The sequence below is a fragment of the Novosphingobium sp. MBES04 genome (genome assembly GCF_000813185.1).
Classification (GTDB): Bacteria; Pseudomonadota; Alphaproteobacteria; order Sphingomonadales; family Sphingomonadaceae; genus Novosphingobium; species Novosphingobium decolorationis.
Genome location: NZ_DF850488.1, coordinates 333429 through 555968, shown reverse-complemented (window position 1 = coordinate 555968; position 222540 = coordinate 333429). Strand labels below are relative to the sequence as shown.

Sequence of the window (222540 nt, the reverse complement as noted above, 5' to 3'; positions counted from 1 at the left end):
CGAAATCACGATCGACATCTCCCGTTGGTTCAACGTGCATTTGCGCCATCATCCGAGACATCGCAGTGTCCATTTCGGAATAGAATGGACCAGGCGGTTGCGCATGCGGTCCTGCTGCCGAGAGAAGAAGTGCGGCCGGTACAATGGTATATCTCAGGGGCATGGTCTGTTGTCCTATCGAATATCTCAAGCTTTCGGCTTTACGATCGTTCCCCTTCCAGCGGTGTCCATTCGGAGCGTAGGGTTGCTCTCGCAACCATGACGGAGGTTCGGATATAAGCGTGGCCTTTCACCCGGCCAGCGAGAGCCGCGCGATGATCCCGATCGTCATAGCCATCACCGCCATACACGCCGGCAGGAAGAGCATCTGCATGAGCGCCTGCTTCCCCGTGATCAATTCGGTCAGGGTTTCAACCCGGCCCTCGAGGAATGCCCCGAACCCGCGCTGAGGTTCGGCAGGATCGACCGCGTCTGCGACCAGGATGCCACCGATCACGAGAGCGAAGTAGACCAGCATAAGCACGGTAACCATGACCAGGACGAGCGCCGCTTCCGGACTGCGGGCGAAGAAAATCCAGAACCCGGAGAGCATCGCGGCATACAATCCAACGAGCGACACGAGCGCACCGGGATGCACTCCGCGCATAGCTACGCCGGGAGCGGTTCTCTCGATCGCATCGTAGTTTCCCGCGGTATGAACCAGCGTCAGCATTGGGCGAGGTGCGGGCTGCAGTGGCTGGACTGCGAGCTCGACTTTATCAGGCAGGCTGGCCATCGTGATGTCTCCAATTCAACTCGTGCGGGATGCACGAACCGAACAAGGCAAAGATGGTGGACGGCCGATGATCGGTCCAACCGATCGTTCCAATTGTTCCAATCCGAAAGAATGATGAATGGTCGCAGATATGAAACAGCGCGCGCGCCGACTGAGCGAACCTCACGTTGCACCCTTGGAGCAATGGCGCGAAACTGTCGCATCGGGCAGGGCGATGCCCCATTTCGACCCATTCGATGGCGGCGCGTGTGCCCGGCTGCTGATATTGCTGGAGACGCCGCGGGCAATGCGAGGTCAGAGAAGCTCGGCCCTCCGCTTCGTTTCGCGTGACAATCCCAGCGGCACGCAGCGCAATCTCTCGCGCTTTCTCGACGAAGCGGGCATCGCGCGGTCGCACATGCTGCTGTGGAATTGCGTACCCTGGGTCGTTCACGAACCGGGCGCCATCAACCGCCGCTTGCGGCGGGCGGAAATCGCCGAGGGTCTGGATCTGCTTCCCGGTCTTCTTGCTATCCTGCCTCGAGTTCAGGTGGTCGTGCTCGCCGGGAAAGTGGCAAGTGAAGCCGGTGAGGTGATTGCCATTCAGCGCCCCGACGTTTCTATCCTTTACATGCCACACCCGAGCCCAGCTAACGTTTGCACATCGCCGCGCATCGGACAAAGCATCCGGACTGTGCTGTCAGATGCCGCTGCCAGATTGGAATGATCGCTATTCACGTTTGGACGAACCGATCTTTGAGCAATTAGGGATCGGCGATGTTTGTTATACCGATCCGAAAATCCGCAGCGGCGTTTGCGACACTTCTTCTGTTTACCGCAGGATGCGGCCAGGCAGAGCCCGCGCGCGATCCCGTATCCACTGCACGCCCACCCGTACCAGCAGCAGGCCCGGCAAAAGCTGCAACCGTCATCACGGTCTTTTCCGATTATCGGTGCGGCCATTGCCGCGCCTTTCACACCACATTGGAACACTATCGCCGCGACAATCCGGGAGTTCGGATCGTCTATCGGGACTGGCCGGTTCTGGGGCGGGAGTCAGTTGAAGCCGCGCGCTGGGCGATCGCGAGCAATTTCCAGGATCGACACGCAGATTTTAACGCGGCCCTCATGACAGCTCCCCAGCGTATGTCGCGCAGCGATCTCCAAGTGGCTGCCCGAACCGCCGACCTTGACCTGGACCGCCTCCATCAGGATCTGTTCGCCAAAGCATCGGATATAGATGCAATCCTCCAGTCGAATGACGCGCTTGCGCGCTCTTACAGGCTGCAAGGCACGCCCGGCATCGTAATTGGCGACATCATCGTGCCTGGAGCGATCGACCGGGCCACTCTCGATCAGGTGATCGCGCGCGCTGGAAAGCAAAGCGCGCAACCCAATCAATCATAAATGGCGATTGGAATGTTCATATCAAACTGTTGGAGTGATTGATCGAACGACGGTATCGATACCGGCAGGAGATCGAACATGACCCTTGAACAGTTACGGATATTCATCGGTGTGGCCGAGCGCGAGCATGTCACCAAGCAGCACAGGACCTCAACGTCACCCAGTCGGCGGCGTCAGGGGCCATTGCGACGCTCGAGGCGCGGCATGGCGTGCCGTTGTTCCACCGTGTCGGTCGCGGCATCCAGCTGACCGAGGCTGGCAGCGCATTTCTCGAAGAAGCGCGTGCGGTGGTCGGACGCGCCGCCCATGCCGAGATGATGCTTGCCGAGTTCGGCGGCCTTGAACGCGGGACCTTGCGCCTGGTCGCGAGCCAGACGATCGCCAGCTACTGGCTGCCGGGCAAGCTTGCCGCCTTCAACGCCATGTATCCGAAGATCGCCGTGGAGCTTGCTATCGACAACACCGAGGGAGCAGCGATGCAGGTGTTGAGCGGCGCGGCCGAACTCGGCTTCGTCGAGGGGACGATCGACGATCCCGCGCTTGCCCATTGGGTGGTCGGGCATGACCCGATGGTCCTGGTGGGACGAGAGCGGGTGACCAACATCGACGATGCCTGGCTGCGCGAAGCCCGATGGATCGTGCGCGAGCAGGGATCGGGAACGCGGTCCACGTTCGAGGAGGTCCTGCAGGCGCGGCATATCGATCCGGCTCAGCTGGCGATCTCCATGACGCTGCCATCGAACGAAGCGGTCCGCACCGCGGTCGAGGCAGGCGCCGGCGTTGCCGCGCTCTCGCGGCTGGTCGTTGGGCGAGCTCTCGGCAACGGCGATCTTGTGGAACTGCCTTTCGACGTTCCCGACCGGCCCTTTCATGCGCTGCGGCACAAGGAACGTTATCGCACTCGCGCGGCCGACGCGCTGACCGATCTCATCAAGGAGCAACGCCCGTGACCAACGACCTCAAGGGCATTCTTCGCGGCCAGCGCCCGCTGGCACATCTCGATCATCCCCGCGAGATGATCCGGCAGTTCACGCCGAACTGGTTCGCCGCGACCATGGGAACCGGCATCCTTGCGCTGGCACTGCCGCAGATCCCCGGCATGGGACATATTCTGACGCCCGTCGGCGAAGCACTGTGGTTTTTCAACATCGCATTGTTCGCTTTGTTTACCGTCCTCTATACAGCACGGTGGTTGATGTTCGGGCACGAAGCGCGGCGCATCTTCGGCCACAACACCGTCTCGATGTTCATCGGGACCATTCCGATGGGCCTGGCGACCATCATCAATGGCTGTCTCGCTTTCGGCATTGCACGCTTCGGCGACGCAATCGTGCCGGTGGCGCATGTCCTGTGGTGGATCGATGTCGCAATGTCGCTCGCGTGCGGCGTGCTCATACCGTATTTTATGTTCACTCGGCACCAGCACAGCCTCGATGCCATGACCGCCGTCTGGCTCCTGCCGGTCGTGGCGGCAGAAGTCGCGGGGGCGAGCGGCGGCCTGCTCGCGCCGCATCTCGCCGATCCGCAGGCGCAGCTAATCGTTCTGGCCACATCGTACGTGCTGTGGGCATATTCGGTGCCGGTCGCCTTCGGACTCCTCGCAATCCTGATCCTGCGGATGGCGCTGCACAAGCTGCCTCATGAGGGCATGGCTGCATCATCCTGGTTGGCACTCGGCCCGATCGGCACCGGCGCACTCGGAATGCTCGTCCTTGGCGGCGACGCACCGCAGATCATGGCACAGCACGGGCTGGGCGCGGTTGGTGAAACGGCCCAGGGCATCGGCGTGATCGCGGGGCTGACACTTTGGGGCTTCGGTCTGTGGTGGCTGCTCCTCGCAACGCTCATTACCATTCGCTACTGGCGTGCCGGGGTGCCGTTCAATCTGGGCTGGTGGGGCTACACGTTTCCGCTCGGTGTTTACACGGTAGCGACCTTCCGCCTCGGCACCACCTTGAACCTTGTCTTCTTCGACGTCGCGGGAACGGTGCTCACGATTGCACTTGGAGCCATGTGGTTGCTGGTCGGCGCGAAGACCGTCGCCGGTGCCTGGCGCGGAAACCTGTTCGTGTCACCCTGCATCGCTGCCACCAATTGATCAGGCTTCTGGATCGGTTGGGTCAAACCGATCGCTTGCAGATCACGGATGTCATAGCGCAAGTAATAAGCCGGGTTGGAGAGAGTTAAATGAAGTCACTGGACGGCGAGCTAGCCACTGAAACGAGCCGGAGAAGATTTCTCGCGCAGGCAGTTCTGGGCACAGCAGGTTTCGCGGCAGCTCCTGCGCTCGCGCAACAATTGGTGGACCTGCACTTACCGGGAGGTAATTCGGACAGACCGGTGACCGACGCCTTTCCGGGTAAGGGCCGGATGATCCTTCAGCGGATCCATCCCCCGCTGCTCGAAACGCCCATGGAGGTGTTCGACAAGTCTGTTTTCACGCCCAACGACCAGTTCTACGTGCGCTGGCACTGGGCCGATATCCCCACGTCGATCAATGTCGACTCATTTCGCCTCGAGGTGTCCGGGCACGTCGATAAGCCGATTTCGATCAGTCTTGATCGGCTTCTGAGCTTGCCGCGGATCGAGTATGCCGCGGTCAACCAGTGCTCGGGAAACAGCCGGGGCCTGTTTGTGCCTCGCGTGCCGGGCGCCCAGTGGGGCAACGGGGCGATGGGGAACGCCAAGTGGCTCGGTGTCAGCCTGCGTTCCGTGCTCGACCTGGCCGGGGTCAGGCCCGGGGCGGCGCAGGTGCGGTTCGGCGGGCTCGACCAGCCGGTGGTTCCCGATGGTCCGGACTATTTCAAATCGCTCGCGATCGATCACGCCCGTGACGGAGAGGTCATGATCGCCTTCGGGATGAACGGAGAGCAACTCCCACTGCTCAATGGCTTTCCCTGCCGTCTGATAGTGCCCGGATGGTACTCGACCTATTGGGTGAAGATGCTCAGTTCCATCGAGGTCCTGCCGGGACCCGACGACAAATACTGGATGGCGAAGGCGTACAAGATACCCGACACACCCCGTGCCGATGTCAAGCCTGGTGCTACAGGCTACAAGACCGTGCCCATCAATAAAATGGTGCCACGTTCCTGGGTAACCAGCCTCGGCGATGGCCAGGCCATTGCCTATGAACCGACTATTCCTCTGGGCGGAATTGCCATGGGAGGAGATTGCGGTGTTGCGAGAGTGGCGGTTTCTGCCGACGGTGGGCGAAGCTGGTATCAGACACAGCTCGGACCCGACGAAGGCAAGTACAGCTTCCGCCGATGGGACGCGAGAGTTCCGCTCCCCGGACCCGGGTCCGTCAAACTGATGTCGCGTTGCTGGAATACCGACGGTGTTTCCCAGCCGATGCAGCCAATCTGGAATTCGGGTGGCTACATGCGCGGCAATATCGAAATCACCACGATCGTAGCGTCGTAAGAGGAAAGAGCCATGAAAGCCCCTCCGATCGGAACGCTCGCATTTGGTGCAGTAGGTGTAACGGCCATTGCTCTGATAATCATCGGACCGCCTGGCGCGCGACCAACCAAGCTTCGTGAACCCACGTCCGAGACTGTGCCGCAAGCATCGAGTGTTTCCGTGGCAGGGTTCACACTTACTTCTGAATCGATCGATCTGCCATTCGATGAGCAACAATATCCCGAAGGAGCAAATGCAGATGTTATCAACGCCAATTGCACGTCGTGCCATTCGGCGAGCATGGCACTGACACAACCGCCGCTGTCAAAAGACAAGTGGCGCGAGATCGTGATCAAAATGCGCGATGTCTACAAGGCACCTGTCGGCGAGCAGAGCATTCCCGCGATAGTGGATTACCTTTCAACAATGCCCGGCCAAGCAAACTCAGCCGAACCTGGCATTGAACGGTCAGCGCAAGATAAATCTTAGCCGGAAGGAGTGCGATCATTCGAATTGCTGATCGAGCGACCTGAAGAAATAGCCAGTGCGTTGTCAGGTTTGTTCACGTCCCAGCACGGACTTGCAGAATATCATTTTGGTGTTCGCCTTCTATGCAGTTTGGGAAGGCGATTGGCGAGAAGAACGAACCCCGAACCAGCGATGACGGTCCCACCGATGCCAAACAGAAGCAGCCACCAGCTGTTGATCCGGTCGCGCTGGGTCCAGTCCATGATGTGGAGCCCCCAGACGAAATCGAAGAAGCGCCAGGTGTCGCTCCGCGCCGCAAGAACCGCGCCGGTTGATGCATCGACATAGAGGCGCGTGCTATCCGGATCGGCGAACTGCACCTGCCAGGCAGGGAACGGCCCACCGAATTCGGTGCCGACCGGCGCTTCGATGGACTTCGAGGATCTGATCGCGCTGCCGGGCCCCGTCCAGGCAGCCGAGGCGATTTGCTCGGCGGTGTCGCGGGAGAGCGGCGACAATATCCGTCCGGTCATTGCTTCGTGCAGCGTGGCGCTGCCATTGACGCGCTTCAACTCGACCACCGGTTTTCCGTTGACGGTCTTCGTGGTTGCCGAGACCAGGTCGCCGTCATTCGTTGCCCAAGCGGGTAGCGGTGCGTCAGCACCCAGGGGTAACGGCTCGCGCGAGATCACGTGCTCGGAACGGACGTGTTCGATCTTCAGGAACGACATGATCGTCCCGGTTGCCATCCACAGGAGCGCTTGGACACCGACGAAGACGGCGAGCCACTTGTGGACCTTGCTGCCGAAGATGTGCAGCCGCAGTTTGCGCGAACGCTGGCTTGTCATTGCGGAAGCGGCCGCTCGATCAGTTCGGGCGCGGCGCGCGGGACGAGGAATGGTACTGGAGGATTTTCCAAGCGCCATCCTCGTGAGTCAGGACCGATGTAGGAACCCCGTCGCGCTCGATTGCACGACCATCCGTGAGGGCGATCCGGTAGTGGTAGGTTTCATGACCAAACGCCACATGACCGACCATCCGGACGTTCACCGTCGGATTGGTGATGTAAACTCGGTTATTTCGCCGAGCTCCGGGCCGAGGTGGTGCTCCATGTATTGCGCGAACGTGTCCTCGGCCTTGCCGTTCTCGAACACCAAGGAGTCCGCGGCAAACAGCATACGCATGGCAGCCTCGTCGCGGGCAACCAGTGCGTCGCGGTAGGCAACGAGCACGGACTTCGCCTGCTGCTTGAGCGCGTCCGGCGCTGCGGTTTGGGTACCATGGGCCGAATGATCGGCGTGATCGGCATGCTGAGCGTGTGCCGCAGGGACGAACGCACCGAGTGCCGCTGCAGCCGCAGCCGCGAAACCTGTAAACCTCATCGTTTACCTCCTCAGAACCAGAACCGGACGCCTACGACGTAGTTGGTCACGCTCGGATCTTCGCCTGCAAGGCGGGCATAGTCGGCGCTTTGGCCCACCTTCCATTCCTGTTCGACGCCGACATAGGGCGCGAATTCACGGGCGAATTCGTAGCGCAGCCGCAGGCCCAGTTCGACGGAATCGAGACCAGCTCCGACACCCAGTTCGGGAATGTCCTGCGCTGACAGGTTCACCTCGGCGCGCGGCTGGAGGATGAGACGTTGAGTAATGCGCTGGTCAAGTTCGGCTTCGACTCGTGCGGTCAGATCGGCCTTGGTCGACAGGAAAGCGGCCGCGTCGACCTCGAACATATAAGGCGCAAGACCCTGCACGCCGAGGACGGCATGGGTCCGTTCAGGGCCGGTCAGGTCCTGTCGGACACCAGCCTGCAGGTCCCACCAAGGACCGATCGCGTGACTCCAAAGGCCTTGGATTTCGGCGGACTCGGGCTTCTCCCCGAAGGTACCTTCGCCCTCGCTCTTGAACCAGAACTTGTCGAGGTCGCCGCCGTAATAGCCCTGCACGTCCCACAGGTAACCATCGCCACCTTCGCGTGCGCGATATTCGGCACGGTCGCCCTGGAACCAGAACACCTTCATCCCACCGTTCTCAGCGCGCAGAGCATCGCGCGAGGCGCGCATTGCGTCCGCACCCCAGATCGCATCGGCGGCGCGAGGCGGTCCCGATCCCGCCGCAGCCGGAGGCGGTCCTTGCGGAATGGAGGGCATGTCCATAGCGCCATGGTCCATGGCTCCATGTTCCATCGCTCCGTGGTCCATCACCTGATGGTCCATCGGCGCTTGGCCGGACGATTGCATCCCTTCATGGCCCATCGCCGCGTGGTCCATGCTTTCCATATTGGAATGGTCCATCGCTGGATGGTCCATTCCCTCCATCTGGCTATGCTTCATCTGCGAATGATCCATGCCGGAGTGGCTTTCGTGCAAGTCGGCCGAGGCTGTTTCGCTCGGTTGCGTAGTGGGCTCACACGCCCCTTCGGGTACCGCATGACCCATAGAACGATGGCGGGCGGCTTCCTTTTCGCATTCGGTCTGGGCTGGTGACTGCGCGGCGGGCATTGCGTGGCCCGAATGGTCCTGCGCGAAGGCCGGCGTGGCGGTGCCCGCTAGGAGCATGGCGACGATCAGGCGCATCAGTCTTCTCCCACCCGCTTCACATCGGGAGCCGAAGGCGGCTTGGCGACGGTCACAATCTGGAACATGCCCGAATGCATGTGGTAGAGCAGATGGCAGTGGAAGGCCCAGTCGCCCTGTTCGTCAGCGGTGAGGTCGAAGGTCGCGCTGCCGCCGGGCTGCACGATCACCGTGTGCTTCTGCGGCTGCCGGTCGGCAGGCGCGCCGTTGACCAGCTCGAAGAAATGCCCGTGCAGATGGATCGGATGTGCCATCATCGTGTCGTTGACGAGCTTCACGCGGACGCGCTCGTTGTAAGCGAAGCGAATGGGGTCGTCGCTCACGGCGGTGAACTTCCTGCCGTCGAACGACCACATGTAGCGTTCCATGTTGCCGGTCAGATGGATCTCCATGCTCCGTGACGGGCGGCGCAGATCGTCGTTCGGCTCGAGCGCAACAAGATCCTTGTAGGTGAGAACCTTGTGGGGAACGTTGTCCAGGCCGAGACCCGGATCACCCATGCGGTCGACCGGGTTCATCGACACCATGTCGATGCCGGGCCCGACCTTCACGTCAGGCGGAAGAAGGGATGTGTCGCGCATGTTCATGCCGCTCATATCCATTCCGGCCATCTGGTCGGCGGTCGCACCTTGTGATGACATGTCATGGCCCATGGCCGAATGATCCATGCCGGCCATGTCGCCGCCACCATGGTCCATTCCGCCCGAGCCGTGGTTCATGCCCATGTCCGCCATCGTCAGCAGTGGCGGATCGCGCAAGGGCGGGACCGGTGCCCGCGCGCCGGGACGCGAGGCGAGGGTCGCCACAGCCATGCCCGAGCGGTCCATGCTTTCGGCCACGATCGTCCGGGCTTCGCCGGTCGGCTCGACGACGATGTCATAGGTCTCCGCAGTGCCGATCTGAAACTCCTCGACCTCGACCGGGCGCACGCTCTGCCCATCGGCGCCGACCACCCAGAATTTCACGCCCGGAATGCGGACGTTGAAGAAGGTCATCGCGCTGCCGTTGATGACGCGCAGCCGCACCCGCTCGCCGGGGTTGAACAGGAACTCGAGACCCTCTTCCGGGCCGCGCCCATTGGCGAGGTAGGTGAAGGTCGATCCCGTCACGTCCAGAATGTCGGTTGCCATCATACGCATGCGCGCCCACATCCGCCGGTCCTCGCCCGACAGCGGATAGTCGTCGGTCCAGGTGTTCTGCTGGTAATTGAAGTAGCCTTCACCCTTCTTCAGCTTATCCATGATCGTGTGCGGGTGAAGCGGGGTGAAATCGCTAAGCAGCAGCACGTAGTCGCGGTCCGCCTGCACGGCGTCCGTGCCGGACGGTTCGACCACGATCGGGCCGTAATGTCCGGCCTGTTCCTGCAGTCCCGAGTGGCTATGCCACCAATATGTGCCGCTCTGTCGCAGCGCAGGGATGTCGTAGACGAAGGTTTCGCCCGGCCTGATTCCGGGGAAGCTGACACCGGGAACGCCGTCGAACTGGAACGGCAGCAGCAGGCCATGCCAATGGATCGAGCTGTCCTCATCAAGAGTGTTCGTGACCGCGAGGCGAACCGGCTGACCTTCGCGCAGGCGCACCAGCGGACCGGGCACGCTACCGTTTACGGCGACTGCGTGTCCGCGTCGACCCTGAACCACGCGAGGTCCTTCGCCGATGGTCAGCGCGATGTCGCGGCCTGACACTTCGTCGAAGCCGGGGCGGATCGATCCACCGCCGTGCAGATCGGCACCGCGTGCCCAGGCGGGCAAGGCCAGTGCACCTGCGCCAAGCGCTCCTGCTCCAATCAGCCTTCGACGGGAAACCAGCAATTGAGACATGGGTCTTGCAACTCCTTCTGCCCTTGTCATATATACCCCCCAGGAGTATTGCAAGATACCCCGCAGGGTATTCTGACAGATGGAGCGTTAAACGTGTCAGCAACCGATGGTTCCCGCATCGTCAATCGGCTTCGGAGAATCGAAGGGCAAGTGCGCGGCGTGGCGCAGATGATCGAAGACGATCGTTACTGCATCGATGTCCTCAACCAGGTCCAGGCGGTCAAGGCTGCCCTTGGCCGTGCCGAGAGCGAAATTCTCAAGCGCCATGCCGCGTGCTGCGTGGCAGAGGCGATCGCCAGCGGTGACGCTGACGAACAGAAACAGAAATTCGGCGAACTGGTGGACCTCTTTGAGAAGGCCAAGCGGTGAACTCCGTTCTCCGCCTGTTCGTCAGCCTGGCCCTCATCCTCTCGGCAACGGTTGCGTTCGCACACGGTGACGAAAAGCAAGGTGAGGAGGCGAAGCATCCTGCTGAAACCACAGCGGTCCATGCTCAGTCCGGCCACGATATGGAAGCGATGGGCAGCACCGCAGTTTCCAACGAAACCACGCAAGGCCATGATGCTGAGCAAGCTGAGAGTGAAGGCATCGTTGGCGCTCTCAAGAGCCTGCATCCGGCAACCGTCCACTTCCCGATAGCGCTCTTGCTGATGGCTGCGCTTATCGAGACGTTCATAATGTTCCGCCGTACTTCAGAACGCGAAGCGGCCGTGAAGATTATGATCTACGGCGGTGCTGCGGGAGCTGTCGTGGCAGCGCTGTTCGGGTGGATACATACCGGACTGTGGTTCGGCGGTGATACCGTTATGCAGCTTCACCGCTGGAACGGGATGCTGATCGCAGCCCTCGGCTTGGTGGCAGCGTGGATCGCGATTCAAAATCCGCAATCTCGCCTTGCTTTTCGCCTCACGCTTTTCCCGATTGCAGCACTGCTGATCGCTCAGGGTTACATGGGCGGCGAACTCGCTCACGGCCTCAATCATCTCAAACTCTGAAGGAGCCTGCCATGCGTTTCAATTCTGTCGCATTCGCCGGAAAGTCGTTGCTTGCGTCAGCGCTCTTGCTTCCGCTGGCAGCTTGCGGCGATGCCGCCGCTCCGGTGGAAGAGAAAACTCCGGCAGCTGATTCAATTAGCGCCACGCCCGCTCCGGTTGCTTCCGAGCCGGTCACCGAACTGGTCGCTGAGCCGACAGATGACACGCCAGTCGCCGCATCGGTTCCCACCCGCACGCCCGCGCCTTCCGCTCGCAAGGCTGCGCCGGCACCTGTCGCAACCCCGACGCCGACGGCCGCCGCAACGCCCGCCGCTGATCCGCATGCCGGCCACGACATGTCCACCATGTCCGACGAAGACATGAAAGCAATGGGACACAACTGATGAGCCAAAGCAGAAATCTGACCCGTCGCCCGCTTCTCCCCATACTTGGCACGATGTTGCTCGCAGCCTGTACGGGCGCGGCGCAGGCAGCCAGCTTCACCATGTATCGCGATCCCAGCTGCGGATGCTGCGAAGCCTGGGCCGCGCACATGCGGCAGGGCGACCGGCATGAAGTCGCCACGGTCGATCACCCCGACATGGCGTCTGTAAAGGCGCAGAACGGCGTGCCCGATGACCTTTGTTCGTGTCATACCATGATTGCGGATGGATACGTCATCGAGGGCCACGTGCCTGCCGCGGACGTCGAGCGTCTGCTCGCGGAAAGGCCCGACTGGGTCGAAGGGCTAGCGGTCGCCGGTATGCCGCTCGGGTCGCCCGGCATGGAAGCGGGGGGCAAAGTGCAACCCTATCAGGTCATAGCGTTCGGCAGCGGCCGCCGCGAGGTGTTCGCGTCCTATCCCTGATTTCAGTCATACGCACCTGCGAAGCAGAGGAGCCAATCCATGAGCTGTTGCGACACCCACCACGCAGGCCAAGGCCAAGGTGAAGCTACCGCCATCGACCCTGTCTGCGGCATGAGCGTGACGATCGAGGGTGCTACGCATATCGCCGAGCACGACGGCGCGACGCACTACTTCTGTTCGGCGCGGTGCAAGGACAAATTCGTTGTCGATCCGGAACACTATCTGTCCGGAGCGCATCTCAAGCAGGTCGAGGACTGAGATGGTCCCGCCTTCTTGGACAGTTTGGCGGCTGAGTTAAGCTAATCCCGGTTGTCGTTCATGCCGCCTGTTTGATTATCAGATCATGGGGGGCATGCCCCCCATGATCTGATCGTCCGATCTGCCGATAGGCTTCCACCGGGGTTCTCCCGGCAAGGCCCGAGTGCGGCCGCTGGGTGTTGTAATAGGTAATCCATCGGCCAAGACCAGCGCGCAGCTCGGAACCAGTCTCGAAGGCATGGAGATAGACGCACTCGTACTTCAGGGAGCGCCAGAGCCGCTCGATGAAGACATTGTCCATCCACCGGCCCCGGCCATCCATGCTGATGCGGACCTCGGCGTCGCGCAGCACGCTAGTGAAGGCTTGCGACGTAAATTGGCTGCCTTGATCGGTGTTGAAGATCTCGGGCTTGCCGTAGCGGGCCAGCGCTTCCTCCAGTGCCGCGACGCAGAAGCCCGCATCCATCGTGTTCGACAGCCGCCAGGCCAAGACCTTGCGGGTGGCCCAGTCCATGATCGCGACCAGGTACAGGAAGCCGCGCCGCATCGGAATGTAGGTCACGTCGGCGCACCACACATGGTTGGGCCGTTCGATCGCCAGTTTACGCAGCAGGTACGGATAGACCCGGTGCTGCGGGTGCGGATCGCTCGTGCGCGGCCGCTGGTAGATCGGTGTCAGACCCATCATTGCCATCAGTCGCCGTGCCCGACGACGACCGATCTCGTGTCCGGCGCGCCGCAGATGCCGGGCCATCTGACGACTGCCATACCACGGGCAGTCGAGGAACGTCGCGTCGATCACTGTCATCAGCGCCAGCGTCTCATCCGTCTCTGGCACCGGGACATAGTAATAGGACGAGCGGCTGATCCGCAGCAGGCGGCATTGCGCCGTGATCGACAGGCGGTGGTGAGCAGCTTCGACCATCGCCCGCCTCCGGTCCACGCTCATCGACCGAAGGCTTTCGCTAAAAAATCCCGCTCGATGACCAACTGCCCGATCTTGGCGTGCAGCTTTTCCACCTCGCTCTCGCTGACGGACTTGCCGGCATCGCCAGCCCCGGAGAACGTGCCGGCCATCCCGTCGATGGCCTGCCGCTTCCAGGACGCGATCATCGTGTGGTGCACGCCATGCTTGGCTGCCAGCTCCGCCAGCGTCAGATCGCCCCGGATCGCTTCCAGCGCAACCTTGGCCTTGAAATCAGCGCTGTAGCGCTTCCTTGTCGTCTTCATTCCCGTACCAATCCGTCAGGTCGGGAGTAGCTTAACACCCTGTCCAGAAAACTGGCACCACTTCAGACGTTCCCGAAGGGACGACTTACACCTGTCCCATGCATCCCGAGATCCGGCAGGTAGGACCGGGAAGCTGCCCCATCTGCGGAATGGCGCTGGAGCCCGAGACGGTGAGCCTCGAAGATGGACCCGACCCCGAACTCGTCGACATGACCCGCCGGTTCTGGATCAGCGCGCTCTTCACCCTGCCGTTGTTCGTCTACGCGATGAGCGACATGGTGCCCGGGATCAGCTTCGACCGGCTGATCGAACCGGCACGCGCGCAATGGGCGCAGCTGGCGCTCGCCACACCAGTGGTTCTGTGGGGCGGCTGGACTTTCTTCGAGCGCGCGTGGCAGTCGCTGAAGACCCGTAATCTCAACATGTTTACGCTGATCGGCTTCGGCGTTGCGATCGCATTCCTGTTCAGTGTCGTCGCAACGCTCCTGCCCGACATATTCCCGCCCGCCTTCCGCGATCACTCGGGGCGCGTCGGCGTCTATTACGAGGCGGCGGCGGTCATCACCACGCTCGTCCTACTTGGCCAGGTGCTTGAACTCAGGGCGCGGGGCTCGACCTCGAGTGCCTTGCGCGCGCTCCTTGAACTCGCGCCGCCGACCGCGCTCAAGATCTTCGGCAGTGGCGATGAACGCGAAGTCTCCCTCGACCAATTGGCGAGCGGAGACATGCTCCGCGTCCGCCCGGGTGACAGGGTGCCGGTCGATGGCGAAGTGACCGAAGGCGCGAGCGCGATCGACGAGTCCATGATCAGCGGTGAGCCGTTGCCCGTGTCCAAGAAGGCCGGCGACCAGGTGATCGGCGGAACGGTCAACCAGACCGGCGGCTTCGTCATGCGCGCTGGCGCCGTCGGCAAGGACACCATGCTGTCCAAGATCGTCCAGATGGTCGCTGAGGCACAGCGCAGCCGGGCACCTATCCAGCGTCTGGCCGATCAGGTCGCGGCCTGGTTCGTGCCTTCCGTCGTCGTCATCGCGATCGTGACGTTTATCGTCTGGGCAATCTGGGGGCCATTCCCCGCGCTTGCCTATGCGCTGGTCAACGCGATCGCGGTTCTCATAATTGCCTGTCCATGTGCGCTCGGCCTTGCAACGCCGATGTCGATCATGACCGGGACCGGCAAGGGCGCCCAGCACGGCATCCTCATTCGCAACGCCGAGGCGCTGGAGACGCTTGAGAAGATCGACACGCTGGTGGTCGACAAGACGGGCACTCTCACCATGGGCAAGCCCGATCTCGTAGCCGTCACTCCCCGAGTGGGCCTCGACGAGGCCGAGTTCCTTTCCGCCGTTGCCGCAGTCGAAGCGGGGAGCGAGCATCCGCTCGCCCACGCAATAGTTGAAGGCGCCAAGGCGCGAGACGTGGCGTTCGAGGCAGCGTCGGAACTGTTGTCGACTACCGGCGAGGGTGTCGAGGCGCGCGTGGGACCGCAGAAAGTCGCCATTGGCAACGAGAAACTGATGCGGCGACTCGGTATCGATGATGCGGAATGGCTCGCGTCCGCAGAAGCCGGACGCTCCCAAGGCCAGACCGTGATGTTCGTGGCCGCCGATGGCGCACCGGCAGGGCTGATCGCGGTCGCCGATCCGATCAAGCCGACAAGCGCTGCGGCCATTCGGGCGCTGCACGAGCGCGGGATCGAAGTGGTCATGCTAACCGGCGATAGCCGCGCCACCGCCGAAGCCGTGGCCCGCCAGCTCGGCATCGACGAGGTCGAGGCAAACGTCTCGCCCGAGGATAAGCATCGCAAAGTCGAGGCGCTCAAGGCCTCCGGTAAGCGCGTTGCAATGGCGGGGGACGGCATTAACGATGCGCCAGCGCTGGCGGCTGCGGATGTCGGCATTGCAATGGGAACCGGCACCGACGTGGCGATCGAAAGCGCGGGTGTCACGCTGGTCCGCGGCGACCTGACCGGTGTGCTCCAAGCTATCGTGCTGTCGCGCGCCACCATGCGCAATATTCGCCAAAACCTCGTGTTCGCGTTCGGCTATAATGCGCTGGGCATCCCGGTGGCGGCGGGCGTGCTGTTTCCCGCCTTTGGCCTTCTTCTCAATCCGATGATCGCTGCCGCGGCCATGAGCCTCTCGTCGGTGTCGGTCATCGCCAATGCCCTGCGTCTTCGTGGGCTCAAACTTCCAACCTTGAGCGAAGGTCGGGCATGATCGCGGCAACGGCAATCGGGATTTCACTCTTTATTGCGTCACTGATCTTGCACTTGGCCATGCTGAGACTTGCGAAGAAGCTTTCACCGCCGGGGCTTGCGCCGACCGGTCTGAGACTAACGGGCGGCTCTTTGCTCGTTCTCATCAGCTACATGATGGTAGCCGTTGTTTTCGCGGCCGGTTTTGCATGGGCCGCCTCGCTCGGTCTTGGCGGGTTCGCCAAGGAACCGGCCATGTCGGCTATGGATTACTATTACTTCGCCCTGATCACCGTGACGACAGTGGGCTTGGGCGACATCTATCCAACCGATCACCTCAGGGTGATTGCGGGCATCGCGTCGCTGACAGGTTTCATCCTGATCAGCTGCACAGCCCAGTACGTATACAAGACGATGAGCCAACAGGAGGATTGAATGGCCGACAACCACAGCGCGGATCACCAGCAGAACGGTGGTGGAGGCAACTACTGGCGCTTCATGGCGATGGTGGCGACGTCGACCGCGATCATGTTCGGCCTGATGTATCTAAACACATACGAGCTTGATCACGTGTTCTGGAGCGAGACGCGCTTCTGGATGACGTTCGTCATGGGCGGCATGATGATGATCGTCATGCTCCTCTTCATGTGGGGCATGTACAAGGACAAGACCAAGAACTTCATCATCCTGGGCGTAGGCGCGCTGGTCTTTGCGGTGGCGCTGTGGCTGGTCCGCAGCCAGGCGACCGTCAACGACGAAGAGTACATGTCGGCTATGATCCCTCACCATTCGATCGCAATCATGACGAGTGCGCGGGCTGAGATCACCGATCCGCGTGTTCGCAAGTTGGCGGACTCGATCATTGAGGCTCAGGTCAAAGAAATTGCAGAGATGAAGTTGCTGATCGAAGACATCGAAAGGAACGGTGAGATGGGCGACGGCACGCCACTCCCCGCGCGGACGACCGATCTCACACCAGAGCTATTGCAGAAAGCGGAACAGGCGGTCGAGCGTCCTATCAGCCCGGAGGTGCGCGACGAGGTTACGATGGGCCAATAGATGCTCCGGGCGTATTTATCCCGCAATTTATGGAAATGTGCATTTGCGGGATAAAAACGTGATCGGACGGCTGTGCGGAGATGGTTGGCTGACCGTTTTTGCGGATTTGCATCCGCGATGCCAAAGCTAGATAATTGCTGGTTCTGATTCCTGAAAAAGCTTCGTCGATGGCTGCTTAACTTTCTAAGGGGGACCCAGAAGGCTGGTCGCGCCCGATGCCGAGGCCCGTTACAAAGTCCGCATAAAATGTGAGGGCGACTATCTAATGACTGGTTCTGGACCGTCGACTGACAGTCCGGTCTTGTATTATAACCGGTTTGATCCGAGCATCGACGCTCTAGAATCAATCATCATTTGCGATAAACTGACCACAATTGACGTGACCCCCTGATTTTCCTCCACGAGCGATTAGAGTCTGGCCTTGAAGGAAGGACAGACGATGAAGCGTACGAGGTTTTCAGAAGAGCAGATTATCGGGGTGCTGAAGGAAGCGGAGGCGGGAGCCAAGACCGCTGACCTGGCCCGGCGGCACGGTGTATCTGAAGCGACGATCTACAACTGGAAGTCGAAGTATGGCGGGATGGAAGTGTCCGATGCCCGCCGACTGAAGGAGCTCGAGAGCGAGAACGCCAAGCTCAAGCGGCTGCTGGCCGATGCGATGCTGGACAAGGCTGCTCTGAAGGATCTTCTGGCAAAAAAGTTCTGACGCCCGCCGCGCAGCGGGAAGCTGTTGCTCATCTCCAGGTGTGCCACGGGATGAGCGAGCGGCGGGCGTGCCGTGTTATCGATGCTGATCGCAAAAGCGTGCGTTACCGTTCCACCCGGGACGATGATGCCGAGCTTCGCGAGAAGCTGCGCGAGCTGGCCAACCAGCGTCGCCGGTTCGGCTATCGCCGTCTGCATATCCTGCTGCGCCGGGAGGGGATCATGATCAACCGCAAGAAGACCCAGAGGCTCTACAAGGAAGAAGGGCTGGCAGTGAGGCGACGACGAAGCCGCAGGCGTGCTGTTGGCACAAGGGCACCTGCTCCGGTTCTGGCGCTGCCGAACCAGCGCTGGAGCCTGGACTTTGTTCACGACCAGATGGCTTCGGGAAGACGGTTCCGGGTGCTCAACGTGGTCGATGACGTGACCCGGGAGTGCCTGGCAGCGGTGCCGGACACCTCGATCTCTGGTCGCCGTGTCGTTCGCGAGCTGACCGCACTGATCGAACAGCGCGGCAAGCCCGGCATGATCGTCAGCGACAATGGCACCGAGCTCACCAGCAACGCTGTGCTGGCATGGTGCGGCGAGGTCGGCGTGGAGTGGCATTACATCGCGCCCGGAAGGCCGATGCAAAAGGCTTACGTCGAGAGCTTCAATGGCCGCATGCGCGACGAACTGCTCAACGAGACGCTGTTCTTGAGCATGACCCATGCCCGTGTCGAGATCGCGGCCTGGGTCGAAGACTACAATCGGGAGCGACCACACTCGTCTCTCGGTTACGCAACACCGGCGGCGTTCGCCGCTGAACTGGATAAGCAATGGCCTGCTTCGCTACGCCCTACGGGCTACGCTACGCAGCCCATTGCTTCAACCGCGCTTATGCGCAAAACAACTGCCCGGCTCTAATCCCAGCTGGGGGAAAGCTGGGGGTCACGTCACAATCCATCGAAAAACCTCGATGGGAATTGACGGCCTCGCAATCCATCGATAATTGTCGATGAATGAAGTCGGCCTCAGCACTCGATGCACTTTCCGCGCTCGCGCACCCAACGCGGCTTGACGCGTTTCGTCGTCTCGTGCGCAGCGAGCCCGAAGGGCTTTCTACAGGCCAGCTTGTAGACGCCTCGGGTCTCACCCAAAGCACCTTCTCAAGCCATCTCGCGATCCTCGTCGGCGCTGGCCTCGTCTTGCCGGAAAAGCGGGGACGGCAGATGATCCAGCGCGCGAACATCGAGGTCCTGCGCGACCTGATGCTGTTTCTCGCCAAGGACTGCTGCGAGGGCCGCGCAGAGCTTTGCGAGCCGCTCGTGGCCGAACTCTCCCATTGTTGCTGATGGAGCCAACAGTGCCTAACCAGACTTATAGTGTCCTGTTCCTCTGCACGGGTAATTCGGCCCGCTCGATCTTGGGCGAAGCGTTGATGAACAAGATGGGCGGAGGTCGCTTCCGTGCCTACAGCGCGGGTAGCCAACCTAAGGGTGAAGTGCATCCGATGTCGCTCGAGGTGCTCGATAGCTTCGGCTATCCGACCGATGGCTTGCGCTCGAAGAACTGGAGCGAGTTCACCAAGCCCGGTGCACCCGAGTTCGATTTCATCTTCACCGTCTGCGACAACGCTGCGGGCGAGAGCTGCCCGGTATGGCCAGGCAAGCCGCTCACCGCGCATTGGGGCGTCGAGGATCCCGCAGCAGTCGAGGGCGATGGCCAGCGGCAGGCGTTCGTCGATGCGCTCAGCTATCTTAAACGCCGGATCGAACTCTTCCTGATGCTGCCGCTCCAGAGCATCGACGAAATGTCTGTGCGCAGCAAACTGGCCGCCATCGGCCGCGAAGAAGGCGCGAGCGCTAAGGCCCAGGAATCCTGAATGACCACCGATATCGTCATTTATCACAACCCCGAATGCGGGACCTCGCGCAACACGCTGGCGATGATCCGCAATGCCGGAATCGAGCCGCATGTCATCGAGTATCTGAAGACGCCACCTTCGCGCGCCATGCTCGAAAGCCTGATCGAGCGCGCCGGGCTCAGTCCCAGGGAGCTGCTGCGCGAAAAGGGCACACCTTATGCGGAACTGGGGCTCGGCGATGAGAGCCTGAGCGATACAGCGCTGGTGGACGCGATGATGGAGTACCCGATCCTCATCAACAGACCACTCGTCGATTCCCCGCTGGGCGTTCGCCTGTGCCGTCCGTCCGAAGCGGTGCTCGACATTATGCCAAGTCCCCAGCTGGGCGCCTTCACCAAGGAAGACGGCGAGCAGATCGTGGACGTGGCAGGCAAGCGTATCGCCTGATGCTGCTGGCGATCGCGATCTTCGTGGTCACCATCACGATGGTGATCTGGCAGCCGCGCGGGCTCGGAATCGGCTGGAGCGCGCTGGGCGGAGCATTGGTGGCCCTTGCCACCGGCGTCATCTCGCTCGCCGACATCCCGGTGGTGTGGGACATCATCTGGAATGCGACCGGCACGTTCGTCGCGGTGATCCTGATCAGCCTCATCCTAGATCGTGCCGGATTCTTCGAATGGGCGGCGCTCCATGTGGCGCGATGGGGGCGCGGCGATGGTCGCTGGCTGTTCGTGCTCGTGGTATTGCTGGGTGCAGGGGTAGCCGCGATCTTCGCCAATGATGGCGCGGCGCTGATCCTGACCCCGATCGTGATCGCGATGCTCAGGGCGCTAGGATACAACGCCAAAGCGACGCTGGCCTTTGTCATGGCGGCAGGGTTCATTGCCGATACGTCGAGCCTGCCGTTGGTCGTATCCAACCTCGTCAACATCGTGTCGGCCGATTTCTTCGACATCGGCTTCGGCGAGTATGCGCTGGTCATGGTGCCGGTGGACCTGGCCGCAATTGCCGCCACGCTGGCAGCGCTTCTGCTGTTCTTCCGCAAGGACATTCCGGCCAGCTACGACGTCGCACAGCTCCGCGCTCCGGCAGAAGCGATCCATGACCGGGCGACCTTCCGCGCCGGCTGGGTGGTGCTGGCCCTGCTGCTGATCGGGTTTTTCGTGCTAGATCCGCTCGGCGTGCCGATCAGCGCGGTCGCTGCCGTCGGCGCGCTGGCGCTCATCGCTATTGCTGCGCGCGGCCACGTCATTCCCACAGGCCAAGTCATCCGCGAAGCGCCTTGGCAGGTCGTGATCTTCTCGCTCGGCATGTATCTGGTCGTCTACGGCATGAGCAATGCGGGGCTTGCCACCGCGATTGCCGGACTATTGGAGCGCTCGGCCGAGGGCGGCATATGGGGCGCGGCCTTCGGAACAGGCATTCTGTCCGCGGTGCTATCCTCGGGCATGAACAACATGCCGACCGTCCTCGTCGGCGCGCTGTCGATCGATGCCACGAGTGCCACCGGCCCGGTTCGCGACGCCATGATCTACGCCAACGTCATCGGCTGCGACCTCGGGCCGAAGATCACCCCGATCGGTTCCCTCGCGACCCTGCTCTGGCTGCATGTTCTGGGACAGAAGGCCGTGAAGATCGGCTGGGGCTATTACTTCCGTGTCGGTATCACGCTTACGACGCCGATCCTGCTGGTGACCCTGGCGGCGCTCGCCCTACGGTTGAGCCTCGCATGAAGCTGTTCCTCGTCTATCCGCTCGCGGCGCTGTTCGAAATCGCCGGTTGCTTCGCATTCTGGGCCTGGTGGCGGCTGGAGAAGAGCCCCTTGTGGCTGCTTCCAGGTATGGTGTCGCTGGCCCTGTTCGCATGGCTTCTGACGCTCGTTCCGATTGACGCTGCAGGTCGCGCCTTCGCAGCTTATGGCGGGGTCTATGTTGCCGCGTCGCTGCTGTGGCTGTGGATTGTCGAAGGCACTGCGCCCGACCGGTGGGACTTCATCGGCGGCGCGGTCGTGCTCGCCGGCGCTGCCATCATCCTGTTCGGCCCGCGTGGCTGACGACCCGAATTCGGAGAATTTCCTTGTCCCGTCTGCGTCCCTTGCCCGATCCCGACACTTTCCCGGCGCTCGATCCGGCCTTCGTCCATGCCCGCCCTGCCGAAGGTCTCGGTGACGACCAGCCACCGCCGCGCATCCTGCTGCTTTACGGCTCTCTGCGGGAGCGCTCGTATTCGCGCCTTGCGGTAGAGGAAGCCGCGCGATTGCTCCGGCTGTTCGGCGCCGAGACGCGCATCTTCGATCCGTCAGACCTGCCGCTCCCCGATCAGGTGGGTGGCGATGACCATCCCGCCGTCCACGAACTGCGCGAGCATGCATTCTGGTCCGAGGGCATGGTGTGGTGCAGCCCGGAGCGGCACGGCCAGATCACCGGCATCATGAAGACCCAGATCGATCACCTGCCGCTCAGCATCGGGGGCATGCGACCGACCCAGGGGCGGACGCTGGCAGTCATGCAGGTGTCGGCCGGATCGCAGTCCTTCAATACCGTCAACACGCTGCGGCTGCTCGGGCGCTGGATGCGGATGTTCACCATCCCGAACCAGTCAAGCGTGCCGAAGGCATACGAGGAGTTCGACGAGGCGGGCCGCATGAAACCGTCCTCGCTCTACGACCGCATTGTCGATGTCATGGAGGAACTCGTTCGGTTCACAGTGCTACTACGCCCGCATGCCGAGCAACTCGTGGACCGCTATTCGGAGCGCAAGGAAGCTGGGAAGCTCAATGATCCCGAACAGGATATCTCGGCGAATGCATTACGTTCATCGTAGCAAGGCCGGTCGGCACCTGGCGATGCCAGTCTAGGCCTTTGCAACCATATTATGCGAAGGTCAGCAGAAGTCGCTTTCACCGACCGCTGGCGCGTTTTGCGATCTCGGCCATACACGCATCCATTACATCACGCTGAGGCTTAACGGGCAAGGCAGCACATGCGTCATTCGCGGGAAACCACTTCGCGTCCGCTACCTCCTCAGCCTGCAATCGGAGGGGAGTCTTCTTGCCGATCCGACACGAAAACATAACCGCGTCCTGTCCGTCATGGTCGAGGTTCCGTTTCGCCTTGTGCTCTGCGGAATAGACGAACCGATTGGTGACCGGTAATTCGGACAGGTCAGCTTCCAAACCTACGCCCAATTCCTCTGCCAGTTCACGACGCATGGCCTCGAGCGGGGACTCTCCGTCCTCAACCCCGCCGCCTGCGAGTGTCCATTCACCATCGCGGTATCCATGCGGGCGAACGAGCAGCACCTCACCGTCTTCGTTCAATACAACGGCCCGCACCTTGCGGCGCAGCCGTAATCCGTCGCTTTCGATATAGGCTGTCATGGCTGAAGAACTTGACAGGCTCTGGTAAAGCTACCGTGAACCGCCCCGCCTCAGGTATTCCCGGCAGCGCACTCGTGGCACTTTACCACCGTCGGATTGTTCCGCAGTCGGCCCTCGGCAATCTCGTCGCCGCATTCGATGCAATAACCGAACTCACCTTCCTCGATCCGCTGGAGAGCTGCCGCGATGCCTGCGCGTTCGACCTTGCGCCGGCGTTCCTGCGCCAGCGCCATTGCCTGCACCTGCATAGCATCGATGCGGGACAGGCGACCTACGCTCTCCTGGTCCAACGTGACTGGGTCGCGATCATTCGCGGAGATACGATCCTGCTCGTCTAGCTCGGCGAGCCTTTGCAGCAAGAGATTGCGGAACGTGGCAGGATCGATCGACACGTCAGCGCACCATCAGCACCGGGGCCTTGACCGTGCGAACCATTTCGGTGGTCGTGCTGCCCACGATCATGCGACGTATGGGCGAATGGCCATAGGCACCCATCAAAAGCAGCGAATGCTCGGAGGCGGCAACGACGCCAGGAATGACCTTTTCGGCCTTGTCCCGCTCCATCACGACGGTAACGGGGTGGTCGGAAGCGAATGCCGCTTCTGCCCTGGTCAGCATCTCACGCTGCGCTTCGCCATCCGCCTCTGCCATGACGATGGTGACCGGCAGACCGTCGAACAGCGGCGAGTTGGCCAGACGCTCCAGCGCGCGCTCTGCGGCGGGGCTGGCATCATAGGCGAAGACGATGTGCTTTGGTTCGGCATACTCGCGCGAGGCGACCAGCACCGGCTTCTCGCTCGCCCTCACCACGCGCTCGATCATCGAGCCGATATGGTCCGAGGCATATTCATGGCCGACGCCGCGCTTGCCGATCACCACCACCCGGGCGTGATCCTCGCGCTCCAAGATCGTCTCCACCACGCCGCCGTGGCGGTGCAATGTCGATACCTCGGTGACGCCCGCACCGCGCAGCAGTTGTTCGCCTGCTTGCAGCAACACGCGGCCTTTCTCGATTTCGGTGCGGCTGCCTTCTTCGGAAAGGCGCACAAGCTCCTCCATTAGGTCGCTCTTGACGCCCAGGCCAATCGCGCCGGACAGGTCCTTGCGCGCCGTGATGGCATCCTGCCGTTGGACGACGTGGAGCAGTTCGACCGGCAAGGACAGCCGCCTCGCTGCCCAACCGGCATAGCCGCAAACGCTGGTGGCGTAGGCCGACGCGTCGATCGCCGCGAGGACATTTTCCATTGCTTTCTCTCCCATCAGTGTCCTCCCAGCTGCGCTTCGGCGCCGGGCTTGTCATGGATAGCATAGCGCTCGATCATCGCGGCGCTTTCCTCGTTCAGCCCGCGCACCTCGACTGCCGTGCCCTCGCGGCGGAACTTGAGGATTGCCTTGTCGAGCGTTCCCACCGCCGAAATGTCCCAGAAGTGCGCGCGGCTGACGTCGATCACCACTCGGTCGAGCACTTCCTTGTAGTCGAAAGCCTCCACGAAGCGGTCCGAAGACGCGAAGAAGACCTGGCCCGCAATGCGGTAGGTCCGCGTCATGCCGTCGGCCGAGAGGTCGGTATCGACCGTGAAGAGCCGCTTCACCTTGCTGGCGAAGAACAGACCCGAAAGGATCACGCCTGCGAGCACGCCCTGCGCCAAATCATGCGTCCACACCACCACAACGACGGTGACGATCATCACGACCGACGATTGCCAGGGATTTGTTCGGATGTCCTTGATCGAGCGCCACGAGAAGGTTCCGATCGATACCATGATCATGACCGCGACCAGCGACGCCATCGGAATGATGGCGACCAGCGGGCCGAGCACAAGCAGCAGGAACAGCAGGAAGACGCCCGATACGAAGGTCGAGAGCCTTGTCTCGCCGCCCGACTTCACGTTAATGACCGACTGGCCGATCATAGCGCAGCCACCCATGCCTCCGAGGAAGCCGGTGAAGAAGTTGGCGATGCCCTGGCCCTTCATTTCCTGCTGCTTGTCGGACCCCGTATCGGTCAGATCGTCGACGATCTGGGCGGTCATCATGGACTCGAGCAGGCCCACCGCCGCCATCGTTGCCGAATACGGCAGGATGACCTGCAGCGTCTCAAGGGTAAACGGAACGTCGGGGATCAGCCACGACGGCAGCGACGAGGGCAGTTCGCCCATATCGCCTACGGTGCGCACATCCATGCCCATGTAGTAGACGACCGCTGTCAGGATGACGATTGCAACCAGCGGGGAGGGAACTGCCTTCGTAAGCCGCGGAAGGAGGTAAATCACCGCCAGCCCCGCGGCGACCAGCAAGTAGGTCAGCATCGACACGCCGGTGAGTTCCGGCAGCTGCGCGATGAAGATCAGGATCGCCAACGCGTTGACGAAGCCGGTAATCACAGAGCGCGACACATATTGCATCAGCAAGTGCAGCCGCAGGAAACCAGCGATGACCTGGATGATGCCCATCAGGATCGTGGCTGCGAAGAGGTATTCGACGCCGTATTGCTGGATCAGCGGCAGAACGAGAACCGCGATAGCTGCGGTGGCTGCCGAGATCATGCCCGGTCGTCCGCCTACGAGCGAGATGATGACCGCTATCGAGAACGACGCGTAAAGGCCGACCCTGGGATCGACCTCGGCAATGATGGAGAAGCCAATAGCTTCGGGAATGAGCGCAAGCGCAACGACGATGCCGGCGAGAATGTCCCGCCGGGGATTGGAAAGCCATTCACGCTTGAGCGTGGAAATATCGAACATGTGAACCCTAACACGACTCACACGACCGGCACGATGCGGGGAAGCATCGCTCAGCTGCGAACACTTTGTGCGGCCAGAATGCCGGTCTGAAAGGTTGTCCCGGGGATAGGCGCCGGGCCGAGCCACCCGGCGCGGCCGGGTCCGATGGATTAGTGGCCCGTAATGTTATAATCTAAATGTTGCAAGTGCGAAGGGGTAGGCCCTGAAGCTCGTGGAGCAAATAGGTCGCCCTGTACAGCGGACACCCAACCGCTCAGTTCGCATCTGTTTGATCGGAACAAAGGGCGGTTTGCGAGGTGAATTGACACGATCTCGAATGACCGAGATCGGGGCGCAAAGCGGACGTTGATTTACCTTGCAATCCGAAGCCGCTGTTACGATTCCGAGTCCTGAAAAAGGCATCGAACCAATGCATTAGATGATTTTTGGGGGCCTTTTGAGGGCTTTTTGAAGAAGGCCAAATTCATAACTCGCAGATAATGCGCGGAAAAATAGCTCGAATGTGATGCCTCTTCTGGCACCATTCACCTTGTTCAAGGTGAAGCCAAACCGAAAAAGGCCCGGATTGCTCCGGGCCTTTTTCGTTTCCAGCCAAGTCGCGTTCTCCAACGTCTTCTCAACTCGGTTTTTCAGGGTCACGACTGGTTGTTGGGGTAAAGGTTATGGCGCAGTTCGACGCGGCGTAGTTCGGGGACTTCGAGGTAGACGCACGGGTGATCGTCGAGGACGCTGCCCATGTTGTCGGCGAAAACCCAGTTGTAGGGCCAATGGGTCTCGAGAACGCCTTGCGTCGTGTCCCAAGTCATCCTGATTGCGCGCGGGGCGATGGTGACGTGGTTGTCCTTCACGTTCACCATGCGCCCGAAATGGCCGAACAGGCGAATGCCCTCCTTGTAGTCGAGCACGTTGCGCTTGCCTTCCTCGATCCGGTCGTCGGCGTAGTGCACGTCGTTGCGGTGGATGCGCAGGGTGTCGGCATTGCCGAAGAACATGCCGAACAGGAGCTCGGTCCCGGGGCCGGGCGGGCGCAGACGCAGTTCGTTGCCGACAACGTCGACCATCCGGGCTGCCAGGCGGGTGTGCCGGCCGCCGCGGCGGTAGAGCCGGGTCCAGGTGCCGTGGCTCGTCGCCACGCGGATGCCGGTCTGGAAGTCGGCGATGGAATTGTTCGCGATCGACACCTTGCCCAGAGCCCGACCGACGCAGGCTATCGCCTGGTTCGCAACCGAAGGGAGAGCGGCGGCGTAGCCGGCGCGCCAAGGGCGTAGCGAGGCCATCCGCTCGGCAAAGGCCGCATCGGCGATGAGCCTTCGGGCAATGCGGTGGAGGACCTTGCGAAAGCTTGCATGGTCCTTGATTGCGCTGCCCTCGCCGCTGGCCTTCAGGGCGAGTTGCCAATCGCCTGGCGCAAGCGGCGATTCGAAGCGGACGGACTGGCCGTTGGCGCTGAGCCAGACAGCCTGCAGGCCCGGTACCTGAGGTGGGGCGAGCGGGCGGGCCACGGCAATCGCGCTCGCCAGCATGTTGCGGCGGATCGCTTCGTCCAATTGCGGAGCTCCGCGTGGTCCCAGCGAGGCGGTGAGCGTGCGCAGGTTGCCCTCGAAACTGGGGAGCAAGGTGGGCTGCACGAGGGCCTTGCCGAGCAGGCGTTCGACATAGCCGGCAAAGGCCGTTTCCGTGCGTTCGTCACGCGCGCTGGGGGGATCGGCTTCGACCAGGGCGTCCCATTCGGCCTGGGGGACGGTGCTGGTGAGGCGCACGGTGTAGCGCAGGCCTTTCACGACCGGGCCGTTCCCGGAGGCCGGAGGCATCGCTTCCTCCAGCGCACGGATAAGGCTGCGCGCGGCGATGGCGCTCCAGCGCGGGTCACTTGCGAGGTGCGTGAAGTCGAAGCGCTGTGGCCGGGCCAGGGCCTCGAAGGTGTTGTCCTGGATATCCACGCGCTCGCAATCGCTCACAAGAAGCGCGTCCTGCATGTAGCCTGTGCGAAAGGTGCATCGGCTGACGTGCGCGGCGACGTTGCGCAAGGGCTGGCCCGCGATGCGCAGGCCACAGCGCTGCGGCGAGCTGCTCGCGCCGCAGGTGAGCGTGGTGTCGGTGACCTTCACGTCGCGGCAACCGGTGATGGTGAGGGTCCCGCCACGGTGTTTGGCCTGCGCAATCCTGTCGCCGGGCGTGGGCGCGGAGACGTGCAGGGCCGACAACTCGACCGAGGCGCAGTCGACGAACTCCAGAGCGGTTTCGCTGCCCTCGACACGGATAAGCGTGCCCGGACCCGCGCCGTGGAGCGTGAGGTGCCCCTTGCCAGCAAGGCGCACCGGCTTCGTGGCCGCGAAAGTGCCGCGCTGGAAGCAGATGCTGGCATCCTCGCCCTCCTTGATCGCTTCGAGCACGGCGACCCAGTCGCTTCCTTCCTGGATCACGTAAGTGCTGCAGCCGATCTGGCCCTGGCCTGCGAGCCGCTCGATGGCCTGCTGGACGTCAAAGGCCCCGGCAAGCGAGGGCGTGTTGGCGGGATCGAAGGCGGTTTCATCCGCACGGGCGAGAAAGCCGGTGAAGCGGATGGGAGCGTTTGTGGCATTTCCCTGCGCATCGATGCGCACCGCTTCGACCTCCTGCGCCGGTGCGTCGGGGCCTAGGGACCAGGCTGCCCGGGCCACACCCTCGGCGTCGGTCAGCGCATCGAGGGTCTGGCTGCCTGCGCCCAGTTCGCCGCCGCCTGCGATCACGCGAAAGCGAATGGTCTGCCCGGCGAGCGGGGTGCTGCCGCGCACGACGCCGACGCGCAGGTCCGAGGGCAGGGCAACCAGGGCGTTCGTGTGCGTATCGGCGCGTACCGACTGCCCATCGCCGCCAAGGGCAAGCACCTGGATCTGTTCGGTGAGCGGCGCGAAAGCCACCCGACAATCGCCAAGTACGAGCGCGCTATCGGCAAGCGCATAGGTGCCCAGCAGCGCGTAGCGGGTTTCCGGGCCCTGCGGCGTGACCCTTGCGAACTGGCCAGAAGACATGGGCCATTCGATCGTCCCGTCGGCGCGGGCCGCACAAGTCCAGAAGTCCCCGCGCCGCACCCGGGCCGCGCTGCCGCCGCCCAGTTGCACCGCCAGCCCATCGCCCAGATCGATCACCTGCGAGAGGCCGCTCGCATCAAGCGCGATGGTCCGGGTTCCGGAACCGTCAGGGAAGGCGTCCCACAGCCGCAGATACCAGTCGCCATCGGCGGTGATGCCACTCGCCGCGAGCTGCGCGGGGCTGGCTTCCAGGGTCACGCGCGTGTCGCTGGCCGCAGCGATGCGGAAGAGGCGCTGGGCGGCGCTGGCGGAGCGGGTGTCGAGGTCGTCGTGGCGTGAGACGATTTCGGCGTACTGGCCCGGCGCAAACCAGCTGCGCGGATCGCGCGCGGCGGGGCTGACGGTGATTTCAGTCCCTGACACCTTGGTGACACGGGCCATGAGGCTGGCGTTGCGCCGGGAGAAGGTGATGCGAAGGCCCTCGAGGCCGAAACGCGGACCATCGACGTCCGGCACTACGGCATCGACTTCGCCTGTGTGGACCTCGATGCGGTAGAGCAAGTTCTCCAGGCGGGCATATCCGCCCTCGGGCGTGAGCGAGCAGGGATCGAGACTGGCCGGGCTCGCCTCGACCCGGAAGGCGAGCGTCCCGCTCGAAGGGGCGGTGATCGCCTGCCATGCGGGGCTTTGTGCAGCGGCCGTGCAGCTTGCCGCGCCGTCTTCGTCGAGCGGGAGGGGGAAGACCTGCCAGTCGACAAGGGTGCGGCCCGAGGCCTGCGCATTGCCGAGCGCGGTATCGGCAAGCGCAGGCTCCTCGACCGGATCGACGTAGCGCACCAGGGCCTTGATCGCGAGCGCGCCGCCACTGCCGAAATCGGCTTCCTCCACGGGATGCGGTTGGCTGGCGAGAGTGACCTCGTGCGGATTGTCGAGCTGCCAGCCGTCGAGCCAGCCGTGGCCCGCCCCGATGGTGATGTCCGCCAAGGACGAGGCGGAGCCACTGGCCGTGAGCGCAAAGGCCGAGCTTCCTTGTGCGATCACCAGGCGCCCCGGCGCGCCCAGGGTGCCCTGGGTTTCGGTCTCGATCCGCTCCAGCAGCAACCGGCCCTGTTCGTTGAGGTCGGTGTCGAGCAGGACCTGGCCCTGGTTGAGGCGCACGTCGCGCAAGGGGCGGGCCTCGCCGGTGGGGATGGTTGTGCGCGTGCTGTCGCTGCGCTGGGTCATGGCCTGTGTCCTTGTTCGGCTGAAAGGCGGGACTGGGTGTCGTCGAGAAGGGCAGCGCGGGCGGCAAAGGGCACACTGCGATCAAAGAGCGCCGCCATGTTGCGCAGCCGCAGGCGCGATGCGGTGTAAGAAAAGGCTCCCATTTCGGCTTCGCCTTCGCCCCCAGCGCCACCGCGGCCGGGCACAGGGCATGGAGCATGGCGAGGCCCGGGGCATCGGCCTCGGTGTTGAGGAACAGGGGGCGGGCGCCCAGGATCTCGGCGTCGCGTTCGGTCGCGGTGAGGGGCGCGCCCTTCGCCTCGGCGCGCCGGGCCAGAGCGAGGTCGGGCTGGCAGCGGAACCGTCGCGGGGTCGTGGAGCCCGGCGGGACGTGGCTGTAGCGCAGGCACCCGGCCTGGCGGCGCGTGCAGTGAACGGGCTCTGTGAAAAGCGCGTTGGTGGCATCAAGGCTGCGCATATGGGCTTCGCCCAGTACGCTGACGCCGTGCATCTCGACCGTGCAGCTGCGCGCGGAAAGGACCGGCCCGGAGGCCCCGTCGGCAAAGAGCAGGCTGTCGGCAAGCGCAAGTTGGCCCTGCGCGCTCTGGCTTCCGAAATCGAGGCGGCAGGCTCCGAGGCATGAATGGGTGACGGCGATCCGCGTACCGACGAGCGGGGCACTGGTGCTGATGGCGGCCCCGCCCGGATTGCGCACGGTGCAGTGGCGAAGGTCCAGCCGGGCGAGGGCGTCCTTGCGCAGGGCGAGGCCGCCGGTCAGTTCCAGCCCGTCGAACAGGCAGCTTCCGGCGCGTTCGTCCTCCTGCGGCGCGGAGGCGGCGGAAAGGACAACGGGGGCCTCCAGGATCGCGCAGCGTTCGCGGCGTAGCAGGAAGCCGGCGCGGGCCGGGTCGAAGGGAGGTCCCCCCGGCACCTCGACGTGCTCGCGCCATTGCGCCGCGACGATGCTGAGCGTGCGTTCGGGATGAAGCGCGATCTCGAAGGCGCTGGCGCCGCCGCTTGGCCGTTCCCGGTCGCAGCGGGTGAGGACGATCCAGCCGGTGTGGCCCGCGCCGTGGGCGGCCCATTCCGCGAGCGCCTGTTCCAGCGTGGGCACGCTGCGGCGCGGCGCTGCGGGGGGACCTGCGGGCACGGCGAGCCTGTCGACGATGCGGATGAAGTGCGTCTCGTGCGCGGTATCGACCAGTTCGAAGGGGACGTCGGCATCGCCGCGCTCATAAGGGCCGCCCCAGGCAAGCGCGCCGCGACCGGTGCTGTGGGCAATGCGCACTTCGGCGACCTCGGGTTGGCCTGGCTCGGGCTGGGCGACGATGAGGCGGCCGGTCACGGGATCAAAGGCGCAGGCGATGGCATACTCCGCGCTGTGGGTCAGGGGCGCGGGATCGCCGGGGGAGACCCAGCTGTGGGCCTGTGTGGCGGGGGGGACGGTACCCGGCCGGGGAGGGCGCGGCCTCGAGGTTGGCGATGCGGATTTCGGGCGGCGGGACAGGGGTGAAATGGGTTTCGCCCTCGCGGCGCAGGTAGATCGTGAAGGGATCGCCATCGCTGCCGAACCAGGGTTCTTCGGCTGGGGTGAAAGGGCGACCTTCGAGGGCGGCGTGGCGCCGCGCTTCGGTTTCGAGATGCAGGGGAAGGCGGCGCAGCCGGTCGGGCAAGTCGGTCATGTCCGGACGCGCGAAGCGGCCCATGTCGCGCCGGTCCGGGTTGAACAGGCACAGCCGTTCCTCGCCCTGTGCGGCAAGCTGGAAGTATCCGGCCTGAGCCGTTCCGCCCGGCGCCCAGACGCCGGCCTCGGGCACGGCGGCCAGCCGCTCGGGCGGGATCCCGGTTCCGGCAGGGGCGGGCCAGGTCGCCGTGGCGAAGCGCACGACGTGGACGCCTACGTTGCCAAGGCCCCAGCGGCCCGCGGCGGTGTCGATCGCGCGCACCTCGCTCACGCGGGGGAGGGGATCGAAGGCGCGTCCGACCCGCGCTGCGGTCTCGCCGGGCGTCAGGCGCGCGGTGCCGGGGCGCGGCAGGTCGAAGTCGAGCGCGTGCTGCAGCTTGGCGAGGCGCTGGAAGTATTCGACGGCGACTGCTCCGAACCCGGTGACATCGGCGGCAAGCTGCTCCAGCGTGCGCGCGGTGCCCTTGCCGCGGTTGGTGCGCACCGCGTTGGCGATGAAGGCCCGTTCGGACAGGCCGCTCCTGTGGGGCAGCGGCGTCAGGCGCGGCGTGTCGGTAAGCGCGGCGAAGTGGCCAAGGGTCCCGGGATCGGCGGTCTCGATGAACTGGTTGTCGAAGAGCGCGGTGATCGCCGCATCGATCTCGGCATCACCTTCGGCCAGGATCTGGAAGAGCGCCTCCAGCGCCCGCCCGCTGGTGGCATCGGGCTGCGCAGATGGGCAGGCAGCAGGCCGAAGAGGTCCTGCAGGGCAGCCTCGATGGCGCTCGCGCTGGGGCGGGGGGTCATGATGCCATCTCCGTGAAGCGGATCGTTTCGGGGGTGAGAAAGAGCAGGCTGGCCGTGACGACTTCGCCGCGTGCCGGATCGCGGTGCGGGAGACGCGCGGGGATGTCGGCAAGGCCGGGGACGGCAGAGGGGCTGTCCAGCGTCTCGATGCGGGCCGCCGCGATGCCGGGCACCTCGTGGATCGCGGCCAGGATCGCGCTCGCGCGCAGGGGCTGGCCGAAGTCCATGGCGGAGGCTCCGAACCTCGCGGCAAGATGCGCGCGCAGGGCCTGCTCGATATCGCTGCGCCGCCAGGTCCGGGTGTCGATCCGCAAGGCCGCGACAAGTGTGACAGGCTCAGGCGCAAAGCCTGCGATCCGCAGGATCTGTCCGGGCGGTGCGGCGTCGGCAAGGGCCCGGGCGAGATCGGTCTCGAGGTCCCCGCCCGGGGTGGGGGTCTGCATCTCGCTCGTCGCCAGGGTCAGCCAGATGAAGGGGGTGATCCCGTCCACGAGCTGGGTGGCGAGCGCCTTGCCGACGCCGCGAAAGCCCCTTGCGAAGGCCTCGTAATCGTGGCGGGAGACCACCCGGCCAAGCGCGGCGGTGCTGCGCGGCGCGGCGCGGCGAATATCGGCGAGGGTCTCAGCCTCCATGCCTCCCTCGGCGGGCACCGGGTTGGAGCTGGCTGCGATGCCGACCACGGGGGAGAGGATCGTGGTGATCCGGCCTGCGGCCATATTGCCATTTGCGCCGCCTCCATGACGGTAGGAGGCGAGGACATTGTTGAGACCGCTTGGCAGAGGCCCGGCGAAGCGCACCTGCGTTCCGCCGCCGGGTAGCGCTTCGAGGGTGTATGCCGTCTCGGCCGGATCGACCCCGTAGAGGCTTTCGCACCAGGTGTAGCGCCGTCCGTCGACGCGCACCTCGATGGCAGGGGCATAGCCGCGCGCGTTGGCGGCGGAGAGGTAGGCAAGCGGCGCCTGTGCCAAGGGGAAGGCGGGGCGGGTGAGCCCGCGCATGCCCGAGCCCAGGATCTCCCACTGACCGCCTGCGGCAAGCTGGGCGTTGGAGGCCGTGACGCAATTGGCATGGAGGCCAAGGCTGGAGGCCTGGACGCGTCCGCCAAGTGGAGTCTCGAAGATGACCCGCGTCTGTCCCGGCGCGATGATCTCGGCCGCCTTCACCCGCGCCACGTGCGCGGCGGGCTCCCCCGTCTCGCTGTCCTGCCCGGTGAGGACGACGAAGCGGCCAGGGGGCAGGGAATGTTTGCCCTGAAGAAGCAGGCGGTCGTCCTCACCGGGGCGGGGAAGCGGCTCCTCGCGCCAAGGGACGACGAGGGGGAGCCTTTGCGTTTCGATCCGCACACTGCTTTCGCGAACCCGCGCGTTGCGGCTGGCGCCGCCGGGCAGGACACCTGAAAGGTCGAGCCCGCCCACGGTGATGCGCGTGACCCTTTGCGCGAGTGCGTAGTCGCTGCGTGCCAGCTCCTCGCTGGCCGTGATCGCGCCGAGCTGCATCTGTGGGGCGGTGCCCTTCCGGCTGTCGCGGGTGCGCGTGCTTCCCGCATCGAACAGTACGACGCGTCCGGGCAAGGCATCGGGATAGGCCGCATCGAGATCGAGTCGCCCGGCCTCCGGGTCGCGCTCGGGCGGAGCGGCGATGACGAAGTTCGGCCACTCCTGCCGGTCCGTTGCGGCAGGCGCGTTCATGCGACGTGCCTTTAGCCTCGGTTCGTCCTGCGGGTGGAGGAGGGCATAGTCCGGCGCGGCGGCTCCGAAGATACCCGCGCGGCGTCCCAGAACGATGATCTGGCTTTGCCGGGGCGGCCTGCGGCGGACACCGACTGGAGGCGGCGCGGCGCGGTGAGGGCAAGGCGCGTGCGCAGGGAAGGCGCTTCGCCGCCCGCGACCGGCTCGATCTGGGTGACGCGGGCCAGGAGGACACTGGTCCGGTTTCCGGTGCCGTCGGCCAGGAGGACGCTGTCGCCCACTTGCACGCCCGCAGCATTGCCTTCGACGAGCGCCTCGCGGCTGCCGAGGTCAAAGCGGGGAGGTTCCGGGTGGCGCACCGGCGGGATGCGGTTCCAGGCGCGCCGGGCTTCGAGGGCCTCGTCGGTGGTGAAGATCTGCGGAGCCTCTTCCCCCTCGGGGACAGACGCGATGCTGGTTCCAACTGGAACCTGGAAGGGACCTTCAAGTCCTGAGAACTCGTCGACAGTGAAGCTCTGGACGGTCTGCGCGGCAAGGGGTGGTCGGGGTTCGTAGCCCAGCATTGCCGCGTGCGCGGCCATCGCGTCGGGATCGCGGGACTGGTGGAAATTGCCGTCCTCGTGCAGGCGGCGGGTGTTCCAGGCAAGGACATGGAGCGCGCCCGCCCAACTGTCGATGAGAGCGATGCTGGGGTCTGCGGGATCGCGCGTGGTGAGGCCGGCCAGCGGGCGCGTCCCGCCCAGCTCGGTCGATGCGATGCGGGCAAGAAGACGTGCCCGGATGGCGCCGTGCGCGAAATGGAGCGGGTCGGCAACGGCCGGGCGCGGTGGTTCACCCGATGGGGTATCGCCGGTGCAGGCTGCGCAGATGCAGTCGCGGGTTTCAGACATCGCCGCCTCCCATGTCGATGCCTATGCGTCCCTCTTCGGGGAAGCTGGGGTCATCGTTCAGTTGCAGGATCTCCAGCTCGCCGGGCACCAGGACGCCCTGGGCCAGTTCGCCCTGGCTCGCCCGGTCGGTGCGGTGAAGGCGGGTTACCTCTACGCTCGCAACGCCTTCCAGGGCCATGAGGAACGCGATCAGGCGCGAGATGTAGAGCGGCTCGCCGAAGCTGAAATTGTCAGGGTGGAAGAAGCCCGCGCGACCGTGCGTGCCGGCTGGGCGCAGCGCGGCACGCACCTGCCTTGCCACCTCGCCGCGCACGAAGCCGGGGGCGGCGCAGACGTGAAGATCGAGCCGGAGCGGGGCCATGCGCGCGGCGCGAAGGACGATGTCGAAGCCGATCAGCCGCACCCGTTCGAGATGGGCGGCGATATCGGACTTCAACTCGGCGTCCAGCGAACGCCCACCGGCAAGGTCGAGGGTGATGGCGATAGTCTGCCAGGCACCCGTCCAGCGCGCTCGCGCGCGCGCGTTGGCCACAGCGGGATGGGTGCAGGCCGCGGCGGCGTAATCCGCCTCTGTCACCGCGCGTTCCTGCGTGCGGTAGGCGCGGGGCACGTTGATCCGAATGTCCTCGGGAGCTTCCGGCTCGCGCCCGCCGGTCGCCGCCAGCGGGTTGGTGACGGTGATGTTCATCCCCGCCAGGGTTTCGGGCAGAGCGATGTGGGTGAGCGTGCCGGGCCCGATATTACCGCGCGCACCGCCGCCGACGCGGCCCCTTGGCGCAAAAGCGTGTCCCGGATCAGGAGCAAGGCCGTTGATGCCATCGCCAAAGCGCAGCTGAAGTTCCCCCGAAAGGCCGGTTTCGAGAACGAAATGGCGGTCGAAGCGGTCCGAGCGCAGGAGGTCCGTGCGCGGATGCCAGGGGGCGAAGGGATCCTCCAGCGCCAGCGCGGGAACGGCCTCGCGCGCGTCTCTGTCCAGCCAGGCGGCGGCATCGCGGGCATCGATGGGCGGCGCGAGGACGCGCGCGATGGGCCCGCCATCAAGCGTGGGACGCCAGGGCTGGTCGTCAGGGGGCGAAGGCGGGGAAAGGGCGGGGCGCAGCGCCTCTGCTTGCGCCGGGGTGAGGTCGAGGCTGACCGGCGGCAAGCTCAGGCCATGGTCGCAGAAGGCGACATTGCCCAGAGCGACGGCGCAGATCCGCGCCTCAGCACTCGACGGGGCATCGTCACGGGAACGCTGGAGGACGAGGTCGAAGGGCAGGGCATCGGCTGCGTCCCACTCGACCGTGACGAGCCGTGTGGCCGGTGCCAGCACGTCGCTGACCGGGGTGACGCGGGTCAAGCGCACCACGTGGCGATGCTCGGGGCGGGCGTCTGCGCGCGCGCCGTGGTGGGAGAGCGGGTCTCGAGGAGGATCAGGAAGTCGCCCGGGGCAAGGCCCCCCGGGCCTGCGCCGCTGCCGTCGACGAGCGTGGCCGCGCAGGCCCCGCGTGGCAGGTGGCAGTGCTCGTCCGACCAGGTGTGGAAGGCGACCTCGTTGCGCCAGCTCCACAAGGCGAGCGGGTGGGCGGTCTCGAACACAAGGGAGGCCGTGGGGAGGACGCGGGCGGCCTCGCTTGCGGGAATGACCACGTCGCGCCCCGGCAGGCGCGGGAGCAGCGGGGTGGCACGGGGCAGTTCCTGCCCGTCCGCAATCGCGCCGCCGGGCGTGAAGGTGAAGGCCGCAAAGGTGCGCGCGCTCTCGGCCTCGCCGATGGTGTAATCCATGAGCCGGGCGTGGCGGGCCAGCGCCGCGCGGCTGCGCGCGGTGCCCAGAAAGGCCTCGGTCCCGACCCAGTCGAGCCGGTAGCTGAGCTGGTCGGCGCGGGCGGCCAGCGCTTCGGCGAGCGTGGTGGTGAGATCGACCGGATCGTCCTCGACGAAGCCGGGGACGAGCTCGGCCATGCGGTCGAGGATCTGGCGACGGAAGGTCTCGTAGTCGCGGGTGCGGTAATCGAAGCGCGCGGTGCTGGGCGCGGGTGTGTCGCTCTGCGGGCAGGCGGGGAGGCAGTCGCCGGGGGCGGGGCAATCGAGCTTGAAGTCGATATCGACACCCGCCAGGCGCGCATCGAGGAAGGCGGGCGGGGCCGCGCTTCCCGGGGCCGCCACGATCTCGAGCCGGTAGCTGGAAAAGTCGGTTGGCTGGTCGCCGGGCAGCGTGATCCGCCAGCGACTGACGCTGCCAGCATCGGGATCGTGCTCGACCGGCGCGGAGGCGCGCGGCGGGGCAAAGCGCACGCCGCCTGTCAGGCGCAGGTTGTCCGGTGTGATCCGCCCGAGCGGGAGGGGCAGGGGCTTGACCAGCACGACTTCCAGGATCGTGGGATCGGCGGTGGTGGCGCCAGCATGAACCTCGACGTAGTCGATCCCGCTGATATCGGCCGGGGCATCGGGGCCAGCAGCGCGGCGCGGCGCTGTGGGTCGCAGCAGATGATGCGCGCGATCGTCATGGCAGGTCCGTGCGCACGACAAGACGCGAGACCTGCGGCCGTGCGCGGGCCTCGAAGTGGACCACGATCTCCAGCACGCCTTCGGCGTCCAGAAACTGCGTGGTGAGGTCATGGAGCTTGAGGAGGTGGCCCAGTTCCTGCGCGATGGTCGCTTCGAGCGAGGCCTGCAAGGCAAGCGCGGCGGGGCCTTCGCCCGCGCCGAAGACCATCTGCAGGACAGGGCTGCCCAGCTCGGCACGCATCACCCGTTCGCCCAGCCGGGTCAGGATCAGGAGCTCCAGCATGTCGCGCAGGTGCGCGTCGCTGGCATAGGCAACGGTGCGGCTGCGGCCTTGGGCATCGAAGCCATAGGGGAAGGCAAGGCGCGTCACTGCGCGATGACCCGGCTTTGCGATCCGGTGATGATCGGCGGGCCTTGCGGCACCTGGGTGGCCGAGAAGCACAGCGCCGTCAGCGGATTGATCAGCACGGGCTGGCCGCTGGCCATGACCCGGGTGGCCGCGACCAGCCATTTCGTGGTGGTGCAGGGCTGGGGCGTGCCGTTGGGAAGGGTGAAGGGGCAGCCCGCGATGACGCCGGGATCGGAGAGTACGGCGACAGGCATTCCCCCCACGCTCACGCGCGGGCTGGCGGCCAGGATCTGGAGCGGCGCGCCGTGGGGGCACTGGGCGCTGGCGCCTGTGTGCAGGACCGGTCCGGGCATGGGCTTCTCCTCTCCTTTACTTTCCTGTTGCTCTGCGGGGCCTTTTGCATCCGGGCGCGTGGGGCGGCCTCAGGTGATCGTCAGGGCGCCGTTGTTGATGATGACCGAAGGGCCGGTGAGCGAGATCATCGCGCCCTGTCCGTTGCTGAGTGTCATGCCCGCAGCTCCAATGCTGATGATGGCCCCGGTCGCGGTCTTGACCATGACCTGCTGGGTAGGGTTGTCGGACAGGGTCACACAGGTCCCGGTGCTGGTCTGGAAGTGGATGTTGGGGGTGAGAGGCGTGTGCCCGGCCATGGCGAGCACGGGGAAGCCTGCGGGATCGGGATAGAAGGCGCCGGTCCAGATCGGGTAGTCGAGATCGCCGGCCTCGAACTCGATCCAGACCATCGAGCCGAGCGCGGGCAGCGCCACCATCCCGGACTGCGCATCACCGGCAAAGGGGAAGGCGGGCATGGCCCAGGTCGAGGGGAACAGGCCGTAGCGGTCGGCAAGCTGGACCTGGATGCGGCCCTGGCTTTGCGGGTCGAGGTTGTTGAGCACCGTCGCCCGGTACTTGCCGAAATAGCTGGGACCTTCGCTCATACCGCTATCCTCTCCTGCTGGGCGACCATGCCTTCGCGGGCGAGCTGGAAGGCCTGCGTCCATCTGCCCGGCGCCAACTGGTGCGTGACCGAGCGGCAGTAGTAGTTGCCATCGTTGGCCCGGCCCGCGCCGCGCACACCGACGAGCTTGCGCGCCTCGAGCGGCTGGCCGTAGCGCGAAAGCTCGATCGCGCCGCTGGCTGTCACCGGATCGACCAGCCCGGCTCCGGCTATCAGGCGTGAGAGGATCTCGGCCTGGTCGTTGCGTTCGCTCTCCAGCCAGCGTGTCTTCGTGGGCATGACGGGGCGCGCGGCGAGCGGGGGCTTCAGGAGCGCGACGTTTGGCAGGGGCACGGGCACCGAGGCGCGCGCGATCTTGGCGTGGGCGAGCGGCACCACGGCGGCGTTGCCGTCGACCGAGAAGGTCATGCTGGAGAGGTTCGAGGCCCCGTCGATGTCGAGCGTCAGGGCTGGCTGGGGCACTCCAATCCGCACCTGCGGCCCCCAGTAGGCGGTGTTGGTGCCGGCCACCGGGCCGGGCGTCACGTAGAACTCGTGGCCCGCCTTCTGCGCAAGCTCGGAGATATAGGCGAAGTCGGTGCCCTTCTGGTGGGCGTACTTGTCGGTGGGCATCTTGATCGAGGAGAAGATCGGCGGGATCGTCACCGGGACGAGGCCGAACATGGCGTACTTGGCGATCATCATCGCCACGCGCGCGACGGGCGGCATGGCGGGAAAGGGCATGCCGGTCCATTCGACAAGGTCCATGTAGCCGGTCACGTCCTCGCCCGTGAGGGTGAGCTTGTTTTCGCCCGGACGCGTGCCCGCGACCGTGTCGAGCCGCTTGATCGGGCCATCGCTCAGGACATGGTCGCGTCCGTTGAGGGAGGCGACGAGGATGACGCGCGTCATCGGATCGAACGCGCCGCCGGGCAGCAACTCGCGTGCGATGGGTGAGGTGGAAGAGTATGTAAGCTCGATCTGGAAGCCCGAGCGCTGGCCGCTCGCATGGGTGACCTGTGCGCCCGTGAAGGCCTCCATCACGGCGCGTGGTGCCGGGCGCACTGCAACGGGTCCCATCAGGATCTGGAGCTGGACGCCCTTAGCCACCGCGGCCTCCCGTCCGCGTGAGGGGCAGCGGAATGCCGATCTCGCGCCCCTCGGGGCGGGTGGCCGTTTCGGGGCGCTCGATCCCGTTGGCATCGCAGATCCGCCAGTAGAGCAGGGGATCGCCTATCGTTTCGGCGGCAAGATGGTCGATCCGCTGGCCGCCATCGCTGCGCACGCGGCCCTCGAAGTCATAGCAGGTAGGCGCGGGGATGATCCGGCGCGCAAGATAGGGGACGTCCTCGCCCTCGGCTCCGGGAAGGAGGTGCTGGGCAAGGCCGTGATAGCGGCTCTGGGGCGAGAATTCGGTCATGCAAGGCGCTCCAGTCCCAGGGCGGCGAGGCTCGTGCCCAGCCCCGTCACCAGCTTCTCGCGGCGCTTGAGGTGGGCGAGGAAAAGTTCGGCCGCGCGGCTGGTCATGGCCAGGTCCTCGCTGGTGAGGACCTGGAAGCTCAGCGCAGCCTTGGCGCGGATCGGATTGAGACGCCGGTCGAAGGCTTCTTCGGTGATGGCAAAGGCGGTGATGCGCACCGGCAGGACGCGGGCCGGGCCGAGCACCAGCAGGAGCAGTTCACCGGGCGCGGGCAGGACCTCGATGAGCCCCTGGTCGGCCAGAGCCTTGGTGGCGGTGATCGTCTCTATGCGCGGGGTGAGAAAGCTTTCGAGCGCGGCGAGGTCGGGGGCGATGCCGTGCTCGACGGTCTCGGGGTACATGTCCGGTCGTTCGAGCGCGTCGGTAGCGTCGAACTCGATCTCGAGCGCGATGGTCTCGGCGGGCGGGCCGGTGCGGCGCAGCGCCTGCGCGTTGTCGCCCGGCGAGGAGCCCGCGCCGCGCGGGGCCAGCGTGCGCGAAAGACTGTCCGGGTTGTACTGGAAGGCGTGGACGCGCTGCACTTTCGCGCCAGCCTCGTCCATGACCACGAAGCCACCCTTGAGCACGTTGGGGGAGCGGGGATAGCCGGCCATGTCCTATGCCTTCCTGGCCCGGCTGCTTTCGAGCAGGTTTCGCATCATCGCCTTGGGATCGAAGCTGTCGGGGGTGACGCGGATATTCGAGAGCGAGGGCCAGGCGATGCCGCGCTCGGAATCGTAGCCCATGCGCCCGAAATCGATGCGAAGGTCCGGGCCCAGCCGGGCGTTCCATCCGCCCACGTTCCAGCGCCACTCCCACTCCTTCCAGCCATAGGCGGCGGTGATCGTGCCGATGATGTCGACATCGAGCCCCACGCGAAAGCCGCCCTCGGCGTAGGCGTTGAAGTCGAAGGCGAACTTGCCGCCTGTATAGCGCGCGCGGGCCTGCGCCACCGCTTCGGCGCGCACGCTGAGGGAGGGGATGAGTTCCACGCTGGCTTTCGCGCCGACCGCGCCCAGCAGGACTTCGGCGCCGATCGTGGCGCCGAGGCGCCCGTAGACGGTGCCGAAGGCAGGCGCGCGGACCTCGCCGTGGATCTCGGCGGTGATCTGCATGTCGTCTTCAAGCGGGTAGAGCGAACCTGCAAAGCCCGCGCGGGTCAGCATGACCGGGCCGACTCCGTACTTCACCCCCATTCCGGCGTAGAACTGCACGTAGGCAGTGACGCCCGGCACGGGGGTGGGGGCGCTGAACTTGGGCGTGCGGAAGCGGAAGACCTCCTTCTCGCCGCCGCCCGGCCGGGGCCAGGCGCGCGAGAGGGCGATATCGGACAGCTCGACCGAGCCCCCCAGCTTGATCCGCCCGTCGCGTTCAAGCGTGACGTCGAGCGCGGGGCGGATCGTGTCGGTCAGCTGGTAGGCGGCGCGCCCCTGGCCCCAGTAGCGGCCGCGCTCGTCGAAGTTGAGCTCGACGTGCCCGTCAAGCTTGCCCTGGCGCAAGCCAACGCGGGCCTTGCCGCTGAAGCGCCCCTCTTCCTCGCCCTCGCGCCAGGAATAGTTGACGGTCATGGTCGCGGTGATCGACTTCCACTGGAACTGCGCATCGCCGGTCAGGAACAGGCGCGAGCCGGTGTAGCGTCCGGCAAGGCGCACCTGGCGCACGCGGGGCATCGGATCGGGGATGGTCACCGCGCCCGAATAGGCGATGGCCCCGCCCGACCAGTGCACGCCGAGGCGCAGCTGGGCGTCGCGCACCAGCCGCGTGGTGATCGCCCCTTCGGCAAAGGGGGAGAGCACGCCGCCGCGCTCGCTAAAGCCGAGCCGCACGTCGGTTTCCGAGCGGGGCAGGGCCGAACTCGTCGCACGCACGAGGCCCGACCAGCCCTCCTGGCTGTGGTAGGTGACGCTTCCCTCGGCGGCGGTGATGCCGGGCAGGTCCTGCGCCGGGGTCAGCGTGCCGCGCGCGATGAAGTTGCCGCCCGAGACCGTGGCGGTCAGGCTCCCGTCGATCACCGGCTTGCGCGCCGGGCCGACACTGAAGCCCAGATCGCCGCGCGGCTGGAAATTGACGAGGTCGAAGGCGAGGCTGCCGCGCGTGAAACGGAAATAGCCGGAAAGGCGCCGCATGTAGGCGCTCTTGTTGAGCGCATCGACATCGAGGTCCTGCACCAGGTCGAGCCGGTCCGGGCCAAAGCGCACCTTGAGATCGCCAAGGAAGCGGATCGAGGGGCGGATGACCCCTTCGCCCGACAGGTTGCCGCTGTCATCGAGGCTGAGCTGGGTGAGGGTGCCCGGGCTGAGGTAGGGGTAGTGGAACGGCAGGTTCCGGTTCGAAGGTGCGTGGAGGGCAAGCTTGCGGAATTCGGCCGCCTCGGCGCGGCGTTCGGCCGCTTGCCCTCCCGCCCCGTCAGGCTGTTGGGGCGCCTGCGTGACGGTGGCAATGAGCGTGATGTCCTTGGCACCGGGGATGACGGGTTTGGACGCCAGTTCGGCGGTGAGCGTATCGGTGCCGCTCCGCGCGTTGCTGCGCGCGTGACGGGTGTAGGTCTTGAGCTTCATGCCCGGGATCAGGCGCCGGTCGCCGGTGCCGATCTCGGTCGTCTCGCCCGCGCGGGCGTGAACCACCTCGCGGTTCCCGCCCGCCTCGAGCGAGATCGCGACGCCGCCTGCGCGGGCCTGGACCTCTTGGGTGCCCTTGACCTTGCCCGAGCGCAACGCCGTCTCGATCAGGAAGGACCCGTCGCTCTCGTCCGGCTGCATCTGGACATCGTTGAAGCGCATCTGGAAGTCGATGACCGAAAGGCGGTCCGGGGACAGTACGCGGTCGGTTTCGGCCTTGAGGTGCTTGTAGGTCTCGCGGCCCGATTCCTGGTTCTTGTCCGAGACGAGGAGTTGCAAGTTGCCCGGCGTGCTGGTGCCGCCCAGCTGCTTCTCGACGATATGGTCGATGTCGCAGCCGCCCGAGCGCAGGTTGTTCGAGGAGCGGTAGCCATCGAGGATGCGGCGCGCGGCGGTATCCTCGTAGGCGGCCTTGACGCTCGGGTCCGCGTTTTCGGCGGTGGCCGCCTCGCGGAAGGCCCGCGCCATTTCGGGCAGCGTGGTGAAGCCGTAGTTGTTGAGCCAGACGTTCTTGTACGTCTCACCCGGCTTCTCGGCGAGGGCGGCGATGCTTTTGGCCGCGCCGTAGTTTCCCCTACCCTGGAATTTGGGCCGGAAGATCAGGCCGCCGCCGCTGGCCCGGGCCTTGTAGGCCTGCTCGACCCAGGCCCCCTTGCCCTTGACGCGGGGCATCTGCAGCGTGCCCATCTGCACGACCAGGGTGGTCGCGCCCGGCCCGACCGGGTTTTCCTCCAGCACCGTGTAGGGGGCAGGGCCTTCGGCCACCGGCGTTCCGGCCGTGTCGAGCGCGGGGCCTGCGCTTTCAGGCACGTCCCCGCCCGCAGCGGGGACCGCCCCTTCGGACTTGAAGATGGCGGGGGTGGCAACGCGGGTGAGGCTGCCCACGCGCCGCCCCGATGTTGCGGCGAGCGCGGCGCGGTCCGCCTCGCGCTCCAGTTCGCCCGCGCGGCTGGCAGGAAGCGGGCCTAGCCCCTTCATCTGCACGCCGTCCTGCTGAAGGGTGTGCGCCAACTCGTGCGCGAGGAGGGCGCGGCCGCTTGCGGAAGAGGGCCGGTACGCGCCTTCGCCAAAGACGATATCGTTGCCCGCGGTATAGGCGCGTGCTCCCATGGCGCGCGCGCTGTCGTGCGCGCGGGCATCGTCGTGGATGCGCACGGCCGAGAAGTCCGCCCCGAAGCTGTGCTCCAGCGAACGCTGCACGGGGGCATTGAGCGCGTGCCCGCTATCGCGCGGCGGGGCAACGCGCGGCTCGCCAGGCGTGGGGACGGTTGCCTTGCGCTGGGCGAACACGGCGCTGCCCGGTGCGTGGGCAGGGCGCGTGGGCCGGGCCTGGGGAAGGGGGCGAGGACGAAGCGCACTTTCAGCCATCGCGCGTCTCCAGCCGGGCCTCGATGGCGCGGGCAATCTGGTCTGCAGCCTCGGACCAGGGCGACGCGCGGCCATGGCGCGCGCGCGCGGTGCCCGGCCCCTTTTCCAGGCGCTGGCGGAGCAGATCAGGGAGGGCATCGGCAAGGCGCCGCGCGTCGAGGGCGGAATCGGCCTTGATGGTGAGGTGTGCGATCGCGAGGCGTTCCACCTGCGGACGGGGCGCCTTGCTGGTCATGCCCGCGTTCCTTCCCAGGCGAGGACCGGGGCGGGGAGGTCCTGCTTGCGGAATTCCTCGGCAACTTCGGCCGCGATGATCTCGTGGTCTATCGGCCCGGCGCGTTCGGCGGCATGGAAGGCGGCGGAAAGCGCGATGTTGCGGATGCCGCCTCCGGTCAGTTGCAGACGGGCCAGTGCCTTCCAGTCGTCGGGGGCGAGCCGGGCGAGCGGGGCCGTCTCGGGGAAAGCGCGTTGCCACAGGCGCAGGCGCTCGGCCTGCGAGGGCATGGGGAAGGTCACGCAGAAGCGGAAGCGGCGGGTGAAAGCCTCGTCGATGGCGTGGCGCAGGTTGGTGGTGACGATGGTGAAGCCCCGGAAGTTCTCCATGCGCTGGAGCAGGTCCCCGACCTCGGCGTTGACGTGGCGGTCGGTGGCGTTGCCCACGCTGCCGCGCACGCCCCAGATTGCATCGCCCTCGTTCCACACCATGACCGCCCCGCTGCGCTCTGCCAGGCGGAAGGCGGCGGCGACGTTCTTGGAGGTGTCGCCGATGTATTTGCTGATAAGCTGGCTGAGATCGATGAACAGGACGCGCAGATCGAGCGCGGAGGCCAGCACTTCGGCGGCCATGGACTTGCCCGTGCCCGAGGGGCCCGAAAGAAGTGCGCTGATCCCGCGTCCCCGTCCGCCCATGCGCGCGGCAAAACCCCATTCGTCCAGCACCAGGCGGGCGTGCCGCACGTGCCCTTCGATCCGGCGCAGACGCTGCTCAAGCGGCTCGGGCAGGACGATGTCGGACCAGGTATAGGCAGGCTCCACCAGCTCCACGCCGGGCACGCTCTCGGGGCCGACCAGGCGTGCGGCGCGGTGCCACAGGTGGCGGGCGGCCTCGGGCCCATCGCGCGCGGTGTCGAGGGTGGGGGCCAACTCGCGGCACAGCGCCTCGATCTCGCTGCGGCGCAGGGCGAACTGGTGCGCGATGGCGTCAAGGCCGGGCCCGAGGCGTGCGCTGCGCTGCGGACCCAGCGCCGCCTGCCATCCGGCGAGGTCGCCAGGACCTGTGTCGTTCCCGCGATAGGGCAGGCTGAGCCCGCGGCGCGGGGCAAGCGCGCTGGCGGTCCCGATCAGGACGACATGGCCCAGGACCCGGTCAGCGAAGTCGGCGATGCGCGTGTCGGGGACGCCCGGCTCGGCCAGGATGAGGAGGGCCTGCGCATCGAGGGCGGCCTCGCGGCTCCAGGCCCGGGCGAGTTGCTCGCGCCGGTCGGGTTCTACCGGAATGTCCCCGGCGAGAAGGCGCGCCGCGCCAAGCCCCAACCGGGCGAGCTGGGCGGCGATGCTCCCGCACTCCGCATCGCCTGCCGGAACCAGCGGGGAGAGCCCGGAAGCGCCCCGTTGTGTGAGCGCACGGGCCAGATGCGCGCACGCGCTCTCGTCGGCCTGGGTCGCGTCACCATGAAGGGGGAGCATGTGGGCTACGACCAGTGGGTCTGCAGCCGGAAGATCGCAAAGGCGTTCGCCGAGGGCCGGGGCGAGGCGCACATGGGCCTCGACCGGAAGGACGCCGCCCTCGATTTCAAGGCATCCGGTCCGGCTCAATGGGCCCGATGCGGCGAGCAGGCGCGGATCGGTCTCGCACACGGCCTCGCGCAGCAGCCAGGTGGGGACGCCGCGCGCCTCGCTCTGGGGCGAATGGCGGCGCACCGCGTGGGCGACCCGCGCCGAGTGCCCTGCGGCAAAGAGCAGGACGAGGGCCTGCGTCTCCGCGCGCGAGAGGGCGAAGGTATCGGCCAGCGCGGCCAGCGTGGGGGCACCGGCCAGGCGCTCGAAGGCGGTGTCCATGCCCGTATGCCCGCCGCCACCTTCGACGCGCTCGAGGGCGGCAAGCGACCAGCTTTCGGCCAGCTCCTGGAACTCCTCCAGATCGAATGGGTGCGGCGCGACGTTCATGCCTCGTCCTGTGCCGCGCGCGCGAGGATGACGTCGGGCGGAAAGGGGCTGTCGCTTCCGCTCGGTTCGGGGCGCCCGGAGATACGCACCGTCTCGACCGCGAGGGGCGGCGGGTAGGCCTCTTCGATCTCGAGGAAGACGGTGGTGACCTGGTAGAGCGCGCAAGGGCGGATGGGGGACTGGAAGGCGGACCACAGCTTGGTGGAGGTGTCGATATCGACGGGAAGCTGGGAAACGGTGATCGTCTCGGGCTGGTGGTCGGGATCGGCCAGCTGGGCCGAAGGCAGGCGGTCGAGCAGCTTTTCGGGCGGGTTGGGCGCGGCGATGCGGCCCAGCATCTGGGTGATCATCGGGCGCGGGATGATCGCGTTGCGGTGGAGCGCGGACATCGCGATGCCAAGCAGCGCCTCGCGTTCGAGGTCCGCGCCGTGGGCGGCCAGCAGGTATTGCAGGTCGAGCACGAGGGGATCGCGCCGGATGCGCTGCCCGGCCGAGTTCACCACCGGCTCGTGCATGTTACGCCAGGCTCCGTTGGGCCCGGCATGGTGCATGAAGAGGGTGAGGCTGGGGCTTTCCGCAGCCTGTTGAGGCTGGCCGTTGCCGGGCGCGGACTGGGCTGGGCGGGGCGGCGGGGCTACCAGCACGGGCGGCGTGGGCAGGCCCTGGTAGGCCGCAGCGAGCCGGTCCTCGATGATCGTCTTGAGGAGGTAGGTGGTCGCTGGAATGGCGAGCTGCGCGCTCATGATCGGTCTCCCCCGAGGCGCGCGAGGTAAGCATCGAGCGCGAGGACAGGCGAGGGCGAAGCAGCGGCGGCGGGGGTGGGAGGCGCGGGCGGCGCAGGGCGGTTCAGCGAGATGGCGATCTCGCCGATCTCGATCACCAGCGGGCGAGGGTGCTCGGCAGTTGAACTCCCCTCAGCCGTAGACGCGGAGGCAGGCTTGGGGCTGTCCGGTGCGGGAGCCGGACGGGCTTCGACATGACGTGCCAGCTCGAGCCGCAGCTCGTCGATCTCCTCGCCAAAGCGGCGGGGCGGGGCGTGGTCCTCCGCCAGCTCTGGATCGGGAGGAGAGGAAGGTGACGCAATCGGGGCTGTCTGTGCTGAGGATAGCTGCGCTGTCTCGTCGCGGCGGCGCTGGGGCGGCTCGGCAGGCGCAGACGCCGCCGGCGGAGCCGCGGCCCGGCGGGCGGATTGCGGGACGTGCGCGGGGGCAGGCGAAGACGGCGCGTGCCCCCGGGGCGAGCGTACGGGCGGCGCAGGTGCGGAGGCCGTGAGGGTGGCTCGCGTATCGTCCAGCGGAAATCCGGGCGCGGTTCGTGGTGAGGCGGGTGGGCGGGATACAGCAGGCGAGGGCGATGACGACGTGGGTTCTTCGTGCCGGGGGGGATCTTCGGCGGGGATGATCGGGGACGCTGGCGTGGACGTGGCCGGGGCCTCGGGCTCGGAGGGTTCGTCGAGCGACACCGCCAAAGTCTGCGCGTCGTAGCTTTCGGGCTCGTAGCGCGCGCGCCGCCGGGGAACCACTTCGCCCTCGCGCCCGGCGAGCATGCGTTCGAGGGAGGTCCAATATCCGGCCATCGTGCGCCTCAGACGGCCAAGGCGCGTACAGGCGCGCTGTCCTGCCCGATCAGCGCGAGGTAGCGCCGCCGCCGGGCGGGGGGGATGGCCAGGATGGCCTCTTCCGACCAGCCGTAGGCGCGGGCGAGGAGGTGGACGTCGCGCAAGAGCCGGTTGGCGAGCCGGTCCATCTCGCGCGCGACGAAGGAGGCCAGGTCGACAGAGGCGCTGAACAGGGTCTGGCAGGCGCTGCAGGTCAGTTCGACCACCGGGGTCGCCAGCGGGTCGGCAGCGTCGAGTTCGCGTCCCAGAGCCTCGACTACGAGGTCGGGCACGGGCGCGCCGTGGTCATCGAGGCGGCAGGTCTCGGCAAGCGCATGGCCCAGCTCGGTCCCCGGAGGCAACGCGGCCAGGTCGCTCATGCGCGGTAGGCGAAAGCGCCAGCGTTCCCCGCGCGCCTCTATGCCGACCTCCAGGTCGCTTGCGGGCGGGACGCTTTCCAGCATGGCGCCGAGGGGGAGGGCAAATTCGCACAGCTCTGCGCAGGCCGGACACGCGGCCTGCGCCTCCATGCCGCCCCCGCCCAGTTCGGCCTGGAGCCGGACATAGCGCAAGTTGCGCCCTCCCGGCGTGTCCTGCGCGGCGTCCTGCAGGTTCGCGTCCAGCCCCAGCAGCCGATCGAGCCGCCGGAAGGCCGGGGCGCTTTCATCGCAGTCCCAGCGCTGGAGGAATTCGAGATGGTTGACCGGGCCCATGGGCACGCCGTCACGGCTCGACGAAGGAGGGTTCGCTCGGCTCGCTCACCGCGTAGTCGCGTTCCCAGCCCTCGTTCTCGAGCTTGAGCTTGGTGATCGCGACCGCGTTGGCGTTGGCGTCGAGATCGGGCAGGGCCTCGTACTCGGAAACCCAGCAGCGGTAGAGGTTGTAGGCCATCACCACCTGCCCCGCCTCGTTCAGCAGTTCGAGGATGATGTCCTTGCGAAAGTCGGCCAGCGAGACTTCGCCGCCGGGCATCGAGCCGAAGTTCCACACCTTGTTGGCCCACTGTTCGAAGGCCTGGTCGTGGGTGACGCCCGCTTCCAGGGTGACCGGCTCGAACTCGGTCCGCCCCGGCGACTTGAAGCTGGTCGACGGGTCTCCTCCTGAGCGGTGCTTGATGACTTCGGACGCGCGCTTGAGCAGCGAGACCTTGGAGACGCCCGCGACGTAGCGCCCGTCCCATTTCACCCGGAACTTGAAGTTCTTGTACGGGTCCAGCCGGCGTGCGTTGACGGAGAATTGGGCCATGTTCCTGTCCTCTCCCGGTTAGGCCGACTGGCCGGTCTTCTGGCGCAGCGAGATGACGACGAATTCCGCCACTTTCAGGGGGGCGAAGCCTATCACGATGTTGACGATGCCCTGGTCCATGTCGGCCGGGCTGGTGGTGCTGGCATCGCACTGGACGAAGAAGGCCTCGCGCGGGGAGACGCCCTGGAAGGCACCTTGGCGGAACAGGCCCTGCATGAAGGAGGTGCAGGCAAGCCGCAACTGGCCCCACAGTTCCTCGCCGTTGGGCTTGTGGACGGCCCAGCGCAGGCCTTCCGAGAGGCTGCGCAGGATGTGGCTCGCGGTGCGGCGGACGGGGATGTACTTCCATTCGCTGGCCGCCGCGTTGGCGCCGTCGATGGTGCGCGCGCCGAAGTTGACGGTGCCGAACACCGGGAACTTGCGGATGCAGTTGACCGCGATCGGGTTGAGCAGCCCCTGGTCGGCATCGGAGAGCTCGACCGAGGGGCCATAGGCGCCGCTGATCACCGCGCTGGTTCCCGCAGGCGCGGTCCACACGCCCAGCTCTCCGTCGGTGCGCGCGAAGAGGCCGGCAATGGCGCCTGAAGGCGGGTGCGAGAGGATCGAACCCGGAGCCAGCGGATCGTCCACCCGGATATTCGGGAAGAAGGCAGCCGAATGGGTCGACTGGAAACTGAAACCCAGCGATTTCCAGGCCTCGGCAGACCCCGTATCGAAGGCGCTTGGCGGGGGGTCGACAATCAGGAAGGCATGGTGGCGCTGGCACAGCAACGCGGCATCGGCGTAGATCGAGCCGGCATTGCCGTGGAGCGCGGCGCGCGGATCGGCGGCGCTGGGACGGGCGAGGTCGGGCAGGCACAGGAGGTTGAAGAAGGGATCGCGCTCGAGAAGTCCCGTCACCGCCGACTTGAAGACAGGCCCGTCGGGCTGGCCGGTGTCATCGCCATCGGCGCCGGCGGCGACTTGTGCGGTGATGATCTGGCCGGAGGAATCGTTGCGCCGCCCAAGTCGGTAGCGGGAGGCGTTCTGGCTCGCCCCGGCTGCCTTGATGTAGTCGTTGAAGAACGTGTTGCCGCCGGGAGGCGCGGCAAGCGTGATCCTGGCCTCGGCCATGCGGCTGGTCGCCGTGCCATCGCCCTGCGAGGTGGTGAGATGGAGCGCGCCGCCCGCCTCGACGAGCCGGATCTCGACCTCGTGCCCCTGCATCTTGGCTGCCGCGTTGTCGCGCAGGGCCTGGTTGATTGCGGCGGCAAGCCGGTTCGCCATTTCCAGCTTGCTCGCGGGCCGCGGATCGCCTGCGTTCGCGACGGTGACGTCGAGGCCGGTGACGGAATCGCCCGCGGCATCGCCCGATCCTGCCGCGTTGGGGACCGCGATCGAGATGAGGATGTGCGATTCTGCGGCGAAGCTGGCCGCCCCCGGCAAGGCCTTGGTCTGGTAGACCGAGCCGGTGGTGGTGGGGGCTGGTCCGTCCAGGGTCTCGACGCTCAGCTTGACGAGCTTGGAGCCGGTCGCGGTGTCGTTGACGACATGGGCGGCAAAGCGCGAGGCGGTCGAGGATGTGGAGAGGTTGCCGAAAAACTCCGAGGTTCCGCGCGCTGTGTCGACAAGGGTCAGGTTGAAGAGCTTGCGCTGGGCCGCTGTCGCGCCGCCAAGCGGGGCCGCCCCGATCCCGAAATCGTCGATGGTGACGAGGATATCGCCGCCCGCGGCCCCCGAACCCAGCGCTTCGAGCGTGATGGCCGCCGTGTTGGTGCCATCCTGTTCGATCTGGCTGCGGGCCTTGACCGCGTTCTTGACGGGCACGCGCATGACGAAAGCCTCGCCCCCGCCGTTGCCGAAGAAGTGCATGACCGAATAGGACAGGCTGCTGGTGGCCGCGAGGCCGCCAAACTGGCGCTCGAAGTCTCCGAAGTTGCGAATGCGCACAGGTCTTAGATCGATGCCGCTGCGGGTCGGGCCTACAAAAAGCGCTACCGAAGTCGGCGCCCCGCTGATCGTGCGTACGCCGCTGGGCAATTCGCGTGTGTAGACACCTGGATAAGTGGGTTGAAGCATCGCAGATCTCCCGTTGCTTGGGACGCCGCCATCAACCGGTAAACACACAGATACATGTGCCCGAATGGATCAAATGGCGCCGAATCTACTTGTTGTTGTATTGGCGAATCATTGGATACATTCGTCCGTGTTCTTCATTATTGGATCAAGTTACAAGGATGGTTAGGTTAATGAATTGAGGAAATTGAATGGTGATGTTGATTATGTATTTTCATAAGTTGTGTGGTTAATTCGTTTTCGGGTTGGTGATTGCCTCGCCAAGGGGTACAATCAGGCGTTGCATGTTTCTTTCGAGGTACCCGCTGGGTGGGGTTCGACTCCCCGAGAACATGGGGAACGGGTCGTCGACTACGGCGGCCCGTTCTTGTTTCCGGCATTTGCGCAAGGCCCCATGGGGGCAAGCTTCAATGCGTCCAGCTGATACCGATGGAGCCGACAAAGTGGTGCCCGTCGATGCCGCTGGCGACCTTCGTGTTGGGGATCCACAGGTCCGCGCCGGCGCTCAGGGTCAGGCCGGGCAGGGTGTCGGGCGCGGGCTTGCCGGAAAACTGCACGCCGGTCCGGAAATAGCCGAAGGTATAGGTGCCGCCCTCGCGCCCGTCGTAATAGTGATCGGAGAGCCCGAGCATCAGCGGGACAGCGACATGGACGCTGCTCGTGCCCAGGTCGATATCGAAGGACGGCGTGATCGAGGGCTGGAGGTAGAGCGCATCCCGGCGGTTGGGACGGCTGCCCTCCTGGACCGAGCGGAGTGAAGGGCTCAGCTTGAAGTTCTTGAGCGGCGGATTGTCCCCCCACAGCTTCGTATCATCGTAGGTGACGATCAGCTCGAAGTCGTTGTACGAGGCAAAGGCGCCGCTGATCGACCCATAGCGGTAATAGGTCGCCGACACGCTCCAGTCCTCGGCCAGTTGGAAGGCGATTCCGGCATAGAGATCGTCTTCGTAGAAGCGGTTGAAATCGTCGGGATCGACGCCTTCAGGCGTGGGTTCGATCTTGATGTTGTTCCAGGTGCCCACGTGAAAGCTGACGTCCGATACAGGGCCGGTGTCAAGCTCGGGGACCGCGACACTGAGCCGGGCCGAGGGCTGCGCGCTGGCTTCGGCCGCGAAGACCAGTCCGCGCGAAATATAGCTGGTGACGAGCGTCGCGCCGAGGGTGAGGGTCAGCCGGTCGACCGTGGTGTCCGCGTCCGCGTCTTCGGAGGCTTCTGGTTTTTCAGGCACACCGCCAGCTGCAGGGCTCTCACCCTGCTCCATCTTTTCCGGACTGTTTTCCTGCGCCTCGGCCGTGGTGGGGAACGCCGCGGCCAGAGTCAGCGCCGGAAGCAGGATCTGCCGCATTGCTACCTTCCGCCTTCCCGTTCGACCACTGTGTGCACAACACATCGGACGAGGCGCGCAGTTGTTCCGAGCCATTCGTGATGCCGGAACGGCGCACTGTACCCATGAGCACACGCGCACCGCGAAGAAGGCGAGATCGCCACGGCTCCCGCGAAGGGCTGGGCCGTGGCGACGGGGCCATGCAAGGTGGCGGCAAGAACACCGCCACCTTGCGTGACTTGCTGTGCCCTTATTTCGCCCTGGCGACGCACGTGCCGCCGTCGGGCCCGATGCTGCCATGGCAGGTCCGCTCGGCGATGACGGGCTCGTCGATCTCGGTCAGGTGGTTGCCATCGGCGCGGCGCTCAAGCTCGAAGCCGTCGTAGAGCTTGCCCGAGGCGGTGTAGGTGCGGAAGCTGATCTGGTCACCGTCGACGTCGATCACCTGATAGAGCTCGGTCGCTTCGGCGACCCGGTCGGGCTGGTTGGGCGCGCGGTCGTTGAGGCCGTACATCTTCGAGCCGGTCACAGAGACGAGGTAGACAGGCCCCTGGACCGCGCCGTCGGCGCGCTTCTGTGCGGAGACTTCGCGGCCCGCTTCGGACGTCAGGCGGCTGTAGCAGTGGTCATGCCCCTGCAGCACCAGATCGACCTTGCGGCTCTCGAACACGGGCTTCCACGCAGTCTTGACCTCGCTGATGTCCTCGGGACGCGCGCAGGTAAAGACGGGCTGGTGGAAGAGGACGACGTTCCACTTGGCCGAGCTTGAGGCCAGGGTCTCGTCGAGCCAGGCGGTCTGTTGCTTCATGGTGCCAAGGTCGATGGCCGAGGTGCCGTCGAGGACGATGAAGCGCACGCCCTGGTAGTCGACGTAGTAGGTCGTCGCCTTCGCGCCCGGCGCACCGTTGTCAGGAAGCGCGAACTGCAACGGCCAGTAGGGGCCCAGTTTGCGGCTCTCCGATCCATCGGGGCGGATGACGTCGACGTATTCGTGATTACCGGTGGCAGGAAGCTGCGGGACGATGCCCCAGTTGTAGCCGCCCGCCTCGCCGAACTCGCCCCATTCGTCGTCGTGATCGAGGTCGTCGCGCTGGGCGGCGATGTCACCTGCGAGCAGGACCAGCTCGATCCCGCCGTGGCCGTGGAAGGCCTGGCGGATGACACGGCTGGCATAAGTCAGGATGCCGTTCTGGATGTCGCCGAGGTAGAGGAATCGGAAGGGTTCGGCTTCGGTTGCCGCCGTGTGGAACTGGCGCCATTCCCCCCAGCCTGCGCTGCCCTTGAGGCGGTAGGTGTAGACGGTGTCGGGAGTGAGGCCCTCGAAGCGGACCTGGTGGTAGAGCGCGGGGCCGTTGGCGCTGTCCTTGGGCGTGCCGGGAGCGCCGGTCACGGTCACGGCCTTCTCTTCCAGCGTCGGGCCATCGACGGCCACGGCAAGCTGCGCTTCGCTGGCTGTCTGCGCGGTGTCGGTACGCCAGGCGACGGCCATGCCTGTGGTCGGGTCGGCGGCAGGGGTGAGGACGACGCGGTCAGGCAGGTTGCGCGCGGCATAGGGCGTGCCGGCCGAGCGGGGGACCGGCTGTTCCTGGGCGGCCAGCGGCGTCAGGCCAAGGACGGCGGTTCCCAGCAGAACGGGTGCGAAGCGGCGAAAGATAGGGATGGTCTGCCTCCTGGAGACGGGGCGCACGCGGGGGCGGCGCTTTCCGGGCGGACCTTTGCGACAGCTGTATGACGTGCGGATTACACTTTGGCGCAGGGCAGTATGCCGCTGATGAATATCCGCTTTTCAGCTTTCGTCGGCGCTTTCGTCAGGCGCGGGGCGGGGCGCGTTCGCCTGTGCGTTGGCAAACAGGCCGGGATGCGTGGTGAGGGTGGTCTCGATCCGACCAAGGAGGGCCATGAGCTGCTCCTGCTCGGCCGGATCGAGGCTGGAGAAGGCGATGGCCGCGACTTCCCGGCGCTGGTCTTCGACCTTTTCGCGCGCGGTAGAGGCGCTTTGCGTGAGGAACAGGCATTGGCTGCGCCAGTCGTCGGGATGGGCCCGGCGCTCGACAAGACCGCGTGTGTCGAGTTCCTTGATGGCGCGGGCGATCTGGGCCTTGTCGCGCTGGGTCCGGCGGGCCAGTTCAAGCTGCGAGACCCCCGGACGCTGTCCGATGACGCGCAGGAGCCGGGCCTGGAACGGCGTGAGCGCAAGCTCGCGCAGCGCGGGCATGTGCGCCAGGTGGTCCTGGAAGGCCTCGGCAATGTTGCGCATGCGGTTGGCGAGTTTCTCGGTCATGGCGCAGGCATAGCATGTTGGTTGACTCGGGCAATCGAGTGTGTGAGTTGATTTCAGTCAACTGATAAGTTCGAAAGTCCGCGCCATGCCCCATTCCTACCGCATCACCGTCGAACCGATCCCCGCGCCCGAAAGCGAGGCCGCGCCGTCTGAGCCGGTCACTTTCGAGGTGACCAACCACGACGAGATCCTCGGCCTGATCCCGCGCATCGAGGCCAAGGCCTTCCTGCCGCGTGAAGAGGCCGCGGAGTTCCTGGTGGGCGTGAAGCTCTTTTCCGAAGTTCTGCTGCGCCACCGGCGCGATCCGCTGTTTGCGCCGCTCCTGCCGCATGTCGCGGCCTTCATGAAGGAGATGAAGGCCAGTCCCCTGCGCGCGGAAGCGCCGGAGGACCACGCGCCGGACGCCTGAACGTCCCGGCGCGCCCTGGGCGGGCCTTACTGCGCGGGCACCGTGTTCGCCCGTTCCTGAAGCGAGGCCGCGAACGCGCAGATGCGGCGCATCGCCTCGCGCAAGGTTTCGTCGGGCACGGTCAGCGCAACGCGGATCAGCGTCCTGGCATTCTCGCCGAACGAGGTGCCGGGCATGATCGCCACGCCCTGCTGTTCGAGCAGTCCCCACACGAAGGCCTCGGCATCAAGTCCGGTGTCGGCAACATCGAGCATGATGAACATGCCGCCCGAGACCTTGCCCGCGGTGATCGTGGGGCATTCCTTGAGCTCCTGGGTGATGACCTTCACGCGCTGGGCGTAGCTTTTCGACATGCGCTCGGCGGTATCGAACGTGCCGCGCAGCGCCGCTTCGGTCATGTCCGCGATGAAGGGCTGGTTGCCGAACAGGATCGTTTCGGAGATCGGCAGGAGCTTGGTGCAGAACTCGGCCGGGCCGACCGCCCAGCCACTGCGAAAGCCGGTCGCGGCAAAGGTCTTGGAAATCGAGGAGACAACGATGGTGCGCTCGCGCAGTTCGGCGATCTCCAGCGGCGAGGCGAATTCGTCGTCGGTGAAGATGAGGTCCTCGTAGACCTCGTCCGAGACGATCCACAGGTCGTGCGCGATGGCGATCCGGCCCAGCTGCGCAATCGTCTCCCGGTCAAGGAGCGCGCCGGTGGGATTGTGCGGGGTGTTGAGCACGAGCACGCGGCTCTCGGGCGTCACGGCCGCTTCGAGGTCGGCGGGCTGCATGACAAAGCCGTTCGCGATATCGAGGGGGACGGGCTGAACCAGCGCGCCGGGCGCGCGGATCACACCCGCGTAGGTCGCATAGTAGGGATCCCCCACCAGGACCCCGTCGCCTTCGTCGACAAGCGCGGTGATGACGGCGTAGAGTGCCGTCTGCGTGCCGGGGAAGGCCAGAATGTTGTCGGAGGTGATCTCGGGCCAGAGCGGCTTGTACTTGTCGACGAGGGCGCCGAGCAGGCCGTCCTCGCCGCGCCCGTTCGAATAGTGGGTGCGGCCGCGCTTCATCGATTCGTAGGTGACCTCTATCAGGGCGGGATCGACCGGGATGTCGGGCTCACCGATGGTGAGCTCGATGATCTCCTCGCCCGCCGCCATGCGTGCGCGCCCCGCGTTGTGGACGGCCCATTTCTCGCCGCCGAGATCGGCAAGGCGGTCGGTTATTCCGGCATAGCGCATGGTGCGTTTTTCTCCTGAAGCTGGGGAGCGGGGGCATGGGGGGCGGGCCCGGCCGCGCCGAGCGCCCCTGTGGGCAGGCCGAGCAGCCGCTCGGTCGCCTCGATGGCAAGGTCGGGCAGGATCGCCCGGTTGTAGAGCCCGGAATTGAGCGAGCCCTCCATCCACAGCCCGTCGATCAGGCCGTTGATGGCAATGGCGTGGCGGCGGCACTGTGGGCCGCGGCGGGGCAGGTCGTGGTCGATGAGGACACCTTCGACGAGCCGCTCGAGGAACTCGAGGAATTCGCGGTAACCCTCGCGGTGGATCTCGGCGAAGAACGGATCGTGCCGGATCTGGCCGATGAACGTGGCCCAGAGCGAAACCTTGTCCTCGGAAAGGTTGGGGCTGGTGAGATTGCCGAGCAGGAACTGGCGCAGTTGCTGCGCGGGGGGCGGACCGTCCTCGCCCGTGTCCGCACTCTCGCTGGCGCGCGCGGTCAGCTGGCCGATCAGATAGGCATAGGCGTTCTTGATCAGCTCGTCCTTGGAGCCGAAGTAGTGGCGCACGAGGCCAGGGGTTACCCCGGCCTCCTCGGTGATGCGCCGCACCGTCGTCCCATCGAGGCCATGGCGCGCGACGCAGGTCAGCGTTGCCTCCATGAGGCTCTGGCGCCGCGCGTCGAGAGCGAGGCGCTGGAAGGTCTTGCGGCTCATGCCGCGGCCGTTCTGGCGGGGCGAAGCGAAGCTGTCATGCTCATTGTTATACGCACGAATAATTTATGGGCAAGCCGCAGGCGGACCTGTCAGTACCCCTGCGCGCGGTCGACCGCGAGGCTGGGGCGTCTGCCCGCGAGCACGTCGCGCGCGGACTGGAGGGCCTGCTCGCACACGATGTGGGGCGTGGTGTCGCTGGCGATATGCGGGGTGATGCGGATGCGCGGGTCCGACCAGAACGCGTGCTCGGCGGGCAGGGGTTCGATGGCGAAGACATCGAGGCTCGCGCCCTTGAGTTGCCCCCCTTCGAGGGCGGCGCTGAAGTCCGCTTCGTTCAGATGCTCGCCCCTGCCGATCTGGATCAGCCAGCAGCCGGGGGCGACCTTGTCGAACAGCGGGCGGGCAAGGATGCCGTGGGTCTCGGGCGTCAGCGGCAGGACGTTGATGAGGACGTCGGCGCCGCTTGCAGCCTCGCTGATCGCGCTTTCGCCGGTGCAATAGGTGACGCCCTCGATAGGGGTGGCGGGAGGCCGACGGCAGGCGACGGAGACCGAGAAGCCGAGGACGGCGAGCGCCCGGGTGACGGCGGCTCCCATCGAGCCGTGACCCAGAACCGCGATCTTCAGGGCGTGGGGCGGGCGCAGGGGCAGCGGGTTCCAGGTCGCCTTGGCCTGGTCGGCGGCGTAGGCTGGAAAATCGCGTTCAAGGTGCAGCACCTCGTGGGCGGCGAATCCGGCCATGAGCTCGGCCTGGTAGGGGTCGCGCACGCGGCAGATCGCGATGTCCTCGCCCAGCCCGTCGTGGGCGAGCAGGTCGTCGACGCCCGCGCCCACCGACATCGCCATTTCCAGGTTGGGGTAGGGGGCGAAGGCGTCCGGGCCCGGCAACCAGCACACGGCGAAGCGGATCGCGGCGGGATCCTCGACCTCGTCCGGATTGAGCAGGCGCACGTCCTCATGAAGCCCCTCGAAGTCGAGCTTGTAGAAGGTCTTGAGGTCGAAGGTATCGCTCAGCAGAACACCGTGGATCGTTCTGGTGGGGGCCATGTTCTCTCGTCTCTCCTGACTTGCGCGCGCTGCGGTGGGGCGGGCCGGTTGGGTTCCTGTAAAGGGTGGTGCGGTACCGGGGCATGTAACTGCGTAGGCACCTTCGACTGGAATTCGCGTGCGTTCGATGCTAGTCGAGTTATACAAGCGTATATCAATGAGTAAACCCGAACCGGATGTGTCCCGGTGCGGGATCTTCGGCTCCCCGGCGCCACGCGCACGAATGGCATCACAGGCAAGGGACGGATATTCGATGGGACGAGAGACGCAGCAGTTGGAAAAGGCGCCGGGCTCGCAAGGCGCCGGCATGAGCGAGGCCGAGTGGCAGACCCGGGTCGAGCTTGCGGCCTGTTATCGCCTCGCCGCGCACTACCGCATGACCGACATCATCTACACGCACATCACCGCGCGCGTGCCGGGGGAGGACGGGCATTTCCTCATCAACCCCTACGGCCTGATGTGGGAGGAGATCACGGCCTCCTCGCTGGTGAAGGTCGATGTCGAGGGCAACAAGGTTTCGGAAAGCCCCTACCGCGTGAATCCGGCCGGGTTCACCATTCACAGCGCGGTCCATCGCGGGCGTCACGATGCGGGTTGGGTGATGCACACGCACACGCGCTCGGGCGTTGCGGTCTCGTGTCTTGCCGAGGGACTGCTGCCGACCAACCAGATTGCCCTGCAGTTCTATGGCCGTGTCGGCTACCACGATTTCGAAGGCATCGCGCTCGATCTGGACGAGCGCGAGAGAGTGGTGGCGAGCCTGGGCTCCAACGTCGCGCTGATCCTGCGCAACCACGGCCTTCTGACCGTAGGTGCGAGCGCGGCGCACATGTTTTCCAGGATGTTCTATCTCGACAAGGCGTGCGAGATCCAGGAGTCGGCGCTGGCGATGGGGCGGCCGCTGCAAAGCGTTGACGCGGCGATCGCGGAGAGGGTCGTCCGCCAGTATGACGAACTCGATCAGGACGACAGCGAGATCGACCTTGAATGGAAGGCGCACCTGCGGCTGCTGGAGCGGCTCGATCCGGGCTATCGCAGCTGAGCGCGCAGGCGAAACCTGCGAAAATTCGCGGTTTGGTCAGGCGGACAGGAAAGGGGGGAATGCGCTTGACAAGGCCGGGGAGCCTACATAGCCTCAAGTTGAGTTTCGCAAAAAGAAACAAATTCTTTAATAAGAATTAGGCGCCTTCAGCTCAGGTCGCGTGACGACTTGTGGCGTCGGGAGAGGGCGGCAGCATTTGATGGAGCGCATGTCTCGTTGGGCATGGCTCGGCTGTTCTGCTGTTTGGGTACAGTGGTGGTTCTGTCGTACCAACAAGAACTATAATCAGGCTCGCTGCATGTGCTTTGGCACGGCGGGCGCTATGTTCTGACGCCAGGCCCGAAGGCCTGTGTGCGTCAGGCTAACGCAAGTCCGGCCCGTGCTGGCCGTCGGGGCGTATCCGTCCGGCAATCCGTGTCTTTTTCATGGTTCGCCACCCACTGGGCGCCGACGTGCCGCCGTTCCTACGGCCGGTAAGGAGCAAAGAAATGCAACGTTCGCTTACTCTTGACTGCAACGGTCTTCCTCACGCGCCGACGGTGCTGCGCATCAAGCAGGCGCTGGTCGGCAAGAAGGCGGGGAGCAGCCGTGTCGGTGTCCTTGTCGGCGCGGATTGCGACCACGCACGGATTGCCGGATCGCTGGGCAAGCTGGCCAGCCGCATCGAACTCCTCTCCGGTCCGGCCCCCAAGACGCTCGACTGACGCTTCGTCGCTTCGACTTCGAGATTTCCCGGGCATCGATTCGCGATGCCCGGCAGTACGCTGCGGGAGGCAAGGCCCGCGGCACAGCGGCATGCGACCCGCCCAGGGCACGCCACGAGCGAGCGGCCCGGGCGCTGAGTGCAGGCCCTGAAACGGCAAAGCGCCCGCACAGGGGCCCGCAATGCTGATACAAAGGAATGAAAATGTCTGACGCAGATGGCTCCAAGGTCATTTCACGCCACGACGATCCCTCCGCGACGACCGAACGTCCCGGGTACGCGTTCGATCCCACCGATCCCTGGACGATCACGTTCCAGCAAGGCCTCAAGGCCGCCGGCCTTGAAGGCAAGGCCGTCTACGAAGTTGGCGTCGGAACCGGCACCAACGTGGCCTTCGTGCTTCGCCATTGCGCCGCCAAGGTCTTCTACGGCAGCGACCTCGATCCGCGCCTCGTGGAACTGGCCAGGCGCAACGTCGCCAACCTGGCGCCCGAACGCGCTGACAGTTTCCAGCCCGTCGAGGGCGCGGTCAGCCTGATCGATACCGATGAGGCCCGCGCCAAGATTGCCAGGACCGATGTCGTGATCGGCTGCCTGCCGCAGGTGGGAGACCCCAATGACGAGCGTTTCGCGGCCTTTCGGGCCGAGCACGCGGTCGATCTGCCGCAGGGCGCCGACGATGAGGCCCAGGACCACATCGCCCACTACTACCCCTGGGCGATGTTTGACGAGTATCCCTATAATTCGGTGGGGCTGGGGCTGAACGAGGCCCTGTTGCGCCGCATCAAGGAGCAGGCGCCCAAGGCCGACGTGGTGATGAACTTCGGCTGCCGCATCGGGAGTGATCTCATCTTCGAGATGTTCCGTGCCAACGGGTATGAGCCCGAAAAGCTGGCGTCGCAGCTTGTCCTGCAACACGCGGGAACCGACATCTCGTTCTTCGTGACGCTGGAAGGTGCCTTGACCGGCACCGATCTGGAGGGCGAGTTCGTCTGCCGCTTCTTTGCCGATCCGCTGGGGCACGAACCTCTCTCGGCCCGCGCGGCACAGGCGCTGCTGGACAAGGATCCCAACGTCCCGCTCTACCACGAAGTCGCCGTGATCCGGGGCACCCCCAAGATGGATTGAGCCTGCCGCAGGAGCAATGCCGATACCATTGCAAACGGGCGCAAGGGCTTGGTCCTTGCGCCCGTTTGCGTTGTGAAGAGGTCAGAGGATGAGGAAATCCGCCTCGGACAGCGTGGTGACACCGTCGAGAAGCGCGATCTGCTGTGCCTCGCCCGCGCCGCTGCCATCAGCATCGTAATAGAGCTTGCCCGATCCCGCATCGAAGATGAGGAAATCGTCGGCTTCGAGCGCCTCGGTTCCCATCACGATTTCGCCCGCCTCGACCGTGAGGCCGAGCGCTGTGAAGACCGCGCCTTCCAACGCGATAAGATCGCCGTCCAGTGCTTCGAAGTCCTTGATCTTGTCATAGGTCGTCGCATCGGCCGGCAAGTTGGCAAGGACGAACATGTCCGCTCCCGCCCCCCCGGTCAGGATGTTGCGGCCCGCATTCCCGATGAGCACGTCGTCGCCCGCACCGCCATCGAGAATGTCGACCTCATCCCCTCCGATCAGGGTGTCGTTCCCCCCTTCGCCATAGAGCTTGTCGCGCCCGTCGCCACCGGCAAGCACGTTGGCGCCGCCGTTGCCGGTGATCTTGTTGTCCAGAGCGTTGCCGGTGGCGTCGAGATCGCCTGTTCCAGCAAGCTCCAGGTTCTCGACATGGGCGAAGAGCTCGGTGATCGAGATCTCGCTGATCACCGTGTCGGTCGTGCCGCCCAAGGCGTCCTCGATGACGGTATCGCCCAGGGAATCGACATAGTAGGTGTCGTTGTCGCCGCCGCCGTGCATCTCGTCTTCGCCCGATCCGCCGTTGAGCCGATCCTTGCCGTCCCCGCCGAAGAGCACGTCGTTGCCTTCCAGGCCAAAGAGCTTGTCGTTGTCGCCAAGCCCATTGAGGACATCGCGCCCGGACGTGCCATCAAGGGTGTCGCGTTCGCTGGTTCCATCAAGGATGGTGAAAGCCGAGCCCACCGAGATGTCGAAGCTGGCCTGCGCTCTCGACCCGTCGGCCGAAAGGGCCTCAACGGTAATCGCACGGGTTACAGGGCCGTTGGTGTCGAAACCGGCGCCCACGGTCACGACCCCGGTCAGGGCGTCGATGGCAAAGTCGTCCCCGCCTGCGAGGAGCGCGTAGGTGACCGAATTGAGAGTTGCGTCGCCATCCGAGGCGCTCACCGTGATCCCGGTATAGTCCCCTTCGGCAGGCGCGGCGCCAACAAGGTTCTCGCCCGCATCGCTGTCCATGGGCGTAGTGACCGCGAATTCGTTCACGTCCGCGACCTGGATTTCGAACGTGGTGTCCGCGTGTGATCCGTCATCGGACGTCGCGCGGACGGTGATGAAGCGGCGGGCACCGTCCTCGCGATCTACGCTGCCCGCGACGAGGACTTCGCCGGAGGTCGCCGAGACGAGGAAGCGCCCGCCGTCATCGTCGAGGAGCGAGTAGGAGATCCCATTGGTCGTGGCGTCGGCATCCTGCGCGCTGACGTGGATGCCTGTCGCGGTGCCCAGTCCGGCGTTCTCGGTCACGAGGCCGCCCGGAGCGCCGAGGGTATCGAGGGGGGCGGAGACGTCGAACTCGTCGTCATCCGCGATGGCGATGGTGAACGTCCGGACCTCATGGCTACCATCGCTGGAGGTGGCGCGCACGGTGACATCGAGGCTGGCCGCGCTCTCGCGATCAATGAGGGTGCCGTCAGCCACCGAGATCACGCCGCTGTCCGATGCGATGGTGAACGCGCCGCCCGCATCGTCATCAAGGCTGTAGGTGACCGTTTCGGCCAGGTCCGGGTCGGTGGCGAAGGCGGTGAGGCCGACGCGTGTTCCGGCGGCGGCGCCTTCAAGGACGCGGTCGGGCGCCATATCGGTGTCACTGACCGCCGAGATCGCGGTGTCGCTGGTGTCGGTCACGGCAATGGTGAAGTTCGCCTGCGAAGACGTTCCGTCGCTCGAGGTCGCGGCCACCGTGATCGCGCGGGAGGCGCCGCCCGCACCCTCGCGGTCGAGTGTCAGCGCGGTGGTGACGACCCCGCTTGCCGCGTCGATCACGAAGGCCCCGTCGGCATCGTCGAGCAGGCTGTAATTCACCCAGTTGGTGGTGTCAGGATCGATGGCTCTTGCGGTGATGCCCGTGGCCGCACCGGCGGCAAGCCCTTCGGCGACGGCGTTGATCGCGCCATCGATGTCCCCGACGGCGCCCACAGGGTCGGCCACGCCCAGGATGGTGACGGTGACGAAGCCGACATCGCTGGAACTGGCGCCATCGGAGAGCAGGTAGGCGATGTCGACCGCGCCGGTCTCGCCCGCATCGAGGTAGGCATAGGCCGCGGTCAGGTCGAGTTCGAGCGCATCGCCCGCGCCGGTGACCGATAGCGTGCCGTCTCCCGCGGTAAGGCCCGCCCCGATGATCATGCCGGTGCCCATGTCGTTGCCGAGCACGTCGAGTACGTGCAGGTCGCCCGCGGTGACGGCGAAGATGTCGTCGTTGGCTACCAGCGGCTCGGCAGGAACGAAGCCGAGTGTCTCGATGCTCGTCGCCTCGGTCACGGCGCCATCGGCGTGGCGGGTGATGCGGAAATGGTCGAGGCCGAGGACAAGGATGGCGTAGTCCGCAGCCGTTCCCGTGAGCAGCAGGGTGTCCTGTCCGGCGCCGCCGTTGACGGTGTCCAGGCCTGCGCTGAAGCGGATGATGTCGCGTCCGCCGCCGGCCTGGATGGTGTCATCGCCATCGCCGCCATCGAGCAGGTCGCTGCCACCGCCACCTTCCAGGGTATCGTTGCCCGCGCCGCCGGAGAGGTCATCGCCGCCGTTGCCACCGACGAGGCGGTCATCGCCGCCATCGCCGGAAAGGATATCTTCCCCGTCGCTGCCCATAAGGACGTCATCGCCCGGCGAACCATGGACGCGATAGGACGTGGGCGACACGTCGGGTGCGATGTCGAGGTTCCGCAGGTTGCCGGCAAAGCTGTTGGGCGCGGCGGTGTCTTCGGAATGCGCGGTCTCGAAGGCCCCGGCCTGAGTCAGCGCCTGACCGGTCCCGGTCAGGCTGTTCCCGGTGATCGCGGAGGCTTCGGTGTCGTAGAGGTAGATGCCGAGCGAACCCGAGGTGGACGGCGCGGTGAGCGTATTGCCGGTGATGTCGACCACGCCGGCATCGTAGGCCAGGATACCCGCGGCGCTCCAGGTGCCGGGGCTATAGGCAAAGCCCGAGATGGTGTTGCCGGACAGCGTGGCGTCGGCATCGCTGACCAGAACGATGCCGTTCTGGGCGATCAGGTCGGTCGCGCCCGCCCCCGAGATCCGGGATCCGGTCACCGAGAGGTGGAGGCCTTCGCCGCGCGCGTCGATGGCGTTCTTCTGGATGTCGAGCAGCGTCGCATCGACGACTGCGACGCTGTGGGAGGCACCTGCGGTGCTGCGCGCCAGCACGCCGTAGCCATGCTGCGCGCCGCTCAGCGCGCTGTCGCGCATGCCCGAGATCGTGCCGTCGACATAGGCGCCATCGGCATCGAGGAAGGCGATGGCGGCGAACGTCCCGCTGACGAAGCCATTGCCCTGTCCGCGCCCGTCGATGTCGAGGCCGGTTACGACAAGATCGGCCCCGCTGCCTGCGGTGATGAGGGCAAAGCTGCCGCCGTTGCTGGCAATCGCGGCGTGATCGGGGGCCTCCAGAATGGCGCCGTCCGCGCCGGTGATGCGCAGGCTCTTGCCCTCCACCAGAACCTGCTCGCGGTAGGTGCCCGTGCTGACGAGGACTTCGTGGCCATTGCCCGCGGCATCGACGGCATCCTGGATCGTGGCGAAGGTGCCCAGAAGGGTCCCGGACCCATCGACCAGTTGCACCGGATCGGTGAGGTCGAAGACGGTTGGCGTGGGCGTGCCGAAGCCGAAGGAGAGGATCTCGATCCCGCTCAGCACGTCGCTGCCGTCCTCGGGCGTGGTCACGCCGGTAAAGCCGGTGACGAAGCCGATGGCATCGGTGGTGACGGCAAGGCTCGCCGCACTGGCGGGCGCCCGGTAGAAGGCGGTGTCCGTGTCTTCGCCGCCGTCGAGCGTGTCCGCGCCGAGCCCTCCGAACAGGAGATCGCTGCCGCCAAGGCCCGACAGCACATCGTTACCGCCCAGGTCCTCGTCGGTCTCGGAGGGGAAGCCCAGGGCATCGTTGGCCTGGGTGCCGGTCTGGACATCATCGGCGGCCAGACCGCGCACGAAGACGTCGAATTCAGGCGGGGCAGCGGACGTGTTGGTGACGCTCAGCCCGGACAGGTCGAGCGTGCTGGTGTCGACGCCGCTGCCGTCGTAGGCGCCGGGCCGTCCCGGCGTTCCGGGCACAGCCCCGGTTTCGGCACTGGAGATGGGGTCGATGAAGACCAGATAGCCCCATCCGCTGGCGCCGGTAAGGCTGGAGCCAGTGATCTCGAGGCCGGACAAGTCGGTGTAGCCCTGCACCATGAACTGGGGTTTGTCGTAGTCGCCGGTGACGTGGACGCCATCCAGGATCACGTTGCCGATGGGGCCTGTGACATCGTAGCTCGCCTGGGTGAAGCCCGCGATCTGGATGGCGTTGTCCGCGCGCGGGGTGGTTCCGGCCGCGGCGCCGGTAATGGCGATGTCGCGCAAGGTGATATCGCCGGTGTGCTCGAAGAAGACGATGTCGCCGGTGCCGTTGGACCCGCCAAGGGCGTTGCGCTCGAACTGCGAACCGGTGATCGCGATGGCCGCGACGGCGGCTGTGTCGTTGGCGTTGAAGCCGCTGCCCGACATGTTCGCGATGTGGACGTTGTCGAGGGTGAGCCCGGCCAGTTGCGCGCTGGTGGCGACCGAAACGCCGACGGCGCCCCCATCGGCCGCGATGTTTGCAATGTCGAGCGTTCCGGATGCGGCGTCGGCCGTGACGAGGAGAGCCGTGCCCGCGCCGGTGCCGATGGTGACGGCCGGTTCGCCTTCGCTCGTTTGCGCGCCGACGAGGTTGACGGCCGTGCCGACTACGAGATTTTCCGCATAGCTGCCTGCCGCGATGTCAATCGTGTCGCCATCCCCACTGGCATCGAGCGCGGCCTGGATCGACATGCCGGGGATGACATGGAAAAAGCCGTCAGCGCTGCCGGTGGTTTCGATGAAGAGCGTGTCGCCGGCGATCTCGCTCGCGGCAATGGCGGCCTTGGCCTCGGCGATGCTGGCGTAGGCGCCCAGGATCGTGGTTCCGGCGAAGACCTGGACAGGGGCGGTGTCCACCGTCGCCAGCGAGAGGTCGTCGACGGCGATACCGTCGGCGACATCGATGCGCGTGAACCAGCCGTAGCGATTGCCCCCGTAGCTCGCCGCGAAGTCATCCTGGGGGGAGCCCAGCGTTTCGCTGAAGAGAAGGTTCTCACCCGGGCCATAGACGTTCATCACGACTTCCAGAGTGCCGCTGCTGCTCTCCTGGAAGACGTGCTCGAAGGTGTACCAACCCGAGGAGGAGACCTCCAGGTGCGCGCCGTTCTCGAGGTCCTGGCGCGGGGTGGCACTGGAATTGTTGCTGACCCCCAGCAGCAGCGCGTCCGAACTGCTGTCCTGCGTGACGTGGAAGACGAAGTCGCGCAGATGGAGGCCATTCGCTCCGTTGGCGGCGACCGAATATTCGAAGCCTTCCCCGCTGGCCATGCCGGTGTCGAGGTAGATCGTGATGCGCGTCGCAAGACCCGCGTCGTCCCCGGTACGGTATCCGTCGAAACGGGTGAAGGCGGTTCCGTCGGTCGAGGGGCCGATGCGCAGGTGCGCGGAGCCCGAGGCCGAGGCGATGCCGTTGGAGAGGGAGGCTTCGTTGACGAGGTCAATGTCGCCGCCAAAGGGCAGGAAGGGGCCGGAGCCGCTTTCGAAGTTCTCGAAGATGCGTGTGAGGGTCATGCGCGCACCTCCTGGCCATGGCCCGCTCGATTGGCCGCGTCGATTTGCCTGCCCCTGCTTGCTGTATCCATTTTCACCCTCCTCTTGGATCCGACCCGCATCACCCCGCCCGGTACGGACACGACGCGCAGAAGCATCCTCCGGCAAGGCGAGGCCCGAAAACCTGTATGCCGGGGAGGGTGCCTGACTGGCATTGCGAACTATCTGGGCATTGCGCCGAATATGGATCCGGCGTTGTCGAGTCCGGGTAAGCTTAGTTAGAGAAATGACATGCCGTCAATTCGTGCGATTGTGGCGCGGGCATGTAGAAAGAGCCGATATGGGGTAAAGTGGCGCAATTATATGTGAAATGTACAAGGGGATTTTTCGTAGTGGTTTGCGCCTCGTGGCAAAATGTGGCTCTTCCCCGTCTGGATGGACTGTATACAATAAGCCTGAATTTCGTGGCCGGACGCATTCTTGAGGGGGAGGGGGAAAGGTTCTGTCGCTCTTTCGGGATCGGAGCGAAAAAGGGGGCGTGGAAGGGGCCGCTACTTCTGTCGCGATGTGGCGCTCGTTGCCAGGTAGGCGGCGATGGCGCCGACATCGGCGTCGCTTACCTCGGTCTTGCGGAACATGGGCATCGGGCCCGAGCCATGGCGCACGAAGTAGAGGATCGTCTCGGTATCGAGGTCTGCGCGCGCTTCCAGGGCACCGGGCAGGCTGCCCTGATAGCGCGCGGCAAGGGCCGCGGTACCCGGGAGGTGGGGAGAGCCATCATCGCCGGGGCCGCGGCCATGGCAGGCCGCGCAGTGGCGCGTGAAGACAGCTTTGCCGCGCGCGGCTTCGTCCGGGGCAGGCGGCGAGCCCTGCGCGGTCTGGCCGCTTGCCAGCGTGGTGAGCGCCAGCCCGGTGGCGGCGAGGAGGAGGTGGGGGATCGTGGGCATCGCGTTCACCTTTTGCGAAAGCGCTGGGGCCAGATGCCGCCGCGTCCCGGTGCGATGATGCCGGCCGGATCGATCGCGTCCTTGAGTGTCTCGTGGAAGCGACGCAGCGCGTGGTTGTTGAAGGAATAGGTGTCGGACACGGCGTCCTGGTAGATTGGCGCGGCGCGGTAATCGCCCCAGCCATGCTCGGCGGCGACCTCGACAGCCCGGCGCATGGCCGTGTCGACCATCGCGTTGAAGGCGGGGTCGGCGCGCCTGACGGGCGGAGCAAAGACCATCTGGAAGGCATGAGGATGCCAGTGGAGCGGGGCGCTCGCCGCGTTGAAGTAGCGGGGCAATTGGTCGAATTCGTGCAGGGCATCGCCCATCACCCGCTGCATGCGAAAGACCTCTTCGCCCGCGCGCGCGAGCATCGGGAAGAAGCCGAGGTGCCCATCCTCGCGCACGATCTTCCAGATGCCGAGCGAGGGCACGCCGAGCGCGCCGTGGCGGCGGATCGAACTGCGGTAGGGTTGGGCGACGTTGGCCAGTTGCTCCCTGGTCGCAGGAAGCGGGAAGTCTTCGCCCGCGATCACGGTCGCGGTGGGAATGGCGGACAGGATGCGCTCGCGCGCGTGCTCGAAGTTGGCGCGCGTCGTGGCCTCGGGGCCGAAGAACTGGAGATCGACCTGCCAGGAAGGGAGGCCAGCCTCGCTGGCGGCGGCATCGAGCGCGGCGTCCGAGGCGCCGCCCTTCTTCGTGGCGAGGGCGGCGAAGGCGGGATTACCCATCAGCGCCATCAGCGGGCTGGCGTAGACCGGCTCGCCGCACAGCATCGCATCGCTGAGGATGTTGCACTGTTCGACCAGTTTCACGAAGTCGCGGCGGCGCGGCACGGTGACGAGCGCGGTGCGGTAGTGATCGGGCCGGGGGTAGAGGCGAAAGCCCATCTTGGTGACGATGCCGAAGTTGCCTTGCGCGAAGAGGCCCGCCGGGTCCGGCCCGAAGCCGTAGCGGTACTCCTGCCAGGTCTTCGCGCCGGGCAGTGCGCCCATGCCAGTGCGCATGACTTCGCCATCGGGCAGCACGACTTCCATGCCGCAGCTGGCCCCGAAGTGGTCGCGAAAAGCGCCCATGGTGTAGCCGATGCCGCGTTCCAGGCTGTTGCCGATGGGCGAGCCCCAGCCCGGATCGGGGCAGTCGATCATGAGCCTGAGGCCGCGCTCCTCGATGGCGCGGTAGAGGTCGAAGTAGGAGACGCCCGGCTCGACCAGCGCAAAGGCGCGCGCCTCGTCGACTTCGAGCACCTTGTCCATGCGCTTGAGGTCCACGATCACGCTGCCGTGGACATTGGGGGAGGGGCCGCCGTAGCCGAAGTTCTTGCCCGTCGAGATGGGGAAGAGGGGGATGCCCAAGCGCCCCGCGATGCGCACGATGGACGAGACCTGCGCGACGTCGGCGGGCGCGACGGCGGCCGAGGCGAGGCGCTCGTGCTGCGTGTCCCAGACCGGCGAGAAGCTGTCGCGGTAGGGCCCCAGGTCCTCGTCCGAGGCGAACACCCAGTCCGCGCCCACGGCCTGGCGCATCTCGGCGAGGGCCTCGGCAAAGCGGGCAGCGTCGAGATCGGGGGGGCAGAACGCTCATAGATGGGCCTTTGAACTGGGATGGTGGGGGGCGATGCGCCAGCGCACGAGTTGGGGCAGGCGGTCGGTTTGTGGGGCGTAGCTGGCGCGCTCGACCACGCGGCGGCCCCGGCTCCAGGCCAATTGCTCCAGGACGAAAAGGGCATCGCGTCCGGTCAGTCCGGCAAGGCCGGTGCCCGGCTGGCGCCAGAGCGGATCGACGAGGTCGCGCCACAGGTCCGTCACGTCGCCATCGATGGAGAAGGCGCGCAAGGCAGGGGCCATTGGCGCGCCCGCGAGCGGGTAGCGGCTGTCGGCAACCCAGAGGTCGACCGGGCGGGTATCGGCGGCCAGTGCCCGGACGGGCAGGCCCAGCGTGAGCGAGGCGCCCGCGCCCAGCTTGATCACATCACGGCGGTCCATCATCGCCTCTCTCCCATAGCGCCCCTGCCTTCTTGCGTGGGTCACGAATTACACATATGTGTAAATGGGCTGTAGGCAGGCGTCAAGCCGCCGCTTCTTTCGGCGGCACACCCTTGCTAGGAGAGGCCATGTCCCAAGCCAGCGAACCCTCCACGCCCGCTTCCGGCGCGACCCCTGCCAAGCTTCTCCATGCGGCCGAGCAGATCGTGATCGAGGAAGGCGTCCATGCCTTGAGCGTGCGCCATATCGCGGCGCGGGCGGGGGTGAACTCGGCGCTCATCCGCTACCATTTCGGCAATGTCGATGGCCTGCTGGCGCGCCTTGCACACCTCAACGCGGCCCGGATCGCAGGCCGCCGCGGGGAGCTTCTGGAGGCATTGCAGGGCGCGGACTTCGAGGGCGCGGTGGACGCGCTGGTGGTCCCGCTCTGGGCGCCGGCGGCGCATGTGCCGGGGCAGCGGGCGATCGTGGTTCTGGACGAGATCTTCTCGCGCGCAGGTGGCGATCTGGGAAGCGAGGTCTGGGCGCTTTTCGCTGAAGGCGTGCAGCGGGTCAGCGCGGCCTTGCAAGCCGCACTCGGCGGCGTGGACGAGGCGGCCCTTGCCTGGCGGGTCCGGTTCGTGACGGCGGCCGCGCTCGACGTGCCGCCGCGCGCCTCGCGGGTGGAGGCGCGCGAGATCCAGGGCGCTTATGGCCGCGACGGTCTGGACGAGCGGCTGGCGCGCTTCCGGGGCTTTGCGCAGCAGGCGCTGCGGGTCATCGATTAGGCTGTCAGGTCTCAGCGGCCCTCGTGCAGCTCGACGAGTTCGTAGGCCGCGCCGATCTGGTCCCAGGTCAGGCGCAGGAAGAGGGCGTCGGGGCCATGGACCCAGAGCTGGGCGGGGTCCCACTCAGGATGCCAGCGCAGGGCGTAGCGGCGCGCGGCGAAGGTGCCGGCCGGAACGGTGACGCTCTCTTCCCCAAGGTAGGCGACATCGATCGCGGTGGGCATCGCGTAGAGCCCTTCATCGCCTGCGGGCGCGACCGAGTTGGCAAGGCCGTGGACGGTGCGGAAGGTGCCCTTCTCGTCGGTCCCGCGCGACAGCGCCACGAGGGCATCGCCCACGAGCGGATGCAGGCCGAGATAGCCAAGTTGCCCATCGACCGGAACGCGCTGCGACACGCGGCCCGTCGCGGTGATCTCGCCCTCGCATTCAAGCTGGCCGTCCTCGCACAGGAAAAGGGTCGTGCCCGTGCGCGCGCCGTGCTTGACGACGCGGCAGAAGGCATCGCGCGGGCGCCCGTTTGCATCGAGCAGCATCGAGACGTCGCGCGAGAGGCCAACGTCGTCCATCTCGCAAAAGGCGCGCAAGGTCCGGCCCGCGTTTTCACCATGGTCGATCATCTCGAACCATTCGCGGCCAGTCTGCTCCTCGCCTCTCAGGTAATCGATCCGGCCCTTGATGAACGTGCCCACGTGCTGTCTCCCTTCGCGCTGCGGTGACGGGCGGTGTGGACGCACGTCCGGGCTCGCGCCAGCGCGGTGCGCAAAGAGTTCATGGAGCGGAACCTGACCGCAGGGCTCAGGGGATCGGGGAAGGGCCCATGCCCGCCAGCCCCAGCGCCTTGCGGTCGGCGGTCGCGGCCGCGAGCTCGGCGTAGGCCGCGGCGATGCGGGCGCGCGCCTCGATCAGCTTGACCTCGGCGTCGGTCGCGGTCTCCTCGCGCTGGTTGACGAGGAAGAAGTCGCTCGATCCCAGTTCGAAGCGGCGCCGCTCGGCCGAGGCCAGCTTGCGGGCCAGATCGCGCTCGACCGAGGAGGTGTCGATCAGCTGCAGCGCGGTGTCGACGGCAATGGAAATGCCGGCGACTTCAGCCTGAATCTGCTCGCGCAGGTAGCGCTGCTTGATGCTGAGCTCGTCAATCTTGGCGTTGGTTTCAGCGAGCTTGCCCTTGGCCGCGCGGTTCTGGAGCGGGACCGAAAAGTGCACGCCCACGATCACCTCGGTGGGCGTACGGCTGTAGCCGCCCAGACCTTCCGAGCCGATGTCCTTGGCGACTTCGCCCTTGAGATCGAGGCGCGGGCGCAGGTTGTTCTCGGCCAGCGCGAGCTGGGTGCTGGCCTTGTCGATCTCCTCCATCAGGATCTGCACGTCGGGCCGCTCTTCCAATGCGAAGTCGGTGCTCACCGTCATCGAATCGAAGGCATGGTCCTGCCCGGGCAGGCGTTCCTCGGGCACCACGACAGGATTGCCGTTGAGGTCGCGGTAGTAGAGCGAGAGCTGGTTGGCCGCGCCCCGGAAGTCCCGCTCGGCCTGCACCACCAGTGCGCGGCGCTTGACGAGGTTCTGTTCGTTCTCGGTCAGCAGGATTTCAGGCCGCGCACCCAGTTCGACCTGGCGCGTGATCGCGCGGCTACGGGTCTGGGCTAGGTCGAGGAGGGCCTCATAGGCGCGCAGCTTGAGCCCGGCGGCGACCCACTTCTGGTAGGCCGAGACGGCACGGCTCTGCACGCCGATGGCGGTGGCCTCGGCTTCGAAGCGGGCGATGTCGATGTCGTTGTCGGCCAGCCGCGTCTTGGAGCGGCGCGAATCGATCAGGCGGTCGCGCAGCAGCGAGTAGAGCGCCCCGACCTTCAGTTCGCCCGCGCGGTTAGTGTAGGACTTGTCCTCGTAGATCGGAAACTCGCCGCGCGAATTGCGGTAGGAGCCGTAGACGTAGCCGCCGTTGTCCAGCAGCGGCTGCTTGGCCTCACCCGTGATCGAGGTGCCATCGTAATAGCCTTCCACGCGGCTGCGCCCATCGACGGAGAAGACGAGATCGAAGGCGCCCTCGGCCGAGAGCGCGCGGGCCTCGGCCTGCCGGGTGCGGTTGAGCGCGGCGATGATCTGCGGGGCCGAGCGGGCCGAGGCGCGCAGCACCTCGTTCAGAGTGAGCACGGGCGTGGCCACAGGCGCGGTGGCCTGCACGTCTGTTCCCGGGCTTCCGTTCTGGGCCGAGGCAGGCACGGGGATGGCAAGGGCGGTGGTGAGGAGCGCGGCCAGCGCAAGTCCGGGGCGCATGATCACTTCTTGTCGCTGCTCTCGGCGGAGGCCTTGGGCGCCGCTGCATAGGGCACGGCCTCCTTTTCCTGCCCGAAGTTGAGCGGGAAGTCGTTGACCTGGCGCCACAGTTCGTAGCCCACCGTCACGCGGTCGCCCTGGACCCAGCCCAGCACTTTGCTGCCCTGGCGCACGAAGCGCCGGTCGGGCCAGGCCGGGGCGTCGGGCAGAGGCTCGACCAGCACGCGGAAGAGGCCGTCACCGCGCGGGGTGGGATCGACCGAGCGGACCTGACCGTCGTAGATGCCCAGCGCAAACCACGGCCAGCCGCTGAACTGGATCACCGGGAAGCCCTCGAATTCGAGGCGGACACGGCGGCCCGGCTCGACCATCGGGATATCGCGGCCATCGACATAGAGTTCGACCGCGCGTTCGATCTGTTCGGGCGCGATGGAGGCAAGGGTCGTGCCCGAGGAGATCAGTGCGCCCAGCGCCTCGCCGTTCAACTGCTGGATGCGGCCGCTGCGCGGCGCGGGCACGACCTGCGCGGACTGACGGTTGAGCTGGACTTCGATCTGCTTGAGCTTGGCACGCGCCTCGGCGAGCTTGGCTTCGGCATCGGCGACCTTGATCTGGGTCTGCTCGAAATCACGCCGTGCAGCCAGCCCTTCCTCGTAAAGCTGGCGGGTGCGGCGCACGTCGATCGAGGCGACCGCGCGCGACTGTTCGATGGCCTGGATCTGCGCCTCGACCTGCGCCTTTTCCGCCGAGAGACGGGTCAGGTAGTCGGGGTCGACATCGACCACGCGCACGACCGGGTCGCCCGCTTCGACATAATCGCCGTCATGGACGAAGAACTTGTCGACCCGGCCGCTGACGAGCGAGGAAACCTGGCGCGGACGGTCGTCAGGGTCGAGCGCGGTGACTTGTCCGGGGCCTTGCGCGGTTTGCTGCCAGGGCACGAAGAGGATGGCGATGGACAGGACAAGGCCCATGGCGATGAGCCAGGCGACCACCTTGACCACGCGCGGGGGCTTGAGGCTCGTCAGCGAGGGAAAGTGCGCGATCTGCGCCTTGTCGAGAGTCACGAGCGGACCTCCTGCACGGCGACGTGATGGGTGAGCCCTTCGCGCGTGCTGAAGCGCCTCTGCTCGTTCGCGCCCATCCAGAAGTAGGCATCCGGCGTGATTGCCTCGGGGCGGCCGGTGAAGAAGAGCACGGTGGTCTCTTCCTTGCGCAGCGCTTCCAGCGAGGCCTTGAGCCGTTCGGTAGGCATCATGTCGTAGAGCTGGGAGAGCAGCAGCACGCGCGGCGCGCTGAGCAGCGCGTTGGCAAGCTTGAGCTGCATGACCTCGACCGTGGTGAGCGGCGAGCCCGAACCGGCAAGCTGGGTGTCGAGGCCCTTGGGCAGGCTCGAGATGCGGGTGCTGAGCCCCACGGTTTCAAGGACGCGCATCATGGCCGCACCGTCGATCCCCTGGGGCTGTGCCAGGGCAAGGTACTCGCGGATGGTGACCTCGACGATGCTGGAGCGGTTGAGCACGGTGACCGCCGAGCGCAGCAGGTACATGTCGAAAGCGCCCATCTCGCTACCGCCGATGGAAATGAGGCCGCGTGAAGGGTGGGCGTGGCGCTTCAGCAGCATGGCGATGTGGTTCTCGACATCGGGCGCGGCGACGGCGACGACCTGCGCGCCGGCCTCCAGCGCGAAGTCGAGCTTGGTGCCCTGGATCTCCACGTTGCGCATCTGGACCGCGCCATCGCTCGGCGCGGTTCCGGTGCGGTCGATGCGCTCCTGGGGGATGGCGAAGATCAGCGAGAGTTCCTCCGAACTCGCCACCAGATCGTAGAAGGTGTCGAGGTACCAGCCCAGCTGGTAGATGCCGTAGAAGACGCCCGAGAGGATCAGCTCGGCCGCGACCAGCTGGCCGATCGAAAGCTGTCCGGCGAGGATCAGGTTGCCGCCCATCGCCAGCAGCGCCGCGCCTGCAAAGGCGTAGACGAGGAAGAAGCCGAGGGTCTGTGCAAAGCTGTAGCGGAAGTACTTCTTGTGCGCGCGGATGTAGTCCGCGGTGACCGCCTCGGAGCGGTCCATGGCGAAGTTGAGGTGGCGTGCGGACTTGTAGAAGCCGTTCGAGGCGCCGACCGTCTCCAACCAGTGCGCGGCGTTGTGCTTGGCGTGGCTGACGCCGACCGCGCCCGTGATCGCGCCGCGCCGCCAGAGCAGCCAGATGCCCCCGCAGGCCAGCACCAGGACCAGGTTGAAGGCGAGGAAGAAGGGGTGGTAGAAGCTCGTCACCATCAGCCCCACCGCGCCCTGCAGGACGATGGTGAAGGCGCCGATCACCAGACTGGGCACCGACTTCTGCACGATGGCAAGGTCGAAATAGCGGTTGAACAGGTGGCCGCGGTTCTCATCGGCAAAGAACGGGTTCTGCGCATGGACCGCGCGCACTGTGATCTCGGCGACGATGCGGGCAAAGATGCGCCGCTCGAAGATGGCGAGCAGGTAGATGCGCAAGGCGCTGAGCCCTGCCACGATCAGCAGCAGCGCGAAAAGTACGCCCGAGAGGATCCACAAGGGCGCGACAAGCGCCGTGCGCGCCACGCTGTTGATGAGAAGCTGGACCGAGATCGGTGTCGCCAGCGAAAGCAGGCTGATCGCAACGGTGTATACAATCCCGACATTCACATAGCCCGAATCCGGGCCGACAATCTCCGAAAGCCACACCGCGGCCTGCCGGAACCCCAAACGCTCAGCTACCAAAATTCAATCCTCTTCGAGGGTCCGCATGTGGCGCGGAGTCTATCCCCGGCCTGTGATGAATCCAACCGGGAAAGAGGGGCAGCAAAAGAACATTACGTTTGGCAAGGATCCGGCAGTGGGCGCAGGGCCGCTGGGGATGCAGACAGCCTTCCGGAAAGGTACACTTTCCGGAAGGCTGTCGTTACCTGGATGGGCGCACGTTGCGCCCGCAAGGGCTCAGGTTGGAGTGCGCGTTCAGAAGCTCGCCTGGATCGAGGTGTAGAAGAAGCGGCCTTCCGCGCTCGCCAGGCTCGCATCGTAGCCATAGGTCGCATCGAGGAAGGGCGGCTTGGAATCGAGCAGGTTGCGCACGCCAAAACGCACGCGGCTGCCCGAAAGGGCACCCTCCTGGAAAGTGTGCTGGAGGTAGGCGTTCATGGTGAACCAGTCGTTGACCTTCCAGTACGCGTTGGTCTCGTCCTGCACGACGCCGGTGTCGTAGTAGGAGCCGACATAGCGCCCGAACAGACCTGCGGCCCAGCCGTCCTTCTTCCAGGTCAGCGTGCCCGAAGCCTGCCACTTGGGGCGCCCGTCGCGCTCGATGAGATCGCCCACGGCCTCGAGCGGGACTTCGGCCCCCAGCACCGACTGGATCTGCTGCGCCTGGGGGGAGAGCCCCTGGTAGGCCTTGTCGAGGTACGAGGCGTTGAACTTGATGTCGAAGCTGCCGACAGGGGTTTCGGGCGGCTGGTAGTAGAGCCCGAAGTCGATGCCCGCACTGGTACGTGTGTCGAGGTTGGTGAAGAGGTCGTCGATCTGGACCATCTCGCCCAGCGGATCGAGCCCGCTGCCCTGGTAGAAGGCGATGTCATCGGCGGTGGGATCGGCGCGGTGGACGCCGGAAAGGCCGCCATTGCCCTGGAGGCGCGAGACATAGTCGAGCGCGGCGATGTTCTCGGCGCCGAAGATGCCGACGAGGTTGCGCTGCTTGATATGCCAGTAGTCGACCGTCAGGGTCCAGCGCGGGGTCGGCGTGAAGACCGCGCCGATCGAGTAGCTGGCGTTCTTCTCCGGCTTGAGCTGCGTGTTGCCGAAACGGCGCTCTTCCACGCGGTCGTTGCCCGCGCACGCGCCCAGGCTCGCGATGTCGCCCTTGTTCACGCTCGCCTGACAGGCGTAGTAGTCGATCACCGTGCTGACGCGGGTGGTGACGTCGGTGTTGAGCTGTTCAAGGTTCGGCGCGCGGAAACCTTCGGCATAGGAGGCGCGGATCTGCAGCTGGTCGAAGGGATACCAGGATGCCGCGAACTTGGGACGGAACACGCTGCCCACGTCCGAATAGTGCTCGAAGCGGCCCGCGAGCTGGAGGTTGAGCGCGCGCACCAGCGGCACGTCCATGTCGCGGCTGACGAGCGGGACAGCCAGTTCGGTAAAGGCGGAGTAGACATTGCGCGACCCGCTGGCATCGCCCGCCACGCTCGAGCCCATGATGTCCGACTGGTTGATCATCTCGCCGGTGACCGCGTCGATGAAGTTGGTGGTGCCATCGAGCCGGTCGTCGTAGTCCTCGCTGAAGCTGGTGCGGCGCCATTCCACGCCAAGCGCGATGCCGACATCGCCGCCCGGAAGCGAGAGCAGGCTGCCGTTGGAAACCTTGAAATCGGCAAGGGCCAGCGTGGTCTTGGCGTAGCGCGAAACGTCGACGAGGAAGCTGTCGATGGTTTCCTGCGAATTGACGCTGGTATCGCCCCAGTTGGGATTGGCGAGGTCGCCGCCGTTGAACGGGTTGTATCCGCTTGCATCGGTGCGGTTGAGCGCCTGGCTGAACAGCGTGTTGGAGATGCGGTCGAAGGTCACGTCCTTGGTCGTGGCCTCGGAATAGAGCCCGGCGGTGTCCCAGTCCCAGTTGCCCCAGGCACCCCGAAAACCGCCCAGCAGGCGGAAGCTGTCGTTGTCGACGCGGATGTGGCGAAGGCCTGCATCGACTACGCGGTAGTTGGTCAGCGTGAGGTCGACGCCCTCTTCGGGAATGTCGAAACCCGACACGCGGTTGGGGTTGCCTGCGGCACCCAGCGGGTTCCAGTAGGCATCGCGCGAGATGTTGAAGCGGGCAGAACTCAGGATCGAGCTTTCGCCGCGGTACTCATCGGTGCGCGCACGGTAGTAACTGAGTTCGGAATAGAACTCGAAGTCGCCGAAGTCGTGGGTGATGAAGGCAAAGGCGTTGCCGCGCTTGATCCCCGGCGACATTGTGCGCGAGGAGTTGATGTCGTAGCGCAGGTCGCGCTGGAGGCTGCCATCGGCGATGCACAGGCCGTCCGACAGGGCGCCGCTGCACCCGGCCATGGAGCCGGGCTGGATGTGGAACACGCCGCCCGAACTGGTAAGGCCGGGCACGGCGTTGGCGGCGGTGAACTGGCCCCAGGGCGTGCTGCTGGAACGGTTGTCGAAGCTGAGGTCGCCGGCAAAGGGCGTGTGGGCGACGAAACCGCGCCGGTCGCTGGCGCCCGCATAGTCAAGCTCGCTCGCCCAGACCTTGGTGGCCTCGTAGTAGCTGAGCGCGAGCGAGAGGTGGGTGCGCCCCTCGTTGAAGGTCCAGCCACCCTGGAGGTCGGCGGAGTACTTCATCTTGTCGGTGTTTTCGGCAAAGCCCAGTTCGCCGCCCACGCGCAGGCCCTCGAAGCTGTCGTCGAGGACCGTGTTGATGACGCCCGCCACGGCGTCCGAACCGTAGATCGCCGAGGCGCCGTCGTGGAGCACTTCCATGCGCTTGATCCCGCGCACGGGCAGGGTGTTCATGTTGACGGTCGAGACCGGCACCGAATCCTCGGTCTGTGTGCCCGGATGCTGGACCAGGCGGCGGCCGTTCAGGAGGACCAGCGTGTTGCCCGAACCGATCGAGCGCAGGTTCACCGAGGCGACGTCCCCGCGCGCCGAGTGGACGCCGCCCGAGACCGTGTCGGTGCCGTTGAAGTTCATCGTGCCGTTGGCGGGCAGGGCCTGCAGCAGGTCGGCCGCCGAGGTAGGCGCGATCGCGCTGATGTCATCGTCGCTGACCACCGAGACCGGCAGTTCGCCGGCGGTCTTGAGGTTCTTGATCTGCGAGCCGACGACGACGATCTCGTTGGCGATGGCATCGTCCGAGGCCGGTGCAGGTGCGGTGTCCTGCGCGTGGGCGGCCAGCGGAAGTGCGGCCAGGCAACTGGTGATGAGCAGGCTGGCGCGCAGCCGGTGTGAACGTGCAGACAAGAGCATGGTCTATCCCCCTGGATGTTGGTTCGGGTCAGGCCGTCCGTGGGCGCTGACACAAATCTGCAACGGTGATCCGGGATTCGCCGGGGATGGTCCAATGATGGCTTTTCCTTGGGGTATAACCGTTGTCTATAAGGGCGCGGTTGGCAGGAAAAGGAGGGCGGCCATGCGCTTGCGCCACATCGAGATCTTCCACGCGGTCTACGAGCAGGGCTCGATCAGCGAGGCAGCGCGCGCGCTCAATGTCTCCCAGCCCTCGGTGAGCAAGGTCCTGCGCCATGCCGAGGACCAGCTTGGCTATGAGCTCTTCCAGAGGACCCGGGGGCGTCTTGTGGCGACCGAGGCGGCGCACGAACTCTTTGCCGAAGTGGCCGAGGTCTACAGCCGACTGGGGCGCCTGTCGCGTGCGGCGCGCAACATCGGCGCGCGCAAGGGTGGGCACCTGCGGGTTGCGGTGCTGCCCTCGCTCGGCCTTGTCGTCGCACCGCGCGCGGTGGCGCGCCTGCGCCGCACGAATCCGGACGTGACCTTCGAGATCACCACACTCCACAGCCGCGAAGTGGAGCGCAGCCTGTTCGAGCGCGAGTGCGACGTCGCCATCGGCTATCGGGTGGTGCGGCAGGTTCCCTTGCGTCAGGTTCCCGTGGGAAATGCGGCACTTGTCGTGGTTGCGCCCAAGGGGGAGCTGGCGGGAGACGCGGCGCCGGTGGCAATGGAAGTGCTCGACGGGCGCGACTTCATTGGCCTTCGCGACAGTGGCCCGCTCGCCGATCTCTTCGTCAACGAGCTGACCCGGCTGGAGATCGTGCCCAACGAGATCGTGACCTCGCACACCTACTACACCGCGCTTGCCCTCGTGCGCGAAGGGCAAGGGGTGACGGTGACAGACGCCTATACCGCTGCGGCCCTCAGCGCGCCGGACCTCACCTTCCATGCGCTGGCCCCCGATGTGCGCGCGCCGATCAACGCGATCACGCTGGAGGATCCTCCGGCTCTGGCCCTGATCGAGCTCTTCGTGGAAGAAATGCGCGCGGTCATGGCCGAGGCGATGGAGGCCGCCCCGACGGGAGGCGCCTTATAGACATCGGTTATGCCCCGGCCAAGAAGCCGACATTGCCTTGGCCGCATCGAGGCGGCACACCATCGCCGTGCCCTCGCCAGATGCGCTTTGCCCTGCCTTTAATAAGGTGTTGATGTGACTTCCTTTCGTTCGTCCCGTTCCCGCTTCGCCGCGCTGGCCTACGTGACCTGCGGGGCGCTGGCACTGCTGGGAGCAGATGGCGCGGCGGCCGAGCCGCAGGGGGAGGCCGCGATCCGGGCCGTCCTTTCGGGGGGAGCCGAGGCGGAAGGGCGCGCGCAGCCGGGGTGCGTGTTCGGGGCCTTCGAGAAGGGGCGCATGGTGCGCCTTGTCGCGCAGGGGGAGGCCGATCTTTCCGCGCACCGCGCGCTCGATGCGGACACGCTCTTTTATGGCGCTTCGCTCAGTAAGCAGTTCACCGCGCTCGCCGCCGCTACGCTGGTGGTGCAGGGCAAGCTGGCGCTGGAGGATGACGTGCGCCGGTATCTGCCCGAACTGCCGGCCTATGCGCGTCCGGTAAGCGTGGGCATGCTGATGCACCACACCTCGGGCATCCGGGACTTCCTCGCGCTGCTGCGCCTCGCGGGCATGGAGGACGTCGGCAAGGCAAGCCGCGCGCAGGCGCTCGACCTGCTCTTCCGCCAGCAGGATACGGCCTTCACGCCCGGAAGCGCCTACAGCTATTCGAACGGGGGCTATCTGCTCCTCGCCGAGATCGTCGCGCGCGTCTCGGGACAGTCCTTTGCCGATTATGCGAACGCGGCCATTTTCCGCCCGGCCGGCATGCCCAACGCCTACTTTCTCGATAACGCGAACCCAGTTGCGGGCACCTTTGCGCACGGGTATCTGCCTGAGGGCGAGCACTTCGTCGCGCGCGATACCTTTCCGCGCTTTTCGGGTTCGGGCGGGCTGATGCTTTCGATGGCCGACTTGGCCGCGTGGGAGCGCGAAGTTGCTCATGGCGGTTCTGTCTGGACACCCGAAGTCGCCGAAATCCTCCTGACGCCGGGTCGGCTGGCCGATGGCCAGGTCCTCGATGATGGCAAGGGGCTGGCCTATGGCGGGGGCCTGCATATCGGGCGCAAGGGCGGCGAGCGGATCGTCACGCATGGCGGCTCGGCGCAGGCTTTCAAGCACGCCTATATGCGCCTCCCCGACCGCGGGCAGTCCTTTGCGCTCCTGTGCAACCGGGGCGACTGGAAGGCGAGCGCAACGCTGGAAAAGGCGCTGGACGCGGCAGCTGTGCGCCGCCCCGGCATGCCCGAGATGCCCGCATCGGGAACTTATCATTCCCAGGAACTGAACGCCGACTACACACTGGCGCGCGAGGGGAAGGGCCTTGCCGTCACCATCGCCTCACCGCTGGTGGAGAGCCCGCGCGTGCTGCATTTTGCATCCCAGGATGACGGCGCGTTCCATGCAGGTTCGATGCGGCTTGCGCGGACCCGGGACCCGGCGCGCCTGACCCTCAGCCGGGGACATTCGGGCGAACTTGTGCTGCTGCGCGGCGATGAAAGGAAGACGCGATGAAGACACTCTCGCTGCGTAAAGCCACGCTCGGCCTGCTGGCAGGTGCCGCCGTTCTCGCGCCGCTTGCCGTTCATGGGGAAGGGCACGAGTCGGATGGCACCCTGACCGTGATCCGGGGCGGGACGATCTACGATGGCGCCTCGATGTCGCCTGTGACTGGAGATGTCGTGTTGCGCGGCGATGCCATCGTCTATGTCGGCCCGGCGCGCGCGGTGCCCGAAGGCGCCCGCGTGGTCGATGCCACGGGCAAGATCGTGCGCCCGGCTTCATTGATCCGCACACCCATGCCCAGCGTTTCCTGGAGAGTGCGGGGGGCGAGGGGCGTCTCAACCTGCCCTGGCTGATGCAGGGCGTGACGACGATCTTCACAGGCGTCGACGGGGGCGGGACGAGCGAGGTGAAGGCCTTTCTCGACGATGTCGAGGCGCGCAGCTTCGGTACGAATGTCGCGACCTATGTCGGCTTCGGGCCGGTGCGCCGCGCGGTGCTGGAGAACGACGCGCGCGCGCCCACAGGTGAGGAACTGGAACACATGCAGGCGCTCGTCGCCAAGGGCATGTGCGAGGGGGCGCTCGGCCTTTCGACGGGGCTGTTCTATGCGCCGCAAAGCTTCTCGAAGACCGGGGAAGTGACCGCGCTGGCCCGCGAGGCGGCAAAGCGCGGGGGGATCTACGACACCCACCAGCGCGACGAGGCCACCTACACCATCGGCATCGAAAAGTCGGTGGAGGAGGCCATCACCATCGGGCGCGAGGCGGGCCTGCCGGTCCACTTCGCCCACATCAAGGTGCTGGGCGTCGACGTTCACGGGACTTCCGGCGCGATCATCGCGCAGATCGAGAAGGCGCGCGCGCAGGGGCAGGACGTGACCGCCGACCAGTACCCGTGGGAGGCTTCGGGCACGAGCCTTCAGGCTTCGCTCCTGCCGGGCTGGGCGCAGGACGGCGGGCGCGTAGCGCTCCTGAAGCGCCTTGACGATCCGACAACGCGCGACCGGATCAAGGCGGAGATGACCGAGAACATGCGCCGCCGGGGTGGTCCGCACGCGCTGCTGCTCACCCATCCCGGCCACGAGTGGACCGCGATGCGTCTGGATGAGATCGCTGCACGCTGGGAGATCGACCCGCTCGACGCCGCGATCCGCATCATCCGTGACGGGGACCGCTCGGGCAAGCTTGTCTCCTTCAACATGGCCGAACGTGACATTGCCGCCTTCATGCGCCAGCCCTGGGTCGTCACCAGTTCGGACGGCTCGGAAGGCCACCCGCGCATGTACGCAAACTTCCCGCAGAAATACGCCAAGTACGTGAAGGCCGAGCACGTGATCGACCTCGCCACGTTCATCAATTCAAGCACCGGCCGCACCGCCGACATGTTCGGCCTCGCCGACCGGGGGCACCTCAAGGCCGGGTACAAGGCCGATGTCGTGGTCTTCGATCCGGACGGCTACCGGCCGGTCGCGACGTACGTATCGCCGCGCGAACTGACGGTAGGTGTCGATGCGCTTTTCGTGAACGGCCAGCAGGCGATCCGCGACGGAAAGCCTACAGGACGCGCGGCGGGCAGGGCCCTTCGCCACACGCCGCCACCGGGTAGCTGCCCGGCCTGAGCCACGCCCCGCGCTGGGGTCGACACGATAGGACGAGGACGAGATGGACCATTCGCGATCCGCGAAGGGAGAGCCGCGCGCGCGCTCTGCGAAGGCGCCGCAAGAGGACGCTCCGGTCGATGTGGCCGTGCTCGGCGCGGGCGTCGTGGGGCTGTGCACGGCCTACGCGCTGGCGCGGCGCGGGCTTCGCGTGGCCTTGGTCGAGCGCGCGGGCGAGCCGGGGCGGGGAACCTCCTTTGCCAACGGCGCGCAGCTCAGCTTTGCCTATACCGACGCGCTGGCGCAGCCTTCGCTCTGGCGCAAGTTGCCGGGTATGCTGGCCGGGCTTGACCCCGCGTTTCGCGTGCGGCCCTCGCTTGATCCCGAATTCCTCCGCTGGGGCCTTGCGTTCCTGCGCAACTGCACCGCATCGCGATTTTCCCGGAAGACCTGGGCAGCGCTGGAACTGGGCGTGGAATCGCAGGTCGCCCTGGCGGACCTGCGCGCGCGCCATCCCTTTGCCTTCAATCACGCGCGTCCGGGCAAGATGCACCTGTTCCGGGACGGCGCGGCGCTGGCGCGGGCCGAAGAGGTGTCGCACATGAAGCGCGAGGCGGGCTTTGAACAGCATGTCGTAGGGGCTGCGCAGGCGCGCGAGATCGAACCTGCGCTCACCGAGGCGGGGGACTTCGTTGGCGCGCTCTGGACGCCGGAGGAGGAAGTGGGGGATCCCTATCTCTTCTGCCGTGGCCTGCTGGAGGTGCTGACGCGCGAATACGGCGTCGCTGCGCAGTTCAATTTTTCCGCCGGTGCGCCGCTGGTTTCGTCGGACGGCGTGACGATCCCCGCTAGGGGCTCGCCACGAACCATCCGGGCGCGCCACATGGTGGTCTGCCTGGGCATCGATGCGCCCGACTATCTTTCCTCGCTCGGCATTCGCGCGGCGATCCAGCCGATGAAAGGGTACAGTTTTACAGCCCCGCTTGGTGCCCATGCTCCGCACGTCAGCCTGACAGATACGGCGCGCAAGATCGTGTTCTGCCGCCTTGGTGAGACCATGCGGATTGCCGGGTTGGCCGAACTCGGCGTGCACGATGCGGCGGTCGATCCGGTGCGGTTGCGGGCGCTGGTCGAGGGCGCGCGCGCGGGTCTCCCCCAGGCCGCGCGCTACGACGAGGCGGGACAGGGCTGGGCAGGCCTGCGCCCGATGCGCCCGGACAGCGTGCCCGAGGTGCGGCGCGCGGGCGAGCGGATCTTCCTCAATATTGGGCACGGCATGCTCGGCTGGACTTTCGCGGCGGGCTGCGGCGAACGCGTTGCCGAGCAGGTTCTGGCCGCAACCCGCGAGACACAGTGAAAGAAGGACTTTTCCCATGACCACGCCGACCCGTCCCCCGCTCAGCCGCTTTCGCCGCGCGGGTGATCTCGTCTTCACCTCGGGCCAACTGCCGCGCGGCGTTGATGGCGCAATCGTGCCCGGTGACATCACCGTCCAGACGCGCCAGGCGCTGGCGAACCTGGAGGCCGTGCTTGCCGAAGCAGGCGCGCGGCTCGACCAGGTCGTCAAGGTGACCGCCTGGCTGACCGATGCGGCGCACATGGCCGGCTTCAACGCGGTCTACCGAGAGGTCTTCGGCGAACCCTTTCCCGCCCGATCCACCGTCATCAGCGGCCTTGTCGCCGGGGATGTCGAGATTGAGGCGGTGGCCTGCCTGGCGTGACCCCACCCACCCCCAGACCGGGCAGGTCATAAAAGAAGAGGCGCTGCGTCCACGGGGATGCAGCGCCTCTTTTTTGAAGGGGGGCAGGAGAGAGCATCCGAGGGCTATTGCCCTCGGGCTCCCCGAATGGTCGACCTCACCCTGCGTGCGCAACCTTCGTCGAGGAAGGTGAGGTCGCCCGGTTTGGGGCAAGGGTAAATCGCTTGCCGGCTTCCTCAGACGTCGTCGGCCGAGATATACTCCTCGATGTCGATCTCGCCCGCCATGCGGCCGACTGCGACCGCAACGGTGGCATCGCCGGTGACGTTGGTCATCGTGCGCGCCATGTCGAGCAGGTGGTTGATCCCTGCGACAAAGGCGATGGTCTCCAGCGGCACACCGATGGAGGAAAGGACAAGGCTCATCATCACGAGGCCAGAGCCTGGCACACCCGCCGCGCCGATCGCGCCGAGCGTGGAGGTGAGAGCGATCATCACGTAGGAGAACCAGCTCAGCTCGATGCCGTAAGCCTGCGCGCCGAACAGCGCGATGACGCCCAGGTACATCGCCGTGCCGTTCATGTTGATCGTTGCGCCCAGCGCCACGGTGAAGCTGGCGATGGAGTTGGAAACGCCCAGGTTCCGCTCGACGCAGCGCAGCGTGACGGGGAGTGCCGCGTTGGAGGAGGCGGTCGAGAAGGCAACGGCCTGCGCATCGATGATGCCACGGTAGAAGTCGCGCACCGGCAGGCGCGCGATGCCCTTGAGGATCAGCGGGTAGACGATGCCCAGAATGATCGCGCAGCCCAGGTAATTGAGCCCGACCAGCTTGGAGAGCGGCACCAGCGCTTCGAACCCGAACGTCCCCGCGACCCAGGCGATAAGCGCGAAGACGCCCAGCGGGGTCAGCTCCATCACGAAGATGGTCATGTTCTGCATGACGACCGAGCCCGCGTTCATCGCCTTGGCGAGCGGCTTGCCCTCTTCGCCCGAGACGAGAATGGCCATGCCGAACAGCACCGAGAAAACGATGACGGGCAGGATCGAGCCCTGCGCCATGGCCATGATCGGGTTTTCGGGCACGAGCCCCACGATCATCGCGATGAGCGACTGGTCGGGCGCTTCGGGCACGGCGCTGCCGGCGGGAAGGGCAATGGACAGCCCTTCGCCCGGCTGGGCCAGCGTGGCGAGCCCCATGCCCAGTGACACCGAGATCAGCGCGGTGCCCATGAACAGCAGGAGCGCGCGCCCGCCGACCTTGCCCAGGCGCCCGATGTCACCCACCGCGGTGATCCCCGAGACCAGCGAGAAGAAGATGAGCGGCACCACCAGCATCTTGATCGCACGGATGAAAAGATCGCCGATCCAGCGGATCGCGTTCGCCTGCTCGCCCAGCGCAAGGCCAGCCAGGATGCCCAGGACAAGGGCGGCAAGGACGCGTTTCCAGAGCGGGGTCGTGAACCAGGCTTTCAGCATCGGGCGGGGCGTCCTTGTCGGTCTGCAGGAGGGGGAGAGCGAGGGGGATACCAGAAGGCGGCCAAGCCCGTGCTGCCAAGACTTGGGTGGCCCATAACCCATGTCTATCAACGCCTTTCTGCGCGTGGAGCGAAGATACCTGGACGCAACAGGCCCCGCATGTCGGATCGGACATGCGGGGCCTGGGGTCGGGACGTCGGAAGGGTGCGGATCAGTAGTCGATGCTGAAGCGCAGCCCGTAACTGACCGGACGCGCGGGCTGGGCGATGTCCGCGCTGGTGAAGTAGTTGCGGGTGAGGTCGTACTTCTCGTTGAAGATGTTGCGGCCCCACAGGCTGAGCGTCCAGGGCCCGTTGGTGGGCGCCAGTTGCAGTTCGGCGTTGACCACGAAGTAGGCCGCGATGTCGAAGGTCTCACCCAGCCACGAGGGGTATTCCTCACGGAAGGAGTACGTCGCGGATGGCGTCAACGTGTAGTCGCCCATCGGCATGGCGTAGCGCATCGAGCCGCCCAGCGAGAGGTTGGGGAAGGGGATGTCGGTGTGTGCGCGGTCGGTGTAGACGGCTTCGCCCACCAGGTTCGAAGCGGGCACGTCGAGATCGAAGAACTCGAGGTAGCGTCCCTTCTTGTAGCCCACGTACTGCGTGACGGTGACGCCCGGAGCAGGGGTCACGACCACTTCGAGTTCGGTACCCCAGATGCTTGACTTGGGCGCGTTGGCAAAGCGCCCGACCGCGCCGTTGTCGCCCCAGACCGCCGAGAGCACCTGCTGGTCGCGGTAGTCGTAGTAGAAGAACGAGCCGTTGATCTGGAAGGTGCGCGAGGGGTTGGCCTTGAAGCCGACTTCGTAGGCGTAGAGCGTTTCAGGCGCAAAGGGCTCGATGCCGCTCTCGTTGCCGGTGTTGTAGGTGGTGAAGCCGCCCGACTTGGTGCCCTTGCTGGCCGAGGCGTAGAGCAGGAGGTCGTCGCTCGGCGTGAATTCGAACGCGAGCTTGCCGGTCAGCGGCTTCATCGAGGTGGACACGTCGGTCGGCGGCAGGGCCTGCGCGCCGCCAAAGGCGGAGCCAAAGCCCTGGAGCTGGCGCTTTTCATACTCGTAACGAAGCCCGGCAATGGCCTTGAAACGCGGCGAGAAGGCGTATTCGAGCTGGCCGAAGCCGCTGATCGATTCCACCTTCTGCGCATAGTTCACGCGGGCGTAGGTGCCGTAGACATCGACGAAATCGGAGTAGTAGCGCTCGTCGAGGTTCTGCTGCGAATAGTAGGCACCTACCACCCAGGTCAGCGGACCGGGCTGCGAATTGCTGAGGCGGACCTCCTGGGCGAACACATCGACATCGCTGCCGAAGAAGGTGTCCGCCTCGACCGACGCCGAGCTATCCCAGTCGGCGAACTGTTCGCGGTGGAGCCAGTCGTAGGCGGTGACACTGGTCAGCGTGACGGAGCCGAAGTCATAGGACAGATTGGCCGAAGCGCCCCAGGTCTCGTTGTCGACGCCGGGCACGTCGCCGACCGAGAGTTCGGTGTCGGCCAGCAGCTGCGGGGAGAGGCCCCAGCCGGTCGCGAAGCGGTCGGTGTCGGCCGGAATGACCGGCCCTGCGCCGGCCTGCGTGGGCAGGTCGTTGAGGAGGTAGAGGCCGGTGGCCTCGGATGTGTCGCGCCCGTAGTGGAAATCGAGCAGGCCCGAAAAGCCACTGCCCACAGGTTCGATGGCAAGCAGGGCGCGGCCCGCCCAGCGGTTGGCATCGCCGATCTCTTCACCCGTGTCGCGGTTGTACTGGTAGGCGCCGCCCTGCTGCGTCGCGCCCGAGACGCGCAGGTTGATGCCTTCCGTGATCGGACCCGAGACGTAGGCCTCGCCGCGCACCGCATCGAAGCGGCCATATTCGACCATGCCGCCCGCGGTGAAGTGGTCGGTCGGCTTGTTGGTGGTGAAGTTGACCGCGCCGCCCGTCGTGTTGCGTCCGTAGAGCGTGCCCTGCGGCCCGCGCAGGACCTCGACCCGCGCGACGTCGAAGATGAGCCCCTGCGTCATCACCGGCACCGGGTAGGCCACTTCGTTGACGTAGACGCCGACGGTGGGCGAGTTGTTCGAGGCGTAGTCCTGGAAGCCCACGCCGCGCAGGCGAAACTGCGCCGCGCCGCCGCCGAATGCGGGCTCGATTTCGAGGCTGGGCGTCGCGTCCTGCAGCTGGTTGACGTTGGTGACGCCGCGCTGCTCCAGTTCATCGCTGCCGATGACGCTGAGCGCGATGCCCACGTCCTGCGCATTCTGTTCGCGCCGCTGCGCGGTCACGACGATGCTGCCGTCCCCGTTCTCGGATACCTGTGCATAGGCGGGCGCGCAGAGCGTGGCAGCCACGATCGCGCCGATTGCCGTCCGACCCAAATACGTCTTCATGTCAGCTCCCTTGTATTTGGTGAACGCATGATTGCGTTTCCCCCCCGTTTCAGGCCTCTCCCAAGAGCCTTCGACCGCAACCCTCTGTCTCGCGGTCGGACGCCATAGTGCTGTTTTCGTTTTCGTATCAGTGAATTTTCGCCAGCGTGTCGGCGATGGTGACCGCGATCTGTTCGAAGTGATCGGGCGTGGCGATGAGCGGCGGCGACAGCGCGACAATGTCGCCTGTGACCCGGATCAGGACACCGGCATCGAAGCAGGCGTGGAACAGTTCCATCGCGCGCGCGCCGGGTGCGCCCTCGCGCGGGGCCAGCTCGATCCCGGCCACCAGCCCCATGTTGCGCACGTCGATGACGTGGCGTGCATCGGCCAGGGCGTGGAAGATATCTTCGAAGATGCCTTCGAGCGAGGCGGCGCGCTCGAACAGGCCTTCACCTTCGTAGACATCGAGCGAGGCAAGCGCGGCGGCGGCGGCCAGCGGGTGGCCCGAATAGGTGTAGCCGTGGAAGAACTCGATCCCCGGAGCCGCGGCCTGGGTGACGGCCTCGTAGATGTCCTGGCGCACGGCGGTGCAGCCCATCGGGACCGCCCCGTTGGTAAGGCCCTTGGCGGTGGTGATGATGTCGGGCGTGACACCGAAGCGCTGCGAGGCCGTAGCTGCGCCCAGCCGCCCGAAGCCGGTGATCACCTCGTCGAAGATGAGGAGGATGCCGTGCTCCTGCGTGATCTCTCGCAGGCGTTCGAGATAGCCTTTGGGTGGCACAAGCACCCCGGCCGAGCCCGACATCGGCTCGACCATGACCGCCGCGATGGTCTCGGCGCCGTACTCCTTGATGAAGCCGAGCAGCTCGTCGGCAAGGTCCGCGCCGGTGTCTGGCTGGCCGCGTGTGAAGGCGTTGTTCGCGATGTCGAGCGTGGCCGAGAGGTGGCTGAAGCCCGGCAGCAGCGGAAAGCCGCGCGCGTTGTTGGGCAGGCCGCCCACAGAAATGCCGCCAAAGCCTACGCCGTGGTAGCCGCGCTGGCGCCCGATGATGCGCTTGCGCGCCGGTTCGCCGCGGGCCTCATGGTAGGCGTAGGCGATCTTCAGGGCCGTATCGCCTGCCTCGGAGCCCGAGTTTCCGAAGAAAAAGCGATTGATCCCCTTGGGAAAGATGGTCTCCAGCCGCTGTGCGAGCTGGAACACCTTGGGGTGGCCGAGCTGGAAGGTCGGCGCAAAGTCGAGTTCTTCGGCCTGTTCGCGGATGGCCGCGATAATCGGGCCACGGGCGTGCCCGGCATTGACGCACCATAGGCCCGAGGTGCCATCGAGGATCTCGTTGCCCTTCGTGTCGCGATAGTGGCAGCCGCTGGCCGAGGCGAGCAGCCGCGGCGTCGCCTTGAAGCCGCGGTTGTCGGTGAAGGGCATCCAGAAATTCGCGAGGTCGTCCACAGAACTGGCATCCTATGCTTGAGCAATTGATGACAGAGTGATGGCAATTGCGGCCGTGCGACAAGTCTATTTCTTGCGTTGCAAAAAACATGCGGCAATGCACCGCAAAATAGACTTTTCTGCAATTTGGCGATCAGCATATTGAGCGAGTTGCATCACGCCTGCGTCTTTTTTCTAGAAGCTGGGCGGGGTGCAGGCGCTCACCACGATGCACGGTTCCTTGCCGGTATTGCGGAAGCGATGGGGCAACTGGCTGGAGAAGAGATAGGCATCGCCCACCTGCAGAACGCGGGTTTCGTCATCGACCGTCACTTCCAGTTTACCCGAGATGATGACGCCCGCTTCCTCGCCTTCATGGGTGAGCATCACCCGCCCGCTTTCCGAGCCCGGCTGGTAGGTTTCGTAGAGCATCTGGATCGAGGAACTGCCGCTCTGGCCCACCTGGCGATAGCTCACGCCGCCGCGTCCGATCTCTGAAAGGTCATTTCTTTTGAAGAATATGCTGCGATCCTCGGTGACGTCGAGGTTGAAGAATTCGCCGAGCGTCATGCCGATTGCATCGAGGATGCGCTTGAGCGATCCGACCGAGGGGTTGGTGCGGCCGCCCTCGATCAGCGAGATCGTGCTGCTGGGTACGCCGGCCAGTTTGGCCAGGGCCCTCTGGCTGATGTCCTTGCGCTCGCGCACGGCGCGCAGGCGCACGCCTACTTCGTCCTTCATGTAAGGTAACTCCCTGTTCCAGGGGCACTAGCCTTATCTGTTCTGGTGCGGCCCCAGTCGTTTTGTCTGGAATGGGACAAGCCTATGTGACGGTTTGAGGATGATCAATATTTCATATTGGTTGCAGTGCAAAAAACAGTCTTGTGACCAGACCGCCTTCGATGTGTACTCACGGCATTCGCAGGAACGGGGGTTTCATGCACATCAAGACATCACTTCGCCTTGCATCGGCCCTTCTGGTGCTTGCACTGCCGGGTACGGCCATGGCTGCGCAAGGTCCGTTGCCGCCGCCGCTCGAAGAGGAAGTCAGTGACGTGGCGGTCATGGGCGCGCCCGGGCCGCATCGGCTGGTGCTGGCGGGCGGCTTTGGTTCGGGCGGCGCGCAGATCCGCGACGGCGAGGACGGCAAGTTCCTGGGTACCGTATCGCTCGGCGGCCTCGCCAACATCGCTTATGCGCCCGACCAGTCGCGCATCTACGTGGCCGAGACGATCTGGACCAAGGGCAACCGCGGTACGCGCCAGGACATGATCAGTGTCTATGACGGCCGGACGCTCAACCTTCAGGAAGAGATTACCCTGCCGGGCCGGGTCTTCATGGTTCCGCGCCGCACCAACTTCTCGATCAGCACCGACGGCGCGCGCGCCTACATGTACAACTTCGATCCTTCCGCCTCGGTCAACGTGGTGGACCTTGCAAGCGGGGATGTGCAGGTGGTCGATACGCCCGGCTGCGCCCATGCGATGGCCTGGGGAAGGACCGGCTTCGCGGTCATCTGCGGCGATGGTTCGATCGGCTCGGTCGATACGGCCAAGGCGCTCGAACTCAAGCGCTCGGCCGCGTTCTTCGATGCGGAGAACGATCCGCTCTTCGAGGAGGCCGCGATCGATCCCAAGGCGGGCAAGGGGGTGTTCCTGTCCTACACAGGTGTCATCCACGAGGTGTCGCTTGAGGACGCGAAGGAAGTGGCGGCCTGGCCGATCCAGGAGGCCGCGGGGCTCGAACTGGCGCGCCCCGACGACCTGCAGCTGGCCTGGCGTCCCGGGGGCAGCGTGGTTTCCGCCTGGCACCACGCCAGCAATCTCCTCTTCGTGCTGATGCACCCGGGTGAGCACTGGACGCAGAAGGAAAAGGGGACACAGCTCTGGGTCGTCGATCTGACCAAACGCGAGGTCGTGGAGCGCGTGCCGCTCAAGACCCCGGTGACCTCGGTTGAGGTCAGCCAGGATGCCGAGCCCTTGCTCTACCTCGTCACCGAGGATGGCGGCCTGGAAGTCCTCAATGCGCTCGATCGTAGCGAGAAGACCTCGGTCAGCAACGTGGGATCGGTCGTGCCGGTCACCCCGATGCCATGAGCGTGCTCGACACCGGCCTTCTCCTTGCCACCGGGGCAGGGGCCCTGCGCTTCGGGACCGCGCTGCTTTTCGTAGGCGCTGCGCTTCCCAAGCTGCGCAACCACTCGGCATTCGCAGGCGTGGTCGCCAACTACAAATTGCTCCCGCGGCCTCTGGTGGGCGTGGTGGCGGGGCTGCTTCCCTGGCTTGAACTCGCGCTCGCTGCGGCGCTTCTGGTGCCGCTGACGGCCTCGCTGGCGGCCTTCAGTGCGGCGCTGCTGCTCACGCTCTTTGCCGCGGCCATCGCCATCAACATCAGCCGCGGGCGTGCGCATATCGACTGCGGCTGCCGGGGCGATGAACTGCGCCAGCCGCTACGCGCCGGCATGGTCGTGCGCAACTTTGTCTGGGCGGTGCTTCTGATCGGCTCGGCCGGGATTGGCGGGCTCGCGCCTGCCTCCATGGCGCAGGGGCTTGCGCTCCTCGTGGCTCTCGCGGCCGGTATGCTGGGCGCGGTGCTGCTTCATATTCTCGAAATCTTCTGGGCGCTGCCGGCTCGGCGCGCTCGCCCCCAAGCCGGAGGCTGACCGATGCTTCTTGTCACCACTGCCCTTGTCCTGCTCTGGATGCTGGTCATCGCCATGGCCTTTGTGATCCTGGCGCTGGCCCGCCAGATCGGCGTCCTTCACGAACGCCTTGCGCCTGTCGGCGCGCTCGCCACCGCGCAAGGGGCTCAGGCGGGCGAGCAGGCCCCCGTCATGCCCGGCCATCTGCTGGGGGGCGGCACGATCGAGATCGGGGGTGCGCTTGCCGCAGGTTCGCTGCGCCTGCTGCTCTTCGTCGCGCCGTCCTGCCCGATCTGCAAGAAGCTCATCCCCATCGCGCTCGACGTGGCGCGTGACGAGCGTGTCGATCTCGTCTTCGTGGGGGATGAGGACCCGGACGAGCAGCGCCGCATGATCGAGCGCCATGGCCTTGCGGGCCAGACTTTCGTCAACGGGCCGGAAGTGGGGATGGCCTTTGCCGTTGCCAAGCTGCCCCACGCGATCCTGCTTGATGACGCGGGCAAGGTCGTCGCGCGCGGCCTCGTCAACAGCCGCGAGCATCTGGAGAGCCTGCTGGTCGCGCACGAGACCGGCCATTCCAACGTGCAGAGCTACCTGCGCGCGAGCCGCGCCCCGGCGCTGGAGGCCGCCGAATAAGGCGCGCCCTGCAAGGAGAATTGCACCCATGAACTGGAAACTCATCGACAGCGCCAGCGAGAAGCTCTCGCGCGGGCTGGCCAAGGGCACCTCGCGCCGCTCGCTTCTGGCCAAGATCGGCGGCGCGGCAAGCTTTGCCCCCTTCTTCCCGGTGCTGCCCGTGGCTCGCGCGCAGGACGCCGACGTGCCGCTCAGCAACTTTGCGCGCACCGCGCAGACCAAGGACGATACGCAGTGCAACTACTGGCGTTACTGCGCCATCGACGGGGCGCTGTGCACCTGCTGCGGGGGCGGCATCCACACCTGTCCGCCGGGGACCGAAGCCTCGCCCACATCCTGGGTCGGCACCTGCCGCAACCCCGAAGACGGACGCTCGTACCTCATCGCCTACCGCGATTGCTGCGGGGCGAGCATGTGCCAGACCGATTGCCACTGCGACGGGACCGAGCGCGAGATGCCCGCTTACCGCCCGATGGCCGACAACGAGATCATCTGGTGCTTTGGCACCAAGTCGATGAGCTACCACTGCTCCACGGCCGCGCTCGTCGGGCCGGTATGACGGAGGGGCTTGAGGGGGAAGAAAGGGCCCGCTCGTGACGGCTATGGCCGCACGAATGGCGGTGCGCGCGCTGATCGGCGCGGCGCTGCTGGCGAGCGGGGCCTACGCGGCCATGGCACGAAGTTCGCAGGAGGACACCTTACATGCCGCGCCCCCGGCCTTTCCGCGCAGCGCGCGCTCGAATTTCGTGGAGCGCTGTGGGGGATGTCACGGGCTGGAGGGGCGCTCGGTCGCGCGCAACGTCCCTGACCTCGCGGCGCGCGCCGGGTTCTTCCTGTGTACGCCGGAAAGCCGATCGTTCGCAGGGCGCCTTCCCAACGTGATGTTCGCGCGCCTGTCCGATGAGGACCTGGCGGATGTTCTCAACTACGTCATGTTCGATCTGGGAGAGACACCCACTTCGAAGCTTGCAAAACCCTATACGTCGCAGGAAGTTGCGGCCTATCGTGCAAACCCGCTTTCGGTGACCGACCTGCACGCCAAGCGCCGCGAGGTGGTGGGCGAGATGGTGGCGCGTTGCCAGGCACCGCAGGCGATGCTGGACTACAACCGACCGCGCGGCCGCATTCCCGGCCGGGTCGAGGAGATGAAATGAACCGTCGCAACGTACTCATGGGTGCCGCTGGCCTTGGAGGCCTTGCCTTCGCCGCGCCGCTTCTCGCAAAGGACGCCGCGTTGCGCAGCACCGGACGCACCGGCGCGCGCAATCTCATTACCGACGTCGCCGGGCTCACTGTCGGCAACGCGCAGGACGTGAAGGTACGCACCGGCACCACGGTGATCCTGGCGGACAAGCTTTCGACCGCCGCCATCGACGTGCGCGGCGGAGGCCCCGGCACGCGCGAGAGCCACGCGCTCGAAGGCCACAACCTCGTCCATGCCGCGAATGCTATCGTGCTCTCGGGTGGATCTTCCTATGGCCTCGCCGCAGCCGATGGCGTTGCTGCCGTGCTGGGATCGAAGGGCATCGGCTATGGCGGCATGGCGCGTCCAGGCGTACCGGTCTCGCCCATCGTACCCTCGGCCATCCTCTACGACCTCGCCAATGGCGGGGACAAGGGCTGGGGCACCGAGCCGCCGTACCGCGCGCTGGGTATCGCCGCGCTCGAAGCGGTGGGCGCGGACTTTGCGCTGGGCACTGCGGGCGCGGGTTATGGCGCGCAGGCGGGCGGCCTCAAGGGCGGGCTTGGCTCGGCCTCGACGCTCGTCAGCGACGGCTCCACCGTGGGCGCCATCGTTGCGGTCAACTCGATGGGCTCGACCGTGGCGCCGGGCACCCGCAACTTCTGGGCGAGCCCCTTCGAGATCGGCGACGAGTTCGGCGGACTTCCTCCCAGCGCCATGTACGCTTCGCCCGAGGAGTGGGGCTATACCAAGGCGCCTGCGGCCAAGGAAAACACCACCATCGCCTGCGTCGCGACCGACCTTGATCTGGCGCCTGACGAGATGAAGCGCTTTGCCATGATGGCGCAGGACGGCATGGCGCGGGCCATCCGCCCGATCCACACGCCGTTTGATGGCGATGTCGTCTTCGCGATCTCGACCGGACGGGTCGAGGTGAAGGGGCCGCGTCCCGTCGCGGTCCTGCGCGCCGGTGCCGTCGCCGCCGACACACTGGCCCGCGCCATCGCGCGCGGCGTCTTTGAGGCCAGCACGCCGCCGGGCGCCGACAGCAAGGCTTGGAAAGACCTGACGCTGTGATCTGGCGTTCCATTTCACTCCCCAATCCGGAAAGGTCCGGCGCATGAGTGGCATCCCGCCGCGCCGCGCGGCCGAGATGCCCGATGGCGCGATGCCCTGGTGGCCTCCGCTCCTGGGCATTGCCCTGCCGCTTGCGCTGGTCCTGGCCTCGGCGCTGCTGGTGCCGGCTTCGGCCGGACGGTTCCTGGGCATCTCGTGGAGCAGCTGGTGTCTCTTCGCCTGCGCGCCGCTGACCAGCTTGTGCCTGCTGGTCTGCTACCGCTTCGGCGGCGGGGCGAGTGACCGGGGCGATGTGCCCGGCCATGGTGCGCCTCGCGAGGGAGATAGCCTGTGATGCTGGCTGTCTTCATTGCTGTCATGGCGTTGTCGCTGGGCATCGCCCTGTGGTCGCGGCGCGGGCATTCCAACCCCGACGCGCGCGAGTTCTTCGTCGCCTCCGGGCAGTTCGGGCCGATCCTGTTCTTCTTCCTCTCGGTGGGCGAGACCTATTCCATCGCCAGCATGCTGGGCTTTCCGGGCGGGGTCTATGCAGGCGGTGAGGGCTTTGTCCTGTGGTTCTTCGGCTACATTCTGATTGCCGCGCCCTGCATCTATTTCGTGGGCCCCTGGATCTGGCGCGCGGGCGCGCTCTACGGGTCGGCGACGATCCCCGACTTCTTCCGCGACCATTTCGAGAGCCGGGGGCTGGAGATCCTGATCACGCTCAGCTCCATCATCCTCCTCGTTCCCATCGGTACGATGCAGTTTCTGGGGCTGAAGCTGGTGTTCACGGGGCTGGCGCCGGAAGCCCGGTCGATCTTCCTCACCAGCCTCGCAGGGCTCCTGACCTTTGCCTATGTCGTGATCGCAGGGCTTCGCGCCTCGGCCTTCGTGGCGGTGCTCAAGGACATCCTGATGATGGCCTCGATCCTGCTGGTCGGCTTCGTGGCGCTCGCCGCCTGGAATGCCGAGCCGAGCATGCCGGTCAGTCTTGCCGAGACGATGCCCGAACCGACCCGCCCCGACCTCATTTTCGCGATCTCGACTATCGTGCTGCAGGCCGTGGGCTTCTGCATGATCCCCCAGAACTGGGCCTTCATCTTCTCGGCCAATTCGCCCCGTGCGATCCAGCGCGCGCAGATCGTCGCGCCGATCTACATGCTGATGTTCCCGCTCCTGATGATGGTGGCCTACTACGCCAAGGGGCAGGGGATCGTGCCGCCCGAACCTGATTTCGTGTTCCTCTCGACCGCGATTGCGCTCCTGCCCGACTGGGTGGTGGGGCTGGTCATGGCCGCCGTTGCGCTTTCCGGGCTCGTGATCCTGAGCAGCGTGTGCCTGGCCATCGGTCCGCTCATCACGCGCAACCTGGTGCCCAGCCTTGATGGCACGGCGCAGCAGCGCTGGTCCAAGGTGGTGATCGCGGCCTTCCTGATCTTCTCGCTCGTCGGTGCGGAGACTTCGGTGCAGCTGATCGCAACGCTCAACAACGTCTTCTACTTCGGCATTGTCCAGACCTTGCCCGGCCTCGTTGCGGCCATGCTCTTCCCGCGTGTCCCGGCGCGCGCGCTGATCGCGGGCATCCTTGTCGCCGATGGCGCGATGCTGGCGGTCAAGGCGGCGGGCTGGACCTTTGGTGGGCTCAACGTCGGCGTGATCGGCCTTGCGATCAATGTCGCGGTCCTCGCCCTCGTCACTCTGGCCGCGCCGCGCATCGGTGCGCGCGCGGTCATTCCGCTCCTGCGCGAGGCCCACACCGGGCGCGCGTCCTCATCCACCCCCTGATCTTCAGCGAGAACGGATACCCCCATGCGCACAATTCCTCACTTCATCGCCGGCGCGCACAGCGCCGGGGACGGCACCGCCATGGCCGACGTCTTCGATCCCAACACCGGCACGGTGCAGGCGCAGGTGCCGCTGGGCGGCGACGCTGAGCTGGAAGCGGCGGTTGCCGCCGCACGCGCCGCGCAGCCCGCCTGGGCCGCGCTCAACCCGCAGCGCCGCGCGCGCGTGATGTTCGCCTTCAAGGCGCTGATCGAGGCGCATATGGACGAACTGGCCGCGCTTCTCTCCAGCGAGCACGGCAAGGTCTTCGACGACAGCAAGGGCGATATCCAGCGCGGTCTCGACGTGGTCGAGTTCGCCTGCGCGACGCCGCACCTGATGAAGGGCGAATACAGCAGCGGCGTGGGCCCGGGCATCGATGTCTACTCGATGCGCCAGCCGCTCGGCATCGTGGCGGGCATCACCCCCTTCAATTTTCCCGCGATGATCCCCTTGTGGATGAGCGCCTCGGCCATTGCAGCGGGCAACGCGATGATCCTGAAGCCCTCCGAACGCGCACCGTCCGTGCCGCTGCGCCTCGCCGAACTGGCCAAGGAAGCGGGCCTGCCCGATGGCATTCTCAACGTCGTCCATGGCGACCGCGTGATGGTCGAGGCGATCACCGATCACCCCGCGATCAAGGCGATCAGCTTCGTGGGGTCTTCCGACGTGGCGCAGGCGGTCTACGCACGCGGAACCGCACAGGGCAAGCGCGTCCAGGCAATGGGTGGAGCCAAGAACCACGGCATCGTCCTGCCCGACGCGGACATGGACCGCACCGTCTCGGACATCATGGGCGCGGCCTATGGGTCAGCCGGGGAACGCTGCATGGCGATGCCGGTCGTGGTGCCCGTGGGTGAGGCGACCGCGAACACCTTGCGTGAAAAGCTGGTCGCGGCCATCGCGGACCTGCGCGTGGGTATCTCGAGCGACCGCGAGGCGCACTATGGCCCCGTCGTCACCGCCCAGCACAAGGCGAAGATCGAGCACTACATCGCGATGGGCGTGGACGAAGGGGCCGAGCTTGTCGTCGACGGACGCGGTTTCTCGCTTCAGGGCTATGAGGAGGGCTACTTCCTAGGCCCGACGCTGTTCGACCACGTCACGCCGGAGATGCAGTCCTACCGCGACGAGATCTTCGGCCCTGTGCTGCAGATGGTGCGCGCGACAACGCTGGAGGAGGCGATCAACCTTGCCAGCCGCCACGCCTATGGCAACGGGGTGGCGCTCTTTACTCGCGATGGCGGCGCGGCGCGCGACTACGCGATGCAGGTCGAGGTGGGCATGGTCGGCATCAACGTGCCGATCCCGGTGCCGGTCTCCTACCACAGCTTCGGCGGCTGGAAGCGTTCGGCCTTTGGCGACCACAACCAGTACGGTGAGGAAGGCTTCCGCTTCTTCACCCGCGTCAAGACGGTGACCCAGCGCTGGCCGGGGCCGGACGCGGACAAGGGCAACGCCTTCCTGATCCCGACCACGGCCTGACACCGGACCGGGAGAGACCACGGGAGAGGGACCAAACCAGGGGGCGGACGCCAGGAGCGCCGCCCCGCAGCGGAGCGATGCGATGAAAGAGGAACTGGCCGATCTGACAGGCGTGGAGCTGGCCGAGAGCTTTGCCGCGGGCACACTCTCCCCGGTGGAAGTTGCCGAGGACGTGCTGGCCCGCGCCGAGCGGCTGGAGCCGCACTTATGCGCGACCTACGCGCTGGAGCCCGAGGCCGTGCGCGCACAGGCGAGGGCCTCGGAAGCGCGCTGGCACAAGGGCGCGCCGCTTTCGGTGATCGACGGTATCCCCGTGACCCTCAAGGAACTGATCGCCACCAAGGGAACGCCCAAGCCCGTGGGTACGGCGGCAGGCGACATGACCCCGCAGACCCACGATGCGCCGCCCGCGCAGCGCATGCGTGAGGCAGGCGCAGTCCTTCTCGCCAAGACCACGGTGCCCGATTACGGGATGCTGTCCTCGGGCCTCTCCAGCTTTCACAAGCTGGCGCGCAACCCCTGGGACCTTTCGCGCAATCCCGGCGGGTCGAGCGCGGGGGCAGGCGCCGCCGCTGCCGCAGGTTACGGGCCGTTCCACGTGGGCACCGACATTGGCGGCTCGGTCCGGCTTCCGGCGGGCTGGTGCGGCATCTTTGCGCACAAGCCCAGCAACGGGCGCATCCCCATCGATCCGCCTTATATCGGCCGCGTTGCGGGGCCGATGACGCGCACCGTCGCCGATGCCGCCTTGATGATGACGCACCTTTCGCTGCCCGACCGGCGCGACTTCATGGATCTGCCCTATCAGGAACTGCCCTGGCGCCAGCTTGAGGGCGACGTGGCGGGCCTTCGCATCGGCCTCATGCTGGAGGCAGGCTGCGGCTCGCCGACCGAGCCCGAAGTGGCCGAGGCGGTCACCGAGGCCGCACGGCTGTTCGAACATGGCGGGGCGGTGGTCGAACCGGTCGCGCCGTTCATGACGCCGGAAATGCTTGATGGCCTCGACCGCTTCTGGCGCGCGCGCTTCCACGCCGAGATGCGCGACCTTCCGGCCGAGAAATACGACCTGATCCTGGAGTACATCCGCAAGTGGGTGGAGCCTGCCGCGCACTATGATGGCATGGAGGTCTACACCGGCTTTGACCAGATCATCCAGATGCGCGAGCGCGGGCGGGCCTACAACGATTACGACCTGCTGCTCAGCCCGGTGGCGCCGATGCCCGCGTTCCCGGCTGAACTCGCCTCGCCGGTGAACGATCCGATGCGCCCCTTCGAGCACATCGGCTTCACCGTTCCCTACAACATGACCGAACAGCCCGCGAGCTCGATCAACTGTGGCTACACCCGCGAAGGCCTGCCCATCGGGCTGCAGATCGTCGGGCGCCGCTTCGAGGACATGGCGGTCCTGCGCGCCTCGGCGTGGTACGAGAAGGCGCGCCCCGCGCAGCGGCCCTGGCCCTGTCGGCGCGAGGTCATGGCGGACTGAAGCGGTAGGTATCCCGGGGCAGGGAGTCAGGGGGGCTTGCCCCGGGATACGCCAGGTTCCCGATCCGGATCAGGCTTTGCCCGGAGGGTCACGCTGTAGCTGCGCGGTTCGCCGTAGATGAGGCCGTCGTAGAAGCCGAACTGGCGGTAATAGGTCTTGTCGGTCAGGTTGGTGACGTTGGCCGAGATCTGGATGTTCTGGGTCGCCTGGAAGCGCGCCATGAGGTTGACCAGCGTATAGCCCGAGACATCGAGGTTGCTGTCATCGTAGGTCCCATCGCCGAGCGGGCGGCCCGGGTTGGTCGACCATTCGGTCTTGCTCTGCGCGGTGATACCCCCGCCGATGGTGAGGCGGTTGAGCGCACCTGGCAGCGTGTAGCTGGTCGAGAGGCGCAGCTGGCTGTGTGGATCGCGCTGGTAGCTGAGGCCCTTCACGTCCAGGTAGCTGTAACCGAAAAAGACGTTCCAGCCCGGCAGCAGCTCGCCCGAGGCGTCGAAGTCGACACCCTTGGAGACGACACCATCGACCGTACGGTAGATGTCGAGCCCGGTGACGTCGTTGAGCTCGCCGGTGTTCTCCGCGACATTGCTCTGCTCGTTACGGTAGAAGGCGAGCGAAGTGTTGAGCTTGCCGCCGTAGAAGGCGCCCTTGATGCCCGCTTCGTAGCTCGAGCCGGTGACGGGCGGTAGCAGCCGGTCGTCCTCATCGCGCAGGTTCCCCTGCGGGGTGAAGACATCGGTGTAGCTGGCATAGACCGAGAGCGTGTCGGTGACGTCGTAGACAAGCCCCGCGTAGGGCGTGAACACACCCTTTTCGTGCGTCGTCTCGGCATCGGCGGTGTAGACGTTGGCGATATCGTAGTCGCCGCCGCTGGTCTTGTAGTCGCTGATGCGTGCGCCCACGATCGCGGTCAGCCCATCGGCGAGCTCGAAGCGACCCGCGGCATAACCGCCGATGCTGCGGGTGCGGTCAATCCCGCGCGCGTCGGTGCGGAAGGTCTGGAAGTTGGCGTAGGAGCCGTCCCAGCTGCGCCAGTCGTCGATCGGCAGGCCGGCCGAGCGGTACTGGCATCCCCGGAACGGGCTGACTCCGGCGATGTTGCAGTTGCCAAGGGCGTTGTCGAAGGTCCAGCTGGTGCTCTCGCTCCAGAAGCCGTTGAAGCCGAACATCAACTGGTGCTCGCGTCCGAACAGGTGCAGCGGGCCGTTCAGCGTCACGGCGACGTTGTCGCGATCTTCCGAAAATTCCGAGTGCATGGCGTTGAGGTAGGCGCCGCTGCCATCCTGGTTCCAGAAGCCCGCGTAGCCCCCGACCTCGCGCGCGGCGTTGTTGATCTTGGCAACGCCCAGGTTGTTGTAGGCGCTGCTGTCGGTGCGCGCGTAGCCCAGCTTGACGTGCCAGTCGTTGGCGAAGCGGTGGTCGAGATTGACGAAGGCCGTGGTCGCCTTGCGGCGCGATTCGCTCCAGTCGGCGACCGGGTTCGTGCTGCGCGGCAGGTTGGCCAGCGTGCCGTCGGCGAACCAGATCGAGACGTTGCTCCCCCACGAGGAGCCCTTGTTGACCGTACGCTCGTACTGGACCCCGGCGTTCAGCACGGTGGTTGGCGTGAGATTTGCCGCGAAGTTGGCGAGGATGGCGCGGCGGTCGACATGCTCGCGCTCACGGAAGGTGTCGGTGCTCTCGTCGCTGAAGACAAGGCGGCCGCGCACGTTGCCATCGGCGGTGATCGGCGCGTTAAGGTCGCCCATCACGCGCCGCTTGTCCCAGTTGCCCAGGACCAGGCTGCCGTTTGCCCCCAGTTCGGTGCCCGGCTGCTTGCGCTGGAGGTAGATCGTGGCGGAAGGATCGCCCGTGCCGCCCAAGAGGCCGTTCGCGCCGCGCACGATCTGGACACTGTCGTAGAGGTCCATGTTGGTCGAGGCACCGCCACCGCTGAAGCTCGACTGGCCGTCCACCTGCATGCCGTCGATGCGGTAGTTGCTGACGTCAAAGCCGCGCGCGCGGTAGGTCGTGCGGCCCGCGTTGTCATTCTGGTACGAGGTGATGCCCGGCGCGGTGGCCAGCACATCGTCGATGGTCTCGATCTGCTGGTCGTCGAGCAGCTGGCGGGTGATGACCGTCACCGTCTGCGGTGTCTCGCGCGGGGAGATGGGCAGGCCGATGGAGATGCTGGTTTCCTCGGCGGTGTAGGACGGGGTGTCCTCGGTGCGCTGTCCGGTCACGACGATTGTCGGCGGCGCGCTCGCGCCCGGCGCCGCGTCGGCATGGGCAACTTGTGCGCCTCCCAGGGCGATGGCGAGTGCGGTCAACGACGCGGATGTCGCTTTATTGCCAGAAAACATTGGTTTCATGTCCCGTTACCCCTTATAATGCAACTCATTAGCAATTGAGGGCGGGATAGAATGGGCCTTGAGATGGGTAAACCGATGTTTCCGGGATATTTTGTCAGCTTTTCAGGAGTTTTGTCACTCAGTGTAACGGCCTGTACCCAGGCTGGGGGTGCAGCATGAGCCGCGTGCTCGTGGTGGACGACGATGCCGATATCCGCGACCTCCTGTGCCGCTATCTTGCCGAGGCGGACATCGAGTCGCGCGGAGCGGCCGATGGCGATGCGATGTGGAGATCCATCGCGGAAATCACGCCCGACCTCATCATCCTCGACCTCATGCTCCCCGGGACCGATGGCTTGTCCTTGTGCCGCGCGCTGACCGAACGCTGTGACATACCCATCATCATGCTGACGGCACGTGGCAGTCTGGTCGACCGCATTGTCGGGCTCGAGATGGGGGCGGACGACTATCTTCCCAAGCCCTTCGATCCGCGCGAGCTTCTCGCCCGCATCCGCGTCGTCCTGCGCCGGCAACGCCGGGCGCAGGACGGGCCAACGGTGCGCGAGCCCGACTATCTGCAGTTCGAAGGCTGGACGCTCGACACCCGTCGCCATCTGCTGTCACCGCCGGGTGACGAACTGGGACGGGAGAAGACGCAGCCGGTTGCAAACTCCGACTATCTGGCCTTGCGCGCCCTATTGCGCGCGCCGTTCCAGACGCTCAGCCGCGACGTGCTCGCCCGCGAGGTCTACGGGCGTGAGCGCGATCCTTCGGATCGGGCCATCGACATGTGCATTTCACGCCTGCGCCAGATGCTGGGAGAGGATGCGCGCAATCCCCGCATGATCCGTACCGTGCGCAACGGCGGCTATGTGCTGTCGGTGGACGTCTCGGCGTACAGCTGAGATGCGCGCACTCCTCCACCGCCTCATTCCGGCGACGCTCTCGGCCCGTATCGCATGGCTTCTGGTGGGTGGCCTCGTCCTCTCGCAGCTTCTGACCGGGACGATCTGGTTCGAAAGTCGCCGTCGCCAGCTGCTGGAGATCCCGGCCCACGTCTTCGCGACGCGGGTCGCGGACAGTCTGCGTGTGCTGGACAGCGCCGCCCCGGACCGGCGCGAGGATCTGCTGGCAAAGCTGCAGTCGCCCGAGTTTCACCTGAAGCGCCTCGCCGTGCTTCCCGACGAGGAAAGGGCGGGCGAGGAGCCGGAGGATCTCGCGCGTAGTGCGCCCATTCTTGCAGGTTCGATCAGGCACCAGCTGGACGGGGGCGTCGAGGTGCGTGTGCTGGCCGCCCAGCTGCTCGATGAGGAAGGCGAATCGGCCGGACGCTGGTCCATGCTGCGCGACCGGGAGCCGCGTGCGGCCTTCACGCTCGCCGTGCGCCGCAGGCCGGGGGATCTCTGGCTTGTGGCCAGGGGGCGCGAGGACGAGGACGGGGTTCTCTTTGATCCGGGCGGCACGATTGCGGACTATGTCCTGCGCATCTACCTGCTGCGCATCCTGATGGTCGCGGCGCTCACCTGGCTGGGAGTGCGCCTGGCGGTCAAGCCGCTCGAGCGGCTGGCCGAGGCTGCCCAGCGCCTGGGGCGCGACATTCGCAGTCCCGCCCTGCCGCGCAAGGGGCCGATCGAGGTTCGCCGCGCGGTGGAGGCCTTCAATGGCATGCAGCGGCAACTGGTCGGCTATCTCGACGAGCGCACGCGCTTTCTTGCGGCGGTCTCGCACGATCTGCGCTCCCCCATCACGCGCCTGCGCCTGCGCGCCGAATTGCTGCCCGGGACCGAAGAGAAGGGCGGCTGGCGCAAGGACCTCGACGAGATGGAAGGCATGGTGGATGCAACGCTTGCCTTCATGCAGGGCAACGCGGGCGAAGACCTGCAGGCGGCGGTCGATCTTGACGCCGTGCTGGCCGGTATTCTGGAAGACCTGCACACACAGGGCGCACAGGCCACGCTTGCGGGCCGATGCGGCGCGCCCATCGCCGGTTTCCCGCAAGGGCTGCGCCGCTGTCTGGTGAACCTGACCGACAACGCGGTTCGCTACGGCGGGCGGGCCGACATCGTCGCGCAGGAGTGCGATGAAGAGATCATCATTCGTGTCCGCGATGACGGCCCGGGCATTCCCGAGGCCAGCCTCGGCCTAGTGTTCGAGCCCTTCTACCGCGAGGAAAAGTCGCGCAACACCGCGCTTGGCGGTGTCGGCCTCGGCCTCAGCATCGCCCGCGACATCGCCCTTGCCCACGGGGGCGAACTGACCTTGCACAACCGACCGGAAGGCGGCCTCGAAGCCACCCTGCGCCTGCCACGAGGGGCCCCTCAGGACACCAAGGCGCGAAAGCGAGCCGACTGCAACGATTTTTGAGGAGAAGTGGTGCCGCTTACAGGACTCGAACCTGTGGCCCCCGCATTACGAATGCGATGCTCTACCAACTGAGCTAAAGCGGCGTCCTTGTGGCGATTCTCGGGAGAACCGATGCCAAGGCAGGGGGCGCCTTTACCGGGGGGAGGCGAGGAGTGCAAGAGGGATTCGTATCCCATGTACAGGGATGTTGAAGTCCGTGGCCTTTCCCGCGCCTCCCGGGGGACTTGCAGTGTCGAGGGGCGGGGCCTAGCAGCGGTGGGATGAACACGTCCTCGTCTCCCGCTCGCCCTGCCTCCGGTGTTGCCGAAGTCGAACCCTTCCACGCCATTTCGATCGGCAAGCTTGCCTACGAACTGGCCGAGCAGGGCCGCAGCATCATCCACATGGAATACGGCCAGCCCTCGACCGGGGCGCCCGCCGCGGCGCTGGCGCTGGCGCATGAAAAGCTCGACAGTGAACCGGGCGGGTACTGGGAAAACGGGGCGCTCAAGGCGCGGATCGCGCGGCACTACCAGGAGCGTTACGGCCAGGACGTCGAGGCCGAGCAGATCATCCTCACCTGCGGGGCGTCTCCGGCGCTGGTGCTGGCGCTGTCCAGCCTGTTCCGGCCCGGCGCGCGGGTTGCGCTGGCCCGGCCGGGCTATGTGGCCTACCGCAATACGCTCAAGGCGATGTACCTGGAGGCGGTCGAGATCGCATGCGGGCCGGAGGCGCGCTATCAGCTGAGCGCGGCCGCGCTCGAGGCAATGGAACCGGCGCCCGATGGCGTGATCATCGCCAGTCCGGCCAATCCGACCGGCACGATCATCGCGGCTGAGGAACTGCGCGCCATTGCCGAAGTGTGCACACGGCGCGGCATTCGCATGATCTCGGACGAGATCTACCATGGGCTGACTTATGGGCCCGTGGCCCATTCGCTGCTCGAATACGCGCCCGATGCGCTCGTCATCAACAGCTTCTCGAAATACTACTCGATGACCGGGTGGCGCCTGGGCTGGTTGCTGGTCCCGCGCGATCTGATCGAGGTGGCGCGCGCGCGGATGGGCAACCTGTTCCTCACGCCGCCGGTGCTTGCGCAGCATGCCGGGCTCGTTGCCTTCGATTGCGACGAGGAATTGCAGGGGCATGTGCACAATTATACGCAGAACCGGCAGATGTTGCTCGATGCGCTGCCCGATCTCGGACTTGAGAAGATCGCACCGCCCGATGGCGCTTTTTACATCTGGGCCGATATCAGCGCCTATACACAGGACAGCCTGTCCTTCTGCCGGGACATGCTGCGCGAGACCGGCGTGGCGACCGCGCCGGGTATCGATTTCGATCCGGTCCATGGCAAAACCTTCATGCGCTTCAGTTTTGCGGTGTCACCGCCCGAAATTGCGGAGGCCATCGCGCGCCTCAAGCCTTGGTTCGCGGCGCGAAGACAGGGGTGAGGCGCGCCGCGTTGAGGTTTGGAGCGTGAGCTGTCGCAATCCGGGATAGGACGCGGACCTGCGGGATTTTCCACATTGACCAGGGGCGGGATCTGCGGCTTTGAGCCGCTTCCCCCCTTCAAGGTCGACACCCTCATGTTTCCCTCCGAACTTACCCTCGATATCGACACGGCCAGCCTCACCGTCCGTTTGCGCGCGTTGGCGCAGGAGTGCGCGCAGAGCGCCCCAGCCGAAGAGGATGCGCGCGTCTGCGAGGCTCTCGCGTTGCTAGGGGGGCGTGTGACGGTGAACGAGGTCGGGGGCATGGACTGCGTGCTGCGCCTCCTGGGAGAGGACGTGGGGTTCCTCTGCTCGCGAGGGCGAGGCGGTGTATGCCTTGCGATGCTTGCCGTGGACGGCGCGGATGAAGAGGTCTGCGTGCAGGGCGCCACTCCCGCGCTCGCGCTGCTGGGCGCGTGGGCCTCGGCCTGGCTGGTGCATCTGGGCGATGTGACCGAGGAGCCGCGCGAGGCGGCGTCTTCCCGACTTCATTGACATTGCGGGCCGTTATTCCGGTCAGGTGCAGCCCTGCAGCTCGCCTGCGGGAATGTCGAGCCAGGACAGCGTTCCCCCTTTGCCCGCGCCCGTGTCGATCCGGACCAGCTTTCCACCCAGGGCATTGGTCTGTGTGAAGATGGCCTCGCAGCGGTCATGGCCGATGACGACCCTGCGTCCGTTCGGGATGCTTTCGAGCCAGTCGTATAGGCGCACCGGATAGCCCGAGCTGTCGCGGGTCCCGTCGGTCTGGCCGAACAGGGCGCGGTGTACGCGTCCATCGCCCTTGAGGGAGAGGGCCTCCCCAGCGGTGGGAGCGGGCCGGTCGAACATGGCGCTGCTTGCTCCGGCGTGGACGAACAGCCAGGGGCCGATGTTACGCCACAGGGGCGTGGCGGAAAGAATGCGGATCGTGCTCGCGACAAGGGCATCGCGATCCGGCGCGCGCCGAATTTCGGCGAGGGTGCGATCAAGGCCATGGGTGAGTTCCATGCGTCGTTCGGCGCCATCACCGGCTCGCCACTTCACGAGGTAGCGCAGCAGCTTGAAACAATGGTTTCCCGGAACGAGCACGGCCCGGCCCTGTGCGTCGAGCCGGGCGAGCAGCCGCAGGACGGCGGCGCTGTCGTTATCCGGTTCCTCGTCTGTCGGATCTGCGTCGGTGAGGTCGCCGATGAAACCGATGGCATACCCCCGCGCAAGAGCCTGTTCGGCCGCGGCATGCACCGCATGCGCACCGTGGATGTCGCCAAACCATCGTATGCCGGCGTATGTCGAGGGAAAGGAAGCTGAGGAAGTCACAGGGAAAAGCGTATCAGTCCGCCACGGTCAGGGTCAGCCCCATCCTACCGCGCATCCGCGGATATAGCCATGAGCGGGGAGCGATGTGTCAAACGGCTCAGGCAAGACAATCGGGACGTGGCGATGACGGGGAGGGCCCGGAGGCAGGTCCGGCCAAACGCGAACGTCGGTCCGGGCCTGCCCATAGTACACGACTAGCGGGACCAGGAGCCGGTTCGGGATGCGCCCGAGCCGGACCTTAACGTTATCTCACGGAAGGTGTTGCGTGTCGGTTTTCAAGAGCATGCGCAGGTCTACATAAGCGTGTGCTTTGCGGGGAGGCGGGGAGCCTCTAGAGTGCTCCCTATGGTGATCTCGACATTCTTTCTCGTGGTCTCTGCTGCCACCGCTTCGGCTGCCCCCTGTGACCTGCGTTCGGACATGGGCGCGCGCGAACTTCATGAGGTTCTTGCACAGCGCGCTGTCGAATTGGTCGGCACGGCGGCGCGCTCCGATGCGGAAAGCAGGGACCGGTTGGACCAGTTGATCGATCCCGACGCTGCCTTTGGTTTGGGGGCAGGTGATGTCGGGCGACCAATGGGGAGCGGGGCAGAGGGCGCACGTGCCGTCGTCGCGTTGATGAAGGCCGATCGATATCGCTATCTCGGCTGGGACTATATGGATGGGCCCGTCGATGCCTGCGGCGAGCACGAGGCGTCCATCGAGTTCATCGCCTCTGCGGATCGGCAGGTCTATCCCGTCACGTTCCACTTTCACAACGGACGTGTGGTTGAGGCAAAGGGGTGGTCTCGGTCCTTTCGTGAAGGGGCCTTGCCATGATGGGACGATGATCTCTCGCCGGAGGAAGGTAATCGGAAGAGGCAGGGCATTGGGGGCCGTCCAATGGAGCCGGAAGAAGGTTCTTGAGGACATGCCGACAAGTCGGACGATGCTCCAGAGGGGCAGCGCCTTTGGGGGCCCAAGCTGTCGGCCTCGCCTTTCGCGTGCGCTCCCCCGATTGCGAAAGGGGAGGTCGACGAGCTAGATGCCTCTCCGAGAATGATACTCTTATTTCCGGCTTTTCGGCCTTACTGCCACCGCCCCGGTTAGTGGACCATGGCGGCTTCGATGGCGATGCGGATGGCGTCGGAGGTGTGGTTCGCGCCTAGTTTGTTGAGCATGTTGGCGCGGTGGATTTCCACCGTGCGGGGGCTGATCGAGAGTTTTTCCCCGATGAGGCGGTTGGACAGGCCGCTGGCGACACCGCCGAGGACTTCGCGTTCGCGCCTGGTGAGGCGGTCCACGCGGGCGCGGGCCATGATCTCGCGCAGCTTGGCGTTGCCAACGCTTTCGGCCCGGCGCATCGCGCGGTCGAGCGTTTCGTTGAGTTCGGGCGCGGTGATGGGCCAGGCGATGTAGTCGATCGCGCCGTCGAGGATGGCGCCGACAATGCGCTGGGCGGCAGGGTTTTCGCTGAAGGCGATGATCGGAAACCATTCGCCATGCTGGGACATGTTCTCGATCAGTTCGTCGATGGCGCCGGCATCGTCGTGGATCAGGATGATGCCCGAGCGTGGCCAGCTGGACGTCAGTTCAGAGAGGTTTTCAAAGGGTTCGACGTGAATGTTGGCCGAAGACAGCGCATGGCTGATGGTGGCGCGGCGACGCATGTCCCTGTCGATCAGGATGAGGTTCGAGATACCCTGTTCCAAGATAGTTCTCCCTTCTTATTTCTGCTTAGGGAGATATCGCAAATCGGGGCTTTTTCCTGCGGTTTCCCGTCCAATGTCGAGGCTTTGGGGGGCGGTCCGAGGGAAATTACCGAGAAATCAACGGGAGGTCACGAAATCCGTGCCGCCGAAATGGTGGTAGAAGAAGAATGCGCCGAAAATCTGGGGCGCACGGTGGTAAATGCGGCCGTCTCAGCCGGTCTGCATGGCCTGGCCGATTTCCAGGAAATCGGTGCGCAGGGCATCGATCCGGTCGCGCGCGAAAGCCGTCGCGCTATCCAGGATCGTGCGCCGGGCAGCGGCATAAAGCTGGTTCAGCGCCGAGGCTATTCCGCTGTCGCCTGATACGCCCATCTGCAGGGCGGTGACGGCGGTCAGGGCGCGGGTTATCGAGCGGCTCTTCAGTTCGCCATCGCCGATCGCGTCCGCGTGGAGCGCGGTGCCCAGCGCGCTGATGAGATGCTCGTAGCACAGGTGCACCAGCTCGGTACGGTCGGCGCCGTTGACGCGGGCGTCGAAGTCGACGCGGCGATAGGCTTCGTGCGGGGTGACGCGTCCGAGCATGTCAGCTGTCCGAACGGTTCCACTGGGCGATCTGGTTCTCCAGCATGGCCATCGTGGAGTTCAGCATGCCGATGCGGCTTTCCGAAGTGGTGAACTGTCCGGCGAGGCGCGCGCGCAGCTTTTCCTGCTGCTCGGCGATCTCGGTACGGCTCTCGGAAATGTCGGTCAGCTGCGTCGTGTACTTGCGGATCGAGGCCCCCAGCGAGTTGAGGCTCGTGGTGGAGGACGCGTCGCGGTAGATGCGGTTGATGCTCGCGTAGACGCCGTGGACGCCGGTCGTGAACATGGCCGCCACGCCTTCCGGATCGGCTTCCATGATGGCGGCGAGCCGCTCGGTGTCGAGCGTGAAGGTGCCGTTGCGCTCGGTCTTGAGCCCCAGGTCGCCAAGCGTGCGCGCGGTGCCCGTGGCGTTGGGCATGATCGTGCTGCTGGCAAGTCCCGAGAAGGCGCGCTTGAGCGCGCGGGCGCCGCCGTCGTTGGCGAGTTCGCCGCCGATGGCGGTGGCCGCGTTGAGCGCGGACATGACCTCGTTCAGCGCGTCGGTGAGATCCTGCATCGAACTGGAGATGCTGGGCCCCGGATCGGCGAAAGTGACGCGCGTGGGCGCGCCGACATTGGTGCCCGAAAGCTGGAGACGCACGCCGGGAATGACGTCGCTGACCGTGTTCGTGGTGGAGGTGTAGTCGAGCCCGTCGACCGAGAAGGCGGCGTCCACGGCGCTGGCGAGAAGCTCGCCATTCGTGGAGGAGGGGTTCCAGGCGAGGTTGGCAAGGCCGGGTTCAAGCGCGTCCTCGGCCGCCTCCAGGATGAAGCCGTTGGCCGCGCCGTTCTGCCCCTTGAGGACGAGCTGGGCGCCGTCGACGGTCTGGGCGACATAGGCCTGCACGCCCGCATTGGCGCCGTTGATGGCGCTGGCAACGTCGGAGAGAGACGCGCCGCTGGCAATCGTGATGTCGACGGCGGCGTGGCCGGTGTCCTCGGTGAAGGTGCTGCCCGAGACCGTTCCGAAGCGCAGGGTCAGCGTGCCGGCGCCCACGGCGTCGGAGGCCGAGGCATAGGCGTTGCTGGCGATGTTCTGGCCGCTTGCAAGGCGCGTGACTTCCAGATCGTAGCTGCCCTTGGGCAGTGAAGTGCCGGTCAGCGAAGCCGAGGCGACCGAGCTGTTGGCGACGCTGGGCGTGCGCGAGAGGTCGCCGGTTCGGATCAGCGTGCCCAGCGAGGTGTCGAGCGCGAGCATCATCGAGCGAATGTCGGACGCCGCGGAGATCCTGGCTTCCAGCGTCTCGCTGCGGGTGTCGAGCCGGTTGACCTTGTTGGCGAACTGCGCCTGCGCCAGCTTGTTGGCAAGGTCGAGCATGTCGATGCCGCTGCCCCCGCCGAGGGCGGTGACCAGCGAGCTGGTGGCGGTGGGGGAGTTGTTGATCGTGCTCATGGCAGAAAGAACGGCTCCAGGAAGGGCAGGTTAAGGGCGGCGGTATGCGAAGCAGGCATCACGGACCTGCCGATTCCAGGCGGCCCTCGCTGTCGAAGCGCAGGGTGACGGGTACCGCAACAGCGGGGCGGGTACGGTTCTCGCCGCGCTTCAGGGCCATGACGAAGGCCAGGATCGCGGCCACGGCGACGTAATGTTCCTCGCGGATCATGCGCTTCTCCCGGGTGCTGTAATAGACCGAGCGTGCAAGCGCGGGGTATTCCAGCGTGGGCACGGCGTATTCGGCGGCCAGTTCGCGGATCGCCATGGCCTTCTCGCCGCGCCCCTTGGCGACGAGGATAGGCGCAGGCGCCTTATCGGGGTTCCAAGACAGGGCCACGGAAAAGTGCGTGGGGTTGGTGAGGACGAAGCTGGCTTCCTGCATCGCGGGGATGAGGGCGCCCATCGCGATCTTGCGCTGGCGGTCCTTGATCGCGGCCTTTTTTTCGGGCGCGCCCTCGCTGTCCTTCTGTTCATCGCGCACCTCCTGCAGCGTCATCTTGAGACGCATGAGGCGGCGAAACAGCTGGACGGGCAGGTCGAGAAGGGCGATCAGTGTGAGCCCCGCGGCGAGCCAGAAGAGCAGAAGGACCAGTTCCTCCCAGGCATAGGAGAGTTCCTGGAGCAGGTTGCCCCGGCCCAACCGGGCGAGCGTTTCCAGCCGGTCGCTGGCCCAGGTCCAGGCGATGGTGCCCAGCAGCGTCACCTTGGCGAGGCCCTTGACCATTTCGATCAGACCATTGGGCCCGAACATGCGCTTGAGGCCCTTCATGGGATCGATGCGCGAGCCCTTGAACGCCAAGTTCGAGGCCAGCCAGCGCCCTTCGCCAAAGCCCAGCTGCGAGGCAAGGCTCACAAGCATCACGCTCACCCCCAGCAGGAACACCGGGGGCAGGGCGGCAATCAGCGCCTGGATGAGGAGGGTGCCGGGGGTGAAGTCATCGATGGCGCCGGGCGTGAAGAGAAAACCGGCGCGCAAGACGCCGACGAGACGCTCCAGCAGCCAGGGCCCTGCGAGCAGCAGCCAGATCGCGCCGATGGCGACCGCGCCCGCCGTCCCCAACTCGCGCGAGCGGATGACGTCGCCCTTCTTCGCCGCATCGCGCTTGCGCTTTTGCGTGGGGGCAAAGCTCTTTTCGCCGTCGCTCTCGCTCATGGCGCGATCACTTGGGCTGCGTTGAGGATCGCCTCGCGCGAGAGGCGGGTGACGAGATCGGTGAGAACCGGCGCGGAGACGAGCAGCGCGGCCAGGCCGCCGAGGATCCCAGCGGGGAGGCCCAGCGAGAAGAGATTGAGCGCGGGTGCCGAGCGGCTGAGGACGCCTGTCACCAACTGCACGGTGAGGAGGACAAGGCAGACCGGCAGCGCGATGGTCGCGGCGGTCGCGAACATTTGCACTCCGAACCCGGCGATGAGGGCGAAACGTCCGATGCCCAGCCAGGTCTCGCCCGGGGGAAAGGTGCGGTAGCTCTCCACGATGAGGGCGAACCATTGCAGGTGCGCGCCCAGCCCCAGGAAGATCATCGTCAGGACAACCGCGAAGTATTGGCCAAGCGCGGGAGACTGGGTGCCCGAATTGGGATCGACCGCAACCGCCATGTTCATCCCCATCGAGCCGCCGATGACCTCGGCGGCAATGACGGGGGCGGCAAAGGCGAGCTGGAGCACGAAGCCGAGCGCGAGGCCCACCACGACTTCGCCCAGAACGGCCAGCAGGCCCGAAAGCGAAAAGAGCGCGGCGGGCACGGCAACCTCGGTCCAGGCGCAGACCAGCACGGCGAGCGCGCCCGCGCCGATCACCCGCAGCTGCGGGGGCACGCTGGGGATGCCGAACAGCGGGGCTGCGACAAGCGCGGCGCCGATGCGGGTCATCACGAAGAGCAGGCGCCAGAACTCCTGTTCCAGCGCGCCGAAGCCGAAGTCGAGCTGGATCACGGGATGACCTGCTCGGCCTGACCCATGCGCGCGATCTGGGCGAAGATTTCCTGCGCGAAGTCGCCCACCAGCGTCATCATCGAGGAGCCCATCAGGACAAGGACAAGTGCGACGACGGCGAGCTTGGGGACGAAGGTGAGGGTCTGCTCGTTGACCGAGGTCGCCGCCTGCACCAGCCCCACCGCGAGGCCAACCGCAAGGGCGGAAAGCAGCACCGGCGCGGCGACGAGGGCAGTGACCCACAGCATCTTGTCCGCGAGCGCGAGAAGGCTGGTGATGTCTTCCATGGCACGCGCCTCAGGCGAAGCTGGCCGCGAGCGAGCCCATCATCAGCGCCCACCCGTCGACGAGGACGAAGAGGAGGAGCTTGAAGGGCATCGAGACCACCATCGGGCTCATCATCATCATGCCCAGCGACATCAGCACCGAGGAGATCACGAGGTCGATGACAAGGAAGGGCAGGAACAGCATGAAGCCGATCTGGAAGGCGGTCTTGAGCTCGCTGGTGACAAAGGCGGGCAGGAGGATCGAGAAGGGGACCTCGCGGCTGGAGGCGAATTGGGGGGCCTTGGCCATCTCGGCAAACATGGTGAGGTCGCGCTCGCGCGTCTGGCGCACCATGAAGGCGTGAAACTCCGTCCCCGCGTTGGCGATGGCCTCCTGCGCGTTGATCTGGTCCGCCGCATAAGGGGCGATCGCGGTCTCGTTCACGCGGTCGAGCGTCGGGGCCATGACGAAGAGCGAGAGGAACATGGCAAGCCCGATCAGCACCTGGTTGGGCGGGGATTGCTGGAGACCGATGGCCTGGCGCAGGATGGCGAGCACGACGAGAATGCGGGTAAAGCTCGTCATCATCAGGACAAGGCTGGGCAGGATCGTCAGCAGCCCCATGATGAGGAGCAACTGGAGCGACATGCTCATGCCGGGCCCGCCGGGGCCCTCGCCGGTGCCGCCGATCTGCTCGAACGCGCGGTCGAGCGCGCCGGGAATGGCCTCCTGCGCGTGGGCGAGCGTGGGAAGGAGCGTGACGGCCAGCATCGCGCCTGTAAGCGCGAGCGCAAGCGGGCGTCTCATTCGATCACCTCGAAGGTGGCGCGCGCGGGCGCCTCGGCCAGCCGCGTCAGACCATGGCGCGAGGCCGAGACGAGGATCTCGCGGCCATGGAACTCGATCACCGCCAGCTTGAGCGTGGGCGAGAGCATGGTCGTCTCGACGATGCGGATGGAGCGCGAGCCACTGTTGATGCCGGCGCGCTGCTGGACCTTGCGGGCGAGCGTCAGCGCACCCCAAGCGAGGAGCGCGATCAGCGGCAGCAGGATCGCTAGCTTGAGAAGATACCAGAGCATGGCTCTACTCCCCGCTGGCCTGGGTGGCCTTGCCACCCGCCGCGCCGGGAAGCGGCAGGGCGGGATCGGCCACCGGATCGCCGTCCTCGCGTTCGTCCTCGTCGCCGACCATCTCGACGATGCGCAGGCCGAAGCGCCCGTTGTGCGAGATGACCTCGCCGCGCGCGATGGGCTTGCCGTTGACGAGGATGTCGAGCAGTTCGTCGGTCATCCGGTCGAGCACGACCAGGCTTTCCGGGCCGAGCGCAAGGACGTCCTTGAGCTTCATTTGCGACCGGCCGAGCTCGACCGAGACCCGCACGTCGACATCGCGCAGGAATTCGAAGCCGCGCGGGTGCTTGCGTGGCGGCGCTGTCATGGCGTTTTCGTCATGGTTGAAGGGTTCCCCAGTTGAAGACGCAGGTGTGACCGCACCAGCGTGGTGGCAGTGCCCGTCCCGTCCGTGCCGCTGTGCATACGGCGTGGGCGGGGTGGGCGTTCAGAAGGCCTGTCCGACCTGGACGGCGACCATGTCGTCCAGTTCTCCGACAGTGCCGGTGGCAATGATCTGTCCTCCCGCCATGAGCGGCACGGCCCGGCTGACCGGAACCGGGATGACGTCGCCCGGACGCAGCGCCGAGAGACGGCGCATGGGCATGGGCATGTCGACGAGGACGGCGGTAAGTTCGAGCATCAGCGAGGCGAAGGGTTCCTCGGTGGGACCGGCCTTGCGCGGGGCCGTGCGAAAGCGCGGCGCCTTGCGCTGGGGCAGGAGCAGCGGCCCCAGCGTGGTGACCGGAAAGGCCAGGCTCAGCGTCCAGGGTTCCGCGCCCGCTTCCTCGATGTCGAGCGAGAGCTGGAGAAGGTCGGCGCGCATGTCGAAGGGATCGAGCTGGCGCAGGCTGGTGTCGCGGCGCAAGGGGCGCACCAGCGTGGCCGTCTCGTGCGAGAACAGCTGGCTGAGCGTCGCCGCGATCGCGCCCTCGATCCGGGCGAGCAGCAGTTCGGCCGAGACCGGGAAACGGTCGGGCAGGGGATCGGGTACCACGCCATTGCCGCCGAACGCGCGATCGACGAGGCGAAACACCGGCGCGGCTTCGAAGGTGGCGAGCAGCGGCAGGTTCTTGGGCCCCGCGCCGAGCAGGGCGTGGGCGGCGAGGGTTTCGAGTTCGGACTGGATACCCCCCAGCGTCGTGTCCATCGGCATGCCGGCGCGCACCACGGGGGGATCGCCGCCGGAAATGCGGGCCAGCTCGCCGGGCAGGATACGCACCAGCCGTTCGCTCAGGAACGATAGCGCGGGCACCAGCTCGTCGATCGACGGCGCCTTGCCGAGAAGTTCGGTTGCGTGCTTCGCCTTTACCGGGGCCGTATCCGAGGTCGCGTTCATGCCCATCTCACTGGATGATCAGCGTGCGGAAGTAGACGGCATCGACGCCGCCGTAGCCTTCCTTCTTCGTGAGCACGTCGTTGATGGTCTTGGTCAGCCGCTTCTGCAGCTTGTCCTTGCCCTTGATGGTGTACATGTCGTCCTCGTGCGTGTCGGCGATGACGGAGAGCATGTTCGAGCGGATCGCCAGTTCGTGCTTGGCCAGCCATTGCAGGACGCGCCCGTCGCGCCGAGTCGAACAGGCCAGGGCCAGCTGGACCAGCGCGTCGGAATCCTTGAGGTTCGAGGTGAATTCGTCCTTGAAGGTGTAATAGGCGGTGCGGTATTCATCGCCGCCGTCGCCGTGCTCCTCATGGCCGCCGCCGCCTTCCTCCTCGCCCTCGCCGGCAGGCGGAGCGTAGGGGTCGACTTCGCCCTTGCGGACAAGTTGCGGGCCTTTGGGCTCATGGCTTTCCGAATGGTCGCCGCCCATGAACATCATGGCGCCGGCCGCGCCGCCCCCGCCCACGACGAGCATGGCCACGGCCACGAGGATGAGGCCCATCTTGCCTTTGCCCTTGGGCTTGTCGTCCTTGTCTGCCTTGTCGCTCATTCAGAGATTTCCTCGCTGGGGCCTGTCGCCAGGCGTACCTGTCATCAGGCGTAGACGCCGCCGCGCGTGTCGCGGGCCGGGCGGTCGGACGAACGGGTCGGGGTGCCCCTGGCAGGCGTGTCGGAGCCTTCGCGCCCACCGGAACGCGGCGTCCCGGAGGAGCCGGACGGCTGGCCATCCTCACGCGCCTGCCCCGCGCCTTGCGCGAAGCCTTGCCCGCCCTTGGGGTCCTGTCCGTTCGGGGAGGTGGCGGAGTTCTGCCCCTGCTGCCCGGTGGACTGCTGGAAGGGATTTTCGCGCGGAGTGTCACCGCCCTGCGCACTGGAGGCGGCCAGCACCTGTGCGGCGGCACCCTGAACGGAGGCCGCAAAATCAGGATCGGCGCTGCGCAGGGACACGCTCATGCCGGTTTCATCCGGGCGAAGTTGCAAGGCGACATGCCCGAACTGGGCATGGACCAGAGAGGTGCGCACGACCTGCGGCCCTTGCGCCTCGCGCGCTTCGTGAAGGCGCCCGAGCAGCGTGTCGAAATCGTGCGGGGTTTCGGCGCGCAGGGGCGTCTGTATTTCCGAGCCCTGAAGGGCAGGCGCATCTGGTCCCTGCACCATGATCGGCGCGAACGGCGCGCTTGGTTGCGCCGGGGTACTGACCGGCGCGGGCACTGGAGAAGCGCCTGACGGCATGGCGGTGTCCGCAGCCTTCTCGGGCGCGCGGGCGGAGAGGGGGCGGCCTTCCTCCTCGACGGCACTTGCAGAGGCGACCGCCATGGGGGGCTGGGGCACGAACTCGCCGTCCTGGACCGGGCGATCCGACCGCACCATGGCGAGAGTGGCTGCAATCCCCTTGGCTGGAGGCGGGGCCGGTGGCGTGGGCGCCGGTGCACGCTGCGCATCCGATTGGGCGTGTGCCGAGGTCGGAACGGGAAGACCCGGCTGTGCGGGGGCAGGCCTATGCAGAGTGGGCCTGTGCAGGAGAGCCGTCGGAGAAAGGGCCAACCGTCCGGTGACGGGTACCTCACGGGTCAGGTCTTCCATGCCTGGGACGTTCGCCGCCGAGGGCTCTGCGCCTTGCGGAGGGAGGGCGGCAGCGCGGACCGGAGTGGCCTCCTTCGCGGACGACATCTGAACGGGTCGCGTGGCCGCGTCGAAGGCGGGTGTCACGGGGGGCTGCATCGGCTCGGCAGCCATTTGCAGCCGGGTAACCGTTCCGGCAAGGGCGCCTTTGGAAGAGCCTTCCCCGGACGTTTGTCGGCCTGTCGGCACGGAAGGGGCGCTTGGAACCAACGATGCGCGGAGCGGCAGGACAGAACCCACCGCAGGGGGCGAGGCAGGTGATGCGGCGACGTGCGGGAGAGGGCCTGCCGGAGAGAGCGCTGCAGGCGATGCGGCGATGTGCGGGACGGAGCTCGCCGGAGAGGGCGAGGCAGGCGATGCGGCAACGTGCGAGACGGAGCTCGCCGGAGAGGGCGAGGCAGGCGATGCGGCAACGTGCGAGACGGAGCTCGCCGGAGAGGGCGAGGCAGGCGATGCGGCAACGTGCGAAACAGAGGCTGTCGGAGTGGGCGGCGCAGGCGAAGCGGCGACAGGCGGAACGGGCAAGTCGACGAGCAAGGCCAGCCATGGCGGCGTGAGCGGTGCGGGCAGGTCCGGTTCGCCCGGGGATGCCTCTGCGGCCACGTCCCAGGAGGCGCTGTCCGGGCCTGCCCCGGCGGCCTGCGGCGCGGCTGGCGGCAGCGGATCACCGATGGACGGCAAGGGCTTGCCGCCCGGCAGGTGTGCGATCGGGGGCAATGCGTCGCCGCTCGGTGCCTGGGCCGCGAGAGGGGTCGGCATGGGCAGGTGGGGAGTGGGAAGGGTGGCAGGAGCCGGCGCCGTGTCCCCTTCAAGCGAGGCAAGTCCCTGAAGTGTCGCTGAGAAGTTCGCGCCGGTGCCGCGCTCTCCGGGCACGCCGCCAGAACCCTCGTCCGACGTGGCGGGGCCGTTCAGGATCGTCCGGAGAAGGCCGAGGCCTTGGGAAGGTGCGTGCGGAGGGATCATCGAATACGGGTCCTTGGGCTTGCCATGGAAAGGACTATTCAAGCTCCGTGCCAGCTGCGCGGCGAGCGGAGAGAACGGGTGTTGCCGCCTGCTTGGCGATCATCCCTTCCTGCAGGGCCGCGCGCTCCTCGATGGCGGCACGGCGGCGCTCGGCTTCCGCGAGGTGCCTCTGCTTGGCATCGGCAATGGCGTGCGCGCGCTCGGCATCGCCCTGGGTCGTGCGCGAAAGGGTCTGGAGCCCGGAGACGAAACGCCCGATCTGGTGCAGCGCCGCGCCGTCGGTCGCGGTGCGGCGTGTGGCGTAGTCTTCGGCAAGGCGGCGGGTGCGCTCGGTCAGGGCCTGGAGCTGGGCCAGGGTCCCCTCGGCCTGGGCGGCTTCGGCCGCAGCGGTCTGGCGGGCGATGTCGCGCACCTTCTCCAGGCGGCGCAGGCGGGCGAGGCGCTTGTGGGCATCGGTCATCGATCAGCTTCCAAGCAGGGCTTCGAGCTGGCTGGCGCTGTCCTTGAGCGGCACGACCTCGCCGGCCCCTTGCGCCAGGAAGGCCGTCAACTTGCCGGTCATGGCAATCGCGCGATCAAGCTGGGCGTCGGCGCCGGGGCGGTAGGCGCCCATCAGCACGAGATCGCGGTTGGCCTCGTAGCTGGCCGTCAGCGCGCGGAAGGTGCGGGCGAGCTTCTGGTGCTCCTCGGGCACGATGTCGTTCATCACACGGCTGAGCGAGGCGGCAATGTCGATGGCCGGATATTGCCCGCGCTGGGCCAGTTCGCGGCTGAGCACGATGTGCCCGTCGAGGATCGAGCGCGCGGTGTCGACGACCGGATCGTCCTGGTTGTCGCCATCGGCAAGCACGGTGTAGAGCCCGGTGACCGAGCCATTGGAGGCGGCCGAGTTGCCCGCACGCTCGACCAGCTTGGTGATCGTGGCGAGCGCGGAAGGGGGATAGCCGCGCGCCGCGCCCGGCTCGCCCAGCAGCAGGCCGATTTCGCGCGCGGCGTGGGCGACGCGGGTCAGGCTGTCCATGATGAGCAGGACCTTGCGCCCGCGCGCGCGGAAATGCTCGGCCATCGAGGTCGCCAGCATGGCTCCGCGCAGGCGCAGGTTGGGGGCATGGTCGGCCGGAACCGCGACGACGACGGTTTTCTCCTTCATGGCGGCGTTCATGTGCCGCTCGACGAAGTCCGAGACCTCGCGGGCGCGTTCGCCGATGAGGCCGACCACGACAACGTCCGCGCCATTGCGGGCGAGCGAGGCACCGCGTGCAATCATGTCGATCAGCACCGACTTGCCCACGCCCGAGCCCGCCATGACGCCGATGCGCTGGCCCACGCCAAAGGTGGTGAGCGCGTTGAGCGCACGCACGCCGGTGTCGAAGGGAACGCGCACCGGGCTGCGATCGAGCGCGGAGGTGCGCACGCCGCCAGCGGGCCACTCGCCGCGCGTGTGAATGGGCAGGCCGCCGTCGATAGGCAGCCCTTCGCCATCGACCGCGCGGCCTAGGAACGCCTCGCCCACGGGCAGCATGCCCGGGCGTCCCTCGGGGATGACGCGCGCGCCGGGGCGCAGCAGGATCGTGTCGCCCAGCATCATCATCATCGTGCGTCCGTTGCGAAAGCCGATGACTTCGGCGAGCAGCGGCGCCTTGCGCCCGTCTGCGACCCGGCACATCGCGCCCACGGGAACAGCCAGGCCGCTCACTTCGAGCAGCCCTCCGTCGCAGGCCGTGACATAGCCGAAGCGGCGCGGGGCGAGGTCGACCGGCTCTGTGGCAAGGTCGCGCAGGATGGCTTCGCACATGTCCAGCATGAGGCCGCTCAGCAGTCGTGCAGCGCTTCGGCGATGGCCTCGCGCCAGGCGGCGGGGCCGTCCTCGATTCCGCCACTCGCGGTCTCGATGCGCAGCGCCCCGCGTTCGAGCTTGGGGTCGGCCTGGAGCGTCCATTGCTCGGCAAGGCGGGGGGAGACCAGCGCCATGTCCTCGGGGTTGAGACGGATCACGCGCTCGTCGTCGGCGCGCGCAAGCATGGCAACCGCGTTGGCGACCCGCCGCTCAAGCGCCTCGGTATCGAGCGCGAGCGGGGCCAGCGCGCTTTCGCACAGCGCCGCGACCGTTTCACGTAGGCGCAGGCGCAGCTGCTCTTCCAGTTCGGCATCGAGCCGGGCGAGCGAGAGGCACAGCGCCTCGCGCGCGGCCTCGTCGGCGCCTTGCTTTTGCGCAGCGGCCTGCTGGGCCTGTTCGAAACCGGCGGTAAAGCCCTGCGTAAAGGCATCGGCGAGCGGGTCCGGAGTATCCTCCTCGTGCGCGGTATCCTCGCGCGGAGAGGTCGGCGCTTCGTCACCTTCGGCGCTGCGCAGATTCCCGCCGTAGCGCAGGTCGGGCGTGAAGCCGCGCCGGTCGCCGTAGGGCTCGATCAGCTTGAAGCCAGGGCGGGGGAAGGCAAAGCCCAAATCAGACATATTCACCGTCTCCCGAACCCAGGATCAGCGAGCCGTCGGCCACCAGCTTGCGGGCAATGGCAACAACTTCCTTTTGCGCGGCGACGACGTCGGCCAGCTTGGTGCGCCCGCGCGCGGCGATCTCGTCCTTGACGCCGTCGGCGGCGCGGCTGGACATGGCGCGGAAGAAGAACTCGCGCTCCTCCTCCGAAATGCCCTTGAGCGAATCGATCAGCGTGTCGTTGCCGACATCGCGCAGGAGCACGCCCATCTGCTGGGGATCGAGCACGAAGAGGTGCTCGAACTTGAACATCTCCTCCTCCAGCTTCTTGGCCAGCGCCTTGTCCTTCTTGGCGATCTCGCTCATCACGCGCTTCTCGATGACCTTGCCCACTCCGTTGATGATCTCCGCAGCCTCCTTCATGCCGCCCATCTGCAGGGGGCGGCTGCCGTGGCACTGGGTGATGCGTTGGCTGAGCAGTTCCTCCAGCATGGCGATGGCCTGGGGCGAGACCGGGCCGATCGTCGCCACGCGGTGGATGATTTCGGAGTGCTGTTCGGGCGGGAGACCATGGAGGACCTCGGCGGCGACCAGCGGATCGAGCTGGACCAGCAGCACGGCGATGGCCTGGGGATGCTCGTCCTTGATGAGCGGGATCAGCGCGGAGGGATTGAGCCAGCGCGCCAGCTCCACCATCGAGCCCTTGGGCGCATCGGGCGGCACGATGCGCTGCATCAGATTGTCGGTCTTCACCTCGCCCAGCGCGCGGTGCATCATCATGCGGACCTGACCCACGCGGTCGTGCGAGGGCAGGCCGAGCGCTTCGGTCTTTTCCAGGAACCCGGTCAGGGCCTCGGCGATGACGTCCGGGCCGATGTCGCCCAGCGCACACATCTTTTCGCCCAGGAGCCGCAACTCGTCGGGCTCCAGTTCGGCGAGGATGCGGCTGGTCTGTTCCTCGTCCAGCAACATCATCATCACGGCAGCGTTGTCGGCCGCCTCGAAGGGGGCTGCCTCGCTCATCAGGCGGCCTTTGCCTCATCTTCGGTGGGCATGTGGTTGAGCATCTGGCGCAGCGCCTGCACCGCGCCGCCCGGGTTCTCCGCGACGAGCCCGCGGGCGAGCGTGATCTGGCGGTTGAGGAGCTCGGCGCGCGGCACGTATTCCTCTTCCTCTTCGGTGCCGGGTATGACCGGGCGTTCGGCGGGTATGGCCGGGGCCTCGAGCGCGGCGGGTTCGTCTTCGTCCTCGGCGGCGCCCTTGGCCTTCTTGCCTTTCTTGCCCTTGGCGCCCTTCACCTTGTCGCTTCGCACGGCCTTGACCATCGGGCGCACGCCCAGGAGCAGGACGAGAAGGACCGCGATGACCGCCGCCCCGTTGCGCACGAGCATGGCGAACCAGCTCGTCTCGTAGAAGGGCAAGGCGGTTTCGGGCGCGACCTCGAAGGCGCGGGTGATGACCTTGACGACATCGCCGCGCTGCGGGTTCGCGCCGACCGCCGCGCTGACGAGGGCCTCCAGGTCGGCGATCTGCTGCTGGTTGGCGCCCTTCATGGCTTCGGCGCTTATCGCCACGGCGACCGAAAGGCGCTGGACGCGGCCGGGACCGGTATTCGAGACCGAAACCTCGCGGCCCAGTTCGTAGGTGCGGCTCGACGAGCTTTCGCCATTTGTCGGGGGCGGCGTCTGCGCGCCCTGGGCCTGTCCCGGCGTGCCCTGCGGCGCGCCCGGCTGGGCCTGGGTCTGCGGCGGGGGCGTGTTGGCGAGCACGCCGGGCACGCCCACGGCGGCGCCTCCGGTGCTGGATTGCGACTGCTGCTGCGTTTCGCTGCGCACGACGCCGTCCTTGTCGTAGCTTTCGCGCGCGGAGGTCACCTCGTCCATGTTGAGGTCGACCTGGATCTCGGAGGTGAAGTTGCCTTCGCCCAGCATGGGCGAGAGCAACTGGGCGACCTGTTCGCGCAGCTTGGCTTCCATTCGGGCCTGGAGGTCGAGCCGGTCGGAATCGACGCCCTGGCCCAGCTGCGAGAGGAGGCGTCCGTGCTGGTCGATCACGCGCACGGCATCGGGCGAAAGACCCGGTACCGATCCGGCGACGAGGTTGACCACGGCGCTGACCTGCCCGTCGGTCAGGCTGCGGCCACGGGCCAGGCGCACCATGACCGAGGCGGACGGGGGAACGTTGTCGCGCACGAAGACCGATTTCTCGCCTGCGGCCAGGTGCACGCGCACGCCTTCCACGCCATCGATCTCGCGGATGGTCATCTGCAGGTCGGCCTCGCGCGCGGCGCGCAGGCGCTCGCCCTCGAGCGTGCGACTGGCGCCCATCGGCAGGCTGTCGAGCATCTGGGCGCCACTTTCGGGCACGGCAAGCGCGCCGTCCGAGGCGACCAGCATGCGCGCGCGATAGAAGTCGCCCTCCGCCACGGTCAGCGCGCCGGTGGAATTGTCGATGCGGTAGTCGATCGCGGCCTGGTCGAGCGCGGCGGCGACACTGGCGCGTTCGCTGTCGCCGAGCTGGGCGTAGAGCACGCGCTGGGGATCAGGGGCCATGGCGCTCCAGGTCAGGAGCGCGGCGCCGATCGCGGCCAACCCGACGAAGACCGGCAGGACCTTGCGCACCGCGGGCTGCGTGGTGAAGGCCGAGAGGCGCGTAAGGACAGGCCCGCCGGCGGGGTCGGTGAAGGGCGCGAAGAGCGAAGGCGCGGCGGGCAGTTGCGCGCCGCCTGCGGGGGCGGGGACGAGGTCGGCCATGGCTTAGCGTCAGACCCCCATCCGCATGATGTCCTGATACGCGCTCAGGAGCTTGTTGCGCACCTGCATGGTCGCCTCGAAGGCGATCCCCGCTTCCTGGCGCGCGAGCATGACCTGTGCGACGTCGGTAACCTCGCCGGTCTGGTACGCGCTGGAGAGCGTTTCGGCGCGCGACTGCACCGAATTGACGCCCTCAAGCGCGGAGCGCAGCGTGTCGGCAAAGCCGGGCGCGGGCGCACCGTTGCCGGTGGGGGCAGGAAGGAGGCCCGTGCCTGCTACCGAGGGGCCTTCGGGCGAATGGATCGCGCGCAGGGTCTGGTTGCGCTCGATGATCTGCGCGCGCATGTCCATGATCTGCTGGATGCCGCCCTCGCGGGCACTGACAGGGGAGACCGTGCTCATCGACGGCCTCCGGCGGCGCGGGCGCCACAATTGCGGCCGATCTCGATGCCCGCTTCACGGAGCGAGGCAAGACGATACCGCAAGGTACGCTCCGAAATGCCGAGTTCGCGCGCGGCCTGCTGGCGGTTGCCACCACAGGTCTCGAGCGTCTCGACGATGGCGCGGGCCTCGGACTGCTGAACGATGTTGGAAAGGCGTCCCTTGCTGTCGGGCGTCACGGCATCGCCTGCGGCCTCGGCGCTGCGCCGTTCGTCCTCGAAGGGGGAGAGCAGGCGTGCCGGGCTGTCGAAGACGATGTGCTGCGGGGCAATGACATCACTGTCGAAGGCGAGGAGGAGCGCGCGGCGCACCACGTTCTCCAGTTCGCGCACGTTGCCCGGCCAGGCGTGGAGCTTGAGCATGACGAGCGCGGCTTCGCTGAAGCAGGGGACCCGGCCCGGCGTTTCGGCGTGGCGCAGCGCCATCGCGTAGGCGAGCGGGGCGATGTCCTCGGGCCGCGCCTTGAGTGCAGGCAGCTCGAGCGGGAAGACATTGAGGCGGTAGAACAGGTCGGCGCGGAAACGGCCTTCGGCGACTTCGGTGGGAAGATCGCGGTTGGCGCAGGCGATGACGCGCACGTCGAGCGGGATCGCCTGGGTCGAGCCGATCGGCACGACTTCCTGTTCCTGCAGCGCGCGCAGCAGCTTGGCCTGGAGCGAAAGCGGCAGTTCGGCGATTTCGTCGAGCAGCAGCGTGCCCCCGTTGGCCGCGCGCATGAAGCCCTCGCTCGCTTCGGTCGCGCCGGTAAAGGCGCCCTTGCGGTGGCCGAACAGCATGGCCTCGAGCATGGTCTCGGGCATCGCGGCGCAGTTGACGGCCACGAAGGGCCCCTTGCGGCGCGCGCTGCGGCCATGGATGAAGCGGCTCAGCACTTCCTTGCCGGTGCCGGTGGGGCCGTTGATGAGCACGGGAATGTTGCTGGCCGCGATGCGTTCGGCCAGCGCCAGGACCGAGAGGCTGAGGGGATCGGCGGCAATCGGGTCGCCCGGGGCGGCCATGGCGGCGAGCAGCATGGCCAGCGCGGTTTCGCCCAGCGGATCGCCGTAGCCGATGTCCACGCGCTGCGCGTCATGGGTCAGGCTGGCAGCCGAGCCGCGTTTGAGCGTGACCGTGCGCGTGCTGGAACGCGCGGGCGCGGAGTCGGCGTGATCGCGCAGATCGATGTCGGTGTGGTCGATCAGGCCTCCGGCGACCGCGCTGGCGCGCTGGACGAGCGGGCCGTGAAGGCGGCCGAATTCCGGGCTGAAGGTCAGACCTGGCATGATTCTATTATCCCCGTGGAAGCAACCAATTTCCAAGACACGGGTATCGCGCGAGAACGGCCAACGTTTTGAGAATTTAAGGGCGTGTGGATTCCCGTAGCCCCGCGAAACCATCGCGAAGGATGGCTGCAGTGCAGCACGAAGCGCGCAAACGCTGCGAATTTTTTCGCTTAAACTTCGCGCCGTCCTGCCGGTCTAGGTCCTGACAGCCAGTCCGGATGGGCCGGGTGGCTCGTCCGGCTTCGGGACAAGCCAACGGGAGCTAACTACAATGTCAGTCATCAATACCAATATCAGTGCGATCAAGGCTTCGAACGCGTCGAACTCGGCGAACAAGATGCTGGGCACTGCGATGGAGCGCCTGTCGACCGGCAAGCGCATCAACTCGGCCAAGGACGACGCGGCCGGTCTTGCCATCGCCACCTCCATGACCTCGCAGATCAAGGGCATGAGCCAGGGCATCCGCAACGCCAACGACGGCATCAGCCTTGCCCAGACGGCCGAAGGCGGTCTGTCGGAAGTCTCGAACATGCTCCAGCGCGTGCGCGAACTGGCGATCCAGTCGGCCTCGGGCACCTACCAGGACTCGGACCGCACCGCGATGCAGTCGGAAGTCACCGCACTGACCGAGCAGATCGACGACGTTCTCAGCCAGACCAAGTTCAACGGCAACACGCTATTCTCGACCACCTCGGGCACCGATGTTACCTTCAACATCCAGACCGGTGCGAATTCGGGTGAGACGATCACGCTGACCTCGACCGCGATCGATGGCACGAACCTGGGTACGGCGCTTGACGTGTCGACCGCAACGGCAGCTTCGACCACGCTCGACAACGTCGATGCCGCACTGGCCGACGTCAACTCGACCCGCGCCTCGCTGGGCGCTGGCCAGAACCGCCTCGAATCGGCGATCAACAACCTCACCAACAACGTGACGAACCTCTCGGACGCCCGTTCGCGTATCGAGGACGCCGACTACTCCAGCGAAACCACGCAGATGGCCAAGGCGCAGATCCTGAGCCAGGCCTCGACCGCGATGATCGCGCAGGCCAACCAGAGCCAGCAGAACGTGCTCTCGCTGCTGCGTTAATCTTGATGAATGTGCATGGCCTGCCCTGACCAGGCAGGCCTCAAGTTGGGCCCGGCGGTGTTTCCCCAGACCGCCGGGCCCTTTTGCGTTCGGCGCGTTCGAGGCGTGTCAGTCCGGCAGCCAATCGGCCTTCCACTTGCCGCGGCTCACCCGGCGGATGGACTCCCCACATTTTTTGCATGTGCCCACGAAGTGCAGCCCGTCCCAGGTCGCCTCGGAGCGGACCGGGGTATGGCGTCCCAGACGGCAGCGGATGACTTGAGGCAGCTTGAGCATGGAATTCCTAGCACTGAAGGGGGCTGAAAAATGCGATGAATCGTGGCTGGCGAGGGTTAATCACAGGGTAAGGATGATCGCGCGCAACGTTTTCTTTTGCGTGTGAAATATTTTTATTATGTCGGGTTTTTTGATTTTTAGCGTTTCTTTTCAGTGTGATGGATTGCCAGGCAGGCCCATTGGCGGGCCTGCCTGAAGATAAAGAAGACAGTGGCTCAGTTCAGTCGTCCGACTTGTCGTAGACAAGTGAGAAGGTGACAGGGACCTGCGCGGTGATGGCCGGGAGCCCGGCCAGTTCCTGCAACTGGGAAAGGCCTTCGCCGAGGGCGTAGTTCGCCGCGTCCAGAATGATCGGACTGGTCGTTTCCACTTCCACCTTGTCGGGCGCGATCCGGGTCACGGCGAGGCTGGTCTCGATCGGAGCCTTCGTGCCGTGCAGCTCGAGCGTGGCGGTGATCGGAACGATGGACTGCTCACCAAGGCCCAGGCCGGACAGCGTGGCCGGATCGATCTTCGCACTGACCTTGGCCTGCGGGAAGTCGGCGACCTGGAAGAGGATGTCACGCATGCGCTGGTCGCGCACATCGACGTTGGTGTTCACCGAGGCGAGATCAACGGCGAAACTGGCCGTGCCGTCCTCGGCGACCGAGCCGGAGAGATCGCCAAAACTGTGCGCTTCGACGACCTGGCCAGCCTTGATCGTGACGAAGGCGAGACGCGAGGCTTCCGTGTCCAGCTCCCAGTTCCCGGCGAGCGGTTCGGGCGCGCTTTCGTCAGGGGCAGAGGAACAGGCTGCGGCAAGCAGGGCAGCGCTGGCAGGAAGGGCAAGAAAAAGGCGGCGCATTGGTAGATCCTCCTGAGGGGTAGGTCGCAGTCACCGGGCGAGCGCCTTGCGGCCGCACGCCAGCCCCGCGCCGATTTCAGGGCGGGGAGACCGGGACTTAAGAGTGGGAAGAGGGCCTACGCAAGGGGATGCGTGCAATTGTATCCATTGCAATGCTGTGCAGTGCCATTTTGCCTGCATTCGTGTTGCCGAATGGGCGTGTACGTCAGTCCAGCAAGGTGATCGAAATACGCCGGTTGCGCGGATCGTTCGGATCGCCGGGGATCAGCAGTTCCTTGTCGGCGACGCCCTCGATCCGGCGGAAGCGGTCCTCGGGCAATCCGTCGCGCAGGAGGGCCTGGCGCGTGGCTTCGGCGCGTCCGGCCGAGAGCGACCAGTTGTTGCCCTTGGTGCCGGGCAGGAAGGGCAAGGCATCGGTATGCCCGCGAATGGTGAGCTGCGCCGCGTTCGGGCCCACGGCTTGCGCGATTGCGCCCAGGAGTTCGCTCGCATCGGGCGTCAGGACCGTGGTGCCCAGGCGGAACATGGCGAAATCGGCGTCGTCGACAAGGTCGATCCGCACCCCTTGCGTGGTGTCGACAAGGCGCACCTGCTTGGCAAGGCGGCGCAGCCGTTCGGACGAGCGCAGCTTGGCTTCGAGCGATTCCTTGGCGCGGGTCGTGCGCTTGACCTTCGAGCCGCCCTCCTTGGGCCCTCCCTCGGGGCCGCGCGGGATAGTCAGCGCCTTGGTGCCGGTCTGGCCCATGGCGTGGGGGTAGTTGTCGGCGTCGGTGAGCGAGGAGCCCCCCAGGAGGCCGCCGGCCGAACCGGCGGACTGCTTGCGCGTCTGCACCAGGGTCGGCGTGAAGTAGTCGGCAATGCCCTTGCGCTGCTTTTCGGTGGTCGCGCCCAGGATCCACAGAAGGAGGAAGAAGGCCATCATCGCGGTCACGAAGTCGGCATAGGCCACCTTCCAGGCGCCGCCGTGGTGGCCGCCTTCGACCACCGTGACCTTCTTGACGATGATCGGGGCGAGCGGCTCCTCCTTCTTCTTGGCCACGATCAGCGTCCCCGCATCGCGTCAAGCAGTTCGGAAAGGCCCGGGCGGAAGGCATGGCCAAGGCCCGAGCGCGCGCTTTCCACGACGAGGGGCTGGGGCCAGCCGTGCAGGCTGGCGATGATGACCTGCTTCACGCAGTGGAAGATCATCTCGTCCTGGTCGTTGATCTGCTTGAGGCGCCCGGCCATCGGCGCGACGATGCCGTAGGCCAGCAGCACGCCCATGAAGGTGCCGACGAGCGCGGAGCCGATCATCTCGCCCAGAACCGAAGGCGGCTTGTCGATCGAGCCCATCGTCTTCACCACGCCCAGCACGGCCGCGACGATGCCAAGTGCAGGCAGCGAGTCGGCCAGGTTCTGGATCGCGTGCTGGGGTTCGTGGAACTCGTGGAAGTGGGTTTTCATCGCGTTGTCCATCACATCCTCGACCGCGTGGACTTCCAGCGTGCCCGAGGACACCACGATCAGCGTCAGCGTGTCGCAGATGAGATCGGTCAGCGCGTGGTTGGCGAGGATGCGGGGGAATTCGGCAAAGAGTGAGGAGGACTTGGGCTCGTTGACGTGGCTTTCCAGCGCCACCGGCCCTTCCGAGCGCAGGATCTTCATCAGCCGCACGGTCAGCACGATGACGTCGATGTGGTCCTGCTTGTTGTGCTTGGGGCCCTTGAGCACGCGCGCGAAGCCGCCGCCCAGGACCTTGAGTTCGTGCATCGAGTTGCCGGTGACGATGGCGCCTACCGCCGCGCCGCCGATGATGAGCATCTCATGAGGGATGGCGTGCATCACGGGGCCGAGCGCACCGCCCGTCATGGCGAAACCGCCAAAGACCATCACCAGCAGGATCACGATCCCGATGATTGCAAACATGGTTAATCTTCCTCGTCAAGGCGAAGCCCGGCGCGCTTTTTGGAGAAGCGGCCGGGCCGGCGGGCGGGATCAGAGCTTGTCGAACAGGGACAGCCCGGCGAGCTTGGTGAAGCTGGCCTGGCTGGCTTCCAGAACGGTGAGCGTTTCCTGCAAGGTGGCGATGGTGGTGGCGATGTCGGTCGCGCCGATGTTCGATTCCTCGCTCTGGCGCAGTTCCTGGAGGTCGATGCGGCGGTTGTCGGTGAGCTCGATCCAGGCGAGGCGTGTGCCGATCACGGTCTGGCCCGTGGTGAGCGTGTCGAGCCCGGTCTGGAGGTTGCCCAGCGCCTCGCGCGCGGCGCCGGTCGGATCGGGCGTGCCGCTCTGCAGCGCCACGGCGAGCGCCTTGATGGTCGCCATCGTATCGCTGGGATTGCCCGCGGTGTCGGTGAAGGACAGGAACTGGGGGCCGGGCATCGAGCGGGTCACGCTCTGCCCTTCGCCGAGCGGCAGGTTGCTGGTGTTGGGCGTACCGACATAGACCGCGTTGCCCCCGGCATCGAGGCCATAGGCATCGCCCGCGCTTTCGCCTCCGAAGAGGGCATGGCCGTTGGAATCGCGCGCGTTCGAGAGGCCCACGAGATTGCCGAAGATCTGCTCCAGTTCCTGCCCGATGGCGGTGCGCTGGCTGTCGGTGATGGTGCCGTTGGCGGCCTGCGCGGCCAGTACCTGCGCGCGGATGATGGCATCGGCCATGTCCGACATCGCCGCATCGGCCAGCGTCAGGTCGGCGTTGGCGCGGCTGGCGTTGGCGGCATCGATCTCGGAGAGCTTTTCCAGGCGTCCCAGCGCACGCAGGCGCGAGGCGGCGACCGGATCGTCGGACGAGCGGGTCAGCTTCTCGCCGCTGCCCAGCTGCGCCTGCAGCGTTTCGGCCTGCGAGCGCAGGTCCTTCATGTCGGCGCGGGCCCGTTCGTAGAAGGCGCTGGTACTGGTGGAGACGATCGGCATGGCTAGACCCTTCAGCGGATGGCCAGGATGGAATCAAAGATGTCGGAGGCGACCTGCATGACGCGCGCGTTGGCTTCGAAGGCCTGCTGGAAGCGCACGAGGTTGACCGCCTCCTGGTCGAGGTCGACGCCCGCCTGCGCCTGGAGCGCCACGCGCGCGGTGCTGGCAATGGAATCGAGCGCATCGCGCGTCACCCGGCGTCCGGCCACCGCGCTGGAAATGCCGAAGAGCAGGGTGTCCATGTCGCCCGCCGGATCGGCGGCGGACAGCGCGCTGCGCATGGCTTCGAGGTTGGAGACATCGCGGCTGTTCGCGCCGGCCCCGGCAGGGGCGGTGGCGACGGCCGCGCCGTTGGCCGCGATCATGCGGATGTCCGCCGCGCCGGTGCCCGAAAAGAGCGGCTGTCCGGGATTGCCATCAAGGTCGACACCCGCGGCTTGCGCGGCGTTGATGGTGGTGACGATCTCGGCGGCAATCGCGTCGAGTTCGGCGCGGGTGGAGGCGGCCTGCGTCAGCGACAGGCTCTTGCCCGCGAGCTGGCCGGAGGAAATCGCTGTCGGTGTGCCATCGAGGCTGAAGGAGATCGTGCCGTCGGCAGCGGTCGCCATGGCAAGGCTGCGGGTGGTCCCGCCGTTGACGAGATCGGTGCCCGAAGGCCCGCCCAGCGTAACCGTCACCACGCCGGTATCAGGCGCGAAGCTGATGCGCGTGTCGACGTACTGCGACAATTCCTGGAGCAGCATGTCGCGCTGGTCGAGCTGCGCGGTCTGGTCGCTCGAGGCGTCCGAGGCGCGCGAGAGGCGCAGGTTCACGCGCGCCAGTTCGGAGGCGATGCGGTTGACGTTCTCGACGCCTTCGCCCGCTTCGAAGCGCAGCCCATCGCCCACCGCATCGAGGCTGGAGGCCGCGACGTTGAGCGTTTCGGAAAGTGTGCGCCCCTGTTCGAGGACGCCCGCGCGCAACGGTCCGTCGGTGGGATCGGACAGCAGAGCCTGCAGCCCTGCCTCGAAATCGACGATCGAGGTGTAGACCCCGGTCTGCTCGACCGCGGATTCGATGTTTTCGAGGCCCTGGACTTCGGCCGCCGCGCGCGCGGCATCGGCTCCGGTCCGGCGCACTTCGCCCTGGCGGAACTGGTCGGCGTTGCGCACGATACCCGCCACCGCAACCCCGGCGAGGTTGATCGAGGTGGGTGTCGAGCTGACCGTGCCGACGGCCACTTCGGCGAGCGAGACCGAGCGCCGCACGTACCTTCCGAGGAAGCGTTGGCGATGTTGTTGGAGGTGATCTCCAACGCAGTGCGGGCCGCGCGGGTGCCGCTGCGGGCCATCGAGATGAGGTCGGACGGCATGGCTTAGCGGTCTCCGGAGGTGGCAGGGGGGGCGGCAGCAGGCTCGGTGGGAGCCTCGGGCGGCAGGTGGCGTGCAAGCTGAGCCTCGATCACGCTGGCAAGGCCCAGCGTGCCGGTCTGCGCGGCGATCTCGGCAAAGCGCTCGTCCTGCATCTGGCGAAACGTGTCGAGCGCGCTGCTGGAGAAGATGCCGTCCTTGTCGAAGTGGGTTTTGCGCGCTTCGGCGAGCATCTGGCGCACGAAGATCGCCTCGAACTGCTTGGCGGCCTGCGCCAGTTCCTCGCGCGCGGTGGCCCCGGGTGTGCGGTCCATGCCCTTTTCAGGCGAGAGGATGAGGCTGGTCGAGGGGGCGGAAGCGTTGATCATATCACCACCATCTCGGCCTTGAGGGCACCGGCCTGCTTGAGCGCTTCGAGGATTGCGACAAGGTCGGACGGGGTGACGCCCAGGAGGTTGAGCGCGTCGACCACCTGCGAGAGCGAGGCACCCGGCTGGAACAGCGCGACGGCGCGGCTTTCTTCCTCGGCGGAAATGTCGGAATTGGGCTCGATCGCGGTTTGGCCGCGGCTGAAGGGCGCGGGCTGGACCACCATCGGGTCTTCGTCGACGCGGACGGTGAGCTTGCCATGGCTGATCGCGGCGGGCGCGAGCCGCACGGCCGAATTGATGACGACGGTGCCGGTGCGCGAATTGACGATAACGCGCGCGGGCGTTTCGGCAGGCTGGATCTCGATCATTTCGATCGCGGCCATGACGCTGGCGCGGGTGTTCGATTCGATGGGAAGCGTGAGGGCCAGCGTCACACCATCCTCGACCGAGGCGGTGCCGGGCATGCGCTGGTTGATCGCATCGCGCACGCGCGAGGCAGTGAGGAAATCGGCGGCAAAGAGGTTCCAGCGCAGTGTCTGCTGGCTGTCGAAACCGGTTGCGACCGCGCGCTCGACCGAGGCCCCCTCGGCGATGCGGCCCACGGTCGGGATGTTGACCGTCAGCTTGGAGCCGTCGTTGGCCGAGATGCCGAGCCCGCCGACCGCGAGGTTGCCCTGCGCCATCGCGTAGATCTGGCCATCCGCGCCGTAGAGCGGGGTGATGATGAGCGCGCCGCCGCGCAGCGACTTGGCCTTGCCGATGGTGGAGACCGTGACGTCGATGCGCTGGCCGGGCTTGGCAAAGGCGGGAAGGTCGGCGGTGACCATGACGGCCGCCGCGTTCTTGAGCCCGGGCGCGACGCCTGCGGGCAGGGTCAGGCCCATGCGGCCCGAGACGCCCTTCATGGCCTGCGTCAGGTATTCGAGGTTGTCATCGCCCGTGCCCGGAAGACCCACGACGATGCCATAGCCGGTGAGCTGGTTGGAGCGTACGCCCTGGAACTGCCCAAGATCGCGCACGCGTTCGGCGTGGGCGTGGACGGGCGCCAGGTAGACGGTGAGCGCGGCGAAGAGCGCGGCCAGCATCCAGGGAAGATTACGCTGCATCCAGCCCCCCATCAGAACGGCGAAATCAGGTTGAAGAAGCGCCCCAGCCAGCCCTGCTTGCTGGCCCGCTGGAGGGCGCCCTTGCCGGAATATTCGACATGGGCATCGGCCACGCGGGTCGAGGCGATGGCGTTGTCCTGGTCGATGTCGGCCAGGCGCACGATGCCGGAAAACCGGACCCATTCGTCTCCCTGGCTGAGCAGCATCTTCTTCTCTCCCTTGACCAGTGCGGTGCCATTGGCGCGCACTTCGGCGATGGTGACGGAAATTGTGGAGACGAGACTGCTGGTCTGCGCTGCACTTCCCTGACCATTGAACGACGAGGAGGAGCTGGCGTTAAGGGCGTTGGGGTTGAGGAAGGAGAGGAGACCGGCCGTGGGCGGGATGATCGAGGCGCCCCCGCTCTTGCCGTTGCTGGACGAAACGGCCTTGGAGGCGGTGGTGGTCTCGAGAAGGATGATGGTCAGCGGATCGCCCACGCGCGTGGCGCGGTTGCCCTGGTAGAGGGGCGCATAGCCGACCGAGGCGGAGAAGATCCCGCCCGTGGGCACAGCCCCGGCGCTCGCGGCTTCGACGATCGGCAGCGTGGCCTCGAAACCGGAGGGCTTGGGCTTCTTCTTCGCTTCTGCCTGGAGCGGAAGGACAAGGGCGAGAAGCGCGAGGGCGAGGGAGAGGGAGATAGTGCGGGACATGATCACAGCGTCTGGTTGGCGTTGCGCAGCATTTCGTCGACCGCCGAGATCATCTTGGAATTGATCTCGTAGGCGCGCTGGGTCTCGATCATGTCGACCAGCTCCTCGACGATGTTGACGTTGGAGGCCTCGAGCATGCCCTGGCGCATCGCGCCGCGCCCTTCGGTTCCTGCAACGCCGATCTGCGCCGGGCCGCTGGCGGCGGTTTCCAGCATGAAGTTGTCCGACATCGCCTGGAGCCCCTGCGGGTTGGTGAAGCTGGCGATGGTGATCTGGCCGATCTGCGAGGGATCGGCCTGCCCGGCCAGCTGCGCCGACACGGTGCCGTCCTCCGAGACCGAGATCGTCGTCGCGTTCTCGGGGATCGTCACCGGAGGCTGCACCGCATAGCCCTGCGAGGTGACGAGCAGGCCCTCGGACGAACGGCTGAAATTGCCCGCGCGGGTATAGGCCAGCTGGCCGCCGGGCAGGGTGATCTGGAAATAGCCATCGCCATCGAGCGCGAGGTCGAGGCTGTTGCCGGTCATTTGCAGAGAGCCCTGCGTCTCCATGCGCGTGGTCGACTGGACGCCCACGCCCGTACCCAGGTTCAGGCCGATGGCGTAGGTCGTCTCGTTCGAGGAGGCGGCACCGGCCACGCGCGCGTCCTGGTAGGCCAGCGTCGCGAAGTTGGCGCGGTCGCGCTTGAAGGCGGTGGTCGAGACGTTGGCGAGGTTGTTCGCGATCACGCGCATGCGCGTGTCCTGGGCTTCGAGACCGGTGCGGGCGACCTGGAGGGCGGATGAGGGCATGGGACGTTTCCTGTGGAGACGGTGAGGGGGCTATCAGTCGAGGCGCATCAGCCGCGTGCCGCCTTCGTCGAGCTGGCGGGCGGTTTCGATGAGCTTGGTGCGAAGATCGAAGAGGCGCTGCGCCGAGATCATCTCGACCAGCACTTCGGAGGCGTTGACGTTGGACTGCTCCAGCGACTGCGGGATCAGGCGCGCGTTCGCGTCCACCGGCAGCACGCCGAATTCGGTCGGGCTGCCGGGGATGCCGTCACCCGGAACGCGGAACTGTCCGGCCAGCGTCTTGGTGATGGTCGAGCCGGTGGTGGAGACCAGCTTCATCACGTCGAGCCGGGCTGGCGGCGCTTCGGGCACGGCCGGATCGGCCATCAGCAGCGCGCCGTCCGGGCCGATCGTGATGCGCGCGCCGGGGGGCAGGGTGATCGGGCCGTTCTGGCCGATCACCGGCAGCCCGTCGCCATTCTGGAGGACGCCCGTCACGGTGACCGAGAGATCGCCGCGGCGGGTATAGGCCTCGCCCCCGTCGTCGGCCTGGACGGCCAGCATGGTGTCGCCCGAAAGCGCCACGTCGAGCGGGTTGCCGGTGTTCACCACCGCGCCGTCCTTCATCATCGCGCCCTTGACGTCGGCGCTCGACATGGCGCGCACCTGGAGCTGCGGGCCTTCGAGCGTCATGGGCGTGGCGTTGAGAACCTCGGCCTTGAAGCCGATGGTCTGGGCGTTGGCCATGTTCGAGGCGATCACGCGTTCGCGTGTCATCGAATTGGCCATGCCCGAAAGCGCGGTGTAGATCAGGCGATCCATGGGTCAGGTCCGGTCCGAGCGCCGATCAGGTGCGCAGGTTGATAATGGTCTGCGAGAGCTGCGTGGCGGTATCCACGGCCTTGGCGTTGGCCTGGAAGTTGCGCTGCGCGGTGATCAGCGAGACCAGTTCTTCGGCGATCTCGACGTTGGAGCGTTCGAGCGATCCGGCCATGAGCGAACCGTAGAGGCCCGAGCCTGGCTGGCCATAGCTGGCGGCGCCCGAAATGCCGGTCGCCGTCCAGCTGGCGTTGCCTTCCTGGCGCAGGCCCTGGGGCGAGATGAAGTTGGCGAGCGCGAGCACGCCCACGGTTTCGTTCGAGCCATCGGCGTACGTGGCGACGACCGAGCCGTCGGACATGATGGTCACCCCGGCGAAGTCCTCGCCCGCGGTGTTCTGCGCCGGGATCTGCGCGTCCTGAAGCGTGGTCAGCGAAGTGATCGCGCCCGAGGCATCGACCGGAAAGACCTGAAGGCGCATGTTCTGGGCGTTGCGGATGTAGCCGTTGCCATCGACCGAGAACGAGCCGGCACGGGTATATGCGGTCTCGCCCGAGAGTGGGGAGACGACGGTGTAGAAGCCTTCACCGTTGACCGCGACATCGAGCGCCGAGCCGGTCTGCTCGATGGGGCCGAGCGAAAACTCCTGCATGATCGCGCTGACCCGCGCGCCGATACCGGTGGTGAGCGAGGGATCGGTCAGGATCGAGGAGGAGACGATGTCGGCAAAGGCGGTGTCGCTCTTCTTGAAGCCGGTGGTCTCGGCGTTGGCGATGTTGTGCGCGATGACGTTGAGGTCGGTCTGCGCGTTCTTGAGGCCGGTCAGCGAGGTGTAATAGGACATCGGACGTGACTTTCGTTGCGCGCGCTCAGGCGGCGGGGGTGGTGGGAGAAGCGGTGTTGGCGTTGGCCGCGTTCAGGGCCTCGACCTGGGTGGCAAGCGCGGCGACGGCGCGCTGGGTGGCAAGGCCGGTCTGGTTCAGCGTGTCCATCTGCGTGGAAATGCGGGACAGCGTGTCGCCCATCTCGGTCGTCCCCGCGAGCGAGGAGAACTGCGCCATCTGGGCGAGCATGGCGGTCTGGTCCATCGGCTCGAAGGGATCCTGCTGCTGGAGCTGGGTCATCATCAGCTTGAGGAAATCGGCCTGGCCCAGATCGCCGAGCGAATTGCGCGGTGTATCGCTGGTCGTTGTGGTCGGCGTTGTCGGCAGGCCGGTGGTGATCGAGGTGACGGTCATTTGAGCCTCATCGTTTCGAGCATGAGCTGCTTGGCGGTGGAGAGGGCCTCGAGCAGGTTCTGGTACTGGCGCGAGGCTTCGAGCATCTCGACCATCTCCGCGTTCTCATCGACGGGGGCGGCCCAGACATCGCCGTTGGCATCGGCGAGCGGGTGCTCGGGGGTGTGCTGGCGCAGCGCGGCGGCGTTCTCGCGCACCACGCCGCGCACATCGACCGAGGCGAGGCCGCTGGCGGCGTCGAGGTCGGCGGCGAAGACGGGACGGATCGGCTTGTAGGCTTCCCCCTCGCTGGCCGAGACGGTGCCCGCGTTGGCAAGGTTCGAGGCCGCCGCGTTCATCCGCACCATCTGCGCGGACATGCCGCGCTGGGCGAGGGTGAAGAGCGTCATGGGCGAATTGGCCATGATCAGTCTCCCCGCAGCGCGCGCTTGAGGGTATCGACCCGGCCGCGGATGAATTCGAGCGTGGTCGAATAGCCGACCGCGTTCTCGGAAAAGGCGAGCTGTTCGTTGGGCAGCTCCACCGTGTTGCCGTCGAGCGCGGGCATCACCGGGACGCGGTAGCGCGTGGCGTGCTCGGCTGCGGTTTCGAGCGCGGTGCCGTTCTGCGCGGCGCCGAGGGCCGCTGTAAAGTCGATGTCCTTGGCCTTGTAGCCCGGCGTCGCGGCGTTCGCGATGTTCGAGGCAATGAGGCCCATGCGCTGCGAGCGCAGTTCCAGGGCCTTGCCGTGAATGCCGAAGAGGTCCTGCGGCATGATCGCTCCTTCGTGTGCCGGCCAGGTAGGGGCCGGGGTGGTCCTTGCCGCAGGGAAACGCGGCGGTTCGGTCCGGTATTCGCAAGGCATGTGCCAAATGCGCGAGGCGCGCGATTTCGGGCCTTTACGGGCGTTGCGGACCGCGTGAGGCCCATGCGCGGCAAGGCTTTGCCGGAAGGGCGGCAAATGCAGGGGCAAGCCTGAAAAAGACCGGCGCGCGCCGTTCTTGGCTGAAGAGACCCGTCGTCAAAGGACAGCCCGGCCCGTTATCAATCCCGAAAATCTCGTCGATGCGACGTCCGCGCTGATCGTGGGCGGGGGCACGCTGCTTGCGACTTTGCTGCGCTGCGGGTTCACCGACAGCGGGGCGGCCTGTGCCGCGCTGCGCCGCCTCGTGCGAAAGCGCTTCGACGCGGCGAGCTTCAAGGCCGAGCTGGCCGTTCACGTTCAGGATATGCGCCAGGACGGCGTGATCCGCACCGAGCCGCACTTGTCCGGCGATGCCGAGTTCGACGAGGCGACCGGGGCTCTGATCGGCTCGCGGTCGGTGGCCTCGCTCCACGCCGCGCACATCGCACACAAGCGCCGCCGCGCGGCGCGGTCGATGCGCGCGGTGCGCACGCTCAACCAGGCCGCCGACCTTTCGCCCGTGCTGGGGCTGGCCGGCACGCTGATTTCGCTCAGCCAGCTTCCGGCGGGCAGCGGGCAGGATGGCAACTTCACCAGCGCGATCGCCATGGCCGTGCTGACGACGCTCTATGGCCTGCTTCTGGGGAACATGGTCTTTGCCCCGCTCGCGCGCGCGGTTGCGCGGCGCGCCTCGGAGGAGGAGCAGGCCCGCCAGGAGGTGCTCGACTGGCTGGAGAGCCAGGTTGGCGTCGCCCTGCCGCGCCATGCCGATGAGGCGCATGTGCCTGCGAACGGACAGGGGCGGCGCAAGTGAGCGGGCGCGCCACGGTCAGTTGGCAGACCTCGCTGGCCGATCTTTCGCTGATCCTCTTCATGGTCACCGCCGCCGCGGTCAGTACGGCGCCTTCGCCCAAGCAGGGCGGCAAGGCACCGGCGGCCATGCGGCAAGAGATTGCCGGTCGTTCGCAGCGGGCCGAGCCGCTCTCGGTCTACATCGCGCTTCCCGATGCGCCGCCCTTGGCGCAGTGGCTGACCCAGCAGGCACCCGACCCGCGCCAGCAGCTGACCATCACCGCACCTTACGAGGCCGCGCGGGTGCAGAGCCGCGCCGCCGCGCTCGAAGCCGCGCTGGCGCTGGCGGGCGAGGCGCGCGAGGCAGGGCTGGCCGCCCGTATCGTGCTGGAGCCGGGGCAGGGGGTGATCCGGGCGGAGCTCGCTTTCGATGCCGCCGGGTTGCCGCGCTGAAGGCGTTGCGGGTGGCGGCATCTGGCATGAAGATTGCTGACTGGCCGGGACGAAATGTCCGTTCGCAAGGAAACACGTTCCGCGCATGAGCTTGAGTACGATCCTGATGGCGCTGGCCGCCGGAGGCGCTACCTACGCCGATCTCGACGCGATCGACCGGCAGGTCGCGGCCTTCACCGGCGCGCCCGTGGGCGCGGTCGGCGGGGCGATCACGCCGCTCGACCGGCGCCTGCGCCTCCAGCGTTGCCAGAGCAGTCTTGCGCTGTCCTGGCGCGGCCCTTCCAAGGACAGTGTCGTCGTCCAGTGCGCCGATGTCGGGGGCTGGCGTCTTTTCGTCCCCGTACGCAGTGCGCCGCCGCCCGCTTTCCAGCCGCCCGTGCGTGAGCCCGACGCGATCAATCGCGGGGATGCCCTCAGCATCGCCGTGACGGGGCAGGGCTTTACTGTCTCACAGCCGGGCGAAGCCTTGGAATCGGGTCCTGTCGGCGCGTGGATCCGGGTCCGCCTGGCCACCGGGCAACGGGGGCGGGGCGAGGAAATGCGCGCGCGGATCGTGCGGCCGGGTCTCGTCAGTGTGCCTCTGCCGTGATCGCATCGGGATTTGGCTTTGAAAGCAAACGATAACGCAAGGTTTCGATCGTTGCTCTGAGGTGGCCCTTAAAGCCGGATCGAAACCGCCGTTCTGAGCAGCAGACTATTTGAAGGAGCGGTACAATGCCACCTATCGAAGTGGGACCTGCGCAGTCGATCGGATCGATCCCGTCGCGTCCGGCCCGCCCGTCGGGCGGTGAAGAACTTGCAGCGGTCGCCTCGTCGGCCCCGGCCTCGGCCCGGCCCGAGGCGAACCCGGCCCCGAGCCTGCCTGCCGTGGAAACTTCGGCGGCGCTCGATCCCGGTGCTGCGCCGGTCGACACCGACCGCGTCTCGCAGATTCGCAAGGCCGTGGAAGCCGGCACCTACCCCCTCGTTCCGGCCCAGATCGCCGACGCCATGATCGCGGCGGGCGTCATGCTGCGGACACCCAAGTAACATGACCGGGGGCGAGCTTTCCGGCACCTTGCGGCAGATGCTTGCCGTGCTCGAGACCGAGCGGCAGGTGCTTGCCGCGCTCGACCTCGACGGCATCGTCGGGGCGACGGGGGCGAAGGACCGCCTGTGCAGCGAACTCGACCACCTGCAGCGCGCCGACCTCGACGAGGAATGCCGCGGTCTGCTCGACACTGCACGGCGCCTCAACGAGGTGAACCGGCAGGTGCGCAACATCCTGGCCGCCAATGTCACACGCCGTCTCGATGCGCTGACCGGCAGTCCGCAGCTCTACCGCGCGTCGGGCACTTACGCCGTGGCCGGCGCCCGCGTCTGAGGGGCGTGCTGGCGGTGCATCTGGCACGGCCCTTGCTGATCTCGTCCCGGAGTAGACATTCGGGAGTCCATCCTTGAGCGATCCAGGTACAGTCGGAGCGAACTTTGCAGGGGCAACCCTGCGCGCGCAGTCGCCCACGCACGCACAGGCGCGCGAGGCCATTGCCCGCGCCGCCGATGCGACCGGCGTCGATTTCCAGTATCTCATGGCGCAGGCCCGGCTTGAATCCGGCCTCGATCCCACGGCCCGGGCCGGCACATCGAGTGCGGCCGGGCTGTTCCAGTTCACCAATGGCACCTGGCTCGGCACGCTGGACCGGCATGGCGCGCGCCATGGCCTCTCGTGGGTCAGCGAGGCCATCGAGGGCGGGCGTATCCGCGATCCCGGCCTGCGCAGCCAGGTCCTGGGGCTGCGCTACGATGCGGACGCTTCCGCGCGCATGGCCGCCGAACTCGCGCGCGACAACGGCGCGGAGCTGACCGCCGTTCTGGGCCGCGCCCCCGATGCGACCGAACTCTATCTGGCCCACTTCCTGGGAGCCGCCGGGGCAGGCGAATTTCTTGGCGCGCTCGCCCACAATCCCGGACAGAGCGCAGCGGCGCTGCTTCCCAAGGCCGCCGCGGCGAACCGCGCGATCTTCTACGAAGGCACAGGCGCAGCCCGTTCGGTCGGCGGCGTGATGAACCTCCTGCGCGCGCGCATGGCGAGCGCCATGGGGGAAAGCGGCGGTGCGGCGCGGCTGGCGTACGATCCGGCGGTCTTTGCCGCTCCCGGCAAGGACATGCCATCGGCGAGAGCCTTTCTTGCCGCGCGCAGTGCCGGTTCGATGCCCGCCAACCTCGGGCCGCTCGCACGGGAGTTTCATGGCGGAACCAGTCCGGCCGCCGCCGCGCCGCACGTCCCCGCCCGCTCCATGGCTGAAACGCTCAAAGGTGCCTTCGGGGCCTCCGAGGCGGCCCTGCCGGGTAACGTGAAGAACGCCTACGGCAAACTCGCGAGGTTCGGCCTGTGAACCTGTTCAAGCGCATCCAGGACCCGGGCGCCCTGGCGCTTCCCGTTGGTATCCTCACGCTCATCGTCCTGATGATCGTGCCGGTCCCGGCGATCGTCCTCGACTTGTCCTTCACGCTCAACATCGCGCTTTCGGTCGCTGTCCTGATGGCGGCGATGAACGCGGACAAGCCGCTCGATTTCTCCTCCTTTCCCTCGGTCCTGCTTTTCGCGACGCTGCTGCGCCTCGCGCTCAACGTCGCCTCGACACGTGTCGTGCTGGTTCATGGGCATGAGGGCGGGGAGGCCGCAGGCAAGGTGATCGAGGCCTTCGGCGCCTTCCTCATCGGTGGCAATTTCGCGGTCGGCATCTTCGTCTTCCTGATCCTTGTCATCATCAACCTGGTGGTGGTGACGAAGGGGGCAGGGCGCGTTTCGGAAGTCTCCGCGCGCTTCACGCTGGATGCGCTGCCCGGCAAGCAGATGGCTATCGACGCAGACCTCGCCGCCGGGCTCCTGACGGCCGACGAGGCCAAGGCGCGCCGTCGTGAAGTGGCGACCGAGGCCGATTTCTACGGCTCGATGGACGGCTCTTCCAAGTTCGTGAAGGGCGATGCGATCGCCGCGCTGCTGATCCTGGGTGTCAACATCATCGCGGGCTTCTGCCTGGGCATGATCAGCCATGAGATGTCGGCCGGTGATGCCGCGCAGACCTATATCACGCTCGCCATCGGTGATGCGCTGGTGGCGCAGGTGCCCTCGCTGCTGCTTTCCATCGCGGCCGCCGTCATCGTTACCCGCGTCGCCGACACGCGCGATCTGGCCGGGCAGATCGGCGGCCAGTTCGCCAGCCCCGAGACCTGGCTGCCGGTAGGAGTCGTGCTGGGCGCCATCGGCCTCATTCCGGCCATGCCGCAGACGATTTTCCTGCCCGCTGCGGGACTGGCCCTGTGGCTCTGGCACGCCTTGCGAAAACGGGCCGCGCGCGCGGCCCTGCCCGCCGAGGTCTTGCCCGAGCCGGTCGATCCGGCGCGCATCGAGCTGGAGGACGTCTCCGACCATACCCTCGTCACCATCGAGCTGGGCTACGGCCTCGTGCAACTGGTCGATGCGCGCCACGGCTCGCCGCTGGTCAGCCGCGTCACCGGCGTGCGCAAGCAGCTGAGCCAGGCCTTCGGCTTCATCGTGCCGCAGTTTCGCGTGCGCGACGCGCTCGACATGGCGCCGCACGATTATCGCATCGTGCTGGGCGGCGTGACGCTGGGCGGATCGAGCGTTCGCGCCGACAGGGTGCTCGCCATCGATGCGGGCGAGGCGCGCAAGAACCACACCTTGAAGGGCGAGGAGACGCAGGACCCCAGCTTCGGCTGCCCTGCGCTCTGGATCGATCCGGCCGCACGTGACCACGCCATCGCCGAAGGCTTCCTGACGGTGGATGCCGGGACCGTGATCGCCACCCACCTCAACCAGCTGCTGGCCGAGCGCCCGCAGGACCTGCTCGGCCCCGACGAGGTGCGGATGCTGATCGATGCGCTGAAAGACCACGCGGGCAGCCTGATCGAGACGATCACGCCGCAGCCGCTCTCGCTGGCCGCGCTGACGCGCCTTCTGCGCAACTTGCTGGAAGACGGTATTCCCATCGCCCACCCGCTGCCGATCCTTGCCTCGCTCAGCCGCGCGGTGCAGCAGACGGTGGAGCACGACCGACTGGTCGAGCTGGTGCGCGCGGACCTGGGCGCGCTGATCGTGGGCCGGGTGTGCCCGCCCAACATGCGCCTGCCCGTGGTCACGCTCGACGCCGGGCTCGAAAGCGCCATCGTCTCGGGAATGATGGACCCGGTCACCGGGCAGCCGGTGATCGAGCCCGACCTTGCCGCCACCATCGGCCAGCGCATTGCCGAGCTTTCCGACAGCCGCGGGGCGCAGGCGATCCCGCTCGCGCTCGTCGTGCAGCCGCGTGCACGCCGCGCGCTCGCCCAGCTGCTGCGCCTGCGCGCGCCCAGCTGCCTTGTCCTCTCGATTGCCGAGCTGCCGCCCACCCAGCCCATCGAGGTGATCGACGTAGTGGGTGCGCCGCGTGCGCCCGCGCCGGGTCTGCCCGGGCCGGACGGCACAGGCGCATCCTCGCCTGAGAGTCTCGCGGCATGAAACAGGATCAGACCGTATTCACGCCGCCGACCTACTCGGTCGGTGCGCGCAGTCCGCGCCTGGGAGGGCATCGGGAGGAAGTGGCCGACCGCGTTCGTCGCTTTCTCCCGATGGTGCGCCGCCTGGCCTGGCACGTCAACGGCACGGGGCGTCCGGGGATCGAGCTGGAGGACCTGATGCAGGCGGGCCTCGTCGCGCTGACCGAGTGCGCGCAGAAACATTCGGGGCCGACCGAGGACGGCTTTGCCGCCTACGCCAAGATGCGCGTGCGCGGTGCCATGGTCGATCTCGTGCGCAAGACCGTGCCGATGTCGCGCGGAGCGAGCGAGCGCCGCCGCCAGATCGAGGCCAAGGAGCACGAACTGCGCGCCACGCTGGGCCGCGCGCCTTCGCTTGCCGAACTGGCCGAGGCGCTGGGCATGGCGGAGATGGACCTCGCCGCGATGCAGGATTCCAGTCAGCCCATGCGCTTTGAATCCATCGACGAGGTCTATTCCGACCAGAACCTGGCCTTTGCCACCGAGGAGCGCGACAGCCTCGACATCCTGGCCGATGCGGAGATGCGCGAGGCGGTGATCGCGGCGCTGGGCGATCTGCCCGAACGCCTGCGCCTCGTCATCTCGCTCTATTTCGTGGAGGAACTGAACCTCTCCGAGATCGCCGAGGTCCTGCAGGTGAGCGTCCCGCGCGTCCACCAGTTGAAGGCGCAGGCGCTCACCAAGTTGCGGGAGAGCCTCGCCGGGGTGGCGGACATTCTCTAATCCAGCGGATCACCATCGCGCCAGCGTTGGAACATCTTGAACAGCCCGAGCGCAACGCAGCCGAGCCCGGGCAGGTAGCGGACGGACTGTCCGAGCGCGTCCAGCCATGGCGAGCCGCCCGGCAGTTGAGCCGTCTCTTCGAGATATCCGATGTTGTAGTGGACCAGCCCGTCCTCGAACGGCGGTTGATGGAGCAGGAACGCGCCGACCGGGATCAGGAGGGCATAGGGCCACAGAAGATGCGCGATGCGCTCGTTCAGCCACATGGCGTCCCAGGTCCGTTCTGCGCCATATTCCATGGCGAGATCTTCCCGCTTACGAGGTCGCAAGGAGGCCAGCCCGCGTGGCGCCAGCAGACGCGCACTGAGGTAGATATACCCGGCCCATGGCAGGATCATGAGCGAGTTGTCCTCCAGCGAGGGCAGAAAGGCCTTCATGGCGACGGGGATCGAGAACCAGACGATCCAGAAGGCCCTGCTGGCGATCCAGCGCGCGTTCGACCTCCATTTTTCATCCATGATCCGCTCAGCCCGCCATTCCCATCATCGCGCCCTGCGCCCACTGGACGATGGCGTGGGGTGGCATCGCGCCCGACTGGCGCGCGATTTCGCGGCCCTTGTGGATGAGCACCATGGTCGGGATCGAGCGGATCGCGTAGCGCCCGGCAATGGCCTGTTCGGCTTCGGTGTCGAGCTTGCCCAGACGCATCATGGGTTCGAGCCGGGCGGCGGCGGCCTCGAAAGCGGGCGCATCTGGCGGCAGGGGCCGCACCAGCTGGCCCAGAAATCGACGAGCAGCGGCAGATCTCCCTTGCGCGCATGGGCCTCGAAGTTGGCCGAGGTCAGCACCAGCGGTTTGGCGGTGAACAGAGCCGTGTGACAGCGCCCACAGGTGCCGCCTGCGCCCAGTTTCGCGGTGGGGACCCGGTTCGAGGCGCCGCAGGAGGGGCAGACGACGATCTTGCTTTCGGGGCTGGTCATGGGGCGATCTCCTTGACGTTGATATGGGGCGGCGCGGCTCGGTTGGGAAGGGCGCTCAGGCGACGAGGAAGCGCAGTCGCTCGGCCTTGAAGGCGGCATCGAGCGCGTCGATGACGGCGCGGATGCGCGGCATGTCGCGCAGGTCACGGTGGACGCCGAGCCAGATTTCGCGGGCGGGGCCAAGGCCTGCGTCCTTCAGCCGTACGACACCGGGCATCGTTTCGGCGAGATACTGCGGCAGGCAGGCAATGCCGAGCCCTTCGTGCACCGCCCCGGCCTGCGCGTCGCGGCTGTTGCTGCGGTAGACGACCTGCGCCTCGGGGGCCTTTTCCAGCAGCCAGCGCGCTTCGGCCTGGTGGGCCATGTCGGGCATGACGGTGATCAGGCGGTGTCCGGGATCGGTGAGCGGCTCGGGGTGGGCGGCGAGATAGTCGGGGCTGGCGTAGAGCGCGCAGACCATCGTGCCCATGCGCCGCGAGATCAGTTCGTTGTGCTCGAAGCGGACCATGCGGATCGCGATGTCGGCCTCGCGCTCGATCAGGCTGAGCGAGCGGGTGTCGGAGAGCAGGTCAATGGAAATGCCCGGATAATCTTCGCGCAGCTTGGCGGCGGCAATGGGGATGAGCCGGTTGGCCAGCGTCTCGACCGTGGTCAGGCGCACTAGCCCGGAAAGCGCGGCGTCGCGGCCCTGTACCACGCGTTCGAGGGCCATTGCATCCTCATCCATGCGCTGCGCGTTGGCGAGGACGCTTTCGCCCAGCGGGGTGAGTTCGTAGCCGTGCGGGGTCTTGAGCAGAAGCCGGGCGCCGCTGCGTTCCTCCAACGCGACGAGACGGCGGCTCATCGTGCTCTGGCTCAACCCCAGTTCGCGCGCGGCACCCGAAAGACTGCGGGCCCGCGCAATGGCGAGGAAAGTGCGGATGTCGTCCCAGTTCATCGTCCCACCCCGGCGGCGCCTTCTATCCGTTTTTGCATGGAGGCTATGCTCATATCGCCAATGGTCATGCAAAACCAGCAGGACTATCTCCATGGACAAGCTTCCAGCGAAGCCCCGGCGGCAAACGGATCCCCCCGCAACCGCCTCCCAACTGTTTGCCGCCACTTGTCAAATTCGGAGAAGCACCATGACCAAGTACCTCGTCGTCCGTTCGGCCGCCACCGGCGCCGCTTCCGTCAGCAACCAGCTGATCGACACCTACCTTGCCGAGCTGGGCGAGGACGCTGTCGTCGTTGAACGCAACCTCGACACCGATCCCGTTCCGCACATCAATTCGGGCAGCCTGGTCGGCATCGGCCGCGCCGCGCCGGTTGGCGACAAGATGACCGACGCCTCGCTCGAAGCGCGCGAACTGCAGGACGCGCTGATCGCCGAAGTGATGGACGCCGACGTGCTGGTGATCGGCCTTCCGATCTACAACTTCGGCCTGCCCTCCACGCTCAAGGCCTGGTTCGACTACGTGCTGCGCGCCGGCACCACCTTCCAGTACACCGAACAGGGCCCCGAGGGTCTGGTCAAGAACACGAAGGCGATCGTCGCCCAGTCGCGTGCGGGCAAGTACGACGATGACGCAGGCGTCATCTTCGGCATGCCGCACCTCAAGGGCCTGCTGGGCTTCATGGGCGTGACCGACGTCGAGGTCGTTACCGCCGAGGGCATGGCCTTCGGTCCCGAAGCCGCCGCCAGCGCCATTGCCGACGCCAAGGCCGCGATTGCCAAGCTCGCCTGAGCCCGTCGGCCCAGCCCCCCTCTAGGAGTTTTTTCACATGACCCGTTCGTTCCTGAAGTCCGCCCTGATCCCGGTTGCCCTGCTGGCCTCGGTTCCCGCCATTCTCCACGCTCAGGCGGCCGATCCCGCGCCCGCCGCGGCGCAGGCCGGCACCTACAAGGTCGAGACCTCGCACACCCGCGTCGGCTTCTCGCTCATGCACTTCGGTTTCTCGGAGTGGTACGGTGAATTCGCCGATGTGACCGGCTCGCTCTCGATCGACCCCGCCAAGATCGAGAACACCAAGCTTGCCGTCTCGATCCCCGTTGCGACCGTGAGCACCACCAACGCGACGCTCGACGAGGAGCTCGTCTCGGCCGACTGGTTCGACGCCGAGGGCCACCCCACGATCACTTTCGTCTCGACCAAGGTGAAGCGCACTGGCGAGCGTACCGCCGACGTGACCGGCAACCTGACCTTCCACGGCGTGACCAAGCCGGTGACGCTCCACGCCAGCTTCAATGCGGGCGGCGTGAACCCGATGAGCCAGGCCTACACCCTGGGCTTCAACGCAACGGGTACGATCACCCGTTCGGACTTCGGCGTGAAGAACTACGTCCCCGCCGTGGGCGACGAAGTGACCCTTCGCATCAGTGCGGCCTTCGAGAAGGGCGAGTAATCCCCCTCCCTCACACTGGCCTTTCCTGAGGCCGCATACGGAAAAGGACATGGTCTCCCCAGGGGGCCATGTCCTTTTCTTTTGGTCCGCGTGAGGTGGACTCCCCGTCGAGACGCTATCCGTCGAGCCGTGGGGCGGAGGGGCTGTCGAGCGCGACGATCCGTCCCCGGTGCAACGTGAAGGCCGGGGCGTCCTCGTCGGGTTCGTTGACGAGTTCGTCGAACACCAGCTGATAGCGGACAAGGGCAATGCGGATCTCGTCCTCACAGGGCCACCCTTGCGCCAGGCGCGTGACGCTGGCGTGGCCGAGCAGGTAGGTGTGGGCGATCTCGTCCTCGCGCGACATGCTGTCATTCGCGGCAAGGGGGCTGTGGGCGCGCTCAAGCATGAGGGGATGGCCGCAGGCATGCAGGACCTGCGCGATAAGCACGTCGGCAAGGATCAGGGCGTCGGCCGGGCTCGCGGCGGCGTGGGCCTGAAGAGCGCGCCAGTCGCGGATGAAACGCTGGCGCTGCTCGGGCAGCAGCGAGGCAAGCGGGCGAGGTTCCTCATCTCGGGATAGAGGTGCCGGGGCGACAGCGGTCTGTCTCGCCTGGGGGCGGACCATGCGCTTGCGCGCGCGCAGGTATCCCAGTGTGGCAAGGCCGACGCTTCCCAGCAGCATCGCAACGCCGGTCGCCAGGATCAGGTTGGCAAGCCATTCGGCCATGGGCAGGTCGGTCACGGCACACCTCCGGGTAGAGCGCGGCGCGATTCGGCAAACACGGGAAAACGGGCAGCGCGATTTCGTGATCTGCCCAAAGCAACCTTGGAAGTGCCGCCTGGTTCCCGAAAGGCGTGGACTTTGCCCTCAGGCTCGCGTTCGAGCGGCTCAGCCGCCGGCCGCTCGTTCGGCCAGAAGCGCGGGCGTCAGCACCTGGGGCAGAACTTCGCCCGGACCTTGCTTCGGGTACCAGACATAGAGCGGGACACCGGCTGCACCCTGCTCGGTCAGGTAGCGGGTGATCTCGGGATCGCGCCGGGTCCAGTCGCCGCGCAGGACAACGACATCGGCCGCCTCGAAGGCCGCCCGGGTCTCCTCGCGCTCGATGGCGACGTTCTCGTTGACCTTGCAGGTCAGGCACCAGTCCGCCGTCATCCACACGAAGACCGGCTTGTCGTCCGCCCGGGCGGCAGCGAGTGCCTCGGCGCTGAAGGGGCGGGTGGCGAGGATCGAGGCGGCCTCGACCGGCTCGGGCGCGGCGGCGGGCAGGAGCGCGAGGCAGGCGAGCGCGTCGAACAGCGCCAGCAGCGCCGCCGGGCGGGCCTTGCGCCCCTTGCGCTGCGCCCGGCCCACCCCGAACAGCGCCAGCACCAGAAGCACTGCGAACAGCAGCGTAACGGCGAAGTAGACCTCACCCCCGACCTTCCACACCAGCCAGCCCAGCGCGAGTGCGGTGAGGCCCATGGGCAGCGCCATCCAGCGCCGGAAGGTCGTCATCCACTTGCCGGGGCGGGGAAGGCGGGTGCGCAGAGCGGGCACGAAGGCAACCGCCAGGAACGGAAGGGCAATCCCCAGCCCCAGCGCGGCAAAGAGCGCAAGGGCGGGCACTACCGGCAGCAGCAGCGCTGCGCCCATGGCGCTCGCCATGAAGGGGCCGGTGCAGGGCGTTGCCACGAACGCGGCGAGAAGTCCGGTCGCAAAGGCGCCTTGCGGGCTGCCCTCGCTGGCAAATCCGGGGACGGCAAACTCGAAGAGGCCCAGGAGGTTGGCGGTGATCGTGGCGGCCAGCAGAAGCAGCGCGACGACCACGACCGGCTCCTGGAGCTGGAATGCCCAGCCCACCTGTTCGCCCCCGGCACGAAGCGCGAGGAGAACGCCGCCGAGCGCAAGGCAGGCCACGACGACGCCCGCCGTGTAGGCCAGCCCCTCGATCCGGGCGTGCGCTTCGCTCTCGCCCGCCCGTGCAAGCGAAAGGGCCTTGAGCGAAAGGATCGGGAAGACGCAGGGCATGATATTGAGGATGAGGCCGCCCGCCAGCGCGGCAAGCAGCAACCAGGGCAGGGCGGGCAACTCGGGTGTATCCGCGCCCTTGAGCGGGGTGCCGCCGGTGGGAACCGGTCCCGTCTTCGCGGTGAAGGCGAGACCGTTGCCAAAGCCGTCGAGCTTGAGCACGCCGTCCAGCACCTCGGGATCGCGCGGAGCAAAATCCGCACGCGGGATGGTGACGAGGAGCGTGTCGTCCTTGCGGGCGAAGGTCTGCGGGGCCGCGTAGTCGACGACCTTGTCCTGCGCGAGGAAGACATGCGGGTTTTCCAGCTCGACCGAAGCGGGGAGCGGGATGGCGAGGCGTAGCGTCTTGGCGTCCAGCGCCTTGGTCGCCGGCGCGTCGAGCGGCGCTGGCAAGGCGCGCTGCCATTTGGCAAACTTGGCTTCGGCCTTGGCGTCCGCCTTGCCCAGCACGACTTCGGTGGCGAGTTCGGCGCGCTCGGGCACGCAGATTTCCTCGGTGCAGGCGAGCCACTGCGCCTTGACGCGGATCGGGATGCGCGCGCCGGGCTTGGCATCTGCGGGCAGGGTCACGGGCACGAGTACGGCGTAATCGCTCTCGTAGACGTGGTTCATCAACCCTGCGACCAGCAACGTGTGGGGCACGGGATAGCGCTGATCGCCTGCGCGGGCACCCTCGGGCAGGCTCCAGTCGAGCTGCATGCCAAGACCCGCATCGCCGGGATTGAGCCAGTAGCCGTGCCAGCCCTTTTCAGGGCTCATGGCGATGGCCAACGTCGTCTCCTTGCCCGCTTGGGCGCCGGGCGCGGCCACCAGCTTGGCCGCGATATGGTTGGGGGCGGCCATGGCCACCGGGGCCAGGAGAAGCAGGGCGAAGGCTGCGAGGAGTTGACATATACGTGTCAAAAACAGGCTATAACGACGCGAATTCATAGAACTTACCTTGCGCCCCACGTGCGAGATCCCGGCCGTTCGTTCCCTTGGGGATTGTCGGCTCTCCCGCCTGTGCCCGGTGCGCGCCGACAATTCAAGGAACACCCATGCGCCTGCGTCTTTCCACCCTCGCTCTTGCGACCGGCCTTGCCACCGCCGCGATGGCCTCACCGGCCCTGGCCCAGGACGCCGCGCCCGAAGCCCAGGCCGCGCCCCAGCTGATCGTCGCGATCTCGGTCGACCAGTTCTCTTCCGACCTTTTCGCGCAGTACCGCCAGCGCTTTTCCAAGGGCTTCACGCGCCTGCTGGATGGTGTCGTGTTCCCCTCGGGCTACCAGTCGCACGCCGCGACCGAGACCTGCCCGGGCCACTCCACGCTCTTGACCGGCGTTCACCCGGCGCGCACCGGCATTCCGGCGAACGGCTGGATGGATCCCGCGCTCGCGCGCGCCGACAAGGAAATCTACTGCGTCGAAGACGAGCGCGATCCGCGCAGTTCGTCCGACAAGCCGGTGGTCAGCCCGGTGCACCTCAAGGCACCGACTCTCGGCGATCTCATGAAGAAGCGTGATCCGCGTGCAATCAACGCGGCGGTTTCGGTCAAGGACCGCGCCGCAGTCATGATGAGCGGGCACGACACCGATGCCGTCTACTGGTTCGGCGAGGAAGGCTACACGACCTTCCTCGACCGCAAGGTTTCGAAGAGCGTTGCGGCCTACAACGCGCAGATCGCCCGCAAGGTCAGGGCCGGGGCTGCCGAGATGCCCGTGCCGGGCGATTGCTCGCGCCGCGACCATGCCACGCCCATCGGCGATTTCACCATCGGTACGTACAAGTTTCCCTTCAAGGCGGGCGACTACAAGGCGTTCTCGGAAAGCCCGCGCGGCGATCTCGCCACCGCCGACATGGCCGTGCGCCTCGTCGATGAACTGGGCATGGGCAAGGACGCTGTCACCGACCTGCTTTCGGTCAGCTTCTCGTCGACCGACAAGGTTGGCCATGCCTTCGGCACCGAGGGCGTGGAGATGTGCATCCAGATGAACACGCTCGACACCGCGCTCGGTACGCTGTTCGACGCGCTCGACGCGCGCGGGATCGACTACGAGGTCGTGCTGAGCGCCGACCACGGCGGTTTCGATGCGCCCGAGCGCCAGCAACTGCGCGGCAACCCGCATGCGGGCCGCGTCGATCCTTCGCTGACTGCCGCCGCACTCGAGGCCGAAGTGGCCCGCCGCACCGGCGTGAGCGTTCCAAGCGGGCACCTCTTCTACGGCGCCGGGGAATCGGGCAGCGTGTGGCTCGCGCCCGACCTTGCGGGAAAGAACAAGCAGACCGTGGTGGCAAGCCTGCTCGACGTGCTGCGCGCCAACCCGCAGATCGAGGCGGCTTTCTCGCACGATGAGATCATGGCCGAGCCCATGCCCGAAGGCGCCCCGCAGGACTGGACGGACCTCCAGAAGGTGCGCGCGTCCTATGTGCCGGGGCGCTCGGGCGAGGTGCAGATGCTGACCCGCCGCGGGATCGTGCCCGGCAAGGCCAAGCCCTTCAAGGTCGCCAGCCATGGTAGCCCGTGGGATTATGACCGCCGCGTCCCGATGCTGTTCTGGCGCGAAGGGATCCAGGGATTCGAGCAGCCCGATCCGGTCGAAACCGTTGATATCGCGCCCACTCTTGCTGCCACCGTGGGCCTCTCCGCACCTGTGGGCACGTGGGATGGAAGATGTCTCGACATTGATGCGACGGAGGCCGATAGCTGCTCTTCATGAGCGACTCGGATACACGCATCCCGACTGGCGCGAAGGAGCGCCGTGATCTCATCATCCTGGGCGGCGGTCTCGTCGGCATGACGCTGGCGCTGGCCGCGGCCCGGGCCGGGATCTCCAGCCACGTGATCGACCGCGCCGACCCGGCGGACCTCGTTGCCGAGGGCGCGGACGGCCGCGCCTCGGCGGTTTCCACCGCGAGCTGGAACCTGTTCTGCAACATCGGTCTTGGCAAGCGCCTCGAGCCTCTGGGCTGCGCGATCGATTCGATTGCGGTGACCGACGGCATGAAGCCGGGCCGGATCGACTTCCAGCCCAAGCCCGATGAGGGCACGCTGGGCCGCATGTACGCCAACCGGGATCTGCGCATCGCGCTGTTCGAGGCGGCCAAGGACGAGCCCAACATCGCCTGGCACGTCAAGACCGAGGCCGTGCGCCGCGATCGCGGACCCCACGGGGTGGAAGTCGAGTTGAGCGACGGGCGCATCCTCACCTCCTCGCTGCTGGTGGCGGCCGAAGGGCGCCAGTCGCCCACCCGCGACGAGGCCGGGTTCTCGATGGCGAAGTGGGATTACCACCACCGCGCCATGGTGACGGGGCTCTTCCACTCCAAGCCGCACGGCGGAACGGCCTGGGAAATCTTCTATCCTGCAGGGCCCTTTGCGCTGCTGCCGCTGCTCGACGACGCGCAGGGGCGCCATCGCAGCGCGCTGGTCTGGACGGTCGCCGAGAAGGACGCAAAGGGCGTCATCGCGATGAGCGATGCGATGTTCCTGAACGAGGTTGCCGAGAAGATGCACGGTGTCCTTGGCGATATCGAACTCTCGGCTCCGCGCATGAGCTATCCCTTGCGCTTCCATCATGCCGTGAACGTGGTCGACGAGCGCCTCGCGGTCATCGGCGATGCCGCGCACGGCATGCACCCGATCGCGGGGCAGGGCCTGAACCTGGGCCTGCGCGACGTGGGTGCGCTGGTCGAAGTGCTGAGCGAGGGCATGCGCCTGGGCCTTGAACCGGGCGATGCGCAGCTGCTGGCGCGCTACGAGAAGTGGCGCAGCTCGATTCGGTCATGGTCATGGCGGCGACCGACACGCTTACCCGCCTGTTCGGTATTCCGGGCCGCGTGCCAAGTGCCGTGCGCCGTCTGGGCATGGGCGCGGTCCAGCGCCTGCCGGCTCTCAAGCGCTTCTTCATGGACGAGGCGCGGGGCATGTCCGGCAAGCTTCCCGAGCTTCTGCAAGGCTAGGGAGGCGGGCTGGACCTCGCGTTCCGAGTTGCAGTCAAAGAGAAGGTGGAAGGTAATTTCTCAAGGGGTTGTTACCCCTTGACCCCAAACTCGGCGACCTCACCTCTCTTAGCCAACGCAGCGCGAGAGCCTTGAGCTCGACAGTTCGGGGAGCCCGATGGCGATGGCCCTCGGATATCTCTTCCTGATCTTCGAGTCTTTTTTACGCGGGTCTGGCGTCTCGCGCGCGCTCTTCCGTCAGCTCCGCGCTTCAGGCCGACGTGCCCGGCCCGACAGCGTGAAGTGCACACCTTCAGGATCGAACGTCAGCCGGGCTTCGCCTTCAAAATAGCCCGCGACGATCCGTTCGATCAGGGTGGAGCCGAAGCCGCGCTCGGTGGGTACCTCAACCCGGGGGCCGCCGCGCTCGGCCCATTCGAGCGTGCAGGCGGCGTCCGCGCCGTTCCAGGTGAGCGCGATGGTTCCGCCCGTCTGGGAAAGCGCGCCATACTTGGTGGCGTTCGTCGCCAGTTCGTGGAGCCCGAGCGCGAGGCCGAGTGCCTGGCGTGCGCCAAGGAGCAGCGGAGGACCGGACAGCACGAAGCGCGGGTCGTTCTCGCCCTGCATGTGCGGGCCCAGGGCCGCCGAAATGAGGGCGCGTACGTCGATGTCATCGAGGGCCGAACGGGTCAGCACATCCTGCGCACGCGCCAAGGTCAGAAGGCGCGCATCAATGGCCTTGCGGGCCTGTTCGACATCCGGGCTGCGGCGCAGCGTCTGCGCCACGATGGACTGCACGATGGCGAGCGTATTCTTGACCCTGTGGGTCATCTCCATGGCGATTTCGTGCTGTCCGGCGCGCAGGCGCTCGGCTTCGGCATGGGCGGCGCGGCTCTTCTCCAGCGCGGCGCCCAGTTCGATTTGCGACATCGCCTGGCGCGCGAGTATCCGCAGCATGCGGATCTGCTGCGCATCGAGGGTTCGCGGCTCATGGTCGATCACGCACAGCGTGCCCAGCGCATGCCCGTCGCGTGTCACGAGGGGAAAGCCTGCGTAAAAGCGGATGCCCGGCTCTGCGGTCACGAACGGATTGTCCGCGAAGCGCGGGTCACGGCGGGCATCGGGAATGATGAAGGGGACGTCCTCGCGGATGGCGAACTGGCAGATCGAGACATCGCGCGGGGTTTCGGAGATGTCGATCCCGATGCGGGCCTTGAAGAACTGGCGTTCGGCTTCGACGATATTGACCAGAGCGACGGGCACGTCGCAGATTTCCGCGGCCATGGCGACGATGTCGTCGAAGTCCTGTTCCGGTTCGGATGTCAGGGAATAGCGCGCAAGTGCCTCGAGCCGGGCGTCCTCGATCGGATCGGCCCGGTTCTGGTCTGGTGTGTCGGTCATGTCCGGTGCTCTCTCGGGCTCAGTCTTCGCCCGATCCGGCGTCATTCTCAGCGGCTTGCGACGGGCTTCCCTGGCTGGGCGTTGCGAGCGGGCTGGGTTGATCGATGGCGCGGCCCTCGGCGTCCTTGAGGCGCCGGGGTTCAAGCATCGCGGTTGTCTCGAGCAGGCTCAGCGCCTTCTGGGCGTTCTCGTAGCGATGCGCATCGGCGATCCAGTTGTGCGCGGCCTCTGCGCCGGGCAGGCGCTCCACTTCGCGAATAGCCCCGTCGATGCGGCGTGCGGTCAGCATGATGCGCGCGCGCTCGATCCGGGCGCGGGGCGAGACCAGCGCGGCGGAATCGCGGCGCACCGTGAACAGCGAGGTCAGCTCGCCCCGGGCGCGGTCCCAGAAGCTGATGTCGCGGCCCGAAACGCTCAGTTCGGGGGAGAGGGCCTCGAGCCGTGCGCTCAGTTCGTCGATTGTCACCGGCTCCTTGGAAAAGGCGATGATCGTCTCGACCGCGCGGGGCTGGGCGTCCATGAAGCGCAGGCGCAGCTGGTCGGCGACGTAGCTCAGCGGTTCGCCGCGATCGACCATGCGGCGTGCGGCAAAGGCGATCAGCAGGCTTTCGGCGCGCGCGGCATTGCCCGAGGCGGCGTCGGTCTCGAAATCGATGCGCGAGAGGCGGTTCTCGATCATCGCGAGGCGCCCTTCCATCGTGCCGAGCGCGGCAAGCTGGTCCGGCGAAGGATGCCCGGCGCCCGGGCTCGGCAGGGGAAGGGGATCGGGGATCTCGACAGGCTCACCGACAACCGCCGTTTCCGCAGCCGGAGCCTCGGACATTTCGGCCGTGGGCAGGACCTGTTCGAGCCAGCCACGCGAGGACGCCCAGGCGACGAAGGCGGCGCCCAGCAGGAACGCCACGAAGGCGACGAAGACCATGCCACCGCGCGAACGCGGGCGTGGTCCCGGCACGGTTTCGCGCGCAAGTGGTTGTGTCTCGAAGTCCTGCATCAGGTCTGGCATCAGGTCTGGTTGTCTACTTGTATCGATCCCGAGAGAGCCTCTTGGCACATCTGTGCGGCCAAGGCCAGCAAGGCGGCGTCGCTGGGTTCGGGGGCGCAGCGCACACTCCCCCACGGGCTATGGAGTCGCGCGGATACACGCGGGCCGATGGCCACGAGATGAATGGCACCTGTCGCAAGGCCCCATTCTCGGCATAGATCCTCGAAACGGACCGCCGCTTCGCCCGAGTGGAGAAGAACCAGGACAGCGCCCTGTGACATATCGCGCAGGCGTTGCCGCAGGGCCTCAGGGGCAGTCAGCGCCTCGCTGGCGTAGACCTCGCGCGTGGTCATGGTGACGCCTTCGGGCAGGTGAAGCGCCACCCGTTCGCGCCCGGCAAGGCGCAGCAGGCGGCGGTGTTCGGGCGCCAGCGTATCGAGGACGGACTGGAGCCCTCCGCGGCCGGTACAGACCACGTCGAGCCCGGCGGCCCGCGCGGCCTGGGCGGTCTTCTGGCCGACCGCATAGGCGGGTTTGCCGCGATAGGCCTCCAGCGCACCGCCGCCATGGCGCAGCGCGTTCGCGCTTCCCAGCACGAGCGCATCGATATCGTCGCAGGCCGGGGCCTCCCAGGCTTGCGGGCGGACTTCGAAGAGCGGGTAGGCTTCGGCGGCGAGGCCCAGCTTGCGCGCGGCCTCCAGGCTTGCCTGCGCGCCCGGCTGTGGTCGCAGGATGAGGACGGGGAGGGGCAGGGAGGCGCCTTGGGCGCTCACGTCGGCGGACCGGTGAAATGCACGGTGACGGCCGGACTTGCGCGCGACAGGAGGTCGGCGGCGAGGTCGGCGGGCCCCTTCAGGTCGCCCGAGGCGAAGCGAACCTCGCCCTCGATCCGCTCGCCGCCGTCCGGGGAATAGATCGCCGCGCGCATGTGGAGCTGTTCGCCTTCATGGCGGGTGAGAACGGCAATGGGGCTGTGGCAGTTGCCGCCAAGCCCTTCGAGCAGGGCGCGTTCGGCCAGAACCGCGGCGCGGCTGGGCGCATCGTCGATGGCCGAAAGGAAGGCGGCGGTGCGGGCGTCATCGGCGCGGCACTCGATCAGGATTGCGGCCTGCGCGGGGGCCGGGAACCAGTCCTCCTCGTCGAGGGGATGGCCCGTGCCGGTTTCGCCCAGGCGCTTGAGGCCGGCGGCGGCGAGGAATGTCGCGTCGGCCTCGCCCGCGGCGAGCTTGGCAAGTCGCGTGGCGACATTGCCGCGGAAGGTCACCACCTTGCAATCCGGCCGGGCGTGGAGGAGCTGCGCGGCCCGGCGCGGCGCGCTCGTCCCCACGACCGCGCCCGAGGGCAGCGCGGCGATGCTGGCCGCGCCCACGAGCACGTCGCGCACGTCTTCGCGCGGGAGTACCGCGCCAATGGCGAAGATTTCGGGGCGCAGCGTCTCCACATCCTTGGCCGAATGTACCGAAAAGTCGATTTCCCCTTCGGCCAGCCAGGCGTCGAGCTCCTTGGTCCAGAGCGCTTTTCCCCCGATTTCGGCCAGAGCGCGGTCCTGGATGCGATCTCCGCTGGCAGTCACGGCCACGATCTCTATATGCGCAGGATTGATTCCATGCGCCTTTGCCAGGCGGTCGCGGGCCTCTTCGGCCTGGGCCATGGCAAGTGGCGAGCGGCGGGTGCCGAGGCGGAAGCGCGGATTGGGCGCGGTGGTCTGGGTAGTCATCGTGGAAACCGTGCTAGCGCCTGGGCGCGTCCAGGAAAAGGTCGTTCGGCCAAAGTGAGCGAGGTAGCGTGAGGATGACGATTGTCCTCGGAATAGAAAGCTCGTGCGACGAGACCGCCGCGGCGCTGGTGACGGCAGACCGCACGATCCTGGCGCAGCGCATCGCGTCGCAGGACGAGGAGCACAAGCCCTTTGGCGGCGTCGTGCCCGAGATCGCCGCGCGCGCGCACGTCGAGCGCCTTGCGCCGCTGATCGAGGGCACGCTGGCCGATGCGGGGATGCGCCTGGACGAGGTCGATGCGATTGCCGCGACGGCAGGGCCGGGCCTCATTGGCGGGGTCATGGTCGGGCTCGTTTCGGCCAAGGCGCTGGCGATGGCGACAGGCAAGCCGCTGATCGCGATCAACCACCTGGAAGGTCATGCCCTTTCGCCCCGGCTTGCCGATGCGAGCCTGGCCTATCCCTATCTCCTGCTGCTCGTTTCAGGCGGGCACTGCCAGATCCTGCTGGTTGAAGGGGTGGGCAGGTTCCGCCGCCTTGCCACGACCATTGACGATGCGCTGGGCGAGGCCTTCGACAAGTCGGCCAAGGTGCTGGGGCTGGGCTATCCCGGCGGTCCGGCACTGGAGCGCCTGGCTGCGAGCGGCGATCTCAAGGCCGTGCCGCTGCCGCGCCCCTTAAAGGGCAGCAAGGAGCCGCATTTCTCCTTCGCCGGTCTCAAGAGCGCGGTCCTGCGCGCGCACCAGTCGGGCGAGTACAGCGCGGCCGATATCGCCGCCTCGTTCCAACAGGCCGCGATCGAGTGCATCATCGACCGCACGCGCCGCGCTCTCAAGAGCATCGCGGATGTCGCACCGACGGCCCTCGTCGTGGCGGGCGGGGTTGCAGCCAACACCGCGATCCGCACCGCGCTCGAAGGGCTGGCCGCCGATTTCAAGCTGCCGTTCATTGCCCCGCCACTCAAGCTGTGTACGGACAATGCGGCGATGATCGCCTGGGCCGGTGTGGAACGCCATGCGCTGGGGCAGAGCGATCCGCTCGACGTTTCCGCGCGGCCGCGCTGGCCGCTCGATCCGGACGCCGAGGCGGTGCGCGGAGCCGGAGTGAAGGCATGACGACGATAAATGCAAGCGGTCTGGCGGTCGGGGTCATCGGCGCAGGCGCCTGGGGCACGGCGCTTGCTCAGGCGCTGGCCCGTGCGGGCAACCAGGAGGTGAAGCTCTGGGCGCGCGAGGCGGATCTTGCCGCGCGCATCAACGAAACCCGCGTCAACGACACCTATCTGCCGGGCGCCGAGCTTGATCCGGCGATCCGTGCGACCTCGGACCTTGGCGAGATGGCTGAGCTTCCGGTGTTGCTGGCCGTGGTCCCTGCGCAGTTCCTTGCCTCGGTGGTCGGGCAGCTGCCTGCCGCAGAGCGCGATCTGGTGCTTTGCGCCAAGGGGATCGAGGCGTCCAGCGGGCGGCTGATGGCCGAGGTCGCGGCCGAGGCCGCGCCGGGCAGCCGTCTTGCCGTGCTTTCGGGGCCCACCTTCGCGCATGAGGTCGCCGCGGGTCTGCCCACGGCCATCACGCTTGCCTGTTCGGGCGGTGAGGCGCAGTGGCAGCGGCTCGCGCCTCTGATCGCGAGCCCGGCGTTCCGTCCCTACTATTCCGAGGATGTGATCGGGGCCGAGATCGGCGGCGCGATCAAGAACGTGCTGGCGATTGCCTGCGGCGTGGCCGAGGGGCTGGGCCTTGGCCAGAATGCGCGCGCGGCGCTGATCGCGCGCGGCTATGCCGAGATGCAGCGCTTTGGCCTTGCGCGCGGAGGCCGGGCCGAGACGCTGGCGGGCCTGTGCGGTCTGGGCGACCTGGTGCTGACCTGTTCCTCGACATCGAGCCGCAACTTCTCGCTGGGTCTGGCGCTCGGGCAGGGCCAGAGCGCGGCCGAGGCGCTGGCGGGCAAGAGTTCGGTCGCCGAAGGGGCGGCCACCGCGCCGATCCTCGATGATCTTGCCCGGCGCGAGGGCATCGACATGCCCATCGTCGCCGCGGTCCGCCGTCTTCTCGAAGGCGCTGCGCCTGCGGGTGAAGTCGTCGCCGATATCCTTTCGCGCCCCTTGCGCTCGGAGCAGGAGCGCCTGGGTTGAACGACAGTGTTTCGCGCGCCGAGGCTGGCCGGGACAAGCAGGACGGCGATGACATTGCCGCACTGGCCAAGGGCGGGCGCACCAATTTCCTGGGCTTTTTCCTGCGCCTTGCCGCGCGCATTCCCTTCCTGTTCATCGCCGGGCGGGCGGCGGCCTACGGGCCTGCCGCGCTCGGCCGCTTCGCTTCCGCGCTCGTCATCATTGAGCTGACCGCAATGGTCTGCACGATGGGCGAGAAGCGCGGGCTGGCCCAGCGCATGAGCGAGGCTGAAGGCAAGGAACTGCCCGCCAACACCGTTTTTGATGGCGTGGCGGTCTCGCTTCTGGCCTCGTGTGCGGCGGCGCTGTTCTTCTGGTTCGTGCCCGCCCCGATGTTCCCGGGCGGCACCTATACCCAGTTCGACCGGCTGATGGTGATCGCGATCCCGCCGCTGGCGCTGACCGAGATCTGGCTGGCCGCGCTTGCCTATCGCCTGCAGATCAGTCCCACGGTCTGGTCGCGTGCCATCGTCGAGCCCTGGACGATCTCGATCATGGCGGGCCTGATGATCTTCGTCGCGCCCGAAAGCGGGCTTTCGCTCGCCTATATCGCCTCGATCTTTGCCGCTGCGATCACCGCCTTCGTGCCCTTCATCCGCGCCTATGGACGGCCGCGTGGCTGGCGTCCGCGCGTGAGCGTCATGCGCCGCCTCGTCGTGCGCTCGATGCCGATTGCGCTGGCTGATACGATCGAGTGGGGTACGCGCCGTGTGGACGTGCTGTTGCTGGGCTTCCTCGCGCCGCCCTCGGCGGTTGGCGTCTACTACGCCGCGCAGCAGGTTGCGAGCCTGCCGCAAAAGCTCAAGACCAGTTTCGAGCCGGTGCTGGGGCCGGTCATCACCCGCGCGCTCAAGCGCAAGGACTATGGCGCGATTGCGCGCCAGGTCAGCCAGGTGGGCTTCTGGATCATGGCCGCGCAGGTGGCCATCGCGCTGTCGCTGGGCATCACCGGCGAGGGTGTCATGGGCCTGATCGGGCGCGAGTTCGTCGGCGGGACGGGCGCGCTGGCGCTTCTGCTCGCCGCCGAAGTCGTCGCCTCGACCGCCGTCGTCAGCGAGGCGGCGCTGATCTACGTCCACCGTGTGCGCAACCTGGGCGTGTCGCTGGCCACCATCGGCTTCCAGGCGGTCCTGACGTTCGCCGGGATTCTGCTCATGCAGCACCTGGGCTACAATTCGCTGTTCCAGGCCGCGGCCGCGGCGGGCGCGCTCTTCATCGCGCTGGGGCTCGCCTCGGTGGTGAAGGCGAAGATGCTCGCGAAGTTCCTGGGCCATCCGATCAACAACTGGCGCTGGCCGCTGCTCTGGGCGGCAGCCCCCGCGGTGGCGATCGGCTTCGTCTTCACGCAGTATCTCCCCGAGTGGGTGGAACTGGCCTTCGGTATCCCCGCGATCCTGGGGTCGTACCTTTTTGTCATCTGGAAGAAGGCCTTCGGGCCTGAAGACCGCAAGCTGTTCCAGAAGACCAAGTCGAACTGATCGCCGCTGGCATTTCGCATCGTCGCGCGCAGGCCTCGTTCAGTCGCGATTAACGGGCGGGGTGGCGTTCTCGCGTACCAGCAACGGGACGAGGGGATGGGTTTATGGTGGTTCGCAAGGATCTGTCGGGCCGTGTAGCGAGGCTGGGGCTGGTGCTTTCGGGGCTCAGCCTTCTGGCCGCGTGCGGCGAAGTGGCGGACGCGCCGCCCCCTCCACCGTTGGCTGTCGCGCCGCCACCACCTCCTCCACCTCCTCCGGCGCCTCCACCACCCGGTATCGTCGCAGCGCCTTCGGCCGTCACCGTCACCGGGGCAAGAGTTGCGGATACGATGCAGGAAAGCCGCTTCGTGCCGCCCGTGCAGGTTCCCACGCAGCCCGGTCGCGAGCAGTACGAAGGCGAAGAGGTCTCAGCGGTGAAGCGCGTGGCGCAGGAGCCTGTTTCCACCTTCTCGGTCGATGTCGACACGGGCGCCTACACCAACACCCGCCGCTTCCTGACGCAGGGCCAGCTGCCCCCGGCGCGGGCGGTGCGCACCGAGGAGTTCATCAACTACTTCCGCTACGATTACCCGGCACCCGACAGCCGCGAGGCTCCGTTCTCGGTGACCACGGACATGGCGCAAACCCCCTGGAACCCGGAAACGCGCCTGCTGCGCATCGGCCTTCGCGGCTATGATATCGCGCGCGAAGGCCGGCCTCCTGCAAACCTGGTGTTCCTGCTCGACGTTTCGGGGTCGATGAGCGCGCCGGACAAGCTCCCGCTTCTCAAGACCGCGCTTTCGGGGCTGGCCGGGGAGCTGGGCAAACAGGACCGTGTTTCGATCGTGGTCTATGCAGGAGCCGCGGGGCTGGTCCTGCCGCTCACCAACGACACGCGCAAGATCCGCGCCGCGCTCGATACGCTGAGCGCGGGCGGCTCGACGGCGGGCGCGGCGGGCCTCAAGCTGGCCTACAACATCGCGCGGGACAGCTTCATCGAAGGGGGCGTGAACCGCATTCTCATCGGCACCGATGGCGACTTCAACGTCGGCATCACCGACCGCGACGACATGATCGCGATGATCGAGAAGGAGCGCGACGCCGGGATCACGCTGACGACCCTCGGCTTCGGGCAGGGCAACTACAACGAAGCGCTGATGGAGCAGGTGGCTGACCATGGGAATGGCAACTACGCCTACATCGACAGCGCGCTCGAGGCGAAGAAGGTGCTGGGCGAGCAGATGGCCTCCACGCTCTTCACCATCGCCAAGGACGTGAAGATCCAGGTCGAGTTCAACCCGGCGCTCGTCAGCGAGTACCGGCTGCTGGGCTACGAGAACCGCGCGCTGCGCGAGGAGGACTTCGAAAACGACGCGGTCGATGCAGGCGACATCGGGGCGGGGCACCAGGTGACCGCGCTCTACGAGATCGTTCCGGCAGGCACGAAAGGCTGGCTGCCCGAACGGCGCTACGAGGATACGCCGAACACGGCCGCGCAGGCCCGGACGCAGGAACTGGCCTTCGTCAAGCTGCGCTACAAGCTGCCGGACGGCACGACCTCGAAGCTGATCGAGCGGCCGGTCCCGGCAAGCCTCGTGGCGAGCGCCAAGGCGCCGCGCGGCGACTTCGCCTTTGCCGCAGCGGTCGCGGCCTTCGGGCAGGATCTGCGCGGCGATACGCTCCTCAATGGGTTCGACGAGGGGGACGTGGCGCGCCTCGCCGGGCAGCCCGGCGACTACTGGCGCCAGGAATTCGTGAAGCTGGTCGGACTTGCCGGGGCATTGAAGGGCGATTGAGCGGTCTTGGAGGCTGACAGGGGGGCGCTATCGCTCTAGGCTCCCCCAGATGAATCCACGTAACGCCTTGATTGCCGGGGTAGGTGCTGCCCTGTGCCTGCTCCTCTCCGCCACCGGAATGGTCCTGAACGGCCCTGGCTTCGTTGCGGACCTTGAACGCGAGGCGCAGGCCGCGCGCAGCGGCGTCGAGGGAGGTGAGGGGGTCGAGCTGGCCTTCAAGGACCGATACGGCTGGCTGACGCGCCACCCGATCCTGTCGGGCGGGGACGAATTGCCTCAAGCCCTGCGTCAGCAGGTCGCCGCGGGCATTGCGGCGGTGCCGGGAATTGGCGGGATCAGCTGGTCGCGCACCAGCTCGCGCGTGGACAATCCCGAGGCGCTCCATTGCCAGAGCGATGTCGAGCGCATCCTCCAGACGCGCACGATCCGCTTCACACAGTCCTCTGCGCGGCTCGATCCGGCAAGCGGTCGGTTGCTCGACGAAGTTGCGCGCGCGCTGCGGCCCTGTGTCGGCAGCATCATCGCGGTGACCGGCCACACCGACCAGGGCGGCAACGCCGAGGTCGACAAGGCCTTCTCGCTGGCGCGCGCCGAAGCGGTGCGCTGGGCGCTGATCGGGCGTGGAATTCCAGCCAATGGCCTGAGGGCAGCAGGCGTGGGGGCCAGCCAGCCCATCTCCGGGCTCAGCCCGAGTGACCCGGCCAACCGCCGGATCGAGTTTTCGGTGATCGTGTCCGCACCGGTCAAGCCCACCCCCATCGACACGCCCGGACCGGGCTGATGCGCGCAGGGCTGCTCCCAATTCGGGGCGTGCCGGCAAGGGCATTGGGATCGGGCGGGCGGGCTGCTATGCGCGGCCCCAACTCTGGCACTTCACGGAAATTGACGCTTGGAAAGGACTGCTGATGCCCTTGTGGCTGGAACTGGCCGTATCGGTGCTGCTCACGTATGGTCTGGGCCTGGGCATCGGCTGGCTCATATGGAAACGAAAAGGATAATATCGTGCTGCAAATGATCGAGGCCAACTGGCTGATCTTCGTTGCCGCCCTGGTGATCGGGATCGTGGTCGCCTTCTGGATCTTCGCGCATGGATCGAAGAAGCCGGGTGAGCGCACGCACCGCCCGGACGTTCTGGACGAAGGCGCGGCGCCCGCCCAGCGCAACCAGGCGCTCATAGATTCCGCGAGCCCCGCCTCGCAATACGACCTGCCCGTGCCTGGCGTCGACGATGCCGACACGCGGGAGAAGCAGCCCGCGCATATCGACCCGCCCGCCGCGGCCGGTACCATGGCCGGGATCGGCGAGGTGATTGCCGTCGCGGCGCAGGAAGAGGCGGACGAGGCGCGCAGCCACAAGGCGGAAGACGAGGCCGCGAAGGCTCCGGAGCCGACCCCTGCAGCCGAGGCACCCAAGGCTGAGGATACGTCCGCAGCTGCCCCTGAGCCGGTGGAGCCTGCACCCGCGCCGGAAGAACCTGCTCCTGTGCCTGCTCCTGCGACGACGGGGCAGAGCGATGACCTGCGCAAGATCAAGGGGCTGGGCCCGAAGATGCAGAAGCTCCTCGTGTCGCTGGGCGTGACGACGTACGCGCAGATCGCGGCCTGGAGTGAGGCGGATCTCGACGAGCTCGATGGCAAGCTCGGCGCCTTCGCCGGGCGTCCGCGCCGCGACAAATGGGTCGAGCAGGCCCGCTTCCTGGCTGAGGGCAATACGGCGTCCTACGAGGCCGAATTTGGTAAACTCTGAGTTTCATCCGATCGGAAAATGAAGAAAAGGGGGCTTTTGGCCCCCTTTTTTTAGTTCCGTAGAAAACATGAACGAATCTTCATGTTTTTCTTTATGTATTTTGCAGACGTCTAATCTGGGCGACCGCGAGGGCTTTTCGGGCTCACTCGAGAGTTTGTTTATAGTAACTGTCTAAATTTGGAAAGGTGATTTCTTTAATTTAACATTATGTTTACTTACTAATTGCGCTTGGCGTAACTTTCAAGAATGTCACGTCGCATCGCGGCCCCACTGTCGAGGCGGGAATAAAACATGTGTCCCCCCGGATACTTGTGGAGGTTTACGCGGCTCGCCTGGCCGAAATCGGGCATCTGGTCGATGATCAGCTGCGAGGCGAAATAGGGGCAGGAAAGATCGTCCCAGCCATGCACGATGTCGACGCTCATCTTGGGGTCGATGGCAATTGCCTTGCGCAGGTCCTGGACCGGGCTGTCGGTGTTGTCGCGGTCCCAGGCGCGGTTCACCTCGTAGGACAGCGCGTTGTAGCGCGCGTTGACCTTCCAGCCGACCTGGCGTGTCACGAAATCGACCATGGCCGAGGTAGTGGGCGCGATGAGGGTGGTCAGCAGGGGGTCATTGTACTGCGCGCGCGAACTGGCCGGGAAAGGGTCGTAGGCGGTGAAGTTGCTGTCGTAGACCGAGCCGACAAGGCCCTGCGTGCGGCGGATCTCGCGCAGGTACGTGCCGATGTCGATGCGCCCGTCCATGCGCTGCACCAGTTCGGGATCGAGGCCGGTGAACTCGGCGACGCGGGCGGAAAGGCGTGCGGTCGCCGCCTTGTCGCGCGGTCCGGCGATGAAGTCGGCCAGGAACTGGGTGCGCAGGTACTCCTCGACCGGACCCATGTTGCTCTCGTCGAGGTGCTGGCCCTGCCGCTCGAAGTGGCCTGCAGCCATGGCAGGATAGTTCAGCATCCAGGGAAGCGGGGAGAGCGCGGTGTCATCACCGATGGCGGCCGGATCGAGGTAGGGCGAGACCAGCACCATGCCATTGACGCCGATCCCGATCTGGGTCTGCAGGTAGTAGGCCAGGCGCGGCACGCGGTAGCCGCCGTAGCTCTCGCCGGTCAGGTACTTGGGGCTGGCGAGGCGCTCTTCCTTGACCAGCCAGTCGTAGATGACGCGGCTTAGGTAGTGGATGTCCACGTCGGCGGCGTAGAACTCGGCGTTGGTGGTCTCCTCGTCGGCGCGCGAGCGCGAGAAGCCGGTGCCGATGGGATCGATGAAGACGAGGTCGGTGAAGTCGAGCCAGGAATTGGGGTTGTCCTGAAGCACGGCCGGATCGCTGGGAGAATCGCCCTGGGCGCCGAAGGCGACGCGCTTGGGGCCGATCGCGCCAAGGTTCAGGTAAACCGAGGCGGCGCCCGGGCCACCGTTGAAGGCGAAAGTCACGGGCCGGTTCTCGGCCTGCTTTCCGGGCAGGGTGTACGCCGTATAGACGACCTCTCCGATCAGCTTGCCCTTGGCGTCGTGAACGGGGATCGTGCCGACAGTCGCGGTGTAGGATACACTCTTGCCGCCGATGACCGCGCTCTGGCGCACCGAGGCGTCTTCAGGGAGGGGCGGGAGCGCGTCCTCGCTTGCGGTTTCGGCCTTGCTTGCCGAGTTGGCGGAGGCCTTCTCGTCGGCGGCCTGGAGCGCCTGCGTGGCGGGAAGGAGGGCGCTGGTCGCCAGGAGCAGCCCGAAGGCCAGTTTTGCACGTCGCATGGGGAGTAGGTACCTCCTTGCCGGGATGGGGATGGCAAGCGAGGCACTCTACCGTGTCGCTTCGCAGCGACAAGGCCCGCACAGAGGGATGGGGGACTGCGGGCCTCTTGTCGCGGCGTCAGGGCAACATCGAACCGGTGTCGATGAAGCGCTGGTGCCACGAAAGGGCTTCGGAGGGGATCATCGGCGACTGCTGGCCGAACGATTCCTTCTGCGCGCGCGCGAAGTAGTCTTCGAGCATCGGGCGGTAGGTCGGGTGCGCGCAGTTGGCGATGATGACCTTGGCGCGTTCCTTGGGGCTGAGGCCGCGCAGATCAGCGAGGCCCTGCTCGGTGACGATCACCTGCACGTCCTGGTTGATGTGGTCGACGTGGCTGGCCTGCGGGACGATGGCCGAGATCGCGCCCTTCTTGGCGACGGACGGGGTCACGAAGATCGAGATGAAGGCGTTGCGGGCAAAGTCGCCCGAACCGCCGATGCCGTTCTGGATGCGCGAGCCCATGACGTGGGTCGAGTTCACCGCGCCATAGATGTCGGCTTCGATGAGGCCGTTCATCGCGATGCAGCCCAGGCGACGCACCAGCTCGGGGTGGTTGCTGATTTCCTGCGGGCGCAGGATCATCTTGTCGCGGAAGAACTCCATCTCGCGGTTCACGCGCTCGGCCGCATCGGGGCTGAGCGAGAAAGCGGTGGCGCTCGCCATGCGCAGCTTGCCCTCGGCGAGGAGGTCGAGCATGCCGTCCTGGATCACCTCGGTGTAGGCAGTCATGCCCTCGAAGGGGGCGTCCATCAGGCCCGAAAGCACCGCGTTGGCGATGTTGCCCACGCCGGACTGGATCGGCAGCAGCTCCTTGGGGATGCGGCCGACCTTCACCTCGTGGGTGAGGAATTCGAGGATGTGCCCGGCGATCATCTTCGCGTTTTCGTCAGGCGGGGTGAAGGGGGCGTTGCGGTCGGGCGAGTCGGTTTCCACGACAGCCACGACCTTGGCCGGATCGACGCGCAGGCAGTCCTCGCCGATGCGCTGGTCGGGACGGGTCAGCGGGATCGGGATGCGCGCGGGGGGAAGCGCGGTGCCGTAGTAGATGTCGTGGACGCCTTCGAGCGCCTCGCTCTGCCAGGAATTGACCTCGAGGATGACCTTCTCGGCGCGGTCGAGCCAGGTCTTGTTGTTGCCGACCGACGAGGAGGGGATCAGCGAACCATCCTCGCGGATGCCGACGATCTCGATTACCGCAGCGTCGAGCGGACCGAGGAAGCCCTGCCAGGCCATCGGGGCCACCTGGCTGAGGTGCATGTCGAAGTAGTTCATCTGGCCCGAGTTGATCTTCTCGCGGGCGATGGGGTCGGAATTGTAAGGGAGGCGCATGTCGATGCCGTCGACCTTGGCAAGCGCGCCGTCGAGTTCGGGGCCGGTGGAAGCGCCGGTCCACATGCGGACCTTGAAGGGATTTCCGGCCGCGTGCTCGGCCTCGATGTGCGATGCGAGGGCCTGGGGGACGGCCTTGGGATACCCGGAGCCGGTAAAGCCGCTCATCCCGACCGTGTTGCCGTTGGCAATGAGGCGGGCGGCGTCTTCGGCCGACATGATCTTGGAACGTAGGGCGTTGTTACGGATGCGCATGGCCTCTCCAATTCACCGTGTCTGGGGACCGTTTGCTCTCACACACAGGAAAGAACAGTGAAAAGCGGGACTCGTGACTTGCGCCTGATGCACGATTCCTGCCCCTTTTCGGGACCGTGATGGGAGTGGCTCAGCTGCCGATCGCGTCGAGAATAGATCGTGCAATTGCAACAAGTTCGCCTTCGCGATTGACCTCGCATTTCAGGAAAATGGTGCGCAGCTGGCTGTTTACCGTTTGCGGGCTGACTTGCCGCAGCGCAGCAATATCCTTGCGCGACAAGCCCTGGGCAAGAAGCGCGGCGACTTCGCCTTCGGTGTCGGTCAGACCCATCGCCTGACCCAGCTGTCTGCCCATGCGCGCAACCTTTTTTGCGTTTTCAGCGTGGTCGGAGCCCATTCGGGAGGGAAGAAGCGGTCTCAGGCTGACGATGACGCGGGCGCTGAGGCCCAGGTGCCAGTCGCCATGGGGCAGGGGACGCGCGTCGACGAGCATGAGTCCCTTGCCTGTGCGGATCCACAGGTCGGCCGGACCCGGGTCCTCGCCCGCCAGGGCCTGGCCGATCCGTCGGCCCAGCTGGCGATCGAATTCGGGGCGCTGGGCGTGAAGGGCGCCGCCCGAGATCTGCAGCGTCTCGGGGCCGAGCAGGCGCTGCGCGGCGGGGCTGACGAAGGTCGTCTTGCCGAGGCCATCGAGCAAGATCGCGGCGGTGTCCATCGCCTCGAGCGAGCCGTGGAGGAGCTTGGCTCCGGCGTGCTCGATCGATTCCTGCGTGCGGATGGCCGAGAGGATCGTCGGCGCGACCTGGGCCAGGATACCCCGTTCGTGTTCGCTGGTGCGCCCTTCGCGTTCGCTGCGCATGATCGCGACGCCGAAGAACAGCCCGGGCTTTTGGGAAAGGACCATCTGCGCGCCCAGTTCGAAATCGTAGCGGCGTGCCATCTCGAGATAGCGCTCGTCGGTATGAACCGCGCGCACGGCGTCGTAGTGGGGTTCCCAGGTGAGCTCCATCGGCTTGCCCATCGCGGCGATGCGGTAGTTCGCATCGGGGCGGTAGGTGTCGATTTCCCGGATGATGGACTCGAAGTCGTCGGGCGTGGTGTTGACCCAGTTGAAGGCCATATGCCTCTGGCCAAGCGCCAGGATCTGGGTGCGGGGAGAGCCGGTGGCTTCGGCGAGGCTGTGCAGCGCAGAGCGCCAGCCCTCCGGGTGGAAGGGAGCCTGCTCGATCGCGCTGCGCAAGCGCGCGAGCGATTCGCTGTCTATGCTCTTTGCCTGCCCCACACCGGCAAATGTGTCCGGATCAGGGATTGTGCGCAAGGGAAACTATGGTCCGTGCCCGCGTTCATACCATGATCGTGGCATGCCAAGTCTGCATTTTGCAGACATTGTATCCATGCGACCCGAGGGCTGGTTTCGGCCAATCCTTGCACTACCCGGAGGCTCCTGGTGAGCCTCCGGGTATTTTTCAGGCGCTGGCCTATTCCTTGAAGGCGAGGAAACCGTCGTCGACAGGCACCGTGGAGCCGTTGATGGCCTGGGCCGCGTCGGTGAAGAGATAGGCCGCGACGCTGGCGACCTTCTCGGGCGCGATCAGCTCCTTGTGCATGTGCTGCGCGGCAAGCTGCTCTTTCACGCCCGCATCCGTGCCCAGGATCGGGGTATCTATGTAGCCGGGCGCGATGCCGACCACGCGGATGCCGTGTTCGGCCAACTCCAGCGCGCCCGAGCGGGTCATGGCGATAACCGCCGCCTTGGCCGCGTTGTAGTTAAAGTTCCCGCGCGAGGCGACCGAGCCGTAGATCGAAGCGGTGTTGACGAAGGTACCCTTTGTGCCCAGTTCCACCATCTTCTTCGCACCGTAGTACATGCCGTAATAGACGCTGTGCTGGTCGACCTCGATGACCTTGAGGTAGGAGGCCGGATCCATCTCCAGGAACGGCTTCACCAGCCCGATCCCGGCGTTGTTGAACAGGCCGTTCAAGGTGCCGAGTTTCTCGACGGTGAAATCGACGAGGGCTTCGACCTCCTGCGCGACCGAGACATCGACCTTGAAGCTGTGCGCGGCCACGCCCAGCGCCTTCACCTCCTCGGCGACCTGGGCCGCGCCTTCGGCGTTGAAGTCGGCCACCACGATATCGGCACCCATACGCGCAAGGGCAAGGCAGGTCTCGCGGCCAATGCCGCTGGCCCCGCCAGTCACGATGATGGCCTGGTCCTTCAGTTCCACGTCGGGTCTCCTTCGTCTTTACATGTTCGCGCGCGGTGGCGGCGTTGCCGCGCGCCTTGCGCTGCACAGGTTAAACGATCAGGCTATGCCATTGTTTCACGTATATATTTTGAAGATCAGGCAGGCCTACTTGCCCCACTTCCTGGTCTGCTTGCCGTAGCGCATCTTGCGCGTGCCCGGCTTGCCCTCGTTCGAGCGGCCGACCAGCGGCGCCTTGTGCTCACCTTCGGGCAGGCCCAGTTCGCTCGCTTCCAGTTGGCGGATCTCGTCGCGCAGGCGTCCCGCTTCCTCGAACTCGAGGTCGGCGGCGGCGGCGCGCATCTTCTTCTCGAGGTCCTCGATATAGGCGCGCAGGTTGTGCCCGACGAGGTTGTTGGCCCCGTCCTCGGTCTCGATCTCGACGGTAACCCCGTCCCGGCTCGCCGTGTCCGCGACGATGTCGGCAATGCGCCGCTTGATCGTCTGGGGGGTGATGCCGTGTTCCTCGTTGTAGGCCTGCTGCTTCTCGCGGCGCCGGTCGGTCTCGGCGATGGCGCGTTCCATCGAACCGGTCATGCGGTCGGCGTAGAGGATGACCCGGCCTTCGGAATTGCGCGCGGCGCGCCCGATGGTCTGGATCAGCGAGGTTTCCGAGCGCAGGAAGCCTTCCTTGTCGGCATCGAGAATCGTGACGAGCCCGCACTCGGGAATGTCGAGGCCCTCGCGCAGCAGGTTGATGCCCACCAGCACGTCGTAGACGCCCATGCGCAGGTCGCGGATCAGCTCGATGCGCTCCAGTGTCTCGACATCGGAGTGCATGTAGCGAACACGCACGCCCGCCTCGTGCATGAATTCGGTCAGGTCCTCGGCCATGCGCTTGGTCAGCGTGGTGACCAGCGTGCGGAAGCCCTTTTCGGCCACCGCCTTGCACTCGGCGATGCAGTCCTGGACCTGGTCCTCGGTCGGACGGATCTCCACCGGCGGGTCGATCAGGCCGGTCGGTCGGATGACCTGCTCGGCAAAGACGCCGCCGGTCTGCTCCATTTCCCAGCCGCCGGGCGTTGCCGAGACGGCGAAGGTCTGCGGGCGCATCGCGTCCCACTCGTTGAAGCGCAGCGGGCGGTTATCGATGCACGAGGGCAGACGGAAGCCGTATTCGGCGAGCGTGATCTTGCGGCGATGGTCACCGCGCGCCATCGCGCCGATCTGCGGCACGGTCTGGTGGCTCTCGTCGACGAAGAGGAGAGCGTTGTCCGGCAGGTACTCGAAGAGCGTTGGCGGGGGCTCGCCGGGCAGGCGGCCGGTGAGGAAGCGCGAATAGTTCTCGATGCCGTTGCACGAGCCGGTCGCCGCGATCATCTCGAGATCGAAGTTGGTGCGCTGCTCCAGGCGCTGCGCTTCGAGCAGCTTGCCCTCGGCATGGAGTTCCTTCAGCCGCTCCTCCAGTTCAAAGCGGATCGCCTCGCTGGCCTGCTTCATCGTCGGGCCAGGGGTTACGTAGTGCGAGTTGGCGAAGACGCGCACTTTGTCGAGCGTCGGTCCCTTCTTGCCGGTAAGCGGGTCGAACTCGCAGATTTCCTCGATCTCGTCGCCGAAGAACGAGACCCGCCAGGCGGTGTCCTCGTAGTGCGAGGGGAAGATCTCGAGGTTGTCGCCGCGCACCCGGAACGAGCCGCGCGCAAAGGCGACGTCGTTGCGCTTGTACTGGAGCGAGACGAGCTTTCGGATCAGTTCGCGCTGGTCGACCTCGGTGCCCGAGACGACATCGAAGGTCATCGCCGAATAAGTCTCGACCGAGCCGATACCGTAAAGGCACGAGACCGAGGCGACGATGATGACGTCGTCACGCTCGAGCAGGGATCGCGTGGCCGAGTGGCGCATCCGGTCGATCGCCTCGTTCACCGAGCTTTCCTTCTCGATGTAGGTGTCCGAGCGGGGCACGTAGGCTTCGGGCTGGTAATAGTCGTAGTAGGAGACGAAGTATTCGACCGCGTTTTCGGGGAAGAAGTCCTTCATTTCGGCGTAGAGCTGGGCGGCGAGAATCTTGTTGGGCGCAAGAATCAGCGCCGGGCGCTGCAGCTCCTCGATGACCTTGGCCATGGTGAAGGTCTTGCCGGACCCGGTGACACCCAGGAGAACCTGCGTCTTGTCCTCGGCCTTCGCGCCTTCCACCAGTTCGGCGATCGCAGTGGGCTGGTCACCGGCCGGTTCGTACTCGGACACGATCCGGAAAGTCTTGCCGGGGAGGGATTTTTCGGGGCGCTGGGGCTTGTGCGGGGTGAACGAGCCCGAGGTATCCGGCTCGTCCAGTCCGCGACGGATGATGAGTTCGGTCATGGCGGAACATATGGAGACGGTGGGGCGCGCGTTCAATCTCTTGCTGACAAGAGTGTGTCATTGAACTGTAATGGTTGGAGAGAGGTGCGCCGCGGTGCTAGCCGCGCATTCCCGTATGATGCGGGATCGGCTCGGGGCGCGGGCATTTCGAGCGAGGAGGACAGGACGATGGCACAAGGCAGAGTTCGTTTCTACGCCGGTCTGGCGCTGGCAACGCTGGCGCTGGCGGGCTGCAGTTCGGGCGGCGATGGTGGCGCAGGCTCGGCGGACGCGGCCGGGCGCGGCGAGCCGCCCTCGCTGGCCGAGATGAAGGAGGCCGCAAAGGGTCTCGTGAAGCCCGAGCCCGGCCTCTACGCGCGCACGATCACGATCGAGAACTTCGACGCGCCGGGCCTGCCGGCCGAGATCGCCGGGCAGGTGAAAGGCATGATGGCGAGGGATCGCACCGAGAATTTCTGCCTGACCAAGGCCGAGGCGGAAGAAGGCTTTCGCGACATGTTCGAGAATGTCGGGGAGACCTCCAACTGCTCCTATGACCGTTTCGCCGTGACGGACGGAGCGCTCGATGCCCAGATGACTTGTGCACATCCGAGCCAGGGAACCGCGGTCATGACGTTGCAGGGAACGGCGAGTGCCACCACCTCGGATGTCACGATGGACATGAAGGTGACGGGCGGACAGGCGCCGATGTCCGAGATGAACATGAAGATGCGCATGGTCTCCAAGCGCACCGGGGACTGCGAGGGCTGAGCCGACACGGTGCGATGGAACAAGGCAGGAAAGGATAACGGGAACGTGAAGCAGCCGACGTGGGACACATGGGGGGACATGCGCGGGGAAGTGCTGCGCCGAGCGGCGCTGGCACGCCAGCCGCATCCGCCCGGTGTGCGCAAGCCCGCGCTTGGCCTCTTCGCGCGGGAGTTTGCGTCCTTATGGGGACGCGGGCGCGGGGCTGCCGCCCGGGTCGCTCCGGCGCGCCATCCCCAGCCGGTGATGCTGCTTCCCGGTTTCGGCGCACATCCCAGGCGCATGCAGCCGATGGCCGACGCGCTGGCCGAGGCGGGGCACGAGGTCCACGAATGGGGCCTTGGCGTCAATTTCGGGCCGACGCCGGAGAACTTCGCTTTTCTGATGAAGCGGGTGGGAGCGCTGGCGCGGACCCATCGTCGTCCGGTCGTGCTGGTTGGCTGGAGCCTTGGCGGCCTTTTTGCGCGCGAGATCGCGCGGCGCCAGCCCGAGGCGGTCGCCAAGGTCATCACCATGGGCACGCCCTTCTCGGGCAACCCGCGCGCCAACAACGCCTGGCGCGCCTACCAGGTCATCACCGGCCATGCTGTCGATGCACCGCCGATCGAATGCGTGCTGGGCGAGAAGCCGCCGGTGCCCACCATCGCCCTGTGGAGCCCGCGCGACGGGGTGATCCATCCCCGCTCGGCCAAGGGCTGGCCGCTCGAGCGTGACCGCGCGGTGGCGATCCGCTGTTCGCATCTGGGCTTTGCCAGCGACGCGCGCGTGATCGGGGAGGTCCTGCGCCAGGTCGACCACGACGAGGCCGTCAGCGCCGCCTAGGTCAGCGGTTCGTCGGCCAGACCCGCCACGGGGGGACGTGCGGTGAGCGTGCAGCCGGCTGCCGCCGCGATCAGCAGCGCGATGGCCAGTATCTGCCAGGGTGTCAGCGCTTCGCCCAGGAGAAGATAGCCCGAAAGCGCGGCCATGGCGGGCGTGGTACTGGCGACAAGGCCGACGATACGGGCAGGAAGCGCGGCCATGGCGTGCATCTCCAGCGCATAGGGCAGTGCGCTCGACAGCACCGCCACCATCAGGGCGAGGCCCCAGAGCGGCAGTGCGGGCAGGGCACCCGATCCGCTGGCGAGCGCAGCGGGAAGCGTGACGAGGCAGGCCGCGACCATGCCCAGCGCGACGGCGGTGCCGCTCCCGGCCTGTGCCGCGCGTCGGCCCAGCAGGATGTAGAGCGCCCAGCAGGCGGCTGCGCCCAGCGCCGCGAGGAGGCCCACGGGATCGAGGGCATGGGCACGCCCCGGCCAGGGGATGAGGACAAGGAGGCCAAGGACGGCCAGCCCCGGCCAGGCCAGGTCCTTGTGGTCGCGCGCGCCTCCCAGCGCAATCGCCAGCGGGCCGCAGATCTCCACCCCCACCGCAACGCCAAGCGGAAGGCGCGCGAAGGCCTCGTAGATGAGGAGATTCATGCCCCCCAGCGCAAGGCCGTAAAGCATGATCCACACAGGCAGGCCTCCAGAGAGCCGGGACAGGCGTGGCCGCACGAGGAGGAGCAGGATCACAGCGGCAAGCAGGGTGCGCATGGCTGCCAGTGTCTCGGCGCCGAGTTCGCCGATGAGGTCCTTGGCCAGCGCCGCGCCGACGTGGATCGAGACCTGCGCGGCCAGGATCGCGCCGACCGCGCCCAGTGGCGGTGCTTCGCGGCGGCTCATCGGCGTGATCGGCAGGGGCGTGTCACAGGTCGCGCAGCCGCTCGAACTGGGCCTTGCCAAAGCCTCCGCCCCACATCAGCAAGGCGCCCTTCTGCGTGCGGAAGAACGTGCGCGGAGTGGACAGCTGGCGGTTGAGCCCGGTCTCGACCGGGAAGCCCGCATCGGCGTCATAGGCGCTCTGGACCAGACGGATATGCGCGTGGTGGCGCGACAGGAGCGTGGTGGCGCTCCCCGTGTAGTCGAGGGGGCCTGTGTAGAACGGGTTGTAGGCCACGCTTGGCGCGTCGTTCAGTTCGCGCCGCATGAACTTGAGGAAGGTCGCCTGGCTCGGGTCGTTGAGGACCTTCAGGACCGCGCCGGTCTCCCCTTCGCCCAGGATGAAAGGGATGTAGTGGACGCGAAAGCCCGGCACCGTGAGTTGGGGGAACTCGCGGAAGTACTTCTGGCAGTAGGGGCAGAGCGAGGAAATCCAGATCCACACGTCCTTGCCCGCGCCGAAGCTGGCCTGGCGCGAGGCGCGCAGGAGTTCGAGCGCGACTTCGGCCCGCTCTCCAACCAGCCCTTCGAAGCCGGTGTCGATGATCCGCGCGCGCGCGGGCTCGGCCAAAGTGGATAGGGTCAACGTGGATAAGGCCAGTGTGGAGAGCGCCGGGGGCGCAAGAGCGGCTTGTGCCAGCACCTGGCGCCGGTTCCAGACGTTGCCCATCGAAAAATATCCTCAGTCTGGCGGGAATGCCGTCTTCTGCCTTCGCTGTGCCTGCTTGGCCCGGCGTGCGCAATCGCCAAGATGGAAGCTTATCTGTTGGGGGCGACAGAGAAAGTGCCTGTTCAGGTGCCTGTGCCGGGTGCATCGGGCCATCCACGTAACGCTCATCAGATGGCAGGCAGGCTGGCATGTCCCTTCTCATCCTTCCCGGTTTCGGCGGCTCTGGCCCGGCGCATTGGCAATCGCGCTGGGAAGCACGGATGGACGGCGCGACACGGTTCGCGCCCTCCACCTGGGACAGGCCCGATCTGGAAGACTGGCTGGCCGCGCTCGAACAGGGGCTGGAGCAGGCCGAGGGCCCGGTGGTGCTGGTGGCCCATTCGCTTGCCTGCCTGCTGACGGCGCATTGGGCCGCGCGCCACGGCGAGGCGGGGCACATAGCTGGCGCGCTCCTGGTCGCTCCTCCTGATCCTGAAGGGCTTGCGTTCCCCCGCGAAGCCTCGGCGGGCTTTCGCGAGGTGCCACGTGCCGCGTTTGGGTTCCCCGCACTCGTCCTGGCTTCCAGCAATGACCCTTACGCATCGCCTGCTTTTGCGCAGGATTTTGCGCAGGCGCGCGGGGCCGGTTTCCTCGTCATGGGCCCCTGCGGTCATATCAACGCCGAGAGCGGGCTGGGCGATTGGGGCGAAGGGCAGCGCCTTCTGGCGGCCTTCGCCGCCGGATGCGGCCAGCCCGTGCCTGTGGCTGAACTTTAGGCACGGGGCGGCTGGCGGCGGTAGCTCAATGCCTCGGCGATGTGGGCGCGTCCGATCGTCTCGGCTCCGGCAAGATCGGCGATGGTGCGGCTGGTGCGCAGGATCCGGGTGTAGCCGCGCGCGGTGAGGTGGAGGCTTTCGGCGGCCTGGAGGAGGAGTTTCTGGCCTGCCTCGTCGGGCTCGCGTGGGTTTCCAGTGCCTCGCCCTGAAGTTCCGCGTTGCTGCGCGCGCCGGTGCCCGCAAGCCGAGCGGTCTGGAGCGCGCGGGCGCGGCGTACGCGCGCGCCCACGGTGGCGCTGTCTTCCGAAGAACCGGGCCGGGCGAGGTCAATCGCGCGCACCGGGTCGACGTCGACGTGCAAATCGATTCGATCCAGAAGCGGGCCTGAGACCTTGCTTTGATAGTCGGCGGCGCATTTGGGCGCGCGCGAACAGGCCAGTGCGGGATCGCCCAGGTGTCCGCAGCGGCACGGGTTCATTGCCGCCACCAGCTGGACCCGCGCCGGGAAGGTGACGTGCGCATTTGCCCGCGCGACGCTGATCTCGCCGGTTTCGAGTGGCTGGCGCAGCGAATCGAGCACCGCACGCTGGAATTCGGGAAGCTCGTCGAGGAACAGGACGCCCAGGTGCGCGAGCGAGACTTCGCCGGGGCGAACCTTGAGCCCGCCGCCCGTCAGCGCGGCCATCGAGGCGGAGTGGTGCGGGCTGCGATAGGGGCGCGCGCGGCTGATGCGCCCTTCCTCCAGCGTTCCCGCGACCGAGGCGACCATCGAGACTTCGAGCGCTTCAGGAGGCGTCAGCTCGGGCAGGATGCCGGGCAGGCAGGCGGCCAGCAGTGACTTGCCCGCGCCGGGCGGTCCGCACATCAAAAGATTATGCCCGCCAGCGGCCGCAATCTCCAGCGCGCGCCGGGCGGTTTCCTGGCCCTTCACCTGCTTCATGTCCGGCCCGGGGGCGCTGGCCTCGACGCGGCCGGGCGTGGGGCGCGGGAGGACCTGGGTGCCCTTCAGGTGGTTGAGCAGGCTGACGAGGTCGGGCGCGGCGGTGACCGGCACCCCGTTCGCCCAGCTTGCCTCGGTCCCCTGGGCGGCAGGACAGATCAGGGTCTTCTCGGCCGCACTGGCATGGAGCGCGGCGAGGAGGACGCCGGGGGAGGGGATGATCCGCCCGTCGAGCGCAAGTTCGCCCACCGCAATGACTTCGGCCATCTGTTCGGCATCAAGCAGCCCCATCGCGGTCAGCAGGGCAAGCGCAATCGGGAGATCGTAGTGCGAGCCTTCCTTGGGGAGGTCGGCGGGCGAGAGATTGATCGTGATCCGCTTGGGCGGAAGGGCAAGGCCCATCGCGGTGAGGGCGGCGCTGACGCGCTGGCGGCTTTCCCCGACGGCCTTGTCGGGTAGGCCGACCAGCGCGAAGCCGGGCATTCCCGGCGCTACCTGGCATTGTACTTCGACGGCGCGGGCTTCGAGTCCCAGGTAAGCTACCGTCGAAATGAGTGCGACCACAAAGGTACCTGCCACGAATAGACTAAGTAATAATCCGTATTTCGGGCAGTATTTGCATCGAGGGTGCGACCTGTCGAGCCACAATGCGTTGCGAGAGCGAAAGTTTACAGCATTTTAACCGCATCTCTCGCGGATTGGGTAAGGCTCCGGGAGGCATTCTCCAGCCATGCGTTCGTTCACTGCCGCTCTTCTGCCGATCCTGGCCTCCACCCTGGGGCTTGGCGCCCTGTGCGGGGCTTCTCCGGCCGCGGCGCAGCGCCTGGCTTACGAAACGCTCGATCTTGATGATACGTCCCTCTCCGGGCCCGGTGCGCGCAGGTCGCGCCTCATGGTTTCGGGCGGTGCCGTTCTTGACGTCTCCCTGCCGGAGCTGACCGGGCGTGAAGTGGCCTATGGCCCGTTTCGGGTGCTCGATGGCGCGCGGGCGGCTCTTGTCGATGCAACCGGGCCGCGCAGTCCAGCCCAGTTCTCCGCGATGCTGCGCGACTATCCGGGCATCACCGTGCTCGAGATGGTCGAATGTCCCGGCACGCGCGATGACCTCGCCAACCTGGAGCTCGGGCGCCTGATCCGCTCGCACGGTATCGCTACGCATGTGCCCTCGGGCGGTTCGGTCCGTTCGGGTGGGGTGGAGCTCTTCCTGGCGGGCTCGCGCCGGCTGGCCGATGCGGGGGCCGAGTTCGCGGTCCATTCCTGGATTGACGAGGATGGGCTGCAGCCGGGTGATTTCGCGCTCAGCGCGCCGGTGAACCGCCGCTATGTCGACTATTACCGGCAGATGGGCATGAGCCCGCTTGAGGCCGAGGCTTTCTACGCCATGACCAATTCGGTCCCCTTCACACAGGCGCGCTGGTTTGGCGCGGGCGTCATGAGCCTGTGGGTTCCCTTCGACGGTGCGGTTGCTCTGTCGGATCTGAACGCGCGCTCCTGACGGGGCGTCAGGAAAAGGTCTTTTCGATATCCTCGGGCAGGTTGGCTTTGGCGCGCTGGCGTGCGCCCAGATAGCCGATCACGGCGAGAACGCCCGCAGGCAGTGTCAGGGCGAGAAGGCCCACGAGCATCGTGCCCAGGAAGCCCGCATCAAGGTCGGATTGCATCTTTCCCGCCGAGCCTGCAATGGTTACGCCGCCGATCAGCCATGCTCCCAGCGTGGAAAGCAGCTTGATGGTGGTGGCGCGGCGAAGGAGATGCTTGAAGACAAGATGCTCCAGCAGGCTTGCGACCACGAAGAGGGCCAGGAAGCTCACGAAGAGTCCGGTTACGATGAGGATCATGTCTGGGCTCCGTTGGCGCGGGGTGGTCGCCCGGGGGTGTCGATAGGCAGGGGCGGCTGCTGGGAAGGAACAGCACGGCCGGATCAAAAGCGCAAGAAATCGGCCTTGGGGTCAACGAATCGCGGGCCTCAACTTGACTCTCTTTTCCAGCTCACGTATCGGCGCGCATCTGATTTGGGGTCGTCTCGCAGCAGGCGGCCTTTTTGTTCGGTCCTTGAACGGGCCAATTGAACTATTCGAGGACTGACATGAAGCGCACTTTCCAGCCCAGCCGCCTTGTCCGCGCCCGCCGTCACGGCTTCCGCGCACGCACGGCGACCGTCGGTGGCCGCAAGGTGCTTCGCGCGCGCCGCGCTCGCGGCCGCAAGAAGCTTTCGGCCTGATCTTATTGGCATTCCCGCTTTCCGGGCGCGCGCCCGGAAAGTGGAAATGAACGTCGCGGCCCGCGCAGGCGCCAGGGTCTCCTTGGGGAGGCTTTCGGTGATTGCGCGGGCCGCCGTCGTTTGGGAATCCGCCGCTGCCCCGGCCTGTCGGTCGAGGCAGGTTGGCGATTCGCCCGATGAGAGCTTGCCCGCCTGCCGCGCCGCGGTAGGCTCCGGCCTGCCATGACCCAGATACCCTACCAGATCCTGAGCCAGCGCTCCGATTTCCTTGCGGCCAACAGCGGCACGCGGGTGGCGCGCGCGGGTTTCGTGCTGCTTGCGAATCGCAATGCGGGCAAGGGCGTGCGCGCCGGGATCACGGTGACCAAGCGAATCGGCAACGCCGTTGTACGCAACCGCATGAAGCGCCGCTTCCGGGCGCTCCTGCGCGAGCTTCTGCCTGAGCACGGCCTGCCCGATACCGACTACGTCCTGATCGGCCGGGAAAACGGCATCGAACGCGACTTCTCGCTTCTGCGCGAAGAGCTTGTCGCCGCGCTCGGACGGGCGCGGGACGGCAAGGGCGATCCCCCGCGCGGGCCCCGCCGGGGCAAGCGACCTCCCCGCAAGCATTCAAGCGCGGACCGGGGCAAGGGGGCGGCAAAGGGCGGACAGGCCAGCTCTTCGGCGCCGGAGCCTGTGGCGCCGTGAAGCGGCTCCTGGCCCTCATCGCACGGCTGCCGGGCCTGCTGCTGATTGCCATCGCGCGGGCCTGGCAGCTCGGCCCTTCGGCGGTGCTGCCGCCCACCTGCCGCTTTGCGCCGTCCTGCTCGCAGTACGCTATCGAGGCGGTGCGTGCCCACGGTGCGATTAAGGGTGGATGCTATGCGATATGGCGTCTATTGCGCTGCAACCCGTGGGGCGGGCACGGCTACGATCCGGTGCCCGGAACGCAAAACCAATCCAAGAGCGAGACCGCATCGGCGGACCGCTGTTGCCACTGACGAGACGACGACAGGAAAGCCTTCGTGCAAAACCAGCGTAATATCATTCTAGCGGTCGTGCTGACGGCGCTTGTGCTTTTCGGGTGGGAGGCCGGTGTCGGCTATTTCTATCCGCAGGCCAAGACGCCCACGAAGACGGTCGAGGCCGGCGGGGCCGAGGACGCGACCAAGCCCGGCAAGCCGACCCGCGAGGGGGGCCTTCGCGACGCGGCCGCCGTGGCGCTGGAAAAGAAGGACCTCAAGAGCGCACTGGCCGCGGGTGAGCGCGTGGCGATCGAGGCTCCGGCGGTTTCGGGCTCGATCAACCTGGTCGGTGGCCTGGTCGATGACCTGGTTCTCAACGAACACCGCGAGACGGTGGCCAAGGATTCGGGCCCCGTCCGTCTTTACTCCCCTTCGGGCACGCCCGCGCAGCAGTTTGCCCAGTTCGGCTGGGTGGGCGAAGGCGTTGCGGCGCCCAACGCGGCTACCGTATGGAGCGTGAAGGACGGCGCCAAGCTGACCCCCTCCACGCCCGTCACGCTGACCTGGGACAATGGCAAGGGCCAGACCTTTGCGCTGACCTACAAGGTCGATGACAACTACATGCTCACGGTCGAGCAGTCGGTGGCGAACGCCGGCCAGGCCCCCGTGATCGTGCAGCCTTTCGCGCTCATCAACCGTACCGACAAGACCGCCAGCCTCGACAGCTTCCAGGTCCACTCGGGTCCCGTCGGCGCGTTCGATGGTTCCGTTTCGTTCGGCACCGACTACGACGACATCGCCGAGGAAAAGACCATCGAGACCGCGGGCAACGCGGACTGGATCGGCTTTACTGACGTCTACTGGATGTCGACCCTGGCGCCGGTCGGCGCCAAGGCCGAGGGCACCTACCGCGCGCTTGGCAACGACCTGTTCCGCGCCGACCTCGTGTACGCGCAGCAGGCGCTCAAGCCCGGCCAGAAGCTGAGCCGCACGACCAAGCTCTTCGCCGGCGCCAAGGAGCACAACGTGCTCGACGCCTATGAAGCGCAGGGGATCACCAACTTCGGCCTCGCCATCGACTGGGGCTGGTTCCGCTGGTTCGAGAAGCCGATCTTCTGGCTGCTCGTGAAGCTCTTCAGCCTTGTCGGCAACTTTGGCGTCGCGATCATCCTGCTGACCGCCATCGTGCGCGGCATCATGTTCCCGATTGCCCAGCGCGGCTTCGCCTCGATGGCCGCCATGCGCGCCGTTCAGCCCAAGATGAAGGCGATCCAGGAGCGCTACAAGGACGACAAGCAGAAGCAGCAGCAGGAGGTGATGAAGCTGTACAAGGAGGAAGGCGTGAACCCGCTCGCGGGCTGTCTTCCCATGCTGCTTCAGATCCCGGTGTTCTTCGCGCTGTACAAGACCCTGATCCTTGCGATCGAGATGCGCCACCAGCCCTTCATCCTGTGGATCAAGGACTTGTCCGCGCCCGATCCGCTGCACATCCTCAACCTCTTCGGCCTGATCCCGTTCGATCCGCCGAGCTTCCTGGGGATTGGTGTGCTGGCGCTGCTGCTGGGCGTGACCATGTTCCTGCAGTTCCGCCTGAACCCGGCGCAGATGGACCCGACCCAGCAGCAGATCTTCATGATCATGCCCTGGTTCATGATGTTCGTGATGGCGCCGTTCGCCTCGGGCCTGCTGCTCTACTGGATCACCTCGAACCTGCTCACGATTGCGCAGCAGAAGTATCTCTATTCGCGCCATCCCCAGCTCAAGGCACAGACCGAGAAGGTTGCCGAGGACAGCGCTCGCGCCAAGGCGCGTGAAAAGAAGGGCAAGGCCTAAGTGGACGCACAGGATTATCTCGGCGGCAAGGAAGAGCGCGACGAGGCGCTGATCGAGGAGGCGCGTAAGCTCTTCTCGGGCCCCGTCACGTTCCTCAAGAGCGCGCCGGACCTCAAGTTCCTGCCCGATCCGACCGCGCCGGAGATCGCGTTCTGCGGCCGCTCGAACGTGGGCAAGTCCTCGCTTCTGAACGCGCTCACCGGGCGCAAGGCGATTGCGCGCACTTCGGTGACGCCCGGGCGCACGCAGGAGCTCAACTTCTTCGAGGTGGGCGAACCGCTCAACTTCCGGCTGGTCGACATGCCGGGCTATGGCTTTGCCAAGGCGCCGCTTGCCATCGTCGAGAAGTGGCGCCGCCTGGTACGCGATTACCTGCGTGGCCGCGTGGTGCTCAAGCGCAACCTGCTGCTTGTCGATTCGCGCCATGGCGTGAAGGCGGTCGACGCCGAGATGATGAAGATGCTGGACGAGGCCGCCGTGGGCTACCGCATCGTCCTCACCAAGGCCGACAAGATCAAGGCGACCGAACTGGAGAAGGTTCACGCCGAGACACTGGCCGAAGCGCGCAAGCACCCGGCCGCGTTTCCCTTCGTGCATGTCACGAGTTCGGAAAAAGGCTTGGGGATCGCCGAGTTGCGTGCTGCAGTCCTGGGGGACTCGCGTCTCTGAGAGCTGCGGGGTGTGGCGCATCTGCGTCGCGTCCCGCAAATCCGGGACTGTGACGATTGCGTGACAGCCTGCGGGCAGGTATCGGGCGGCGGCCCTGGCCCGAATCGGCCGATCCGGGCCACCTTCCGCCAGCCCAGGAGCCAAGGGACACATTGTGCGTCAGATTGCCGTTCTTCCATATCGCAGCGAAAGCCCGGCGATCGACGCCCCCGTCCAGATCCTCCTCATCACCTCGCGCGAGACACGCCGCTGGGTGATCCCCAAGGGCGGGCTGATGAAGGGCAAGAGCCCGCATGCGGCCGCCGCGCAGGAAGCCGAGGAAGAGGCCGGCGTGCTCGGCGCGGTCTGCCCCATTCCGCTCGGCTCCTTCCGCTATCGCAAGCGTCGCGCTTCGGGCGCGCGGGTCTGGGCCGATGTCGATGTCTTTCCCTTCGCCGTCACCGAGATGCTGGAGACCTGGGACGAGCAGCACCAGCGCGACCGGCGCTGGTTCTCGCTGACCGAGGCCGCCGAGGCGGTCGACGAGGAAGATCTGAGGGCGCTTATCCGCTCTTTCGGTGCGAGCGAGTTCCGCGCCGCCGCCAGCCCCGCACGGGTGTTCTCGCCATGGCCGACAGGACAGGAGTCAATGCAATGTTCGCCTGGTTTCAGAAGCTTCTCCCCCAGCAGGGTGAGTTCTTCGACCTTTTCGAGAAGCAGGCCGCCACGCTCGTAGCCGGCGCCGATGCGCTGGCGCGCCTGGCGCAGGGCGGGCAGGGGCGCAACCAGCACATCCGCGAGATCGAGGAGCGTGAACACGACGCCGACGACATCACCCGCGAGGTGCTCCAGTCGGTCCGCCGCACCTTCCTGACCCCCTTCGACCGCTCGGCGATCACCAGCCTCATCACCACGATGGACGATGCCATCGACGAGATGCAGCAGGTCGCGGGCGCGGTCAGCCTCTATGAGGTCGAAGAATTCGAGCCCGAGATGGTCGATATGGCCGCGATCATCGTCGATGCCGCGCGCCTTACCGCCGAGATCATGCCGCTCCTGCGCAAGATCGCGGACAACGGCCACCGCCTGCATGAGTTGACTGAGCGCCTGGTGCGTATGGAAGGCCATGCCGATGACATCCACGCCGCGGGTCTCAAGCGCGTCTACAAGGCGAGCCAGCAGAGCGAGCCGCTGCACTTCATCGTGCGCCAGGAAATGTTCAAGCGCCTCGAGCGCGTCGTCGACCGTTTCGAGGATCTCGCCAACGAGATCGACGGTCTCGTCATCGACCACGCCTGAGCCGTAGCCTTATCCCATGGATCACACGCTCGCCCTGCCGCTGCTGATCGGCCTCGTCGGCCTTGCGCTGGCCTTCGACTTCCTGAACGGCCTGCACGATGCGGCCAACGCGATTGCGACCGTGGTGGCAACGCGCCTGCTTTCGCCGGTGGTCGCGGTGCTCTTCGCCGCGAGTGGCAACTTCATCGCCTACTGGTTCGTGGGCCTCCACGTCGCCGAGACGGTGGGCAAGGGCATCGTCGATGCCGACGCGATCACCCCGGCGGTGGTCTTTGGAGCCCTGGTGGGCGCGATGTTCTGGAACGTCGTCACCTGGCTCAAGGGCATTCCCTCCAGCTCCAGCCACGCACTGATCGGGGGCCTTTTGGGCGCGGGCATGATGCACGGCGGCTTCGGGGTCGTCGAAAGCTCGGGCACGACCAAGACGGTGGTGGCGATCTTCCTTTCGCCGATGATCGGTTTTGTGATTGCGATGGTGCTGATGCTGCTGACCAGCTGGCTGTTCAAGGGTACCAGCCCGCGCGGTTCGACCACGGTCTTCAAGGCGCTGCACCTGTTTTCCTCGGCGGCCTATTCGATCAGCCATGGGGGCAACGACGCGCAGAAGACCATGGGCATCATCGCGGTTCTGCTCTACTCGACCGGGCACCTTGAGGGTGGTTTCCACGTGCCCGAATGGGTCGTGCTCTCCTGCTACACGGCCATCGCGCTGGGTACGCTGTCGGGGGGCTGGAAGATCATCAAGACGATGGGCTCGAAGCTGACCAAGCTCAACCACCACTCGGGTTTCTGCGCCTCGACGGCCGGTTCCATCGTCGTCTTCGGCGCCAGTGCAATGGGCATTCCCGTCTCGACCACGCACGCCATCACCGGTTCGGTCGTGGGCACGGGCGCGGCCCGCCGCGCCAGCGCGGTGCGCTGGTCGGTCGCGAGCCGCGTGATCGTTGCCTGGTTCATCACCATTCCGGCCAGCGCCATCGTCGGCGCCATCTTCTATCTGATCACGCGGGCCTTCTGAGCCGGACCCGATGAGATGCCTCCCCCTCGACATCGCCGGGGGGAGGGCCTAGGCCTGCGGGCATAGCCAGAGGGATGCCGGCGCCGTGAAGCTCATCATTGGAAACAAGAATTATTCCAGCTGGTCGCTGCGCGCCTGGCTGGCCTGCAAGCAGTCGGGACTTCATTTCGAGGAACTGACCGTGCCGATGCTGGGCGAGGACTGGCAGCACGTCCAGACGAGCAGCGAGGAACTGGCCCCCAGCCATGGCAAGGTGCCGATCCTGTGGGACGGCGAGGCGGTGGTCTGGGACAGCCTCGCGATCATCGACTACCTCGCCGACAAAGTCGGGCGCGACCGGTTCTGGCCCAAGGACGAGGCCGCGCGCGCCATGGCGCGCTCGATGGTGGCCGAAATGCACTCCAGCTACCTGCCGCTGCGCCGCACCCTGCCGATGAACGTGCGCAAGCGCATTCCCGATGCCCCGATGACCGACGACGTGCGCGCCGACATCGTGCGCATCCTCACGCTCTGGGCGGAGGCGCGCGCGCGCTTTGGCAAGGGCGGTCCGTTCCTCTTCGGCACCTTCGGGGCGGCCGACCTGATCTATGCGCCCGTCGTCAGCCGTTTCCTGACGTATGGCATCGGCGTCCCCGGCTTTGCGCAGGCCTACATGCAGGCGGTGTGGGAGCACGACTGGATGCAGGCCTGGATCGCGGCGGCCGAGGCCGAGGAATGGGTCATCGAACAGTACGAGATCCCGGAGAAGTCATGATGCGCCGTCTGCTCAACATCGTGGCGGCCCTTGCCGCGCTTGCAGGGTTCGCGCTGTCGAGCGCGCCCGCGCTGGCCTGGGGGGCGATGGGCCACCGGACCGTGGGCGCCATTGCCTGGAAGAACGTGAAGCCAGCGACGCGGGCCGCGATGGCGCGCCTGCTGGCGCACCAGGGCGAGATGGATACGCCGCGCTGTTCGATGAAGACGCTTGAGGATGCCGCCGTGTGGCCGGACTGCATCAAGGGCGAACGCTGGCGCTTTGCCTATGCCTCCTCGTGGCACTACCACGACCAGCCGATCTGCGGCACCTTCGACATCAAGAGCGAGTGCCGTGACGGCAACTGCGTGACCGCGCAGATCGACCGCAACGCAAAGCTTCTCGCCAACCGCAAGCTTGCCCCGATCCTGCGCCTGGAAGCGCTGGCCTTTCTCGTCCATTTCGTGGGCGACGTGCACCAGCCCCTTCACGTGGGCGAAAACCATGACCTTGGCGGAAACCGGGTGAAGGCCGACTATGGCACGGCGCCGGGACGTAACCTGCACTCGATCTGGGACGGGGTGCTGGCCGAGCGTGCGATCACGTCGGCGCGCCCGCCGCTGGTGCGCACCTACAGCGCCTCGGAGAAGGCCGAACTGGCGACCGGTGGGACCGAGGACTGGGCGCGTGAAAGCTACGAGGTTTCGCGCGACTTCCTTTATCCGGCGGCGTTCGGGGGAACGCTGCCGTGCGAGACGAAGGCGGCTGGCAAGGTCGTCTGGGACAACGCGGCGATTGAAAAGGCGATTCCCATTGTCGACCGGCGAATCGAGCAGGCGGGCCTGCGGCTTGCACAGATGCTCGATGCCGCGCTGGCAGGCTGAGCCGCAACCGGCTGCCTAGGGGCTGACCCTGAGATCGGATGGGGGGAATCCCCCGCTACGGCGAGGAACGTGGTCCGCGCCTTGGAACTGCCCCTGGGCGGGCGTAGTCCGGTTCCATCCATGCGATGGAGGACAGGATGCTGTACAGGAAGATCGTTGCCGCACTGGGCCTGGGCCTGCTGCTGGCCGGGGCCCCCTTGAGTGCGGACCCGCCGCGCCGGCACGACAACCGTCACGATAATCGACACGATAATCGTCATGATAACCGGCACCACGACAACAACCGCTATGATTCGCACGGGCGCTATCACGAGCCCCAGCGCATCACCCGCAACAGCCACGTCTGGCGCGGATCGGATGGCCACTACCACTGCAAGCGGGACAACGGCACGACCGGGCTTCTTGTCGGTGCGGGCCTCGGCGCGCTGGCAGGCAATGCCCTAGCCGGAGGGCAGGACAAGACCATCGGCTCGCTTGTCGGCGGCGCGCTTGGCGGGGCCATCGGCCGCTCGATCGACCGGGGCGACCTGAAGTGCCATTGATGGGATGACAAGGGCAGGCGGGCAGTCGCGCCCGACTGGATGGAAACGGCCCGGCAGGCTCCCCTGCCGGGCCGTTTCGCGTTCGCTGTCCGTGCGGGTCAGGCGTGGAGGTGGCCGCTGGCGCAGGTGACGCAGTGCCCGCCGACCTCGACCGCGCCGTCCGCCGCGACCCGAAGCGCAATCCGGCCTGCCCGTCCAACCCGGCTTCCCTGGGCCGCATTGTAGCGCGCCTCGCCCGGGCCGAGCTCGCCCGCGCGCCTGCGCACGACTGCGACCGCGCCGTTGCCGCTGCCGCAGACAGGGTCCTCGGGAATGGCGTCAGCGGGGCAGAACGAGCGGACCTCGATATCCGCCGGACCACCATCGGCATGGGGGGCATAGACGCTGGTGCCGGTGGCCTTCACGCTGCGTTCGAAGGCGGCGCCGCGCGTGAGATCGGGCTCGAGCGCCAGCACGTCCTGCGCGCTTCTCAGCCGCGCCACGACCCAGACCGCACCGACGTCCACACGCACCGGTTCGAGGGCTCGGTCGATGGGGGCACCGAGATAGGCTTCAAGATCGGCAATGGCGGCCTCGCCCAGCGGGGTAACCTGGGCTTCGGGCAGGGTGAAGACGAGGCGGGCCGTGCCTTCGGCCTCCTCGATGCGGATCGGGACAAGCCCGCGCGCGCATTCCTGGACAAGCCCCTCGGGGCCCGGTGAAACCCGGCCCGCCGCGATCATCGCGTGCGCGCTCCCCAGTGTGGGGTGCCCGGCAAAGGGCAGTTCGCTGGCCGGCGTGAAGATGCGCAGGCGATAGTCGGCACGCGGGTCGCTGGGCGGCAGCACGAAGGTCGTCTCGGACAGGTTCGTCCAGCGCGCGATGGTCTGCATCTCGGCCTCGGACAGGCCCTGGGCATCCAGGACAACGGCGACGGGATTTCCGTAGAAGGGCACCTGGGAAAAGACATCGACGACCGTGTAGGCGCGTGGGAGAGGCATCGGGGAGAGTTCCGTGGTTCAGGTGGTGGCAGAGGCGGGACGGGCGCCGGGATAGGGCGTGCCGTCCTTGTGGACGAAGCCGCGCTCGTCCCAGGCCATGTCGATATCGGAATAGCAGCCGCCCCGTTCCGGGCCAGCGCTGATCGCGACGAAGGTGCAGGGGGCATCGCTCTCGTTGATGAGGCAATGGCCATCGGGCGCGCCCGCGGGCCAGGCGCAGATGTCGCCTGCGCGCAGCAGGGTTCGCCCTGCGTCTTCGACCAGCACGGCTTCGCCCGCCAGCATCACGAGAAGTTCGTCCTGCCCCTCGTGCCAGTGGCGCTGGCTTGACCAGGCGCCGGGCTCAGGCGTGACGTGGCTGGCGCCCATCTGCGTGAGGCCGCCGGGACCTGCGAGCCGTGCCCACCAGCGCCCGGCGACGGCCGCGTCGAAAGGCGCAGGGTATCCGGTGGCGTTCGTGCGGGGCAGGGCGTCGAGATCGATGCGGGGCATGGCGGTCTCTCCTCAAGAGGCTATGGTCAAGACGCAAGGGCTGTGCGATGGCGCATTCCTATGTCCCAGACCCTGCCCCTTACCGCAAGCGCCCTTGAACGGGCCGAAGCGCTGATCGCCTGCCCCAGTGTCACCCCGGCCACCGGCATGGTGTTCGACTGCCTGGAAGAGCAGCTGGCCCCGCTCGGCTTCGAGGTCCACCGCTTCGTGGCGGGCGAGGCTCCCGACGGTCCGGTCGAGAATCTTTATGCGGTGCGCCGCGGCCCGGAAGGCAGCCGCCACTTCAGCTTCGCGGGCCACGTCGATGTGGTCCCGCCGGGCGAGGGCTGGACCTCGGGCCCGTTCCTGCCGGAACGGCGCGGCGAACTTCTCTACGGGCGCGGCGCGGTCGACATGAAGGGCTCGGTCGCCTCGATGATCGCGGCGGCCGCCGAGATCCCGGCTGAGGCGGGCACGATCAGCTTCATCATCACCGGCGACGAGGAAGGCCCCGCGACCTATGGCACGCGCGCGCTGATGGACTGGATGGCGGCCCATGGCGAGAAGCCCGATCTGATCCTCGTGGGCGAGCCGACCTCGGTCCATCGCCTGGGCGACATGATGAAGATCGGCCGTCGCGGCTCGGTCAACATCTTCCTCTCGGTAGAGGGCGTGCAGGGCCACGTGGCCTACCCGCACCTTGCCGACAACCCGATCACCAAGCTGGTCGCGATGCTGGGCGAACTCGACGCGCTCGTGCTCGACGAAGGCACTGACTGGTTCCAGGCCTCGAACCTGGAAGTCACCGATCTTACCGTCGGCAATCCAGCGCACAACGTCATCCCCGCGAGGGCCGAGGCGCGCATTTCGATCCGCTTCAACGACCTGCATACAGGGGCCGAACTGGGCGAACGGGTCATCGCGATCGCCGAGAAGCACGGTGGCAGTGCGCGGCCCGTCATCTCGGGCGAATCCTTCCTGACCCAGCCGGGCGAATTTTCCGACCTGCTGGCCGAGGCAATCCGCGCCGAGACCGGGGTGGAACCGGAGCTTTCGACCGGGGGCGGTACGTCCGATGCACGCTTCCTCAAGGACATCGCGCCTGTCATCGAATTCGGCCTGTGCAACGCAACCATGCACAAACGTGACGAGGCCGTGGCCATCGCGGACCTGGAAACGCTCGCGCGGATCTATACACGGGTAACCCAAGCGGCTCTGCGGGCTTGAAAAAACCGCTCGCACTTGCGAGCCTGACAGGATGAGGGGCCGCCACCACGCGTGAGCCCGGGGGATAAGGGTTCTAAAGCGATGGTGCGTTTCTGGTTCAAGGTGCCCCTGTGGCAGCGGGTGATTGCCGCGCTGGTGCTGGGCATCGCGGTCGGGATCTGGTGGGGGCCGGAGGCGGCTTCGATCAAGTGGATCGGTGACTTCTTCATCAAGTCGGTGAAGATGCTGGTGGTCCCGCTGATCTTCTTCTCGCTGGTTTCGGGCGTTACCGCCATCGGTGACTTGCGCAAGCTGGGGGCGGTCGGTGGCCGCGCCATGCTGCTTTTCGTCGTCACCGGGCAGATCGCGGTGTGGCTGGGCCTGTTCCTGGGCACCATGCTCAAGCCCGGCGAGGGCCTCGATACCAGTCGCCTTCAGTTGGGCGCGGTCCCCCCGCCCAACGAGACCACCGCGGTCGACATGATCCTCTCGATGATCCCGGAAAGCCCGGTCAAGGTCATGGCCGACGCACAGGTTCTCCCGCTCATCGTCTTTGCCATGCTGATTGGCGTGGGCATCCTCATGGCCAAGGAAGAAGGCCACCCGCTCATCAAGATCTTCGATGCAGGCTCGGTGGTCATGCAGAAGGTCACGATGATCGTGATGGAGCTGACCCCGTTCGGCGTCTTCGCGCTGATGGCCTGGGTGGCGGGCACGCTGGGGCAGGACGCGCTCATCGCGCTCGCCAAGCTGGTCGGCCTCAACTACCTCGGCTGTATTATCATCATCGTGGGCATCTACGGCGCGATGATCCATTTCCTCGCGCGCCTGCCGGTGCATGATTTCTTCCGCGGCATCGTCGATGCCATGGCCGTCAGCTATTCCACCGCCTCCTCGAACGCGACGCTGCCGGTCACCATGCGCTGCACCGAGCGCAACCTGGGCGTCTCGAACGCGGTCGCCAGCTTCGTCGTGTCGCTGGGCGCGACGATCAACATGAACGGCACGGCGATGTACCTGGGCCTGGCTACACTGTTCGGTGCGCAGGTCTCGGGGTCGAGCTCGACTGGGGGGCCTACTTCCTGATCTCGATCCTCTCCACGCTGGGCGCGGTGGGGGCGGCCGGCATTCCGGGCGCGGGCCTCATCATGATGGCGCTGGTCTTTGGCGCGGTCGGCGTGCCGCTCGAGACCATCGCGCTGGTCGCCGGTGTCGACCGCATCATGGACATGATGCGCACGACCACCAACGTCTCGGGCGATGCGGCCGTGGCGACCACGGTCGCGGTGATGACCGGCGAGATCGACCGCGCGGAAATGATCAGCGCGGACGATGTCTGATCGGGCAGGGCAGGGCAGGGCTTGAACCTGCCCTTGGCTCCTACTTCTCGAGCTTGACCGGCACGAAGGGCGCAAGGCCGCAGCCGCCTGCGCGCTGGAAGCCGTTGCCGATGCGCTGCAGCGGATAGATGATGTCGTTGCGGCACAGCCGTGTCAGCGAGGTCTCGTAGGTAAAGGTGTCCGCCGCGCGCAGGCCCGAGCAGCGGTTGGGCAACGTGACGCGCCATACGTTCCGGCGGCCCGCACTCAGGAAGTCGATGGTGTAGTCGTCGCGAATCTCGGTCGACGAGAAACTGTTGAGCGGGAGGCAGTCGCGCGCCTCGCCGATCACTTCGGCAGCGGGCTCTGGCGGAGGTGCCGGGCGGGGCTCCCCTTGCGCGCAGGCGCCCAGCGCCAGCGGCGCGGCAAACGGTAGAAGGCGCACGAGGCTCCTGGTCGCGGCGTGAAATGGCATCGGTGCTCTCCCATGGCGTCTCGGACTTCTGCAACGAAGGGGCATCCTGCCATGTTCCAGGCGGCGTGTCAGCGTGAAGGCTCGGGTTCGGCCTCGGCGGGACGCGGCAGGCGCGCGCCGCAGGCGTGGCAATGGCGCGCGCGGGGCAGGTGCTCGGCTTCGCCGCAGGCGGTGCAGGGCGGTGCGGGCGAGAGGCCGATCGCTCCGCGCGTGGCCCGGTCGAGCGATTCCGGCCCGCGTCCCCGGTGCAGCGCGATCTCGCTGGTGACGATGCCGGTCGGTACCGCCAGCGTGCCCCAGCCCAGCAGCATCATCAGCGCGGTCACGAACCGGCCCACGGGTGTTTGCGGGATGATGTCGCCATAGCCCACCGTCGTCATCGTGGTGATCGCCCAGTAGATCGAGACGGGAATCGAGGTGAAGCCGTGGGTGGGCCCCTCGATCACGTACATCAGCGAGCCCAGCACCACGACGATGAGCAGGACCGAGGCGAGGAACACCGCGATCTTGCGGCGACTTGCGGCCAGCGCGACGGCCAGTTGCTGGTACTCGGCGATGTAGGCGGTGAGCTTGAAGATACGAAAGACGCGCAGGAGCCGCAGCACCCGCACGTCGATCAGGACATGGATCGCGGGGAACAGCAGCGCGAGATAGGTGGGCACCACCGCCAGCAGGTCGATGATGCCGTAGAAGCTCTTTGCGTACCGCCAGGGCTGGCGCAGGCACACGATCCGCAGCGCGTACTCGGCGGTGAACAGCGCGGTGAAGCCCCATTCGGCGAAGAGGAACTCGCGCGCCCAGCGGGCGTGGAGGCGGGGGATCGAATCGGCGAAAACAACGCAGACCGACAGCAGGATCGCGGCGATCACGACCTTGTCGAACAGGCGGCCTGCAGGCGTCTCGGCCTCGAAGGCGATGCGGTAGATTCGCGCGCGCCAGCCTGGAGCCGGACCGCCCCAAAGCGGGCGGGCCCGTGTCTCGTGTTCGAAAGTCTGCGCGTCCGCCATGCCCCCTCCTGGCTGCTTTGCGTGGCCCCTCAAGGACCTAGCCTAGACGCTTGGGGGCTGCCTTGACCAGACGCAACCGGAGTGGGGATATCAGGCCTTGGCGGCAGGCTTGCGCACGGTCGCCTTGCGTGCGGCGGGCTTCTTCGCGGGCGCGGGCTTGGCGCCTTTTTCCAGCACCTTGGCCTTGAAGTCGCACAAGTCCACGACCGGGCAACGCCAGCATTCGGGCGTGCGCGCCTTGCAGATGTAGCGCCCGTGCAGGATCATCCAGTGGTGCGAACCGACCCGGAAGGGGTGGGGGACCTTCTTTTCCAGTCCCTTCTCGACCGCGAGCGGGGTCTTGCCCTTCGCCATGCCGGTGCGGTTGGCGACGCGGAAGATATGGGTGTCGACCGCGAAGGTCTCGGCCCCGAAGGCGCAGTTGAGAACGACATTGGCGGTCTTGCGCCCGACGCCGGGCAATTCGACAAGCGCGTCGCGGTCGGCAGGGACTTCGCCGTCATGCCTCTCGACCAGCATCTGCGAGAGCGCGATCACGTTCTTCGCCTTGGAATTGAACAGGCCGATCGTCTTGATGTGCTCCTTCAGCCCCTCTTCGCCCAGCGCGACCATCTCGGCCGGGGTCTTCACCTCCTGGAATAGCCGGCGCGTCGCCTTGTTGACGCCCACGTCGGTCGACTGCGCGGAAAGCGTCACGGCGACGAGGAGCTGGTAGACGTTGCCGAATTCCAGCTCGGTCACCGGATCGGGATTGAGCTCGGCGAGGCGGCGGAAGAATTCGAAGATATCGTCTTTTTTTCACGTCGGGTCCGTTTCGTCATCCTCGCGGCGGGCGAGGGTGGGGGCGTTGAGCGCGCGGCGGCGCTGCATCGCGTCGCTGAAGGCCGCCGCCATGATGCCGGTCGGCATCGCGACCAGGCCGATCCCGCTCATCGCCACGAGCGAGGCGAGAAGTTTGCCGAGCGGCGTGACGGGCGAGACATCGCCATAGCCCACCGCCGTCAGGGTGATGACCGCCCAGTACAGCGCGCGCGGGATCGAACCGAAGGCTTCGGGCTGGACCTCGCGTTCGGCCCAGTAGAGCGCGGTGGCACCCAGGAGAAGCAGTCCGCCGCCCAGCGCCAGGGTCACCAGCAGTTCGTAGCGCCGGTCGGTGAGTGCGTGCATCAATTCGCGCAGCGCGATCGAGAAGTGGCTGAACTTGATGAGCGCAGCAAGCCGGAGCAGGCGGATCAGGCGCAGCACGGCGAGGTCGGAAAAGAAGAAAGGCAGAAGCGAGGAAATCACCACGATGAGGTCGAGCAGGGCCACCGGCGTTGCCATGAAGCGCAGCCGCATCTTCCAGGCGGGCGTAGCCGGATCATCCTCGACCACAGCCCACACCCGCGCCAGGTACTCAACGCCGAAAATGACGCCGAAGACCATCTCGGCCCCGATGAAGAGCGCGCGGTGGGGCTGGAACAGGGTCTCCTCGCTGGCCAGGACGGTAAGCAGGATGGCCGCCAGGATCGTCGTCACCATCAGCCGGTTCATCCACGAGAGGCCATGGCGCAGCTGCGCCGCCTCGGAATGGATGAACAGCTGGTCGTGGACGTAGCGGCGCAAGCCTGACCTCCCCTTAGAGCCCCAGCACCTCGGGCATGGTGTAGCGGCCTGCGTCCTTCTCGCGGACCCACTGCGCGGCCTTGACCGCGCCCTTGGCAAAGATGCCGCGGTTCTCGGCCATATGCGAGAGGGCGAGGCGCTCGTTGTCGGCGAGGAAGTGGACGGTGTGATCACCTGCGACCGTGCCGCCGCGCAGCGCGGCAAAGCCGATGTGGCCTTCCTCGCGCGTGCCGGTGATGCCGTCGCGGCCCCGGTCGGACACGTCGCCGAGCGTGACGTCGCGGCCCTTGGCGGCGGCCTCGCCCAGGAGGAGCGCGGTGCCCGAGGGGGCGTCGACCTTCATCCGATGGTGGGTCTCGACGATCTCGATATCCCAGTCGCTGCCGAGCCGCGCGGCGGCCTCGCGCACGAGGTGGGCAAGGAGCGTGACGCCGAGCGAGGTATTGCCGGTCTGGAGCACCGCGATCTCGGCGGCGGCCTCGTCGATCAGCCAGTGGTGGCGCTCGGCAAGGCCGGTCGTGCCGATCACCATAGGGACCTTCGCTGCAACGGCCGCATCCAGGTTCCCTTCCAGCGCATCGGGGCTGGAGAAGTCGATCAGCACGTCGGCCTTGGCGGCAAGGCCCGCGACGTCGCCATCGCGGTCCACGCCGCCCGCAAGGTCGAGCCCTGCGTCTGCGATCGCCTGCGCAATGGCCTGCCCCATGCGTCCGTTACTGCCGATAATTCCGATTCGTACCACTTGCCGTCTCCATTCAAGGCTGGTCTCATGGGCGGAATGGAACAAGTTCGCAACATCGTCATCCTGACCGGCGCCGGCGTATCCGCCGAATCGGGCATCGGCACCTTCCGCGATGCAGGAGGGCTCTGGGAGAACCACCGCGTCGAGGACGTGGCGACGCCCGAACCTTCGCGCGCGACCCAGATCTGGTCTTTCGCTTCTACGACATGCGCCGTGAGCAGGTCTTGCAGGTGGAGCCCAACGCGGCGCACCACGCCCTGGCCCGCCTGCAGCGTGAGTGGCCCGCCCGAAGTGGAGGCGCGGTCATGCTGGTCACGCAGAACGTCGATGACCTCCATGACCGGGCATTGGGCGCATCGGATGGGGCCGAGGTGATCCACATGCATGGCGAGCATCTTTCGGCCTGGTGCACGGCCTGCGATGCGCGCACGCGCTGGACGGCAAGCCTGATCGACAGCCCGCCGTGCCCGTCCTGCGGCGCACCGGCCCTGCGGCCCGATATCGTGTGGTTCGGAGAGATGCCCTACCGCATGGACGAGATCTTCGCGGCGCTGGAAGAGGCGGACCTGTTCGTCTCGATCGGCACCTCGGGCGCGGTCTATCCGGCCGCGGGCTTCGTGCGCACGGCCGCCGACATGGGCGCGCATACGCTGGAGCTGAACCTGGAACCCTCGCAGGGGACCGACTGGTTCGACGAGGCGCGCCATGGTCCGGCCACGCAGACGGTCCCGGCCTGGGTGGAGGAGATGCTTCAGGGGTAGGGGGGGAAGACGGGACTTTCCGAGGGCCATCGCCCTCGGGCTCCCCAAACTGTCTAGCTCACGTTCCATGCGCCCCCTCGGCTAAGTGAGGCGAGGGGGCCGATTTGGGGGTCAATGGGTGATGACCCCTGGAATACTCTTCCTGTTTTACGCTCCGCAGGCCGAGCAGGCGGGGTCCTTGGCAATGCGGATCGAGCGCATTCCCGGATTCATCCCGTCGATCAGGGTCAGCGATCCGTATTTCGGATCGCCAAAGGCCGCGTGACCATCCACCAGAACGCGGATCGCGTGCATCGCCGCGAAGGTTCCGACCATGCCCACCATGGCGCCCAGCACGCCGTCGGCGGCGCAGGTGTCGCAGTCCTGCGCGTCGAAGGCATCGCCCACGAAGCAGCGGTAGCAGGGCTGGTCTTCGCGGTGTCCGGCGAAGTTTGCGACCTGCCCCTGGAAGCGCCCGATCGCCGCGCTTGTCAGTGGTATGGCACGCGCAACACAGGCATCTGACACCGCGAGGCGAGTCGCGAAATTGTCACACCCGTCCAATACCAGATCCGCGTCGGGAAGAATCCGGTCGGCGTTGTCTCCCCCCAGCCGTTCGACCACGGCCGTCACTTCCAGACCAAGATCAAACCGCCGCACCCATTCGGCCGCCGCTTCCGCCTTGGGCGTGCCGACATCCGATGGCGTGAAAATCGTCTGACGCTGGAGGTTGCTGACGTCCACGACGTCATCGTCGACCAGCGTGAGGCGTCCTATACCGGCTGCGGCCAGGTACTGCAGGGCTGGACTGCCAATGCCGCCGCAGCCGATCAGGACCACATGCGAATTGGCGAGCGCCGCCTGGCCCGCTCCGCCGATTTCGGGCAGCACGATATGGCGCGCAAAGCGCGCGAGGCGTTCAGGGGCCAGGCTCATGGCGCATCGCCCTCGCTGGCAAGGGGTCTCTCGCGCACGAACCCGTGCAGGCCGAACCACCACTGCGCCGCGATCACCGCGCCTTTCACCGGCTGGAGCATGCCCAGCATCATTGCCAGCGCGAGCGGGATGACGATGAGGAAGATCGCGAGCGGCTCCAGGGCAAAGTCCTTGGACAGCGCAATGACGATCGGGGCCATCAGGTGCCCGGTCACGATCATGGCGATGTAGGCGGGGAAGTCATCCGCGCGCTGGTGCGTGAGGTCCACCCCGCACGAGGCACAGCTCTCGTTGGGTTTGAGCCACTTGCGAAAGAGGTGCGCCTCGCCGCAGCGGGGGCATCGCCCGCGCCCGGCGCGCAGGGCGGCCTCGGGAAAGGTGGCGGGAAGGGCGATCTCGTGAGCGGCGCGCATGGCCATGCCCTAGAGCAGGCGGGGGGACTCTATCAAGCGCGGATGCGGACGGGGGCAGGGGCGCTCAGGAGCGAGCGATGCGCACCCGGTTGCGCCCGGCTTCCTTGGCCTCGTAGAGCGCGGCGTCGGCGCGGCGGCTCGCCTCGTCCAGTTCGGTGAGGGAGCGCAAGGGGGCAAGGCCGCAGGACAGGGTGACTGGCCAGGCCTCGTCGAGGAGTCCGGTGTCGAGCGCAATCGAGGCGCGCAGGCGCTCCATCACGAGGCGCGCCTCGTCGACCAGCGTGTCGGGAAAGAGCAGCGCGAATTCCTCCCCGCCCCAACGGCAGCACACATCGCTGCGACGCAAGTCTGCTTCCAGGGCCTGGGCGAGCTTGCGCAGCAGTGTGTCACCCGCCTCGTGGCCGAATCGGTCGTTGACCAGCTTGAAATGGTCGAGATCGATCAGGGCGAGAACGGCGTTTCCGGGACGGGAGAGGGTGCGTTCGGCCGCCTTCCTGAATCCCCGGCGATTGAGCAGTCCGGTCAGGGGATCGTGCTCGCTCAGCGTTTCCAGCCTGGCGATGCGCGTGGAGGATTCGTGCGCGGCGACGATGACCCCGTCGAGCAGGCGGCCCACCAGGTCATCGCTGCCGGTGGGGATTGCGCCCGGGTGTTCGCCTGCCTGGATCGCGCGCAGCAGATTGGTGGCCTTGCGGATGGGGGAGAGCAGGCCATGGATGGCGAGCACGCCGAAGATCGTCCCGGCCAGCGTCGCGCCGAGTACGACGATGAGCGTGGGGACCGACCAGCCTCCCGAAAAGGCCTGGAAGGCGAGCGTCGCCAGAAGTGGTACGTGCACCGCGAAGAAGCAGATGAAAAGAATGCGCCATTCGTAATGGCGGCGAAACAGGAAAGTCGTTGCGTTGTAAAAGCGCATGGTGGGGGCTCCTGCGGCTTTTCGTGTCTGTATATTGGGTCGCTTCTGTCGCTTTACCTTAAATACTCGCGCCAAGGGTGTACGCGGGTTAACGTTGTTTTGCGCGATCATGGTGTTTATGCAGGCATGCAAAAGGGGCGCCCGGTTGCCCGAGCGCCCCTTTGTGCAATCTGTCGTGTTGCGGCCCTGGCCGCGCAGATCAGCTTTCGAGCTGGCGCAGCAGGCTGCGCACGTCGCCATCCATGTCGGCATCGCGGGTGCGCAGTTCCTCGATGAGGCGCACCGCGTGGATCACCGTCGAGTGGTCGCGGCCACCGAACTTGCGGCCGATCTCGGGGTACGAGCGCGGGGTGAGCACCTTGGCGAGGTACATCGCGACCTGGCGCGGGCGCACCACGGCGCGGGCGCGGCGCTTCGAGCTCATTTCGGTGCGGTCGATGCGGTAGAACTGGCAGACCGTGCGCTGGATCTCGTCGATCGTGATGCGGCGGCGGTTGGCCGAAAGGATGTCGGTGAGCTGTTCCTCGGCCAGCTGCAGCGAGACCTGCTGGCCGGTGAGCTGGGCGTAGGCGATCAGCTTGTTGAGGCCGCCGACCAGTTCACGCACGTTCCGGTTGATCGTGCGCGCCAGGAATTCGACGACGTCGGTGGGCACGTCGATCGAGGCGAAGCGCTGCAGGCGGTTCTCCAGGATCGCGCGGCGCAGTTCGATGTCGGCGGGCTGGATGTCGGCGACGAGGCCCATCGAGAGGCGCGAGAGAAGGCGCGGCTCGACCCGTCGAGCGCCTGGGGCGCACGGTCGGCGGCGAAGACTAGGCGCTTGCCCTCGGCGAGGAGCGCGTCGATCGTGTAGAGCAGCTCTTCCTGGGCCGAGGCCTTGCCGATGATGAACTGGATGTCGTCGACCAGAAGGAGGTCGAAGCCGCGCAGGCGCGCCTTGAACTCGATCATCTGGTTCTGGCGCAGTGCCTGGACGAACTCGACCATGAAGCGTTCGGCCGAGCAGTAGAAGATCCGAGCGTGCGGGTGATTCGTGAGGTAGGCGTGGCCGATCGCGTGCAGCAGGTGCGTCTTGCCCTGGCCCGTCGAGGCCTTGAGGTAGAGCGGGGAGAACTGCGGCGTTTCGGTTGCGGCCATGCGCTGCGCGGCGTTGCAGGCAAGGACGTTGCTCTCGCCGGTCACGAACGAGGAGAAGGTCTGCGAGGCGTCGATGCCGGCCGGGCCCTGGCCCAGCGCGGTGAAGGCTTCGCCCGAGAGCGCGGCGGAAAGGGGATCGCCTGCGCTATGGGCCGAATCGTTCGCGGGCGCACGGCTGGGGCGGCCGCTGCTGCCAAGACGCAGCTCGGGGAGCTGGCGACGGCCGGGCTGAACCAGGATGCGCACGTGGCGCACGTCGGGGCGCGCGATCTTCCAGGCCAGCGAGAGACGGTCGGCAAAGCGATCATTCACCCAGTTGGCCGAAAATTCGGTGGGGAGATAGAGATCGAGCGTGCCGGTTTCCTTGCAGTAGTTGCCCGGCTGAATCGGCTTGATCCACTGGCTGTGCGCCTGGTGGCCAAGGTCCTTGCGCAGGCCTTGGCTGATGTCAGCCCAGTCCGCTGCGAGGTTCACCGCTTCACGCTCCTCTTCCGTCGTCACTTTGACTGCCTTGACCTTCTTGCTTGCGCTGCCTGCGCCCTGACCCGTTGACGATACTGACACCTTACCGAACTCCCCTGGTTCGCTGCCAAAACCAACGTGGCACACCTGAAAAACCGAATGCGAATGCGGCAAATGCGACGAAAGCGGACCTCGCTGGGGACAAAACCTCCCCGCGCTGCAAAAGCTCTTTTGCAGCCGCTCGATCCACTCTATCGCGATTTGCCCGGCCAGTTCCGCAACGACCGGAAGTCCTTTTAGGGAGGGCTTTGGCCCACAGGCAAGACGGCCATCCCAAAATAAAAAAATTTAAGGCAGTTGACTCACGTAAGTCTGCGGGAAACGCCGTAACAAAAGTGTTTTGTGGCGGAATTCCAAGGGTTTGCGGATTTCGCTGCGGCGAATCGCGGTGTTTCCTAGGCTTTCGTCAAACGAGTTGGAAACACCTGCCCGGAACGCAACAAGGCCGGGGATCGCCTCCCCGGCCTTGTTCCACTTTCGTACTGATTTTGGCCCGGATCGGAGGTCCGTTCCGGGCGAATCAGGAAAGGATCAGAGCGCCGAAACGCGCTTCGTCAGACGCGACATCTTGCGCGCTGCGGTGTTCTTGTGGAGCACGCCACGGGCGAGCTCGGGCTGGGCTTCCTTGAGCGCGGCCGAAGCTGCGGTCTTGTCACCACCGGCGATGGCGCTCTCGACCTTCTTCACGAAGGTGCGGATGCGGCTCATGCGGTTGGTGTTGATCAGTGCACGACGCTCATTGCGACGGATGCGCTTACGGGCTTGCGGCGTATTGGCCATTAACGTTCCTCTGTCTGGCCGCCTCGCGGCCCCTTGCCTGGTCGAATCTCGAAAATTTGGCGAACGGATTCGCCGGAAAGCGCGCCCCATAGCGGTGAGGCCCGATTTCGTCAAGATGCAGCGCGTGTCGGGAATGGCTCATTTCTGGCATTTCCGGCACCAGAAGGTGCTGCGCCCGCCCTGCACGAAGCGCAGGACTGGCGCGCCACATAGGCAAGCTTCGCCCTCGCGTCCATAGACCTGCCAGGAAGTCGCGAAATAGCCCAGTTCTCCGGTGGGCTGGGCGTAGTCGCGGATGGTCGAGCCGCCCGCCGCGATCGATTCGGTGAGCACGTCGCGAATCGTGGGGACGAGTCGTTTGAGCGCGGGGAGGGTGACTTTGCCCGCCGCCTTGTCGGGTCGGATGCCCGAACGGAAGAGCGCTTCGCACACGTAGATGTTGCCCAGCCCCGCGACGATTCCCTGGTCGAGGAGGAGCAGTTTCACAGGAGCGATTCGCTCCTTGAAGGCGGTCTTGAGGTGGGCGGGCGTGAGGTCCGGGCCAAGCGGCTCGGGGCCCATCTTCGCAAACGGCCCCCAACTTTCCAGGCTCGCGCTGGGAACGAGATCGACCGAGCCGAAGCGGCGCGCGTCATTGAGGGCGAGCGTATGGCCGGCACCAGTGGTGAGGACGAGGTGGTCGTGCTTCTCGGGGCGTTCGGGCTCGATCCGCCAGCGGCCCGACATGCCCAGGTGAAAGACCATGGTGACCTCGCGGTCAGTATGGACAAGGCCGTACTTGGCGCGCCGTCCCATGCCGGTCACGCGCGCGCCCGTCAGCGTCTGGACGAGATCGGGCGGGAAGGGGCGGCGCAGGTCGGGGCGGTTCACGGCAACGCGGGCAATCCGCTCGCCATCGAGAAAGCGGGCAAGGCCGCGCACAGTCGTTTCGACTTCGGGAAGTTCGGGCATGGTGCTGCCTGTGTAGGTACGATTGGCGAGGGATGCGAGAGGTGTGCAGGTGACGGCCTCGGCTTACAAAATTGTAAGGGGCATCTCCTAGAGGCTCTTCCTCATGCTTTTCGTTACCTTTCCGAGGCGCGCCTTTCTCGCGCTGGCCTGTCTTGCGGGCGGTTTCGTCTGTGGGCCCGCTCTGGCGCATCCAGGCGGCCTCGATCGCAGTGGCTGTCACCACAATCGTCGCACGGGGGACTACCATTGCCATCGGCCGTCCGCGGGGCCGCGGCCGACTGTGCCGTCTGCTCCCTCCGTCCAGTCTGGGGCTGTGGAGGGGGCAGGGACCTACTATCCCAGCTGCGCGGCGGTGCGCGCCGCGGGACGGGCCCCCTTGCGGCGGGGCGAGGCGGGCTATCGGCGCGGGCTCGACCGGGACGCGACGGCGTTGCTTGCGAATAAGACGCCTGCGCATGGGACGCGTCCGAGAGGACGGCGCTTTGCCGTCGCCAGAGCAGTGCGGGCAGGGTAAGTCCCCCGCCATGGCCGATTCCTCTCCATCCCACCCCTCGTCGTCCTCCGCGTTGCGTCCCTTCCTCATGCTGGGGCTGGTCATGCTGTTCTGGGCGGGCAATTCCATTGTCGGGCGGGCGGTGCGCGCGGATATTCCGCCGTTCACGCTGGCCTTCGGGCGCTGGGTGATCGCGGTCCTGTTCGTGGCCCCGCTGGCGCTCCCCAAGCTGCGCGCGCAGTGGCCTCAGGTGCGGGCGCGGGCCGGGTGGCTTGTCCTGCTGGGGTTTCTGGGCGTCGTCTGTTTCAATTCCTTCGTCTATTCCGGGCTCCACCACACCAGCGCGACGAATGCGTTGCTACTCCAGGCCGCAGTGCCGACGTGCGTGCTCCTGTTCGACTTCCTGCTTTTCCGGGGGCGCCCGGCGGGCTTGCAGGTTGCCGGCGTGGCGGTCTCGACCCTGGGCGTGCTCTTCATCGTCTTTCGCGGGGATTGGGCCGCGGTGGAGGCGCTCGAGATCGGAGGGCTGGGCGATGCGCTGATCCTGTGCGGGGTGGTGTGCTGGGCCTTCTACACGGTTCTCCTGCGCAAGAAGCCTGAAGTGGATGCGCCGGTCTTCGTGTTCCTGACCTTTCTGCTGGGCGCCATCGCGCTGGCCCCGCTCGCCGCCTTCGAGGCCGCGCGCGGGCTGACCGTCGTCTGGTCCTGGCCGGTCGTGGGGGCTTTCGTCTATGTCGGGCTGTTTCCCTCGGTGCTGGCCTATTTCATCTATATCGCCGCGACCATGCAGCTGGGCCCGGCGCGTGCGGGGCAGGGGATCACGCTGATGCCGCTCTTCGGCGCGCTCCTGTCCGCGCTGCTGCTGGGCGAGGATATCGCGCTCTTCCACGCCGTCGGCATGGGCCTCATCCTGGCGGGCATCGTGCTGGGTGCGTTTGCACTGCGCGCAGGTGCAAAATCACCAGTGGCGCTCCGCGCACCACGGGGCTAGAGGACTGAGTCATGAGTGAAACGGTTTCCTTCGGGTACGAAGAGGTCGCCGCCGAGGAGAAGGCCGGCAAGGTCGGTGCCATCTTCTCGAACGTCGCGCGCAAGTACGACATCATGAACGATGCCATGTCGGCTGGCATGCACCGGGTGTGGAAGGACGACTTCGTGCGCCGGGTGAAACCCCGCGCGGGCGAGCAGATCCTCGACATGGCGGGCGGCACCGGCGACATCGCCTTCCGCATGGAGGCCAAGGGCGCCATCGTCACGGTCTCGGACATCAACCAGGACATGCTCGATGTCGGTATCGAACGCGCGATGGAGCGCGGCATCGACACCCTCGTGTGGTCGCGCCAGAACGCCGAGGAGCTGAGCTTCCCCGATCGCCACTTCGACGCCTACACCATCGCCTTCGGTATCCGTAACGTCACCCACATCGACAAGGCGCTGGCCGAGGCGCACCGCGTGCTCAAGTACGGCGGGCGCTTCTTCTGCCTCGAGTTCTCGACGACGCAGTGGCCCGGCTTCAAGGAAGTCTACGACGCCTACTCGCACAAGCTGGTTCCCAAGCTGGGCAAGATGATCGCGGGCGATGCGGACTCCTACCGCTACCTCATCGAATCCATCCGCCGCTTCCCGCCCATGCCCGAGTTCGAAGGCATGATTCGCGCGGCCGGCTTCAAGCACACCAAGGTCGAGCCAATCCTGGGCGGTCTTGTCGCGATCCACTCGGGCTGGAAGGTCTGAGGCAGACACTGTGACGTCCCGACTGACGCATATTCGCAGGCTCCTGAAATGGGGCCGGGTCCTCGCTCGCCACGGCGCGCTGCGCGGGATCGAGAACGACCGCAACGCGCCCGCACCGGTCAAGCGCCTGTGCCGCGTCGCACGCTTTGGGGCCAAGCAGGGAGACGAGCCCGACTACGCCGGCGCCTTCGGCTCGATCGGCCCGGCCGCGATCAAGCTGGGCCAGGCGCTTGCAACGCGCCCCGACCTTGTCGGCGAGGGCCCCGCGCGCAACCTGCTGACGCTGCAGGACAGCCTGCCGCCGGTGGACTTCGCGCTCATCCGCAAGCGTGTCGAGGAAAGCTTCGAGCGTCCGCTGGAAGACATCTTCGCGACCTTCGAGGAGCAGCCCATCGGCGCGGCCTCGATCGCGCAGGTCCACGCCGCGACCACGCTCGACGGGCGCAAGGTGGCGGTGAAGGTGCTGCGTCCGGGCATTCGCGAGCAGTTCAACCGCGATGTCGAGACCTACGAGTGGGCCGCCGCGCATCTGGAGGCCTTCGGGGGCGAGGCCGCGCGCCTGCGCCCGCGCGCGGTGATCGCCAATCTCAAGCGCTGGACCGTGCGCGAGTTGGACCTGAGGCGCGAGGCCGCCTCGGCTTCCGAGCTGGCCGATGGCATGAAGGCGGTCGAGGGCTACCGCATCCCCGCCATCGACTGGGAGCGCACCAACGGCCAGGTCCTGACGCTCGAGTGGGTCGACGGCATCAAGATGAGCAACCTGGAGGCGATGAAGGCAGCGGGCTACGACCTGCCCGAACTTGCCCACCGCCTCGTGCTCACCTTCCTCAAGCAGGCGATTTCGGCCGGTTTCTTCCACGCCGACATGCACCAGGGCAACCTGTTCGTGCAGGGCACGCCCGAGGACGCCACCATCGTTGCCATCGATTTCGGCATCATGGGGCGCATCAACCGCCAGGCGCGGCTGTGGCTGGCCGAGATCCTCTATGGCCTGACCACCGGCAACTACAAGCGCGTCGCCGAAATTCACTTCGAGGCGCAGTACGTGCCGAGTTACCATTCGGTCGAGGATTTCGCGACGGCGCTGCGCGCGGTGGGCGAGCCCATGCGCGGAAAGCCCGTGTCCGAGCTTTCGGTCGGGCAGATGCTCGACGGGCTTTTTGCGATCACCCGCGATTTCGACATGGCCGTGCAGCCTCACCTTTTGCTGCTGCAGAAGACCATGGTCATGGTCGAGGGGCTGGCGACCGCGCTCGACCCGCAGATCAACATGTGGGATGTCGCCGCGCCTTTCGTGAAGGACTGGATCCGCGACGAACTGGGCCCCGAGGCCGTCATTGCTGACCGCCTGCGCGAGGACCTGGCGACGGTCGCGCGTCTGCCCGCGCTGGTGCGCCGGATCGAGGAACGCTTCCCCCCCAAGGGCGGCGCACCCGAGCAGGCACCGCTCCCCGAAATCGATCTGCTCTGGGAACGTAAGCGTAAACCCGATGGTAACCACCTTGGTGGTTATATTCTCGCGGCAATCGCGGGGGGCATGGCCGCATGGGCGGTAACGTACTGGAACATGATGCTGTAACGCGCAGGGCCTGGGCCCTGTGGGAGTTTGCGCTGCGCGTTGCTGCAGGGCAGGGGGCATGACCGTCCCGTGCCGCCTTGCCGGAACCTTGCGTTCGAAAGAGCGCTTGTCCGAAGGCCGTAGTCTTCTCGACAGCGACCTCGCCTGCGCCCCGGGCGGCAGCGTACCTGCGTTCTTTTCCTCCAAACCGATTGCGTGATGATGAGTGCTGTTGCAGAAGCCAGAACCATGAACGGACCGCGTATTCTCCTGGTCATCGGCGGCGGCATCGCGGCCTACAAGGCCTGCGAGCTTGTCCGCCACATCCGCAAGGAAGGCGGCGAGGTGACCTGCGTCCTGACCGAGGGCGGCGCGCAGTTCGTCACGCCCATGGCGCTCGCCGCGCTGTCGGGGAACCCGGTCTACACCTCGCTCTTCGATCTCAAGGACGAGGTCGAGATGGGGCATATCGAGCTTAGCCGCGCGGCCGACCTCATCGTGATCTGTCCGGCGACCGCCAATCTTCTTGCCAAGATGGCCTCAGGCATTGCCGACGATCTTGCCACCACCATGCTGCTTGCCACCGACGCGCCAGTGATGGCGGTGCCGGCGATGAACGTGCGCATGTGGCAGCACCCGGCGACTGCGCGCAACGTGCAGGTCCTGCGCGATGTGGGCGTTGACGTGATGGAGCCCGACGAGGGCACGATGGCCTGCGGCGAGTACGGCCCCGGCCGTCTGCCCGACCCGGTCGCGATCTGGCAGCGTATCGCCTGGGGGCTGGGCCTTGGCCCCGTCGAGGTGGCCCCGCTTCCGGGCGAAGTGACCTACGACCAGAGCTTTCCCGGCCTGCCTCCCGCAACGGGTGGCGACGGTCAGGTCTGGCAGCCCGAGTTCGACGATCCCGAGCCCGAAGAACAGGACGAGGGCGGCATGGGCCTTGGCGGCCTGTCGGGCGGGATGATCCTGCGCGGCGGTGCTGGCAAGGCGAAGAAGGCGGTGGACCTGGGCGGCGGCGAGAGCACGTCCGAGGCGGCGCCTGCCGATTTCTCCGCATCGCCGCTCATGGCCAAGAAGGGGGCGGCCCGCGCCGCTCCGCCGACCGATCCCGAGGCGATGAACCACCTTACCTCCGCGCACGGCGACTTCATGCGCGCCCAGCCGCTCGCGGGCGAAGACCCTTACGCGCATCCCACCATGCTGGCCGGTGGGGGGTACGACATGACTCCCTTCGTGCAGGGCGAAGGGCCGCTTTCGGGACGCCACGTGCTGGTCACGGCAGGCCCCACCTGGGAGCCGATCGACCCGGTCCGCTACATCGCCAACCGGTCTTCGGGCAAGCAGGGCTTCGCCATCGCGGCTGCGGCCGCACGCGCGGGCGCGCGGGTCACGCTGGTGGCGGGGCCAGTGCATCTGCCCACGCCGCCCGGCGTCGACCGTATCGACGTGGAAAGCGCGCTCGACATGGCCGAGGCGGTCAAGCAGTCGCTGCCCGCCGACATCGGCGTGATGGTCGCGGCCGTGGCCGACTGGCGCCCGGTGAGCGTTGCAGGTCAGAAGCTCAAGAAGCGCGGGTCCGCCCCGCCCGCCTTGCTCCTGACCGAAAATCCGGACATCCTGGCGACCGTGGCCTCGCGCCCGGACCGTCCGCCGCTCCTTATCGGCTTTGCCGCCGAGACCAACGACGTGATCAAGTACGCCACCGACAAGCGCAAGCGTAAGGGTGCGGACTGGATCATCGCCAACGACGTTTCGGGCGATGTCATGGGCGGGGACGCCAACGCGGTCCACATCGTGCGCGGCGACGACGTGATCTCGCTCCCCGAAATGCCCAAGGAGGAGGTCGCCCATCTCCTTGTTGAAAGGATGATCGATGCATTCGCCAGCTAATGTCCCTGTGCCGCTGAAGGTCCTGCCCCACGGCAAGGGCCTGCCGCTACCCGCCTATGCGACGGCGGGCGCGGCGGGGATGGACGTGGTCTCGGCCGAAGATGTCACGATTGCCCCGGGCGCGCGCCACGCGGTCGCAACCGGCCTCGCTATGGCGATCCCCGAAGGCTTCGAAATCCAGGTGCGCCCGCGTTCAGGGCTCGCGCTCAAGCATGCGATCACCGTGCCCAACACGCCGGGTACCATCGATTCGGATTACCGCGGGGAGCTGAAGGTCATCCTCATCAACCACGGGGCGGAGGATTTCTCGATCGTGCGCGGGGACCGTATCGCGCAGCTCGTGCTCGCGCCTGTCACCCAGGCGACCTGGCTTGAGGTCGAGGAGCTGGATGAGACCGTACGCGGTGAGGGCGGCTTCGGCTCGACCGGCGGCGTGACCGCGCTCGGCAACTGAGCCCGGAAAGGGGGCGCCCTAGAGGGTGAGCCACCAGGCCAGGGCCGCAAAGGCCGACGCCAGGGACGATCAGGCCAGGCAGGCACCCACGCCAGCCCCAGCGTTTTTCGGATTTCGTCGCTCGTGTATTCGGCGGTGGGCTGGGCGATTTCGCTGAGGAATTCGCCAAGGACGTCATGGGGCGTGGTTGCCCTCAGTCCTCGTTCCTGGCGTTGCTGCGCCGTTCCTGCCGCTCACGCCGGCGCTTCACCATCCACCAACCCGCACCGCCAAGACCGAACACGGCAAAGGCCCCGCGCGCGACAGTCGCGAAGGCCGCTTCCAGCGCGCCCACGGTAACGCCCCAGAAAAGCTGGGACATGATCGCCATGAAGGTGTTCATCCTCGCGGGGTCTCCCAAAGAGGTGGGGCGGGCCAGTCTGAGGTCGGAATAGGGCGGCAGCAAGGCCCCAAAAGCTTAGGGCGAGCCCGCCTTGCGACGGACCCGCCCCTCGGTGTCTCCCAGTAGGGAGCCCGTCAATATCGTGGAAGATGCAAGATTACTTGTCTTCAGGTGCCACTGTAATGCGCACGGTCTCGCCCGAGTTCCCGGGAAAATCGGTAAACATCGCTTCGACGAGATTGGGGACCAGATATTGCAGGCTGTTCGAGGTCGAGAGGGCCTGGGCCTTGCCTTCGAAGAGGCGTTGGCCATCGGCGGCACGGTCGATCTTCACTTCGATGCCGCTGGTGAACACGGTGTACGAGTTCATGCCGCCATCGAAGTAGGGATCGTAGAAGCCATAGCGCCACGGACCGCCGTAAAAGCCCCCGAAGCGGCCGTAGCCACCGAAGCGGCCATAGCCGTACCAGGGGTCGTAATAGGGCGACATGCGCGAGCGCACGCGTTCACGGCCGGTGTCGATGCCATAGTCGAAGCGCACGATCATGTCCGCGGTCGCAGGATCGCGCGTGGGCGTGTAGCCAAGCTCGGCCATCTGCTTGGCGACAAGCCCTGCGTACTGCGCGAATTCGAGGCCGCCTTCGAGCTTCTCGTCGTCGGCCACGACCGCGAACGTCTGTCCTGCCGGGGCGGGCAGCTGCGACTGGAAGCGCGAGACGTCCGCCTTGAAAGGCGTCGCGCAGGCGCTCACCGCCACGAGCATGAGCGCGGCCAGCGCCATGCGCAGGTGCGCGGCGAGCGGGGTGCGTCCCGGTTGGCCGTAATTCTGGGTCATCCTATTCACTCCACTGGCCTCTGTCTGGGCAATCGGCAGGGTTGAATTCCCGGCCCCGCGGGAGGGGGCGAACCGATGAGGCTCTTCACGATATTGCCGTTCCGGGTCTGAATAGCGGTTGAATGGCGCCGGGCTTGCGGTGAACTGCAAACGCGTGAATCGGGCAGACCTGCGCGATTTTCCATTTTCCGCACGTCGAACAGGGGTTAGGCAACGCCCTGTGATATAGGCACTTTGCACGGAGAAAGCGAGTCCGGTTCATGCGTATTCTCTCGGTCAACTGCGGTACGGTGGCGCGCTTTCGCGCAGCCGATGAACACAGCGCCATCGCCAAGCGGGCCGTGGAAGGGCCTGTGAAGGTCGGCTGGCTGGGCCTGGAAGGCGACCGGCAGGCCGACCTTTCGGTCCACGGCGGACCGGAAAAGGCGATCCACCACTACCCCCACGATCACTACGCCCACTGGCGCGAGGTGCTCGGCGGGCATCCGCTGCTCGAAGGCGAAGGGGCCTTCGGGGAGAACATCTCGACCCAGGGCTTGCGCGAGGAGGAGGTCTGCATCGGGGATTGCTTCCGCATGGGCAGCGCGCTCGTCGAAGTCGCGCAAGGGCGCCAGCCCTGCTGGAAGCTCGACCACCGCTTCGATGGCGCCAGGGTGATGGCCGGTGTCGTGGCGACGCGGCGCTCGGGCTGGTACTACCGGGTCCTGGAAGAGGGCGAGGTCGCGGCTGGCGATGCGCTGGAGCTTGTCGAGAGGCCCTATCCGGCCTGGAGCGTGGCCCGCGTCTTCGGCCTGCTCATTGCCGGGGACCACAAGAAAGATCGTGCGGGGCTTGAAGCACTGGGCGAGGTGACGCCGCTGGCCGAGGCCTGGGCGAAGCGCCGTGCGAAGCTGCTCGGGTGAGCGCGATGCGATGGTGGAGCGGGCTGGTGCTGGGCGCTGCGCTTGCGCTTGTGCCGCTTGCCGACGCCGCGCAGGCCGCGAGCGAAGCGCCAGGAGCGGCTCCGGCGTGGGATCTGCGCGCGGGGCAGGCCCTGGCTCTCCTTGATGCGCGCTGGTGGCGTGAGAACCTGGGGCCGGAAGGCGATTGGGAGCGTGCAGGCGGCTGGCAGCGCTTCGTGCTGGCGGACGTGCTCATGGCCTATCGCGCGCGCACCGGCGATACCCGCTGGGACACGCGCATCCACGCGGCGCTGCGCAACCACAGCCGCCTTGCGCTCAATGATGATGCGCTCTGGGCGGTGATCGCCAGTGTCGATGGCTGGCAGATGGAGCGCGACCCGGCGCTGCTCGACTACGCCGCGCGTACCTTCGCGGAACTGGTCCGGAGCCATTGGGACGGGACCTGCGGTGGGGGCATGTGGTGGAACCCGCGCCACACCTACAAGAACGCGATCACCAACGAGCTTCTGCTGACCGCCGCGACACGGCTCTACCGGGCAACGGGCCAGGAGGAGTACCGCGCCTGGGCGCTGCGCACCTGGGGCTGGCTCGGGGCCTCGGGCATGATCGGCGCGGACGGGCTGGTGAACGATGGGCTCGTGATCGATGCGAAGACCGGGATCTGCCGCAACAACGGCCAGCCGCGCTGGACCTACAACCAGGGCGTGCTGCTCTCGGGTCTCTCGGACCTGACCGAAATGACGGGCGCGCCGATCTACCGGGCCCGCGCGGTGGCAACCGCCCGCAGCGCCCTTGCCACCCTGGCCCATCCCGATGGCACCCTGCGTGAGCCCGTCCCGGAAATCGGCGCTGATGGCCTGGCCTTCAAGGGCATCTTCGCCTTCCACCTCGCCTACCTGATGGATGCCCTGCCCGAGGGGCCTGACAAGCAGGCCCTGCGCGAGGCGGCACGCCGCAATGCAGAGGCGATCTGGCGGATCAGTTCACAGGGGGAAGAGCCCATCGATTCCGACTGGATCGGGGGCAAGGGGCAATATGGTGCGGCCGCGCAGATGTCCGGCGCGGCGATGCTGCTGGCGGGGGGCGTTAAGCGTCTGGGGAGACAAACAGGGAGGGGACAAGGCCGATGGTATCGCCCCCTCCCGTGTGTCTCACTCAGCCGCGGACGAGGCCCAGCGCGTCGTAGGCCGCGTGCAGCGTAGGCAGCGCGAGCGTGCGCGCCTTTTCAGCGCCCTTGGCGAGGATCGCGTCGAGCGCGGTGTAGTCCTTGCGCAGTTCGTTGAAGCGCTCGTTGATGGGGGCAAGCTTCTCCACCAGCACTTCGCCGAGCGCGGGCTTGAACTTGCCGAAGCCTTCACCCCCGAAATCGGCGAGGATCTGCTCCACGCTCTGCCCGGTCATGGCCGAGTAGATCCCGATGAGGTTGTTGGCCTCTGCACGGCCTTCCAGGCCCGCCTTTTCGCTGGGGAGCGGTTCGGCGTCGCTCTTGGCCTTCTTGACCTTCTTCATGATCGTGTTGGCATCGTCGGTGAGGTTGATGCGCGCCATGTCGGAGGGGTCGGACTTGCTCATCTTGGCCGAACCGTCGCGCAGGGACATGATCCGCGCAGCCTCGGGCGGGATGATCGGGTCGGCAGGGTGAAGACCGGCGTCTCCTCGCTCGCGAAGTCGTTGTTGAACTTCTGCGCGATATCGCGGGCCAGTTCCAGATGCTGCTTCTGGTCCTCGCCCACGGGAACGTGGGTTGCCTGGTAGAGCAGCACGTCGGCGGCCTGGAGCACCGGGTAGGTGAACAGCGCGACCGAAGCGCCTTCGCGGTTCTTGCCCGACTTGTCCTTGAACTGGGTCATGCGGCTGAGCCAGCCCATGCGCGCCGTGCCGTTGAGCAGCCACTGCAGTTCGGCGTGCTGGGGCACCTGGGTTTGGTTGAACAGGATCGAACGCTCGGGGTCGATCCCGCAGGCGACGAGCGCGGCGGTCATTTCGCGGGTGTTGGCCGAAAGCGCCTTGGGATCGTGCGGCATCGAGATCGCATGCAGGTCGGCCAGGAAGTAGAGGCTCTGCCCCCCCTCGGCGGCCACGTCGTCCTGCATCTTCACCCAGTTCTTGATGGCGCCCAGGTAGTTGCCAAGGTGAAGGTTGCCCGTGGGCTGGATGCCGGAGACGATACGCATGGTTTTTCGTGCCTGTGGTTAGTCCGTAGGAGTGACCGGTTCGGTTTTGGCGGCCGGTCGGCGCCGCCGTAGCTGGGCAAGGAGGTCCTTGTCGAGTGCGCCGACAAGATAGGCGGTCACGAAAAAGACGATCATGCCCGAGACGCACAGGGCAGCGAGCGACCAGACCTTCTCGAAGACGTTGCCGTCATAGCGGCTTGCCATGAGCGGCATCAGCGCCCAGAGCGCCGCGCCCATCACCGCGCTGGCCACGATCTGGCGCGCGATGCGCGAGCCGAGCCGGGCGGTGAAGTGGAACCAGCCGCGCAGCTGCAGGATGATGTAGAGCGTCGCCACGTTGAGCGTGGAGGTAAAGGCGGTGGCAGCGGCCAGGCCGACGATGCCGAAACGCGGGACGACCGCGATGTTGACGGCGATGTTCACGATCAGCGTCCCGGCCGCGATCCACACCGGGGTGCGGGTGTCCTCGCGGCTGAAGAAGGCGGGCTGGAAGACCTTGACCAGAACGTAGGAGGGCAGGCCGCAGACGAGGGCCACGACGATGGCGGCCATCGTGTCGCCATGGGCCTGGGTCATCTTGCCGCCCACGAAGAAGGCGGTGACGAAGGCGGGCGCGCAGATGGCAAGAGCGACGGCGGCGGGCAGGGTGAGCAGGCACGCGATCTCGACCGCGTTGGCCTGGAGGCGCTGCGCGCCGGCATCGTCGTGCGACTGGATGTGACGCGCCAGCATCGGCAGGATCGCGGTGCCCAGCGCAATGCCCACGATGCCCAGCGGCATCTGGTTCAGGCGGTCTGCGTACTTCAGCAGCGTGAGCGAGCCCTGTTCAAGCGAGGTCGCGAAGAACGTGTCGACGAACTGGCTGATCTGGTAGACGCCCGCACCGAAGGTGGCCGGCAGGATCAGCATGCCCAGCTTGCGCACGTCCTTGGTGAAGCGCGGGGCCCGGACCTGAAGCTTCACCCCCGCCTTGCGCGTGGCCCAGGCCATGTAGACCAGCTGCGCGACGCCCGACGCGCTGACCGCAATGGCTACGCACCAGGCGATGATCTGGTCCGAACCGCTCGCCTTGCCGAGAAAATAGCCGGTGACGATGCCGGTGATGAGGACCACGTTGAGGAGCACTGGCACGAAGGCGCCGGGCGCGAATTTCGAATGGGCGTTGAGCACGCCCGAGAGCATCGCGACGAGGCTGACAAGGCCAAGATAGGGAAAGGTCGTGCGGCTGAGCGCGACGGCCAGCTCGAACTTGCCGGGCACCTCCTGGTACTCGCCCGCCAGCAGCCAGACGATTGCGGGCATCGCGATCATGGCAATCGCGGAAAAGCCGAGCAGGACCCACACGAAGACCGAAAGGACGTCACTGGCAAAGCGGTTGGCCGCGTCTTCACCGCCGCCCTCGGACGGGTCCGCAGCCAGCGTGCGCGTGTACATCGGCACGAAGGCGACCGAGAAGGCGCCCTCGGCGAAGAGCCGCCGGAAGGTGTTGGGAAGGACGAAGGCAAGCTGGAAGGCGTCGGCGGCAAGCCCTGCGCCCAGTACGCGGGCGAGGAGGATATCGCGGGCAAAGCCGAAGATGCGGCTCAGCAGTGTGAGCCCGCCGATGGTGCCGACGTTGCGGACAAGACTCATGGCCTCAGATGCCCTCTTTTGCACGCCGGTGCCAGGATAACCCCGTTGTCGGACCGGCCGGCCTCCATCACGGGGGAACGTCGGGGGAGGGTTGGTCCTCTCCCCCGACAGATCAGGTCTGCGTAAGGTCTACGCAGCTTGGGCGCCTGCGATCAGGCGTTGCCCATCGGCGGATCGCCGGCGGTCGCGCCCTGCTGCTGCTGCGCCTGGAGCTGCTGGATGTAGAGGCCGTTGAAGTCGATCGGCTCGAGCATAAGCGGCTGGAAACCGGCGTCACGCACGGCATCGGCCACGACGCGGCGCGCGAAGGGGAAGAGGATGCGCGGAGCTTCGGCGAAGAGGAAGGCATGAGCCTGGCCATCGTCGAGGCCGCGCATGCCCACCAGCGCGCAGTAGCTGAGGTCGACGACGAAGGCCGTGCCCGCTTCGCACTTCGACGCGCAGGTGATCTTCAGTTCGACTTCGTGGACTTCGCCTTCGATGGCTTTGGCCGCGATGTTGAACTGCACGTCGATCGCGGGCGTGTCCTGCCACTGGAACGACTGGGGCGCATTGGGATTCTCGACCGAGAGGTCCTTGATGTACTGCGAGATGATCCCGGCGCTGGGGCCTGCATCGCCCCCGTTGCCGAGGTTGAGATCGGAGATGACGTTGCCTTCATCGGCCATGGTGGTGATTTCCCGCTTTAATCCATTGATCGTCCGGCTGCCTCGGGCGATAGGGCGCCGCAAGGAAGCGATTCTCGCGCGCTAGAGCATTTTTGCGCTTCGTGGAACACCCCAGTTGCGGGCCCGTTGTGCGGTTAGACGGCCGCAGGTGCATTCTCGCCCCGGGTTTCGCCCGCTATGTCGAAAAAATGCCCCGATCCGGCCACACACGCGTTGTTCATTTGTCAATGCTACCTACATGGGGTTATGTTACGAAGATTACGGTCCCGACAAACGCAGGCGCAAAGTACCTGGTAGCGGGGCCGAAGGAAGGAATGGGTACACGAACGTGACACCGGAAATCGTCATCCTGGCCATGATCGCAGCGTTTCTCGGCCTGCGGCTCTATTCCGTGCTGGGCCGCCGAGCCGAGCATGAGGAAGAGCCCATTGCCGGACGCTTCGAAGGGCAGCAGGGGCAGCCCGGTGCGACGCGGCCCCAGGCGCCTCGCCGCCCCGAACTCCGCCCGGACGACCAGCCCCAGAGGGCTGGGCAGGACCCGCGCATCCAGCAGGTGCCGGTAACCTCGCCCACGGCCGAGCGTGGTCTCGCTGCCATTGCCGCTGCCGACCGTCGTTTCGACGCGCTGGCCTTCATCGAGGGTGCTCGCGGCGCCTATCGTCTCGTGCTGGAATCGTTCTGGAAGGGCGACAAGGCCGAACTGCGCGCCCTGTGTGACGCGCCCGTCTACGAGAGCTTCGAGAGCGCCATCGATGCGCGGATCGAAGCGGGCGAAACGCTCGACAACCGCCTCGTGCGGATCGAGGACGTCAAGATCGTGGCGGCAGGTGTGGAAGACGGCACGGCGCGCATCACGCTGCGCTTCCGCTCGGACATCGCCGCCGTCACCCGCGACGCGCAAGGCAATGTCGTGGCCGGTTCGCTCGACGATGCGATCGAGGCCGTCGATGTCTGGACCTTCACCCGGCAAGTGCGTTCGAGCGATCCCGACTGGATCCTTGAGGAAACCGACGCCGGTTGATCTTTCCCGCGCAAATGCGCAGGTAACGGGCAGGAAGCGCTGCAACGCTTCGCTGCCCGTTTCGTTTTTTCGGTCCTGCGAAGCCGGGCCCCATGTGAATTTTTCTGGAGTGCTTGTCCCGTGGTCCGAGATTGCCTGTCAGCGTCCCTGTTCGAGCGCTGCCTCGCCTCTTCGCGTGCCTCGGTTGGCCGCATGGCGCTCATGGGCGCGCTTGCCGTGCTGCTGGCCTCTTGCGCGGGACGTATGGAGGCTCCGGGCTCCGTGACCGCCCCGGCGCCGACCAATGCCTTGGCGGCGGGCGTGCGTCCGGGCCCTGCCTTCGCCTCGCTCCCGGTGGGGGCAATGGATGCGGGCGCGGCGCTGGCCGGTTTCGCCGAAAGCTGCCCCAAACTCCTTGTCCGCGAGGACGTGAGCGGCCTGACCCGCGCCGAGGACTGGCAGTCGGCCTGCGCGGCTTCGGCAACCTGGTCGCAGGGGGATGCCTCCCGCTTCTTTGCCACTTACTTCGAGACTGTCCGCGTGGGCGAAGGTGCTGCCTTCGCGACGGGGTATTACGAGCCCGATATCGCCGGTTCGCGCGACCATATTCCGGGATATGACGTGCCGGTCTACGGCATGCCGGATGACCTCGTGCGTGCGCGGGACGGTGATGCCGAGCGGCTCGACAACGGACGCATGCCGGTCGGGCGCTACGACGAGGGCGGGCACTTCACCCGGTACTACGACCGCGCCGCGATCGAGGACGGCGCGCTGGAGGGCCGAGCCCCGATCATCGCCTGGGCCCGCGATCCGGTCGAGGTTTTCTTCCTCCAGGTCCAGGGCTCGGGCATGCTCCGCGCGCCGGACGGTGAGGTCATGCGCATCGGCTATGCCGGGCAGAACGGCCACGGCTATACCGCCATCGGCAGCCTGATGCGCCAGCGCGGGCTGCTGGGCGATGGGCCGGGGCAGTATGCCGCCTCGATGCAGGGGATCATGCAGTACATTCGCGAGAACCCGCAAGAGGGCGCCGCGCTGATGCGCGAGAACCGCTCCTTCGTGTTCTTCCGTGAGCTGACCGGGGACGGACCCGTGGGCGCGCTGGGCGTGACGGTGCGCGCGCACGCCTCGGTCGCGACCGATCCCAAATTCGTGCCTCTGGGCGCGCCGGTCTTCCTCGACCTTGACCGGCATGAGGCCGATGGCTTGTGGGTTGCCCAGGACACTGGTGGGGCGATCAAGGGGGCCAATCGCTTCGATACGTTCTGGGGCAACGGCGAAGAAGCGCGGGCGACGGCAGGCGACATGACGGGGCGCGGGAACGCGCTGCTCCTGCTTCCCAAGGGCACCTTGGCGCGTCTGGGCGCGCTGTGAGGCGGCCGGGACGCCGCCTGAGCGAGGATGAGGCGCGCCTCTGGGGCGAAGTTGCGCGCACCGTCAAACCGCTTGAGCCTGCCGTGCGGCGCCCGGTCTCCCATGCGCCTGTGCCTGCCGAGAAGGCGAAGCCCGCCCCGCCGGTCATCGCGAAGAAGGTGAAGGGACGCGTTCCGCCTCCGCTGGTGCCCAAGCCCGCTCCGGCGAAGGTGCCCAAGGGCGAGACCCAGTTGCATCTCGACGGCTCCTGGGAACGACGGATTGCCAAGGGTACGCTCGTTCCCGACTTCAGCCTCGACCTTCACGGATCGAACCTGGACTATGCGTATCGGCGGCTCATGGATGGCCTGTCGCAGGGCAAGGCCATGGGCGCGCGGGTGGTGCTGGTTGTCACCGGCAAGCCGCGTCCGGTCGACGCCATGGACCGGGGCGAGAGGCGCGGCGCGATCCGAGCCAAGATCAAGGACTGGCTGATGGTGAGCGAGCACGCGAGCGACATCGTCGCCATTCGCGGTGCGCATCGGCGGCACGGCGGGCAGGGCGCGCTTTACATCGTGCTCAAGCGGCGACGCTGAGGATCTCAGGAAAAGAGAATACAAGGGGTCATCACCCCTTGACCCCGAAACGGGCTACCTTGGCGCTCTCACTCAGCGTGGCACGTGCAAGATGAGGTAGACAGTTTGGGGAGCCCGAGGGCGATGGCCCTCGGAATCAGTCTTCCAGCCTTTTTCTCTGCCATGAAGGAGGAAGGTGCTGAAAGTTCTTCGTTTTTCTGGGAAGTGCCCGCAGCTTGCGCGTCGGCAAGAAGCGGGCAATGAAAAAGCCGCGTCCTCTTGGGCGCGGCTTTTGAATGGATCAGCTGAAACGGGCACTCAGTTCGGAGGCTACTTCCTCGTTTCTTGCCAGCGCGAAAGTAAGTGGGCCTTTACGGCGCAGGGACTGGCAAATCCAGATGCCCTTGTCTTCGCAGTAGTTGCGCAGATCCTGGAAGTTTTCGTCTAGATAGGTGAAGCGGGAGAATTCTGAAATATTGTTGGTCATGGAGCTTATATACACGCAGAAGCCAAAAATTTCAACCCGCCGCAATCTGAGCACTTTTTCTCGGTTTCCTGCGGATTACAGAGAGGCTGGAGAGGTCGTTCGGTTCCCTGCATTCGCAGGTGCAGCATTCTTGCGGGCTGGCCCCAGTACGCAAAAGGGGCGGGAAAGCGCTTGCGCGCTCCCGCCCCTGTTTACGTCCGCTGGCTGCGGTTGCGCTTATGCGACGGCTTCGGCCGCTTCCTGGGCACCCTGGGCAATTTCAGCCGGAGCCTCGTTGCGGATCAGGAAGTCGAAGGCCGAGAGGGCGGCCTTGGCACCTTCGCCCATCGCGATGATGATCTGCTTGTAAGGCACCGTGGTCGCATCGCCCGCGGCGAAGATGCCGGGGATGTTGGTCGCAGCCTTCTGGTCGATCACGATCTCGCCGCGGTTCGACAGCTCGACGCCGCTGTCCTTGAGCCACTCGGTGTTCGGGACAAGGCCGATCTGCACGAAGATGCCTTCGAGCTCGATGGTCTTCTCCTCGTCGCTCGCACGGTCCTTGTACTTCAGGCCATTGACCTTCGCGCCATCGCCGGTGACTTCAGTGGTCTGGGCATTGGTGAGGATCGTCACGTTCTTCATCGACTTCAGCTTGTCGACCAGGACCTGGTCGGCGCGCAGCTGGGTGTCGAATTCGATGAGGGTGACGCTGCCCACGATATTGGCAAGATCGATCGCCGCCTCGACGCCCGAGTTGCCGCCACCGATGACCGCCACGCGCTTGCCCTTGAAAAGCGGGCCGTCGCAGTGCGGGCAATAGGCCACGCCCTTGGTCTGGTACTCGGCCTCACCGGGCACGCCCAGCTGGCGCCAGCGCGCGCCGGTGGTGAGGATGAGCGAGCGGGCCTTGAGCGAGGCGCCGTTGGTGAACACGACCTCGTGGTAGCCGCCCAGGTCCTTGGACGGGATCAGCTTTTCGGCCCGCAGCAGCGGCATCGTGTCGATGTCGTACTCGGCGATGTGCGCGTCGAGTGCGGCGGCGAGCTTGGGGCCTTCGGTGTAGGGAACCGAGATGAAGTTCTCGATGCCCATGGTGTCCTGGACCTGGCCGCCCATGCGCTCTGCGGCGATGCCGGTCGAGAAACCCTTGCGCGCGGTGTAGATTGCTGCGCCAGCGCCGGCCGGGCCGCCGCCGATGACGAGCGCCTCGAAGGGCTTCTTCTCGGCGAGCTTGGCGGCGGCCTTTTCGCCCGCCTTGGTGTCGAGCTTGGCGAGGATTTCGGCCACGTCCATCTTGCCCGAGCCCCACATGGTGCCATCGAGGAAGACAGCCGGGACGGCCATGACGCCGCGGTCCTCGACCTCGGCCTGGAAGGCACCGCCCTCGATCAGGGTGGCCTTCACGCCCGGGTTGTTGAGCGCCATCAGGGTCAGCGCCTGCACCACGTCGGGGCAGTTGTGGCACGAGAGCGAGAAGTACATCTCGAAGTCGTAGTCGCCCTCAAGCTCGCGGATCTGGGTGAGTACGTCCTCTTCGACCTTGGGCGGATGGCCGCCGGCCCAGAGCAGGGCGAGGACGAGCGAGGTGAACTCGTGGCCGAGCGGAACACCGGCGAAGCGCACAGAGGCTTCCGGGTTCGACGCGCGGCGGATTTCGAAGCTGGGCTTGCGGGCATCATCGCCATCGAAGCTGGCCGAAACCTTGTCGGACAGATCGGAGATGGTCGAGAGCAGCTCGCGGGTTTCCGCCGACTTCGCATCGTCGCCAAGCGAGGCGACGAGCTCGATCGGTTCGCGCAGCATGCCGAGGTACTGGGAGAGCTGTTGCTTCAGATTGGCGTCAAGCATGTCGGGGTCCTTTCGGGGAGAGAAGAAAGAGAATGCGTGAGGGGGAAGAAGGTGGCGGTCCGGGCTCTGCCGCTCCGGCTCCGGGCGCGCACGGGGGCGCATCCGGGGGAGGGAGGTCCCGGGCCGCGCACCGTCCGCACGCGACCCGGATATCGCGGGCGGCGCTCAGGCCGCCCGGCGATACGTTGTCGCGTCGGGCTTAGATCTTGCCGACGAGGTCGAGCGAGGGAGCGAGGGTTTCCGAACCTTCTTCCCACTTGGCCGGGCAGACCTGGCCGGGGTTGTTGCGCACGTACTGCGCCGCCTTGATCTTGCGGACGAGTTCGACGGCGTTACGGCCGACGCCTTCGCAGGTGATTTCCATGATCTGGATGACACCATCGGGATCGACGACGAAGGTGGCGCGGTCGGCAAGGCCGGCTTCACGCAGGACGCCGAACTTGTTCGACAGCTCGTGGTTCTGGTCGCCGAGGAAGGCGAACTTGAGCTTGCCGATCTTCTCCGAGGTGTCGTGCCAGGCCTTGTGGCTGAAGTGCGTGTCGGTCGAAACGCCGAACACTTCCACGCCCATGCCCTGCAGGGTCTCGTACTGGTCGCCGAGGTCTTCGAGCTCGGTCGGGCAGACGAAGGTGAAGTCGGCGGGGTAGAAGAAGAACACGGCCCACTTGCCGGCAATGTCGCCTTCGGAAACGTCGAAGAAGTCCTTGCCCTGCTGGAACGCGGTGTTGGTGAACGGCTGGATCTTGCTGCCGATGATACCCATGAGAAATCTCCCTCGCTTGGGTGTGTTGAACTGACGAGGCTGAGATAGGCGGACCAGGTGACATTTTGTAGCGGGATGATCCGATTGGGTTGATCGATTTACGCGATTACCGAGTGATCGATTTAGCGAATTAGTCGATTATCGGCGGAGGTCTGCGGTTTGTGTTGGCCTGAGCGGGGCAAGAGCGTGGTGGGTGGGCCACGCACTATGCGACGGCGCGTGTCATTGCCGCGTTGAGCTTGGGCGTGCGCGCGGCTAAGTACCTCGCCATGGCAGACAATCACCGCGATGAGCCGCGCTCCGGCGCACCCGCCAATCCTGACCGCCGCCGCATCCTGACCGGCATGGCCACGGCGGCCGGTGCCGCCGCGCTTGGCGGGCTGGCACCTGACGACGCCGCAGCGCGCGCCTCGGCGCAGAAGAGCGGGGCGTCCCTGCCGCCCAGCGATGCCGAGCTTGCCGCGCATATCGATACGGTCGTGGTGATCTACGCGGAGAACCGCAGCTTCAACAATCTCTTCGGCGATTTTCCGGGGCTGGAGCAGCCGCTGTCCGAGGTCTCGCCCGAGCGTGCGCGCCAGCGCGACCGCGACGGCTCGGTCCTCGAAACCCTGCCCCCGATCTGGGAGGGCATGGTCCCCCACGAGCAGGTGGTGGAGCACCAGTCGATCGCCATTGGCCCTGAGGATCTGCCGCCGCTGGCGAACGCGCCGTTCGTGCTTGCAACGCCCGAGGGCGACCCGCTGCCCCACGGCGTGGTGACGCGCGATCTGGTCCACGCCTTCTACAACAACCAGCTCCAGATCAACGGCGGGCGCAACGATGGCTTCGTCGCCTGGGGCGATGCGGGCGCGCTGCCCATGGGGTACTATGGCGACAACGCGGCGAACCTGCGGCTGTGGCAGATCGCGCGCGATTTCACGCTGTGCGACAACTTCTTCATGGGCGCCTTCGGGGGCTCGTTCCTCAACCACCAGTACCTGATCGCCGCGCGCCCGCCGTTCTATCCGGACGCCGATGCGAGCCCGGCCAAAGGGCGCATCACGCAGCTGGAAGGGGAGGACCCCAAGGGCATCGTCCCCAAACAGACCGGGCAATCACCGAAGAGCGCGATGGACGGGCCGGTGCGCTTTGTGCCCAACAGCCTCTCGCCCGATTTCTACGCGGTCAACACGATGCTGCCGCCTTTCGCACCGACCTATGAACTGGACCCCGATCGCCCTGGCTACGCCAACGCGCAGAGCAGCCACACGCTCGTCCCGCAAAGCCATGACACCATTGGCGACGTGCTTTCCGAGAAGGGCGTGGACTGGGCCTGGTACGCGGGCGGCTGGGCGCAGGCGCTGGATGGGCGCCTCAATTCGGCCGACTTCCCCTCGCGCCCGAACTTCCAGCCGCACCATCAGCCGCTGAATTACTACACCCAGTTCGCGCCGGGTACCGAGGCCCGCGAGGTCCACCTGCGCGACGGCGGTACGGGGGAGACGGCGCGGACCAACCGCTTCCTGGCCGATGCCAAGGCGGGCACGCTGCCCAGCGTCGCGT

General features: G+C 66.5%; 213 protein-coding genes, 1 tRNA gene, 12 pseudogenes and 1 other annotated feature (2 of these 227 running past the window's edge). Of the genes and pseudogenes, 98 read left to right on the top strand and 128 right to left on the bottom strand.

Going from position 1 to position 222540, the window contains the following annotated elements; translation table 11 throughout:
* Both MBENS4_RS02515 and MBENS4_RS02510 read right to left on the bottom strand, forming a co-directional pair.
* Nucleotides 1-73, bottom strand: the 5' end (the start) of a protein-coding gene (locus tag MBENS4_RS02515; RefSeq protein ID WP_039388542.1) for a DUF305 domain-containing protein. Its footprint begins 206 nt before the window's first position; 73 of the gene's 279 nt are visible here — the first part of the coding sequence; the start codon lies at nucleotides 71-73; its stop codon lies beyond the left edge, outside the window.
* 216 nt (nucleotides 74-289) lie between these two features.
* A complete protein-coding gene (locus tag MBENS4_RS02510) occupies nucleotides 290-775 on the bottom strand; it encodes a hypothetical protein (protein ID WP_039388541.1) in 486 nt (161 codons plus the stop codon).
* 118 nt (nucleotides 776-893) lie between these two features.
* Here MBENS4_RS02510 and MBENS4_RS02505 point away from each other — a divergent pair, with 118 nt between their 5' ends.
* The 6 genes and pseudogenes from MBENS4_RS02505 (at nucleotide 894) to MBENS4_RS24535 (ending at nucleotide 6055) form a co-directional block, all read left to right on the top strand.
* Nucleotides 894-1481: a uracil-DNA glycosylase gene (locus tag MBENS4_RS02505; protein ID WP_039388540.1), complete on the top strand. Its 588-nt coding sequence runs from the start codon at nucleotides 894-896 to the stop codon at nucleotides 1479-1481.
* A 50-nt stretch (nucleotides 1482-1531) separates the two neighbouring features.
* Nucleotides 1532-2161 carry a thioredoxin domain-containing protein gene (locus MBENS4_RS24540; RefSeq protein WP_084591923.1) on the top strand — a complete coding sequence of 210 codons (630 nt, stop codon included), beginning with the start codon at nucleotides 1532-1534 and terminating at the stop codon, nucleotides 2159-2161.
* A gap of 78 nt (nucleotides 2162-2239) precedes the next feature.
* Nucleotides 2240-3111, top strand: a pseudogene (locus MBENS4_RS02495) (LysR substrate-binding domain-containing protein).
* Nucleotides 3108-4259, top strand: a complete 1152-nt coding sequence (locus MBENS4_RS02490; RefSeq protein ID WP_039388538.1) for a TDT family transporter — start codon at nucleotides 3108-3110, stop codon at nucleotides 4257-4259. Before MBENS4_RS02495 ends, MBENS4_RS02490 begins: the two are co-directional and overlap by 4 nt.
* Before the next feature lie 89 nt (nucleotides 4260-4348).
* Nucleotides 4349-5587, top strand: coding sequence for a molybdopterin-dependent oxidoreductase (locus MBENS4_RS02485; protein ID WP_039388536.1), 1239 nt, complete (start codon nucleotides 4349-4351; stop codon nucleotides 5585-5587).
* 12 nt (nucleotides 5588-5599) lie between these two features.
* A complete protein-coding gene (locus MBENS4_RS24535; RefSeq protein ID WP_084591922.1) occupies nucleotides 5600-6055 on the top strand; it encodes a hypothetical protein in 456 nt (151 codons plus the stop codon).
* Between the two features lie 101 nt (nucleotides 6056-6156).
* Here MBENS4_RS24535 and MBENS4_RS02480 read toward each other — a convergent pair whose 3' ends face one another.
* The 5 genes from MBENS4_RS02480 to MBENS4_RS02465 are packed head-to-tail and all read right to left on the bottom strand — an operon-like array spanning nucleotide 6157 to nucleotide 10429.
* Nucleotides 6157-6960 carry a PepSY domain-containing protein gene (locus tag MBENS4_RS02480; RefSeq protein ID WP_242404746.1) on the bottom strand — a complete coding sequence of 268 codons (804 nt, stop codon included), beginning with the start codon at nucleotides 6958-6960 and terminating at the stop codon, nucleotides 6157-6159.
* Nucleotides 6902-7072 (bottom strand): nuclear transport factor 2 family protein, encoded by a 171-nt coding sequence (locus MBENS4_RS26320; RefSeq protein ID WP_240623703.1) that lies wholly within the window; start codon nucleotides 7070-7072, stop codon nucleotides 6902-6904. Before MBENS4_RS26320 ends, MBENS4_RS02480 begins: the two co-directional genes overlap by 59 nt.
* An 8-nt stretch (nucleotides 7073-7080) precedes the next feature.
* Nucleotides 7081-7416, bottom strand: coding sequence for a hypothetical protein (locus MBENS4_RS02475; RefSeq protein WP_052321960.1), 336 nt, complete (start codon nucleotides 7414-7416; stop codon nucleotides 7081-7083).
* An 11-nt stretch (nucleotides 7417-7427) separates the two neighbouring features.
* Nucleotides 7428-8609, bottom strand: a complete 1182-nt coding sequence (locus MBENS4_RS02470; protein WP_039388534.1) for a copper resistance protein B — start codon at nucleotides 8607-8609, stop codon at nucleotides 7428-7430.
* Nucleotides 8609-10429 carry a copper resistance system multicopper oxidase gene (locus MBENS4_RS02465; protein ID WP_039388533.1) on the bottom strand — a complete coding sequence of 607 codons (1821 nt, stop codon included), beginning with the start codon at nucleotides 10427-10429 and terminating at the stop codon, nucleotides 8609-8611. The genes MBENS4_RS02470 and MBENS4_RS02465 overlap by 1 nt, the downstream gene beginning before the upstream one ends.
* Before the next feature lie 93 nt (nucleotides 10430-10522).
* Between MBENS4_RS02465 and MBENS4_RS02460 the strand changes: the two genes are divergently transcribed.
* The 5 genes and pseudogenes from MBENS4_RS02460 to MBENS4_RS02445 form a co-directional block, all read left to right on the top strand.
* Nucleotides 10523-10798, top strand: a complete 276-nt coding sequence (locus MBENS4_RS02460; RefSeq protein WP_039388532.1) for a metal-sensitive transcriptional regulator — start codon at nucleotides 10523-10525, stop codon at nucleotides 10796-10798.
* Nucleotides 10795-11424, top strand: coding sequence for a DUF2231 domain-containing protein (locus MBENS4_RS02455; RefSeq protein ID WP_242404745.1), 630 nt, complete (start codon nucleotides 10795-10797; stop codon nucleotides 11422-11424). Before MBENS4_RS02460 ends, MBENS4_RS02455 begins: the two co-directional genes overlap by 4 nt.
* An 11-nt stretch (nucleotides 11425-11435) precedes the next feature.
* Nucleotides 11436-11807, top strand: coding sequence for a hypothetical protein (locus tag MBENS4_RS25205; RefSeq protein ID WP_144400833.1), 372 nt, complete (start codon nucleotides 11436-11438; stop codon nucleotides 11805-11807).
* Complete coding sequence (locus MBENS4_RS02450; RefSeq protein WP_039388531.1) at nucleotides 11807-12271, top strand: DUF411 domain-containing protein; 465 nt, start codon at nucleotides 11807-11809, stop codon at nucleotides 12269-12271. The genes MBENS4_RS25205 and MBENS4_RS02450 overlap by 1 nt, the downstream gene beginning before the upstream one ends.
* A gap of 39 nt (nucleotides 12272-12310) precedes the next feature.
* Nucleotides 12311-12526: pseudogene (locus tag MBENS4_RS02445) on the top strand (YHS domain-containing protein); the annotation flags it as partial.
* Between the two features lie 61 nt (nucleotides 12527-12587).
* Here MBENS4_RS02445 and MBENS4_RS02440 read toward each other — a convergent pair.
* Nucleotides 12588-13759, bottom strand: a protein-coding gene (locus MBENS4_RS02440; protein WP_144400832.1) for an IS3 family transposase whose coding sequence is annotated in 2 segments (ribosomal slippage) — nucleotides 12588-13495 and nucleotides 13495-13759 — 1173 coding nt in all. Because the reading frame shifts where the segments join, the coding sequence is not laid out codon by codon here.
* A gap of 65 nt (nucleotides 13760-13824) precedes the next feature.
* On the opposite strand from MBENS4_RS02440, the pseudogene MBENS4_RS02430 reads away from it, so the two are divergent.
* From MBENS4_RS02430 to arsH, 10 genes and pseudogenes are all read left to right on the top strand, one after another.
* Nucleotides 13825-15978 (top strand): annotated as a pseudogene (locus tag MBENS4_RS02430) (copper-transporting P-type ATPase); the annotation flags it as partial.
* Entirely contained in the window at nucleotides 15975-16391 is a 417-nt protein-coding gene (locus tag MBENS4_RS02425; RefSeq protein ID WP_039388525.1) for an ion channel, read from the top strand. The pseudogene MBENS4_RS02430 and the gene MBENS4_RS02425, both read left to right, overlap by 4 nt.
* Nucleotides 16392-17015, top strand: a complete 624-nt coding sequence (locus MBENS4_RS02420; RefSeq protein ID WP_052321959.1) for a DUF305 domain-containing protein — start codon at nucleotides 16392-16394, stop codon at nucleotides 17013-17015. It abuts the gene before it with no gap.
* Between the two features lie 439 nt (nucleotides 17016-17454).
* Nucleotides 17455-18626 (top strand): IS3 family transposase gene (locus tag MBENS4_RS02410; protein WP_144400831.1). Its coding sequence is split into 2 segments (ribosomal slippage): nucleotides 17455-17707 and nucleotides 17707-18626, totalling 1173 coding nucleotides; the frame shifts between segments, so codons are not numbered across the junction.
* A 95-nt stretch (nucleotides 18627-18721) separates the two neighbouring features.
* Nucleotides 18722-19054, top strand: coding sequence for an ArsR/SmtB family transcription factor (locus MBENS4_RS02405; RefSeq protein ID WP_039388519.1), 333 nt, complete (start codon nucleotides 18722-18724; stop codon nucleotides 19052-19054).
* Nucleotides 19054-19584, top strand: a complete 531-nt coding sequence (locus MBENS4_RS02400; protein ID WP_039388518.1) for an arsenate reductase ArsC — start codon at nucleotides 19054-19056, stop codon at nucleotides 19582-19584. The genes MBENS4_RS02405 and MBENS4_RS02400 overlap by 1 nt, the downstream gene beginning before the upstream one ends.
* Complete coding sequence (arsC, locus tag MBENS4_RS02395; RefSeq protein ID WP_039388515.1) at nucleotides 19585-20013, top strand: arsenate reductase (glutaredoxin); 429 nt, start codon at nucleotides 19585-19587, stop codon at nucleotides 20011-20013.
* Nucleotides 20013-21299 (top strand): arsenic transporter, encoded by a 1287-nt coding sequence (locus MBENS4_RS02390; RefSeq protein ID WP_039388513.1) that lies wholly within the window; start codon nucleotides 20013-20015, stop codon nucleotides 21297-21299. Before arsC ends, MBENS4_RS02390 begins: the two co-directional genes overlap by 1 nt.
* Complete coding sequence (locus MBENS4_RS02385; RefSeq protein WP_039388511.1) at nucleotides 21296-21619, top strand: YnfA family protein; 324 nt, start codon at nucleotides 21296-21298, stop codon at nucleotides 21617-21619. Before MBENS4_RS02390 ends, MBENS4_RS02385 begins: the two co-directional genes overlap by 4 nt.
* A 23-nt stretch (nucleotides 21620-21642) precedes the next feature.
* The gene (gene arsH / locus MBENS4_RS02380) at nucleotides 21643-22389 is read left to right on the top strand and encodes an arsenical resistance protein ArsH (RefSeq protein ID WP_039388509.1); all 747 of its coding nucleotides are present in this window, start codon (nucleotides 21643-21645) and stop codon (nucleotides 22387-22389) included.
* Nucleotides 22390-22465: 76 nt separating this feature from the next.
* On the opposite strand, the gene MBENS4_RS23845 is transcribed toward arsH, so the two are convergent.
* The 6 genes from MBENS4_RS23845 to MBENS4_RS26200 all read right to left on the bottom strand — a co-directional run bounded on the left by MBENS4_RS23845 (nucleotide 22466) and on the right by MBENS4_RS26200 (nucleotide 30067).
* Nucleotides 22466-22945, bottom strand: a complete 480-nt coding sequence (locus MBENS4_RS23845) for an NUDIX domain-containing protein (protein ID WP_052321957.1) — start codon at nucleotides 22943-22945, stop codon at nucleotides 22466-22468.
* Between the two features lie 50 nt (nucleotides 22946-22995).
* Nucleotides 22996-23178 (bottom strand): TraR/DksA family transcriptional regulator, encoded by a 183-nt coding sequence (locus MBENS4_RS26315; RefSeq protein ID WP_242404913.1) that lies wholly within the window; start codon nucleotides 23176-23178, stop codon nucleotides 22996-22998.
* A gap of 160 nt (nucleotides 23179-23338) precedes the next feature.
* Nucleotides 23339-24205 (bottom strand): universal stress protein, encoded by an 867-nt coding sequence (locus tag MBENS4_RS02365; protein WP_242404743.1) that lies wholly within the window; start codon nucleotides 24203-24205, stop codon nucleotides 23339-23341.
* The gene (locus tag MBENS4_RS02360) at nucleotides 24205-25689 is read right to left on the bottom strand and encodes a SulP family inorganic anion transporter (RefSeq protein ID WP_039388500.1); all 1485 of its coding nucleotides are present in this window, start codon (nucleotides 25687-25689) and stop codon (nucleotides 24205-24207) included. Before MBENS4_RS02360 ends, MBENS4_RS02365 begins: the two co-directional genes overlap by 1 nt.
* Before the next feature lie 92 nt (nucleotides 25690-25781).
* Nucleotides 25782-25835: a sequence feature (sul1 is cis-regulatory element that is thought to sense ions involved in sulfur or methionine metabolism; They are found in Alphaproteobacteria), on the bottom strand.
* A 489-nt stretch (nucleotides 25836-26324) separates the two neighbouring features.
* Nucleotides 26325-29924 carry a DUF6519 domain-containing protein gene (locus MBENS4_RS02355; protein ID WP_039388498.1) on the bottom strand — a complete coding sequence of 1200 codons (3600 nt, stop codon included), beginning with the start codon at nucleotides 29922-29924 and terminating at the stop codon, nucleotides 26325-26327.
* Nucleotides 29921-30067 (bottom strand): hypothetical protein, encoded by a 147-nt coding sequence (locus tag MBENS4_RS26200; protein ID WP_206778133.1) that lies wholly within the window; start codon nucleotides 30065-30067, stop codon nucleotides 29921-29923. The genes MBENS4_RS02355 and MBENS4_RS26200 overlap by 4 nt, the downstream gene beginning before the upstream one ends.
* A gap of 47 nt (nucleotides 30068-30114) precedes the next feature.
* Here MBENS4_RS26200 and MBENS4_RS02350 point away from each other — a divergent pair, with 47 nt between their 5' ends.
* Nucleotides 30115-30546 (top strand): hypothetical protein, encoded by a 432-nt coding sequence (locus MBENS4_RS02350; protein ID WP_144400830.1) that lies wholly within the window; start codon nucleotides 30115-30117, stop codon nucleotides 30544-30546.
* Nucleotides 30547-30789, top strand: a complete 243-nt coding sequence (locus tag MBENS4_RS02345; RefSeq protein ID WP_039388494.1) for a hypothetical protein — start codon at nucleotides 30547-30549, stop codon at nucleotides 30787-30789. It abuts the gene before it with no gap.
* A 463-nt stretch (nucleotides 30790-31252) separates the two neighbouring features.
* Here the strand turns inward: MBENS4_RS02345 and MBENS4_RS02340 are convergent, their stop codons facing one another.
* The 22 genes from MBENS4_RS02340 to MBENS4_RS23815 form a co-directional block, all read right to left on the bottom strand.
* Nucleotides 31253-32485 carry a hypothetical protein gene (locus MBENS4_RS02340; RefSeq protein ID WP_144400829.1) on the bottom strand — a complete coding sequence of 411 codons (1233 nt, stop codon included), beginning with the start codon at nucleotides 32483-32485 and terminating at the stop codon, nucleotides 31253-31255.
* Complete coding sequence (locus tag MBENS4_RS02330) at nucleotides 32370-34061, bottom strand: baseplate J/gp47 family protein (RefSeq protein WP_039388487.1); 1692 nt, start codon at nucleotides 34059-34061, stop codon at nucleotides 32370-32372. Before MBENS4_RS02330 ends, MBENS4_RS02340 begins: the two co-directional genes overlap by 116 nt.
* 11 nt (nucleotides 34062-34072) lie before the next feature.
* A complete protein-coding gene (locus MBENS4_RS02325; protein WP_039388484.1) occupies nucleotides 34073-34951 on the bottom strand; it encodes a hypothetical protein in 879 nt (292 codons plus the stop codon).
* Nucleotides 34944-36290 carry a baseplate J/gp47 family protein gene (locus MBENS4_RS25665; protein ID WP_159108008.1) on the bottom strand — a complete coding sequence of 449 codons (1347 nt, stop codon included), beginning with the start codon at nucleotides 36288-36290 and terminating at the stop codon, nucleotides 34944-34946. Before MBENS4_RS25665 ends, MBENS4_RS02325 begins: the two co-directional genes overlap by 8 nt.
* Nucleotides 36287-37459, bottom strand: coding sequence for a hypothetical protein (locus MBENS4_RS25660; RefSeq protein WP_052321954.1), 1173 nt, complete (start codon nucleotides 37457-37459; stop codon nucleotides 36287-36289). Before MBENS4_RS25660 ends, MBENS4_RS25665 begins: the two co-directional genes overlap by 4 nt.
* Entirely contained in the window at nucleotides 37434-37808 is a 375-nt protein-coding gene (locus tag MBENS4_RS02315; RefSeq protein WP_052321953.1) for a GPW/gp25 family protein, read from the bottom strand. The genes MBENS4_RS25660 and MBENS4_RS02315 overlap by 26 nt, the downstream gene beginning before the upstream one ends.
* Nucleotides 37805-38140 (bottom strand): hypothetical protein, encoded by a 336-nt coding sequence (locus MBENS4_RS02310; protein ID WP_039388481.1) that lies wholly within the window; start codon nucleotides 38138-38140, stop codon nucleotides 37805-37807. Before MBENS4_RS02310 ends, MBENS4_RS02315 begins: the two co-directional genes overlap by 4 nt.
* A 69-nt stretch (nucleotides 38141-38209) precedes the next feature.
* A complete protein-coding gene (locus MBENS4_RS02305; protein ID WP_039388479.1) occupies nucleotides 38210-38725 on the bottom strand; it encodes a phage baseplate assembly protein V in 516 nt (171 codons plus the stop codon).
* Nucleotides 38722-39834 (bottom strand): hypothetical protein, encoded by a 1113-nt coding sequence (locus MBENS4_RS02300; RefSeq protein WP_039388477.1) that lies wholly within the window; start codon nucleotides 39832-39834, stop codon nucleotides 38722-38724. The genes MBENS4_RS02305 and MBENS4_RS02300 overlap by 4 nt, the downstream gene beginning before the upstream one ends.
* A complete protein-coding gene (locus MBENS4_RS02295) occupies nucleotides 39827-40144 on the bottom strand; it encodes a hypothetical protein (RefSeq protein ID WP_039388476.1) in 318 nt (105 codons plus the stop codon). The genes MBENS4_RS02300 and MBENS4_RS02295 overlap by 8 nt, the downstream gene beginning before the upstream one ends.
* A complete protein-coding gene (locus MBENS4_RS02290) occupies nucleotides 40141-40797 on the bottom strand; it encodes a hypothetical protein (protein ID WP_039388474.1) in 657 nt (218 codons plus the stop codon). The genes MBENS4_RS02295 and MBENS4_RS02290 overlap by 4 nt, the downstream gene beginning before the upstream one ends.
* A 3-nt stretch (nucleotides 40798-40800) precedes the next feature.
* On the bottom strand, nucleotides 40801-44169 hold the full coding sequence (locus MBENS4_RS23830; RefSeq protein WP_052321951.1) for a DUF4157 domain-containing protein: 3369 nt from the start codon (nucleotides 44167-44169) through the stop codon (nucleotides 40801-40803).
* Nucleotides 44162-44404 (bottom strand): hypothetical protein, encoded by a 243-nt coding sequence (locus MBENS4_RS25655; protein ID WP_039388472.1) that lies wholly within the window; start codon nucleotides 44402-44404, stop codon nucleotides 44162-44164. Before MBENS4_RS25655 ends, MBENS4_RS23830 begins: the two co-directional genes overlap by 8 nt.
* Nucleotides 44401-46335 (bottom strand): ATP-binding protein, encoded by a 1935-nt coding sequence (locus MBENS4_RS23825; protein ID WP_052321950.1) that lies wholly within the window; start codon nucleotides 46333-46335, stop codon nucleotides 44401-44403. Before MBENS4_RS23825 ends, MBENS4_RS25655 begins: the two co-directional genes overlap by 4 nt.
* Complete coding sequence (locus MBENS4_RS02270) at nucleotides 46332-47078, bottom strand: DUF4255 domain-containing protein (protein ID WP_039388469.1); 747 nt, start codon at nucleotides 47076-47078, stop codon at nucleotides 46332-46334. Before MBENS4_RS02270 ends, MBENS4_RS23825 begins: the two co-directional genes overlap by 4 nt.
* Entirely contained in the window at nucleotides 47075-47911 is an 837-nt protein-coding gene (locus MBENS4_RS25200; RefSeq protein WP_144400828.1) for a hypothetical protein, read from the bottom strand. The genes MBENS4_RS02270 and MBENS4_RS25200 overlap by 4 nt, the downstream gene beginning before the upstream one ends.
* An 8-nt stretch (nucleotides 47912-47919) precedes the next feature.
* A complete protein-coding gene (locus tag MBENS4_RS23820; protein WP_144400827.1) occupies nucleotides 47920-48651 on the bottom strand; it encodes a hypothetical protein in 732 nt (243 codons plus the stop codon).
* Nucleotides 48652-48655: 4 nt separating this feature from the next.
* Nucleotides 48656-49177, bottom strand: coding sequence for a phage tail protein (locus MBENS4_RS02260; protein WP_039388467.1), 522 nt, complete (start codon nucleotides 49175-49177; stop codon nucleotides 48656-48658).
* Between the two features lie 18 nt (nucleotides 49178-49195).
* A complete protein-coding gene (locus tag MBENS4_RS02255) occupies nucleotides 49196-51235 on the bottom strand; it encodes a phage tail sheath C-terminal domain-containing protein (protein ID WP_084591918.1) in 2040 nt (679 codons plus the stop codon).
* 404 nt (nucleotides 51236-51639) lie between these two features.
* Complete coding sequence (locus MBENS4_RS02250; RefSeq protein WP_039388464.1) at nucleotides 51640-52578, bottom strand: hypothetical protein; 939 nt, start codon at nucleotides 52576-52578, stop codon at nucleotides 51640-51642.
* A 229-nt stretch (nucleotides 52579-52807) separates the two neighbouring features.
* On the bottom strand, nucleotides 52808-54187 hold the full coding sequence (locus tag MBENS4_RS02245) for a fibronectin type III domain-containing protein (RefSeq protein WP_052322311.1): 1380 nt from the start codon (nucleotides 54185-54187) through the stop codon (nucleotides 52808-52810).
* A gap of 156 nt (nucleotides 54188-54343) precedes the next feature.
* Entirely contained in the window at nucleotides 54344-54838 is a 495-nt protein-coding gene (locus MBENS4_RS23815) for a MarR family winged helix-turn-helix transcriptional regulator (RefSeq protein ID WP_052321948.1), read from the bottom strand.
* A gap of 85 nt (nucleotides 54839-54923) precedes the next feature.
* Between MBENS4_RS23815 and MBENS4_RS02235 the strand changes: the two genes are divergently transcribed.
* Nucleotides 54924-55247 (top strand): DUF3861 domain-containing protein, encoded by a 324-nt coding sequence (locus MBENS4_RS02235; RefSeq protein ID WP_039388461.1) that lies wholly within the window; start codon nucleotides 54924-54926, stop codon nucleotides 55245-55247.
* 26 nt (nucleotides 55248-55273) lie between these two features.
* On the opposite strand, the gene MBENS4_RS02230 is transcribed toward MBENS4_RS02235, so the two are convergent.
* From MBENS4_RS02230 to MBENS4_RS02220, 3 genes are all read right to left on the bottom strand, one after another.
* Nucleotides 55274-56473: a pyridoxal phosphate-dependent aminotransferase gene (locus MBENS4_RS02230; RefSeq protein WP_039388458.1), complete on the bottom strand. Its 1200-nt coding sequence runs from the start codon at nucleotides 56471-56473 to the stop codon at nucleotides 55274-55276.
* The gene (locus MBENS4_RS02225) at nucleotides 56455-57165 is read right to left on the bottom strand and encodes a TetR/AcrR family transcriptional regulator (RefSeq protein WP_084591917.1); all 711 of its coding nucleotides are present in this window, start codon (nucleotides 57163-57165) and stop codon (nucleotides 56455-56457) included. Before MBENS4_RS02225 ends, MBENS4_RS02230 begins: the two co-directional genes overlap by 19 nt.
* A gap of 89 nt (nucleotides 57166-57254) precedes the next feature.
* Nucleotides 57255-58211 carry an NAD(P)-dependent oxidoreductase gene (locus tag MBENS4_RS02220; protein WP_039388456.1) on the bottom strand — a complete coding sequence of 319 codons (957 nt, stop codon included), beginning with the start codon at nucleotides 58209-58211 and terminating at the stop codon, nucleotides 57255-57257.
* Nucleotides 58212-58464: 253 nt separating this feature from the next.
* Between MBENS4_RS02220 and MBENS4_RS02215 the strand changes: the two genes are divergently transcribed.
* The 3 genes from MBENS4_RS02215 to MBENS4_RS02205 all read left to right on the top strand — a co-directional run bounded on the left by MBENS4_RS02215 (nucleotide 58465) and on the right by MBENS4_RS02205 (nucleotide 61084).
* A complete protein-coding gene (locus MBENS4_RS02215) occupies nucleotides 58465-59253 on the top strand; it encodes a class II aldolase/adducin family protein (protein WP_084591916.1) in 789 nt (262 codons plus the stop codon).
* Between the two features lie 488 nt (nucleotides 59254-59741).
* Nucleotides 59742-59957: a hypothetical protein gene (locus MBENS4_RS02210; RefSeq protein ID WP_039388454.1), complete on the top strand. Its 216-nt coding sequence runs from the start codon at nucleotides 59742-59744 to the stop codon at nucleotides 59955-59957.
* A 203-nt stretch (nucleotides 59958-60160) separates the two neighbouring features.
* Nucleotides 60161-61084 carry an SAM-dependent methyltransferase gene (locus MBENS4_RS02205; RefSeq protein WP_052321947.1) on the top strand — a complete coding sequence of 308 codons (924 nt, stop codon included), beginning with the start codon at nucleotides 60161-60163 and terminating at the stop codon, nucleotides 61082-61084.
* A gap of 81 nt (nucleotides 61085-61165) precedes the next feature.
* Here MBENS4_RS02205 and MBENS4_RS02200 read toward each other — a convergent pair whose 3' ends face one another.
* From MBENS4_RS02200 to MBENS4_RS02185, 4 genes are all read right to left on the bottom strand, one after another.
* The gene (locus MBENS4_RS02200; RefSeq protein ID WP_039388452.1) at nucleotides 61166-66952 is read right to left on the bottom strand and encodes a cadherin domain-containing protein; all 5787 of its coding nucleotides are present in this window, start codon (nucleotides 66950-66952) and stop codon (nucleotides 61166-61168) included.
* Between the two features lie 530 nt (nucleotides 66953-67482).
* On the bottom strand, nucleotides 67483-67878 hold the full coding sequence (locus MBENS4_RS02195; protein ID WP_039388442.1) for a c-type cytochrome: 396 nt from the start codon (nucleotides 67876-67878) through the stop codon (nucleotides 67483-67485).
* Between the two features lie 5 nt (nucleotides 67879-67883).
* Nucleotides 67884-69443, bottom strand: coding sequence for an FAD-binding oxidoreductase (locus MBENS4_RS02190; RefSeq protein WP_052321946.1), 1560 nt, complete (start codon nucleotides 69441-69443; stop codon nucleotides 67884-67886).
* A 54-nt stretch (nucleotides 69444-69497) separates the two neighbouring features.
* Nucleotides 69498-69905, bottom strand: a complete 408-nt coding sequence (locus MBENS4_RS02185; protein WP_039388435.1) for a hypothetical protein — start codon at nucleotides 69903-69905, stop codon at nucleotides 69498-69500.
* 125 nt (nucleotides 69906-70030) lie between these two features.
* Between MBENS4_RS02185 and MBENS4_RS23810 the strand changes: the two genes are divergently transcribed.
* On the top strand, nucleotides 70031-70669 hold the full coding sequence (locus tag MBENS4_RS23810; protein ID WP_052321945.1) for a TetR/AcrR family transcriptional regulator: 639 nt from the start codon (nucleotides 70031-70033) through the stop codon (nucleotides 70667-70669).
* A gap of 11 nt (nucleotides 70670-70680) precedes the next feature.
* Here the strand turns inward: MBENS4_RS23810 and MBENS4_RS02175 are convergent, their stop codons facing one another.
* The 5 genes from MBENS4_RS02175 to MBENS4_RS02155 all read right to left on the bottom strand — a co-directional run bounded on the left by MBENS4_RS02175 (nucleotide 70681) and on the right by MBENS4_RS02155 (nucleotide 78923).
* Entirely contained in the window at nucleotides 70681-71358 is a 678-nt protein-coding gene (locus tag MBENS4_RS02175) for a hypothetical protein (protein WP_039388433.1), read from the bottom strand.
* 106 nt (nucleotides 71359-71464) lie between these two features.
* Entirely contained in the window at nucleotides 71465-72943 is a 1479-nt protein-coding gene (locus MBENS4_RS02170; RefSeq protein ID WP_039388432.1) for a TolC family protein, read from the bottom strand.
* Nucleotides 72944-72945: 2 nt separating this feature from the next.
* Entirely contained in the window at nucleotides 72946-74010 is a 1065-nt protein-coding gene (locus MBENS4_RS02165; RefSeq protein ID WP_039388430.1) for an efflux RND transporter periplasmic adaptor subunit, read from the bottom strand.
* On the bottom strand, nucleotides 74007-75689 hold the full coding sequence (locus MBENS4_RS02160) for an ABC transporter ATP-binding protein (RefSeq protein ID WP_039388425.1): 1683 nt from the start codon (nucleotides 75687-75689) through the stop codon (nucleotides 74007-74009). The genes MBENS4_RS02165 and MBENS4_RS02160 overlap by 4 nt, the downstream gene beginning before the upstream one ends.
* Before the next feature lie 234 nt (nucleotides 75690-75923).
* Nucleotides 75924-78923 (bottom strand): TonB-dependent receptor domain-containing protein, encoded by a 3000-nt coding sequence (locus MBENS4_RS02155; RefSeq protein ID WP_039388424.1) that lies wholly within the window; start codon nucleotides 78921-78923, stop codon nucleotides 75924-75926.
* A gap of 163 nt (nucleotides 78924-79086) precedes the next feature.
* Here MBENS4_RS02155 and MBENS4_RS02150 point away from each other — a divergent pair, with 163 nt between their 5' ends.
* The 6 genes from MBENS4_RS02150 to MBENS4_RS02130 all read left to right on the top strand — a co-directional run bounded on the left by MBENS4_RS02150 (nucleotide 79087) and on the right by MBENS4_RS02130 (nucleotide 84837).
* Nucleotides 79087-80001: a LysR family transcriptional regulator gene (locus MBENS4_RS02150; RefSeq protein WP_039388422.1), complete on the top strand. Its 915-nt coding sequence runs from the start codon at nucleotides 79087-79089 to the stop codon at nucleotides 79999-80001.
* A gap of 114 nt (nucleotides 80002-80115) precedes the next feature.
* A complete protein-coding gene (locus tag MBENS4_RS23805) occupies nucleotides 80116-81528 on the top strand; it encodes a serine hydrolase domain-containing protein (protein WP_052321944.1) in 1413 nt (470 codons plus the stop codon).
* Nucleotides 81525-81872, top strand: coding sequence for a hypothetical protein (locus MBENS4_RS27335; protein WP_340140782.1), 348 nt, complete (start codon nucleotides 81525-81527; stop codon nucleotides 81870-81872). The genes MBENS4_RS23805 and MBENS4_RS27335 overlap by 4 nt, the downstream gene beginning before the upstream one ends.
* Entirely contained in the window at nucleotides 81797-83137 is a 1341-nt protein-coding gene (locus tag MBENS4_RS02140; protein ID WP_340140826.1) for an N-acyl-D-amino-acid deacylase family protein, read from the top strand. Before MBENS4_RS27335 ends, MBENS4_RS02140 begins: the two co-directional genes overlap by 76 nt.
* A 43-nt stretch (nucleotides 83138-83180) precedes the next feature.
* Entirely contained in the window at nucleotides 83181-84473 is a 1293-nt protein-coding gene (locus MBENS4_RS02135; RefSeq protein ID WP_052321943.1) for an FAD-dependent oxidoreductase, read from the top strand.
* Nucleotides 84474-84489: 16 nt separating this feature from the next.
* The gene (locus tag MBENS4_RS02130; RefSeq protein ID WP_039388420.1) at nucleotides 84490-84837 is read left to right on the top strand and encodes a RidA family protein; all 348 of its coding nucleotides are present in this window, start codon (nucleotides 84490-84492) and stop codon (nucleotides 84835-84837) included.
* A 215-nt stretch (nucleotides 84838-85052) separates the two neighbouring features.
* On the opposite strand, the gene MBENS4_RS02125 is transcribed toward MBENS4_RS02130, so the two are convergent.
* From MBENS4_RS02125 to MBENS4_RS02110, 4 genes are all read right to left on the bottom strand, one after another.
* Nucleotides 85053-86291 (bottom strand): dicarboxylate/amino acid:cation symporter, encoded by a 1239-nt coding sequence (locus MBENS4_RS02125; protein WP_039388419.1) that lies wholly within the window; start codon nucleotides 86289-86291, stop codon nucleotides 85053-85055.
* Nucleotides 86292-86502: 211 nt separating this feature from the next.
* Entirely contained in the window at nucleotides 86503-88692 is a 2190-nt protein-coding gene (locus tag MBENS4_RS02120) for a TonB-dependent receptor (protein ID WP_039388417.1), read from the bottom strand.
* Between the two features lie 127 nt (nucleotides 88693-88819).
* On the bottom strand, nucleotides 88820-90121 hold the full coding sequence (locus MBENS4_RS02115; protein ID WP_039388415.1) for an aminotransferase class III-fold pyridoxal phosphate-dependent enzyme: 1302 nt from the start codon (nucleotides 90119-90121) through the stop codon (nucleotides 88820-88822).
* Nucleotides 90122-90295: 174 nt separating this feature from the next.
* The gene (locus tag MBENS4_RS02110) at nucleotides 90296-90841 is read right to left on the bottom strand and encodes a cupin domain-containing protein (RefSeq protein ID WP_039388413.1); all 546 of its coding nucleotides are present in this window, start codon (nucleotides 90839-90841) and stop codon (nucleotides 90296-90298) included.
* Between the two features lie 197 nt (nucleotides 90842-91038).
* Here MBENS4_RS02110 and MBENS4_RS02105 point away from each other — a divergent pair, with 197 nt between their 5' ends.
* The 10 genes from MBENS4_RS02105 (at nucleotide 91039) to MBENS4_RS02060 (ending at nucleotide 100411) form a co-directional block, all read left to right on the top strand.
* The gene (locus tag MBENS4_RS02105; RefSeq protein ID WP_052321942.1) at nucleotides 91039-92196 is read left to right on the top strand and encodes an amine dehydrogenase large subunit; all 1158 of its coding nucleotides are present in this window, start codon (nucleotides 91039-91041) and stop codon (nucleotides 92194-92196) included.
* Nucleotides 92193-92762, top strand: a complete 570-nt coding sequence (locus MBENS4_RS02100) for a MauE/DoxX family redox-associated membrane protein (RefSeq protein WP_039388409.1) — start codon at nucleotides 92193-92195, stop codon at nucleotides 92760-92762. Before MBENS4_RS02105 ends, MBENS4_RS02100 begins: the two co-directional genes overlap by 4 nt.
* Before the next feature lie 3 nt (nucleotides 92763-92765).
* Nucleotides 92766-93377 (top strand): methylamine dehydrogenase accessory protein MauD, encoded by a 612-nt coding sequence (gene mauD, locus MBENS4_RS02095; protein ID WP_039388407.1) that lies wholly within the window; start codon nucleotides 92766-92768, stop codon nucleotides 93375-93377.
* Nucleotides 93378-93405: 28 nt separating this feature from the next.
* Entirely contained in the window at nucleotides 93406-93936 is a 531-nt protein-coding gene (locus tag MBENS4_RS02090; RefSeq protein ID WP_039388406.1) for a methylamine dehydrogenase light chain, read from the top strand.
* A 34-nt stretch (nucleotides 93937-93970) separates the two neighbouring features.
* Nucleotides 93971-94531 (top strand): c-type cytochrome, encoded by a 561-nt coding sequence (locus MBENS4_RS02085; RefSeq protein WP_144400825.1) that lies wholly within the window; start codon nucleotides 93971-93973, stop codon nucleotides 94529-94531.
* Nucleotides 94528-95637 (top strand): P1 family peptidase, encoded by a 1110-nt coding sequence (locus MBENS4_RS02080; protein WP_039388404.1) that lies wholly within the window; start codon nucleotides 94528-94530, stop codon nucleotides 95635-95637. Before MBENS4_RS02085 ends, MBENS4_RS02080 begins: the two co-directional genes overlap by 4 nt.
* Nucleotides 95638-95680: 43 nt before the next feature.
* A complete protein-coding gene (locus MBENS4_RS02075) occupies nucleotides 95681-95971 on the top strand; it encodes a hypothetical protein (RefSeq protein ID WP_039388403.1) in 291 nt (96 codons plus the stop codon).
* Nucleotides 95971-97401, top strand: a complete 1431-nt coding sequence (locus MBENS4_RS02070; protein WP_052321940.1) for a sodium:solute symporter family protein — start codon at nucleotides 95971-95973, stop codon at nucleotides 97399-97401. The genes MBENS4_RS02075 and MBENS4_RS02070 overlap by 1 nt, the downstream gene beginning before the upstream one ends.
* A gap of 24 nt (nucleotides 97402-97425) precedes the next feature.
* Nucleotides 97426-98925: a CoA-acylating methylmalonate-semialdehyde dehydrogenase gene (locus MBENS4_RS02065; RefSeq protein WP_039388401.1), complete on the top strand. Its 1500-nt coding sequence runs from the start codon at nucleotides 97426-97428 to the stop codon at nucleotides 98923-98925.
* An 82-nt stretch (nucleotides 98926-99007) separates the two neighbouring features.
* Entirely contained in the window at nucleotides 99008-100411 is a 1404-nt protein-coding gene (locus MBENS4_RS02060; RefSeq protein WP_039388400.1) for an amidase, read from the top strand.
* A 26-nt stretch (nucleotides 100412-100437) separates the two neighbouring features.
* Here the strand turns inward: MBENS4_RS02060 and MBENS4_RS02055 are convergent, their stop codons facing one another.
* On the bottom strand, nucleotides 100438-102720 hold the full coding sequence (locus MBENS4_RS02055) for a TonB-dependent siderophore receptor (protein WP_199904331.1): 2283 nt from the start codon (nucleotides 102718-102720) through the stop codon (nucleotides 100438-100440).
* Nucleotides 102721-102917: 197 nt separating this feature from the next.
* Between MBENS4_RS02055 and MBENS4_RS02050 the strand changes: the two genes are divergently transcribed.
* Nucleotides 102918-103646 carry a response regulator gene (locus MBENS4_RS02050; RefSeq protein ID WP_039388399.1) on the top strand — a complete coding sequence of 243 codons (729 nt, stop codon included), beginning with the start codon at nucleotides 102918-102920 and terminating at the stop codon, nucleotides 103644-103646.
* A 1-nt stretch (nucleotide 103647) separates the two neighbouring features.
* Entirely contained in the window at nucleotides 103648-105105 is a 1458-nt protein-coding gene (locus tag MBENS4_RS02045) for an ATP-binding protein (RefSeq protein ID WP_052321939.1), read from the top strand.
* A gap of 7 nt (nucleotides 105106-105112) precedes the next feature.
* On the opposite strand, the gene MBENS4_RS02040 is transcribed toward MBENS4_RS02045, so the two are convergent.
* A tRNA-Thr gene (locus tag MBENS4_RS02040) sits at nucleotides 105113-105188 on the bottom strand.
* 177 nt (nucleotides 105189-105365) lie between these two features.
* Here MBENS4_RS02040 and MBENS4_RS02035 point away from each other — a divergent pair.
* Nucleotides 105366-106538 (top strand): pyridoxal phosphate-dependent aminotransferase, encoded by a 1173-nt coding sequence (locus MBENS4_RS02035; protein WP_052321938.1) that lies wholly within the window; start codon nucleotides 105366-105368, stop codon nucleotides 106536-106538.
* A gap of 75 nt (nucleotides 106539-106613) precedes the next feature.
* Nucleotides 106614-107072 carry a hypothetical protein gene (locus tag MBENS4_RS02030; RefSeq protein ID WP_052321937.1) on the top strand — a complete coding sequence of 153 codons (459 nt, stop codon included), beginning with the start codon at nucleotides 106614-106616 and terminating at the stop codon, nucleotides 107070-107072.
* Between the two features lie 21 nt (nucleotides 107073-107093).
* Here MBENS4_RS02030 and MBENS4_RS02025 read toward each other — a convergent pair whose 3' ends face one another.
* Entirely contained in the window at nucleotides 107094-107873 is a 780-nt protein-coding gene (locus MBENS4_RS02025; protein WP_039388398.1) for a metallophosphoesterase, read from the bottom strand.
* Nucleotides 107874-108218: 345 nt separating this feature from the next.
* Between MBENS4_RS02025 and MBENS4_RS02020 the strand changes: the two genes are divergently transcribed.
* The gene (locus MBENS4_RS02020) at nucleotides 108219-108692 is read left to right on the top strand and encodes a hypothetical protein (RefSeq protein ID WP_039388395.1); all 474 of its coding nucleotides are present in this window, start codon (nucleotides 108219-108221) and stop codon (nucleotides 108690-108692) included.
* A gap of 266 nt (nucleotides 108693-108958) precedes the next feature.
* On the opposite strand, the gene MBENS4_RS02015 is transcribed toward MBENS4_RS02020, so the two are convergent.
* The 12 genes from MBENS4_RS02015 to MBENS4_RS01960 all read right to left on the bottom strand — a co-directional run bounded on the left by MBENS4_RS02015 (nucleotide 108959) and on the right by MBENS4_RS01960 (nucleotide 117680).
* A complete protein-coding gene (locus tag MBENS4_RS02015) occupies nucleotides 108959-109564 on the bottom strand; it encodes a response regulator transcription factor (protein ID WP_239026346.1) in 606 nt (201 codons plus the stop codon).
* A gap of 210 nt (nucleotides 109565-109774) precedes the next feature.
* Entirely contained in the window at nucleotides 109775-110146 is a 372-nt protein-coding gene (locus MBENS4_RS02010) for a flagellar protein FliS (protein WP_039388392.1), read from the bottom strand.
* A gap of 1 nt (nucleotide 110147) precedes the next feature.
* Nucleotides 110148-111578: a flagellar filament capping protein FliD gene (fliD, locus tag MBENS4_RS02005; protein ID WP_039388391.1), complete on the bottom strand. Its 1431-nt coding sequence runs from the start codon at nucleotides 111576-111578 to the stop codon at nucleotides 110148-110150.
* Nucleotides 111579-111636: 58 nt separating this feature from the next.
* Nucleotides 111637-112773, bottom strand: a complete 1137-nt coding sequence (locus tag MBENS4_RS02000; RefSeq protein WP_039388389.1) for an EscU/YscU/HrcU family type III secretion system export apparatus switch protein — start codon at nucleotides 112771-112773, stop codon at nucleotides 111637-111639.
* On the bottom strand, nucleotides 112770-113552 hold the full coding sequence (gene fliR / locus MBENS4_RS01995; RefSeq protein WP_039388387.1) for a flagellar biosynthetic protein FliR: 783 nt from the start codon (nucleotides 113550-113552) through the stop codon (nucleotides 112770-112772). The genes MBENS4_RS02000 and fliR overlap by 4 nt, the downstream gene beginning before the upstream one ends.
* On the bottom strand, nucleotides 113549-113839 hold the full coding sequence (locus tag MBENS4_RS01990) for a flagellar biosynthetic protein FliQ (protein WP_039388385.1): 291 nt from the start codon (nucleotides 113837-113839) through the stop codon (nucleotides 113549-113551). Before MBENS4_RS01990 ends, fliR begins: the two co-directional genes overlap by 4 nt.
* A 10-nt stretch (nucleotides 113840-113849) precedes the next feature.
* The gene (gene fliP / locus MBENS4_RS01985; protein WP_277884205.1) at nucleotides 113850-114590 is read right to left on the bottom strand and encodes a flagellar type III secretion system pore protein FliP; all 741 of its coding nucleotides are present in this window, start codon (nucleotides 114588-114590) and stop codon (nucleotides 113850-113852) included.
* Between the two features lie 32 nt (nucleotides 114591-114622).
* The gene (locus MBENS4_RS01980) at nucleotides 114623-114898 is read right to left on the bottom strand and encodes a flagellar biosynthetic protein FliO (protein ID WP_039388382.1); all 276 of its coding nucleotides are present in this window, start codon (nucleotides 114896-114898) and stop codon (nucleotides 114623-114625) included.
* Nucleotides 114899-114902: 4 nt separating this feature from the next.
* Nucleotides 114903-115256: a flagellar motor switch protein FliN gene (gene fliN / locus MBENS4_RS01975; RefSeq protein WP_039388380.1), complete on the bottom strand. Its 354-nt coding sequence runs from the start codon at nucleotides 115254-115256 to the stop codon at nucleotides 114903-114905.
* Between the two features lie 120 nt (nucleotides 115257-115376).
* Entirely contained in the window at nucleotides 115377-116267 is an 891-nt protein-coding gene (locus tag MBENS4_RS01970; RefSeq protein ID WP_039391554.1) for a flagellar motor switch protein FliM, read from the bottom strand.
* A gap of 7 nt (nucleotides 116268-116274) precedes the next feature.
* Nucleotides 116275-116859, bottom strand: coding sequence for a flagellar basal body-associated FliL family protein (locus tag MBENS4_RS01965; RefSeq protein ID WP_039388379.1), 585 nt, complete (start codon nucleotides 116857-116859; stop codon nucleotides 116275-116277).
* Between the two features lie 44 nt (nucleotides 116860-116903).
* Nucleotides 116904-117680, bottom strand: a complete 777-nt coding sequence (locus MBENS4_RS01960) for a hypothetical protein (protein WP_039388378.1) — start codon at nucleotides 117678-117680, stop codon at nucleotides 116904-116906.
* A gap of 568 nt (nucleotides 117681-118248) precedes the next feature.
* Between MBENS4_RS01960 and MBENS4_RS01955 the strand changes: the two genes are divergently transcribed.
* On the top strand, nucleotides 118249-118761 hold the full coding sequence (locus MBENS4_RS01955; RefSeq protein WP_039388376.1) for a hypothetical protein: 513 nt from the start codon (nucleotides 118249-118251) through the stop codon (nucleotides 118759-118761).
* A 168-nt stretch (nucleotides 118762-118929) separates the two neighbouring features.
* Here the strand turns inward: MBENS4_RS01955 and MBENS4_RS01950 are convergent, their stop codons facing one another.
* From MBENS4_RS01950 to MBENS4_RS01920, 7 genes are read right to left on the bottom strand one after another with little or no spacing between them, the layout of a single operon-like run.
* Nucleotides 118930-119355, bottom strand: a complete 426-nt coding sequence (locus MBENS4_RS01950; RefSeq protein ID WP_039388375.1) for a hypothetical protein — start codon at nucleotides 119353-119355, stop codon at nucleotides 118930-118932.
* A 3-nt stretch (nucleotides 119356-119358) separates the two neighbouring features.
* The gene (locus MBENS4_RS01945) at nucleotides 119359-120699 is read right to left on the bottom strand and encodes a FliI/YscN family ATPase (protein WP_039388373.1); all 1341 of its coding nucleotides are present in this window, start codon (nucleotides 120697-120699) and stop codon (nucleotides 119359-119361) included.
* An 8-nt stretch (nucleotides 120700-120707) separates the two neighbouring features.
* The gene (locus tag MBENS4_RS01940; protein WP_039388372.1) at nucleotides 120708-121349 is read right to left on the bottom strand and encodes a FliH/SctL family protein; all 642 of its coding nucleotides are present in this window, start codon (nucleotides 121347-121349) and stop codon (nucleotides 120708-120710) included.
* On the bottom strand, nucleotides 121342-122352 hold the full coding sequence (gene fliG, locus MBENS4_RS01935; RefSeq protein ID WP_039388371.1) for a flagellar motor switch protein FliG: 1011 nt from the start codon (nucleotides 122350-122352) through the stop codon (nucleotides 121342-121344). The genes MBENS4_RS01940 and fliG overlap by 8 nt, the downstream gene beginning before the upstream one ends.
* Nucleotides 122352-124082 (bottom strand): flagellar basal-body MS-ring/collar protein FliF, encoded by a 1731-nt coding sequence (gene fliF / locus MBENS4_RS01930; protein ID WP_039388369.1) that lies wholly within the window; start codon nucleotides 124080-124082, stop codon nucleotides 122352-122354. The genes fliG and fliF overlap by 1 nt, the downstream gene beginning before the upstream one ends.
* 9 nt (nucleotides 124083-124091) lie before the next feature.
* Nucleotides 124092-124484 carry a flagellar hook-basal body complex protein FliE gene (gene fliE / locus MBENS4_RS01925; RefSeq protein ID WP_039388367.1) on the bottom strand — a complete coding sequence of 131 codons (393 nt, stop codon included), beginning with the start codon at nucleotides 124482-124484 and terminating at the stop codon, nucleotides 124092-124094.
* Nucleotides 124481-125785 carry a sigma-54 interaction domain-containing protein gene (locus tag MBENS4_RS01920; protein WP_039388365.1) on the bottom strand — a complete coding sequence of 435 codons (1305 nt, stop codon included), beginning with the start codon at nucleotides 125783-125785 and terminating at the stop codon, nucleotides 124481-124483. The genes fliE and MBENS4_RS01920 overlap by 4 nt, the downstream gene beginning before the upstream one ends.
* Before the next feature lie 271 nt (nucleotides 125786-126056).
* On the opposite strand from MBENS4_RS01920, the gene MBENS4_RS01915 reads away from it, so the two are divergent.
* Nucleotides 126057-126878, top strand: coding sequence for a flagellin N-terminal helical domain-containing protein (locus MBENS4_RS01915; protein WP_039388364.1), 822 nt, complete (start codon nucleotides 126057-126059; stop codon nucleotides 126876-126878).
* Nucleotides 126879-127374: 496 nt separating this feature from the next.
* On the opposite strand, the gene MBENS4_RS01910 is transcribed toward MBENS4_RS01915, so the two are convergent.
* The 15 genes and pseudogenes from MBENS4_RS01910 to flgB form a co-directional block, all read right to left on the bottom strand.
* Complete coding sequence (locus MBENS4_RS01910) at nucleotides 127375-127998, bottom strand: YceI family protein (RefSeq protein ID WP_039388362.1); 624 nt, start codon at nucleotides 127996-127998, stop codon at nucleotides 127375-127377.
* Between the two features lie 205 nt (nucleotides 127999-128203).
* On the bottom strand, nucleotides 128204-129037 hold the full coding sequence (locus MBENS4_RS01905) for a flagellar motor protein MotB (RefSeq protein WP_039388361.1): 834 nt from the start codon (nucleotides 129035-129037) through the stop codon (nucleotides 128204-128206).
* Nucleotides 129038-129039: 2 nt separating this feature from the next.
* On the bottom strand, nucleotides 129040-129903 hold the full coding sequence (motA, locus tag MBENS4_RS01900) for a flagellar motor stator protein MotA (RefSeq protein WP_039388360.1): 864 nt from the start codon (nucleotides 129901-129903) through the stop codon (nucleotides 129040-129042).
* Between the two features lie 69 nt (nucleotides 129904-129972).
* On the bottom strand, nucleotides 129973-130893 hold the full coding sequence (locus MBENS4_RS01895) for a flagellin N-terminal helical domain-containing protein (RefSeq protein WP_039388358.1): 921 nt from the start codon (nucleotides 130891-130893) through the stop codon (nucleotides 129973-129975).
* Between the two features lie 11 nt (nucleotides 130894-130904).
* Nucleotides 130905-132140 carry a flagellar hook-associated protein FlgK gene (locus MBENS4_RS01890; protein ID WP_242404741.1) on the bottom strand — a complete coding sequence of 412 codons (1236 nt, stop codon included), beginning with the start codon at nucleotides 132138-132140 and terminating at the stop codon, nucleotides 130905-130907.
* A gap of 38 nt (nucleotides 132141-132178) precedes the next feature.
* A pseudogene (locus tag MBENS4_RS27330) lies at nucleotides 132179-132223 on the bottom strand (hypothetical protein); the annotation flags it as partial.
* A 24-nt stretch (nucleotides 132224-132247) separates the two neighbouring features.
* The gene (locus tag MBENS4_RS01885) at nucleotides 132248-132610 is read right to left on the bottom strand and encodes a rod-binding protein (RefSeq protein ID WP_039388356.1); all 363 of its coding nucleotides are present in this window, start codon (nucleotides 132608-132610) and stop codon (nucleotides 132248-132250) included.
* On the bottom strand, nucleotides 132607-133719 hold the full coding sequence (locus MBENS4_RS01880; protein ID WP_052322306.1) for a flagellar basal body P-ring protein FlgI: 1113 nt from the start codon (nucleotides 133717-133719) through the stop codon (nucleotides 132607-132609). Before MBENS4_RS01880 ends, MBENS4_RS01885 begins: the two co-directional genes overlap by 4 nt.
* An 11-nt stretch (nucleotides 133720-133730) precedes the next feature.
* Complete coding sequence (locus MBENS4_RS01875) at nucleotides 133731-134411, bottom strand: flagellar basal body L-ring protein FlgH (RefSeq protein WP_052321935.1); 681 nt, start codon at nucleotides 134409-134411, stop codon at nucleotides 133731-133733.
* A 2-nt stretch (nucleotides 134412-134413) separates the two neighbouring features.
* Nucleotides 134414-135202 (bottom strand): flagellar basal-body rod protein FlgG, encoded by a 789-nt coding sequence (gene flgG / locus MBENS4_RS01870; RefSeq protein ID WP_039388352.1) that lies wholly within the window; start codon nucleotides 135200-135202, stop codon nucleotides 134414-134416.
* 33 nt (nucleotides 135203-135235) lie between these two features.
* On the bottom strand, nucleotides 135236-136003 hold the full coding sequence (locus MBENS4_RS01865) for a flagellar basal body rod protein FlgF (RefSeq protein WP_039388346.1): 768 nt from the start codon (nucleotides 136001-136003) through the stop codon (nucleotides 135236-135238).
* Nucleotides 136004-136028: 25 nt separating this feature from the next.
* On the bottom strand, nucleotides 136029-136844 hold the full coding sequence (locus MBENS4_RS01860; RefSeq protein ID WP_039388345.1) for a flagellar hook-basal body complex protein: 816 nt from the start codon (nucleotides 136842-136844) through the stop codon (nucleotides 136029-136031).
* Between the two features lie 25 nt (nucleotides 136845-136869).
* On the bottom strand, nucleotides 136870-137238 hold the full coding sequence (locus MBENS4_RS01855) for a flagellar hook assembly protein FlgD (RefSeq protein ID WP_039388343.1): 369 nt from the start codon (nucleotides 137236-137238) through the stop codon (nucleotides 136870-136872).
* Nucleotides 137235-137642, bottom strand: a complete 408-nt coding sequence (gene flgC, locus MBENS4_RS01850) for a flagellar basal body rod protein FlgC (protein ID WP_039388341.1) — start codon at nucleotides 137640-137642, stop codon at nucleotides 137235-137237. Before flgC ends, MBENS4_RS01855 begins: the two co-directional genes overlap by 4 nt.
* Nucleotides 137643-137644: 2 nt before the next feature.
* Entirely contained in the window at nucleotides 137645-137992 is a 348-nt protein-coding gene (flgB, locus tag MBENS4_RS01845; RefSeq protein WP_039388339.1) for a flagellar basal body rod protein FlgB, read from the bottom strand.
* 226 nt (nucleotides 137993-138218) lie between these two features.
* Here flgB and MBENS4_RS01840 point away from each other — a divergent pair, with 226 nt between their 5' ends.
* From MBENS4_RS01840 to MBENS4_RS01805, 8 genes are all read left to right on the top strand, one after another.
* Nucleotides 138219-138935: a MotA/TolQ/ExbB proton channel family protein gene (locus MBENS4_RS01840; RefSeq protein ID WP_242404740.1), complete on the top strand. Its 717-nt coding sequence runs from the start codon at nucleotides 138219-138221 to the stop codon at nucleotides 138933-138935.
* Nucleotides 138932-139366 carry a hypothetical protein gene (locus MBENS4_RS01835; protein WP_039388333.1) on the top strand — a complete coding sequence of 145 codons (435 nt, stop codon included), beginning with the start codon at nucleotides 138932-138934 and terminating at the stop codon, nucleotides 139364-139366. Before MBENS4_RS01840 ends, MBENS4_RS01835 begins: the two co-directional genes overlap by 4 nt.
* Nucleotides 139367-139451: 85 nt before the next feature.
* Nucleotides 139452-139955, top strand: a complete 504-nt coding sequence (locus MBENS4_RS01830; protein ID WP_039388331.1) for a flagella basal body P-ring formation protein FlgA — start codon at nucleotides 139452-139454, stop codon at nucleotides 139953-139955.
* A gap of 125 nt (nucleotides 139956-140080) precedes the next feature.
* Nucleotides 140081-140395 (top strand): flagellar biosynthesis anti-sigma factor FlgM, encoded by a 315-nt coding sequence (locus tag MBENS4_RS01825; RefSeq protein WP_039388324.1) that lies wholly within the window; start codon nucleotides 140081-140083, stop codon nucleotides 140393-140395.
* Nucleotide 140396: 1 nt separating this feature from the next.
* Nucleotides 140397-140729, top strand: a complete 333-nt coding sequence (locus tag MBENS4_RS01820) for a flagellar protein FlgN (RefSeq protein WP_242404739.1) — start codon at nucleotides 140397-140399, stop codon at nucleotides 140727-140729.
* Between the two features lie 73 nt (nucleotides 140730-140802).
* On the top strand, nucleotides 140803-141741 hold the full coding sequence (locus tag MBENS4_RS01815; RefSeq protein ID WP_242404738.1) for a lytic transglycosylase domain-containing protein: 939 nt from the start codon (nucleotides 140803-140805) through the stop codon (nucleotides 141739-141741).
* A complete protein-coding gene (locus MBENS4_RS01810) occupies nucleotides 141738-143867 on the top strand; it encodes a flagellar biosynthesis protein FlhA (protein WP_039388322.1) in 2130 nt (709 codons plus the stop codon). Before MBENS4_RS01815 ends, MBENS4_RS01810 begins: the two co-directional genes overlap by 4 nt.
* Nucleotides 143864-144628 (top strand): sigma-70 family RNA polymerase sigma factor, encoded by a 765-nt coding sequence (locus MBENS4_RS01805; protein ID WP_039388320.1) that lies wholly within the window; start codon nucleotides 143864-143866, stop codon nucleotides 144626-144628. The genes MBENS4_RS01810 and MBENS4_RS01805 overlap by 4 nt, the downstream gene beginning before the upstream one ends.
* Here the strand turns inward: MBENS4_RS01805 and MBENS4_RS01800 are convergent.
* From MBENS4_RS01800 to MBENS4_RS01790, 3 genes and pseudogenes are all read right to left on the bottom strand, one after another.
* A complete protein-coding gene (locus MBENS4_RS01800) occupies nucleotides 144625-145146 on the bottom strand; it encodes a hypothetical protein (protein WP_039388318.1) in 522 nt (173 codons plus the stop codon). The genes MBENS4_RS01805 and MBENS4_RS01800 overlap by 4 nt on opposite strands.
* Nucleotides 145147-145153: 7 nt before the next feature.
* Nucleotides 145154-145608: pseudogene (gene trxC, locus MBENS4_RS01795) on the bottom strand (thioredoxin TrxC).
* 55 nt (nucleotides 145609-145663) lie between these two features.
* Nucleotides 145664-146545 carry a LysR family transcriptional regulator gene (locus tag MBENS4_RS01790; RefSeq protein WP_039388315.1) on the bottom strand — a complete coding sequence of 294 codons (882 nt, stop codon included), beginning with the start codon at nucleotides 146543-146545 and terminating at the stop codon, nucleotides 145664-145666.
* Nucleotides 146546-146732: 187 nt separating this feature from the next.
* On the opposite strand from MBENS4_RS01790, the gene MBENS4_RS01785 reads away from it, so the two are divergent.
* The gene (locus MBENS4_RS01785) at nucleotides 146733-147335 is read left to right on the top strand and encodes an FMN-dependent NADH-azoreductase (protein WP_039388313.1); all 603 of its coding nucleotides are present in this window, start codon (nucleotides 146733-146735) and stop codon (nucleotides 147333-147335) included.
* 37 nt (nucleotides 147336-147372) lie between these two features.
* Complete coding sequence (locus MBENS4_RS01780; RefSeq protein WP_039388312.1) at nucleotides 147373-147993, top strand: YceI family protein; 621 nt, start codon at nucleotides 147373-147375, stop codon at nucleotides 147991-147993.
* Between the two features lie 115 nt (nucleotides 147994-148108).
* Here MBENS4_RS01780 and MBENS4_RS01775 read toward each other — a convergent pair whose 3' ends face one another.
* Together MBENS4_RS01775 and MBENS4_RS01770 are read right to left on the bottom strand one after the other, a co-directional pair.
* On the bottom strand, nucleotides 148109-148717 hold the full coding sequence (locus MBENS4_RS01775) for a hypothetical protein (RefSeq protein ID WP_039388311.1): 609 nt from the start codon (nucleotides 148715-148717) through the stop codon (nucleotides 148109-148111).
* 147 nt (nucleotides 148718-148864) lie between these two features.
* Complete coding sequence (locus MBENS4_RS01770; protein WP_039388310.1) at nucleotides 148865-150916, bottom strand: protein-disulfide reductase DsbD family protein; 2052 nt, start codon at nucleotides 150914-150916, stop codon at nucleotides 148865-148867.
* Between the two features lie 107 nt (nucleotides 150917-151023).
* On the opposite strand from MBENS4_RS01770, the gene MBENS4_RS01765 reads away from it, so the two are divergent.
* Together MBENS4_RS01765 and MBENS4_RS01760 are read left to right on the top strand one after the other, a co-directional pair.
* Entirely contained in the window at nucleotides 151024-152682 is a 1659-nt protein-coding gene (locus MBENS4_RS01765; RefSeq protein ID WP_039388309.1) for an alkaline phosphatase family protein, read from the top strand.
* Nucleotides 152679-153925, top strand: a pseudogene (locus MBENS4_RS01760) (UbiH/UbiF/VisC/COQ6 family ubiquinone biosynthesis hydroxylase). Before MBENS4_RS01765 ends, MBENS4_RS01760 begins: the two are co-directional and overlap by 4 nt.
* A gap of 237 nt (nucleotides 153926-154162) precedes the next feature.
* On the opposite strand, the gene MBENS4_RS01755 reads toward MBENS4_RS01760, so the two are convergent.
* From MBENS4_RS01755 to hemC, 4 genes are read right to left on the bottom strand one after another with little or no spacing between them, the layout of a single operon-like run.
* On the bottom strand, nucleotides 154163-155305 hold the full coding sequence (locus MBENS4_RS01755; RefSeq protein WP_052321934.1) for a sensor histidine kinase: 1143 nt from the start codon (nucleotides 155303-155305) through the stop codon (nucleotides 154163-154165).
* Nucleotides 155306-155324: 19 nt separating this feature from the next.
* Nucleotides 155325-156311, bottom strand: coding sequence for an MICOS complex subunit MIC60 (locus MBENS4_RS01750; RefSeq protein WP_239026351.1), 987 nt, complete (start codon nucleotides 156309-156311; stop codon nucleotides 155325-155327).
* Nucleotides 156311-157063: a uroporphyrinogen-III synthase gene (locus MBENS4_RS01745; RefSeq protein ID WP_242404737.1), complete on the bottom strand. Its 753-nt coding sequence runs from the start codon at nucleotides 157061-157063 to the stop codon at nucleotides 156311-156313. Before MBENS4_RS01745 ends, MBENS4_RS01750 begins: the two co-directional genes overlap by 1 nt.
* Entirely contained in the window at nucleotides 157060-158007 is a 948-nt protein-coding gene (gene hemC / locus MBENS4_RS01740) for a hydroxymethylbilane synthase (protein ID WP_039388306.1), read from the bottom strand. The genes MBENS4_RS01745 and hemC overlap by 4 nt, the downstream gene beginning before the upstream one ends.
* A 74-nt stretch (nucleotides 158008-158081) precedes the next feature.
* On the opposite strand from hemC, the gene tsaD reads away from it, so the two are divergent.
* From tsaD to MBENS4_RS01710, 6 genes are all read left to right on the top strand, one after another.
* Entirely contained in the window at nucleotides 158082-159122 is a 1041-nt protein-coding gene (gene tsaD, locus MBENS4_RS01735; RefSeq protein WP_039388305.1) for a tRNA (adenosine(37)-N6)-threonylcarbamoyltransferase complex transferase subunit TsaD, read from the top strand.
* A complete protein-coding gene (locus MBENS4_RS01730) occupies nucleotides 159119-160138 on the top strand; it encodes an NAD(P)H-dependent glycerol-3-phosphate dehydrogenase (RefSeq protein WP_039388304.1) in 1020 nt (339 codons plus the stop codon). Before tsaD ends, MBENS4_RS01730 begins: the two co-directional genes overlap by 4 nt.
* Nucleotides 160135-161655 carry a lipopolysaccharide biosynthesis protein gene (locus MBENS4_RS01725; RefSeq protein ID WP_039388303.1) on the top strand — a complete coding sequence of 507 codons (1521 nt, stop codon included), beginning with the start codon at nucleotides 160135-160137 and terminating at the stop codon, nucleotides 161653-161655. Before MBENS4_RS01730 ends, MBENS4_RS01725 begins: the two co-directional genes overlap by 4 nt.
* 104 nt (nucleotides 161656-161759) lie before the next feature.
* A complete protein-coding gene (locus MBENS4_RS01720) occupies nucleotides 161760-163430 on the top strand; it encodes a vWA domain-containing protein (RefSeq protein ID WP_084591909.1) in 1671 nt (556 codons plus the stop codon).
* 49 nt (nucleotides 163431-163479) lie between these two features.
* Nucleotides 163480-164211 carry an OmpA family protein gene (locus tag MBENS4_RS01715; protein WP_039388302.1) on the top strand — a complete coding sequence of 244 codons (732 nt, stop codon included), beginning with the start codon at nucleotides 163480-163482 and terminating at the stop codon, nucleotides 164209-164211.
* Between the two features lie 230 nt (nucleotides 164212-164441).
* Nucleotides 164442-165176: a hypothetical protein gene (locus MBENS4_RS01710; RefSeq protein WP_052321932.1), complete on the top strand. Its 735-nt coding sequence runs from the start codon at nucleotides 164442-164444 to the stop codon at nucleotides 165174-165176.
* 218 nt (nucleotides 165177-165394) lie between these two features.
* Here MBENS4_RS01710 and MBENS4_RS01705 read toward each other — a convergent pair whose 3' ends face one another.
* The 5 genes from MBENS4_RS01705 to uvrB all read right to left on the bottom strand — a co-directional run bounded on the left by MBENS4_RS01705 (nucleotide 165395) and on the right by uvrB (nucleotide 173089).
* Nucleotides 165395-166921: a S10 family peptidase gene (locus MBENS4_RS01705; RefSeq protein ID WP_039388301.1), complete on the bottom strand. Its 1527-nt coding sequence runs from the start codon at nucleotides 166919-166921 to the stop codon at nucleotides 165395-165397.
* A gap of 118 nt (nucleotides 166922-167039) precedes the next feature.
* The gene (locus MBENS4_RS01700; RefSeq protein WP_039388300.1) at nucleotides 167040-168545 is read right to left on the bottom strand and encodes an acetyl-CoA hydrolase/transferase family protein; all 1506 of its coding nucleotides are present in this window, start codon (nucleotides 168543-168545) and stop codon (nucleotides 167040-167042) included.
* Between the two features lie 130 nt (nucleotides 168546-168675).
* Complete coding sequence (locus MBENS4_RS01695; protein WP_242404736.1) at nucleotides 168676-169863, bottom strand: helix-turn-helix transcriptional regulator; 1188 nt, start codon at nucleotides 169861-169863, stop codon at nucleotides 168676-168678.
* Between the two features lie 160 nt (nucleotides 169864-170023).
* Complete coding sequence (locus MBENS4_RS01690; RefSeq protein WP_052321930.1) at nucleotides 170024-170773, bottom strand: SDR family NAD(P)-dependent oxidoreductase; 750 nt, start codon at nucleotides 170771-170773, stop codon at nucleotides 170024-170026.
* Nucleotides 170774-170899: 126 nt separating this feature from the next.
* A complete protein-coding gene (gene uvrB, locus MBENS4_RS01685; RefSeq protein ID WP_039388299.1) occupies nucleotides 170900-173089 on the bottom strand; it encodes an excinuclease ABC subunit UvrB in 2190 nt (729 codons plus the stop codon).
* 168 nt (nucleotides 173090-173257) lie between these two features.
* On the opposite strand from uvrB, the gene MBENS4_RS01680 reads away from it, so the two are divergent.
* Both MBENS4_RS01680 and MBENS4_RS01675 read left to right on the top strand, forming a co-directional pair.
* The gene (locus MBENS4_RS01680) at nucleotides 173258-173839 is read left to right on the top strand and encodes a DUF3617 domain-containing protein (RefSeq protein ID WP_039388297.1); all 582 of its coding nucleotides are present in this window, start codon (nucleotides 173258-173260) and stop codon (nucleotides 173837-173839) included.
* 78 nt (nucleotides 173840-173917) lie between these two features.
* Entirely contained in the window at nucleotides 173918-174658 is a 741-nt protein-coding gene (locus MBENS4_RS01675) for an esterase/lipase family protein (protein ID WP_052321929.1), read from the top strand.
* Here MBENS4_RS01675 and MBENS4_RS01670 read toward each other — a convergent pair.
* Nucleotides 174655-175539, bottom strand: coding sequence for an EamA family transporter (locus tag MBENS4_RS01670; RefSeq protein ID WP_052321928.1), 885 nt, complete (start codon nucleotides 175537-175539; stop codon nucleotides 174655-174657). The two genes, MBENS4_RS01675 and MBENS4_RS01670, sit on opposite strands and share 4 nt — an antisense overlap.
* A 22-nt stretch (nucleotides 175540-175561) precedes the next feature.
* On the bottom strand, nucleotides 175562-176245 hold the full coding sequence (locus MBENS4_RS01665) for a hypothetical protein (protein ID WP_144400823.1): 684 nt from the start codon (nucleotides 176243-176245) through the stop codon (nucleotides 175562-175564).
* Between the two features lie 188 nt (nucleotides 176246-176433).
* On the opposite strand from MBENS4_RS01665, the gene MBENS4_RS01660 reads away from it, so the two are divergent.
* A complete protein-coding gene (locus MBENS4_RS01660; RefSeq protein ID WP_039388293.1) occupies nucleotides 176434-177000 on the top strand; it encodes an RBBP9/YdeN family alpha/beta hydrolase in 567 nt (188 codons plus the stop codon).
* Here MBENS4_RS01660 and MBENS4_RS01655 read toward each other — a convergent pair.
* Nucleotides 176997-178504, bottom strand: a pseudogene (locus MBENS4_RS01655) (YifB family Mg chelatase-like AAA ATPase). The gene MBENS4_RS01660 and the pseudogene MBENS4_RS01655 overlap by 4 nt on opposite strands.
* Nucleotides 178505-178670: 166 nt before the next feature.
* Between MBENS4_RS01655 and MBENS4_RS01650 the strand changes: the two are divergent.
* Complete coding sequence (locus MBENS4_RS01650; RefSeq protein WP_039388291.1) at nucleotides 178671-179435, top strand: alpha/beta hydrolase; 765 nt, start codon at nucleotides 178671-178673, stop codon at nucleotides 179433-179435.
* A 7-nt stretch (nucleotides 179436-179442) separates the two neighbouring features.
* Here MBENS4_RS01650 and MBENS4_RS01645 read toward each other — a convergent pair whose 3' ends face one another.
* Nucleotides 179443-179778, bottom strand: a complete 336-nt coding sequence (locus MBENS4_RS01645) for a hypothetical protein (protein WP_039388290.1) — start codon at nucleotides 179776-179778, stop codon at nucleotides 179443-179445.
* A 248-nt stretch (nucleotides 179779-180026) separates the two neighbouring features.
* On the opposite strand from MBENS4_RS01645, the gene rpmH reads away from it, so the two are divergent.
* The 10 genes and pseudogenes from rpmH (at nucleotide 180027) to MBENS4_RS01590 (ending at nucleotide 188065) form a co-directional block, all read left to right on the top strand.
* Nucleotides 180027-180161, top strand: coding sequence for a 50S ribosomal protein L34 (gene rpmH, locus MBENS4_RS01640; RefSeq protein WP_039388288.1), 135 nt, complete (start codon nucleotides 180027-180029; stop codon nucleotides 180159-180161).
* A gap of 222 nt (nucleotides 180162-180383) precedes the next feature.
* On the top strand, nucleotides 180384-180851 hold the full coding sequence (gene rnpA / locus MBENS4_RS01635) for a ribonuclease P protein component (RefSeq protein ID WP_039388287.1): 468 nt from the start codon (nucleotides 180384-180386) through the stop codon (nucleotides 180849-180851).
* Nucleotides 180848-181144 (top strand): membrane protein insertion efficiency factor YidD, encoded by a 297-nt coding sequence (yidD, locus tag MBENS4_RS01630; RefSeq protein WP_199904329.1) that lies wholly within the window; start codon nucleotides 180848-180850, stop codon nucleotides 181142-181144. The genes rnpA and yidD overlap by 4 nt, the downstream gene beginning before the upstream one ends.
* 24 nt (nucleotides 181145-181168) lie before the next feature.
* Nucleotides 181169-182941: a membrane protein insertase YidC gene (yidC, locus tag MBENS4_RS01625; RefSeq protein ID WP_039388285.1), complete on the top strand. Its 1773-nt coding sequence runs from the start codon at nucleotides 181169-181171 to the stop codon at nucleotides 182939-182941.
* A complete protein-coding gene (gene yihA, locus MBENS4_RS01620; RefSeq protein ID WP_052321927.1) occupies nucleotides 182942-183610 on the top strand; it encodes a ribosome biogenesis GTP-binding protein YihA/YsxC in 669 nt (222 codons plus the stop codon).
* A gap of 154 nt (nucleotides 183611-183764) precedes the next feature.
* Nucleotides 183765-184888, top strand: a pseudogene (locus tag MBENS4_RS26305) (DUF47 family protein).
* A gap of 16 nt (nucleotides 184889-184904) precedes the next feature.
* Nucleotides 184905-185906, top strand: coding sequence for an inorganic phosphate transporter (locus MBENS4_RS01605; protein WP_039388281.1), 1002 nt, complete (start codon nucleotides 184905-184907; stop codon nucleotides 185904-185906).
* A gap of 85 nt (nucleotides 185907-185991) precedes the next feature.
* Entirely contained in the window at nucleotides 185992-186660 is a 669-nt protein-coding gene (locus MBENS4_RS01600) for a glutathione S-transferase family protein (protein WP_039388278.1), read from the top strand.
* Complete coding sequence (locus MBENS4_RS01595) at nucleotides 186660-187523, top strand: S1/P1 nuclease (RefSeq protein WP_039391527.1); 864 nt, start codon at nucleotides 186660-186662, stop codon at nucleotides 187521-187523. Before MBENS4_RS01600 ends, MBENS4_RS01595 begins: the two co-directional genes overlap by 1 nt.
* Nucleotides 187524-187660: 137 nt before the next feature.
* Nucleotides 187661-188065: a glycine zipper 2TM domain-containing protein gene (locus MBENS4_RS01590; protein WP_144400822.1), complete on the top strand. Its 405-nt coding sequence runs from the start codon at nucleotides 187661-187663 to the stop codon at nucleotides 188063-188065.
* 98 nt (nucleotides 188066-188163) lie between these two features.
* Here the strand turns inward: MBENS4_RS01590 and MBENS4_RS01585 are convergent, their stop codons facing one another.
* Nucleotides 188164-189045 carry a PhzF family phenazine biosynthesis protein gene (locus MBENS4_RS01585; protein WP_039388273.1) on the bottom strand — a complete coding sequence of 294 codons (882 nt, stop codon included), beginning with the start codon at nucleotides 189043-189045 and terminating at the stop codon, nucleotides 188164-188166.
* 18 nt (nucleotides 189046-189063) lie between these two features.
* A complete protein-coding gene (locus MBENS4_RS01580; RefSeq protein ID WP_039388271.1) occupies nucleotides 189064-189537 on the bottom strand; it encodes a cupin domain-containing protein in 474 nt (157 codons plus the stop codon).
* A gap of 60 nt (nucleotides 189538-189597) precedes the next feature.
* Between MBENS4_RS01580 and dapE the strand changes: the two genes are divergently transcribed.
* Nucleotides 189598-190743, top strand: a complete 1146-nt coding sequence (gene dapE / locus MBENS4_RS01575; protein WP_039388269.1) for a succinyl-diaminopimelate desuccinylase — start codon at nucleotides 189598-189600, stop codon at nucleotides 190741-190743.
* 81 nt (nucleotides 190744-190824) lie between these two features.
* Nucleotides 190825-192062: pseudogene (locus MBENS4_RS01570) on the top strand (dicarboxylate/amino acid:cation symporter).
* 40 nt (nucleotides 192063-192102) lie between these two features.
* Here the strand turns inward: MBENS4_RS01570 and MBENS4_RS01565 are convergent.
* From MBENS4_RS01565 to dapB, 5 genes are all read right to left on the bottom strand, one after another.
* Entirely contained in the window at nucleotides 192103-192516 is a 414-nt protein-coding gene (locus tag MBENS4_RS01565) for a hypothetical protein (RefSeq protein WP_052321926.1), read from the bottom strand.
* A 68-nt stretch (nucleotides 192517-192584) separates the two neighbouring features.
* A complete protein-coding gene (locus MBENS4_RS01560; RefSeq protein ID WP_052321925.1) occupies nucleotides 192585-193523 on the bottom strand; it encodes an ion transporter in 939 nt (312 codons plus the stop codon).
* A gap of 90 nt (nucleotides 193524-193613) precedes the next feature.
* Nucleotides 193614-194309, bottom strand: coding sequence for an endonuclease III (gene nth / locus MBENS4_RS01555; RefSeq protein ID WP_039388264.1), 696 nt, complete (start codon nucleotides 194307-194309; stop codon nucleotides 193614-193616).
* Between the two features lie 12 nt (nucleotides 194310-194321).
* Complete coding sequence (locus MBENS4_RS01550; protein ID WP_039388261.1) at nucleotides 194322-195128, bottom strand: potassium channel family protein; 807 nt, start codon at nucleotides 195126-195128, stop codon at nucleotides 194322-194324.
* A 13-nt stretch (nucleotides 195129-195141) separates the two neighbouring features.
* Complete coding sequence (gene dapB, locus MBENS4_RS01545; protein WP_039388259.1) at nucleotides 195142-195870, bottom strand: 4-hydroxy-tetrahydrodipicolinate reductase; 729 nt, start codon at nucleotides 195868-195870, stop codon at nucleotides 195142-195144.
* Nucleotides 195871-195906: 36 nt separating this feature from the next.
* Here dapB and MBENS4_RS01540 point away from each other — a divergent pair.
* Nucleotides 195907-196631, top strand: a pseudogene (locus tag MBENS4_RS01540) (NAD-dependent deacylase).
* Between the two features lie 147 nt (nucleotides 196632-196778).
* On the opposite strand, the gene MBENS4_RS01535 reads toward MBENS4_RS01540, so the two are convergent.
* From MBENS4_RS01535 to mutM, 6 genes and pseudogenes are all read right to left on the bottom strand, one after another.
* Nucleotides 196779-197546, bottom strand: coding sequence for a HesA/MoeB/ThiF family protein (locus MBENS4_RS01535; protein WP_199904328.1), 768 nt, complete (start codon nucleotides 197544-197546; stop codon nucleotides 196779-196781).
* A complete protein-coding gene (locus tag MBENS4_RS01530) occupies nucleotides 197543-197959 on the bottom strand; it encodes a DUF983 domain-containing protein (protein WP_039391517.1) in 417 nt (138 codons plus the stop codon). The genes MBENS4_RS01535 and MBENS4_RS01530 overlap by 4 nt, the downstream gene beginning before the upstream one ends.
* Before the next feature lie 64 nt (nucleotides 197960-198023).
* Nucleotides 198024-198875, bottom strand: coding sequence for a GGDEF domain-containing protein (locus MBENS4_RS01525; RefSeq protein WP_039388257.1), 852 nt, complete (start codon nucleotides 198873-198875; stop codon nucleotides 198024-198026).
* 199 nt (nucleotides 198876-199074) lie between these two features.
* Nucleotides 199075-200513, bottom strand: a pseudogene (gene dnaA / locus MBENS4_RS01520) (chromosomal replication initiator protein DnaA).
* Nucleotides 200514-201065: 552 nt separating this feature from the next.
* Nucleotides 201066-201314 (bottom strand): 30S ribosomal protein S20, encoded by a 249-nt coding sequence (rpsT, locus tag MBENS4_RS01515; protein ID WP_039388254.1) that lies wholly within the window; start codon nucleotides 201312-201314, stop codon nucleotides 201066-201068.
* A gap of 138 nt (nucleotides 201315-201452) precedes the next feature.
* On the bottom strand, nucleotides 201453-202265 hold the full coding sequence (mutM, locus tag MBENS4_RS01510) for a bifunctional DNA-formamidopyrimidine glycosylase/DNA-(apurinic or apyrimidinic site) lyase (RefSeq protein ID WP_039388252.1): 813 nt from the start codon (nucleotides 202263-202265) through the stop codon (nucleotides 201453-201455).
* Between the two features lie 103 nt (nucleotides 202266-202368).
* Between mutM and MBENS4_RS27515 the strand changes: the two genes are divergently transcribed.
* The 6 genes from MBENS4_RS27515 to dut all read left to right on the top strand — a co-directional run bounded on the left by MBENS4_RS27515 (nucleotide 202369) and on the right by dut (nucleotide 208394).
* A complete protein-coding gene (locus MBENS4_RS27515) occupies nucleotides 202369-202779 on the top strand; it encodes an excalibur calcium-binding domain-containing protein (protein WP_242404734.1) in 411 nt (136 codons plus the stop codon).
* Between the two features lie 10 nt (nucleotides 202780-202789).
* Entirely contained in the window at nucleotides 202790-203749 is a 960-nt protein-coding gene (locus MBENS4_RS01505) for a DMT family transporter (protein WP_052321924.1), read from the top strand.
* 11 nt (nucleotides 203750-203760) lie between these two features.
* Entirely contained in the window at nucleotides 203761-204492 is a 732-nt protein-coding gene (locus tag MBENS4_RS01500) for a class I SAM-dependent methyltransferase (RefSeq protein WP_039388249.1), read from the top strand.
* A gap of 10 nt (nucleotides 204493-204502) precedes the next feature.
* Nucleotides 204503-206071, top strand: a complete 1569-nt coding sequence (gene ubiB, locus MBENS4_RS01495) for a 2-polyprenylphenol 6-hydroxylase (RefSeq protein WP_039388248.1) — start codon at nucleotides 204503-204505, stop codon at nucleotides 206069-206071.
* Between the two features lie 228 nt (nucleotides 206072-206299).
* Nucleotides 206300-207940, top strand: coding sequence for a bifunctional phosphopantothenoylcysteine decarboxylase/phosphopantothenate synthase (locus MBENS4_RS01490; RefSeq protein WP_039388247.1), 1641 nt, complete (start codon nucleotides 206300-206302; stop codon nucleotides 207938-207940).
* Nucleotides 207924-208394 carry a dUTP diphosphatase gene (gene dut, locus MBENS4_RS01485; protein ID WP_039388246.1) on the top strand — a complete coding sequence of 157 codons (471 nt, stop codon included), beginning with the start codon at nucleotides 207924-207926 and terminating at the stop codon, nucleotides 208392-208394. Before MBENS4_RS01490 ends, dut begins: the two co-directional genes overlap by 17 nt.
* Nucleotides 208395-208587: 193 nt before the next feature.
* Here the strand turns inward: dut and MBENS4_RS01480 are convergent, their stop codons facing one another.
* Nucleotides 208588-208776, bottom strand: coding sequence for a hypothetical protein (locus MBENS4_RS01480; RefSeq protein WP_039388245.1), 189 nt, complete (start codon nucleotides 208774-208776; stop codon nucleotides 208588-208590).
* Nucleotides 208777-208933: 157 nt separating this feature from the next.
* Nucleotides 208934-209557: a DUF4136 domain-containing protein gene (locus MBENS4_RS01475; RefSeq protein WP_052322303.1), complete on the bottom strand. Its 624-nt coding sequence runs from the start codon at nucleotides 209555-209557 to the stop codon at nucleotides 208934-208936.
* A gap of 314 nt (nucleotides 209558-209871) precedes the next feature.
* Between MBENS4_RS01475 and MBENS4_RS01470 the strand changes: the two genes are divergently transcribed.
* On the top strand, nucleotides 209872-210513 hold the full coding sequence (locus tag MBENS4_RS01470) for an MOSC domain-containing protein (RefSeq protein ID WP_039388243.1): 642 nt from the start codon (nucleotides 209872-209874) through the stop codon (nucleotides 210511-210513).
* Between the two features lie 5 nt (nucleotides 210514-210518).
* A complete protein-coding gene (locus tag MBENS4_RS01465; protein ID WP_084592099.1) occupies nucleotides 210519-211715 on the top strand; it encodes a glycoside hydrolase family 76 protein in 1197 nt (398 codons plus the stop codon).
* On the opposite strand, the pseudogene trpS reads toward MBENS4_RS01465, so the two are convergent.
* The 3 genes and pseudogenes from trpS to secB all read right to left on the bottom strand — a co-directional run bounded on the left by trpS (nucleotide 211669) and on the right by secB (nucleotide 214987).
* A pseudogene (gene trpS / locus MBENS4_RS01460) lies at nucleotides 211669-212687 on the bottom strand (tryptophan--tRNA ligase). The gene MBENS4_RS01465 and the pseudogene trpS overlap by 47 nt on opposite strands.
* Nucleotides 212688-212705: 18 nt before the next feature.
* Nucleotides 212706-214319 carry a murein biosynthesis integral membrane protein MurJ gene (gene murJ, locus MBENS4_RS01455; protein WP_039388242.1) on the bottom strand — a complete coding sequence of 538 codons (1614 nt, stop codon included), beginning with the start codon at nucleotides 214317-214319 and terminating at the stop codon, nucleotides 212706-212708.
* Nucleotides 214320-214471: 152 nt separating this feature from the next.
* A complete protein-coding gene (gene secB / locus MBENS4_RS01450; protein ID WP_039388241.1) occupies nucleotides 214472-214987 on the bottom strand; it encodes a protein-export chaperone SecB in 516 nt (171 codons plus the stop codon).
* A 328-nt stretch (nucleotides 214988-215315) separates the two neighbouring features.
* Here secB and MBENS4_RS01445 point away from each other — a divergent pair, with 328 nt between their 5' ends.
* From MBENS4_RS01445 to MBENS4_RS01435, 3 genes are all read left to right on the top strand, one after another.
* A complete protein-coding gene (locus MBENS4_RS01445) occupies nucleotides 215316-216008 on the top strand; it encodes a Tim44/TimA family putative adaptor protein (protein ID WP_039388240.1) in 693 nt (230 codons plus the stop codon).
* A gap of 201 nt (nucleotides 216009-216209) precedes the next feature.
* Nucleotides 216210-217361: a murein transglycosylase A gene (gene mltA, locus MBENS4_RS01440; RefSeq protein ID WP_445321512.1), complete on the top strand. Its 1152-nt coding sequence runs from the start codon at nucleotides 216210-216212 to the stop codon at nucleotides 217359-217361.
* Nucleotides 217358-217936, top strand: a complete 579-nt coding sequence (locus tag MBENS4_RS01435) for a Smr/MutS family protein (RefSeq protein WP_039388238.1) — start codon at nucleotides 217358-217360, stop codon at nucleotides 217934-217936. Before mltA ends, MBENS4_RS01435 begins: the two co-directional genes overlap by 4 nt.
* A 280-nt stretch (nucleotides 217937-218216) precedes the next feature.
* Here the strand turns inward: MBENS4_RS01435 and MBENS4_RS01430 are convergent, their stop codons facing one another.
* The 3 genes from MBENS4_RS01430 to ahpC form a co-directional block, all read right to left on the bottom strand.
* Nucleotides 218217-218402 (bottom strand): hypothetical protein, encoded by a 186-nt coding sequence (locus tag MBENS4_RS01430; protein WP_144400821.1) that lies wholly within the window; start codon nucleotides 218400-218402, stop codon nucleotides 218217-218219.
* A gap of 216 nt (nucleotides 218403-218618) precedes the next feature.
* Nucleotides 218619-220232 (bottom strand): alkyl hydroperoxide reductase subunit F, encoded by a 1614-nt coding sequence (gene ahpF / locus MBENS4_RS01425; protein ID WP_039388233.1) that lies wholly within the window; start codon nucleotides 220230-220232, stop codon nucleotides 218619-218621.
* A 199-nt stretch (nucleotides 220233-220431) separates the two neighbouring features.
* Nucleotides 220432-220995, bottom strand: a complete 564-nt coding sequence (gene ahpC / locus MBENS4_RS01420) for an alkyl hydroperoxide reductase subunit C (RefSeq protein WP_039388232.1) — start codon at nucleotides 220993-220995, stop codon at nucleotides 220432-220434.
* Between the two features lie 269 nt (nucleotides 220996-221264).
* Between ahpC and acpA the strand changes: the two genes are divergently transcribed.
* Nucleotides 221265-222540, top strand: partial view of an acid phosphatase gene (acpA, locus tag MBENS4_RS01415; RefSeq protein WP_039388230.1) — the 5' portion only. 407 nt of this gene lie beyond the right edge of the window; only the first 1276 of its 1683 coding nucleotides appear in the window; it begins with the start codon at nucleotides 221265-221267; the stop codon falls past the right edge of the window.

Excerpts from the sequence above, each read along its gene's own strand:
- MBENS4_RS02510 (WP_039388541.1), bottom strand. The coding sequence starts at position 775 with ATGGCCAGCCTGCCTGATAAAGTCGAGCTCGCAGTCCAGCCACTGCAG.
- MBENS4_RS02505 (WP_039388540.1), top strand. The coding sequence starts at position 894 with ATGGTCGCAGATATGAAACAGCGCGCGCGCCGACTGAGCGAACCTCAC.
- MBENS4_RS24540 (WP_084591923.1), top strand. The coding sequence starts at position 1,532 with ATGTTTGTTATACCGATCCGAAAATCCGCAGCGGCGTTTGCGACACTT.
- MBENS4_RS02485 (WP_039388536.1), top strand. The coding sequence starts at position 4,349 with ATGAAGTCACTGGACGGCGAGCTAGCCACTGAAACGAGCCGGAGAAGA.
- MBENS4_RS24535 (WP_084591922.1), top strand. The coding sequence starts at position 5,600 with ATGAAAGCCCCTCCGATCGGAACGCTCGCATTTGGTGCAGTAGGTGTA.
- MBENS4_RS02480 (WP_242404746.1), bottom strand. The coding sequence starts at position 6,960 with ATGGCGCTTGGAAAATCCTCCAGTACCATTCCTCGTCCCGCGCGCCGC.
- MBENS4_RS26320 (WP_240623703.1), bottom strand. The coding sequence starts at position 7,072 with ATGGTCGGTCATGTGGCGTTTGGTCATGAAACCTACCACTACCGGATC.
- MBENS4_RS02475 (WP_052321960.1), bottom strand. The coding sequence starts at position 7,416 with ATGAGGTTTACAGGTTTCGCGGCTGCGGCTGCAGCGGCACTCGGTGCG.
- MBENS4_RS02470 (WP_039388534.1), bottom strand. The coding sequence starts at position 8,609 with ATGCGCCTGATCGTCGCCATGCTCCTAGCGGGCACCGCCACGCCGGCC.
- MBENS4_RS02465 (WP_039388533.1), bottom strand. The coding sequence starts at position 10,429 with ATGTCTCAATTGCTGGTTTCCCGTCGAAGGCTGATTGGAGCAGGAGCG.
- MBENS4_RS25205 (WP_144400833.1), top strand. The coding sequence starts at position 11,436 with ATGCGTTTCAATTCTGTCGCATTCGCCGGAAAGTCGTTGCTTGCGTCA.
- MBENS4_RS02450 (WP_039388531.1), top strand. The coding sequence starts at position 11,807 with ATGAGCCAAAGCAGAAATCTGACCCGTCGCCCGCTTCTCCCCATACTT.
- MBENS4_RS02425 (WP_039388525.1), top strand. The coding sequence starts at position 15,975 with ATGATCGCGGCAACGGCAATCGGGATTTCACTCTTTATTGCGTCACTG.
- MBENS4_RS02420 (WP_052321959.1), top strand. The coding sequence starts at position 16,392 with ATGGCCGACAACCACAGCGCGGATCACCAGCAGAACGGTGGTGGAGGC.
- MBENS4_RS02405 (WP_039388519.1), top strand. The coding sequence starts at position 18,722 with ATGAAGTCGGCCTCAGCACTCGATGCACTTTCCGCGCTCGCGCACCCA.
- MBENS4_RS02400 (WP_039388518.1), top strand. The coding sequence starts at position 19,054 with ATGGAGCCAACAGTGCCTAACCAGACTTATAGTGTCCTGTTCCTCTGC.
- arsC (WP_039388515.1), top strand. The coding sequence starts at position 19,585 with ATGACCACCGATATCGTCATTTATCACAACCCCGAATGCGGGACCTCG.
- MBENS4_RS02390 (WP_039388513.1), top strand. The coding sequence starts at position 20,013 with ATGCTGCTGGCGATCGCGATCTTCGTGGTCACCATCACGATGGTGATC.
- MBENS4_RS02385 (WP_039388511.1), top strand. The coding sequence starts at position 21,296 with ATGAAGCTGTTCCTCGTCTATCCGCTCGCGGCGCTGTTCGAAATCGCC.
- MBENS4_RS23845 (WP_052321957.1), bottom strand. The coding sequence starts at position 22,945 with ATGACAGCCTATATCGAAAGCGACGGATTACGGCTGCGCCGCAAGGTG.
- MBENS4_RS26315 (WP_242404913.1), bottom strand. The coding sequence starts at position 23,178 with ATGGCGCTGGCGCAGGAACGCCGGCGCAAGGTCGAACGCGCAGGCATC.
- MBENS4_RS02365 (WP_242404743.1), bottom strand. The coding sequence starts at position 24,205 with ATGGGAGAGAAAGCAATGGAAAATGTCCTCGCGGCGATCGACGCGTCG.
- MBENS4_RS02360 (WP_039388500.1), bottom strand. The coding sequence starts at position 25,689 with ATGTTCGATATTTCCACGCTCAAGCGTGAATGGCTTTCCAATCCCCGG.
- MBENS4_RS02355 (WP_039388498.1), bottom strand. The coding sequence starts at position 29,924 with ATGACCCAGCGCAGCGACAGCACGCGCACAACCATCCCCACCGGCGAG.
- MBENS4_RS26200 (WP_206778133.1), bottom strand. The coding sequence starts at position 30,067 with ATGGGAGCCTTTTCTTACACCGCATCGCGCCTGCGGCTGCGCAACATG.
- MBENS4_RS02350 (WP_144400830.1), top strand. The coding sequence starts at position 30,115 with ATGGAGCATGGCGAGGCCCGGGGCATCGGCCTCGGTGTTGAGGAACAG.
- MBENS4_RS02345 (WP_039388494.1), top strand. The coding sequence starts at position 30,547 with ATGGGTGACGGCGATCCGCGTACCGACGAGCGGGGCACTGGTGCTGAT.
- MBENS4_RS02330 (WP_039388487.1), bottom strand. The coding sequence starts at position 34,061 with ATGAACGCGCCTGCCGCAACGGACCGGCAGGAGTGGCCGAACTTCGTC.
- MBENS4_RS02325 (WP_039388484.1), bottom strand. The coding sequence starts at position 34,951 with ATGTCTGAAACCCGCGACTGCATCTGCGCAGCCTGCACCGGCGATACC.
- MBENS4_RS02310 (WP_039388481.1), bottom strand. The coding sequence starts at position 38,140 with ATGCCCGGACCGGTCCTGCACACAGGCGCCAGCGCCCAGTGCCCCCAC.
- MBENS4_RS02305 (WP_039388479.1), bottom strand. The coding sequence starts at position 38,725 with ATGAGCGAAGGTCCCAGCTATTTCGGCAAGTACCGGGCGACGGTGCTC.
- MBENS4_RS02295 (WP_039388476.1), bottom strand. The coding sequence starts at position 40,144 with ATGACCGAATTCTCGCCCCAGAGCCGCTATCACGGCCTTGCCCAGCAC.
- MBENS4_RS02290 (WP_039388474.1), bottom strand. The coding sequence starts at position 40,797 with ATGGCCGGCTATCCCCGCTCCCCCAACGTGCTCAAGGGTGGCTTCGTG.
- MBENS4_RS23830 (WP_052321951.1), bottom strand. The coding sequence starts at position 44,169 with ATGGCTGAAAGTGCGCTTCGTCCTCGCCCCCTTCCCCAGGCCCGGCCC.
- MBENS4_RS25655 (WP_039388472.1), bottom strand. The coding sequence starts at position 44,404 with ATGACCAGCAAGGCGCCCCGTCCGCAGGTGGAACGCCTCGCGATCGCA.
- MBENS4_RS23825 (WP_052321950.1), bottom strand. The coding sequence starts at position 46,335 with ATGAACGTCGCGCCGCACCCATTCGATCTGGAGGAGTTCCAGGAGCTG.
- MBENS4_RS02270 (WP_039388469.1), bottom strand. The coding sequence starts at position 47,078 with ATGAGCGCGCAGCTCGCCATTCCAGCGACCACCTACCTCCTCAAGACG.
- MBENS4_RS25200 (WP_144400828.1), bottom strand. The coding sequence starts at position 47,911 with ATGGCCGGATATTGGACCTCCCTCGAACGCATGCTCGCCGGGCGCGAG.
- MBENS4_RS02260 (WP_039388467.1), bottom strand. The coding sequence starts at position 49,177 with ATGGCCCAATTCTCCGTCAACGCACGCCGGCTGGACCCGTACAAGAAC.
- MBENS4_RS02255 (WP_084591918.1), bottom strand. The coding sequence starts at position 51,235 with ATGCTTCAACCCACTTATCCAGGTGTCTACACACGCGAATTGCCCAGC.
- MBENS4_RS02250 (WP_039388464.1), bottom strand. The coding sequence starts at position 52,578 with ATGCGGCAGATCCTGCTTCCGGCGCTGACTCTGGCCGCGGCGTTCCCC.
- MBENS4_RS23815 (WP_052321948.1), bottom strand. The coding sequence starts at position 54,838 with ATGACCGAGAAACTCGCCAACCGCATGCGCAACATTGCCGAGGCCTTC.
- MBENS4_RS02235 (WP_039388461.1), top strand. The coding sequence starts at position 54,924 with ATGCCCCATTCCTACCGCATCACCGTCGAACCGATCCCCGCGCCCGAA.
- MBENS4_RS02230 (WP_039388458.1), bottom strand. The coding sequence starts at position 56,473 with ATGCGCTATGCCGGAATAACCGACCGCCTTGCCGATCTCGGCGGCGAG.
- MBENS4_RS02225 (WP_084591917.1), bottom strand. The coding sequence starts at position 57,165 with ATGAGCCGCAAGACCTTCCAGCGCCTCGCTCTCGACGCGCGGCGCCAG.
- MBENS4_RS02220 (WP_039388456.1), bottom strand. The coding sequence starts at position 58,211 with ATGGCCCCCACCAGAACGATCCACGGTGTTCTGCTGAGCGATACCTTC.
- MBENS4_RS02215 (WP_084591916.1), top strand. The coding sequence starts at position 58,465 with ATGGGACGAGAGACGCAGCAGTTGGAAAAGGCGCCGGGCTCGCAAGGC.
- MBENS4_RS02210 (WP_039388454.1), top strand. The coding sequence starts at position 59,742 with ATGCAACGTTCGCTTACTCTTGACTGCAACGGTCTTCCTCACGCGCCG.
- MBENS4_RS02205 (WP_052321947.1), top strand. The coding sequence starts at position 60,161 with ATGTCTGACGCAGATGGCTCCAAGGTCATTTCACGCCACGACGATCCC.
- MBENS4_RS02200 (WP_039388452.1), bottom strand. The coding sequence starts at position 66,952 with ATGACCCTCACACGCATCTTCGAGAACTTCGAAAGCGGCTCCGGCCCC.
- MBENS4_RS02195 (WP_039388442.1), bottom strand. The coding sequence starts at position 67,878 with ATGCCCACGATCCCCCACCTCCTCCTCGCCGCCACCGGGCTGGCGCTC.
- MBENS4_RS02190 (WP_052321946.1), bottom strand. The coding sequence starts at position 69,443 with ATGCGCCAGGCCGTGGGCGCGGACTGGGTGTTCGCCTCGGACGAGGAC.
- MBENS4_RS02185 (WP_039388435.1), bottom strand. The coding sequence starts at position 69,905 with ATGATGGACCGCCGTGATGTGATCAAGCTGGGCGCGGGCGCCTCGCTC.
- MBENS4_RS23810 (WP_052321945.1), top strand. The coding sequence starts at position 70,031 with ATGTCCCAAGCCAGCGAACCCTCCACGCCCGCTTCCGGCGCGACCCCT.
- MBENS4_RS02170 (WP_039388432.1), bottom strand. The coding sequence starts at position 72,943 with ATGCGCCCCGGACTTGCGCTGGCCGCGCTCCTCACCACCGCCCTTGCC.
- MBENS4_RS02155 (WP_039388424.1), bottom strand. The coding sequence starts at position 78,923 with ATGCTCTTGTCTGCACGTTCACACCGGCTGCGCGCCAGCCTGCTCATC.
- MBENS4_RS02150 (WP_039388422.1), top strand. The coding sequence starts at position 79,087 with ATGCGCTTGCGCCACATCGAGATCTTCCACGCGGTCTACGAGCAGGGC.
- MBENS4_RS27335 (WP_340140782.1), top strand. The coding sequence starts at position 81,525 with ATGAAGACACTCTCGCTGCGTAAAGCCACGCTCGGCCTGCTGGCAGGT.
- MBENS4_RS02135 (WP_052321943.1), top strand. The coding sequence starts at position 83,181 with ATGGACCATTCGCGATCCGCGAAGGGAGAGCCGCGCGCGCGCTCTGCG.
- MBENS4_RS02130 (WP_039388420.1), top strand. The coding sequence starts at position 84,490 with ATGACCACGCCGACCCGTCCCCCGCTCAGCCGCTTTCGCCGCGCGGGT.
- MBENS4_RS02125 (WP_039388419.1), bottom strand. The coding sequence starts at position 86,291 with ATGCTGAAAGCCTGGTTCACGACCCCGCTCTGGAAACGCGTCCTTGCC.
- MBENS4_RS02120 (WP_039388417.1), bottom strand. The coding sequence starts at position 88,692 with ATGAAGACGTATTTGGGTCGGACGGCAATCGGCGCGATCGTGGCTGCC.
- MBENS4_RS02110 (WP_039388413.1), bottom strand. The coding sequence starts at position 90,841 with ATGAAGGACGAAGTAGGCGTGCGCCTGCGCGCCGTGCGCGAGCGCAAG.
- MBENS4_RS02105 (WP_052321942.1), top strand. The coding sequence starts at position 91,039 with ATGCACATCAAGACATCACTTCGCCTTGCATCGGCCCTTCTGGTGCTT.
- MBENS4_RS02100 (WP_039388409.1), top strand. The coding sequence starts at position 92,193 with ATGAGCGTGCTCGACACCGGCCTTCTCCTTGCCACCGGGGCAGGGGCC.
- mauD (WP_039388407.1), top strand. The coding sequence starts at position 92,766 with ATGCTTCTTGTCACCACTGCCCTTGTCCTGCTCTGGATGCTGGTCATC.
- MBENS4_RS02090 (WP_039388406.1), top strand. The coding sequence starts at position 93,406 with ATGAACTGGAAACTCATCGACAGCGCCAGCGAGAAGCTCTCGCGCGGG.
- MBENS4_RS02080 (WP_039388404.1), top strand. The coding sequence starts at position 94,528 with ATGAACCGTCGCAACGTACTCATGGGTGCCGCTGGCCTTGGAGGCCTT.
- MBENS4_RS02075 (WP_039388403.1), top strand. The coding sequence starts at position 95,681 with ATGAGTGGCATCCCGCCGCGCCGCGCGGCCGAGATGCCCGATGGCGCG.
- MBENS4_RS02070 (WP_052321940.1), top strand. The coding sequence starts at position 95,971 with ATGCTGGCTGTCTTCATTGCTGTCATGGCGTTGTCGCTGGGCATCGCC.
- MBENS4_RS02065 (WP_039388401.1), top strand. The coding sequence starts at position 97,426 with ATGCGCACAATTCCTCACTTCATCGCCGGCGCGCACAGCGCCGGGGAC.
- MBENS4_RS02060 (WP_039388400.1), top strand. The coding sequence starts at position 99,008 with ATGAAAGAGGAACTGGCCGATCTGACAGGCGTGGAGCTGGCCGAGAGC.
- MBENS4_RS02050 (WP_039388399.1), top strand. The coding sequence starts at position 102,918 with ATGAGCCGCGTGCTCGTGGTGGACGACGATGCCGATATCCGCGACCTC.
- MBENS4_RS02045 (WP_052321939.1), top strand. The coding sequence starts at position 103,648 with ATGCGCGCACTCCTCCACCGCCTCATTCCGGCGACGCTCTCGGCCCGT.
- MBENS4_RS02035 (WP_052321938.1), top strand. The coding sequence starts at position 105,366 with ATGAACACGTCCTCGTCTCCCGCTCGCCCTGCCTCCGGTGTTGCCGAA.
- MBENS4_RS02020 (WP_039388395.1), top strand. The coding sequence starts at position 108,219 with ATGGTGATCTCGACATTCTTTCTCGTGGTCTCTGCTGCCACCGCTTCG.
- MBENS4_RS02010 (WP_039388392.1), bottom strand. The coding sequence starts at position 110,146 with ATGCTCGGACGCGTCACCCCGCACGAAGCCTATCGCCGCGTCGACTTC.
- fliD (WP_039388391.1), bottom strand. The coding sequence starts at position 111,578 with ATGAGCACGATCAACAACTCCCCCACCGCCACCAGCTCGCTGGTCACC.
- MBENS4_RS02000 (WP_039388389.1), bottom strand. The coding sequence starts at position 112,773 with ATGAGCGAGAGCGACGGCGAAAAGAGCTTTGCCCCCACGCAAAAGCGC.
- MBENS4_RS01990 (WP_039388385.1), bottom strand. The coding sequence starts at position 113,839 with ATGGAAGACATCACCAGCCTTCTCGCGCTCGCGGACAAGATGCTGTGG.
- fliP (WP_277884205.1), bottom strand. The coding sequence starts at position 114,590 with ATGCTGGCCGTCACGCTCCTTCCCACGCTCGCCCACGCGCAGGAGGCC.
- MBENS4_RS01980 (WP_039388382.1), bottom strand. The coding sequence starts at position 114,898 with ATGCTCTGGTATCTTCTCAAGCTAGCGATCCTGCTGCCGCTGATCGCG.
- fliN (WP_039388380.1), bottom strand. The coding sequence starts at position 115,256 with ATGACAGCGCCGCCACGCAAGCACCCGCGCGGCTTCGAATTCCTGCGC.
- MBENS4_RS01970 (WP_039391554.1), bottom strand. The coding sequence starts at position 116,267 with ATGAACGCGACCTCGGATACGGCCCCGGTAAAGGCGAAGCACGCAACC.
- MBENS4_RS01965 (WP_039388379.1), bottom strand. The coding sequence starts at position 116,859 with ATGAGCGACAAGGCAGACAAGGACGACAAGCCCAAGGGCAAAGGCAAG.
- MBENS4_RS01960 (WP_039388378.1), bottom strand. The coding sequence starts at position 117,680 with ATGGTGCGGTCGGATCGCCCGGTCCAGGACGGCGAGTTCGTGCCCCAG.
- MBENS4_RS01955 (WP_039388376.1), top strand. The coding sequence starts at position 118,249 with ATGTGCGGGACGGAGCTCGCCGGAGAGGGCGAGGCAGGCGATGCGGCA.
- MBENS4_RS01950 (WP_039388375.1), bottom strand. The coding sequence starts at position 119,355 with ATGACCGATGCCCACAAGCGCCTCGCCCGCCTGCGCCGCCTGGAGAAG.
- MBENS4_RS01945 (WP_039388373.1), bottom strand. The coding sequence starts at position 120,699 with ATGCTGGACATGTGCGAAGCCATCCTGCGCGACCTTGCCACAGAGCCG.
- MBENS4_RS01940 (WP_039388372.1), bottom strand. The coding sequence starts at position 121,349 with ATGTCTGATTTGGGCTTTGCCTTCCCCCGCCCTGGCTTCAAGCTGATC.
- fliG (WP_039388371.1), bottom strand. The coding sequence starts at position 122,352 with ATGAGCGAGGCAGCCCCCTTCGAGGCGGCCGACAACGCTGCCGTGATG.
- fliF (WP_039388369.1), bottom strand. The coding sequence starts at position 124,082 with ATGGCCGACCTCGTCCCCGCCCCCGCAGGCGGCGCGCAACTGCCCGCC.
- fliE (WP_039388367.1), bottom strand. The coding sequence starts at position 124,484 with ATGAGCACGGTCTCCCCTGTCAGTGCCCGCGAGGGCGGCATCCAGCAG.
- MBENS4_RS01920 (WP_039388365.1), bottom strand. The coding sequence starts at position 125,785 with ATGCCAGGTCTGACCTTCAGCCCGGAATTCGGCCGCCTTCACGGCCCG.
- MBENS4_RS01915 (WP_039388364.1), top strand. The coding sequence starts at position 126,057 with ATGTCAGTCATCAATACCAATATCAGTGCGATCAAGGCTTCGAACGCG.
- MBENS4_RS01910 (WP_039388362.1), bottom strand. The coding sequence starts at position 127,998 with ATGCGCCGCCTTTTTCTTGCCCTTCCTGCCAGCGCTGCCCTGCTTGCC.
- motA (WP_039388360.1), bottom strand. The coding sequence starts at position 129,903 with ATGTTTGCAATCATCGGGATCGTGATCCTGCTGGTGATGGTCTTTGGC.
- MBENS4_RS01895 (WP_039388358.1), bottom strand. The coding sequence starts at position 130,893 with ATGCCGATCGTCTCCACCAGTACCAGCGCCTTCTACGAACGGGCCCGC.
- MBENS4_RS01885 (WP_039388356.1), bottom strand. The coding sequence starts at position 132,610 with ATGATCAACGCTTCCGCCCCCTCGACCAGCCTCATCCTCTCGCCTGAA.
- MBENS4_RS01880 (WP_052322306.1), bottom strand. The coding sequence starts at position 133,719 with ATGCAGCGTAATCTTCCCTGGATGCTGGCCGCGCTCTTCGCCGCGCTC.
- MBENS4_RS01875 (WP_052321935.1), bottom strand. The coding sequence starts at position 134,411 with ATGTCCCGCACTATCTCCCTCTCCCTCGCCCTCGCGCTTCTCGCCCTT.
- flgG (WP_039388352.1), bottom strand. The coding sequence starts at position 135,202 with ATGCCCTCATCCGCCCTCCAGGTCGCCCGCACCGGTCTCGAAGCCCAG.
- MBENS4_RS01865 (WP_039388346.1), bottom strand. The coding sequence starts at position 136,003 with ATGGATCGCCTGATCTACACCGCGCTTTCGGGCATGGCCAATTCGATG.
- MBENS4_RS01860 (WP_039388345.1), bottom strand. The coding sequence starts at position 136,844 with ATGTCCTATTACACCTCGCTGACCGGCCTCAAGAACGCGCAGACCGAC.
- MBENS4_RS01855 (WP_039388343.1), bottom strand. The coding sequence starts at position 137,238 with ATGACCGTCACCTCGATCACCACCGGCCTGCCGACAACGCCGACCACA.
- flgC (WP_039388341.1), bottom strand. The coding sequence starts at position 137,642 with ATGGCCAATTCGCCCATGACGCTCTTCACCCTCGCCCAGCGCGGCATG.
- flgB (WP_039388339.1), bottom strand. The coding sequence starts at position 137,992 with ATGCCGCAGGACCTCTTCGGCATTCACGGCAAGGCCCTGGAACTGCGC.
- MBENS4_RS01830 (WP_039388331.1), top strand. The coding sequence starts at position 139,452 with ATGAGCTTGAGTACGATCCTGATGGCGCTGGCCGCCGGAGGCGCTACC.
- MBENS4_RS01825 (WP_039388324.1), top strand. The coding sequence starts at position 140,081 with ATGCCACCTATCGAAGTGGGACCTGCGCAGTCGATCGGATCGATCCCG.
- MBENS4_RS01820 (WP_242404739.1), top strand. The coding sequence starts at position 140,397 with ATGACCGGGGGCGAGCTTTCCGGCACCTTGCGGCAGATGCTTGCCGTG.
- MBENS4_RS01805 (WP_039388320.1), top strand. The coding sequence starts at position 143,864 with ATGAAACAGGATCAGACCGTATTCACGCCGCCGACCTACTCGGTCGGT.
- MBENS4_RS01800 (WP_039388318.1), bottom strand. The coding sequence starts at position 145,146 with ATGGATGAAAAATGGAGGTCGAACGCGCGCTGGATCGCCAGCAGGGCC.
- MBENS4_RS01790 (WP_039388315.1), bottom strand. The coding sequence starts at position 146,545 with ATGAACTGGGACGACATCCGCACTTTCCTCGCCATTGCGCGGGCCCGC.
- MBENS4_RS01785 (WP_039388313.1), top strand. The coding sequence starts at position 146,733 with ATGACCAAGTACCTCGTCGTCCGTTCGGCCGCCACCGGCGCCGCTTCC.
- MBENS4_RS01780 (WP_039388312.1), top strand. The coding sequence starts at position 147,373 with ATGACCCGTTCGTTCCTGAAGTCCGCCCTGATCCCGGTTGCCCTGCTG.
- MBENS4_RS01770 (WP_039388310.1), bottom strand. The coding sequence starts at position 150,916 with ATGAATTCGCGTCGTTATAGCCTGTTTTTGACACGTATATGTCAACTC.
- MBENS4_RS01765 (WP_039388309.1), top strand. The coding sequence starts at position 151,024 with ATGCGCCTGCGTCTTTCCACCCTCGCTCTTGCGACCGGCCTTGCCACC.
- MBENS4_RS01755 (WP_052321934.1), bottom strand. The coding sequence starts at position 155,305 with ATGACCGACACACCAGACCAGAACCGGGCCGATCCGATCGAGGACGCC.
- MBENS4_RS01750 (WP_239026351.1), bottom strand. The coding sequence starts at position 156,311 with ATGCCAGACCTGATGCAGGACTTCGAGACACAACCACTTGCGCGCGAA.
- hemC (WP_039388306.1), bottom strand. The coding sequence starts at position 158,007 with ATGACTACCCAGACCACCGCGCCCAATCCGCGCTTCCGCCTCGGCACC.
- tsaD (WP_039388305.1), top strand. The coding sequence starts at position 158,082 with ATGACGATTGTCCTCGGAATAGAAAGCTCGTGCGACGAGACCGCCGCG.
- MBENS4_RS01730 (WP_039388304.1), top strand. The coding sequence starts at position 159,119 with ATGACGACGATAAATGCAAGCGGTCTGGCGGTCGGGGTCATCGGCGCA.
- MBENS4_RS01720 (WP_084591909.1), top strand. The coding sequence starts at position 161,760 with ATGGTGGTTCGCAAGGATCTGTCGGGCCGTGTAGCGAGGCTGGGGCTG.
- MBENS4_RS01715 (WP_039388302.1), top strand. The coding sequence starts at position 163,480 with ATGAATCCACGTAACGCCTTGATTGCCGGGGTAGGTGCTGCCCTGTGC.
- MBENS4_RS01710 (WP_052321932.1), top strand. The coding sequence starts at position 164,442 with ATGATCGAGGCCAACTGGCTGATCTTCGTTGCCGCCCTGGTGATCGGG.
- MBENS4_RS01705 (WP_039388301.1), bottom strand. The coding sequence starts at position 166,921 with ATGCGACGTGCAAAACTGGCCTTCGGGCTGCTCCTGGCGACCAGCGCC.
- MBENS4_RS01700 (WP_039388300.1), bottom strand. The coding sequence starts at position 168,545 with ATGCGCATCCGTAACAACGCCCTACGTTCCAAGATCATGTCGGCCGAA.
- uvrB (WP_039388299.1), bottom strand. The coding sequence starts at position 173,089 with ATGACCGAACTCATCATCCGTCGCGGACTGGACGAGCCGGATACCTCG.
- MBENS4_RS01680 (WP_039388297.1), top strand. The coding sequence starts at position 173,258 with ATGGCACAAGGCAGAGTTCGTTTCTACGCCGGTCTGGCGCTGGCAACG.
- MBENS4_RS01675 (WP_052321929.1), top strand. The coding sequence starts at position 173,918 with ATGCGCGGGGAAGTGCTGCGCCGAGCGGCGCTGGCACGCCAGCCGCAT.
- MBENS4_RS01670 (WP_052321928.1), bottom strand. The coding sequence starts at position 175,539 with ATGAGCCGCCGCGAAGCACCGCCACTGGGCGCGGTCGGCGCGATCCTG.
- MBENS4_RS01665 (WP_144400823.1), bottom strand. The coding sequence starts at position 176,245 with ATGGGCAACGTCTGGAACCGGCGCCAGGTGCTGGCACAAGCCGCTCTT.
- MBENS4_RS01660 (WP_039388293.1), top strand. The coding sequence starts at position 176,434 with ATGTCCCTTCTCATCCTTCCCGGTTTCGGCGGCTCTGGCCCGGCGCAT.
- MBENS4_RS01650 (WP_039388291.1), top strand. The coding sequence starts at position 178,671 with ATGCGTTCGTTCACTGCCGCTCTTCTGCCGATCCTGGCCTCCACCCTG.
- MBENS4_RS01645 (WP_039388290.1), bottom strand. The coding sequence starts at position 179,778 with ATGATCCTCATCGTAACCGGACTCTTCGTGAGCTTCCTGGCCCTCTTC.
- rpmH (WP_039388288.1), top strand. The coding sequence starts at position 180,027 with ATGAAGCGCACTTTCCAGCCCAGCCGCCTTGTCCGCGCCCGCCGTCAC.
- rnpA (WP_039388287.1), top strand. The coding sequence starts at position 180,384 with ATGACCCAGATACCCTACCAGATCCTGAGCCAGCGCTCCGATTTCCTT.
- MBENS4_RS01605 (WP_039388281.1), top strand. The coding sequence starts at position 184,905 with ATGGATCACACGCTCGCCCTGCCGCTGCTGATCGGCCTCGTCGGCCTT.
- MBENS4_RS01595 (WP_039391527.1), top strand. The coding sequence starts at position 186,660 with ATGCGCCGTCTGCTCAACATCGTGGCGGCCCTTGCCGCGCTTGCAGGG.
- MBENS4_RS01590 (WP_144400822.1), top strand. The coding sequence starts at position 187,661 with ATGCTGTACAGGAAGATCGTTGCCGCACTGGGCCTGGGCCTGCTGCTG.
- MBENS4_RS01585 (WP_039388273.1), bottom strand. The coding sequence starts at position 189,045 with ATGCCTCTCCCACGCGCCTACACGGTCGTCGATGTCTTTTCCCAGGTG.
- MBENS4_RS01580 (WP_039388271.1), bottom strand. The coding sequence starts at position 189,537 with ATGCCCCGCATCGATCTCGACGCCCTGCCCCGCACGAACGCCACCGGA.
- dapE (WP_039388269.1), top strand. The coding sequence starts at position 189,598 with ATGTCCCAGACCCTGCCCCTTACCGCAAGCGCCCTTGAACGGGCCGAA.
- MBENS4_RS01565 (WP_052321926.1), bottom strand. The coding sequence starts at position 192,516 with ATGCCATTTCACGCCGCGACCAGGAGCCTCGTGCGCCTTCTACCGTTT.
- MBENS4_RS01560 (WP_052321925.1), bottom strand. The coding sequence starts at position 193,523 with ATGGCGGACGCGCAGACTTTCGAACACGAGACACGGGCCCGCCCGCTT.
- MBENS4_RS01535 (WP_199904328.1), bottom strand. The coding sequence starts at position 197,546 with ATGAGCCTGGCCCCTGAACGCCTCGCGCGCTTTGCGCGCCATATCGTG.
- MBENS4_RS01530 (WP_039391517.1), bottom strand. The coding sequence starts at position 197,959 with ATGCGCGCCGCTCACGAGATCGCCCTTCCCGCCACCTTTCCCGAGGCC.
- MBENS4_RS01525 (WP_039388257.1), bottom strand. The coding sequence starts at position 198,875 with ATGCGCTTTTACAACGCAACGACTTTCCTGTTTCGCCGCCATTACGAA.
- rpsT (WP_039388254.1), bottom strand. The coding sequence starts at position 201,314 with ATGGCCAATACGCCGCAAGCCCGTAAGCGCATCCGTCGCAATGAGCGT.
- mutM (WP_039388252.1), bottom strand. The coding sequence starts at position 202,265 with ATGCCCGAACTTCCCGAAGTCGAAACGACTGTGCGCGGCCTTGCCCGC.
- MBENS4_RS27515 (WP_242404734.1), top strand. The coding sequence starts at position 202,369 with ATGCTTTTCGTTACCTTTCCGAGGCGCGCCTTTCTCGCGCTGGCCTGT.
- MBENS4_RS01505 (WP_052321924.1), top strand. The coding sequence starts at position 202,790 with ATGGCCGATTCCTCTCCATCCCACCCCTCGTCGTCCTCCGCGTTGCGT.
- MBENS4_RS01500 (WP_039388249.1), top strand. The coding sequence starts at position 203,761 with ATGAGTGAAACGGTTTCCTTCGGGTACGAAGAGGTCGCCGCCGAGGAG.
- MBENS4_RS01490 (WP_039388247.1), top strand. The coding sequence starts at position 206,300 with ATGAACGGACCGCGTATTCTCCTGGTCATCGGCGGCGGCATCGCGGCC.
- dut (WP_039388246.1), top strand. The coding sequence starts at position 207,924 with ATGCATTCGCCAGCTAATGTCCCTGTGCCGCTGAAGGTCCTGCCCCAC.
- MBENS4_RS01480 (WP_039388245.1), bottom strand. The coding sequence starts at position 208,776 with ATGAACACCTTCATGGCGATCATGTCCCAGCTTTTCTGGGGCGTTACC.
- MBENS4_RS01475 (WP_052322303.1), bottom strand. The coding sequence starts at position 209,557 with ATGGCGCTGGCCGCGCTCATGCTCGTGGCGGTGAGCGCCTGCGCGACG.
- MBENS4_RS01470 (WP_039388243.1), top strand. The coding sequence starts at position 209,872 with ATGCGTATTCTCTCGGTCAACTGCGGTACGGTGGCGCGCTTTCGCGCA.
- MBENS4_RS01465 (WP_084592099.1), top strand. The coding sequence starts at position 210,519 with ATGCGATGGTGGAGCGGGCTGGTGCTGGGCGCTGCGCTTGCGCTTGTG.
- murJ (WP_039388242.1), bottom strand. The coding sequence starts at position 214,319 with ATGAGTCTTGTCCGCAACGTCGGCACCATCGGCGGGCTCACACTGCTG.
- secB (WP_039388241.1), bottom strand. The coding sequence starts at position 214,987 with ATGGCCGATGAAGGCAACGTCATCTCCGATCTCAACCTCGGCAACGGG.
- mltA (WP_445321512.1), top strand. The coding sequence starts at position 216,210 with ATGGGCGCGCTTGCCGTGCTGCTGGCCTCTTGCGCGGGACGTATGGAG.
- MBENS4_RS01430 (WP_144400821.1), bottom strand. The coding sequence starts at position 218,402 with ATGACCAACAATATTTCAGAATTCTCCCGCTTCACCTATCTAGACGAA.
- ahpF (WP_039388233.1), bottom strand. The coding sequence starts at position 220,232 with ATGCTTGACGCCAATCTGAAGCAACAGCTCTCCCAGTACCTCGGCATG.
- ahpC (WP_039388232.1), bottom strand. The coding sequence starts at position 220,995 with ATGGGTATCATCGGCAGCAAGATCCAGCCGTTCACCAACACCGCGTTC.